Here is a 230,686-nt window from a genome sequence, read left to right on the forward strand (position 1 = left end):
ATAATTTTTCACAGAAAAATATATTTTCTATAAGAAAGCGTTCGCGTGACATCGCTTGTGCTAGCACAAAGAGATGCGTGTGGTTCTTGTTTTGTAGGCGGGCATTTGAGCTAATGCAACGTCGCTTATAGAAAATATAATTTTTCACAGAAAAATATATTTTCTATAAGAAAGGAGTTCGCGTTGAAAGAAAACTCTCTTTTTCCATTCCATATATCCTCCCAATAACGTATAATATTATTTATACGAAAAGGAGCAAGCATATGAAATTAAAAAACGTATTAATCACAGTAAGCAATATAGAAGAATCTAAAAAGTTTTACCATGACTTATTTGGTTTAGATGTTATTTTAGACACAGACGGAAATATAATTTTAACCGAAGGTCTTGTTCTTCAGGATATAAATATTTGGAAAGAAGCTTTGAATGGTGATGTGATTATGCAAAATAATGCAAGTGAACTATATTTTGAAGAAACTAATATAGAAAATTTTGTGGATAATTTAAAACAAAAATATCCTAACATTAAGTTTGTAAATGAACTTACAACTTTTAACTGGGGACAAAAGATGGTAAGGTTTTATGATTTAGACGGAAATTTAATTGAAGTGAGAACACCAATGTAGGCAGGCTTTAATAATTTGAAATTAAGAAGATTGAAAGGAGTAGCAATATGAGTGAAGTATTAAAAGAAATGAAGGAAAGAAGAAGTATTCGTAAGTACAAAAGTGAAATGGTTCCACAGGATGTACTTGATAAGATTATAGAAGCCGGTTTATATGCAGCTAGTGGAAAAGGCAAACAAAATACAATAATTATTCAGGTAACTAAAAAAGAACTTAGAGATGAAATTGCTGAAATGAATAGAAAAATTGGCGGTTGGGAAGAAGGTTTTGATCCTTTTTATGGTGCACCTGCAATGTTAATTGTTTTGACAAAGAAAGACTGGCCTACAGGAATTTATGATGGAAGTTTGGTTATGGGTAATCTAATGCTTGCAGCACATGATTTAGGTATCGGAAGTTGCTGGATACATCGTGCAAAAGAAGAATTTGAAACACAGTGGGGAAAGGAATTGCTTAAATCACTTGGAATTGAAGATGAATACGAAGGTATAGGTCATTGTGCTTTAGGTTATGTTGATGGAGAATATCCTAATACACCAGAGAGAAAAGAAAATAGAGTTTATTATATAAGATAGAGAGAAAAATATGGATAAAAATAAGAAAAAAATAATTGAAGTGTGTAATTTAACAAAAGAATACAAGAATAAGTTGGCAATTGATGACTTGTCTTTTGATGTGTATAAAGGAGAAATTTTAGGTTTACTTGGTCCTAATGGAAGTGGTAAAAGTACCTGCATTAACTCAATTTTGTCATTGCTTAAATATCAAAAAGGCACAATTAAAATTTTCGGAGAGGAAATGAAACCTGATTCCTATGATATAAAGGAAAAAATAGGGGTTATATTTCAGGATGTTGCTGTTTTTGATGAATTAAATGTATATGATAACATAAACTATTTCTGTGGCTTATATATTCAGGATAAGAAAATCAGAAAGCAGTATGTAGAAGAAGCCATTGAGTTAGTAGGTCTTGGTGAATTTAAAAAGTTTTTACCTAAACAATTGTCAGGTGGTCTTTTAAGGAGATTAAATATTGCTTGTGGAATAGCTCATAAGCCAAAATTAATTTTTTTAGATGAGCCAACAGTTGCAGTTGATCCTCAAAGTAGAAACAACATTTTAGATGGCATAAAAAAGTTAAGGGACAATGGGGCAACAATTGTTTACACAACTCATTACATGGAAGAAGTAGAAATTCTTTGTGACAGAATTATTATTTTAGATAAAGGAAAAATAATAGCTCAGGGAACAAGCGAAGAGCTAAAACAGCAGGCTAACATTGAAGAAAAAATAGAGCGTGTAGGCCCTACATTAAATGATGTATTTTTGAAATTAACAGGAAAGGAATTAAGGGACTAATGTTTATTCATAATTTGAAGTATACAATACAAACATTGTTCAAAAATAAAATATTAATATTTTGGACCTTTGCTTTTCCTATTATTTTAGGAATCTTCTTTAATATGGCGTTTTCAAATATTGAAAAGGATGAGCAGTTAAAGGTATTTGACATTGCTGTTGTTAATGACAGTCAATTTGAAAAACAGATAATTTATAAGGAAACCTTGAAAGAGTTATCTGATAAAGACAGTAAGAATCAATTGTTTAATATTAAATATGTTACAAAGAAAAAAGCGGATTCTCTTTTAGATGACTCAGAAATTGAAGGTTATATTCAATTTAAAAATAATGAACCTAATGTTGTGGTAAAAGAAAATGGTACATACGAAACTTTGCTTAAATTTGTTGTAACAGAAGTTAAACAAAACAAAAGTGTTATTGAAGAATTGTGCAAGAAAAATATAGAAACACAAATTGCAAAAGGAAATACATCTTTTGATGGAGAAAAAATTGCCAAAGAAACTTTGCTAAAAATTAATGACACACATGTTAAATTAATGGACAAATCAAATGCAAATTTAGGTTATATGCAAATTGAATTTTATACTTTAATAGCTATGGCATGTTTGTATGGTGGGACTCTTGGACTTACCGCAATTAACACTTGTTTGGCAAATATGAGTAGCAAAGGAAAAAGAATTTCAGTATCGCCTAACAGAAAAAGTATAATCGTGCTAAGTTCGGCAGTTGGCTCATATATAGTAAGCCTTGTTGGAATAGCAATTTTGATGGCATTTTTGAAATTTGTTATTAAAGTTGATTTCGGCGGTAATCTGCCATTGGTTCTTTTACTTACATTAATTGGTGATTTGGCAGGTATATCATTAGGTGTGCTTATTGCATCTGTGTTAAAGGTGTCTGAAAACGCCAAAGTAGGTATAACAATAGCTGTAACAATGTTTTTCTCTGTTTTGTCGGGTATGATGGGTGTAGCTCTTAAATATGAAATCGATAAAAACGCCCCAATAGTTAATCTTGTTAATCCTAACAATTTAATAACAGATGGTTTTTACTCATTGTATTATTACGATACATTAAACAGATATTTTAGGGATGTTTTCTATTTATTAATATTTATTGCAGTCTGTTTGATAATTTCTTTCGTAAGTTTAAGGAGGGAAAAGTATGACAGTCTTTAAAACAATATTAAAAATATTAAACAAGAAAAAAGGAATGTTGATTCTTTATACAGCAATACTTATTTCAATTACGGTTTTAAACCAAACATCAGGCAGTAATGCAGTTGATTTTGAGGACTCAAAACCGGACGTATTAATTGTAAATAAAGATGGAGATAATGCGATAACAAAAGGATTTACAGATTATATAAGCAAACATTCAGAAATAAAAGACATTGATATTAACAATGAAGAAAAGGTGGATGATGCACTTTTTTATCGAGATGTTAATTTTATTATTTACATACCGAAGAATTTTGGAAAGGATTTAATGGAGGGCAAGATGCCCACATTAGAATATAAGTCTACAAAAGACCAATATTCCTCATATACCAAAATGCTGGTAGAAAAATACATAAAAATGATAAACGTATATAAGGAATATTACACGGGAGAAGAACTTATAAGTAAAGTAAATAAAGTGGTAAATGATGAGGTAAAAGTAGAATTAAAGACTTCTCTGGATACATCAAAGTTAAGCAGTATGACAAGATATTTCAATTTCTTAAATTATGCTCTTTTGGCAGGTTGCGTATACTGTATAAGTATGATTTTAGCAAGTGTAAAAGAAAATAATGTTAGAAAAAGAACAATAATCAGTAGCTACAATTACAAAAAGTTTAACAGAATTGTTTTACTTACTAATGGTATTCTGATTCTAGTAATGTGGATTTTCTACATGGTACTTAGTGGAATTTTATTTAAAGATTTGCTTATAAGTACCAATGGCTTAGCTTACATTTTAAATGCCCTTATGTTTTCAATTTGCAGTTTAACCATAGGATTTTTTATTGGAAATATTACTCAAAATAAAAATGCCATAGGCGGAATTGTAAATGTGGTGGCGCTAGGTTCATCGTTCTTATGTGGATGTTTTGTGCCAGTAGAGTATATGCCTGATTATGTTATAAAAATAGCACACGTTTTACCAACGTATTATTTCGTTGCAAATAATGAATTAATAAAAGGTATGGAAAGATTTAATTTCACTGCTATTAAACCATTACTAATTAATGGAGCAGTAGTTTTAGGCTTTAGTATCTTGTTTACTGTCGCCACAAATATTGTAAGCCGTAAGAAACAAACAATTGCTTAAAAAAACTAAAAAAGTTATAATAGGAGAAAACAAAATGAACGAAGTTCATTTTCTAGGAATTTTTTCGACGAAATGCCGCCGACTGAAAGGAGAAATGATTATGGCAAGTGAAAAAGATATAGAAAACCTTATGAAAATGTTAGATGGTAAGGTGGAAGCAGGAACAAGCAGAATTAACGTAACAGCTATAGATGCTTTTGCTGATGGTGAGATAAAGGAAGTTCATCATCATGGAAGATGTGATGTGGGTAGTGCATGGGCAAAGGGAACAGTGAAGAATCCTGAATGTATTGATATACCTACGGAAATCGAACCAGAGGACTAGATTAATTAGAACAAAAAATGACTAAAACAAAATAAACCAGCCTTCAATAGTCATAACATAATTTGGCAAAATGAAGGCTGGTTTATTTTTCATAATCTTTTTAGCAGTTTATTTGTTTCTTGTATAAAATAAATGTTACAAATGCAGTTATAAACTCAGTAATCCAAAAACTGTGCCATACACCAGTTGAACCTATCAACAGATTCAAAATAAAAGCAAAGCCAAGCATTACGAAAATATATCGTAACATTGAGATTATCAAAGAAGAAAATCCCTTACCTAAAGCTTCAAGACTTCCTGATACAGTAATTGATACAGAGGAAATAATAAAGCCAATACTAATTATTCTTAAGGCAGTAAATCCAATTGAAATTGTATCGGGATTAGCAGTAAACAAACCAATTAATTTTCCTGGAATTAATAAACAAAGAACTGTTCCAAGTGCCATTACTGTCAATATAATTGAAAGAGCAGTTTTGAATATTTTCTTAACTCTTGTATATTCTTCGGCACCGTAATTATATGAAATTAACGGTCTCATGCCCTGCACAACTCCATTTGCAGTTAAATATAAAAACGTCTGTAATTTATAGTAGGCACCAAGCACTAGCACATAGCCTTCTGAATAAACAGAGAGAATACTGTTTAAAACTGATACCTGTAATGAAGGTAAAGCCATGTTTAAAGTAGCAGGAAAACCTATTGAGTATAGCTTCTTAACTAAATTCTTATTAAATTTTAAATCTTTCACCGAAACTTTAACAGGAATTGGTCTAAATATATAAAAAAGAATATACCCAAGTAAAGTTGCTACCTGTCCGATTACAGTGGCAATTGCCGCACCTTTAATACCAAGTTTTGGGAAAATACCTAAGCCGAAAATTAATATAGGGTCAAGGATTATATTGGTAACACAGCCTAAAATCATGCATATCATGGAAACTTTCATTTGACCCACAGCCTGAAATATTTTTTCAAAACTAATGGAAATTGCTATTGGAATTGAAAAAGCAAAAACAATATAAGAATATGTTAAGCCATTGGAAATTACATTTGCATTATCTGTAAATAGTCCAAGATACAATTTAATTGTGGAAATACAAATAATTGTTAATAGTATTCCATGAAAAATATTGCATAATAATCCTAAAGTAGTTACGTTGTTTGCTGCTTTTTGATTTTTTGCCCCTAAGTAAAAAGCAACAAGGACGTTAATACCTATTCCAAATCCTACAGTAACAGATGTTACAATGTTTTGGATTGGGTAAACTAATGACAGGGCAGTCATTGCATCTTCACTTATTTGCGCAACAAAATAACTGTCTACAATATTATATAAGGCATTTACCAGCATTGAGATTGTCATTGGTAATGCCATGGATAAAACCAACGGAAAAATTGGTTTTGTTTTCATAAAAGTCTGTTCCATTTCTTTTCTCCAACACATAAAAAATCAAGTTCCAAAAAATTATAATAAAAAATTAAATTTAATGCAATAAAAAAGAAATAGCCTTCGTATAACAATTGAACAACAAAAAAAGAAAAGGGTATGAAAAGCCCTCAGTTTGTTTTCGAAAACAATGAAATTACAGGTAACTAAAAAGATTACAGCAAATTTCTACGTTTAATATATGTTTGACTTAATAAACTTTAAATTGTACTATTGTATAGGAAAACAAAAAAAGTAGGAATGGAAGTATGGATGAAAATAAAAAACAGTATGGTAATGATGCCATAAACGAAGATTGGTTTGAAGCTATTTCAAAAGGCGATGACCAGGCATTCACAGAATTGTATTATGCCAGTTACAAGGAATTGTTTGGTTTTCTCTTATCACTAACAAGGAATAAAGAGGACGCGGAGGATTTGCTTCAAAATACATATATAAGAATTAGAAATGGTAGTCACTTATATAAAAAACAGGGTACACCAATGACTTGGATGTGTGCCATAGCAAAAAATCAATATTTAGATTTTGTTAGAAAAAATAAAAAGAATAACAGTGTAGATTACGACGAAGTTGAAAACTATGTTTCAGAGGGCATGGAAAAACAAAGCCCGCAAATGAAAAATGTAGAAGACAAAATGTTAATAGAACATATATTTAACATTTTGGGAGAAGAGGAGCGAACCATTGTTACCTTACATATGATTGATGGCTTGAAGCATAGAGAGATTGCAGAACTCGTAGGTTTATCTTTATCGACGGTGTTATCGAAATATAACCGGTCGCTTAAGAAATTGAAGAATTGTCTTGTGGATTATCAGAAAGGAGGTCATTATGCAGGAAAAAGATATTAGAGAAAAACTTAATAAGGAACTGGAAGAAATGGCTCCTGATATGTTACAAAAGATATTAGATACTCCAATTGAACCTATAAAGAGTGAAAAGGAATTATTTGGAAAAGACAGACCTTTATTTAAAGAGAAAAGTAATGTTATTCATTATTTTAAAGTACCTGCTATAGCAACATTAGTAGCAGCATGTTTCGTGGCATTAATTATGATTATGCAACCATTATTTAATTTTGGTGGAAATCAAAAACAGTTGGCATTTTCAATTGTAATTGATGTAAATCCAAGCATCACAATTGATGTAAATGACGATGGAAGTGTTAAGAAGATTAAAGGTGGCAACAAAGAAGGAAAAGCGATTGCCAACTACACGCTAAGTGAAATGCAGGATAATGACGGATATGAAAAAGCAATTAATCTTGTTGTAAAGAATCTTCGAAAAGAAGGTTATTTAAAGAAAAATAAGAAGAATGTAATGCTTGTTTCAGCAATAAATAAGTCATCAGACAACAAAGAGGAAGCAAAGAAACTTGATAGCGAAAAACTTGCACAAATTAAAACAGAAACAAACGAAGCAATTAAGATTCGTAAGTTAAAGTGTAAGGCAGTATACCAAAACGTTAAAGTTACTAAGAAAATAAAAAAGGTTGCAAGAAAGAATGATGTTTCTCTTGGAAAAGCTAACCTTTGTATTGAAATTTCAAAAGAAGATAATGAAAAAATCAGTACATTATGTCAAAGTAAAATCAGCACTTTAGTTGATAAGGCTGAACACAACAAAAATATTGTAATTGATACAGTTGAAATTTCGGATGAAGATTTTAATACAGAACCGGTAACTAATGGCGGTGAAACTGAATCTGTTTCAGATGTTCAGGAAAGTGTTTCAATGACAGAAGAAACAACAGAAATGGAAACACAGGAAACATTAGTAGAGGAGACAACAGATTCCACTCCTACAGAAACTCAAATACAAATAGAAAGCACTCAGGTTGCTACTGAAGAAACAAACTAAGTGCTTTCTGTTAAAGGTATTTACCTTGGATAATATCCATATCATTAAAATATTTATTAATATAGTTAAGAACTAATTTCTTGTTGCCGCTCCATTGAGGTTCAATGAGTAGTGACTTAGGACCGTCACCGGTTATTCTGTGAATTACAATATTTTTAGGAATAGTACATATGCATTTACCAAGAAGAGTGGCATACTCTTCAAGAGAAAATACATGAAATTTATTTAAAAGATACTCCTTTTCTAAAGGAGTATTTTTTAATATGTGAAGAAGTTGTAGCTTGATGCCTGATATAGGCTTGTTACAAACATACGAAACACTTTCCAAAATATCTGACTCAGTTTCATAAGGAAGTCCTAAAATTAAATGTACAATTACCTCCACTCCAATGGCATTTAATTTAGATACTGCATCATCAAATATATTCAATGTATATCCACGATTTATATATGTTGCTGTATCTTCATGAATTGTCTGAAGACCAAGCTCAATCCATACAGGCTTTATTTTATTTAATCTGTTCAATAAATCTATAACATCATCAGGAAGACAATCAGGTCTTGTACCAATGGATAAACACACAATATCTGGGTGATTGATGGCTTCGGTAAAAATCTTTTCAAGATAGTCTACGTTGCCGTAAGTGTTGGTAAAAGACTGAAAATATGCAATATACTTTCCATTTTTTATTTTTGTAGAAACTCTTTCTTTTGCCATTTCAATCTGCTCAGTAATAGAGTAATTGCATGATGTGGCAAACTCTCCGGAACCACCATTACTGCAAAAAATACATCCCATATCACTTAATGAGCCATCCCTGTTGGGGCAGGACAAACCTGAAGAAAGACTTAATTTGTATACTTTGCAACCATATTGATTTTTTAAATAACTGTTTAGTGAATTATATCTGTTCATGGGAGTAAGTATAGCATAAATAAAAACAAAAAAGAAATAGAGATTTTAAAAAACAAGATTGAAGAAATAAAGATTGAAGAAATAAAGATTGAAGAAATAAAAAAGTCATATGCACGAATGCATATGACATAAGTAACGGAGAAGGAGGGATTTGAACCCTCGCGCCGATGCTATCGACCTACTGGTGTTCGAAGCCAGACCCTTCAGCCACTTGGGTACTTCTCCAATATGTGTAAAAACACAATAAGTTTTATACCATATTTTGTATTTGGTTTCAACAATATAAAGAAACATAATAAAGTTATATAACAATTTTTTACAAGTTTATAAAAAATATTTTTAACGTTTTTTGAAAAATTGAAAAAATATAATATTTAATAAAAAACATTCCACTAGGGATACACACTAGTGCGAGAAGAAAATAGTTGTACGGGATATTCTTTTTTAATACTAAAAAGCCTTAAGACATTGACTATAGGGCTTTTTTCGACTAAAATAATATGGATTGTAATTTGTTAAACAATTATCTAAGATAAATGATAAATACATTTTAAGGAGGAACAAGTTATGGGAATGACTATGACTCAAAAAATTCTTGCTAAACATGCAGGACTTGATAGTGTTGTGGCAGGACAGTTAATTGAAGCTAATCTTGATTTAGTTTTAGGTAACGATGTAACTGCACCGGTTGCTATTAAGGAAATGGAAAAGATGGATGTGGATTGTGTATTTTGCAAAGACAAGATCGCTTTAGTACCAGATCACTTTACACCAAACAAAGATATTAAGTCAGCAGAACTTTACAAATGCGTAAAAGATTTCGCTGAAGAAAACGAAATTACAAATTATTTTGAAACAGGTAGAGTTGGTATTGAACATGCCCTACTTCCGGAAAAAGGATTAGTAGTTGCAGGTGATGTTGTAATTGGAGCTGATTCACATACATGTACATACGGAGCACTTGGAGCATTTTCAACAGGTGTTGGTAGTACAGACATGGCAGCAGGAATGGCTACAGGTCAGGCTTGGTTCAAAGTTCCTTCAGCTATTAAATTTAATTTAACAGGAAAACCTGCTAAGTGGGTTAGTGGAAAAGATATTATTTTACATATTATCGGTATGATTGGTGTTGATGGTGCTTTATACCGTTCAATGGAATTTATGGGTGACGGTGTTCAGTATCTTTCAATGGATGATAGATTTGCCATGACAAATATGGCAATTGAAGCAGGCGGTAAGAATGGTATTTTCATAGTTGATGATTTAACAAGAGAATACATGAAAGAACATTCAACAAAAGAATTCACAGAATATTCACCTGATGAAGATGCAGTATATGATGAAGAATATACAATTGATTTAAGTGAATTAAAACCAACAGTGGCATTTCCACATTTACCAGAGAATACAAAGACAATTGACAATGTTGGTGACGTAAAAATTGATCAGGTTGTTATTGGTTCATGTACAAACGGTAGAATTGAAGATATGAGAATTGCTGCTAAAATTCTTGAAGGAAGAGAAGTTAAGAAGGGCGTAAGATGTATTATATTCCCTGCTACACAGGCTGTTTATTTACAGTGTATAGAAGAAGGTCTTGCTTCAATATTCATTAAAGCAGGTTGTGCAGTAAGTACACCAACATGTGGTCCATGTTTAGGAGGACACATGGGTATACTTGCAAAAGGCGAAAGAGCAATAGCAACTACAAACAGAAACTTCGTAGGTCGTATGGGTGATCCTGAATCAGAAGTTTATCTTGCAAGCCCTGCTGTTGCTGCAGCAAGTGCTGTTACAGGTAAGATTTCAGGCCCTGAAGAATTAGGATTATAGGAGGTATAATATGAAGGCAGAAGGAAGAGTATTCAAATTTGGAAGCAATGTAGATACAGACGTTATTATACCGGCTAGATACCTAAATGTACCTGATCCGGCAGAATTAGCAAAACATTGCATGGAAGATATTGACAAGGAATTTGTAAATAAAGTAAGTGAAGGTGACATTATTGTTGCTGATAAGAACTTTGGTTGTGGTTCATCAAGAGAACATGCACCAATAGCTATTAAGGCGGCAGGTGTTAGTTGTGTAATTGCAGAAACATTTGCAAGAATTTTTTATCGTAACGCAATTAATATTGGTTTACCTATTATTGAATGCCCTGAGGCAGCAAAGAACATAGAAGAAGGAAATGAAATTGAAGTAGACTTTGATAGTGGTAAGATTTATAACAAAACAAAGAATGAAGAATATCAAGGTCAGGCTTTCCCTGAATTTATGCAGAAAATTATTTCAAATGGCGGACTAATTAACTATATTAATAATAAATAGAAAACGAGGAGAGACTATGAAAGAGATACTTTATAAGAGCACAAGAGGTACAGGAGAAACATTAAAGGCATCTGAAGCAATTTTAAAGGGATTAGCTGATGATGGAGGATTATTTGTACCAACAGAAATCCCAAAACTTGAAGCAACAATTGATGAGTTATCAAAGATGACATATCAGCAGGTTGCTTATGAAGTAATGAAGTTATTCTTTACTGATTTTACAGAAGAAGAATTAAAGAATTGTATTACAAAAGCCTATGATTCAAAGTTTGACACAGAAGAAATTGCACCTTTAGCAGAAGTAGACGGAGCATATTATCTTGAGTTATTCCATGGAAAGACAATTGCTTTTAAGGATATGGCATTATCAATTTTGCCACATTTACTTACAACTTCAGCTAAGAAGAACAATGTAAAAAATGAAATTGTTATCTTAACAGCAACATCAGGTGATACAGGAAAGGCTGCCATGGCAGGTTTTGCTGATGTAGAAGGAACAAGAATTATTGTTTTCTATCCTCATGGTGGTGTAAGTAAGGTACAGGAAAAGCAGATGGTTACACAGAAAGGTAATAACACATACGTTGTTGCAATTGAAGGAAACTTTGACCAGGCTCAAAGTGGTGTAAAGGCAATTTTCGGAAATAAAGAATTAGCTAAGGAAATGGATGAAAAAGGCTTCCAGTTCTCATCAGCTAACTCAATTAACATTGGTCGTCTTGTACCACAGGTTGCTTACTATGTATACGCTTATGCAAAATTATATGCAGAAGGTAAGCTTGCAAAAGATCAGAAGATGAATGTAGTTGTCCCTACAGGAAACTTTGGTAATATTTTAGCAGCATACTATGCAAAGAACATGGGACTTCCAATTGCTAAATTAATTTGTGCTTCAAATGAAAATAAAGTATTATTTGATTTCTTTAAGACAGGTGAATATGACAAGAACAGAGATTTCATTCTTACATCATCACCTTCAATGGATATTTTAATTTCAAGTAACCTTGAAAGATTAATTTACAAAATTGCAGGAAACAGTTCAGAAAAGAACAGTGAATTAATGAATGATCTTGCTACAAAAGGTAAATATACAATCACTGATGAAATGAAAGCAGAACTTGATGACTTCTACGGCAATTACGCTACAGAAGAAGAAACTGCAAAGGTAATTAAGGACACGTACGAAAAAACAGGTTATGTAATGGATACACATACAGCTGTAGCTGCAAGTACATATAAGAAATATGTTGCAGAAACAAATGATGATGCGGTAACTGTTATTGCTTCAACAGCAAGTCCATTTAAGTTCGCAAGAAGCGTTATGGATGCTATTAATCCTGAATACGATAAGCTTGATGATTTTAAATTAATCGATGAATTAAGCAAGATTGCAAATGTTAAGATTCCAAATGCAATTGAAGAAATCAGAAACGCAGAAGTTCGTCACAACAACTTAGTTGAGGTTGATGGAATGGAAGCTATAGTTAAGAAATTTTTAAATATTTAATTTTATAGTATACTCGGATATGCTAATAGAAATAAGAGCATGTTAAGGTGAATGTTGTATTTGCTTTAATATGTTCTTATTTTTTCGTAACAAAGAGAATGGGTAAATTTTAATTGGGGTAGTAAAAACAAGGTAAATTTGCTATAATTATAAGACTGTTATTTCGTGTATAGAGGAGATTAAAATGAATAATTTTTTTGGTATGTTATCAAGAATGAAATACATTAACCGTTGGGGATTAATGCGCAATAATATAAATGAAAATATTGCAGAGCACAGTTTACAGGTTGCTATCATTGCTCATGGGCTTGCAGTTATTGGAAATAAGCGCTTTGGCAGAAATTTAAATGCTGAACATATAGCCTTGATGGGAATAATGCATGATACCACAGAAATTATAACAGGTGATTTACCTACACCAATAAAATATTATGCACCTGAAATTAGGGATGCATACAAGAAAGTAGAAAACATAGCAGCAAATCAACTTCTAAAGGAATTACCGGAAGATATGCAGGAAGCATATGAGGATATATTAATCGAAGATGATTCTATCGAGTGGAAATATGTTAAGGCGGCTGACAAGCTATCAGCATATATTAAATGTATAGAAGAAAAAAATACCGGCAATACAGATTTTGCTAAGGCAGAAGATACAATAAGAAAAGCCTTAGAAGATATGCAAATGGAAGAGATAGATGTTTTTATTGAAGAATTTCTTCCGGCGTATGTAATGACTTTAGATGAGATTAATAAGTAGTTAATGAAATAGGAGAAATAATGAAAAAAGCAGTATTCATTGCGGAAAAACCAAGTGTTGCCGCCGAATTTGCAAAAGCATTAAAATTAAATACAACAAGAAAAGATGGCTATATGGAAAGCAATAATGCAATAGTCACCTGGTGCGTAGGTCATTTGGTGACAATGAGCTATCCGGAAGTCTATGATGAAAAATATAAAAAATGGAATTTAAGAGATTTGCCTTTTATTCCAACAGAGTGGAAATATGAAGTTATCCCATCTGTAAAGAAACAGTTTGAAATAGTCAAAACAATTCTTAATCGTGATGATGTTGAGACGATTTATGTTTGTACCGACTCGGGACGAGAGGGAGAATATATTTACAGATTAGTTGCACAGGAAGCAGGGGTAAAAGATAAGTCAGAGAAGAGAGTTTGGATTGATTCCCAGACTGAGGAAGAAATTCTACGTGGTATAAAAGAGGCAAAAGACTTAAAGGAATACGACAATCTCTCAGATGCAGCATATTTAAGAGCAAAAGAAGATTATTTAATGGGAATTAATTTTTCCAGATTACTTACATTAAAATATGGAAATTCAATTCAAAATTATTTAAAAGACGGTTGGAAATCCATAAATGTTGGTAGAGTAATGACTTGTGTGTTAGGGATGATCTGTAACAGGGAACGTGAAATAAGAGGGTTTGAGAAAACTCCTTTTTACAGAGTTATGGCACAAACTGACATTGCAGGCAGAATAATAGATACAGAATGGAAAGCTGTTAAAGGTTCAAAGTTTTTCGAATCGCCATTACTTTACAAAGAAAATGGATTTAAAGAAAAAACTACGGCAGTGGCGTTAATTGAGGCTTTAGAAAAACATGGCCCAATGGAGCTTGAAAACAGTGATTTGGCTAATGAACTTAATGTAAAGCCACCATATCCTCTTGAAATGACAATCAAGTCAATTACAATGAAGGATGAAAAAAAGCAAGCTCCGTTATTATATAATCTTGCTGAATTACAAAACGATTGTTCAAAAATGTTTAAGATTAGCCCTGATGAAACTTTAAATGTTGTTCAGCAGCTATATGAGGCTAAACTTGTTACATATCCAAGAACAGATGCAAGAGTTTTATCAACGGCTGTTAGTAAGGAAATTTCAAAAAACATAAGTGGTTTACAAAATTATGGTCCTTGTAGTGGTTTTGCAAAAAAAATATTGCAGGCAGGCTCTTACAAAGGTTTGGAGAAAACAAAATATGTTGATGATAAAAAGATTACAGACCATTATGCCATAATTCCTACAGGTCAGGGATTGAACGGTTTAGCTAAACAAAAAGGCATAAATCAAAGAGTTTATATGGTTATTGTAAGAAGATTTTTAAGTATTTTTTATCCACCGGCAATTTACAAGAAGGCTACATTAATAGGCATAATGCCTGGAACATATACAGATGAAACTACTACAACAGAGCAGTTTTCGTCTAATTTCAAGATACTTGTACAAAAAGGATACTTTGAAATTGTAGGTGTTCCAAAAGAAAAAAAGAAAGCCGAAGCAAAATCAAAAGATAATAAAGAAAAAGATAGTGAAAACAATGAAAATGAAGCTAGTGAAAATCAAGGAAAAAATCTTGATGAAGAATTCTTTAATTTGTTGTATAATATGAAAAAAGGTGACAAAATATCAATTACACAATGTAATATTAAGGAAGGTGAAACAACACCACCTAAGCGATATACATCAGGTTCTTTAATTTTGGCTATGGAAAATGCAGGCCAGTTAATTGAAGATGAAGATTTAAGAGCACAGATAAAAGGTTCAGGAATTGGCACAAGTGCAACAAGAGCTGAAATTATTAAGAAACTGACGAATATTAAATATATTGCATTAAACAAAAAGACACAGGTTATAACACCTACTCAATTAGGTGAAATGATATTTGGCGTTGTTCATGGCTCAATTAAGTCATTACTTAATCCGGAACTGACAGCAAGTTGGGAATTAGGTTTAACTCAGGTTGCAGAAGGAAAGATAACGGCAGATGAGTATATGGATAAATTAGACAGCTTTATTAAGGGAAGATTCAAGAATGTAATTAACCTTAATAACGCAGGTCAAATGGTTAGTTATTATAACTATGTGGCGCAATTTTATAGGAGGAAAAAATAATGTGCGGAATAGTTGGATATATTGGTGAAAGAGATTGTACAGAGGTACTTTTGAATTCATTATCAAAATTAGAATATAGAGGATATGATTCAGCAGGAATTGCTGTATTTGAAAATGGAAATATAACAGTAGAAAAATCAAAAGGTGAGTTAGCTAATCTTAGAAAAAAAATAGAAGAAGACCATAAGCCTGATGGACATTGTGGAATTGGTCATACAAGATGGGCTACACATGGTGAACCATCAGATATTAATTCACATCCACATGGAAGTAAGAGAGTATCTATTGTACACAATGGTATTATTGAAAACTACAAGGATATTAAGAAATTCCTTATTGGAAAGGGATATTCATTTATTAGTGAAACAGACACAGAAACAGTTGCAAAATTATTAGATTACTACTATGAAGGTGATCCTATAGATGCAATTATTAAGACTTTAAATGACATAAGAGGAGCTTATGCTTTAGGAATTTTATTTAAGGATTTTCCTGATAAAATATTTGCAGTTAGAAAAGACAGCCCATTAATTATTGGTGTTGGTGATGAAGAAAACTTTATAGCATCTGATGTGCCTGCAATTTTACAGTACACAAGAAAGTATTATCTTCTTGAAGAGAATGAAATTGCAACAATTAAGGCAGACAGAGTTGAATTCTGTGATATACACAAACAGGAAATTGTAAAAGAAGTAAAAGTTTCAGATTTAGATATGGATGCTGCTGAAAAAGGTGGATATGAACATTTTATGTTAAAAGAAATCCACGAACAGCCAACTGCAGTTAAGACTACAATTGCACCAAGAATTGTTAATGGAATGCCTGATTTGTCAGAATGTGGTTTAACAGATGAAATGTTAAAGAATTACAGAAAAATATTTGTAGTTGCATGTGGTACAGCATGCCATGCAGGTATGGTTGGAAAATATGTTATTGAGAAATTAGCAAGAACAGAAGTAACTGTTGATATTGCATCAGAATTCAGATATAGAGATCCAATCGTAACACCTGAAGATTTAGTAATTGTAATTTCACAGTCAGGTGAAACAGCAGATACAAAGGCAGCCTTAAAATTAGCAAAAGAAAGAGGTGCAAAAGTATTAGCTATTGTTAATGTAAAAGGCTCTTCAATTGCAAGAGAAGCAGACATGGTTCTTTACACACATGCAGGTCCTGAAATTTCAGTTGCATCAACAAAGGCATTTTCAGTGCAGATGGCAGTAATGTATTTGTTAGCATTTGAAATGGCTTATGCAAAGGGATGCATTGACAAGGAAGAATGTATGAGACTTACAAAGGAATTATCAGATATACCTGATGTAATTGAAGAAACAATGAAGTGTGCTGACAGATGTCAGTATGTTGCAAGTAAGTTAGTAACAGCAACAAGCTTATTATATATCGGTCGTGGACTTGATTATACATTAAGTATGGAGGGTTCACTTAAATTAAAAGAAATTTCATATATTCATTCAGAAAGTTATGCTGCAGGAGAATTAAAACATGGTACTATCTCATTAGTAACTGATCAGATGCCTGTAATTAGTGTTGCAACACAGAGTGAATTACTTGAAAAAATGGTAAGTAATATTGTAGAAGTAAAATCAAGAGATGCTTTCACTATTACAGTAACAAAAGAAGGAACAGAATTTAGTGAAGGTGTTATGGATGAGGTTATAGAAATACCTGCTTTAGAAGATATTCTAATGCCATTAGTAACTGTAATACCACTTCAGTTAATTGCATACTATACAACAGTATTAAAAGGCTTAAATGTAGATAAACCAAGAAACCTTGCAAAATCAGTAACTGTAGAATAATCGCGAACACATTAAGCGATACAAAAACAAAATGGAAGAGCATTTGCAAGTTTACTTGCAAATGCTATTTCATTTTTGTTTTTACAGCGCGCATGCGCGCGTGGTTATTGAAAAAGAATTGTGAATACAATTCTTTTCAATAACAATCGCTTAATGTAAGTAGATTCATAGATATAACAATCGCTTAATATTAATGGAAAGAAAGGAGACAATATGTACACAATAAAAGACATGTACGATTTAAACGAAACAATCGCATCAGATTTATTTATAAACAAAACATATCCATGGGAGGTTCTTGGTGACATCGAGCAGTTTATTTTAAAATTAGGCCCAACACTTCCACAGGATGAATTCGACCATCCTGAAGAAAATATTTGGATTCACAAATCAGTAACAGTAGCAAAAACTGCTACATTAAACGGTCCATTAATTATTGATGCAGATACAGAGGTAAGACCGGGAGCTTTTATTAGAGGAAAAGCAATTGTTGGAAAAAACTGCGTTGTAGGTAACTCAACAGAATTAAAGAATGTTGTTTTATTTAATACAGTACAGGTTCCGCATTATAACTATGTTGGAGACAGTATTTTAGGAACACATTCACATATGGGAGCAGGTTCAATTACATCAAATGTAAAATCTGATAAAACATTAGTTGTTGTCAAAGGAAAAGACGAACAAATTGAAACCGGTTTAAAGAAGTTTGGGGCAATGCTTGGCGATTACGTTGAAGTAGGTTGTAATTCTGTTTTAAATCCGGGAACTGTAATTGGCAGACATTGTAATATTTATCCATTGTCAAGTGTAAGAGGGGTAATTCCTGAAAATCATATATTTAAAAATAAAGATGAAATAGTTGAAAAAAATTAGAAAAAAACTATATTTTGTAAAATAAAAATTATTGCAAAATTGTTTTCAGTAGACTATAATAATCTTACCTGAGATGTTGGTTTGAAACCTGTTAATTTTGAACCTACAGTTTGATTAAAGGGATTCCTATATCTCTAAAGGGATGTCAAGCCTCCTTGTGAGTGGAAGGCAGTAACTTTAGATGCGGTTGCCCACCTGGCGTTTGCTAGGACTCAAAACACAGGACGGCATTTCGGGTATTACTAAAGAATAGAAAGCGTAGTATACCATGTATGCTACGCTTAATTTTTTATATAATAGAAATTCTTTGGAAATTTCTATTATATAAAACGTTCCACTATGGATGCACACTGGTGCGAAAAGAAAATAGTTGCGTGGCAACACGCACTCGGTGCGTATAATGTGGCCAGCGATATTCTTATTTTGTAATACAAATTCTTTTAGGATAGTAACTAATTTTATTATATAAGGGAGTATAGAATGAAAAAAATTATAATACCAATACTTATATTTTTAGTAGTAAGTTTATGTTTTCTAAACTATGAATGTCAGGAAACTGTAATGAAAATTGATGCTGCATTAAACAGTGATACTCCTAAAAATCAAAACTTGGAAAAAACTACCAAAATACAGGAAACAAAAGGAAAAGTTAATCTAAATACATATAAAAGAAAGTACGTAAACATATTACTTACAAATAATTTTGACACTAATATTTATCAGAAAAAAATTATATTAAAAGGAAAATCATTAAATGTTTACTATGGGAAAAAATACAGTAACAAAACAAATAAAAGAAAGATAGAAATTACAACAGAAAGTTACATGTTCAAAAAGAACAATGTACTAAAAATTTATTCTAATAACATTGAGTGGGCTAACCATAATGTTGAGCATAATTCCCCAGTGTATTCAGGAACTTTTTACATATATAAGACTTCTAAAGGGATGGTAATAGTTAATCGGGTAGCAGTAGATGATTATATTTCAAAAGTTGTATCAAGTGAAATAGGTGGAGAAGCTCCTATGGAGGCTTTAAAAGCGCAGGCTGTTTGTGCCAGAACCTATATACTTAAATGCTCAAAGTCAAAATACAAAAAATATAATGCGATAGCAGATGACAGTACATCTTATCAGGTATATAACCGAATTGGCGAAAATAATAAAACAAAAAAAGCAGCTAAGGCAACCAATGGTATTGTTATGACTTATGAAAATGAACTGATTAACGCATATTATTTTTCAACTTCATGTGGCTATACTACAGATTATAGGATATGGGGCAAAGAAAAAAAGCTATACCTTCAAGGAACGAATCTTACAAAAAATAAAACAGATATTATTGAAGAAAAAAACTTCAAAAAAATAATAACAAAAAATATAAAATCCTATGAAGACAAATATCCATTTTATAGGTGGAAAACTATTTTGACTTCAAATGAAATTAGTCAGACTATTAGTACCACATATAGAAAGAATCTGGGAAAAATAGAAAAGATTGAAATTTTAGAAAGAGGAACTGGAGGTATAGCATCACAAATTTTAGTTAATGGAAACAAAGGAAAAATAATTATAAAAGGACAAAGTGATATTAGAAAGAATATATATCATTATGGTATGAAAATAAAATTAAATGGTGGAAGTGAAGTTAATAATATATCAATGCTACCAAGTGCGTTTATTTATATAGAAAAAGCCGGAAATAATTACATAATTTGGGGTGGTGGATTTGGTCATGGTAGTGGCATGAGTCAAAATGCTGCCATTGAAATGGCTAAGGAAGGACGTCCATACGATTACATTTTAAAAAAGTTCTATCATAAGATAGAACTTTCTAAATAATCGGCCATATTTGGTTTTCGATATAAAAGTATATAGAATTATTTTAAATAAAGATATATAATTTCCAAAATGAAAATTAATAATATTTAAATGCAATCTAATAAAATTTATAAAATATTACTCGTATCTAAATGTTTTGCTTCAGTTTCAGGGTATATTTTTTTATTAATTTCTGCACCGATAAAGAAAATATAAATACAAAAATAAACCCATAACATAAGAATAATGAAGGCTGTTAAACTGCCATACATATAAGTCATGTTTGCAAAATTATCAATATACAAAGAAAAAACATAAGAGAAAACCAACCAGCCAAGAGCGCTAAACATTGCCCCTGGTATTGATTTTGCAAATGTTGTAAGACGTATATTTGCAAATTTATAAATAGTCATAAAGAATATTGTTAAAATAATGAAAGACAGAGAATATCTTAACATTAATGTTAGAAGTGTAATGTTTTTTAAAACCGGAAACAGTGAAATAAGCAATGTGAAAATTTTATTTCCAAATACAAGTAAAACCATTGTAAGAATAATTGCAACTACAAAGAAAACTGTATAAATCATAGAAATAAATCTTGAAAGGAAATAGTTTCGGTTTTGATGTATTTTGCTGATTTCATATAAGCCGAACATTACTGATAATACCCCTTTAGAAGCTGACCAAATAGCAATAATAGCTGTAATTGAGATGGCAGTTCCTGAAACGTGGGTATAAAGTTCTTCAACAATTTGTACCAGTAATGGTTTAATGGTTTCAGGCGCATAATAGTTTAATAGTCTAATTATGTAGTTAGAATCCAAACTTGTCATACCTAAAACATTAAGGAACAGAAGCAAAAAAGGAAAAATTGACAAAATAATAAAGAAAGAAGCCTGAGCTGTATAAATGCCAACTTTGTCTTTTGCCATTCTGAAACAAAAGTCATATATTCTAAAAAAAAGCCTGCTAACTTTTTTCATGTGAATCTCCAATCATAAAAAATTTGTTCTTGATGTACATGTTGAAATACCTATGGTAGCTTAACTTTTTCAACTAATATATAATATAGTGAGTGCACAGGTGTGCTAATCATTTCAACACTGCAATCTTGTATATATTATGTTTTTTTTCAAACAATATATGTGAAATTATAGCATTAATTTCTTAAAGTAACAATCAAATAAATTTAAGAGAAAACACGCAGTTAAATTTAAGGCAAAGCATACAATTAATCAAAATGACTTGCAATAATTTGTATGAATACATATGCGAGAGAACCATAAAAAATGTGTTTAACATAGAAAGAAAAAGTGCCTTATATACAGACCTAATATATAGTAAAATATGTTTTATTAGTTTGGTTGACACTAAAAAATATCTATGTTAAAATATTTTTCGTTGACAAAGGCATTGAATGTGCAAAGTAGGATATTTTTATTCTTTAAGAGAGAAAGACTCATCGGCTGGAAGGTCTTTTAAGTAACAAAAATATGTGAATTTCCCACAGGAGCCTCACTTGTGAAATCAAAGTAGCATGTGACGTTTAATACGCGTTAAGTATTTTGAGAGTTCACGTTTGTGAAAATAAGGGTGGTACCGCGGATAGATATTTCGTCCCTGCATTTTTATGCAGGGACTTTTCTTTTGCATAAAAATATTTTAATTTTACAAAATTTTTTTATAAATATTTTCGGTAATATAATTTTGTGAAATTAATACATTTTATTCTTTTATAAGTGAATATTGACGGTAAACAAACATTGAGAAAACTTTTGAAGCCCGTCGGTTCATTAAGGCAGCGTAGCTGGCTTGATAGAACCGCTACGAGGCGTAAGAAGCGGGAGCGTGTTTTCGAAATGTTAGGTTTGCCGGAAAGATTCACGTGGGGAAAGGATAGAGACATTATTATCTTATAGAAAGGATACTGTACAATGAAGGAAAGATTAGAAGCAATTAGAGAACAGGCAATTGCAAAAATCAAAGATGCCAAGGACATTAGTGTACTTAATGATGTAAGAGTAGAGATTCTTGGTAAAAAAGGACAGCTTACTGAAGTATTAAAAGGTATGAAGGATGTTGCCCCTGAAGACAGACCAAAAGTTGGTCAGCTTGTAAATGATACAAGAAAGCGTATTGAAGAAGAATTAGAAAATGTAAAGAAAGACCTTGAAGCAAAAGCAAGAGAGGCTAAGCTTAAAGCAGAAGTTATTGATGTTACTTTACCTGCAAAGAAAAATAAAGTGGGTCATAAGCATCCAAATACTTTAGCTTTAGAAGAACTTGAAAGAATTTTCGTAGGAATGGGTTACGAAGTTGTTGAAGGGCCTGAAGTTGAATTTGACCATTACAATTTTGAAGCTTTAAATATACCTGAAAATCATCCTGCAAAAGATGAACAGGATACATTCTATATAAATAAAAATATCGTACTTAGAACTCAGACTTCATCAGTTCAGGCAAGAGTAATGGAAAATACTCAGCCACCTATTAGAATTGTTAGTCCGGGTAGAGTATTTAGATCTGACCAGGTAGATGCAACTCATTCACCATCATTCCACCAGATTGAAGGTTTGGTAATTGATAAGAATGTAACTATGGCTGATTTAAAGGGTACTTTAGAGCAGTTTGCAAAAGAACTTTTTGGTGAAAATACAAAGATTAAGTTTAGACCACATCACTTCCCATTTACAGAACCAAGTGCAGAAGTTGACGTTACATGCTTTAAGTGTGGCGGTAAAGGATGTAGATTCTGTAAGGGTGAAGGCTGGATTGAAATTCTTGGTTGTGGTATGGTTCATCCACATGTACTTGAAATGGGTGGAATTGACCCTAATGAATATCAGGGATTTGCATTTGGTGTAGGTCTTGAAAGAATCGCATTACTTAAATACGAAATCGACGACATGAGATTATTATATGAGAACGATGACCGTTTCTTAAATCAGTTTTAATTAAAGGAGGGAATTATAATGAATACACCACTATCATGGATTAAGGCATACGTTCCTGACCTTGAATGTACTGATCAGGAATACATGGATGCAATGACTTTATCAGGAACAAAGTGCGAAGGTTTTGAAAGACTTGACGCTGACCTTGATAAAATTGTTGTTGGACAAATTGAAAAAATTGAAAAGCACCCTGATGCAGATAAATTAGTTATTTGCCAGGTTAATATTGGAACAGAAACAACTCAGATCGTTACAGGTGCAACAAATGTAAAAGAAGGATTAAAAGTACCTGTTGTATTAGACGGTGGTAGAGTTGCAGGAGGACATGACGGAAAGAAGACTCCTGGTGGAATTAAAATCAAAAAAGGAAAACTTCGTGGTGTTGAATCAAACGGAATGATGTGTTCTATTGAAGAATTAGGTTCAACTACAGAATTTTATCCTGAAGCACCTGAAAATGGTATTTATATTTTTGATGACAGTGTAGAAGTAGGAGCTGATGCTGTAGAAGTATTAGGCTTACATGATACAGTTTTCGAATACGAAATTACATCTAACAGAGTAGATTGCTATAGCGTATTAGGAATTGCTAGAGAAGCTGCAGCAACATTTAGAAAGCCATTTGTTGCTCCTGAAGTTAAGGCTGTTGGAAAAACAGGTGATGTAAATGATTACATCAAAGTAGAAGTAAAGGATGCAGAGCTTTGCCCAAGATACTGTGCTAAGGTTGTTAAAAATGTAAAGATTGCTCCATCACCTGAATGGATGCAGAGAAGACTTAGTGCCTGTGGTATCAGACCAATTAATAACTTAGTTGATATTACAAACTATGTTATGGAAGAATTTGGTCAGCCAATGCATGCGTATGATCTTTCAACAATCAAAGGAAACAAGATTGTGGTACGTCGTGCAGAAGACGGTGAAAAATTCACAACATTAGATGGACAGGAAAGAACATTAGACAGAGATATGCTTATGATTTGTGATGAAGAAAAAGCAATTGGTTTAGCTGGAATCATGGGTGGAGAAAACTCAATGATTACAGATGATGTTCAGGATATGTTATTTGAAGCTGCATGCTTTGATGGTACAAATATCCGTCTTTCATCTAAGAGAGTTGGTCTTAGAACTGACGCATCAGGAAAGTTTGAGAAAGGACTTGATCCTAACAATGCAGAAGCAGCTATTAACAGAGCATGCCAGTTAATCGAAGAATTAGGCGCAGGTGAAGTAGTTGAAGGAATGGTTGATTTCTATCCTGAAAAGAAGGAAGAACATCAGATTAAATTTGATCCTGATTATGTAAATAATCTGATTGGATTTGATTTAACAGAAGAAGAAATGATTAGCTACTTCCCAGCTTTAGAATTAGAATATGATAAAGAAACAAAGATGATTACAGTTCCTACATTTAGACAGGACTTAATCGGCATGTGTGATATTGCAGAAGAAATTACAAGATTCTACGGATATGATAAGATTCCTACAACATTACCTTCAGGAGAGGCAACTTCAGGAAAATTATCAGAAAAATTAAGAATTGATGAACTTGCAAGAAGTGTTGCTTTATACTGTGGTTTCTCACAGGGAATGACATATTCATTTGAAAGTCCAAAGGTATTTGATAAATTACTTTTACCTGAAGATAGTGAATTAAGAAAAACAGTTACAATTTCAAATCCTTTAGGAGAAGACTTCAGTGTTATGAGAACAACATCTCTTAACGGTATGCTTACATCACTTGCAACAAACTACAACAGACGTAACAAAGATGTAAGATTATTTGAAATGGGTAATATTTATATTCCAAAGGCATTACCTGTAACTGACCTCCCAGATGAAAGAATGCAGTTTACATTAGGATTCTACGGAGATGGAGATTTCTTCACAATGAAAGGTGTTGTAGAAGAATTTTTAGGACAGGTTGGAATTGACAAAGACATTTCTTACGATGCAAAGGCTGGTAAGACATTCCTTCATCCGGGAAGACAGGCAAATGTTGTATACAATGACACAGTTATCGGATACTTAGGAGAAGTTCATCCAACAGTTTGCGAAAATTACAATATGAAAACAAGAGCATATGTTGCTGTTATTGATATGCCATATATTTACCAAATGGCAAACTTCGACAAGAAGTATGAAGGCATTGCAAAATTTCCAGCTGTTTCACGTGATATTTCAATGGTTGTACCAAAAGAAATTTTGGTTGGTGACATTGAAGCAGTTATTAAGCAGCGTGGTGGAAAAATCCTTGAAAGCTATAGCTTATTTGACATTTACGAAGGTGATCAGATTGAAAAAGGATTTAAGTCAGTTGCTTACAATATTGTATTTAGAGCAAAAGACAGAACTCTTGAAGAAAACGACATTGCAGGAGCAATGAAGAAAATTCTTAACGGATTAGAGCGTTTAGGAATCCAGTTGAGAGGCTAGAATGTGACGATTATTTGATAAATATTTTTATCTGAATAGTTATAAAAAAATTAAGAAAGATGAGTATTATCTTTCCCAAATGAAGTTGGGAGGGAAATATTCATCTTTTTTTGTTTTTGGGGAGAATTAATATTATATATCTTAATATAATGTTGACACTAATTCGGTTAACCGATATATTATAGAAAAGGAGGTAGATTCAATGATTATTAATGAGTTGCTTGAAAAAGAAAAAATGTCCAGATATCGTTTAAGCAAAGAGAGTGGAGTGGCAATGACAACAATTACGGATATTTGTAGTGGTAAAGCAGATATTAATAAGTGCGCTGCGGGAACTTTGCATAAAATTGCCAAAGTATTAGGAGTGACAGTAGACTCAATATTAGATAATAATTATCAGGGTAGTGTTGATTATAGATGTTCATTTGAAACTTTCAAGAGCAATACATGTCATCATGTAAAGGATATGGGAGATATAGATTTTATTATTGAAACACTTGAGTCTGATGAAATAGGAAAGCTTTACAAACGTAGATGGTATAGAGAATCGATGTATCTGTTGGCAATGATTGATTACTTATCAAGAATGAATAATCTACCACTTTGTACAAATTATAATGAAATCCGTTCAAAAAAACTTGATAATCCATGTTTCTCAGCAGGTGTTACAGTTGCCTATGCAGCAACTGGAGATGAAAGTATAAAAGAAAAAGCTCTTGCTAATGCGATTCCTGAATTTATGCGATTCAACATAGTGGAAAGCGAGGTACGAGATGTTTGTTAATAAGCCCTTCACAAAGGAAAATTTAGATATTTATTTGAAAGAATTTACCAGAAGATTCAAGAACATTTATTGAAGCTATTTATCAGAAAGATGATTTGCATGAATTTTATAATAAATGTAAAAATATTGAAGAAGAAAATAAAGACAATTTGGTAGATTTTCAAGAAGATTATCCAGGAGTGCTTAATGTAGATAATCTTGAGTATATATTAAAAGCTGCAAGAGGAAAAAAGAAAAAATAAGAGGAATAGTTTATTCCACCAACTAATGACAAAAATATAAGAATAGTGTAAAATAGATTAGTTGAAAATAATATGCAAGGAATGGTTTAATATGAAATTTGTAATTCAAAGAGTAAATAATGCAAGTGTAACAATTGATGAAAAGATTGTTGGAAAAATCAATAAAGGTTTTTTAGTTCTTATTGGGGTGTCAAATGATGATACAAAAGAAATCGCTGATAAGATGATTAAAAAATTAATTGGTATGCGTATATTTGAAGATGAAAACGGAAAGACCAATTTGGCTTTAGCAGATGTTGATGGAGAACTTTTATTAGTGTCTCAGTTTACATTGTATGCAAATTGTAAAAAAGGCAACAGACCATCTTTTATTAATGCAGGTGCACCTGACATGGCAAATGAAATGTATGAGTACATAATTGAAAAATGCAGGGAAATGGTTAAGGTTGTTGAAACAGGCGAGTTTGGCGCTGATATGAAAGTTAAACTTGAAAATGACGGTCCATTTACAATAGTATTAGATAGTGAACAGCTATAAAAATAGTCCCTTTAATGTTGGAATATATTATTTAAAAAATTTAAAGTTAGTTAAAAACAAAAATTAGATTTGATAGTTTTAAGTATAGATGAAAAGAGGAACAGTTATGAGTGACGCAGATAAAATGAGTTTACATGATTATTATTATGATTTACCGGAAGAATTAATTGCACAGGATCCATTAGAAGACAGAAGTAGTTCAAGATTAATGGTTCTTAACAAGAATACAGGTGAAGTGCAACATCATATTTTTAAGGAAATAATAGACTATTTACATGAAGGTGACTGCCTTGTTATAAATGACACAAAGGTGTTGCCGGCAAGACTTTATGGTAGCAAAGTAGGTACTAATGCAAAGATTGAAGTTTTATTATTAAAGAGACGTGAAAATGACGTTTGGGAAACTTTAGTAAAGCCTGGAAAGAAGTGTAAGCCGGGAACAATTATCAGTTTTGGAGACGGTCTTTTAATGGGTGAAGTAATTGACGTGGTTGAAGAGGGCAATCGTCTTATTCAGTTTAAGTATGAGGGAATATTTGAAGAGGTGCTGGACCAGCTTGGAGAAATGCCACTTCCACCTTATATTACACATAAGCTTGAAGACAAAAACAGATATCAGACAGTTTATGCAAAGTATGAAGGTTCTGCAGCTGCACCAACAGCAGGTCTTCATTTTACAAAGGAGTTACTGGAGCAGATTAAGGAAAAAGGTGTAAAGATTGCACACGTTACACTTCATGTTGGACTTGGAACTTTTAGACCTGTAAAGGTAGAAAATATTCTGGAACATCATATGCATTCTGAATTTTATATGGTGGACGAAGAAGATGCCAAAATGATAAATGATACAAAGGCAAATGGTGGACGAGTTATTTCTGTTGGAACAACCAGCACAAGAACTCTTGAAACTGTGGCAGACGAAAATGGTGTGATTCATGCTGGCAGTGGTTGGACACAGATTTTTATTTATCCGGGTTACAAATTTAAGGCAATTGACTGCCTTATTACTAACTTCCATTTGCCAGAATCAACATTATTAATGCTTGTATCAGCGTTGGCTGGAAGAGACAATATCCTTAATGCTTACAAAACTGCTGTAGAAGAAAAGTATAGATTCTTTAGTTTTGGTGATGCAATGTTTATTACTAATGAAAGTGATGTAAAGTAATAGAATAAACTTTATAAGGGTGAAAATATGAGAGGATACAATGTAATAGTAGTATATAATGAAAATGCAGATAAAATATTGATGTGTAAAAGAAAAAAAGATCCGTATAAGGGATTAGCAAATTTTGTGGGTGGAAAAATAGAAAAAAACGAAAATGGACTTGATGCTGCATATAGAGAACTTGAAGAAGAAACAACCATAACAAAAGATGATATTATGCTTTTACATATAATGGATTTTAAATATTATATTGAAAACTATTACCTTGAAGTTTATGTTGGAAAGTTAAATAAAATAGTAGATGTTAATGGCACGGAAAATAAATTGTTTTGGTCTACATTGGATAATAACTTTTTTGATGAAACACAATATGCCGGAGAGGGAAATATTGGACATATTGTTCAACATATTGAAACACTTAAAGGCGAGCTATTACAATTTTAAAATTAAATAATCTATTAATTAGGCGAAAATATTATAGTATCTTCTTAAATTTAAAAAACTATGATGTTTTCGCTTATTTTTTTCATAATATATTGAAACACCATTTTCGAAAATGAAAAAATTTAAAGTTTCGAAAGTGATACCTTGAATAAGAAGTGTATTAAATGATATGATGGTAGCAGTTTGCAGGTTAAACGGATTATAGAAAATATATGACATTGCAGATTGGTTATTAGAATACGAATAATTTATCAAAAGAAAGAATAAGAAATTATGGAAAAATATACAGTAAAAAAAGTTATAAATAAAAAAGATATAAATGTTGAGGTACCAGGGTCAAAAAGTATTACAAACAGAGCATTAATGTTAGCTGCAATTTCAAATGGAAAATGTAAGCTTAGTGGCGTTTTATTTAGTGATGATTCAAGAGCTTTTTTGGACTGTCTGGATAAACTTGGCTTTAAACTGGAAATTGATGAAAATGCAAAAACAGTTGTGATTCAAGGCGAGAACGGAAGAATTCCAAATAATGAAGCTACAATAAATGTTAGAAGTGCAGGAACTGCAGCAAGATTTATGACAGTGTTACTTGCCGTATGTGGTGGAAAATATACATTAGAATCTTCTGAGCAAATGAAAAAAAGACCAATGAGTGAGTTACTTAACAAGCTTATGGAAAATGGTGTAGAAATAGAATATTTAGAAAAAGAAGGACATTTTCCTTTTAAATTAAATTCAAAGGGGATAGGTGAAACAAAAATATTAATCGATACCTCTAAAAGTAGTCAGTATGCAAGTGCATTGCTTATGGCAGCTGCAGTTAACGGAATGGAAGTTAATCTGACAGGTTCGAGACCAAATGGTGCTTACATAAAGATTACCCTTAGAATGTTAGAACAGTTTGGCATTAAATTTGAAAAAAATAATAATACATATAACATAAAAAAACAGGAAGTAAAATTGGATGCTTATGAGGTTGAGCCTGATATGTCGGCAGCATGCTATTTTTATGCCATGGCAATTTTACTTAAAGTGAAAAGTATTGTAAAAGGTATTCATTTAAACTCCATGCAGGGTGATATTAAGTTTTTAACGGTTTTGGAAAAGTTAGGCTGTAAATTAACAGATACATCTGCTGGTGTTGAAGTTGATGGAGCAAGTATTGACAGCTATCCGGGAATCGAAATTGATATGTCTGACTTTTCAGATCAGGCACTGACAATGGCTGTTGTAGCTGCATTTGCAAATTCAAAAACTATTATTAAAAATATAGGACACATTAGAGGACAGGAGTCAGATAGAGTGGCAGTAATTGCAACAGAGCTGAAGAAACTGGGTTGTAAGACAGAAATTATTGAAGAGCCAGAAACGAACGTAGTTATTGAGCCGGGCGTTCTTCATGGATGTGAAATTGACACTTATGAGGATCACCGTGTGGCAATGAGTTTTGCAATGGTAGGGCTTATAATTGATGGTGTTATTATAAACAATCCAATGTGTTGTAGGAAAACATTTGAGAATTATTTTGACGTATTGGAGAGTATTTATTAAAATGTAAGATTTAATATAATAGTAGTGCTATGTATTAAAATCAAATTAAATCTTAATATTAAAATTAAAATGTACAAAAGTATAAATAAATTTAAATTATAAGGAATGTCACTAAAAAATTTTACATACTTTACAATAAGTCATGAGATTAAGTAAATTAAAAATAATTTCCACAAATTAGAAATATGAGATAATATATTTAATAATTTAACTTAGCATTTATATTACGGAATTACGATACAGAAACATTAGGAGAAAACTAGAGATGAACATTAAAAAAGCAGCAATATTAGGAGCTGGAGCTGTGGGTTCTTATGTTATATGGGGACTGTCAAATAAGGACGGCATTGAATTAGGTGTTGTTGCAAAAGACAAACGAAATAAAAGATTAAAGAATAAAGGAATTACAATAAACGGTGTTAAATATACTCCAAATGTTTGGACACCAAAGGAAGCAAAGGATGCTGACCTTTTAATAGTATGTTTAAAATATGGCAACCTGCCCGATACATTAGATGATATAGAGAAGATTGTAGGTGAAAACACAATTGTAATGAGTCTTATGAATGGTGTAGACAGTGAGGAGATTATAGGAAAAAGAATTAACCCTAACAATATTTTACATTCTTTCATAAAGGTTGCTTCTCAAAAGAAGGAGGATGGCTATCATTTTGATCCTGAAACAACAATAGGCATAATTCTTGGAGAATTACAGCCACCTTTTGAAAGTGAGAGAATAAAGGCTATAAATCATCTTTTTGCTAATACAGGAATTCATTGGAGAGTGACAGAATTTATACAGGAAGAAATATGGGGCAAATTCAGACTTAATGTTTGTAACAACTTACCACAGGCAATTCTAGGTGCAGGTGTGGGATGTTATCACGACAGTGAGCATATGAGTTTTATTAGAAAAGCATTAAGGGGAGAAGTTGAAAGTATTGCAGAGGCTAAAGGAATAGATTTAAGTAAAATAGACGATTCATCAGGTCGTGGAAGTGCTGTGAAAGCATCAGCACGTTATTCAACATTGCAAGATATAGATGCAGGCAGGCACACAGAAATAGATATGTTTTCAGGGGCGTTGGTACGTATGGGAAAGGAACTTGGAATCCCTACACCATATAATGAATATACTTACCACATGATTAAAGCATTAGAAGAAAAAAATGACGGTATCTTTAATTATGAGGGTGACAATGACAAAATTGCATGGTCAAAATAAAGAATAAGTCAGAAATATTTTGAGTTTGATATTATTTTTCTTACCGGTTTGTCCGGTAAAAAATTTACTTATCAAGCGTATAAAATATTTCTGACTTTTTTAATTTTAGCTCTTTTTTAATTTTATGCAATAAAAATTATTTTTTGTGAGTATAACAATTGAATAAGAAAAACTTTCAAAAGTATTAGGAGAAAAGGGAGGAGGTTAAATTGAACAAAAAATTATTAAAGTTATGCATTTCAATAGGGGTACTTTGTGGGATTATATTTATATCAAGTGGTAATGTACAGGCAAAAAATCAAAATTATTATGTGAACGGGAGTACGTTAACAGTGACAGGAAAAATTCCTAAAAATGCAAAATTTAAAAATGCAGGGAAAATTAAAAAGGTTGTTGTGAAAAAAGGGGTGAAAAAACTTCCAATAGAACCTTTTAAGAGTTGTAAAAAAGTAAAAGTGTTAGAAGTTCCGGGTGATTTGAAATTTTATGAATCATATTATACTCATTATTATCCGATAACAGTGAATATGGTAAAGTTTAATTCACCATTAACGTCTGAAAAAATGGTATGTTATTACAAAACAAAGACATACAAGGTTAGTAGTAAAGACAAAAAATACAAAAGTTTTAAAGGGATAATATACACAAAAAATGGCAAAAAATTCGTAGCAATGCCAACTGAAATGAAAAAATTAACAATACGAAAAGGGTGTAAAATAATAGATGTGAGCGGAATGACATATGAGTGTAATAATTATGCTAAGTATAATGATTGTGATGATGAGGGAGAAGATACTTCGTGTAAAAAGTTAAAGAAGATTGTATTACCTTCTTCTGTAAGTAAGTATGTTGGAAATGTTGAATTTAATCACATTATACAAGATGCAAAGGTAGTAATGAAAAATAAAAAATTAAAGCATGATAGCATACAGGTATTATTTAATTTCTTAGGTAAGGATAAATTCTTTTCAACATTAAAAAAGTACATAATTAAAAAAGGAGACTTTTATATTTACAACAAAAGTATATTGGTGGGATATACCGGTTGTATGTCAGTGGTTAATATTCCAGAAGGAGTTAAGTATGGAATCTGTCAGGCACTAGGAAAACCATATGCAACATATGTAGTTTATGACCCAACGTATGCTATGATAAAGAAAGTAAATTTCCCATCATCGTATAAAGGAAAAAAATCTGATATTTGGAAAAAAAATAAGGATTGTTATGATTTTAATAATGAAATTGTAAAATGTGATCCTAAGCTATTTAAAATAGAAAGAGAATTATATTATTGCAAACATTACAAATCAAAAAAGGTAAAATTTGTAGCAACGAATGATTGTATAATGTCGTTTGACACAGGTGGAGGTATAAAAGTTTATGACATAAATGGTAATCTTTTACCTGATGCATCTTATTATAGTATAAAACTCAAAGAAGGTGAAAGTTTTACAGTACAGGTACCAGGGGATAAATTCTTTAAAAAATATGATTTTTTTGAAATTGGCGAAGTTGAAATGAAATTATATAATCAAAAAAATATATTTGAGTTTACTGATACGTATGACGAATTAATTATTGGTACAGGAGAACCACAATATTGGAATTTTTCTGTAAAAAAACAAAGAGCATATGTATCTCTAGTTTTTGGAGAAAACATAACCGGTAAAAAAATAAATGTTAATGTTAAATTACAAAAAAAGGAGAATAACAAGTGGAGCGATGTTACACATAATATAGGTAATTGGGAAGAAAATAAAAAATTAATAGAATGTGAATTACCAAAAGGTGAATATAGAGTTTATTTAGAAAGTCCTCTTGATTCTCAATACGAAATAAATACTCATCTGTATGGTATTAATAGAACACCAATATGCAAAGACAGGGGAAAGGCTGCTGATATAAGCGGTAATGATTATAACGAATTTCGTTTCTCATATAATGACGGAAAAGATGCATGGTTTAAATTAAAAAATAACAAAAAGAAGAAAATAATTATTAGTATTAATTCTATATGGGATGGAAAAGTTAAAGCTGAAGTGTTTAAGAAAGGTAATAATGTTGCAGAAAAGACAGTTACTCTTGATTGTACAAATCAGCCTGATAAATCAATTTCTAAAAGTATTACAATAGATAAGGGTGAATATTATCTTAGAATCCAGAGAGAAGATGTCTTAGATTATACTAAAGTAGGAATAGAACAAAATTCAATAAAGTAATCTTGAAAATTTGGCTTGTTCTTATTAACAATATATTTAACGGAGTGGCATATCCATTTGCAGGCCCATTAGGAAACGGACTTCGTGCCACAGGTGATATTAAATTTACAATGATAACATCAGTAACTCTTACAATTGCGGCAAGATTGTTCTTTTCTGCATTGTTTGGTTTAGTACTTGATATGGGGGTAATTGGCATAGCTATTGGCATGAGCATGGATTTAGTATTTAGAGGAATAATTTTTATTGGAAGATATAAATCAAAGAAGTGGACTCAATTTAAGTTAATATAATTCTTTAATTTTAAATAAAATTTGTGGAGCAATACAAAAGAACATGAATAGAAATAATAAAAATAAATATAATAAATAATTAAAAAACCATCAATACAAAAATAGTTTAAACAATTATTTTGTATTGATGGTTTTAATTTACATAATTAATTAACAACCAATGTTAAAGAAATTACAAATAGCGTTAAATAATTGAGTACAGTTACTAAATTTAAAACACATAGTTATGTCCTCCTTATTTCAAATTTGTCTTGGCCAATAACAAAAAACAGTGTAACAATTTTGTAACATTTAGACAATAGGAGATTACTGGAAAACATTAGTGTTTAAAAACTTTGTATCTGTGTCTTTCTAACTGTTCCATAGCTTTCTCTGATGAAGCCTGGTCATAAAATGAAATCTTTAAAACGCCTTCTTCATATTCACGGTTATGAATAATACCGATGTTCTTAATACTAACACCATTTGTAGCAAGAATTGTAGCAATAGTGGCAATGGCACCTGATTCATCAATAATATCGCAGAATATGTTGTAACTTCTTTGAATTATACTGTTGTTATGCTCGTCAATATTATCTCGATAATCTCTACTTTCTGCAATCATGTGATTAATGGCTTGTCCGTTCTTTGTGTCTAACTCATTCTTAACTTTTTCCAAATCTTTTATGTATAAATCAAGGATTTCACTTATGTTATTATTGTTTGTCATGCATATCTGCTCCCACATTTCAGGAGAAGAAGAAGCAATTCTTGTAATATCCTTAAAACCGCCGGCTGCTAATGTTTTCATGTATTCTTTGTTACTGTCATTATGTTTTACCAAATTAACAAGGCTTGAAGCAATTAAATGGGGCAAATGACTAATGGCTGCAACAACTCTGTCATGTTCCTTGTATGAAATTTCTATAGGAATTGCACCAATGTCAGAAACAATTTCAGTGTATTCTTTAACATATTCCTGTTTAACTTTTTCGGTAGGAGTAATGGCATAGTAGGCGTTTTCAAGCAAACGGTCACTTGCATGTTCGTAACTTGTTTTTTCTGAACCTGCCATTGGATGGCCACCTATGAAATTATCTTCTAAAGAAAGAGCCTTAACTGCTTCGTGTATATTTGTTTTTACACTGCCAACATCTGTAATAATGCATGTTGGTTTAATTATATCTTTTAAAATAGTTAAGTATTCTACATTACGTTCAACGGGTGTACACAGAAAAATATAATCGCATTCAGAAAATCTTTCATCAACAGTATCTAATGCAATGTTTGCTGTGCCGTCATTTATTGCTAAAACACGAGGTTTCGCCCCTCTATTATAAACTATGATTTTGCAACTTGGATAGACACGTCTTAAAGCCTTTGCAACCGAGCCACCAATTAGTCCAATACCTACAAAACCAAATGTTAAATCATCTTTTATTCTCATTATGTTCTCCTGTCATGTATAAATTGCTTAGTTAAGTCTAATATAGATAATTATGTTAAGCAAGCTTAAACTTAAAAACTTTAAAGTGTTAAACTTCAACGCTTTAAAGTTTAACACTTTAAAGTAAATATAGCAACACTTTGTTAAAAATATAACCTTTCTTGTATTACGTTTATAAGTAAAGTAAAATAGTATTTAAGTAATAAAACCTTAATAAAATATTAAATAAGGAGGAAAGTTAAGAGGTTTTAGTTCGGTGAAAAGACAATTGAATAAGGAGGCTTGTTATGAAGATTTATGAAACACAGAATATTAGAAATGTTGTTTTTTTAGGACATGGCGGAGCCGGAAAAACAACATTTGCTGAGGCAGTAGCTTTTGCTACAAAGACTATTTCCAGAATGGGACGCATAGATGATGGAAATACAATTTCAGATTATGACAAGGAGGAAATCAAGCGTAAGTTTTCCATAAGTGCATCTGTTATACCAATAGAGTGGAACGGATTGAAAATTAATATATTAGATGCACCGGGATATTTTGATTTTGTCGGTCAGATGGAAGATGCCATGAGTGTTGCGGACGCTGCTGTAATTGTGGTTAATGGAAAGACAGGAGTAGAAGTAGGAACGGTTAAAGCCTGGGAAATATGTGAGCGTAGAAAAATCCCATGTATATTTTTAGTTACCAATATAGATGATTCCAATGCAATATACATGGAAATTGTAGAACAGTTAAAGTCAAGATTCGGCAAGAAGATAGCACCATTTCATTTGCCAATTATGGAGAATGACAAATTAATTGGTTATGTAAACGTAGTGAAAATGGGTGGTAGAAAGTTCATTGATAATTTGGGTAATTATGATGAAATGGAAATTCCTGAATCAGTTACAAGTAAATTAGTTCCGGTTAGAGAGCAGTTAATGGAGGCTGTTGCAGAATCTGATGAAGAATTAATGGATAAGTATTTTTCAGGCGTAGATTTTACATACGAGGAAATATCAAAAGCATTAAGAAAGAGTGTAATTAATTGTGATATCGTTCCCGTACAAATTGCATCAGGAGTAACCTGCCAGGGTGTAAATAGTTTCTTACAGACCTGTGAAAAATATTTTCCATCAGCAGATAAGGCAGAAGTTTTGAAAAAAGCAACTAACATAGAAAACGATGAAGAAGTGGTTGCAGATTTTGACAACTCAAAACCTGTTTCTGCTTATGTATTTAAAACAATAATGGATCCATTTGTTGGAAAATATTCTTTAGTAAAAGTAAGAACAGGTATATTAAAAACAGGTGATGTTGTTTACAATCCAACAAAAAATATAGAAGAAAAATTAAACAAACTGTATGTTATTTGCGGAAAGAATGTTACTGAAGTAAGTGAATTGCACTCAGGAGATATTGGGGCAATAGGTAAGCTTACAAGCACAAGAACAGGAGATACTTTATCAACGAAACAGTGGCCAATTGTATATCATCCAACAACAATGTCAAAGCCTTATGCGTATATGGCATATAGAGCTGAGAAAAAGGGGGATGAGGACAAATTAGCTCAGGCACTTACTAAATTATGTATTGAAGACTTGACTTTGAAGTCAGTTATTGATGCGGAAAATAAACAATCTCTTCTTTACGGAATCGGTCATCAGCAATTGGAAGTTGTTGCATCTAAACTGAAAGACAGATACAAAGTAGATGTTATTTTAGAACGACCAAAAGTTCCATTTAAAGAAACAATAAGGAGTAAGGCACAGGTTCAGGGTAAACACAAAAAACAGTCAGGTGGTCATGGACAATATGGTGATGTTGTAATTGAGTTTGAACCATCAGGTGACTTATCGAAACCTTATATTTTTGATGAAAAAATATTTGGTGGAGCTGTGCCAAAAAATTATTTCCCGGCAGTTGAAAAAGGAATTCAGGAATGTGTAAAAGAGGGTCCATTGGCAGGTTATCCTGTTGTCGGCATTAAGGCTACATTAACAGATGGTTCATACCATCCTGTTGATTCTTCTGAAATGGCATTTAAGATGGCAACAATAATAGCTTTTAAGAAAGGCTTTATGGAAGCTAATCCTGTACTGTTAGAACCAATTGCTATGGTTACAATTACAGCACCGGAAAAATATTCAGGTGATATTCTTGGAGATTTGAATAAAAGACGTGGTCGTGTATACAATATGAATTCTGATAATGGAAAACAGATTATAGAAGCTGAAATACCATTACTTGAAATGTATGAATATTCAACTTCACTTCGTTCAATGACAGGTGGAAGTGGTGAATTTGAATATGTTGTATCCAGATACGAACAGGCACCACCTGATGTACAGGAAAAAGAAATAGCAAAATCCAAACAGGGTTAAGATTTTAAATAGAAATTATATAATCACTCCTTAAGGGCAGGGGATTAGTTGTATTGATTATAGTTGCAAGGTAGCAATGATTAGTGCAATTAATCTCCTGTTTTTTTTGCAATAAAGTATATACTTGGTATTTGGAGTGTTGCAAGCAGTATTTTATAATTAAAATATTTAATTCATATAAAAAAAGTATGTTTTAGTTGACATTTATATAAAATAAAGGTAATATACTTTATATCCTACTAAACATATAGGATTAATTAAAAAAAGGAAAAGAGATGTAATATGAAGTTATCAAAGAAAAGCAGATATGGAATAATATCATTAATAGACTTATCTATTAATTCAAAAAACGGTCATGTGAAACTTAGCAGTATTGCAGAAAGAAATGATATATCTTTACAGTATCTTGAACAGGTTTTTGCAGGACTAAGAAGACATGGAATTATTAAAAGTATTAAAGGTGCCCAGGGTGGATATTTATTAAATCAGAGTGCTAAGGACATTACTGTGGCATCAATTATTGAAGCACTTGATGGAACTTATAAGATTGAAAAAGAGTATGAAGGCCAGGGCAATATAGCAGAACAGGTTATTGAAGAATCAGTAATTGATAAAGTAAATGAAAAACTTGATGAAGTATTACTTAATATTTCATTAGAAGACTTAGAAAAAGATTATTTACAAAGTAACGATTTTAGTCAGTACATGTATTACATTTAAGCTTATTTAAAAATCACAGTTGTCAAAAATGAACACATAACACCAATGTGATTAAGTTGGAAGGTTCCACCCCCTAGTATATTTAACTAGAAAACAAAATCAGAAATAGGAGAAAGAAGGATGAATTACAATATAGCAACAAAATGCATACATGGAGATAATGAAACCAATAAGGACGTATTTGGTTCAGTGAATGTTCCAATATATCAGACTGCAACTTTTGCACATCCCGGAATTGGAGATTCAACAGGTCATAACTATACAAGAGAAAGCAACCCAACAAGGGATACATTAGAAAATATTGTGTCTTCTTTAGAAGGGGCAATTGATACTGTAGCATGTTCCACCGGTATGGCAGCAATAAGACTTTGCATGGAATTATTTAGCAGAGGGGATCACATAATATGCACAGAGGATTTATATGGTGGCTCAGTTAGAATATTTGACACTATAGGGACTAATCAGGGATTGGAATTCTCATATATTGACACATCAGATATTGAAGTTTTGAAAGAAACAATAAAAGAAAATACAAAGGCAGTTTATATAGAAACTCCAAGCAATCCTACAATGAAAGTAACTGACTTGCACGAAGTTGTTAAGTTGGCAAATGAAAAGAATTTAATTGTAATAGTAGATAATACTTTTTTAACACCATATTTTCAAAAGCCACTTCAGCTAGGTGCTCATATAGAGATTCACAGTGGAACAAAATTTCTCGGTGGTCATAACGATACTTTGGCAGGTTTTTTGTCAACTAATAATAAAGAAATTGCAGAAAAAATACGTTTTGCATACAAGACTACAGGATTTTGTCTTTCACCATTTGACAGTTTTTTAATTATACGTGGAATTAAAACTTTATCAGTAAGACTGGAAAGACAGCAGGAAAATGCAATCAAAATAGCTAACTGGTTAAAGAAGCAACCAAAGGTAAAAAAGGTTTATTATATTGGTTTAGAAGAGCATCAGGGATATGAAATCAACAAAAAACAGGCAACAGGCTTTGGCAGCATGATTTCATTTAAAGTTGATTCAGAAGAAACAGCAAGAGATATTTTGGAAAAAGTTAAGGTCATAGCCTTTGCTGAAAGTTTAGGTGGTGTTGAATCATTGATAACATACCCAATGTTTCAAACACATCCTGATGTTCCAAAAGAAAAAAGAGAACAGTTAGGAATTACGGAAGACTTTTTAAGAATATCAGTAGGAATTGAAAATGCTGATGACTTAATAAGAGATTTGGAACAGGCATTTCAATAGTTTGGAGGAAAAATGAAATACGATTTTAATAAAATAATAAATAGAAATAATACAAAAAGTTTAAAATATGATTTTGCAAAAGAGAGAAACATACCAGAAGATTTGTTACCTTTATGGGTTGCAGACATGGATTTTCAAACTTCACCTGAAATTATTGAGGCATTAAATAAAGCAGTAAGTCACGGTATATATGGCTACAGTGAAGGTAAAGAAGAATATTTTGATGCAGTATACAATTGGTACAATGATAATTTTAATTGGCAGGTAAAAAAAGAATGGCTAATAAAAACACCAGGTGTAGTATTTGCCATAGTATTGGCAATTAATGCACTTACTAATGAAGGTGATAGTGTATTAATTCAAAATCCTGTATATTACCCATTTACTGAAGTAATTATTGATAATAATAGAAAATTAGTGAACAATTCTTTAGTTAGAAATGGCAAAAAATATGAAATTGATTTTGAAGATTTTGAAAAGAAAATAATAGAAAATAATGTTAAGTTATTTATTTTATGTAGTCCACATAATCCAGTTGGTAGAGTCTGGAAAAAGTGGGAGTTAGAAAAGATAGGAGATATTTGTCTAAAACACAATGTAAAAATTGTAAGTGATGAAATTCACAGTGACTTTGTTTATCCTGAAAATAAGCATATTGTATTTTCATCATTAGATGAAAAATATCAGAATATAACAATTACATGTACAGCACCAACCAAAACATTTAATCTTGCAGGACTTCAAATTTCAAATATTTTTATTCCTAATCTTGAAATTAGAAAAAAAGTATTAAAGCAATTGGATAGGGTTGGTTACAGTCAGGTTAATTTAATGGGACTTGTAGCATGCGAGGTAGCATATAAATATGGTAGACAATGGCTGAATGAATTGAAAGAATATTTATTAGATAACCTTAATTTCTTAAGAGATTATCTAGAAACAAATATACCACAGATAAAATTAATTGAATCTGAAGGAACATATCTGATTTGGCTTGATTGTAGTGCGTTAGGTTTTGAGGACAAAGAACTTGAAAAGTTTATCGTTGAAAAAGCCAAACTGTGGCTTGACTCAGGATATATCTTTGGAAAAGAAGGAGAAGGCTTCCAGAGAATCAATATTGCATGTCCAAGAGAAACATTGAAAAAAGCATTAGAACAGCTAAAAGAGGCAGTTGATGAAATAAAAAGCATAAAATAAATCAAGAATACATTAAATATGTAGGTTGACATTAACGCTTTAGTAGACTAAACTTTAAAAGTATTGTGAAACCGTTGATTAAGAGTAAGTAGTCGTATGGGATGTTTTTCAGAGAGTTGTCGGTTGGTGTGAGACAACAAACTAACAGCGATGAATGGACTTAAGAGGGCAGCTTGAAACCACATTATTAGGTAGTAGACGCTGACGGAGACTCACCGTTAAAAGAGTAAGCATATGATGGTATGCTGTTGAGAGAATGTGTTATACATTAATTTGGGTGGCACCGCAGAAGTTGAATTTATAAGGCTTTTGTCCCTTTACGTTATATACGTGAAGAGACAGGGCCTTTTTTTTGTTACTGTTTAGAACAGCGTTTTCGTATAAGTGAATATTTTTTTGAAGCTTGCTTATAAAAAAATATTCACTTATACGAAAATATTGAGCGGTCAGCTCAAGTGAGATGAAGTACACAAAGTGTACGGAATCGAACTGTTCTAACAAGCGAAGACCAACTTTAACAGCCGAAAATCATAGGCGCTATTTAACTGAAATAATTAAACAGTCAGATATGCGAGAGGAGAACATATGAAAACACAAAGTTTTGAAGAAATCGAAGAATTAACAAAGAGCTATAGCATGATTCCTATTTGCAAGGAAATATATGCTGATGTTATTACTCCAATTTCACTTTTAAGAAAAATGGAAGAATTTGGTAAAAACTTTTTCTTGCTTGAAAGTGTAGAAGGTGGAGAAAAATGGGCAAGATATTCTTTTTTAGGTTATGAACCTGTTTTGCACATAACATGCAAGAATGGAAAGGTAACCCAGAAAAGTGGCGAGATTGAAACTACTGTAACAATGGATCCAATGGATGCACTAAGAAAACAGTTAGAAAAATATAAGTCACCTAAAATTGAAGGAATGCCAACTTTTACCGGTGGTTTTGTTGGATATTTTGGATACGAAATGATTGGCTATGCTGAACCTAAATTAAATTTAAAAGAAAGCAATGTTGATGATTATCATTTAATGCTTTTTGACAAGGTAATTGCTTTTGATCATTTAAGACAAAAAATATTAGTAATTGCAAACATGAAGTCAAAAGATGGTCATCAGGGATATAACGGAGCTTTACTTGAAATTGAAAAAATGATTTCACTTATAAATGAACAAAGTCCATTACCTGAGTATCATGCACAGGAAAATGTAGATTTTAAATGTAATGTTTCTAAAGAAGAATATTGCAATATGATTGAAAAAACAAAGGCATATATCAGAGAGGGAGATATTTTTCAGGGCGTTATTTCAAGAAGATTTGAAGCTGAATATAACAGCAGTTTAATGAACGCCTATAGAGTTTTAAGAACTACTAATCCTTCGCCTTATATGTATTTTATCCAGTCAGAAGATATGCAGATAGCAGGTGCCTCTCCTGAAACAATGGTTAAATTAGTAGATGGCAAATTAACAACATTTCCTGTTGCAGGGACAAGGCCAAGAGGTGAAAATCAGGAAGAAGATAAAGCATTAGAAGAAGGACTTTTAAAAGATGAAAAAGAATTAGCAGAACATAATATGTTAGTTGATTTAGCACGTAACGACATTGGAAGAATTGCAAAATATGGAAGTGTTTATTTAGAAGATTATATGAAGATTCATAGATTTTCAAAAGTAATGCATATTGCTTCAACTGTATGTGGAGAGTTAAGAGAGGATAAAGACAGTTGTGATACAGTTTCAGCACTTTTACCGGCAGGCACATTATCAGGTGCACCAAAATTTAGAGCTTGTGAAATTATTGATGAATTAGAAAAAGAACCAAGAGGTGTATATGGTGGTGCAATTGGTTATATTGATTTATCAGGAAATCTAGATGTATGTATTGCAATTAGAACAGCAATAAAAAAAGGAAATAAAGTATATGTTCAGGCAGGTGCAGGAATTGTTGCAGACAGTGTACCTGAAAGTGAATATATGGAATGTGCTCATAAAGCAGGAGCAGTAATTGATGCTATTAAACGAGGAAGTGAGGTAAACAAGTAATGGTTTTATTAATAGATAATTATGATAGTTTTTCTTATAACCTTGTTCAATTAGTTGGAAAATTAACTGATGGAAAAATTAAGGTGGTAAGAAACGATGAATACACAATTGCGGATATTAGAAAATTAAATCCTTCACATATTATATTATCACCAGGGCCTGGAAAACCGGAAAATGCCGGTATATGCGAAGCGGTAGTTGAAAGGCTAAAGGGCGAATATCCAATTTTGGGAGTGTGCCTGGGACATCAGAGTATATGTGAGGTATTTGGGGCACAGGTTACTTACGCAAAGCAATTAATGCATGGAAAAAAAAGCAACATGACAATTACAAACGATAGTCCGATTTTTGAAGGTATGGATTCACCATTTAAAGGTGCAAGATACCATTCGTTGTCAGCTAATCCTGATACAATACCCGAGGAATTGGAAGTTATAGCTATTGATGAATGTGACAATGAAATAATGGCTGTTCAACACAAAAAATATAAAATTTACGGTTTACAGTTTCATCCGGAATCAGTTATGACACCTGAAGGAGAAAAAATCGTAGATAACTTTTTAAAGATTAAAAAATAAATTAAAAAGATTATTATTTACAGATAAGTATACGAAATTAAATTCAATAAACAAAAAAATTGGAGGTTTAAGTATGATTAAAGAAGCCATAGAGAAATTAGTGAATAAACAGGACTTAACTTTTGATGAAGCAAAGGAAGTTATGAATGAAATTATGAGTGGTGAAACACCTGATATATTAATTAGTGCTTATTTAGTAGCGCTTAGAATGAAGGGCGAAACAATTGAAGAAATATCAGGTTCAGCAAGAGGTATGCGTGATAATGGAACAAAATTATTACATGACATGGATGTAATTGAAATTGTAGGAACAGGTGGAGATAAGGCAAACACATTTAATATTTCAACAACATCAGCATTTGTAGCGGCAGCTGCAGGGTGTAAAGTGGCAAAGCATGGTAACAGAGGTGTTTCAAGTAAATCAGGGGCTGCAGATGTTTTAGAAGCTTTAGGGGCCAATATAACAGTAGAGCCCGAAAAGAGTAAAGAGTTGTTAGATAAAGTTGGCTTTTGCTTTTTATTTGCACAGAAATATCATCCTGCAATGAGATTCGTTGGTCCTGTTAGAGGTGAGTTAGGACTTAGAACAATTTTCAACGTTTTAGGACCTTTAACTAATCCGGCAGGAGCATCAATGGAAATTATTGGTGTTTATGAAGAAGAATTAGTAGAACCAATTGCAAAGGTACTTTTAAATCTTGGAGTTAAAAAAGGTATGGTTGTTTTTGGTCAGGACACAATGGACGAAATTACACCTAGTACAAAAACAACAGTATGTGAAATTAGAAATAGTGAAACAAAGTCTTACGAAATTAATCCTGAAGATTATGGAATTTCAATTTGCAAGAAGTCTGATTTGGAAGGGGGAGACGGAACTGAAAACGCTCAGATTACAAAAGACATTTTAAGTGGAAAACTTCAGGGACCAAAGAGAGATGCAGTTTTATTAAATGCCGGAGCTTGTATTTATGTTCAAAATGACGATTTAACATACGAAGAAGCAATTAATATTGCAAGAGAAACAATTGACAGCGGAAAAGCATACGAAAAATTACAGGCTTACATAGAAGAAAGCAATAAGTAAAGGAGTTATATGATTTTAGATAAACTAGCACAATCAACAAGAAAAAGAGTTGAATTGGAAAAAAAGAACATTCCTTTAGAAGTTGTAAAAGAGAAGGCTTTGAATATGCCAAAAGAGAATTTTGAGTTTGAAAAAGCTCTAGCAAAGAAAGGTATTAACTTTATTTGTGAAGTAAAAAAAGCCTCACCATCAAAAGGAATTATTGCTGAGGATTTTCTTTATGTGAAAATAGCAAAGGAATATGAGAAGGCAGGAGCAAGTTGCATTTCAGTTCTAACAGAGCCTGAATATTTTAAAGGGGATAAAAAGTTTTTAAAAGAAATAAGCGAAAATGTTTCAATACCGTTAATTAGAAAAGATTTTGTTATTGATGAGTATATGATATATGACGGAAAAATTCATGGTGCATCTGCTGTACTTTTAATTTGTTCATTGCTTGATGAAGATACAATAAGAAAGTACATACAAATTTGCGACATCCTTGGTATGTCAGCATTAGTAGAAGCCCATGACCAGGAAGAAATTGAAAAAGCAATAAAAAGTGGCTCAAGAATAATCGGTGTAAATAATAGAGATTTGAAAACTTTTACAGTGGATATAGGAAACAGCGAAAGATTAAGAAAGCTTGTGCCAGATGATATTTTATTTGTTGCTGAAAGTGGTATTAAAAGCAACGTAGAAATTGAGAGATTAAAAAAAGCTAACGTAAATGGTGTGCTTATTGGAGAAACATTTATGAAAGCTGAAAATAAAAAACAAATGTTACAACAATTAAAAGGAGAAGACAATGAGTAAAGGAAGATTTGGTATACATGGTGGACAGTATGTTCCGGAAACATTAATGACAGCGGTAAATGAAGTTGAAGAAGCTTACAATCATTACAAAAATGATTCGGAGTTTAATAAGGAATTAACAGACCTTTTAAATAATTATGCAGGCAGACCTTCATTATTATATTATGCAGAAAAAATGACAAAGGATTTAGGTGGTGCAAAAATCTATTTAAAGAGAGAAGATTTAAACCATACAGGTTCTCATAAAATTAATAATGTTTTAGGTCAGGTTTTACTTGCAAAGAAAATGGGTAAAACAAGAGTTATTGCAGAAACAGGAGCAGGTCAGCATGGTGTGGCAACAGCAACAGCCGCAGCACTTATGGATATGGAATGTGAAATCTATATGGGAAAAGAAGACTGTGAACGTCAGGCTTTAAATGTGTTTAGAATGGAACTTTTAGGTGCTAAAGTTCATCCTGTTACAAGTGGAACAATGACATTAAAAGATGCAGTAAACGAGGCTATGAGGGAATGGACAAATAGAATGGACGATACATTATATGTATTAGGTTCAGTTATGGGGCCGCATCCTTTCCCAACAATTGTTAGAGATTTCCAGAGCGTTATTAGTAAGGAGATTAAAGAACAGATTATGGAAGTAGAAGGTAGACTTCCTGATGCAGTTATTGCCTGTGTAGGTGGTGGCTCAAATGCCATGGGTGCATTTTATAATTTTATTGAAGATAAAGATGTTGCATTAATTGGATGTGAAGCAGCCGGACTTGGTGTAGATAATCCTAAAAATGCCGCAACTATAGCAAATGGTACAGAAGGAATTTTCCATGGAATGAAATCTTTATTCTGTCAAAATGATGATGGACAGATTGCACCTGTTTATTCAATTTCAGCAGGACTTGATTATCCGGGAATTGGACCAGAACATGCAAATTTACATGATACAGGAAGAGCAAAATATGTTCCAATTACTGATGTGGAAGCAGTTGGGGCTTTTGAATATTTATCAAGAACGGAAGGTATAATTCCAGCAATTGAAAGTTCACATGCCATTGCTTATGCAATGAAGTATGCAAAGACACTTGATAAGGATAAAATTATTGTAGTAAATGTTTCAGGACGTGGTGACAAGGACGTAGCAGCAATAGCAAGATATAGAGGAGTACAGATTTATGAGTAAAGTAAGTGATGCATTTAAGAATGGAAAAGCTTTCATAGCTTTTGTGACAGGAGGAGATCCTGATTTAGAAATAACACAAAAATTAATTATAGAAATGGAAAAGAATGGAGCAGATATCATCGAAGTTGGAATTCCATTTTCTGATCCAATAGCAGAAGGACCTGTAATTCAGGAAGCAGATTTAAGGGCATTACAGGGTGGATGTACAACAGATAAATTGTTTGATGCCATAAAGGAAATAAAAGAGCAGGTAAATATACCTTTAGTATTTATGACATATGTAAACGTAATTTATCGTTATGGAACAGAAAAGTTTATGGCAAGATGTGTTGAATGTGGAATTTCAGGTGTTATCGTACCTGACTGCCCATACGAAGAAAGAGATGAGTTAGCACCTTTCTGTAAGGAAGCAGGCATTGACTTAATACCACTTATTGCTCCAACTTCAGAAGAAAGAATTACAAAAATCGCAAAAACAGCAGAAGGTTTTGTATATGTTGTATCATCTCTTGGGGTTACAGGTATTAGAAAGAATATTACAACAGATTTAGGAGCAATGACTAAACTTGTAAAAGAAGCAACAGATGTACCTTGTGCAATTGGATTTGGTATTGCCAAGCCTGAGCAGGCAAAAAATGTTTGCCAGTATGCTGATGGAGCAATTGTGGGAAGTGCCATTGTAAAAATTGTTGCAGAATATGGAAAAGAAAGTGTTCCTTATGTTGGAGAATATGTTAAGAGCATGAAGGATGCAATAAGATAGAAACAATAAAAACAATATAATGAAAGTCACCTTGAAAAATGCTTACAATGTTGTATAATAAATTAGTATGCATAGACTCAAGGTGGCTTTTTGCGTATAAAAATAAAATGGAGTACGAAATTGGATATTAAAAAGATTGTCAAAGAAAAAAGATTTAAGAATACAGTTATTACTCTTCTTGAAATTTTAATTGTTGCAGGTATTATTTTTGGTGGTCTTATGTTTATTCAAAATAAGGTTACGTCAGAGGCTGACAAAGCAAGTAAACTTTCAGGAAAAGGTGTAGAAGAAGAAACAGAAAATAAAAAGACAGCTTTTTCAGATAGGTATTATATAGAAGTAAATAAGAAACTTAAGGCAGTAATTGTTTATCAGTATTCAAAGGATAAGAAAACAAAAGTGGCAGTTAAGTCTTTTAGATGCTCAGTTGGAAAGAGTCTTCCTAATGGAAATTTTAGAATTAAGTCCAAATATACATGGCTTAATAAATACAGTGGTTGGCACAAATATAATTCATATTTAGATAAGAATGTATGGATTCAGTCACCATCATACTCAGGTAAGGAAGATTACAAACTGGTCAAATCATCTTATAGGAGCATTGGAAAAAAGAAAGCTTCAGGAAAGAATATTGTTTTAACAGCAAATGACGCTAATTGGATATTTGAAAATTGTAAGAAAAACACATTGGTATCAGTAAAAAAAGGCAAGAAAAAAGATACATTGCCTATAGATTTTTCACCGGTTGTAAAAGTATCCGGAAAATGTGGCTGGGATCCTACAGATCCAAGTGAGAACAATCCTTACAAGAAGATAAAAAACGGTACTGTTGTTAAAGGTTCTCAAACAGTTACTGTTGAAAAAGGACATCAGTTTAATTATTACTGTAATTTAATAGCCTTTGGAACAAAGGGTAAAGATATTACCGGAAGATTGAAACATAATACAGTAGATACTTCAGCAGTTGGAAATTATGCTGTGAAATATAAATACAAGTCAAAAGACGGTAAGAAGTACAGCATTTCACAGAAAGTACAGGTGGTAGATACTACACCACCTGTAGTAAGTTGTAGTAAACAGGTATTTACATTAGAAGTAAAAAGTAAAAGTCCAAATGATATTAATACAAAGAAGAATGTTCAAAAAATCATAGACATGGTTAAGGCTACAGTAACCTGTAATGAACCTGCAAGTGAAATAAAAGTATATACACTTGAAAAGGAACAGCTTCGAGAAAGCGAAAAAACACCTGTTGTTGTTAAGGCAAAAGATCTTGCAGGAAATGTTGGCTCATGTCAGGTGCTTTGTGAAATAAAAGTAAAAGAAGATACAGTAAAGAAGAATTTCAAAGTCAATAAGAAATTAGAACAACAGAGAAAAAAGAAAGCAGGTATTGAGCCTGAAACAACCAAAAATAAAAAGAAGTCATCTAAGAAGAAATAATTTATATTTATGATTTTTAGGGACTGTTTATTGAAATTATAAAAGGTAATTATTTAAAGTGCTTATAAGCGCAATTAAGTTTAATTTACATATAAATCTAGGAGGAAAATAAGTTATGGCAACACCTTATAATCATAAGGAAATTGAGAAAAAATGGCGTCATAATTGGGATGTAAATCCTATTAACGCTGACAAAACAAAACCAAAGTATTATTGTCTTGACATGTTCCCATATCCATCAGGATCAGGACTTCATGTAGGACACTGGAGAGGATATGTTATTAGTGATGTTTGGAGTAGATATAAGATGCTTCATGGATATCATATTATTCATCCAATGGGCTGGGATGCATTCGGTTTACCAGCTGAAAACTATGCTATCAAAATGAAAACACACCCATCAATTTCAACAGCAGCAAATATTAAGAATATCAAAAGACAGATTAATGAAATCGCTGCACTTTATGATTGGGACATGGAAGTAAACACAACTGATCCTAACTTCTACAAGTGGACACAGTGGATTTTCGTTCAGATGTTCAAAAAAGGACTTGCTTATCAGAAGCAGATGCCAATTAACTGGTGTCCTTCATGTAAAACAGGTCTTGCAAACGAAGAAGTTGTAAACGGCTGCTGTGAAAGATGTGGAGCAGAAGTTACAAAGAAGAATTTAAATCAGTGGATGTTAAAGATTACAGCATATGCTGACAGATTATTAGCAGATTTAGATAAGCTTGACTGGCCTGAAAAAGTTAAAAAAATGCAGAGTGACTGGATTGGTAAGTCATATGGTGCAGAGGTTGACTTTAAGGTTGAAAATACAGAAGATGTTATTACAGTTTATACAACAAGACCAGATACTCTTCATGGGGCAACATTTATGGTTTTAGCACCTGAACATGAAAAAGCATTAGGACTTGCTACACCTGAACAGAAGGCTGCTGTGGAAGAATACATTCAGATGGCAGCAAACAAGTCATCAGTAGACAGACTTCAGGGAAAAGAAAAAACAGGTGTATTTACAGGTAGTTATGCAATCAACCCACTTAATGGAGCAAAGGTTCCAATCTGGCTTTCAGATTATGTATTAGCTGATTACGGAACAGGTGCCATTATGTGTGTACCTGCACATGATGACAGAGACTTTGAATTCGCAAAGAAATTTGATATACCAATTATTCAGGTTATTGCGAAAGATGGAAAAGAAATTGAAAACATGACAGAAGCTTACACAGAGGCTGTTGGTACTATGATTAATTCAGGCGAATGGAATGGCATGGAATCATCAGTTCTTAAGAAGGAAGCTCCTCACATTATTGAAGAAAAGGGCTTTGGTAGAGCAACTGTTAATTACAAATTACGTGACTGGGTATTCTCAAGACAGAGATATTGGGGGGAACCAATTCCAATTATTCATTGTCCTGACTGTGGACCTGTACCGGTACCTGAAGATCAGTTACCATTATTATTACCTGATGTTGAATCTTATGAGCCAACAGGTACAGGTGAATCACCACTTGCAGCAATTGATGAATGGGTAAATACAACATGTCCATGTTGTGGTAAGCCTGCAAAACGTGAAACAAACACAATGCCTCAGTGGGCAGGTTCATCATGGTATTTCTTAAGATATGTAGATAACAAAAATGATAAAGAACTTGTTTCAAAGCAGAAGGCTCATGATAATTTACCTGTAGATATGTACATCGGTGGTGTTGAGCATGCAGTTCTTCATTTATTATATTCAAGATTCTACACAAAATTCTTATATGATATAGGTGTAGTTGATTTTGAAGAGCCATTTAAGAAGTTATTTAACCAGGGTATGATTACCGGTGAAAATGGTATCAAGATGAGTAAGTCAAAAGGTAACGTTGTTTCACCTGATGATTTAGTAAGAGATTACGGTTGTGACTCATTAAGACTTTATGAAATGTTCGTAGGACCACCTGAACTTGATTCTGAATGGGATGAAAGAGGTATTGATGGTGTTTATAGATTTATCACAAAATTCTGGAAATTAGCAACTGACAGCATTGAAAAAGATGTTAAGGCTACAAAGGAAATGATAAAGATTCGTCACCAGATGGTTCACACTATTACCAAACGTCTTGAAGACTTTAGTTTAAATACTGTTGTTTCAGGATTCATGGAATATAATAATAAGTTAAATGAAATTGCAAAGAGAGAAGGTGGAGTTGATAAAGAAACTATTCAGACATTTACAACTCTTATTGCTCCATTTGCACCTCACATAGCTGAAGAACTTTGGGAGAAACTTGGAAATACAGGTAGCGTATTTGAAAATAACTCATGGCCTGAAGCTGACCAGGAATTAATGAAAGATGATGAAATCAAGATTCCTGTTCAGATTAACGGTAAGACAAAAGAAGTTATTGAAGTACCTGCGGATATTTCAAAAGAAGATGCAATTGCTGCCGGAAAAGAAGCTATTGCAGACAAGATTAACGGAAACATTGTAAAAGAAATCTATGTTCCAGGAAGAATCATTAACTTAGTAGTAAAATAAAATAACAGTGGCAATTAAATCGGTTGTTATTTTGAAAACTATATATTATAAAAGAGAGAAAGCCTTTAGTGCTTTCTCTTTTTACTTAAAGAATTTACAATTTGTTTTACCATATCAACCCGTTTGATTTCTTCAGGAGACATATCTTCTTTTAATACATTAAGAATCAATTCGGTTTCGGCATTTGTGAAATTAATGCCTTGTTTTCCAGCCATGTTAGATTGTCTGATAAAATATGTAAACATATCCTTAGGCTCCATACCTTTTGCACCTTCGATAATATTAGTAAGAACTTCCAGACGTTCTTTTGATATGCCCTCTAACACAGGATCATCCATCCATTTGTTGTTGCTCATAAAAACTCCTTAAATTTATTATTTATTTTTATTCTTTAAATAGTATTCAGCTTTATATTGAAAAATACCATTATAATATTATTAATTGTAAAATTACTAATTTAATTAAGTTGAACTTGAAAAGTCATCCATAGTTTGGAAAATATCTGCCGTATCCATATCTTTAAACATATCCATCATTTCCATCATGGATTTAATATTTTCCATAGATTCTTTTGTATCCTCATCCATAAACTCCATAATATCACTTAGCATGTTTTCGGTAGATTTACTATGATTTTCATTCATTGTGGTTATTGCTATATTGGAATTAATAAAGGAGGCATTTTCCAATTCTTTAAATTTTATCATTATTCCAAGAAGATTACTTATAGGACCGTCAATGTAAGGAATTACAGCCTTCATAAGCTGCATGGTTTCGTTAGTGACCATACAATCAAATTTTGTTTGTTTATACCTGTTTTTGCACATAAGACTGTAACTCCTTTTGGTTTATTGAAACATAATTATATTAGTAAATTTTATGCCATATAATTAACAAAGATTAATCAATGGCAGCAATTATTATAAGCAAAGTAAAAAAATTGCCGTTATATAAATTTAGACTGTTTAATGATTTGTTTAACAGGCAAAATAAATCATATTCGTAATAATCACTATTATTAACTAACAGCCACAACCGCAACCATTACCGCCGTTTCCACCAAAGAAATTTCCGTTTCCACAACCACAACAGCTAAATAAAATAAATAACCAGATTATGCTTGAACAGCAGTCATTTCCGCCGAAGAAACCATTGTTTCCACAGCCATTACCGCATCCACCGCAGAATAAGAGAATAAGAATAAGGAAAAGGCAGTTGTTGTTTCCTCCATCATTACCGCATCCGCATCCACAGTTTGTTGCTGCTAAATCACTCATGTTAAATCTCCTAAAATTTTTACTTACACTAAATAATATGACCTAATGCCTGTCATGTTTACAAAAAAATCAAAAAATTATTGGTGTTATATTTAATATGATTGTGATGTTATAGCTCCTAAATAGTTATTACAGATATTGTTACAAAATGATAATTCATAATTGTGAGAGTGTGGGTGCGATGAACTTTGGGAAAGGCAATATCCATAGACAATTAAAATGTAGACGCATATATTAAATTAGAAATAAATAGAAAAAAATAATCTAGGATTTAAAATGAATATTGTTAGGAATAAATTAAAAATAAATATAATACATGAAAAGAAAATTATGGGCGAAGATATTGTTGTAGCAATTTTGGATAGTGGAATTGCTGGTCATCCTGATTTTGAAAATAGAATTGTTCTATTTAAAGATTTTACAAAGGAAAGAAGTTTTGATGAAATAGCAGAAAACAAAGTGTATGATGATGAAGGTCATGGAACTCATGTGGCAGGAATAATTGGTGGCAATGGTAATTTGTCAAAAGGTGTGTTCAAAGGTATTGCTCCAAAATCAAATTTAGTATCTTTAAAAGTATTAGACAAAACAGGTAGAGGAATAGAAGAAAATGTAATTGATGGTATACATTGGATTATTGACAATGGGAAAAGTTATGGCATAAAAATTGTTAACATTTCTTTTGGTACTTTGGGTAATGAAAAGGATGAAAACAAAAGACTGCTAAAAGAAGTGGAACTTTTATGGGATTTAGGTTATATAGTAGTGGCTGCTGCAGGTAATAACGGGCCGGGACCAAGTTCAATTTCCACGCCTGGAGATTGTGGCAAAATTATAACTGTAGGTGCAGAAAATGATAATGTACAGATGAAAGTTAATGGAAAAATTATTTACAACTATTCAGGGCGCGGTCCTACAAAACAATGTATAGTAAAACCTGATATTGTAGCACCGGCAAACAATATTATTAGTTGTTGTAATTTGTGGAGAAAAAAATATTTGTATGTGAAGAAAAGTGGCACATCAATGGCTACACCAATTGTTACGGGCATTATAGCTTTAATGTTAAATTACAATAATAATCTTACAAATACGGAATGTAAAAAAATCCTAAAAAGCAGTGCAACGGATATGTTTATGGACAGAAACAGACAGGGGGCAGGTCTTGTTAATGTATGTGAAATTTTTAAAATAATATAGGGAAAAATAAGCCTAATTTATTATGCAATAGCGTAAAGGGAATGTATGGAGATTCTTTATTAGTTACTAAAACAAGTGTAACAATTAAAAAATTGAAGTCTAAAAAGAAATATTACTTCAGAGTAAAAGCTTATAAAAAGTATGGAAGTAGAAAAGTTCTTTCAAAAAAATGGAGTAATGTTAAGAGGGTAAAAATAAAATAAGATTCTTTGCGACAGATAATGTTTTGTTTAAAGGATTACTGTGAAGTCTCTTTGACTTTACATTCTTGTTGAATTTAGATATAATCTACAAAGATACTACAGTAGATTTAGGAGGACTTATGATGGAAAAAATTAAAATGACTACTCCATTAGTAGAAATGGATGGAGACGAAATGACAAGAATTCTTTGGAAAATGATTAAAGATGAGTTATTGTTACCATTCGTAGATTTAAAGACAGAGTATTATGATTTAGGTTTAAAGTACAGAAATGAAACTAATGATCAGGTTACTTTTGATTCAGCAGAAGCTACAAAGAAATACGGAGTAGCTGTTAAATGTGCAACTATTACACCAAATGCAGCAAGAATGCCTGAATACAATTTAAAGGAAATGTGGAAGAGTCCTAACGGAACTATCAGAGCTATTTTAGATGGTACAGTTTTCAGAGCACCAATTATTGTAAAAGGTATTGAACCTTATGTAAAGAATTGGACAAAGCCAATTACTATTGCACGTCATGCATACGGTGATGTTTATAAGGGTGTTGAAATGAAAATCCCAGCTGCCGGAAAAGCAGAACTTGTATACACAAATGAAGCAGGAGAAGAAACAAGAGAATTAATTCATAACTTTGAAACACCTGGTATTATTCAGGGTATGCACAATATTAATGAATCAATTGAAAGCTTTGCAAGAAGTTGTTTTAATTTTGCCCTTGATACAAAACAGGATTTATGGTTTGCTACAAAAGATACTATTTCAAAGAAGTATGACCATACATTCAAGGATATATTTAATGATATTTTTGAAGCTGAATATAAAGAAAAATTTGATGCTGCAGGAATCGAATATTTCTATACACTTATCGATGATGCAGTAGCACGTGTTATGAGATCAGAAGGTGGATATATTTGGGCTTGTAAGAACTATGATGGTGACGTTATGTCAGACATGGTTGCTACAGCATTTGGTTCACTTTCAATGATGACATCTGTACTTGCTTCACCAAAGGGATACTACGAATATGAAGCTGCTCATGGTACAGTTCAGAGACATTACTACAAATACTTAAAGGGAGAAGAAACATCAACAAACCCTATTGCAACAATTTTTGCATGGTCAGGTGCTCTTAGAAAGAGAGGCGAAATTGATAATCTTCCTGAACTTATGGAATTTGCAGACAAACTTGAAAAAGCTTGTATCGACACAATCGAAAATGGTGAAATGACAGGTGACTTATATTTAATTTCAACATTAGAAAACAAGAAGAAATTAAATACAGAAGAATTTATTTTAGCAATTAGAAAAACATTAGAATCATTAATGGACTAATTATACATAATAAATAAAGTAAAAGAACTCCTTTGCCGTATAAATTAATTTTATATGACAAAGGAGTTTAATTGCGTTTCGCAATATAAAAATATTTTAGAGGAAAATATTATGAAAGAAAATCTTAAGAAAATGATTAGCTACTATAAACCGTACAAAAGAGTGTTTTTTGCAGATACTTTTTTTGCAATTATAGCATCTATAGTAGCTCTGATAATACCTTTGGTAGTTAGATATATTACTTCAACAGTTGTGCATATGAACCCACAACAGGCATTTAAGCAAATTTTGTACATTGCAATAGCTGTTTTTGTATTAATAATAATTCAAATTTACTGTAATTATTTTATATCAAATTATGGGCATGTAATGGGGGCAAAAATAGAATATGACATGAGAGCAGAAATTTTTGCACATTTTCAGAAAATGCCTTTTTCATTCTTTGATGACCAAAAAGTAGGTCAGCTAATGTCCAGAATCACATCTGACTTATTTGACATAACAGAATTACTACATCATGGACCTGAAAACGTAACTATTTCAGTAATAAAAATTATTGGTGCTTTATGTATTTTATTAAGTATCGATAAAAAACTTGCATTAGCTGCATTTGCTTTAGTTCCATTTATGATTGTCTATGCATATTTCTTTAATAAGAAAATGAAGCAAACATTTAGAATCAACAGAAAGAAAATAGCAGCCATTAACGAGCAGATAGAAGATAATTTGTCAGGTATCAGAGTTGTAAAATCTTTTGCCAACGAACAGCTTGAAAATGAAAAATTCGAAATTGGTAACAAGGCTTTCTTAGAGGCGAAGAAAAACAACTATAAATACATGGGTGGTTATAATGCCGGTCTAATTGGTTTTAATACCATGATTAACTTGGTGGTTATAGTTGCAGGTGGCATTATGTTTACAAAAAATATGGTTAATGTAACTGATTTTGTAACCTTCCTTCTTTATATAAATATTTTTACTGATCCTGTTAAAACATTGATTGATTTTACAGAGCAGTTCCAAAATGGATATTCCGGCTATGAAAGATTCAGACAGATTCTGGATATGGAACCTGAAATTAAAGATAAAGAGGGGGCTAAGGAACTGACAAATGTTGTAGGGAATATTAAATTTGATGATGTATCTTTTAGATATAATGATAATGATCATAGAGTTTTAAAGCACATTAATCTTGAAATTCCGGCAGGCTCCTATATTGCCTTAGTAGGTTCGTCAGGTGCAGGCAAAACAACACTGTGTAATCTTATACCGAGATTTTATGATGTAACAAAAGGAAGTATATCTATTGATGATGAAGATATAAGAAATGTGAAATTAAAATCTCTTAGAAACAATATTGGTATGGTACAACAGGATGTTTACCTTTTTGCCGGTACAATTTATGAAAATATTAAATATGGTAAGCCTACGGCAACAAAAGAAGAAGTAATTGCTGCTGCAAAAGAGGCAAATGCATACGACTTTATAATGTCACTGCCAAATGGTTTCGACACAGACATTGGACAACGAGGTATTAAACTTTCAGGTGGTCAAAAACAGAGATTATCAATAGCAAGAGTATTTCTTAAAAATCCACCAATTCTAATTTTTGATGAGGCAACATCAGCCCTTGATAACGAAAGTGAAAAAGTAGTTCAGGAGTCAATGGAGAAACTTGCAAAGAACAGAACAACTCTTGTAATTGCCCATAGACTATCAACTATTAGAAATGCTGAAAAAATCCTTGTTCTAACCGAAAATGGTATAGAAGAGCAGGGAACTCATAATGAACTAATAAATAAAAAAGGCATATATTACGATTTGTACAACATGACAGAAGTATAAGAAGTATAAAATAATAAAGTGTTTTTTAGGGCCTTCTAGTAAATAAAAGTGGTCATTCACAAATTAACGAAAGCACGCTCCCGCTGCCAAACGCTGGTAGTGGTTCTATCAAGCCAGCTACGCTGCCTTAATGAACCAACCGCGTTAGAGCACTTTCTTTTCAATTTGTGAATGACCACTTTTAAGCTTCTATAGAACAAAAAATACTCTCGTTACAAAATAGTAATGAGAGTATTTTTTGTTCTATGAATTTATTTGATTATTGTACCAATTTTTCCACGAATACCTTCTTTAGCTTTTGAAAGATTTGTGATAATTGCTTCACGTCCTTTACCGGCCTGAACAAATGATAATGACGCATCAATCTTAGGAAGTGAAGTTACAGGATCAAAATAGCCTTCTTCAATTAATTTCTCTGCATCAGAAGCAGTAAGTTCTTTTAATTCTTCTGTGTGACCGTCTTTTTCAATTGTAAGATAGTCGCTTGATGTAAGAATCATAAGAGTAGAAGCGTCTAACATGTCTGCAAGTTTTGCTGCTGTGTAATCTTTTTCAATGATACCGCTGGCGCCCTTTAAACCTGTACGCTGCTGTAAAACAGGGATACCGCCGCCACCTGCTGCTATAACTAACTGGTGAGCATCAACTAAAGCCTTAATGGCATCAATTTCGTAAATATCAATTGGCTTTGGACTTGCAATAATTCTTCTGTAGCCGTCTTCGCCTTCTTCATATTCAACGTAGTTTCCTTTTTTCTTTTCGTTATCAGCTTCTTCCTTAGTCATTAAACGACCAATAACTTTTGAAGGTGCATTAAATGCCTTGTCAAAAGGATCAACTCTAACCTGTGTAATAATTGTACTTACAGGTTTGTAAATGCCACGTGATAATAATTCTGTACGAATGGCATTCTGTAAATCAAAACCAATATATCCCTGACTCATAGCACCACAAATTGACATTGGTGCAACAGTTCTGTTTTCGTCAAGTCTTGAATATTCAGTCATGGCTGTCTGAATCATTCCTACCTGTGGTCCGTTACTATGAGTGATGATCACTTCATATTTTTCTTCAACTAAATCTGCAATAGCTTTTGCAGCGGCTTTAACTCTTTCCTGCTGCTTTGGAAATGACTCGCTAAATGCGTTTCTTCCAAGGGCAACAACTACTTTTTTGTTATCCATAATACTGTCTCCTTATCCGTTAAAATCAATATATATAGTATAAGATAAAATCACTTAAAATACAATAAAAGACATTAATTTAACAGGATTAAAAGATAAAATTATCATGTTTTAGAGGCATATTTAGCTTATGAATTAAAGTATTTGTTATTTATGGGTAAAAAGACTAGAGTAATGTAAGTAAAAAAATATTTGGAGGCATTATGAATTATTCCTTTGATAAAGTAGTAAATAGAAGAAATCCCTAGAAAGTCCTTTGAAATATAATGGAAAATACGAAATGAATTTTGCAAAATTTAAAAAATTCCATACAAAAACTACACAAAAAATAAGACAGCAACGCTCACTGTCTTATTTTTACTTTAAATGAAACTTTTTTAGAATTTCTTACTAAATCACCATTACTTAAAATAATTTTAGAATGCCAAGTGACATAAAATGTAGTTAAATTATTTAATGATTTTCTGGAGAAGGGCAAGTAGCTCTTCAACCTTTTCATCTTCACCATTTCTAATGTCGTCAACAATACATGTTCTAATATGATTGTTTAAAAGTTCTTTATTGAAAGCCGTTAAAGCTGCAGATACAGCAGAGGACTGTACAAGAATGTCAACACAATAAGTGTCATTTTCAACCATACCTTTTATGCCTCTGATTTGTCCCTCAATACGACTTAATCTGTTAATTAATTTTTTTCTTTCATCATCACTTCTGTGTTTAGTGTGACAGCTACAACAATTATCTGACATATACAATACCTACCTTTAGAAAGTTATACTAAAAACGTATAAAATTTTACATAATTATAAATAGTATATAAAAGGAAAATGAGAGTGTCAAATATAAACTTGACAAATACCCCTAGGGGGTATAATATAAAGGTGAAAAATGAAAGGGAAAGGTATGTTGTGGTCAAAATAGGGCAGGCATATCAGGTAAATATAATGAAACAATATAATGTTACAGGAATGCACTGCGCAGCCTGCAGTGCCAGGGTAGAAAAGGCTGTATCAAAAGTAGAAGGAGTGACGTCCTGTTCTGTTAGTCTGCTAACAAACTCCTTAGGGGTTGAAGGTGATGTTAGTGACAAGGAAATAATTAAAGCTATAAAAAAGGCAGGCTATGGAGCATCAGTTAAAAAGAAAGGCAAAAGTGAAAAAACTGTAGAAGAAATCGATGATTCTCTTGAAGACAAGGATACACCTGTTTTAAAGAAAAGATTAATATGGTCTTTATTCTTTTTAATTATTTTAATGTATTTTTCAATGGGTCACATGATGTGGAATTGGCCACTGCCTTCGTTCTATTACAACAACCATGTTGCAATGGGCTTAACTCAGATGTTACTTACAATAATTATTATGGTTATTAATCAACAGTTTTTTATTTCAGGTTACAAAAGCCTGTTTCAGTTAGCACCTAATATGGACACCCTTGTGGCGTTAGGTTCATCGGCAGCTTTTGGTTATAGTACAGTATCATTATTTTTAATGACATCTGCACAGGTTAAAGGCGATGAGGCGTTGGTTATGAAATATATGATGGAATTGTATTTCGAATCGGCAGCAATGATTTTAACATTAATTACAGTTGGAAAAATGCTTGAATCTCACTCTAAAGGTAAGACTACGGATGCATTAAAAAGCTTAATGAAACTTGTTCCAAAAACAGCAAATGTTATACGTGACGGTAAGGAAATAAATATTAATGCATCAGAAGTTTTAAAGGACGATGTATTTGTTGTAAGGCCGGGAGAAAACATACCCGTTGATGGAGTTGTAATAGAAGGTCATAGTGCAGTAAATGAATCTGCCTTAACAGGAGAAAGTATTCCTGTTGACAAAGAAGAAAACAGTATGGTTTATGGGGCAACAATAAATCAGTCAGGTTTGTTAAAATGCAAAGCAACCAAGGTTGGTGAAGATACAACTTTATCTCAAATTATTCAAATGGTAAGCGATGCTGCGGCAACAAAGGCACCAATTGCAAAAGTTGCTGATAAAATTTCAGGTATATTCGTACCAGCAGTTATTTTAATTGCAATTGTTACAATGATTGGCTGGCTAATACTTGGAAAAGAAATAGGTTTCGCTCTGGCTAGAGGAATTTCAGTTTTAGTTATAAGCTGCCCATGTGCATTAGGACTTGCCACACCTGTTGCCATTATGGTTGGAAACGGTAAGGGTGCAAAAAACGGGATTTTATTTAAAAACGCAGTAGCATTAGAAGAAACAGGAAAAATCAATATTATAGCATTAGATAAAACCGGCACAATTACTGCAGGAACTCCAAAGGTTACAGACATTTATCCAATGGAAGGAATTACTGATAATGAATTACTTCAAATGGCATACAGTCTTGAAATAAACAGTGAGCATCCTTTGGCAAAAGCTGTTGTGGAAAGAGCAGAAGGTGACGGTATAATTTCAGAAGAAATAACTGATTTTCTGGCTTTAACGGGTAATGGCTTAACAGGCACATTAAATGGTGAAAAGTTATTAGGCGGTAGTATTAAATATATGGATGAAACTATTGGTTTAAATGAAAAAGCCAAAGAAATATCCCAAGAGTATGCAAGTCAGGGTAAAACACCATTATTGTTTGCAAAGAATAATAAATTAATGGGTATTATTGCAGTTGCTGATATTATAAAAGAAGATAGCGCTCAGGCAATTAAAGAATTACAAAACATGGACATAAAAGTTGTAATGGTAACAGGTGATAATGAAAGAACAGCCAATGCAATTAGTAAGCAGGTTGGAACTGATGATGTAATTGCAGGCGTTTTACCAGATGGTAAGGAAGAAGTTATCAAACAGCTTAAATCAGGTGGAAAGGTTGCTATGGTAGGTGATGGCATTAATGATGCACCTGCACTAACCAGAGCTGACATTGGAATTGCCATAGGAGCAGGAACAGATGTAGCAATAGATGCAGCTGATATTGTATTAATGAAAAGCAGTTTAATGGATGTACCGGCTGCTATAAAGCTAAGTAAAGCAGCACTTAGAAACATTCACGAAAACTTATTCTGGGCATTTATATACAATGTTATAGGCATACCTTTAGCAATAGGTTTGTTTATACCATTTGGAATTACATTAAATCCCATGTTTGGGGCAGCGGCAATGAGTTTAAGTAGCTTCTGCGTTGTATCAAATGCATTAAGATTAAATTTCGCTAAGATTTATAGCAAAGAAAAGTAAAAAAATAAAAAACAAACATAAAACAGAAAGGGGACAAATTACTACTTAACAGTAGAAAATCTTGTCCCCTTTTTGTAATAGAAAAATCTTTAGTGATTCTTATAACTGATCAGAAAGAATTTCCCATTCCTCCATAAGTTTATCTAGTTTATCACTGATTTCATTTTGCTCTTTGCCGATTTCATTTAACTTGGCTGAATTAGTTGAAACACTCGGATATGCAACCATTTCATCAAGTTCATTTAAGCGGTCTTCGTATTTTTTGATTTTTTCTTCTACTTTTGAGATATCATTTTTCAATTTTCTAATCCTTGCGGCTTCTGCCTTCCTTTCTAAATAATCCTGTTTGTTGCTGGAAGTAGTTTTCTCGGCTTTTGTCTTTTCTTCCTTAGGGGCAAAAGTTGCAGTAAGTTCTTCCTTTTTCTCCTCATAATAATCATAGTTACCAAGGTAATTAATAAGTTTTGTGTTTGTTAATTCAAGTATACGATTGGCAGTCTGGTTTATAAAATATCTGTCGTGTGATACATACAAAACTGTTCCTGTATAATTATTTATTGCATTTTCCAAAATTTCTTTTGAAGCCATATCCAAATGGTTTGTGGGTTCGTCCAAAATAATAAGATTAGCTTCCGATAACATTAATTTTGCAAGGGAAAGGCGTCCTTTTTCACCACCACTTAAATCTGATACACGCTTGAAAACATCTTCGCCTGTAAACATAAAAGCAGCCAGAGTGTTTCGGATTTTTGTATTAGTCATATTTGGATATGAATTTGCTATTTCTTCAAATAAAGTATTTTCATCTGTAAGATTGTGTTGTTCCTGGTCATAATATCCAATATGTACATTTGTGCCCAACTTAATCATACCTGAGTCTGCATCAACTAAGCCGTTTATTATTTTTAATATAGTGGTTTTTCCTGTGCCGTTATCACCAATAATTGCTACATGTTCACCACGTTTTATTTCAAAACTTATATTCTTAAAAAGAAGAGTATTATAAGATTTTTCAAGGTTCTCAACAGACAAAACATCGTTTCCACTGACAATGTCAGGCTCCAATTTAATGGTCATGTTATTTTTTAACTCTTCAGGCTTTTCAATTAGATCCATTTTTTCTAATTGCTTTTCACGGCTTTCTGCACGCTTATAAAATTTTTCCTGTTTGTAAGAGCGAAGTTTGGCAATAACTTCTTCCTGATGTTTGATTTCACTTTGCTGTTTTAAATAGGCATTCATTGTAGCAACTCTTAATTCCTGTTTTTTTACAGCAAAGTCAGAATAGTTACCACTGTATACATGTGCTTTATGGTTTTCAATTTCTATAACTTTAGAAACTATCTTGTCTAAAAAGTAGCGGTCATGGGCGATTATTAAAACAGCCCCGTTATAGTTAAGCAAATATGTTTCCAACCATTTAATTGAATTTAAATCAAGGTGGTTAGTAGGCTCGTCCAACATAATAATATCAGGTTTTTCTAACAAAAGTTTGCAAAGGGCAACACGAGTTTTCTGACCACCTGAAAGATTACCAACAAACTTATTAAAATCATCTTCCGTAAATCCAAGACCTTTTATTACACCCTCAATTTCACTTTTGTATGAATAGCCATTTAATAATTGAAAACGATGTTCCAGGTTAGTGTAAGTTTCTATTAATTTAGAAAGTTCATCACCTGAAACCTTTGCCATTTCTTTCTCGTATTCCAAAAGTTTTTGTTCCATGTCAATTAAGTTCTGTTTAACAGATTTTACTTCTTCGTAAATAGTAGTGTCTGAACCTAAATCCTGATACTGGGCAAGGTAACCGATAGTTTTATCCTTGCCAATAATAACGTTTCCGTCATCAGGTGAAAGTTCCCCCATTATAATCTTCATAATGGTAGATTTTCCGGCACCGTTATTTCCAACAATGGCTGCTTTTTCATTATCATTTATGAAAAAAGAGCAGTCATTTAAAATTGTTTCAACACCGTATGATTTGCTTATATGATTACATGATAATATCATGAGAATCCTCCTGTTTAATTGAATTTCACTAATTAACTAGTTTATCATAAAATGCTGAAATTTAAAACAAAATATAGAATGACAAATATTTGACAATATTTTGCTATATCCTTATAATTAACCATATATATATAAGGTAGGAGAATGTGATGAATAAAATCTCAAAAGCGGTAGTTTCAAGACTACCACGTTATTATAGATATTTAGATGAGTTAAAAGCTCAAAACATCGAAAGAATCTCGTCAAAAGAGCTAAGTCAGATGATGAATGTTACAGCATCCCAGATTAGACAGGACTTAAATAATTTTGGTGGTTTCGGTCAGCAGGGATATGGGTATAATGTACAATATCTTTATGACGAAATAGGAAAGTTACTTGGTCTTAATGTACCCCACAAAATGGTTATTGTAGGAGCAGGAAATTTAGGTCAGGCGATTGCTAATTATGGCAACTTCAGAAACAGAGGCTTTGAAATAACAGCATTGTTTGACAAAAATCCTGATTTAATTGGTAAGAAAACACAGAATGCGGAAATTTTAGATATTTCTACACTTTATGATTATGTTAAGGAAAATAATGTTGAAATTGTTGCGTTAACATTACCAAAAGGACCGGCTAAGGAAGTTGCTGAAAAATTAGTAGAATGTGGAGTAAAGGCTTTTTGGAACTTTGCTCATACAGATTTAGGCTTTGGCGGTGACATTTTAGTTGAAAATGTTCATTTGTCTGAAAGTTTAATGAAGCTTACATATAGAATATCAGAAAAGAATAAACAGGAGAGTTTATAGATAGGAGTGGCCTATGAAAAATATTCTTACAAGCAGTGAAATGAAAAAAGTTGATACTGAAACAATTGAAAGAATCGGGATTCCGGGAATTGTTTTAATGGAAAGAGCGGCCTTAAGTGTTGCTTCTTTAATTATGGAAAATGAGCCGGTAACAAAAACTGTTCAGGTTATAGCCGGTGTAGGAAATAACGGGGCAGATGGTCTTGCTATATGTAGAATGCTTTATTTGAAAGGCTACAATACATGTACATGCGTTATTGGTGACATTAATAAGGCAACAGAGGATTTTAAAACACAGCTTAGAATAAATGAAAATCTTGGCATAAGTATTGTTGAAGATTTTGCTGATTGCGATATTTTTGTTGATGCAATTTTTGGCGTTGGTTTATCCAGAGAAGTAGAAGGTAAGTATAAGGATGCCGTTGAATATATAAATAATCAAAGGGCAAAAGTTTATGCAGTCGACATTCCATCAGGCATTGATGGAAGTACAGGAGAAGTTCTTGGAGTCGCGATTAAGGCGGACTATACCGTGACTTTCGGCTTTCATAAAGTTGGTACAGTATTGTATCCGGGAGCAGATTATTGCGGGAAAGTCATTGTAAGTGATATTGGATATGAATCATGGGAAAACAGTGATTTTATAAAATATGCTACAAGAGAAGATTTAAAATATCTGCCAAGAAGAATTAATTATTCTTATAAGGGTAATTACGGTAAGGTTTTAATTATTGCAGGCAGCAAAGAGATTTCAGGTGCCGCGGCACTGTCCGCTTTGGCTGCTTTTAAAACAGGTGCAGGTATGGTTCGCATATTTACACACGAAAATAACAGAAATATTTTAGGGAAGCTTTTACCGGAAGCAATGATTAATACTTATACAATTGATAAATTTGATATTAAGTCATTACAGGCAGCAATTAAGTGGTGCGATGTAATAGCAGTAGGTCCCGGAATGGGAACCGGTGAAGTTCAAACAGAAATTGTTAATGAAGTGTTAGAATCAAAAATACCTACAGTTATTGATGCTGATGGTATTAATACAATATCAAGACATAACGAAATAAAAGAAAAACTTCATGATAAAGTTATTTTAACACCTCATCTTGGAGAAATGAGCAGATTCCTTGCAGTACCGGCTAAAGAAATTGCACAGAATTTAATTAAATATACAAGAAAAGTCAATTATAAATATGGCGCCACAGTTGTTTTAAAAGATGCAAGAACTGTTATGGCTAATAAGAAAGGGACTTATATTAATTTAACAGGCAATAGTGGTATGGCCACAGCAGGAAGTGGAGATGTTCTAACAGGTATTATGGTAGCTTTGCTTGGTACAAAAACAGATTTTGAAAAAGTTCCGGCACTGGCTACGTTTTTGCATGGAATAGCAGGTGATTTGGCAGCCATGGAATCAAGTAAGGAATCCATGATGGCAGGAGATATTTGTAATAATATTACAAAAGCTTACAACGGCGATTTTTAGAATTAAGATTAGAAGAAAATGAAAGGTTGTGGAAAAAGTGGAAACAGTAGATATGGATAAAAAATATTTTAGAGTTTATGCAACAGTTGATTTAGACAAAATTCACAGAAATGTTGAATTAATGAAATGCAAAATGAAAAAGGAAACAGGAATTGTTGCAGTAATAAAAACAGACGGTTATGGACATGGAGCGGTTCCAATTGCAAAAGCATTAGATGATATTTGTTATGGTTATGCAGTTGCTACAGCTTACGAAGGACATAATTTACGAAGACATGGAATAACAAAACCAATATTTATTCTTGGTTACACACCTGAATGTACTTATGAAACTGTTGTTAAGGAAGGTATGATACCGGCAGTTTTCTCAATAGAAGATGCTAAGAAATTGTCTGATATAGCAATTAGCTTAGATAAACATGTAAATATTGATATAGCAGTTGATACAGGTATGAGCAGAATCGGCTATATACCAAGTGATGAAGCTGTAAAGGAAATTGTAGCCATTGACGCACTGCCAAATGTAAAAATCGAGTCGATTTTTACTCATTTTGCAAAGGCTGATTATGTTGACAAAAGTGTTGCTTACAATCAGTTTAAGGAATTTAATGATTTTGTGGAAAAAGTAGAGTCAAATGGTGTAAAAATACCGGTTCATCAGTGCGCTAACAGTGCAGCCATTATGGAAATGCCTGAAACATCATTAAGCCTTTCAAGAGCAGGAATTTCAATGTATGGTCTTTATCCATCAGATGAAATGGACCATGAGGCAATGAAACTAGAACCTGCAATGAGTATATATTCACATGTAATATATGTAAAAGAAATTCCAGCAGGCAGAGGCGTAAGTTACGGTCATACTTTTGTGTCTGATAAGCCGATGACTGTTGCAACAATTCCTGTAGGTTATGGTGACGGCTATCCAAGAAACTTAAGCAACAAAGGCTATGTTTTAATTAATGGTAAGAAAGCTAACATCATTGGAAGGGTATGCATGGATCAGTTTATGGTTGATGTTACAGGTATGGATGTAAAAGTTGGCGATAAAGTTACATTAGTAGGTACTGATGGGGACGAAACAATATTAATTGATAAATTAGCCGAAGAAGCAGGTACTTTTAATTACGAATTTATTTGTGATTTAGGAAAAAGGGTTCCAAGAGTTTATTTAAAAGGTGGAAAAATAGTTGGCACAAAAGATTATTTTGAAGATGATTATAATCTTGAATTTTAATTTATAAAATTGAATACACATTCCAAAAAGTGGAATACTATAGTTATTATAATAGATTTGGAGTGTGGAAATGATTATAAAAAGAGGCGATATTTTTTATGCTGACTTAAGACCGGTTATTGGCTCTGAACAAGGTGGTATAAGACCGGTTTTGATTATACAGAATGATACAGGAAACAGACATAGTCCAACAGTTATTGTCGCAGCAATTACATCTAAAATGTCAAAAGCAAAACTGCCAACTCATATTAGAATAGACAAAAATAAATGCGATATAATTAAGGATTCGGTTATTTTACTTGAACAGTTAAGGACTATAGATAAACAAAGATTAAAAGATAAAGTCTGTCATTTGGATGAAGAAATGATGGGGACGATTAATAAGGCATTGTGCATTAGTCTGGAATTAGATACATAGATGTGCAAGTTGACTATTAAAATATAAAATGTTACACTTTAGAGTGCGTGTAAAATAAGAAATACAAAGGAGTGAAATTTTATGTCAGGACATTCAAAATTTGCGAATATTAAACATAAGAAAGAAAAAAATGATGCAGCAAAGGGAAAACTTTTTACAATTATCGGTAAGGAAATTGCTGTAGCAGTTAAGGAAGGCGGAGCTGATCCGGACAATAATAGTAAGTTACGTGATGTTATTGCAAAGGCAAAAGCTAACAACATGCCAAACGATACAATTGACAGAGGTATTAAGAAAGCTGCAGGTAACGCAGCGGCTGTTAATTATGAAACAGCAAGATATGAAGGATATGGACCAAACGGTACAGCTATTATTGTTGATGCCTTAACAGATAATAAAAACAGAACAGCAGCAAATGTTAGAAACTGTTTCACAAAAGGTGGCGGTAATGTAGGAACACAGGGTTGTGTATCATATATGTTTGACGAGAAAGGACAGATTATCATTGATAAGGAAGAATGTGATATGGATCCTGATGAACTTATGATGATGGCATTAGATGTAGGAGCTGAAGATTTTTCAGATGAAGAAGATAGTTATGAAATCTTAACTAATCCTGATGCTTTCAGTGAAGTTCGCGAAGCTTTAGAAAAAGAAGGAATTAAGATGGCAAATGCTGAAGTAACAATGATTCCTCAGAATTATGTTACATTAACAGACGAAGAAGCTATTAAGAAAATGAACATTATTATTGACAGATTAGATGAAGATGAAGATGTTCAGCAGGTTTACCACAACTGGGACGAATAGGATTAGATATTAATGAATACAGTATTATTTGATTTAGATGGAACATTACTTCCAATGGACATGAAAGAATTTACCGACATGTACATAAAACTTTTAAGTAGTAGACTGGAATCATCCAATTTTGATTCAAAGAAAATTGTTGCCGGGCTTTGGGTTGGCGTGAAAGCAATGGTTGCAAACGACGGTATTATTACAAATGAAGAGTGCTTTTGGAAAGCTTTTGCTAACTTCATGACAGGTGGCGGTGGAAAAATGGATTCCAAAGAAAAACGTAAGATTCAAAAAGAAATTACGAAGTTTTATAAAGAAGATTTTTCCATAGCAAGATATGTTACAAGCCCTCTTGAAACAGTAAATGAATGTATAGAAATTTTAAAAGAAAAAGGTTATACATTAGTTGTTGCAACAAACCCTATATTTCCAGAAGTGGCAATTTTAGAACGCTTGTCATGGACAGGATTATGTCAGGATGATTTTTCATTAATAACTACTTATGAGAATTCATGTTTTGCAAAACCTAACATTGAATATTATAAACATATATTAAAGGTTCTTGATAAGGATGCTGAAGATTGTTTAATGGTTGGAAACGATGTTACAGAAGACATGTGTGCTTCTCAAATAGGAATGGATGTATTTCTTTTAGAAGGTAATGTTATAAATGAAAATAATATTAATGTATCAGAAATAAAAAAAGGAAATTGGAATGTATTTAAGCAGTATATATCCAATCTTCCTACTTTAAAATAAAAATATAAAAAGAAGAAAAGTTGTTAATAATGGCTTTTCTTCTTTTTACGTAATAGGAAATGTTACAGCTAATTCATGCTTTTTAGGCATAAAATTGTATATAATATAGGCATTTGCAACAGATTTATATATATTTTAAAATATAATATAGTTTAATAAAAAGTATGTCTATTGGAAGGAACTGATTAATATGGATAAGGATTTAGAGGTTAAATACAATAATTTAAAAGAATATTTAAAATCATTAGGAAGCGTGGCAGTAGCATTTTCAAGTGGAGTAGATTCTACATTTCTTCTGAAAGTTGCTCATGATGTATTAGGAGATAAGGCAATAGCCATAACATTAAATGCGGCGGCTTTTCCTGAAAAAGAAACTAATGACGCAAGAGATTTCTGTAAGAGTGAAGGCATTAAGCACATAATATGCGGTTATAATCCTTTGGATATTGAAGGCTTTGCCGACAATCCACCTGACAGATGTTATATTTGTAAGAAAGTAATTTTTTCTGAAATAAAGAAACTTGCAAAAGAAAATAATATTGCCTATGTGGCAGAAGGCTCAAATATGAGTGATAACGGCGATTACCGACCGGGCTTAAAAGCTATTGAGGAGCTTAAAGTAGAAAGCCCACTTCAAAAGGCAAATTTATATAAATCAGAAATTAGAGAATTCTCTAAAATTTTAGGTTTAAAGACTTGGGATAAGCCAAGTAAGGCGTGCTTAGCATCAAGATTTGCATACGGTGAAAAGATTACAGAAGAAAAACTTATGATGATTGATAAGGCTGAAGATGTTATAATTAGTAAAGGCTATGTACAATCAAGAGTAAGAGTCCATGGAAATATTGCCCGTATTGAAATTCTTCCTGAACAAATAAATGATTTTATTGTAAATGACAGGGAACAAGTAGCTACATTGCTTAAAAAAATCGGCTTTTCCTATGTAACCCTTGATTTACAGGGCTATAGAACAGGTAGCATGAACGAAATTTTAAATGAAAAATAAAAAGAGAGTTAGTATGGATACAAAGGAATTATTACAGTTAGTTGCTGAAAAAAAGGTTTCTGTAGGTGATGCATTATTAGAATTAAAGAAAGAGCCTTTTGAGGACTTAGGTTTTGCCAAGCCTGATTTTCACAGAAAGCTTCGACAGGGAGTTGGGGAAGTGATTTATGGTGCCGGTAAGACACCTGACCAAATAGCAAAGATTTCAGAAAGCTTCATAAAAAATAATCAAAGCAATATTCTTATTACTAGAATGAGTAAGGAAGCGTCAGATTATGTAGAGAAGTATTTAGAAGCTTTGGAAGTTACATATTTTTATGATGAAATATCAAAAGTTGGTATTGTTGGAAATTTGGTAGAAAAGGATGGCCTAGGCAAAATTGTTGTTGCAACAGGTGGCACAAGTGATATGCCTGTGGCAGAAGAGGCGGCTCTCACGGCAGAATTTTTAGGAAATCATGTTGAAAGATTATATGACGTAGGTGTGGCAGGTTTGCATCGTTTGCTTGAAAATGTGGATAAAATAATGGAAGCAAAGGTCATAATTGCCATTGCAGGCATGGAAGGGGCACTTGCCAGTGTTATAGGTGGTTTGGCAGATTGTCCGGTTATTGCCGTACCTACAAGTGTAGGTTACGGGGCAGCCTTTGGTGGTATAACCCCACTTCTTTCAATGCTTAATTCATGCGCAAGTGGTGTAAGTGTTGTTAATATTGATAATGGTTTTGGAGCAGGCTATATGGCAAGTATGATTAACCATATAACAAAATAATTTATAAGGATGATGAAAATGAAAACATTATATTTGGAATGTAATATGGGAGCAGCCGGCGATATGCTTATGGCGACTTTAGTTGAGTTACTTGACAAACCAGATGAATTTGTAAATGAATTTAATAATTTGAATATACCTAACATTAAATTAATAAAAGAAGAAAGCACAAAATGTGGAATTGTTGGTACTCACATGCGAGTAATGGTTAATGGTGAAGAAGAAGTAAGTGAAGATGTTAACGTACAGGAAAACAATGTTTTACATGAACATGAACATGAGCACGAGCACGAGCACGAGCATACGCATGACAATGAACATGGCCACGACCATAGTCATGGACACCACTCACATAGTAGTCTTTCTCATATTGAAGAGATTATTAATGGGTTAGACATTCCTGCTAAAGTGAAAAAAGATGCAGTTAATGTGTATTGTTTAATTGGCGAAGCAGAAGCTAAAGCTCATAATAAAAGTATCAAAGAGATACATTTCCATGAAGTAGGTACAATGGATGCCATTGCCGATGTAGTTGGTGTGTGTATGTTGATTGACAAAATCAATCCTGACAGAATAATGGCATCACCTGTTCATGTAGGCAGTGGTAATGTTAGATGTGCTCATGGAATTTTACCTGTGCCGGCACCTGCTACAGCGTATATTTTAAGAGAGGTTCCTTCATATTCAGGTAACATTAAGGGTGAGTTGTGTACACCAACAGGGGCAGCTTTACTTAAATATTTTGCAGATGATTTTGATGCCATGCCTATAATGAAAACTCAGAAAATAGGCTACGGTATGGGAAATAAAGATTTCACAGTGGCAAATTGCGTTAGAGCTTTCTTAGGAGAAGAAGAGCAGAAAATGGATGATGTTCTGGAGTTGGTATGTAATATAGATGATATGACTGCTGAAGAAATAGGTTTTGCTACAGAAACTTTAATGAATAATGGTGCCTTAGATGTGTACACTACAAATATTAATATGAAAAAAAATCGCCCGGGAACAATGATTACATGTATGTGTAAAAATATAGACAAGGAAAAGTTCCTTAAATTAATTTTTAAATACACAACAACATTAGGCGTTAGAGAGTATATTTGTAAACGTTACGGACTTACAAGAAATGTTAAAACAATTGAAAGTTCATTAGGTGACATTTCATTAAAGGAATCTTACGGCTATGGAATATCAAAAGAAAAATTAGAATATGAAGATTTGGCTAGAATTGCAAAAGAGAAAAATCTTTCATTAAAAGAAATAAAAAAAGAAATATTAAAGGAGATTTAATAGATGCATATGGCAGATGGTTTGTTGTCACCTGAAGTTGGCGTAGCAATGTGGGCTGTAACAGCAGGGGCAACAGCGTATGGTATAAAGAAAATAACAGACAGCGATTTGTCTGAAAAAAAACTACCGGTTATGGCTGTGTCAGGCGCGTTTGTTTTTGCAGCCCAGATGATTAATTTTACCATACCGGGGACCGGTTCAAGCGGTCATATAGGCGGTGGAATTTTACTGGCAATGTTACTTGGAGAATTTCCTGCCTTATTAACTATTGCATCAGTTTTAGTTATACAATGCCTTATTTTTGCTGATGGAGGTTTGCTTGCGCTAGGAGCTAATATTTTTAATATGGGTGTCATTCCATGTTTAATAGTATTTCCAATTATAAGAATGTTTTTGAAAAATAACATATCCAAAACAAAACTTTCAGTATCGGCATTTTTAGGACCTGTGGTTGCACTTCAAATAGGTGCTTTTGGTGTTGTAATGGAAACACTTTTATCAGGGATAACAGAGTTTCCATTTAAAACATTCGTGGCGTTAATGTTACCAATTCATCTGGCAATTGGAGTAGGTGAAGGAATTGTAACAGCTGCAGTTGTTTTATTTGTTTGGAAAATGAGGCCTGAAATAATTAATTCGGCTTTATTTAAACAAAAAATAGACAAAAAAGTATCTGTAAAAAAAGTTACAGTGATTATTGGTATTGTTGCTGTTATAACAGGTGGTGTTTTATCTCTTTATGCTTCTTCTAATCCTGATGGATTGGAGTGGTCAATGGAAAAAACAGCAGGTACTTCAGAACTTAAAAATAGTGATAAAACTCATAGTGTAATGAGTCAGATTCAGGAAAAATTATCAATACTGCCTGATTATGATTTTAAGTCGCAAAAAAAAGGAAATGGAACGTCGGCTTCAGGTATTATAGGAGCGGGTATAACTTTTTGCCTTGCGCTAGGAGCAGGTGGAATAATAACTTACGTTAAGAAAAAGAAAAATAAGTAATAGGAGATAGCTGTTACGGAAGGGGTAACCTATAAATTTAATGAGTGGTATAAGAAGTAAAGTAAATGAAATTTATTCGTTAGAACAGTTAAGTATAAAAAATACTATAATACATAATATACATCCATTAATAAAGATGATAGTTACAGTTGTCTATATTGTTTGTATACTTAGTGTCAGACGTTATGATTTACTTAGATTTTCATATTTTTTGTTTTATTTGATAATCACTACAGCCTTAGCAGAATTACCTTTAAAAATTGTTATAAAAAGAACAATGATTGCTTTGCCTTTTGTACTTTTTGCAGGTATAAGTAATCTGATTATAAACAGGGAAACAGCATTTTTTATTGGAAGAATTGCTATTACTTATGGTTTGATTTCTTTTGTTGTTTTGATTATTAGAACTATGTTTTCGGTTTGGGCTTTATTAATACTAATTGCTACAACGCGGTTTTCTGATTTGACAAAGCAGTTAATAAGATTACATATACCACCATTAATCGTTAATTTAATGGAAATGATATATAGATATATTGGGGTTTTGGCTGAAGAAGTTTCAACAATGCTTGTATCCTATAGATTAAAGAATCCGGCATACAAGTGGCCACATATTAAGCACATGGGTCCCTTTGTTGGAAACCTGTTTTTAAAAAGCATTAACAAGGCAGAAAGAATATATAACGCCATGAAATGCAGAGGTTATGGAAGCAAACAGGTTGCATATCAGAAAGAAAAGATTGCATTGAAAGATATAGTATTCTTTTTGGTATGTACTGTGTCCAGTGTGATTTTTGTTATATTATAGAGAAAATGCTTTTGTATTTTAGTATTGAATTTTGAGTGTTGAATTTTTAGTATTTAAATTTAAGTATTTAAGAGTTTGCTATTATATTTGAAAACAAGAGGAAGAAATATGCTTACAATTAATAATGTTACAGTTGAATATCCTGACGGAACAAAGGCAATAAATAATTTATCCCTGAATGTTAAGTCCGGGGAAAAACTTGCACTAATAGGAGCTAACGGTGCCGGTAAGTCTACATTAATGTTAGCCATTGAAGGAATATTAGATAGTACAGGAGAAATTAAAATAGATGATTTAGTTGTGGACTCAAAAAACATTGTTAAAGTAAGACAGCAGGTGGGGATGCTTTTTCAAAATCCTGATGATCAGTTATTTATGGCTACTATATATGATGATATTGCTTTTGGCCCTAGAAATGCAGGTTTAGATGAAGAGTCTGTAAAATATAGAGTGGAAGACAGATTAAAATTATTGAATATTGAACACTTGAAGGACAAAACAGCCCTTAAATTATCAGGTGGCGAGAAAAGAATGGCAGCCTTAGCTACTGTTTTGGCAATGAAACCAAGTGTTATGTTATTAGATGAGCCAACAGCTTTTTTAGATCCTAAGGCAAGGCGTAATCTCATTAATGTCTTAAATTCCCTACCACATACAATGCTTATAGCCACTCATGACTTAACCTTTGCAAAAGAGGTTTGCAGAGAAGCCGTTGTTATTAAAGATGGTAATTTCTTTGCAAAAGGAAACTGCGATGAGATTTTGTATAATCAGGAATTAATGGATGAGGGTGGCATAGAAGCAATTATGTAAATAAAAGAAAAGAAGAAAAAGAGATTGCCTATTACTAAAAATAGACAATCTCTTTTATGATGTTTATCAAAAAATTCTGTTACATTAAAAGCATTCCACTAGGGACATGCATATTTGCTCCAATTATTGGAAAAGCCACTAAAAAATTTCAAAACACTATTCATAAATATTTTGATAAATTTGTTCAGTGTATTCATAAATTAAAGCTTCGTCAGCGTTTTCAAACTGATGCATTAATAAATCTTTAATTTTGTCAGCACGACTAAAATATAATATTTCTTCAGGTTCCCTTAAATCTAAACCTTCGTCTAAAAGTTCTTTTGAAATATTGTCTTTTGCCCAAGCTAAAATTTCTTCAATTAACTTATCTTCGGCTTCAGCATCGATTTTTACCTGCTTTGCATGCATAAAAGAAACAATGCCTGCAATAATAAATATAATAAAAATTCCACCCATTACAGAATCAAACAACCATGCCGTAGATGCGTTGATTGGAAGTGGTATAATATCAGCAAAAACTAAAATCATAAAAATAATTCCTGCGATACCAACAATAAGCATTGTTAAGGCTGATGATGTAATGTCCTTATATTTATCTGATAGTCGTACAAAGGAATGGACTTTGTTATCTGTATAATCGTACAGGCTTTCAGGCAATTTGTTTTCCTGCACATCTGAAGTTTTGTTGTTTTCGAAATTGCTATCTTCCATATTGTGCCTCCTTAAAAAGTAACTGATATTCATAAACTAACACTATTATAAACTATTAAATGGTTATAAACAAGTAAATGATATTTATTTTTGCTTTCAAATAGAGTACAATAAGTCTATTGCAAATAAGGAGATACAGATGAAAATTACATTATTAACAGTAGGAAAAATTAAAGAAAAGTTTTACGTGGATGCCATAAAAGAATACAGCAAAAGATTATCAAGATATTGTAAATTAAATATCATTGAAGTTGCTGATGAGAAAACAACAGAAAATTCAACGGAAGCAGAAATCAATATTGTAAAAGAAAAAGAGGCAGCAAGACTTAGCAAGCATATATCGGAAGGGGCTTTTGTCATAACTCTTGAAATCCTTGGTAAACAGTTGGATTCAGTGGAATTATCAAAGAAAATTAATCAGTTAGGAATAGAAGGAAAAAGCCATATTATATTTATAATAGGCGGTTCCCTTGGATTACATGAATCAATATCAAAACGGGCTGACTTCAAATTAAGCTTTTCAAAAATGACATTTCCACATCAGTTAATGAGAGTTATTCTTTTAGAACAGATTTACAGAAGCTACAGAATAATAAATAATCAGCCATATCATAAATGATGGTGTGGCTGATTATTTGTAATGATTTAGCAGATTACATAGAACAAGAGATAATAATTGATTTATATTGGAATGGATATTCGTAAACAGTTATATGAAAATAGTCATAAAAAATAGAGGTGTAAGTTCACAAATTGACTTATACCTCTATTTTCTATTTAATGTAAATTTTAATATTTATTCGAAATAATATCTTTTAATAATTTGGTCCAAAATACATAATACCATTCTTCATGGTCTTTCCTTTAATCTTGTAAAGTTCACTAACGGTAACAAGCTCATAACCTTTTTTTCTAAGCTCCGGTAGGGCTTTGATAAATCCGTTAACAGATGTTGGATGAATGTCATGTAACAAGATAATTTGGCCATCGCCTGCATGATTTATAACATAATTTTTTATGTATTTAACATTACGATATTTCCAATCTTCTGTATCAACAGACCAATAAATCATAGGTGCTTTTGCATTCTTGCTAACTATGGAGTTGTAATTTCCATAAGGTGGTCTAAGTAATGTTGGATATTCTCCGGTTACATTTTTAATAGCATTTCTTGCATAAGAAATTTCTTTCTTAACATTTTTCTTAGATAAAATCTTTAAGTTCTTATGTGACCATGTATGTGAACCAATCTCCATGCCAAGATTATATTCTCTTTGTAACTGCTTTTTAAATGAATTAGCACGATTACCTAATACGAAGAAAGTAGCTTTGCTTTCGTGCTTTTTCAATGCTGATAAAAGTTTGTCTGTGTATTCACCTGGGCCGTCATCAAAAGTAAAAGCTACATATTTAAGTTTCTTTACAACCGTAACTTTGCATTTTGCAGTTTTATTTGTGTATTTAGAACGAACCTTAATATAAGCTGTACCTGTTTTTTTACCTTTAATAACACCGTTTTTTACTGTTACAACTTTGTTGTTTGTGCTTATCCAAACAACAGGTTCATTTTTGTATTTTTTATTTTTATCATAAGTTGTCTTTAAGTCTAAAAATCTTTTTTGATTTTTACCAACACGCAAAGAAGTAGATGTTAATTTTAAAGTCTTAATCTTGTTGTAAGGATCTCTTACTTCAATTTTGCATCTTGCTTTTATTTTGCCGGTTTCACCTTTGCAGACAATATATGTAGTTCCTGCTTTTAAAGCTGTAATCTTGCCTTTGCTATTAACACTTGCAATGGAAGTGTTTTTACTAACCCAGACAACAGGTTCTTTTGGTGAAGATGAATCCTGTTGGTATTTTAAGCTGGCTTTGATAATTGCTTTCTTTCCTTTAGTTATGGAAAGAGATAACTTGTCTAACTTTATGCTTTTCAACAGTTTGTAATTAGTTGTAGCTATGTTTGGTTTTTGATTAGCTGTTGTTTCATTTCCTTTTGCAACTGTATTAATCTTGTGATTTGTCATCCCTAAAAAAGTATATCCGAGACTACAAAACAGACCTAGCACAAGAAAAACAATTAATGTTTTCTTTAGTTTCTTCATATAAGTTACCATCCTTTTTGTTTAATTATTTTTTTCATCTCACTAATTGTAACACATATAAAAATAAATAGAATATATTTTTTTATCTTTCATATATTTTTTTAAGGAGAATTATAAAAATGGAAAATATATACAGATATTTTAATTGTAAAATAAGACAAGTTTTAGAAAAATATGAAATAAAAAACATATATGAAATTAGAATCAGAGTAAACAAAAATGTGATTTTAAATACAGGTACGGGTGAAATTATACTTGATGTTATATGTAATGAAAAAGATGTTATCGATACTTTTAATTTGATTACAGAATATTCTGCCTACGCATACGAGCAGAGTATGGCTGAAGGGTTTATTACAATTCCAGGCGGTCATAGAGTAGGCATTGGTGGTTATATGGCAGGAACTATTTATGATAAGCCCATTGTTAGAAATATTAGATTTATTAATTTTAGAATAAATCATCATATAAAAAATTGCAGTGAAATGATTTTTCCTAAATTATACAAAAATAATCACTTGTGTAATACATTAATAATTTCACCACCGGGACTTGGCAAGACAACATTACTTAGAGATTTAGTTTATAAAATTAGTGAAAATTTCGCTGGTACAAGTTTATGTGTCATTGATGAGCGAAATGAAATCAGTGGTTGTTATAAAGGCGTGCCAACAATGAATTTAGGAAAAAGAACAGATGTTATAAGCAACTGTTCAAAATCAAAGGGGATACTTATGGCAATAAGGTCAATGGCACCAACATTAATTGCAGTAGATGAAATAGGAACAGCACAGGATATTGAGGCGTTAGAATATGCTAATTTGTCAGGAATTTTTATAATCGCCACAGTCCATGGAAAAAATCAGGCGGCTGTAATAAAAAAGCTTGGAAAAGATTTTGTAGATTTGTTCGAAAAAAAGATTTGTATATTAAATATTGGAGAGTACCTATGTGTTTAAAAGTAATTGGAGTGCTTATTGTTATAACAGCGTGCAGCTTAATGGGGTTTGCTCTGGCAAATGAGTATATAGCAAAAATAAATAACTTAGATGCATTTAAGAAAAGTTTAAGAATTCTCAAAGGGAAAATTAAATATGATAATTTATCAGTTTTTGAGGCAATGGAACTTATAAAAATAAATAATAATGTAATAGAAAACTTTTACCATAAAGTAAGCGAAGTTTATTTTATGGAAGAAAAAACATTATTTGAAAGCTGGAAAATGGCAGTTAACAAATATTTGAAAAAAGAAATTAAAATTGATAAGCAGGAAACGGACGTAATACTTACTTTTGGAACTAATCTTGGTATAACAGATAGGGAAACACAACTAAGTAACATTGATGAATGTATTAATGATATACAGGAAGTGATTTTGAAATTAAAGGAAGAAAAGAATAATAAGTGTAAATTATACAAATGCCTGGGAACCTTTTCAGGAATCCTAATTGCTGTTTTATTAATATGAGATGAAAGGAACAATTATGGAAATAAATATGATTTTTAAAATAGCGGCAGTTGGTATAATTGTGTCGGTTGTAGGTCAGATTTTAAAACACAGCGGTAGAGAGGAACAGGCTTTTTTGACAAGTCTGGCAGGTCTTATATTAGTCTTAACGTGGATTGTCCCATACATATATGAGCTTTTTGAAACAATAAAGAAATTATTCAGGTTGTAAGGACAGGTAAAAGATGATTGCAGTAGGAGTTATTAGTATTGCCACGGTGGTTTTGGGAATTCAGTTTAAAAATGTTAAACCCGAATATGGAATATTATTATCCATAACAGGATGTTTAATTATATTTATAATGATGCTTACAAAACTTACTTACATTATAAATATATTTAACCAGATATCAGAATTGACCAATGTTAGCAAAGAATACATTAAAATATTGTTAAAAATAACAGGTATAACCTTTATATGCGAAATTACTTCAGATATATGTAAGGACTGTGGATATGTTGCCATATCCAATCAGGTTCAGATATTTGGAAAAATATCAATTCTGGTTATTAGTTTACCTATTTTTTCAGAGTTAATATTACAAATAGGAAAAATGTTATCTTAGGGTTAATTGATTTATGAAAAAGATTATTTTAATTATAATGTGCATCACTGTTACTTTGTCAGTTGGCAATGTTGCAAAGTGTAGTGATAAAAATATAAAAGAAAAATCATATAATGAAGAAACGTTTATCAGTATGGATGATTTTCAATTTGATGAGCCACAAAGAATTCTTAGAGAGTCCGGCAACAGAGATATAAGTGTTAAGGAAATTATAAACAATATTATAAAAGGAAAGCTTCTTACGGTTTTTGGAGAAATATTTAAGAGTCTGTATTATAAAACGCTGGGTAATAATGGTTATCTTCTTAATAATATTTGGCAATTGTTCTTAACAATAATTGTTTCATGTTTTTTTACTAACTTTGCAAAAGTCTTTTCAAAAGATGATATTTCAGAAACAGGCTTTTTTATATGTTATATGGTTTCGGTTACATTTATGTTTGGTCTTTTCAGTGAACTGTGTAATATAGCCGTTGATTTTGTTGAGTTGTTACTTAAATTTATGTATGGAATTGTACCTACATATTTTTTGTCAGTGGCAATTATGGGACAGGTTTCTGCTTCAGGTTTTTATCAGCTTTGTTTGGTAATTATATCAGTAGCCCAATTTGTTTTCCTACATATAATAATTCCGCTAATTAAAATATATGTTGCAGTTAGCATAGTGAACAACATATCAAAGGAAGACTTTTTGTCAAGAACAGCAGTGGTGGTTGGAAATATAGTGAATTTTCTTATGAAAACTTTTGTGGGAATCGTAACAGGATTGAATATAATACAGGCTCTTATTTTGCCGTCAATTGATAGCACAAAAAATCAAACCATAAGAAAGGTAATAGGAAGTGTGCCGGTTGTTGGAAATAGTACAGATGCAATAACAGGCATATTTTTAGGCTCTGCCAATCTGATAAAAAATGCAATTGGAGCAACGGCTATTATAGTGATTGTTGTTTTGTGCGCTGTACCCTTTCTTAAAATACAGTTATATTCGTTTCTAATGCAAATAGTGGCTGCTTTGGTTCAGCCTATTGCAGATTGTAGAATTGTTGCCAGTTTTAATTCCATGTCCATAGGAATGCGAATGCTTGCAAAAGTCATAACCGGTTGCAGTCTCTTATTTATAATAAGTATTGCTATCATATGTATGTGTACGGGAAAGGGGTAAAATGGAATTTATATATAGTTATATTAAAAATATTTGTATATTTATGTTGGTAATTACAATTATTACGAATATTTTCCCAGAAAAAAGATACATAAAGTACATTAAATTTTTTGCGGGCATCCTTTTGATTTTAATTGTTTTGTCTCCGGTTTTTAAGATTACCAAAAAAGATATTAATGTGGATAGAACAATTACAGAAAATATTAATATAGATGCAAAAAATCAGTTAGACACCCGGCTAAATGATTTTGAAAAGAAAATAGAAGAGAGGCTAAGTGAAAAGTATGGAAATGAAACAGGAAATAATTGACAAGCTTACTAACCTGAAAAAAATAGGAAAAGAAAAAATAATTTTATTGGCACTTGCAGGCATATTATTAATTGGTTCATCATATTTTGAAAAAGTAGATAATAAAGAAAAAACAGTCAAACACACAGAAAAAAGCATATCAAAGGAAAGCTATGAGAACAAAACTAAAAAAGAAATCATAAATATGATAGAGAGTATAGATGGAGTTACAAATGTAAATGTAATGATTACTTTCAAATCAGGTAATGAAAAAATTTTACAGGTTGATAAAGAGGAAAGTCAAGAATCCGGGGAAAAAAAATCTTATAAAGTTTCAACAGTTATCTTTAATGGAAGTCAGGAAGAATATCCTTACATTATAAAAGAAATATATCCGCAAATTGAAGGTGTGGCAGTTACGGCAAAGGGACTAAAGGATGCTGAAAAAGTAAATGAAATAACAAATATGATTAATGCATTATTTAATATACCCGTTCATAAAATATCTATAATTAGTAATGATTAAAAGGAGGAGTTATGAAAAAAATCTTAAAGAAAAATCAATTCATTGTTACGTTCTTAGCTGTGTTAATTGCAGTGGCAGGATATCTTAATTATTCTGCAAACCTTGATAAGAAAAATGAATCAAAAAAGGTGACTAATGATACATACGAATCAATTTATTCTAAAGATAATTTACTTACAAATAATGAAGACATAGAAAGTATGGATAGAGAAGAAGAGACTACAGAGGAACCGGGAGCTGCTGTTCTTACAAATGGAAGCACATTAAGTTCTTATATGGTTCAGGCAAAACTGAACAGAGAGCAGACAAGATCTAAAAACAAAGAAACACTGTTAGAAGTAATTAACAATAACGATATAGGCGATAAGGAAAAAAAGAAAGCTGTTAAATCAATGGTTAAAATTACTGAAAACAGTGAAATGGAAAACAATATTGAAACATTGCTTAAAGCAAAAGGATTTAACGATATTATAGTTACCATAAATGATAATCAGGCAGATGTTATTTTATCAGACACAGAAGTAAGTGATGAGAAAAGAGCACAGATTGAAGATGTTATAAAAAGAAAAACAAATATATCTGTTAACAATATAACTATTACACCGGCAAAATAAAAAAGAAAAACGATATATGAAAGTCTTTATTACAATAGAAGAATCATATATCGTTTTCTTTATTTATGCATATGTTTTTTTATGGCATCAATTGTTTCCTGACTAATAACATGTTCAATTCTACATGCATCTTCAGTAGCAACATCTTCAGATACACCAAGTTTTATAAAACATTCAGTTAAAATCTGATGACGTTCATATATCATTTCCGCAAGACTTTTTCCGTCATCAGTTAAATATATAAAACCGGAATCTGTTACAGTTATATAGTTGTTTTCCCGAAGATGTTTCATGGCGATGCTGACACTTGATTTTTTAAATCCTAGTTCATTAGCAACATCAACAGAACGAACAACAGGAAGACGTTTACTTAAAACAAGAATTGTTTCTAAATACATCTCTGAAGATTCATTACTTTTCATTAATAAGCTCCTTTTCACTTTTATAAGAATGATTATATCAAAAAATAAGGCAAAATTCAATTTGTGTATTATTGTGTTTTTTTGCTATATTTACAATAAGGAATATACATAACAAACAAAAATTAGTAAGGACGAAAAAATATTATTGACATCTAATGCAAGTTAGGCTATACTAACTAAAGTAAAAAATTAGCAACAGAGAAAAGAGGAACTTATGATGCCTTTAACAATGGTGAATTCAGGGGAAGAAAATGAAATAAAAAGAGTTGGTGGAAAAGAAGAAACTAGACGCTTCCTTGAAAACTTAGGTTTTGTACAAGGAGCAAAAGTTACTGTTGTGTCTCAAATTGGAGGCAACGTTATTGTTAATGTAAAAGAATCCAGAGTCGCAATTGGCAAAGATATGGCCAATAAGATAATGGTTTAATTAATACATAAAGGAGAGGAGCTTTTTATGAAAACGTTAAGAGAAGTAGCAGTAGGTAAAACTGTTAAAGTTAAAAAACTTACTGGCGATGGCCCTGTAAAAAGAAGAATCATGGATATGGGAATAACTAAAGGCGTGGAAGTATACGTTAGAAAAGTTGCACCACTTGGTGATCCTGTAGAAGTAACTGTTAGAGGTTATGAATTATCTTTAAGAAAAGCAGATGCCGAAATGATTGAAGTAGAATAATTTTTTTTACTATACAGTTAGAAAACACTAACGAAAGATAGCAAAGACAAACAATGGGAGGAAAATAGTAATGTCGATTAAAATTGCATTGGCTGGTAATCCAAATAGTGGTAAAACAACTTTGTTTAATGCCCTAACAGGATCAAACCAATTTGTAGGTAACTGGCCTGGAGTAACAGTAGAAAAAAAAGAAGGTAAATTAAAGGGACATAAAGATGTTAAGCTTATGGATTTACCTGGTATTTATTCTTTATCACCATATACTTTGGAAGAAGTTGTGGCTAGAAATTATCTTATTAACGAGGTACCTGATGCAATCATCAATATTGTTGATGGTACAAATATAGAAAGAAACTTATATCTTTCAACACAGATTATGGAACTTGGTATTCCTGTAATCATGGCTGTTAATATGATGGATATCGTTGAAAAGAAAGGTGATAAGATTCATATTGACAAACTTAGCGAAAAGTTAGGTTGTGAAGTTGTTGAAATATCTGCTTTGAAAGGAAATGGAATTAAAGAACTTGCAAACAAAGCAGTTAAACTTGCTGAAAGCAAGAAGGGAAATAAAATCGCACATAAATTTAATGAAAAGGTTGAAACAATCATTGATGAAACTGAAGCTCTTTTATCATCAGAAGTACCTGATGCACAGAAAAGATTCTTTGCAATTAAGTTGTTAGAAAAAGATGATAAGATTTCAGAAAACTTAAAGGTTGTTCCAAATGTAAACAATCAGATTGAAGCATTAGAAAAAGAATTTGATGATGATACAGAAAGTATTATCACAAACGAAAGATATGAATACATATCTTCAATAATTAAAGGATGCTATACAAAGTCAAGCAAAGAAAACTTAACAACATCTGACAAAATTGATAGAATTGTTACTAACAGATGGGCAGCTCTTCCAATTTTTGCAATTGTAATGTTTGTTGTATATTATATTTCAGTTACAACAATTGGTACAATCGTAACTGACTGGACAAATGATGTATTGTTTGGTGAGATTATTCCACCTGCCATTGAAAAAGTATTAGTAGCGCTTAACTGTGCTGACTGGTTACAGGGACTTATCCTTGATGGTATTGTAGCCGGTGTTGGTGCTGTACTTGGTTTTGTTCCACAGATGTTAGTATTATTCTTCTTCTTAGCTGTACTTGAATCTTGTGGTTACATGGCAAGAGTAGCGTTCATCATGGACAGAATTTTTAGAAAATTCGGTTTATCAGGTAAATCATTTATCCCTATGCTTATTGGTAGTGGTTGTGGTGTTCCTGGTGTAATGGCTTCAAGAACAATTGAAAATGACAGAGATAGAAAAATGACAATTATGACAACTACATTTATTCCATGTGGTGCTAAATTACCAATCATTGCGTTAATCGCAGGTGCGTTATTTGATGGTGCCTGGTGGGTAGCTCCAAGTTCATATTTTGTAGGTGTTGCAGCAATTATCGTATCAGGTATTATTTTAAAGAAAACTAAGATGTTCGCAGGAGATCCTGCACCATTCGTAATGGAACTTCCGGCATACCATTTACCAACAGCAGGTAATGTTTTAAGAAGTATGTGGGAACGTGGATGGTCATTCATCAAGAAAGCAGGAACAATTATTACACTTTCAACAATCTTACTTTGGTTCTTAATGAACTTTGGTTGGCTTGACGGACACTTTGGCATGCTTGATATGGAAACACAGTTAAATGACAGTATTTTAGCAAAAATTGGTGGTGTTATCGCGCCAATCTTCAAACCTCTTGGATGGGGTAACTGGAAAATGGCAGTTGCTGCCGTTACTGGTCTTATTGCTAAGGAAAACGTTGTTAGTACATTTGGTATGTTATTCGGATTTGGTTCTGAAATCGCAGAAGACGGTCAGGAAGTTTGGGGAACACTTGCTCATAGCATGAGTGCTATTGCAGCTTACTCATTCTTAGTATTCAACTTATTATGTGCTCCATGTTTTGCAGCTATGGGTGCTATTAAGAGAGAAATGAACAATACAAAATGGTTCTTCTTTGCAATTGGATACCAGTGTGGTTTAGCTTACTTAGTTTCACTTTGTATTTTCCAAATCGGTTCATTATTTACAGGAGCAACATTTGGATTTGGTACAATTGTTGCCGTTGCAATAATAATCGCATTTATTTACTTATTATTTAGACCTTATAAACAAAGTAAAACTTTAAAATACTAATAAAAATGGCAGACTTGCCATGTAAATCATTATGAAATATGGAAATGAAACTGGGCATTTCGTTTCCGACTTGAAAGGAGAGGGTTTTATGAATGGAATAGTAGGAACGTTTATTGTTTTAGCTGTTTTAGTAGTTATTGTGTGTTTAATAGTTAGAAGCATGATAAAGGATAAAAAAAGTGGAAAATCTCTCCAATGTGGTGGAGATTGCAGTAAATGTAGGGGCTGCCACTAAGACTTAGAAAAGGACTGGATAGGTAATTGAAATTTAAAGTTCGTTACTTATTCAGTTTTTTTCTTTGATAATAAGATTAAGATTTAAAATTGAAAGGTTCAAATTGCCATTATATAAATATACAACTTAAAGTATAAACTCCAATAATATAAAAGGTTGTAGATTTTAGAAATAAATTGAAAACTTAATGTAAGTATTAATGAAGATTGTTTTAAGAAAGGAATAAAGATGTTTTTAGAGGTAAAAAAATTAAAGAAAAGTTTTGGACAGGGAGAGAACTCTGTAGAAGTTTTAAAAGAAATTGATTTTAATGTAGCTAAAGGTGAAATCTGTGTAATGTTAGGACCTTCAGGTTCAGGTAAATCTACACTTCTTAACATAATAGGAGGTATAGATAACGGCGATGAAGGATATGTAGCAATTAATGGAGAAAAAACTTCAAATATGAGCGAAGGTGAATTAACGAATTACAGAAGAAAACACCTTGGCTATATTTTTCAAATGTATAATCTTATTCCTAATTTGAATGTAAAAGAAAATATTGAAGTAGGTGCATATTTAAGTGACAATCCTTTAGATATTGATGAACTTCTTAATACTTTAGGCTTATATGAACACAGAAATAAGTTACCAAATCAGTTATCCGGTGGTCAGCAACAAAGAACAGCCATTGGAAGAGCTATTGTAAAAAATCCTGATATTTTATTATGTGATGAGCCAACGGGAGCTCTCGATTACAATACTTCAAAAGATATTTTGCAGTTAATTGAAGATGTAAACAAAAAATATGGCAATACAATTATCATGGTTACACATAATGATGCAATAAAAAATATGGCAGATAAAATCATTAAATTAAAAGATGGACAAATAAGAAAAATAGTTGAAAATGAAAATAAAATATCTGCTAAAGATCTTGACTGGTAGGGGGTGATTGGTATGAGAAGTCCTTTACTGAAAAGATTACCAAGAGAGTTGAAAAGTGAACTTGGAAAATATATAGCAATATTTCTTTTTATGACATTAACAATCGGTTTCATATCAGGTTTCCTTGTTGCCGGTTCAAGCATGAAGAAAACTTATGATGACAGTTTCGAAAAATACAATATTGAAAATGGTCATTTTGTTTTAAAAAATGATTTGTCAGATAGTGATAAAAAAGAAATAGAAAAAAATAATATAAAAATATATAAAAATTTTTATAAAGAGTTACAAAGTGACAAAAAACTATCAGGAAGTGAAAAAGCAACTTTACGTTTGTTTAAAAACAGAAAAGATATAAATAAAATCTGCATAATGGATGGTGAACTTCCTAAGAAAAATAACGAAATAGCTCTTGATAGAATGTTTGCGGATAACAATAAAATCAAAATAGGCGATACAGTTGGTTTTTCAAAAGAAAAATACAAAGTTACAGGTTTAGTTGCGTTGTCAGATTACAGTGCACTATTTTCAAATAATACAGATCTTATGTTTGATGCTGTGTTGTTTGGCGTGGCAATTGTTACAGATGAACAGTTTGATGCCATTGACAAAAATACATTTTATGATTATGCATGGAAATACAATAATGAACCTGCAAATGAAAAAAACGAAAAGAAGAAATCGGACAAGTTAGTTAAGGAAATATCAAAAGTAGTTTATGCTAACGGAAATGAAATTAATGAATATGTACCAAGATATACAAATTCGGCTATTAATTTTACAGGCGATGATATAGGTAGTGATCATTCTATGATGATTGTGCTTTTATATATTTTAATTGTAATTTTAGCATTTGTATTTGCTGTTACAATTAATCATACAATTGTAAATGAAGCAACTTCCATAGGTACACTTAGAGCCATGGGCTATTCAAAGAAACAGTTGGTAGTACATTATATGGCACTTCCAATTATAATTTCGCTTATAGCTGCAATTATTGGAAATGTTTTGGGCTATACAATATTTAAAAATGTTGCGGCAGGAATGTATTATGGAAGTTACAGTCTTACAAAATATAAGACAATTTGGAATGCAGAAGCGTTTATTTTAACTACGGTTGTTCCTTTGATAATTATGCTTGTAATTAATTTTATTACATTAATGTCTAAACTTTCCATAAGTCCACTTAAGTTTATCAGAAAGGATTTAACAAGAAAGAAAAATAAAAAGGCTTTAAAATTACCCAACTTCAAGTTTATTACAAGATTCCGTTTGAGAATAATTTTACAAAACAAAGGTAATTACATAACTTTATTTGTTGGTATTTTGTTTGCCAATATTATGCTGTTATTTGGTATGATGATGCATCCTTTATTAACACATTATCAAAATGAAATTGTAGATAATATGATTGCAAAAAATCAATATGTGTTAAAGAATTCTGTCCAGGTAAAAAATAAAGATGCTGAAAAATACAGTTTAACATCTTTACAGATTAACAGACGTTCTCTTAGTGAGGATATAAGCCTGTATGGTATTGAAGAAGACAGTAAATATTTTAAAAAGAACGTAGAAAATGGAATGTATATTTCCGATGGCTTATCAGAAAAATACAAAATAAATAAAGGTGATACTTTTACATTAAAAGATAAATACAGTGGTAAAAAATACAAAATAAAGGTAGCCGGAGTAGTTAATTATCCAGGTAGTCTTTCGGTATTTATGACAAGAGATAAACTAAATTCACTAATTGATAAGGACAAGAATTATTTTTCAGGCTATTTTTCAAATGAAAAATTGTCCATTGACGACAAAGATGTTGCAAGTGTAATAACGGAAAAAGATATGACCAAAACCTCCAGACAGCTAAACGTTTCAATGGGGAATATGTTTTATCTTATAAATGTTTTTGCAATTTGTCTGTTTGTTTTACTTATTTATCTTTTAACAAAATTAATAATTGAGAAGAATAAAAATTCAATCTCAATGGTTAAAATTTTAGGCTACAATAATAGGGAAGTCGGTAAACTTTATATAACAGCAACAACCTGGATGGTTGGCTTGTCAATAATTATAAGCCTTATTTTATCAACAGAAATTATTGATCAGATTTATTTTGAAATGATGAAAGATTATAATGGTTGGCTAACTTTATATTTGGAACAAAAAACTTATGTTGAAATGTTTATCATAGGAATCGTCTGCTATGGTATAGTTGCATTTTCCCAGTTTAAAAAAATTAAGAAGATACCAATGGACAACGCACTTAAAAACGTTGAATAGGAAATTAAAACGTTAATATGGAAAATGTTTAAAATAATCAAAAAAGTTGCATAATTTTTTCTTATTTTCATATATCATAAAAAAGAATTGAATTATATTTCATAGTATGGTAATTATATACGTGAAAGTATATTTTCAAAACAAAAAATATTTTATAAAATGAGGCATGAATAATGAGAGATGAAATTATTGAAATTTTGGAGATGATTAGTCCGGGAATTAGTGTGGAAAACAATAATTTAAACCTTGTAGAATATTTAGAATCTATGGAAATGATTGAATTTATTGAGGAGCTGGAAAACAATTTTGACATCGAAATTCCTTCAGAAGAAAAGATTGAAGAAAATTTTGAAAATATTGAGTCAATAATGGAAATGATAGTGAAACTTCAATAAATTTATAAAAACAAAAACAGCCATTTGAAGGTAATGTGGTACCTGTCAGATGGCTGTTTCTGTTTTGCCTAAATGGTTGTAAATTTATATTATTAATGATATACTATCGTTAGTTTATAAGGTTATCCTTAAGGTAGGAGGTTTGAAATGGAAGATGTAAGAAACACATATAGAATAAACGAAAAATCAGAATTAGGAGATGTTCATATTAGTGATGATGTACTTGCAGTTATTTCAGCAATGGCAGCTTTAGAAGTTGATGGTGTTGTTGGTATGGCTGGTAATATCACATCAGAGATTGTTGCAAAACTTGGCATGAAGAAACTTTCAAAGGGCGTTAGAGTTGATGTAGCTGAAGGTAGCGTTATGGTAGATGTTTCAATTATTATCAGAATGAACGAAAAGATTATTGAAGTATCTAAGAAAGTACAGGACAGAGTTAAAACTACAGTTGAAAATATGACAGGCTTGAAGGTTGAGAATGTTAATGTAAACATTTCAAGTGTTTTATCAAAATAATTTAGATTAACGTAGGGTGTCTGTTAGGACACCCTTTTTGAACGTAATAACATAATTAATAATCAGATATGTGGAGGAAATATGAAGAGAGCCGAAATCAGAGAATATGTTTTTAAATTGTTATATTGTACAGAGTTCCATGAGGATGAAGATTTACAAAAACAATACAGATTATACATGGAGAATTTAGAACAGTTAGGCGAAATTAAAGAAATAAAGGAAAAAGATAAAGAATATATAATTAATCGTGTTACAGATATAGTTTCAAGAACTGATGATATTGATAAAGAAATTGACAAGGTAGCTGTATCATGGAAAACAGACAGAATGGCAAAAGCTGACCTTAATATTCTTAGATTAGCTTACTATGAAATGAATATTGATGATGATATACCAAAGCCTGTTGCCGTAGACCAGGCTGTTGAACTTGCCAAAAAGTACGGAACAGATGATTCACCATCATTTGTTAATGGTGTTCTTGCAAAATTATTTTAGGAGATAATATATGCCGTCTATATACACAGTTGGTCAGGTAAACACATATATAAAGCAAATGTTTAGTCAGGATTTTATGCTGGCTAATATTTGCATTAAGGGAGAAATAAGCAATGTAACTTATCATTCTTCAGGTCATATATATTTTACATTGAAAGATAAGACAGGTGTAATTTCAGCCATAATGTTTAAGGGTAACAGAAACAATTTGAAATTCACATTAGAAGAAGGACAGAAGGTAATTGTTTTAGGCAGCGTTAACGTCTTTGAAAGAGATGGAAAATATCAGTTATATGCAAAAAGTATAACCTTAGAAGGTGCAGGCCTACTATATCAGCGTTTTGAACAGTTGAAAAACGAACTTAGTGAAATGGGACTTTTTGATAAAATGTATAAGAAACCTATTCCTAAGTATTCTTTAAAAATTGGAATTTGCACAGCAAAAACAGGTGCTGCAATACAGGATATTATTAATATTACAAAGCGAAGAAATCCTTATGTGCAGTTATATTTATATTCAAGTCTTGTACAGGGGGCAGAGGCTGCAATAGATATCGTAAACGGTATCAGATATTTAGATTCATTGTCTCTAGATGTAATTATTGTGGGCCGTGGTGGTGGCTCCATTGAAGATTTGTGGGCTTTTAATGAGGAAATAGTGGCAAAAGCTATTTTCGATTGTAATACACCTATTATTTCGGCGGTAGGTCACGAAACTGATACAACAATTGCTGATTATGTGGCAGACTTAAGGGCACCAACTCCAAGTGCTGCGGCTGAGATAGCTGTATTTGATTACAATGAATATTTACTTAATATCACACGTTACAAACAGTTGTTACTATCTCAGATGGTTAATAAAATTTCAAACACACGTAACAATTTGAAATATATACAGACCAAACTTAATCTATATAATCCAATTAATCAGTTAAATACCAAAAAACAGTATTCAGATGAATTATATACAAGACTTAATGATGCTTTTAATAGTTTATTCACTAACAGAAAGCATATGCTTGCAATATATGCGGAGAAACTTAACGGTTTATCACCTTTAAATAAAATTTCAAAAGGCTTTGCTTATTTTACTAATGATAAGGGCGAAGCAATTAATTCTGTAAAACAGGTTAATGTAGGTGATGATGTTATGTTGACTGTTAAGGATGGACAAATAAAAGCAAAAACCTATGATATAACTGAAGGAGTTTATAATGGAAAATAAAAAAAATATAGAACAGAACTTTAATGAAGTTGAAAAAATTATTGAAGCAATGCAAAAAGAAGATGTTACATTAGATGAGTCTTTTAAATTATATAATCAGGGCTTGAAAATAATAAAAGACTGCAATCAGCAGATAGAGACTATTGAAAAACAAATTAAAATAATAAATGAAGAAGCACAGCAGAACGTTTAACAGACATTTAGGAGTTATTATGAACGATTTCAATACAAACTTAAAGTTAAAAACAAAAGAAGTAGAAGATATTATATATAATTATTTTCCAAAAGAAGAAGGCAAACAGAAAATAATTATTGAAGCAATGAATTACAGTCTTAAAGCAGGTGGAAAAAGACTTCGTCCAATGCTTATAATGGAAACGGCAAAATTGTTTAAAGACGATGTTACAAATGCTTATCCTTTTATGGCAGCGATAGAAATGATTCATACTTATTCTTTGGTACATGATGATTTACCTGCAATGGATAATGATGAATATCGTCGTGGCAAAAAAACTACACATGCACAGTATGGCGAGGATTTGGGTATATTAGCAGGAGATGGTCTTCTTAATATGGCCTATGAGATTATGTCTCAGGCTGTAATAAAAAGTGATGAGCCTATGAAAGCTGCAGAGGCAATGGGTGTAATTGCAAAGAAAGCAGGCGTCTACGGCATGGTTGGTGGTCAGACTGTTGATGTAATAAATGAAAATAAAAAGATGGATATGGACACAATTATGTATATCCACAATTTGAAAACGGCAGCTTTAATAGAAGCTTCCATGATGGCAGGTGCAATTCTTGCAGGGGCAAATGAAGTTGAGATTCTAAATGTAGAAAAAATAGCAAAAAACGTTGGTATAGCCTTTCAGATACAGGATGATATTTTGGATATAACAAGTACAACAGATGTTTTAGGCAAACCTGTTCACAGTGACGAAAAGAACAACAAAACAACATACGTTTCTCTTTGTGGCATAGAACAATCAAAAAAAGATGTTGAAAAATATTCAAAAGAAGCAATTGAAATTTTAGATAATATTAACGGTAATAATGATTTCCTAAAACAATTAATAATTAAATTAATTAATAGGAAAAAATAAAACTAAAGCGTAAGAAATATGGGACAAATATTAGATAATATAAATAAAGAAAATGATATAAAAAAAATAGATAAGGATTTATATCCTATTTTGGCTGAAGAAATAAGAAGTTTTTTAATAGAAAAAGTCAGCAAAACAGGTGGTCATCTTGCGTCAAATTTAGGTACTGTAGATATGACTATAGCTTTGCATGCAGTTTTAAATTTTCCACAGGATAAAATTGTATGGGATGTAGGTCATCAGTCATACACACATAAAATTTTAACAGGTCGTAAGGAACAGTTTGATACATTAAGACAGCTTGATGGTATAAGTGGTTTTCCAAAACGACACGAAAGCGATACTGATTCTTTTGACACAGGGCACAGCTCAACATCAATATCTGCGGCGCTTGGTATGGCTATGGCAAATAAGCTTAATAATAACAATAATAAGGTTGTGGCGGTTATTGGTGATGGAGCACTTACCGGTGGTATGGCTTTGGAAGCTCTTAATAATGTTGCAAGTTTAGGAAAGAATTTTGTAATTATTTTAAATGACAACAATATGTCTATTTCTCAAAATGTTGGCAGTATGTCAAACTATTTAAATAAGTTAAGAGTTGGAGAACACTACAATTACCTGAAGGAAGATGTTGAAACATCTTTAAGCAAAATTCCAAAAATCGGTAAAAAAATAGTTAAAAAAGTAAAGAAAACGAAAGATAATATTAAGAACTTTATTATACCAGGTGGTTTGTTTGATGATTTAGGAATCACATATATTGGACCCGTTAATGGACACGATATTAATGGAATGATTAGTATTTTTAAAAATGCCTTAAAAATAGACCATCCAATTGTTATACATGTAAAAACAACAAAGGGAAAAGGATATTTACCTGCGCAAAATAATCCATCAAAATTCCATGGTATAGGAAAGTTTGATGTTGAAACAGGAGAGGAAGTAAAGTCTTCATCTGCAGGAACAATGTCTTACACAGAAGTTTTTTCAAGAACATTAGTTAAATTGGCTAAGAAAAATAAAAAAATATTAGCTATTACAGCAGCAATGCCTGATGGCACAGGTCTTTCAAGATTTCAAAAAGAATATCCTGACAGATTTTTTGATGTAGGTATAGCTGAGGAACATGCAGTAACTTTTGCGGCAGGACTTGCAGCTAGTGGCTATAAACCTGTTGTTTCAATTTATTCATCTTTTTACCAGAGAGCTTATGATCAGATACTACATGATGTGTGTCTTCAAAATTTACCTGTTGTAATGATTGTTGACAGGGCAGGTCTGGTAGGTCAGGATGGAGAAACACATCAGGGAATATTTGATGTATCTTTTATGTCAGCAATTCCTAATTTAACAATAATTGCTCCAAAAGATACAAAGGAATTAATTGAATCTGTGAAATTTGCAATGGGATATAATGGTCCTATTGCCATACGTTTTCCTAGAGGTACAGCTTATGTGGCAGAGAAAAAAACGGCTAGTCCGGTTGAACTTGGAAAAAGTGAAATTGTAAATGACGGTTATAATATTGCCATAATCGCAGTTGGAAATATGTTTGAAGAAGTAGAAAAAGCCTATAATTTGCTTATGAAAGAAAACATTAATCCAACAATTGTAAATGCAAGATTCATAAAACCATTAGACAAAGATATGATTGAATATGTTGCAAAAAGACATAAACAGATCATTGTAGTGGAAGAAGCTATAAAAAAAGGTGGTTATGGCGAGGCAGTATCCACATACGTTCAGGAAAACTGTTTAGATTGTAATGTAAAAATCATGGCAATTGAGGATTGTTTTGTTGAGCAGGGCTTGGTTGATGAATTAAGAGAAAAAATCGGCATTAGTAGCAAAAAAATATATGAGAAGGTTAAAGAGTTAGTATAATGAAAGAAAGATTAGATGTTTTACTTGTAAAAAGAGGTTTGGCACCTTCAAGAGAAAAAGCAAAAACAATAATTATGAGTGGCATTGTTTTTGTGGATAATCAAAGAGAGGACAAGGCCGGAACTTTTTTTAAGGATGATGTTAATATTGAAGTAAGAGGTAAAACTCTTAAATATGTAAGTCGTGGGGGCTTAAAGTTAGAAAAGGCAATGGATTGTTTTGGAGTACAGTTAGGTGGAAAAATCTGTATGGATGTAGGTGCTTCAACAGGCGGTTTCACAGACTGTATGTTACAAAACGGAGCTGTAAAAGTTTACTCAGTTGATGTAGGTCATGGACAGCTTGCCTGGAAACTTGTTCAGGACGAAAGAGTTATATGCATGGATAGAACAAATATCCGTTATGTAACACCTGAAGATATTGATGATGTTATAGATTTTGCCTCAATTGATGTTTCATTTATATCACTTACAAAAGTTTTATTACCTGTAAAAAATCTTCTTACAGAAAATGGTCAGATTATTTGTCTTATTAAACCACAATTTGAGGCAGGAAGAGAAAACGTGGGAAAGAAAGGCGTTGTAAGAGATAAGAAGGTTCATAAAGATGTTATAGAAAGTGTTATAACATTTGCCATGAGCATTGGATTTGATATTATTAATTTGGATTTTTCACCTGTGAAAGGTCCTGAAGGAAATATCGAATATTTATTATATTTACAGAATACAAATAAAGAACAAGGCGAAAAATTATCAGATATAATACCTGAAGAGGTTGTGGAAAAATCACATCAGGAATTGGATAAATAGAGGATTACATGAAAAAGTTTTGCGTTATAACAAATAGTTTAAAAGATAATAAACTGGAAATTTCTTATAAAATATTAGATTATATTACAAAAAGTGGTTGCCAGTGTGTGCTAATCGATAATGTGGATTATAGCACAGGGGAGTACAAAGTTCTTAAAAGTAAGGATATACCAGGTGATACACAATGTATAATCAGCATTGGCGGAGATGGAACTTTACTTCATGCCACAAAGGATTTTATAGACTTAGATGTTGTTTTTGTTGGTGTTAATAAAGGAACGCTTGGTTTTCTGGCTGAAATTTCACCGGACAATGTAAAAGAATCTTTAGACAAGTTAATAAATGATGATTTTAATATTGAGTCACGAATGATGCTTGATGGTAGAATTATAAGAGATGGCAAGCAGGTTTACTCATCAACAGTATTAAATGATATTGTAATACATAGAGGTGGAGATTTAGCCATTACTGACTATCAGGTGTACGTTAATAAAGAAATATTAGGTAACTATCATGCAGATGGCATAATTTTATCAACGCCAACAGGCTCTACTGCGTATAATTTATCGGCAGGTGGTCCTGTTGCAAGACCTGATTCAAATATGATTATACTAACACCTATATGTCCACACACACTTGCAAACAGAAGTCTTATTTTGTCAAGACACGATAATATAGAGGTTAAAATTGGTAAAAGTCGTATTGCAAACGAAGAAAATCGTAGGATTTCCTTTGATGGAGATGGCGTTTTCAAAATAATATCAGGAGATATAATTAATATAAGTGAGTCTGAAAAAACAACAAAGATTGCTAAGTTAGATGAAGGCAGCTTCTTACAGGCAGTAAAAGATAAACTAAATTAAGGTAGGGGTAATTATGAAATCAAAAAGACAAAGAAAAATTATAGATTTAATTGGAGAATATGATATTGATACACAGGAGGAACTGGCAAAAAAATTAATTGAAAGTGGTTTTAAGGTAACTCAGGCAACAGTATCAAGAGACATAAGAGAACTTAATTTAATAAAAACATCATCTGTAAACGGTGGTCAAAAATATGCTGTGCCCGTTAATACGGCAATTACACATGACAGTAAATACATGAGAGTTTTAAATGATGGAATTGTTTCTATGCAGTGCGCAGAGAACATTTTGGTCATTAAGACAATTGCAGGCATGGCAATGGCAGTTGGAGCAGCAATAGATGCAATTGAAATTAATGAGATTGTAGGCTGTATTGCAGGTGATGACACGATTTTTCTTGCAATAACAAGTAAGGAAAATGCAAAAAAGGTTAAAGGAATTATTACGGAAATAATTGCTTAGTGGGACAAATGGAGAGAAGCACATAAAGGAGGAAATATGTTAATAAATTTACACGTAAAAAATCTGGCATTAATTAAAGAGGTTGACGTAGATTTTTCTAATGGACTTATTGTGCTTACAGGAGAAACCGGTGCCGGTAAATCATTACTTTTAGGTTCCGTTAATATTGCACTGGGGAATAAGGTTTCAAAGGACATTATTAGAAACGGTGAAGACTTTGCATTAGTAGAGCTGACTTTTTCAACGAAAAAAGAACAAGCCGATTTTATCAGAAATATGGATATTTTTGTTGATGATGACAATATTATTACTGTTTCAAGAAAAATAACGGAGTCCAGAAGTGTTTCAAAAATTAATGGTGAAACAGTTAATGTTAAAACTCTTAAAACCATTATGGAAATGTTAATCGATATACATGGTCAACATGATCATCAATCATTATTATATCCTGCAAAACATCTTGAAATTTTAGATAAATTTGCAAAGGACAAAATAGAAGATAAGTTAGCTCATTTAAAAGAATTAAATAATAATTATAAAAAATTAAAACAAAAATTAGATGAATATTCTATGGATGAGGCACAAAGAGCCCGAGAAATAGAATTTGCCAAATTTGAAGTAGATGAAATAGAACAGGCTGATTTAAAAGGAAATGAAGATGTTGACTTGGAAACAACTTATAAAAAAATGGCAGGCGCAAAGGATGTGGCAGTGGAACTTTCGTCCATATATCAGCTTATAAGTTGTGAAAATGAAAATGGTGTTGGTTCGCAAATTAACAGAGCTATTTCGCTTATTAATTCCGTTAAGTCTGATGATGAAAAGATTACACAGTTTAAAGAGTGCCTTTATGACATTGACTCCATGTGTAAGGATTTAGATTGTGACATTGTAGATTATACAGAAAGTCTTGAGTTTGATTCTAATTATATTAACGAAATTGAAAACAGATTAAATACAATTAATCATTTAAAAATAAAATACGGTAATTCAATTGAAAAAATCCTTGAATATCAAAATGAAAAACAAAATTATTTAGATGAATTAATTAATTATGAAGAGGAAATAAATAATATTAAAAGCGAAATTGATTCCATATATTTGGATATGGAAAATATTTCATTGGACATATCTGAGGAAAGAAAAAAAGCAGCTTTAGTTTTACAGGAACAGGTAACTAAATCTTTAATAGATTTGAATTTCATGGCTGTTAATTTTGAAATAAGTATTGAAAGAAGTAATACAATTACGGATAATGGATTTGATAATGTTAATTTTATGATTTCTACAAATCCGGGAGAGCCTGTAAGGCCGTTGAATAAGGTGGCATCAGGTGGTGAACTTTCACGTATTATGCTTGCCATAAAATCAATTCTTGCCTCAGAAGATGAGATAGATACTTTGATTTTTGATGAAATCGATACAGGTATTAGTGGTAAAACAGCCACTATGGTAGCAGAAAAAATGGCAAACATCAGTAGGCATCATCAGGTAATATGTATTTCTCATTTATCACAAATAGCTGCTATGGCAGACAATCATTATCTTATTGAAAAGAAGTTGGAAAATAATAGTACAATTACCAACATTAAGAAATTATCAGGTGATGAGTCAATAGAAGAACTTGTTAGAATTAATGGTGATGGTACTGTTAGTGAGGCGGCAATTTCTCATGCAAAAGAAATGAAAGAAATGGCAGAACGAACAAAAAGTTACTTGATTTAAAACTGAAAAATTAGAGATATTAAAAAGGAAGGCGAAAGTCTTCCTTTTGTTTATTTATGACGTAAGAAAATTTTCTGTAATTTCTTGCTACATAAATAAATGTTCCCCTAGGGATGCACATTTGTTTAAAAGAAATTAGTAATTTGGAGGTTATGTTATGAGAAAAATATATAGAAATACAATTATTGCATCTATATGTATTGCTGTTTTAATAATAGTTGTTTCAGTAATTTGGAATGTACAGAAAAATCTTCCAAATACTATTTTTGTTAATTCAAATGATAATGCTAATTATGAATTTGGGATCCCTGTTTCTTTAAATATTAATAAATCTACCGGAAAGGATAAAATAACTCTTACTGGCAAGAATAATATAATTACGGGAAAAGTAGGCTCTTATACGGGAAAATATAAGCTTTTCGGGATTCTTCCTGTAAAAAATACAAAAGTAAATGTTATTGATAAAACTTATGTTTATCCTGTTGGTCTTCCTATAGGGCTTTATTTAAAAACTCAGGGTGTGATGGTAATTGGTAGTGGATGTTTTGAAAATGTTAAAGGAGAAAAAATAAATCCTGCCAAGGATAAAATTGAATCCGGAGATTATATTATAAAATTTAATGAGCATATAATAAGTAATAAGGCACAATTAGTTTATTTGATTAAGGAAAATAAGAATAAACCGGTTGTTTTTACTATAAAATCAAATAGTGGAATTAAGTTAGTGAAACTAAAACCTGTTAAATCAAAAAATGGCAATTATATGTTTGGCATCTGGGTTAGAGATGATTCTCAGGGAATTGGAACAATGTCTTTTATTTATGAGAATAAATATTTTGCCCTAGGTCATGGAATAAGTGACATTGATACAGGTAAGCTTTTGTCCTCAAAAAATGGTTCTATTTATAATGCAAATATTTGGGGAATTAAAAAGGGACAAAAGGGAGAGCCGGGTGGTCTTCTGGGAAGCATTATATACAATAATGAAAATTATTTAGGAACCATAAAGTCTAATAACAATTGTGGTATTAATGGCGAGATGCAATATAATCTTGTAAAAAAATACAAATTAAAGAAAATGGAAATGGCATTAGGAAATAATGTGCATACAGGAAAAGCAAAGATTCAACTTATTTGGGACAATAAAGCCACTTGGTACAATATAGAAATCTTAAAAGTAAGTAGAACAAATAAAGAAAAAAATATGATTGTTAAGATTACCGATAAGAATTTATTAAAAAAGACAAATGGAATTGTTCAGGGCATGAGTGGTTGTCCTATTGAACAGGACGGAAAAATAATAGGAGCAGTAACACATGTATTAGTCAACGACTCTACAAAAGGATACGGTATATTTGCAGAAAATATGTTTCTTGCAAATTAATTTGATTTATAAAAATATTTCAAAAGAAAAAATGAATATTTCATATATAAATAAGTCGGAAAATGTAGTATAATGTATAAATAAACAAATTTAAGGAGACCTAAAATGGCAAGAAATAATACAGAAATTGTATATAAAATAGAAGAAATGATAAAAAAATATAACAAAAAACCTGAAAAGAAGGTTAAGAAAAAAGATATTGTAGATTTATTGCAAAAAGCAGATATCATTATGGCGATGAAGAGTGATTTTGAAGATGCTTCTTTGTCATATGAAACTATAGAGGGTGTTTCAATGAAACCTGACATTGTGAAAGATGGTGGAAGAAGCAGATTGCTTCCGGTATTCACATCTTATGCACAGATACCTGATGATTATATGGAAAATTTTTCATTTGTAAAGGTTTCTGCAACATACGCATATAATTTTATGAATGAATGTGAAGAGTTAAACGGTATGGTTCTTAATCCGTTTACAGAATATAATTTAGAACTTAGAAAGAAACATCAGACGTCAGGAGAAAACCTGGCTGCAACAAAGCATTACAAAACTCCAAAGAAGGCTGCTGCAAAGTCTGTGGAAAATGAAGTTCAGGCAATGATTATTTATAACAATAAGAAATATCAGATTAATAGAATTCCGTTTACAATTGGAAGAGAAAATGCAAATATTGTTGTGCCGGAAACTTACATATCTAAGATTCACGTGGTTATTTCATGTAAGGATGGAAAATACCGTATTGCAGATTATGATTCAACTAACGGAACTAAGGTTAATGGTACACAGCTACGTCCGAAAGTATATTACGAACTTAGAGACGGCTATAGAATTGAACTTGCTGAAAAGGAAGAAATGGTAGTGTACATTAACTAAGAAAATATTGACATTATTTTAAAAAAATCGACATTTATATATGGTTTTTATAAGCTTTTTTACATTTTTTAACACTGTGAAAAAATATATGTAAACTTAATTGTCGAAAAAAGGATTTTTATGCGAATTCTTTAAGTTGAATATCTTCATCTAACAAACTATAATCTTCTTTGTCAAAAGAATTTAAACAGTGCTGTGTTTTGACAAAATTAGGAGGAATGATGAACACGAACTTAAATAATCGCAATATAAATAAAACATATACCGGAAACTCAGAAAAAATATCTGTTATTATTGTTGATGACAATGAAAAAGTAATCGAAAACATAGATTCAGCATTATCAAAAGATACAGCAATTCAGATTATTGGTAAGGCTAAAAATGGTCAGGAGGCTTATGAATTAATAAGAAAGTCAACACCTGATGTTGTTATTTTAGATTTAATTATGCCAAAGATGGATGGCTTATCGTTAATGAATAAGGTTAATGATGATGGTGCAATGATTAAGATGCCTTTTTTCATTATAACTTCAGCAATTAGTAATGAGAATGTTATTCAGGATGCATTTGGTTATGGCGCAGGGTATTATTTACTAAAACCATTTGAAACAAATATGATAGCAGATAGGGTAAAAGGTGTAAAATCATACAACAAGAGAATACCTGAAACTAAAAAAATTATTGGTGCAGGAGAAGATAGAAAACATTTTATGGAGCGTAACATTGAAAATGATGTTACATCAATTATTCATGATGTTGGAGTGCCTGCACACATTAAGGGATATCAGTATTTAAGGGAAGCAATTATTATGTCGGTAAATGACAATGAAATGCTTAATTCCATTACGAAAATATTGTATCCTTCAATTGCAAAAAAATTCCAGACAACATCCAGCAGAGTTGAAAGAGCCATAAGACATGCTATTGAAGTGGCATGGAATCGTGGAAGAATGGATACTATTGATGAGTTGTTTGGATATACTATAAATGCAGAAAAAGGTAAGCCTACAAACTCTGAATTTATAGCATTAATAGCTGATAAGATTAGACTTGAATACAAATGTAGATAATTAAGCATATAATACAAAAGAATTAATCTGGAGGAGGAAGATATGAAGAAGATATTATTTGCAGCATCAGAATGTGTACCTTTTATTAAAACAGGGGGATTGGCAGACGTTGTAGGTTCTTTACCAAAGTGTTTTGACAAAGAAAAATATGATGTTAGAGTTATGATTCCAAATTATATGTGTATTGACCATAAATGGAAAGAAAAAATGACTTATGTTGATCATTTTTATATGGACTTATGCTGGAGAAGACAGTACGTTGGAATTATGGAAATGGAATATGAAGGAGTTAAATTCTACTTCATTGATAATGAATATTATTTTTCAGGAGAGAGACCATACAGTGATCCAAGATATGATTTAGAGAAGTTTGCTTTCTTTTCAAGAGCAGTATTATCGGCTCTTCCAGTAATAGATTTCAGACCGGATATTATACATTGCCATGATTATCATACAGGTTTAATTCCTGTTTATTTGAAAGACAGTTTTGCCAATGGAGAATTCTATCAGGGCATTAAGTCTATTATGACTATACATAACTTAAAGTTCCAGGGTGTTTGGGATATTGATACAATCAAGGATCTAGCAGGTTTATCTGATTATTATTTCACATCAGATAAGTTAAAAGATTACGATAATGGTAATTACCTTAAGGGTGGTATTGTATATGCAGATATGGTTACTACAGTTAGTGATACTTATGCAGAAGAAATAAAAACACCTTTCTTTGGAGAAGGTCTTGATGGATTAATGAGAGCAAGATCTAATTGTCTTAGAGGTATTGTAAATGGTATTGATTATGATGAATATAATCCGGCTACAGATAAATTAATTGCAAAGAATTTCAGCAAAGATAATTTCCGAAGAGAAAAAGTTAAGAATAAAACAGCTTTACAGAAAGAGTTAGGCTTGGAAGTAAATCCTAAGAAGATGATGATAGGTTTGGTAAGCAGACTTACAGACCAAAAAGGTTTAGATTTGGTATCCTGTGTTATGGATGAAATGTGTCAGGATGAACTTCAGTTTGTTATTCTTGGTACAGGTGAAGAAAGATATGAGAATATGTTCAGACATTTTGACTGGAAATATGGAAAAGATGTTTCTGCTAATATATATTATTCTGAAGAACTTTCTCATAAAATATATGCAGCCTGTGATGCTTTCTTAATGCCATCATTGTTTGAACCATGTGGATTAAGTCAGTTAATGAGCATGAGATACGGTACATTACCTATTGTTAGGGAAACAGGTGGCTTGAAAGATACAGTAGAACCTTATAATGAATATGAAAATACAGGTACTGGATTCTCATTTAAGAATTATAACGCACATGAGATGATGGGAACTGTTAGATATGCAGAGCATATTTATTATGATAAGAAGCGCGATTGGAATAAGATGGTGGATAGAGCCATGGAAGTAGATTATTCATGGAATACATCAGCTAAGAAATACGAAAAATTATATGACGAATTAATCGGATAATAGTAGAACGTTTATATAAGTTTATAATTTATAATAGGGAATCTTAAGGAATTTCTATTAACTATAAAAAGCAGAGCTTTTATGGCTCTGCTTTTTAAGTACCTTCTTTTAGAATTAATATTTTATTTTTTGTTTAGGTTGTTAATATTTAGCAATATTTAGCTACATTTATATTGTCGATATTTTGCCTTACTTTAGATCTCTTTTATATTGTCGATATTAGGCTCCGCAATCATGGAATAATTGGTATGATAAATAACAAATCCCGGCATTGCACCGGCAACTTTCTTTACATGCTTTTTCTGAATATAGTCTATTTCAACTTTATCCTGGTTTGAACCTTTGGAATAGAAAGCTGCAAGTCTTGCGGCCTCTTCAAAAGTGTTATCAGGCAATTCCTGATTGTTGCATTTTACAATTACATGTGAGCCAGGAAAGGATTTGCTGTGGAACCACCAGTCATTTCCAGTTGCAACTTTAAAAGTAAGATGTTCATTTTGAATATTATTTTTGCCAACGTACATATCAAAGCCATCTGATGAAATAAAGTGCAAAGGTTTGCTATTATTTTTAGCTTTCTTATTGGTATGTTTTTTCTTTATAAAACCTGTCTGAACCAATTCTTCGTTTATTGCTTTTAAGTCATCTTCAGTAGTTGCCATGTCTATTGCAACGTTAATTGACTCAAGATAGTCAATTGAATTTTTTGTTTCGACTATAATTGTTTCCAAGGCCTCGCTGGTTCGCTTTAATTTTGAATATTTATTAAAATATTTTTTTGCGTTTTCAATAGGCGAAATAGTAGGATCCAAAGTGATTTTAACTGTTTTACCATTATAGTAGTTGACAGTTTCAAATTCTTTAGAACCTTCTTTTATTGAGTAGCCATAGGTTGTTAAAAGGTCACCATATTCTTTGAATTTGTCTTTTTTTTCTGTGTCCTTTAACTGTTTTAACTGTATGTTGTATTTTTTGTTATCTCGCTCTAGAGCATTAGTTACAATTTTTCTTAAATCTACAGATTTCTGTCTCATTCTTGTGTATAAGTTCTTTTTAGAATAATATGTTTCAAGTAAAGTGCTTATACTTTCAAAGGATGTTGTTGTGCAGTCACTGTAAGTTGACAAAATGGTTACACCATATTCCTCAGGTTTTCCGTTTTTTTCGTAAATTGTAGGTATAAAATCACAATTTTTAACTTTGTTAATTAGCTGATAAAAATACATCCAAACGATGTTCTGATCCCCATGTTCTAAAACATTAGCAGGCATTGATGAATCAAATTTGCCCTCATAACAAATGTTTTCAGCAATAGTAGGACTGATACCTGTAAAAGATGTATAAATAGCTTTTGACAAAGGCATAGGCTTTGAAAAAACTGTTTTAAAGAAAACTTCCTTTTCTACATCAAGAGGATTAAGCTTTTCAGAGGTATGAGGAATGAAATATTCTTTTCCCGGTAGAACCTGTCTGACTGAACTCATAATTGAATTAACATGCTTAATGCTGTCCAAGATGGTTCCTTCGTTTACAAAAATAATATTGCTGTGTTTACCCATTAATTCTATGATTAAGTGTTTGGTTTTTATGTCGCCTAATTCATCTAAATGCTGTATTTCAAAATCAACAATTCGTTCCAGCCCCGGCTGGGTAATTGAAATAATACGTCCATTATTTATATGTTTTCTAAGAAGCATACAAAAATTAGGTGCGGTAAGAGGAGCCGGTTTGTTTTTATCTGTAAGATATATTAAAGGAAGACTTGCGTTAGCACTTATCAGTAAACGATATTGATTTTTACCATTCTTGATTGTAAGTAATAATTCATCGCTTTCTGTCTGTGCAATTTTGTATAATCTTCCATTAAGTAATTTATCATTAAATTCTGCTACTAAAGCAGAAATGGTAACACCATCAAATGCCATATAATAATCTCCTTTAAAATTAAAAAATAAATTTTTTTACATCACACTTATTTTATAGGTTTTTAGTGTTATTTGCAAATTATTATGTTATTAAAATTCAACATTAAAACTTGTACCTGATTTTTCTACATTTTATTAGTAAATAATATTCCTGTTTAGATGCAGTATTTGAAAAATAATATCTGTATTAAAGGGAAAGTGTTACTTATATTTAAGTGTAACTTGACGGTCGTGTTTATATGAATTATAATAAATAGAACTGTGGATAAATGGACACAGAGGAGGAAAGATGCTAAAAAGTATGACAGGATTTGGCAGAGCTGAAGTTTCTGAAGGTGATAGAAAGGTCACCGTTGAAATGAAATCTGTTAATCATAGATATTTGGAATTAGGTATAAAGGTACCTAGAAAATTAAATTTCCTTGAAGGAAATGTTCGTAATGAAATGAAAAAATTTGTTAGCAGAGGAAAGGTTGATGTATTTATTTCCTATGAAAATCTTGGCAAAGGTGACGAATGCATAAGATACAATTCAATGCTTGCAAAAGAATATTTTGATTGTTATGAACAAATCAGCAGAGAACTTGGGTTAGAAAATGACGTAAAAACAAGTTACATAATGAGAAGTCCAGATGTAGTTACAATAGAGAATGCACAGGATGATGAAGAGGCAATTGAAGCTTTGGTAATTAAAGCAATTGATGAAGCTGTTATTAAGCTAATAGAAACGAGAGAAGAAGAAGGCAAACGTTTACAGGCTGATTTAATTTCAAAACTTGACGGTATGATTGAAAATGTTAAGTTTATTACAGAAAAATCCCCGGTTATTGTTGCTGAATATAAGGAAAAGATTACAAATAAGATTCATGAACTGTTAGAAGACAGTCAAATTGATGAATCACGAATTGCTCAGGAAGTTATAGTTTTTGCTGATAAAGTATGCGTTGACGAGGAGCTTGTAAGACTAGATAGTCATATTAAGGCAATGCGCGAAGATTTGCTAAAAGGCGAAACTGTTGGAAGAAGACTTGATTTTATTGCACAGGAAATGAACAGAGAAGCTAACACTACATTGTCCAAAACAAGTGATCCTGAAATATCAGACCATGCAATTATGTTAAAAACTGACATTGAAAAAGTCAGAGAACAAATACAAAATATAGAATAAAAGAGTGTGTATTATGAAAAAAGGTAAATTATTAGTAATTTCCGGTTTTTCCGGTGTTGGAAAAGGTACTGTAGTTAAGTATCTAAAGGAACATAAGGATACTTATAAGGTTTCGGTTTCAGTAACAACAAGAGAACCAAGACCAAATGAAATCCCAGGAGTTCATTATCATTATATTTCAAATGAACAGTTTGAAACGATGATTAATGAAAACAAACTTTTAGAATATGCCGGATATGTTGATCATTATTACGGAACACCAAGAGAATTTGTAGAAACAAATCTTAACAGTGGAAATGATGTAATATTAGAAATTGAAACAAAGGGTGCTTTGCAGGTAAAGAAAAATATGCCCGAGGCAATTTTGATTTTTATATTGCCACCGAGTGCTGATGAACTTAGAAACAGATTGGTCGGTCGTAATACAGAAACAGAAGAAGTTATTAATGACCGTTTGAAAAAGGCGGCAGAAGAAACTGATAATATGGAAAAATACGACTATTTCGTATTAAATGATGAAGTTGAAAAATGTGCAAAGCACATTGAAAATATAAAAAATGACAACAATCCTCAGTCTCTAGACATGGATTTTGTTAATCAAATAAAAAGCGAAATATTAAAATTCGCCGAAAGGAGATAAAAATGTTACACCCATCATATTCAGATTTAATGGCAGTAGCTAATAGTGATGTAGAGGACGGTGAACAGCCGGTTGTACAGAGCAGATATTCAATTGTTATGGCTACATCAAAGAGAGCAAGACAGATTATTGCAGGTGACCAGCCACTTTTAGACAAGGACGCTGAAGGTATGAAACCATTGTCAATTGCTGTAGAAGAATTAGCAGAATCTAAAATTAGAATTTTAGGAGATGACGAAGAAGAATAAAGTGTCAACAGACACTTTATTCTATTTTAAAGTTTAAGGAGTTTATATTTTTGAAGGTACTTTTTATTTCATTAGGTTGTGACAAGAATTTAGTGGATTCAGAGCATATGTCCGGAATCTTATCTAAAGCCGGTTATGAATTTACTGACGATGAAAGAGAAGCAGACGTAATTGTTATTAACAGTTGCTGTTTTATAAATGATGCCAAAGAAGAAAGTATTAATACTATTTTTGAAATGGCAAGATACAAAGAAGAAGGAAATTGCAAGGCGTTAGTTTTAGCCGGTTGTCTGGCTCAAAGATATTATGAAGAAATAGATGAAGAAATTCCTGAAATTGATATTTGTATAGGAACTACAGCCATAGACAGTATAGCCAATGCCTTAAATGAATTTTTTATAAACAGGAAAAATATTCATGTTATTAATGATATAGATAAATTAGCGGGAGTTAATGCTCCAAGAAACCTTTCAACAGCAGGCAATTACGCATATTTAAAAATTGCCGAAGGTTGTGATAAATATTGCACATATTGTATTATTCCAAAGATTCGTGGAAATTACAGAAGTGTAGATATGGATGTACTTATTGAAGAAGCAAAGGATTTAGCAAACAGAGGTGTAAAAGAACTTATATTAGTGGCTCAGGAAACAACAATGTATGGTAAAGATATTTATGGAAAAAAATCTTTGCATATTCTATTGAAAAAATTAGCCAAAATTCAGGGAATTCAGTGGATAAGAATTTTGTATTGTTATCCTGAAGAAATCTATGATGAGTTAATAGAAACCATAGCTACTGAAAAGAAGATATGCCATTATTTGGATATTCCAATACAGCATGCCAGTGACGATATTCTTAAACGTATGGGAAGAAGAACTTCCAACAAACAGTTAAGAGAAATCATTGGTAAGTTAAGAAAAAGAATTCCTGATATAATTTTAAGAACAACTTTAATTTCAGGTTTTCCCGGAGAAACACAGGAAGACCATGATATATTAATGAAGTTTGTAAATGAAATGGAATTTGACAGACTTGGTGTATTTACTTATTCACCTGAGGAAAACACACCTGCAGCATCAATGCCTGATCAAATAGATGAAGAAGTTAAAAATTTCAGAAGAAATGAAATTATGGAACTTCAGCAGGACATTGTTTTTGACACTACAGAAAAATATGTAGGAAAAGAATTTATAGCAATGATAGAAGGAAAAATTTCCGGCGAACATGCCTATATAGCAAGAACATATATGGATTGTCCGGGAGTTGACAGTAATATATTTGTTATGACAGATGAAGAACTTATGACTGGTGATTTTGTAAAAGTTAAAGTCACAGGTACAAATGATTATGACTTAATAGGCGAACTGATATAGCCGGTAAGGAGACAAAATGAATTTAGCAAATAAATTAACAACATTCAGAGTTTTATGTATTCCAATTTTCGTTGTATTTATGTTAATTGAATCAATTTCATATAATTACTATTTAGCGGCAATTGTTTTTATTGTTGCAAGTATAACTGATTTGTTTGACGGAAAAATTGCTCGAAAGTATCATTTAGTAACCAATTTTGGAAAATTTATGGATCCTTTGGCAGATAAAATGCTTGTTAGTGCAGCACTTATTTGTTTAACACCAAAAATGATACCATCATGGGTGGTAATAATTATAATTAGTAGAGAATTATTTATTAGTGGTTTTAGAATGCTTGCTGCTGATCAGGGCATTGTTTTAGCAGCCGGTTGGTGGGGCAAATTTAAAACTGCTTTCTCAATGGTTATGATTATTGTACTTATTGTTAATACACCATTAAACAATTCTGTTTTATATATTATTGGACAGATTTTAATATGGATATCATTGGCACTTACAATTATTTCTATGATTGAATATGTGTCTAAAAATTTTAATGTTTTAAAAAATTAATTTGGAGGAAATAATATGTTAGCTTACAGTGAAATGAGCAAGGATGAATTAAAGAAAGAACTTGAAGGTTTAAAAAAAGATTATGAAGAGATTTGTAAAAAGAATATAAGTCTTGATATGTCTAGAGGTAAACCTGGCAAAGAACAGTTAGACTTAAGTATGGATATGTTAGATGTTTTAACAAGTGAGTCTGATGTACATGCATCAAATGGAATTGATTGCCGTAATTATGGCGTTTTAGGTGGTATTCCTGAGGCAAAGAAAATGATGGCTGATATTATGGGTACAACAGAAGATCATGTTATTATATACGGAAATGCAAGTTTAAACATAATGTATGACTCTATTTCAAGAGCTTATTCACATGGTGTATTAGGATGCACACCATGGTGTAAGCTTGATAAAGTAAAATGGTTATGTCCTGTACCAGGATATGACAGACATTTTGCAATTACAGAATACTTTGGTATTGAAATGATAAATATTCCTATGAATGCAGATGGACCTGATATGGATATGATTGAAAAATTAGTTGCAGAAGATGATTCAATCAAGGGTATTTGGTGTGTTCCAAAATATTCAAATCCAACAGGTATTTCATATTCAGATGAAGTTGTAAAGAGAATGGCAGCACTTAAACCTGCAGCAAAAGATTTTAGAATTTATTGGGATAATGCATACGCTATTCATCATTTATATGAAGATAGACAGGATGAAATATTAGATATTATTTCAGAATGTGAAAAGGCAGGAAATCCTAATTTAGTATATGAATTTGCATCAACTTCAAAAGTAACATTTTCAGGTTCAGGTGTAGCTGCAATGGCTTCTTCAAAAGAAAATGTTAAGTCTATTTTGGAACAGATGACAATTCAGACAATTGGTTATGATAAAATGAATCAGTTACGTCATGTAAGATATTTCAAGAATTTTGATGGTGTAAAGAGACATATGATGAAACATGCAGAGAAAATGAGACCAAAATTCAAAGCTGTTCTTGATATGTTAGAATCTGAATTAAAGCCATGTGGAGTTGGAGAGTGGACAAATCCTAACGGTGGATACTTTATTTCGTTTAATGCAATGGAAGGTTGTGCAAAGAAAGTTGTTTCAATGTGTAAGGATGCAGGTATGGTATTAACAGGTGCAGGTTCACCTTTCCCTTATGGAAAAGACCCTGAAGACAAGAATATTAGAATTGCACCTTCATTTGCAACGCCAGATGAATTAAAGGAAGCTAGTGAAATCTTAATAATTTGTACAAAGATTACAGCTCTTGAGAAAATTCTTGGTTTATAAGAGAAGTATAAGATTATAAGTTTTAATAACATGGGTTGTTGTATGTTGCTTTAAATTTAATTATTTAAAGATAACTTTGTAAAGTGAAACATATAAAGAGAAAATATATAAAAGTAAAAAACTATTATAGAATGATTTATTTAAGATGACAGTTAAGTTGTTTGCGTAAATTTTTTATAATAGTTTTTTACATAATGGAGATAAAAAATAATGTCAAATAAATTTGTAGATGACCTTTTAAAATTTGAAATTATTAAAAATAATGATTTGGTTTGTAACGATTGTGAATATTGTTTTGATGATGAAAAGTTACCTTGTAATACATCAAAATGTATGATATATGAAATGAAACCAGACGAAGTAATCGATGGCGGTGATTGCATGGAATATGAAAAGAGAATATAATTACCTTAACACAAAGTAACATAAAAATAAAAGTTAAACATATAAGTAAAGTGTTGCATAATAGTAAAAAAACATATATAATATTTATTAATTAATTGTTGACACAAAGAACGGATTGTACTATTATACTTATATAACGAACATAGGTTCGAACAGAAAGGACTAATTATGAATAAAGAAGAAAAATTAAAAGCATTAGATGCAGCAATATCTCAAATAGAAAGACAGCATGGAAAGGGTGCTATTATGAAACTGGGAGATTCGGGAAAGATTAACGTAGAAACAATTCCAACAGGCTCTCTTAGCTTAGACTTAGCATTAGGTTTGGGTGGTATACCTAAGGGTAGAGTAGTAGAAATATACGGACCTGAATCAAGTGGTAAGACTACAGTAGCTTTACATATGATAGCAGAAGCACAGAAAAGAGGCGGTGTGGCAGGATTTATTGATGCAGAGCATGCCTTAGATCCTGTATATGCCAAGGCAATTGGTGTAGATATTGATAATTTGTATATTTCGCAGCCAGATTACGGTGAACAGGCATTGGAAATCACAGAAACAATGGTTCGTTCAGGAGCTGTAGATATCATTATTGTTGACTCTGTTGCAGCATTAGTTCCTAAGGCAGAAATCGATGGGGATATGGGCGATTCTCATATGGGACAGCATGCCAGATTAATGTCACAGGCATTAAGAAAATTAACAGGTATAATGAACAAAACAGGTTGCACAGTTGTATTCATTAACCAGTTAAGAGAAAAAATTGGTGTAATGTTTGGTAATCCTGAAACAACAACAGGTGGTAGAGCGCTTAAGTTCTATGCATCAGTCAGACTTGATGTAAGAAGAGTTGAAACATTGAAGGCTGGTGGAGAAATGGTTGGTAATAGAGCCAGAGTTAAAGTGGTTAAGAATAAGATTGCACCTCCTTTTAAAGAAGCAGAATTCGATATTATGTTTGGTAAGGGAATCTCAAAAGAAGGCGATATTTTAGATTTAGCTGCTAAGAGTGGAATTGTTATAAAGAGTGGTTCATGGTATGCATATAATGGCGAAAAGATTGGTCAGGGACGTGAAAATGCAAAGAAATATTTTATGGAACATCCTGACATCATGGAAGAAGTAGATGCAAAGGTAAGAGAGTTTTACATTCATCCTGAAGGTGAGGAAGAAACAGAGGCAGAATCTAATAACACTGAAAAAGCATCTGAGGAAGAATAATGCATAGAATTATTAAAATGGAACCTGTTGGAAATCGCTTTAAAATAACCTTGGATGGAGAGTTACAGTTCTATCTATATAAAGGTGAGGTAAGAAGATTAAAATTAATTAAAGATAATGAAATTTCCCATAGAGAATACAACGATATTATGGATATTTTATACAAAAGAGCCCGAGAAAGGGCTCTTTATATTCTAGATGATTCTTATAAAACAAGAAAACAAATTATAGATAAGTTAAAGTCAGGTTTGTATCCTGATAATATAATTTACAAAGTTGTTGAATATTTAGAAGAGTATAATCTTATTAATGACAAGAGATATGCCATGTTATATCTTGATTACAAGAAAAGCGTTTATAGTAAACGAAAAATTATACAGGATTTATATACTAAAGGAATCTCAAAAGAACTTATAGATGAAGCTTTTATGGAAAGTGATTTTTCGGAAGATGATTCAATTTCTAGTGTATTAAAAAAACGTGCAAAAAGATATGATTTGTCTGATTCAAAGGATTTGCAAAAACTTTATAGGTATTTAGTTGGAAAAGGATATTCTTTTTCAACGGTAAAAAAAGCAGTTGATAACTATATTTTGGAACAGAAAAATTCTTTTTATGAGTAATGAAATCACATAATGCAAATATATAGAAAATCAGTGTTTTAGAACTACTACTTTGCTTGACATTAAACGGGTAATAAAGTAAAATGGATATGTTGTAATGTACAATGAAAATTAAATAAGGAGGTGCTCCTGTGAATACTACTACTTGGATTATCATACTTGTTGCAGTGATTCTCGTGGACACTTTGATTTCAGCATTAGTTGCAATTTCTATAAAGAAAAATTCTGATGCCAAGAAAATTGGTACTGCTGAGGATAAAGCTCGTGGAATTATTGACGATGCAATTAAAACAGCAGAATCAAAGAAAAAAGAAGCTCTTTTAGAAGCTAAAGAAGAAAATTTAAAAACTAAAAATGAGCTTGATAAAGAAATCAAAGAACGTAGATCAGAAGTTCAACGATATGAGAAGCGTGTTCTTAACAAGGAAGAAGCAGTTGAGAAAAAATCAGATGCCCTTGATAGGAAAGAAAATAGCTTAAAATCTCGTGAAGAAGAATTAAACAAAGCTAAGGAAAAAGTAGAACAATTAAGCGAACAGCGCATACAGGAACTGGAGAGAATCTCTGGATTAACCTCTGAACAGGCAAAAGAACAATTATTACAAACTGTTGAAGAAGAAATTAAGATTGAAACTGCAAAATTAATTAAGGAACATGAAAAACAGGCCAAGGAGGAAGCTGATAAGAAAGCTAAGGAATTGGTTGTTAATGCAATTCAGAAATGTGCAACAGACCATGTTGCTGAAACAACTATTTCTGTAGTTTCATTACCTAATGATGAAATGAAAGGTAGAATAATTGGTAGAGAAGGAAGAAACATCAGAACTCTTGAATCTCTAACAGGTGTTGATTTGATTATTGATGATACTCCTGAAGCAGTTGTTTTATCAGGATTTGATCCAATTAGGAGAGAAGTAGCCCGTATTGCTCTTGAAAAACTGGTTGTTGATGGAAGAATTCAGCCAACTAGAATTGAGGAAATGGTTAATAAGGCTCAAAAAGAAGTTGAGACTATGATTAGAGAAGAAGGCGAGGCAGCAACTCTTGAAGTTGGTGTACATGGAATTCATCCGGAACTTGTTAAACTTTTAGGAAAGATGAAGTTTAGAACAAGTTATGGACAAAATGCCTTAAAACATTCTATTGAGGTTGCCCTTATCTCGGGTCTATTAGCTTCAGAGCTTGGATTGGACGTTAGAGTAGCAAAAAGAGCAGGCTTATTACATGATATTGGTAAGGCTGTTGACCATGAAAAAGAAGGTACACATATTCAGTTAGGTGTTGATTTATGTAGAAAATATAAAGAATCAGCTACAGTTATTAATGCGGTTGAAGCTCATCACGGTGATATTGAACCTGAAACATTAATAGCATGTATTGTACAGGCTGCTGATGCTATTTCTGCTGCAAGACCTGGTGCAAGACGTGAAACAGTACAGACTTACACAAACAGACTAAAACAGTTAGAAGACATTACAAACTCATACGAGGGAGTTGATAAATCTTTTGCCATTCAGGCAGGTAGAGAGATTCGTATTATGGTTATACCGGAAAAGGTTAGTGATGCTGACATGGTATTAATGGCTAGAAATATTGCAAAGCAAATCGAAGATGAGCTTGAATATCCTGGTCAGATAAAGGTTAATATCGTGAGAGAATCAAGAGCCATAGATTATGCAAAGTAAAATCTACGATAATAGGAAATGTGAGAAATCGCATTTCCTTTTTTTATGTAATAAGAAATTTCTGCAGAATTTCTTATTACATAAAAACATTCCACTAGGGATGCACCCTTGCACAAAAGAAAAAATATTGCAAAAGCAATATGTGCTGGGTGCGTAGAATGTCGCAAGCGACATTCTTTAATGCATAATAAGAAATTCCACCACAGGATAACAGAATTGTGCTATAATTTTTATAGACTGAAAAAATAGGAGGAAATATGTTTAAATTAGGTTTTATTGGAATGGGAAACATGGGCAGTGCTATATTAAATGGAGTTTCTAAATTATATAATAAGGATGATATAGTATTCCATAGTAGTACCAACAAAAAAATGGAAAAGATAAGTGAAGAAACAGGTGTTAAGTTTTTAAATAACAACGAAGAAGTTATAAAGAATAGTAAGTACATAATATTAGCTGTTAAACCACAGATGTTTGAGAGTGTTTTGCCACAGGTAAAAGAAAATGTTGCACAGGAATCTGTAGTTGTTTCACTGGCACCGGGGGTTACAATTGAGCAATTGGAAGATATGTGTGGAACTAAGAAGATTGTAAGAACAATGCCAAATACTCCTGCAATGGTAGGGGAAGGTATGACAGGCGTATCCTACAATGAAGAATTTTTCTCTCAAGAAGAAAAAGAAGAAATTGAGAAAATTTTCTCATCATTTGGGAAAATGAGAGTTGTTGAGGAAAAAATTATGGATGCAGTTGTATGTGCAAGTGGCAGCTCCCCGGCATATGTATTTATGTTTATAGAAGCATTAGCAGATAGTGTTGTTAAATGCGGAATGAAAAGAAGTGATGCGTACGAGTTTGTGGCCCAAACTGTTTTAGGTTCTGCAAAGCTTATGCTTGAAACAAACGAACATCCGGGTGTACTGAAGGATAATGTATGTTCTCCAGGTGGGACAACAATTGCAGCGGTTGAACAGTTAGAAAATAATGGTTTTAGAAAAGCACTTTTTGCCGCAAGTGATGCATGTTATAAAAAATGTAAGGGTATTGAATAGGGAGATGAAATGGAAAAGTTTAAACGTATTAATAGAGAAAAAGTTTATGATGGAGCAATATTAGGATTCTGTAAAGATGAAATTATTACACCGGAAGGAAAGAAAGTATATTGGGATTTCTTACAACATAAAGGTGCCGCGGCTGTTATACCGGTAATGTCTGATGGTAGAATTATTATGGTAAGACAGTGGAGAAATGCCATTGACAAGTATACTTTGGAAATCCCGGCTGGTGGAAAAGATTCGATTGATGAACCAACATTGAAATGTGCGGCTCGTGAATTGGAAGAAGAAACAGGATATAAGTCAGGGAAAATTGAATTTTTACAAACATTAGCTCCGGCAGTTGCATATTCAGGTGAAAAAATAGATGTGTATGTTGCCTTTGATCTTGAAAAAACACATCAACATTTAGATCCTGATGAATATATTGATTTAGAAGTTTATACTGTAGAAGAATTAATTGAGAAAATTTTAAGCAATGAAATCAATGATGCAAAAACAATATCATCTATTTTGACTTACTATCATAAATATTGTACAAAGTAATATAATATATAAAAGTATTAAAGGTATATTATGATAAATGAGCTTAAATAAAGTATTTGCAAATTATAAAGTCTATGGAATTGTAATTGGAGCTTTTATTGGAATAATAGTTTACAATACAATAGCCATAGATTTTTTTGCAAGAAGAGAAGAAATTATATATACTGAGCAATTAATTAATATATTTATTATTATGCTATGCAACAATCTGAAAAGATATATTTTTATATGTATACCCAATTTCTTGAAACATAGAGAAGCTTTTTGGGCGGTTTTAATATTTGTATATACAATAAAATTTACAGCAACACTTGTTATTGCTATAAGGCTGTCAGATGTCTCATGGGTTATATGCAGTTTTAGATGGTTTGCATTTTTAATAATGATTATGTATGAAACATATTGTAAGAAAAAATATAAAAGATTAGCATCTATATCTTTTCTTGTTGCAACTACATTTATTGAAAGCTTTCTTATAAATATTTTCTAAAATAATATAAATTAATTTAAAAAAATTCCCAACTATAAAATAATTAAAATAGTTCTTCAAAAGTATAAATAATTAAAATAATTCAAAAACTATAAATAATAAAAATAGTTCCCAATTTTATAATAGTAAAATATTACAAAGTTAAATATAAAATCAATCTAAAAGCATAGATGCAAAATATAAAATATGATATAAAAATAATAAATGGACTATTAAAAACAGTAAAAAACATTTAGAAAAATATTATGAAAAATTATTAAGAAAATTTATCAAGAAAAAATATCAAAAATATTGAAAAAATCACAAAAATTACTATATATTGTTTCTTTCAAAAACCTCAATAATATATGTTGTATAATGCACATATTATGGTAAACAGATAGGTAAAAAAACAATTTGATTTTATAAAAAAACACTTATATAATAGGGAATACAGCGATAAGAAAAGGGATAAGTATATGCAGGATTTAATAAATGAATTTGTTTTACAATTGCATAAAAAGAAGAATATATCTCCCAATACAGAAGAATCGTATATTCGAGATGTAAGGAAATTATTTGAATATTTTGAAAAGGAAAATAAGAAAGTTCAAATTAACACTATTTTAAAAGAAGATTTGGAAGAATATATTATTCATTTACAAAGTATAGGAAGAGCGCCAACAACAATTTCCAGAACAATTGCATCCATTAAAGCGTTCTTTAATTTTCTGTATACCGAAGCATATATAGAATTTAATCCGGCGGCTAATCTAAAATCACCTAAAATAGTAAAGAAGACACCGGAAATCCTTTCTGTAAAAGAAATTGACTTGCTTTTAAGTCAACCATCGGGAAAAACACCAAAACAGTTAAGGGATAAGGCTATGCTTGAATTACTGTATGCGACAGGTATGAGAGTTACAGAACTTATTACATTGAAAATAACAGACGTTAATATTAATGTTGAAAAGATTACATGTCATGATCGAAAAAAAGATAGAGTTCTTGAATTTGGTCAGGAAGCACACAAGGCTTTAACTGAATATTTGGAAGAGGGAAGACCACAGTTGATAAGCAAGAACATAAAAAGTGATGTGCTTTTTCCTAATTGCGCCGGTGGAGAAATGAGTAGACAGGGGTTCTGGAAACTGCTTAAAAAATACGGTGAAAAAGCTGGAATTAACAAGGATATAACACCTCACACATTAAGACATTCGTTTGCAGCACATTTAGTTGAAAATGGTGCGAATTTAAAGGTTATACAGAAAATGTTGGGGCATTCAGATATATCAACTACACACATGTACATGGAAACAGGTAGTAGTAGAGTAAAAAATATATATGATAAGACACAAAATATTGTATAATGACTTATGGTAAGATTAATAATCAGCTTTTAGTGTGCAGATTGTTATATATATATTAAAGAGGGAAAGGGGAACTAAAGATGAATAAAAATTATGCTGAAAAAATGACGTACATAGTAAGGATTATAGGTGTTATTGTAATGGTAATTGGCATTGCAATTGCTTTTGTGATAAATATTAAATATCAGAACAGATATGAACTAGATGCATTATCAGAAGTTAATTATGGCATTGGCATTGCAACAGTATTTTTCTCGATTGTTTTAGGAACTTTGTTTATTTTTATTGGTGAGATTTTTAAGTTTTTTAATGTACAGAACGATAATAAATAATATAACATAAGTAGAACAGACAGTTAAAAAAGGAACGTTTACTTAACAATTATATTTAACCGATAAAATCGGCTAGGTATAATAAAGTAAACGTTCCTTTTATTTTCAGAATGATATATAGAAATTTAATGTATTAAAATTCTATAAAAGATTTGAATTCAAATTTAAATCACATTGTCTTTTTTTATGCTTCTTCAGCAATGAGGTAAAGTAATTTTTCTGTATCTTCCCAGCCTAAACATGGATCTGTAATAGATTTACCATAACAATGACCATCAACAGGCTGATTTCCACCTTCAATGTAGCTTTCAATCATTAAACCTTTAACAAATCCTTTTAAGTCCTTTGAATGTTTACGGTTATGCATGATTTCTTTTGCAATTCTAATTTGTTCCATATATTTCTTGTTTGAATTTGAATGATTACAGTCAATAACAAGAGCAGGATTTGCAAAACCTTTTGCAACATATTTTTCATGTAAATTCACCATATCTTCATAATGGTAGTTTGGAATGCATGAACCATACTGGTTTACGGCACCACGTAAAATTGCATGGGCTAAATCGTTCCCTTCAGTTTGAACATCCCAACCTCTATATAAGAATGAATGTGAAGCCTGTGCAGCTTCAATAGAGTTTAACATAATTGAAATATCTCCACTTGTAGGATTCTTCATACCAACAGGAATATCTAAACCACTTGATGTAAGACGATGCTGCTGGTTTTCAACTGAACGGGCACCAATTGCAACGTATGATATGCAGTCTGAAAAATATCTTGCATTTTCAGGATAAAGCATTTCGTCAGCAATTGGTAATTTTGTATCTTCCATAATCTTTAAAAACATCTGACGAATTGTGATTAATCCCTGTAATAAATCAGGTTTCTTTTCAGGATCAGGCTGATGTAACATTCCTTTATAGCCTTTACCTGTTGTACGTGGTTTATTTGTATATACTCTAGGAATAATATAAAGTTTATCTTTAACTTCTTCCTGAACTCGTGCTAATCTTTGAACGTAATCCTCAACAGCTTCCTGATTATCTGCTGAACAAGGGCCGATGATAACAGCAAATTTGTCACTTGCACCTGTGAAAATATCACGAATTTCTGCATCGTTCTTTTTCTTTTGTTCTGCTACAGCCTCAGGAACAGGATACATAGTCTTGATTTCCATTGGTGTAGGTAATTTCCTAAAAAATGTACTTCCCATAATGTCTCCTTAAATATTAGTTATATAAATTTGTCTAAAATTATGATGCATAATCATAAAGCAACATTAAATATGCTAAACAATTATAACATAAATTCATAATTATGCAAAAGTAGTATAACATATATATATAATAATTCAACGGTTTAAAGTGCGAAAATCATAGTGGGATACTTGGATTTTTATAAAAATACTACCTAATAAAAATAGTTCATATTTTTTTCAAATATTTTGTTTATAGTAAACACAGTTACTATCTTATTATTGTAAATATATAAGTAATCTTTTAAGGAATACGATGAAGTGCAATAACTATATTTACCATATTTATATAGGAACAAGATGAGATTAAATATTAAAAATAACTTGAAAAAAATGTGAAATGTTGTATCATTGTGAAAGGGTGCGCCCTATAAAGAAATGTTTTTCTATATATTTATGTAATGGAGGAAGAATATTGGATAACGAAAATAAAGATATAAAATCAAATGAAAAAAAATCGGACAATGAAAATGTGGATAAAAAAATAGATGAAAAGAAATCAGATAATGAAATAGATGAAACAATATTAGATAATGAAAAAATAAAAAAAGATATTACTAATATCGTTCAAAAAGGGAAAGAAAGATACAAAACTTACAGAGCTTTCTTTGCTAAAACATACAATAAACACATAATTTATATGTATATAACAATTGCCCTGTTGGTTAATCTATTAATCGAAATGATGGCAAGAGGTTCTTTCCTAAAAGGAATTTATTTCTTGATTGGTTCACCTTATGTATTTTTATGCAATTCAGTAATTATTTTGATGACACTGTCGGTTACATTGTTAATGAGAAGACGACTTTGGGGGTTATCTTTAATCTCTGTTATATGGATTATATCTGGTATAACAAATGCTGTTTTACTTGCAAACAGAGTAACGCCTTTTACTGCAGTGGACTTAATGCTTATTGATAGTGGCTTGGGCGTTATTACAAAATATTTTTCATTTTTTCAAATTATTTTAGTAATTCTTGCTTTAATATTTGTAATTGCTTTATTGGTTTACGGATTTTTTAAGGCACCAAAAGTCAGACATAGAATAAAATATCCAAGAAATATTATTGGAATTTTAATAATATGGTTAATAGGTTTTGGAACTTTATCCCTTGGTTTAGGTTCAAATTTAATATCGCTTAAGTTTGGAGAATTAAGAGTTTCCTATTACCAGTACGGTTTTGTTTATTGTTTTTCAAATAGTTTGATTAATACAGGAATTGCAAAACCAAACACATATTCAAATAAAGAAATTAAAAAAATTGTAAAAAAGAAGGATACAATCAAATTAAGCAAGGCAAAGAAAAAACCGAATATTTTATTTTTGCAGTTAGAATCATTTTTTGATATGAACAATATGAAAAATATTAAGTTGTCAAAGAATCCTGTTCCTAATTTTGAAAAACTTCTTAAGAATTATCCAAGTGGTTATTTTAATGTGCCAATTGTTGGTGCAGGAACTGTAAATACAGAATTCGAAGTAATGACAGGTATTAATTTGGATTTCTTTGGACCGGGAGAATATCCTTTTAAAACAAAATTAGTTGATACTACATGTGAAAGTATTAGTTATAACCTGAAAGAATATGGTTATAAGTGTCATGCCATTCATAATAATACAGCTACATTTTATGGTAGAAATCAGGTATTTGCAAACTTAGGCTACGATACTTTTACAACAATTGAAAATATGGATGTAAAGAAGTTTACGCCTATGGGCTGGGCTAAAGACAAAATATTAACTAAATATATTATGGAAGCTCTTAAGTCCACAAAAGGTCAGGATTATATTTACACAATATCGGTTCAGGGACATGGTAGTTATCCAACAGATGGTGACTATAAATATCCTATAAAAGTCAGTGGTGATGTTGATGAAGCTACAAAGAATAAATATCAATATTATGCTATGGAAACATACCAGATGGATAAGTTTATAGGTAAACTTGTTAAGACTTTAAGTGAATTCGATGAAGACACAATTCTTGTAATGTATGGTGACCATCTACCAAGTTTCGGCTTAAGTGGAGAAGATTTAGTAAATGGTGATGTTTATCAGACACAGTACGTAATTTGGTCTAACTTCAAAAATGATTACTACAAAAATGAAGACATTGAAGCTTATCAGTTAGAATCAAAGATTCTTGGTGGATTGAACATGAATGCCGGTGATATTAATAAATATACACAGGAACACAAGAATGATGATAGCAAATCGTATCAGGAAGGATTAAAAAATCTTGCTTATGACCTGCTATATGGTGATAATTATGCCAGCAATGGTAAGAATCCTTATAAGCCAACAAATATACAGCTTGGTTTGCATGAAGTGAAAGTTAGTTCGGTTACACCGATGTATAACTCTGACGGTGAGGTTTGTGTATACGGAAAATATTTTACAAACTACAGCAAAGTTTATGTGAACGGTGAAAAGCAGGAAACAACATTTGTTGACAAAAACACCTTGACTATCGATTATCCTGATTTGAAAAATGGCGACCAGATTTCGGTTTACCAGCAAAATTCTGATGATCATGTATTGTCAAAAACTGAACCGTATACATTTACTGATGATGAATTAGCACCAGAAACAACTTCTTCTAAAAAAACTGTTTCATCATCAAAAAATAAAAAACAAAAAAATAGCAAGAAAAAAACTAAAAATACAAAATAAAATAGCATATAAGTTTTAAAACTCCATTACAATATATAAAGATGTAATGGAGTTTTTTTATGAAAAAAATTATTGCGTTTATATTAATAATGGCTTTGACTTTAAATTGTACACAGGGGAATGCAATGGTCAAAGGACAAAATAATGATAAAAGTATGTCTAAAAACATTACTAAAAATGTTGCTAATTCAAATGTGGAAAATGATACTGCAAAGGATGAGTATAATGCAAAGTACTATGTTTTAATGGAAGCTAAATCAGGTAGCATTATTAAATCCAATAACGAAAATGAAAAATTAAGTCCTGCAAGTATTACAAAGATTATGACTTTGATTTTGATATTTGATTACATACATAGTGGCAAAATAAAGTTAGGGGATATGGTTACTACAAGTGCAAAAGCTAAAAGCATGGGTGGGTCACAGGTCTTTTTAGAAGAAGGTGAACAACAGAATGTGGAAACTTTAATAAAATGTATAATCATTGCTTCCGGTAATGATGCTTCAGTTGCTATGGCAGAACATATTGCAGGAAGTGAGGAAGAATTTGTAAAACAAATGAATACAAGAGCAAAGAAACTTGGTATGAATAATACAAATTTTATAGACTGCTGCGGTCTTACTGATTCGGATGATCATTATACTACAGCAAAAGATGTGGCAACAATGTCCAGAGAGCTTATTACAAAGTACCCGGAAATATTTAAGTATTCAACAATATGGATGGAAATGTTTACTCATAAAACTGCTAAAGGTGAATCAAAATTTATGCTTACCAATACAAATAAGTTACTTAAAGTAAATAAGTATGTAAAGGGCTTGAAAACGGGCAGCACCTCTAAGGCTAAATATTGTGTCTCTACAGTTGCTGAGAAAGATAATGTGGAATTAATTGCTGTAGTAATGGCTGCTGCTGACTACAAGGAAAGATTTAATATATCCCAAAAACTTATAAACTATGGCTTTGCAAATTGTAAAGTTTATACAGACAATAAAAAATATAATGGAAATATTAAAATATCCAATGGGAAAAAGGAAAGCTTAAAAATTAAAAAAACTGATTTTAGTTATGTAGATACAAAAAATAATGATTTATCGAAAATAAAAAGAAAAATCAGCATCAAGAAAGACCTTCAGGCACCGGTAAGAAAAGGTGAGATAGTAGGCAAAGCCTCATATTACTTAAAAGGAAAGAATATTGGAGAAGTAAATATAGTATCAGAGGAAAGTGTAAATAAAATAAACTACGGTTTTTCATTAATTAAATGCATGCAGATGTTTTTTAGAATTGGATAATTAAGTATATGATAAAATCAGACAACTACAATGCATAATCATATTATATAAATACACTGGATAACTACGCTAGATAACCACATTAGTTAATTGCGTAACATAACTGGATTTGATAACCGTATGTATAATAAAAGTTGAAAAAAATCTGATTTTTTTGTACAATACTATTTTGAGTAAAAATATAAATTATGAGGATTAATATTTAATGGAATTAGAAGTAAAGTTAGAAGCGTTTGAAGGTCCGTTGGATTTGCTTTTACATTTGATTGAAAAAAATAAGGTTGATATATACGATATACCAATTGTTGAAATTACAGAACAATATTTGGATTATGTAAGTAAAATGCCAAAAGATGATTTAGATCTTGCAAGTGAATTTCTTGTAATGGCTGCAACTCTTATTGATATAAAAAGTAAAATGCTCTTACCTAAAGAAATTGACGAAAATGGGGAAGAAATTGATCCAAGAGCCGAACTTGTTGAAAAATTAATTGAATATAAAATGTATAAATATGCATCTGTTGAGTTACGTGACATGCAGGTTTATGCCGGAAAGTCCTTATACAAAGAACCTACAATTCCTGAAGAAGTTAGCAAGTATCAGCAACCTGTTGATTTAGACCAACTTTTAGAGGGGGTTGATTTATCTAAACTTAATGAAATATTTCAGATGGTTTTAAAACGTCAGGTAGATAAAATTGATCCTGTTCGTAGTAAATTTGGAAAAATTGAAATGGAAGAAGTAAGTTTGCCGGACAAAATTGATTATGTGGCAAACACTGTAAGGAAAAAGAAAAAATGCAGTTTTAAACAATTACTTGAAAAATCAAAATCAAAAGTTGAAGTTATTGTTTCTTTTTTGGCTGTTTTAGAATTAATAAAGATAGGAGAAATTGAGGTTCATCAGGAGAAAACTTTTGGTGATATATATATTGACTCAATAGTATAATTATGGAAATAAATTACAAAGCACAGGTAGAGGCGATTCTTTTTACAATGGGAGAATCGGTTGAAAAAAATAGAATTGCAAAAGCTCTTGACATAACACAGGGCCAATTGAAAAAAATTGTAAAAGAAATGCAGGAAGATTATGCAAAGGATCACAGAGGAATTAAAATCATAGAATTGGAAAATTCCTATCAGTTATGTACAAAGCCTGAATTATATGAAACTTTAATAAAAGTGGCTAAGCAACCTAAGAGACAGGTTTTAACAGATGTCATGATGGAAACATTGTCAATTATTGCATATAAACAGCCTATTACTAAGTCAGAAATTGAAAGAATAAGAGGCGTTAAATCTGATTTCGCGGTTAATAAATTAGTAGAGTATATGCTTGTTGAGGAAGTTGGCAGATTGCAGACTCCAGGAAGACCACTTCTTTTTGGAACAACGGAAGAATTTTTAAGAAGATTTGGAGTTGAGTCTTCAGATAAATTACCAATTATATCTCCTGATATGATTGAAGAGTTTAAACATGAGGCAGAAGACGAAATAACATTGAAATCAAATGACTAATAAAATTATGCTTAAAAAATCAGAAGAATAATTAAAGTTAAGAAATAGATATGTATTTTGGCAACAAAGTAAGAAGAATAAATAAGGAAAAAGAAAAATGATATGTATTCCTGTAATAAAGCAAGGAGACATATCATTTTTTGTGTAATAAAAAATAAAACCATGAATATATTTAATAGATAACAATTAAACAGGTATATGGTATGCTACGTGAGAAAACAATATTTATTAAATTAACTAAAATAATATTTACTAAATCAACTAAAACATCAAAAAGAAAATTAAGTAGAATGGTTATATTTGCTCTTTTGTGTTCTTCTATAAATTTTGTAAATAATACATATGCAAAAGAGAGAAGTATAGATGAAAGTGATTTGTCAGCCAAGGCTGCTGTCTTAATTGATGGTGAAAACGGTAGGATTCTTTTTGGAAAAAATGAAAAAGAAAAAAGAGCAATGGCAAGTACCACGAAAATTATGACTTGCATTGTAGCACTGGAAAACTGCAAAGCAAATCAAGTTGTGGAAATAAGTTCAAAGGCTGCATCCATGCCGAAAGTGAAAATGAATGTTATGAAAGGTGAGCAATATTACCTGAAAGATTTACTATATGCAATGATGCTTGAATCTTATAATGATGTAGCTGTTGCAGTGGCAGAGAGCATTGGTGGAAATGTTGAAAACTTCGCAAAGATGATGAATGAAAAAGCAAAAAAAATCGGTGCAAATAATACAAGTTTTGTAACTCCAAACGGATTAGATGCAAAGGAACATTATTCCACAGCCTATGATATGGCAAAAATTGGAGCCTATGCCATAAAAAATAAAAGTTTTTTAGAAATTATAAATACCAAAAAATATAATTTGACGGAAATAAAAAACAAACGTAACATAACTGTGTTTAATAAAGACAATTTTTTGAATTTAGAAAATGATGCCATAGGAATTAAAACAGGCTTTACATGTAATGCAGGATATTGCTTTGTAGGTGCAATAAAAAATAATGGTCGGACATTTGTGTCCTGCGTTTTGTCTTCCGGTTGGCCACCAAATAAAGGGTATAAATGGAAAGATACTATTAAACTTATGGATTATGGAAAAGATAACTACGAATTCAAGAATATTATTGAAAAGAACAAACCGATAATGCTACCTGTTGAAAACGGAATAAAAAGTGAAATAAAATGTACTTTCGATTCTTCGCTGAAAGCACTTGTTAGTAATGAAGATAAAATAAACATAAAAACAAAAATAGATTACAAATTTCCTATTAATGTTAAAGATAAAGTAGGAAGCGTGTGGGTTTATATAAACAACAAAAAAGTAAAAAACATTAAAATTATCTCAAAAGAAAAAGTATATAAATTTGATTTTACTTATTGTTTAAGAAAAGCTTTTTCGTATTTTATTTTGTAAGAAAATAGTAAAAGGAATAAAGCAAATATATTGTAATATTAACTTTATTTATATAGTTAGATGTGGTATATTTAAAGCTAATGTTGGTGTAAAAAACTTACATGAATAATGGTAGATGACGTATATTTAGGAGGCATTATGGAATTTACAAAAATGCAAGGGTGCGGAAACGATTATGTTTACGTGAATGGTTTTGAAAATAAAATTGATAATCCAAATAAATTATCAGAAATAGTTAGCGACAGACATTTTGGCATTGGCTCAGATGGACTTATTGTTATTAATCCTTCAGAAAAGGCAGATTTTAAAATGAGCATGTATAATGCAGATGGCTCAGAAGGAAAAATGTGTGGCAATGGAATTAGATGTGTGGCAAAGTATGTTTATGATAACAAGATGACTGATAAAACAACAATTACAGTTGAAACTCTTTCAGGTATAAAAACTTTAGAATTAAATGTTAAGAATGATAAAGTTGAAACTGTAAAGGTTAATATGGGAACACCTATTTTGTTGCCAAAAGATGTGCCGGTTGTTTCTGATAAAGATAAGGTTGTTGACGAACCTATTGTTATTGATGATAAAGAATATAGGATCACATGTGTTTCAATGGGAAATCCACATGCTATAACATTTATAGAGAACACTGATGATTTGGAAATAGAAACAATTGGACCGAAGTTTGAAAATAATCCTATTTTCCCAGACAGAGTTAATACAGAATTTATTCAGGTATTAGACAGAAATACTGTTAAGATGCGCGTGTGGGAAAGAGGTTCAGGTGAAACATTTGCCTGTGGTACAGGTGCCTGTGCAACAGTTGTGGCCTGCGTGCTTAATGGATTAACAGACGACAAAGTTACAGTGAAACTTTTAGGTGGCGACTTGTTTATTGAATATAACAGAGAAGAAAATACTGTTTATATGACAGGTCCGGCAAAAGTTTCTTTTACAGGAAAAATTGAAGTTTAAGTTAGTGGAAAATGTATTAATAGCTTTATGTGTAGGCAATGTTATACAGAAGGTTTGTACACGAAAATATTTATACAAAGTTTTTTAAAGAAGGCGGAAATATGTTATTAAAAGATTTATTGGAAAAACTTGAATATAAAGTTTTAAATGGTGATGATTCCGTAGAAATCAATCACTTACAGAATGATTCAAGAAAAGTAGAAAAAAACGATGTTTTTGTTTGCATTAAAGGTGCAGGTTTTGACGGACATAAATTTGTCAAAGATGTTTATGATAAAGGCGCAGTAGCTGTAGTAGTTATGGAAGATGTAGAACCTGTAGAGGGGCTTACAATAATTAAGGTTGAAGATACAAGACTTGCTTTGGCATATATGTCTGCTGCATATTTTGGCAATCCTGCAGAAAAAATTATTACTGTAGGTATTACAGGAACAAAAGGTAAAACAACTACTACATATATGGTAAGACAGGTTCTTGAAAGTGTTGGTATTAAAACAGGTTTAATTGGTACAATTGAAACTATTATTGGCGATAAAGTTATACCGGCAAAAAATACAACACCTGAGTCCTATGTTGTACAGGAAACTTTTGCTGAAATGGTAAAAGAAGGTTGTAAGTGTGTTGTAATGGAGGTTTCATCACAGGGACTAATGCTTCACAGAGTGTCAGGCTTTACATTTGATTATGGTATTTTTACAAACATTGAGCCGGACCATATTGGCCCAAATGAACATAAGGATTTTGATGATTATCTAAGATGCAAGAGCATGTTATTGAAACAATGTAAACATGGCATTGTAAATATGGATGCAGATTTTATTGATCAGGTTCTTGAAGGTCATACCTGCGATTTGGAAACATTTGGTGTTAACGGAGATTATGATTTTAAGGCTTCAGATATTAATTTGTTTACTAAACCTGGTTGCCTATGTGTTTCATACAATTTGTCAGGCAAGATGAACTTCTCGGTGGAAATTCATGTTCCGGGAAATTTCAGTGTATATAATTCCCTTTGCGCCATTGCAATTTGTAGTCATTTTACACAGAATATTGAGGCGATAAAACAGGGACTTTTAGATGTTAGGGTAAAAGGCCGAGTTGAAATTGTACCGGTTTCAAAAAGATTTACTTTAATGATTGATTATGCTCATAATGCCATGAGCTTAGAAAGTCTTTTGACTAGTTTAAGAGAGTACAATCCTAAACGTTTGGTAACTGTGTTTGGCTGTGGCGGTAACAGGTCAAGAGACAGACGTTTTGAAATGGGTGAAGTTTCATCAAAACTTGCAGATTTTACAATAGTAACATCTGATAATCCAAGATTTGAAGAACCTATGGATATTATAAATGACATTTTAGTTGGTATTAAAAAAGGTGACGGAGAACATGTTACCGTTCCTGATAGAAAAGATGCTATCAGATATGCAATACAACACGCAAAAGACGGCGATGTAATTGTTCTTGCAGGTAAAGGACATGAAGATTACCAGGAAATTAAAGGTGTTAAACATCCAATGGATGAACGTGTTTTAATAAAGGAAATTATTAATGAAGATGAAATAAAAGCAATTTTGTAAATAATAACTAATGAAAGAGAGAATTTATTATGTGTGGAATTTGTGGCTTTATAGGAGAAGTTGAAAACAGTAAAGCAGTTTTAAAAAGAATGATGGACAAGATTGCCCATAGGGGACCTGATGATGAGGGAATGTATGTTGATGAACATGCTGCAATCGGTCATAGAAGACTTAGTATTATTGATTTAAATCATGGCGCACAGCCAATGTACAACGAAACAGGAGACATTGCTATTGTGTTTAATGGAGAAATATATAACCATTTAGATGTAAGAAAAGAACTTATTGCAAAAGGACATGTTTTTGCAAATGAGTCTGATACAGAATGTTTGGTACATGCTTATGAAGAGTACGGTACAGACATGCTGTCAAAACTTCGTGGTATGTTTTCTTTTGTGATTTGGGACAGCAAAAACAAAACAGCATTTGGTGCAAGAGACCATTTTGGAATTAAACCTTTTTATTATTCACAAATTAATGGGTCTTTAGCATTTTCATCAGAAATAAAAGCAATTTTGGAATTTCCGGGCTTTAAGAAGGAAGTAAATGAAGAAGCTCTTGAACAGTATTTAAGTTTCCAGTATTCTGTTCTTCCTGAGTGTTTCTTTAAGGGAGTGTATAAACTTCCGGCAGGACATTATATGATTTATAAAAATGGTGAAATGACTGTTAAAAGATATTTTGACCCGATGATGGAACCAAAGGAAAACGGTGATTTGGAAAAAACTGTATCAGAGATAGAAGAAATTGTTGACAATACAGTAAATGCACATATGATTGCTGACGTAGAAGTAGGTTCACTTTTATCAAGTGGTGTTGATTCAAGTTATGTTGTTTCAGAGTTCCCTGGAACAAAAACTTTTACAGTAGGATTTCTTGATAAACAAAGCAAGTACAATGAAATACGTTATGCTGAAAGTCTTGTTGATGAATTAGGAAAAGAAAATTACAGTAAAACAATTGACAGTGATGAATATTTTGATTCTATTTCATCAGTAATGTATTATATGGATGAGCCTTTAGCAGATCCATCATGTATAGCTCTTTATTTTGTTGACCAGCTTGCGGCTGAACAAATTAAGGTAGTTTTATCAGGTGAGGGGGCTGACGAATTCTTTGGCGGTTACAATATTTATCATGAACCATTGTCATTAAAAGGTTATCAGAAGATACCTAAGTGTATAAGAAAAGGTTTAGCTAAAGTTGCAAGTGTTATGCCTGATATAAAAGGGCGTGATTTTATTATAAGAGGTAGCAAAACAGTTGAAGAGAGATTTATTGGTAACGCTAATATGTTCTCAGTAAAAGACAGAGAAAAACTTCTTAAGACGAAATTAACACATAAGTCACCACAGGACATCGTTGCTCCAACATACAAGAAAGTAAGTCATTTAAATGATATAGCTAAAATGCAGTATATTGATACAAATTTCTGGCTTCAGGGAGATATCCTATTGAAAGCAGATAAAATGAGTATGGCTCATTGTCTGGAATCAAGAGTACCTTTCCTTGATGTTGAAGTGTTCAATTATGCAAAAACATTACCTATTGATTTTAGATGTAACGAAGAGGCTACAAAGAGAGCTTTTAGAATTGCAGCTAAGAGACATATACCTGAAAAGACAGCGAACAAGAAAAAATTAGGCTTCCCTGTTCCAATCAGAGTATGGTTAAAAGAGGAGAAATATTACAACAAAGTAATGGAAACATTAACATCAGATGCATCAAAGAAATTCTTTAATACTGACATTTTGGTTAAGTTAATGGAAGACCACAGAAACGGAAAAGCAGATAACAGCAGAAGAATCTGGACTGTATATGTTTTCCTTGTTTGGTATAATGTTTACTTTGAAACAGAGGACTTTAAACCTATTAATAGTGAATGGATTAAAAACAGAATAAGAACAGCATAAAATAATTAAGTTTTTGTTTGGAAAAATTTTGAAATATAAATTGCTATTTGACACGAAAAGTGTTAATCTATATAAGGCGAAAAAGTGGTTGTTTTTTGCAAACACAAGTAAAGCCAATGACGGTATTTAGAATATTGTCAGTGGCTTTTACTATGTAAAACTTTATTAATATAATGGAGGACTGATTATGAGTACATCAGCTAAAACTTCAGCAAGAACGAGAATTGAAGCTCTTCTTGATGACAACAGTTTTGTTGAAATTGGTGCATTAGTAACAGCTAGAAGCACAGATTTTAACATCAAAGCCATTGATACTCCATCAGACGGTGTTATTACCGGTTATGGATTAATTAATGGAAGATTAGTTTATGTATTTAGCCAGGATTCATCAGTGCTTGGTGGCTCTGTTGGTGAAATGCATGCTAAGAAAATTTCAAATATCTATGATATGGCTCTAAAAATGGGAGCACCTGTTATTGGTTTAGTGGATAGCACAGGCCTTAGATTACAGGAATCAGTAGATGGACTTGAAGCATTTGGTTCAATTTATATGAAACAAAGCGAAGCTTCAGGAGTAATTCCTATGGTAACAGCCATATTTGGAAATTGCGGTGGAGCATTAAGTGTAATGGCAAATCTTTCTGATTTTACATTTATGGAGAAAGATAATGCTGCATTATTTGTTAACTCACCCAATGCTATTGATGAAAACAGAAAAGAAGTATGTGATACTTCAGCAGCTAAATTCCAGAACGAAGAAGCTGGTAATGTAGATTTTGTTGGAACAGAATCAGAAATAATTTCAGGTATTATTAACTTGGTTTCAATTTTACCTTCAAATTATGAAGATGAAGTTTTGGCAGACTGCACAGATGATTTAAACAGAGCAGCAACAGGCTTTGATTCAGGATTAGAAGATACAAAGTTAGCACTAACAGCTATTTCTGATGATGGTTTCGTTGTTGAAACAAAGAGTGCTTACGCACCTGAAATGTTAACTGCATTTATAAAATTAAATGGAGCAACAGTTGGTGTAGTAGCTAATAGAACAAAAGTTTACGACGACAATATGGAAGTTGTAGCAGAATACGAACCTAAGCTTACAGCTAATGGTTGCGATAAGGCTGCACAGTTTGTATATTTTTGTGATGATTTTTCAATTCCTGTTCTTACACTCACAAATGCTACAGGATTCAAAGCATGCAAGTGTCAGGAAAAACGTGGCGCTAAGGCAACTGCAAGATTAACTTATGCATTTGCAAGTGCGACAGTTCCAAAAGTAAATGTTATTATTGGTGAAGCTTTTGGTAGTGCGTATGTAACAATGAACAGCAAGTCAATTGGTGCAGATATGGTATTTGCTCTTCCAACTGCAAAGGTAGGAATGATGGATGCAAACGCTGCAGCAAAGATTATGTATGCAAAAGAAATTGAAGAAGATGCAAGCGTTCTTGCTGAAAAGACAGCAGAATATGCTCAGTTACAGGGAAGTGTAACAAAGGCAGCATCAAGAGGATATGTTGATAATATCGTAGAACCTGTTGATGTAAGAAAATATGTTATCGGTGCCCTTGAAATGTTATACACAAAGAGACAGTAGGAGGATATTATGAAGGTTATGAAAAGATTGCGTTTAGTAATTTCTCTTGCTTCATTACTTATGTGTTTAGTATTTTCAAACACATGTGTTTTTGCAGATCAAACTGTTGATTTAAGTGGCACAAATGCTGCTGAAACAACTTTATCAGCAGAAGATCAGAAAACATTTGCAAACGGTAAAATTACAATGGCACAGATTAAGTCATTGTTTGAAAACTATGTAACAAACGGATTAGCTAATTATGGAGAATGTTCTAAGGATGAGTTAGACTATCTTGGTGAATATTATAGTTCACAGACAGATATGTTTGAAAACTTTGCTAAAGCTGTTGGAGATGAACCTTGTGGTACATACAAAGACTATGGCAAGATTGAAGTAACAGAAAATGAAGATGGAACAATTGATGCAACTTCAATGTTACATTTTGAAAATAAAGATTTAAAGATGATTATGCATATTTCTTTATTTGATACTTTAGGACCACAGGCTACATCTGTAGAATTCAGTTTGCCTGACACAGCAGACAATTCTATCGGAGCAAAAATGGCTTCTGCAGGAGCTAATACATTAATGGGAATGGGAACAGTATTCGCTGTACTTATTTTTATTTCATTAATTATTTCATGCTTTAAGGTTATTCCAAAGATTACTGAAGCTAGAGCAAATAAAAACAAAAAAGCAAATATTACAACAGAAGAAGACAAGTCTGAAACTGTATCAGCAAATGAAACAGTTGATGTGTCAGATGATTTGGAATTAATTGCTGTTATTGCATCAGCTATTGCAGCCAGTGAAAATACATCAACAGACAGCTTCGTTGTAAGATCAATTAGAAGAAGATAAATTACTTTTGTAAATTTAGGAGGAATTTAAAAATGAAAAGTTATACAATAACAGTAAATGGTAATGTTTATGACGTTACTGTAGAAGAAACAGGTTCTACACCTAGTGCACCTGTAAAGGCAGCTGCACCTGCAAAGGCTCCAGCCGCTGCTCCAGCTCCAGCTGCAACAGGCAGTGAAGGAAGCGTTAAGGTAACAGCACCAATGCCTGGTAAGGTATTATCAATTAATGCTAACCCTGGACAGTCAGTAAAGAAGGGTGACACAATTTTAGTATTTGAAGCAATGAAAATGGAAAACTCTGTAGTTGCTCCTGAAGATGGAACAGTTGCAAGTGTTGCATTTGGCGTAGGTGATTCATTTGAAGCAGGCGCAGTTATTGCAACATTAAATTAGTTGTTTTATAAAGAACTGGAGGTAACAAATGAACATCTTAGATACATTGGAAAATTTGGTAAACCAAACAGCATTTTTCAGCTTATCTGTTGGAAACTACATTATGATTTTGGTTGCCTGTGTTTTCCTATATTTAGCAATAAAAAAAGGATATGAACCATTGCTTTTGGTTCCAATCGCTTTTGGTATGCTATTAGTTAATATGTATCCGGACATTATTAAAGCTCCTGTAGGAGATGAAGCAGGTGGATTACTTCACTATTTTTATATTTTAGATGAATGGAGTATTTTACCATCGCTTATTTTTATGGGTGTAGGTGCAATGACTGACTTTGGTCCGCTTATTGCAAACCCTAAGAGTTTCTTACTTGGTGCTGCAGCACAGTTTGGTATATATTCAGCATACTTTTTGGCAATTTTCATGGGATTTGGTGGAAAAGCAGCTGCTGCAATCTCAATTATCGGTGGAGCTGATGGACCTACATCAATCTTCCTTGCTGGTAAATTAGGTCAGACAGACTTACTTGGACCTATTGCTGTTGCGGCTTATTCATACATGGCATTAGTTCCAATTATACAGCCACCAATTATGAAATTGTTCACAACTGAAAAAGAAAGAAAAGTCAAAATGGAACAGCTTAGACCTGTTTCAAAGTTAGAAAAGATTCTTTTCCCAATTATTGTTACAATAATTGTAGTAATGATTTTACCTACAACAGCACCATTAGTAGGTATGCTTATGTTAGGTAACTTATTTAGAGAATCTGGTGTTGTTAAACAGTTACAGGAAACAGCTAGTAATGCACTTATGTATATCGTAGTTATTTTACTTGGTACAAGTGTAGGTGCAACAACATCTGCTGAAGCATTCTTAAATATTAGTACAATTAAGATTGTTATTTTAGGACTTGTAGCATTTGCTGTTGGTACAGCGGCAGGTGTACTGTTTGGTAAATTAATGTGTTTAGCAACTCATGGTAAGGTTAACCCACTTATTGGTTCGGCTGGTGTATCAGCAGTACCAATGGCAGCAAGAGTTTCACAGAAGGTTGGAGCAGAAGCTGATCCAACAAACTTCTTATTGATGCATGCTATGGGACCAAACGTAGCCGGTGTAATTGGTACTGCAGTAGCAGCTGGAACATTTATGGCTATTTTTGGAATCTAAAGTTATCCTATTACATGAGAAATATTGGAGGAAATTAAAATGGCAGAAAAAAGACCAGTAAAAATTACTGAAACTATATTACGTGATGCTCATCAGTCATTAATCGCAACAAGAATGCCTACTGAAGAAATGCTTCCTATCATTGATACAATGGATAAGGTTGGATATCATGCTGTAGAATGTTGGGGTGGTGCAACTTTTGATGCTTCACTTAGATTCTTAAAAGAAGATCCATGGGAAAGATTAAGAAAATTAAGAGATGGATTTAAGAATACAAAATTACAGATGCTTTTTAGAGGACAGAATATTTTAGGATATAGCCATTATTCAGATGATGTTGTTGAATATTTTGTTCAGAAGTCAATTGCTAATGGTATTGATATTATTAGAATTTTTGACTGTTTAAATGACTTAAGAAACTTAGAAACAGCAGTAAAGGCTGCTAATAAGGAAAATGGTCATGCACAGATTGCATTATCATACACACTTGGTGATGCGTACACACTTGATTATTGGAAAGAAACAGCTAAGAGAATCGAAGATATGGGTGCTAACTCACTTTGTATCAAGGATATGGCTGGCCTTCTTACACCATATAAGGCAACTGAATTAGTTCAGGCTTTAAGAGAAGGAACAGATATCCCTATCGATCTTCATACACACTATACATCAGGTGTTGCAGCCATGACATATATGAAGGCTGTAGAAGCAGGATGCGATATTATTGATACTGCAATTTCACCATTCTCAATGGGTACATCTCAGCCTGCTACAGAAGTTATGGTAGAAACATTTAAGGGAACACCATATGATACAGGCTTAGATCAGAAGTTATTAAAAGAAATAGCAGATTACTTCAAACCATATAGAGAAGAATGTTTAGCTAATGGATTATTAAATCCAAAGGTTATGGGTGTTAATATCAATACACTTCTTTATCAGGTACCAGGTGGTATGCTTTCAAACCTTGTTTCACAGTTGGATGAAATGGGTGCGTCAGATAAGTTTGATCAGGTGTTAGAAGAAGTTCCTAGAGTTCGTAAAGACTTTGGTGAACCACCACTTGTTACACCATCAAGCCAGATTGTTGGTACACAGGCAGTTCTTAACGTAGTTATGGGCGAAAGATATAAAATGATTAACCAGCAGGCTAAAGATCTTCTTGCAGGAAAATATGGCCAGACAGTTAAGCCATTTAACGAAGAAGTTCAGAAGAAGGCTATCGGTGATGAAGAAGCTATTACATGCAGACCTGCAGATTTACTAGAACCATCACTTGATAAGTTCGAAAAGGAATGTGCTCAGTGGAAACAGCAGGATGAAGATGTGTTAACATACGCTTTATTCCCACAGGTTGCAAAAGAATTCTTTGAATACAGAGAAGCTCAGCAGACAAAGGTTGATCCATCTGTAGCAGACAAAGAAAACGGAGCATATCCGGTTTAAATTTGTATTATATGACACCTTATGCTTTAATAGGCATAGGTGTCATATTTATATAACGATTAGGATGTTTTAATATATGAGTAGTGTTTTAATTATTGGCGGTGGAGCTGCCGGAATGATGGCTGCGATTGCTGCCGGATATAATGGAAACGAAGTCCATTTATTTGAAAAAAATGACAGATTAGGTAAAAAAATTTTTATAACAGGAAAAGGCAGATGCAATATTACAAATGCATCTTCAATTGAAAATCATTTTTCGAATATAATTTATAATGAAAAATTTCTGTACAGTGCATATAATAATTTTTCCAGTGAAGATATATGCAATATGATAGAAAGTACAGGCATAGAAACAAAGATAGAAAGAGGAAACAGAGTTTTTCCTTTAAGTGATAAATCATCTGACGTTATATGGGCACTTGATAAAATGATGAAAGATATTGGCGTTAATGTTCATTTAAAGTCAGAGATTACTAAAATTGAAAATTCTAACAATAAGGTTATTTTAATAGATAAACACAATAATAAGTTTGCAGGTGATAAATGTATAGTGGCTACAGGTGGTATGTCTTATGAGACTACCGGGTCAACAGGTGATGGTTATAAGTTCGCAGAAAAAATGGGACATACTGTAAGTAAAACATATCCTTCACTTGTGCCTTTCAATATTAAAGAAGAAATGTGCAAGCAATTGCAGGGGCTTTCCCTGAAAAATATAAAACTTACTATAACCGATGAAAAGGGAAAGGTTTATTTCCAGGAACAGGGCGAAATGCTTTTTACTCATTTTGGTATAAGCGGGCCCCTTGTATTATCAGCAAGCTGTTATATATGCGATAAATTTAAAGAGCATGATTTTTATGCATATATAGATTTGAAACCAGCATTGGATAAAGAAACTTTAGATAAGAGAATTCTAAAAGATTTTAATGAAAATATAAATAAGAATTTTAATAATTCATTGGACAAGTTATTGCCTAAAAAGATGATTGAACCAATTATTGAATTGTGCAATATAGATCCTTATAAAAAAGTAAATGAAATTACAAAAGAAGAACGAGAAATTCTTGTTGAAAACATAAAAAACATACCTTTAACAATTTCAGGAACGAGAGGATTTAATGAGGCAATTATAACCAGAGGAGGAATTTCTGTTAAAGATATTAATCCGAAAACAATGGAGTCGAAAATTGTTCCGAATATGTATTTTGTTGGTGAAGTATTGGATTTGGATGCAAAAACAGGTGGTTATAACCTGCAAATCGCCTGGAGCACAGGATATTTGGCAGGAAGTAGTATATATTAAATAATGGAGGAACAAATGTATAATATAGCAATTGATGGTCCTGCAGGAGCGGGAAAAAGTACAATAGCAAAAATTGTGGCAAAGGAGTTAGGCTTTATTTATGTTGACACAGGTGCAATGTATAGAACAATAGCTTTAGCGTGTAATAGAGAAGGTATTAGTGCAAAAGAACATGAAAAGGTGGCAGAAAAATGTGAGTCCGTAGATGTTTCACTTGGCTATGAAGATGGAACACAGAAAGTGTATCTTAATGGAGAAGATGTAAGTACATTAATCAGACAGGAAGAAATTGGTAATATGACAAGTGCTATTGCAGTATATCCTGAAGTTAGAAAAAAAATGGTTGAAATGCAAAAGAAATTTGCAAAAGAAAACAATGTAGTTATGGATGGCAGAGATATTGGTACAGCAGTATTACCAAATGCTGATTTGAAAATATATTTAACTGCCAGCTCAAGAACAAGAGCAATGAGACGTTATAAAGAACTTGTGGAAAAGGGAGAACAATGTGATGTTGATGCAATAGAGGCAGACATCAAAGACAGAGATTATAGAGACATGCACAGAGAAGTTTCTCCACTTTGTCAGGCTGAAGATGCGATTTTAGTTGATTCATCTGACATGTCAATTGAACAGGTTGTGGAAAAAATTACAGGGTTAGTTCAATAAAAAATATAATTACACAGGTGTTTAAATGGAAATATTAGTGGCAAAAAGCGCCGGATTTTGCTTTGGAGTGGAAAAAGCGATTGAAAGTGTTTATAAGGAAATTGAAACAGGAAAAAAACCGATATATACTTTTGGACCGATAATTCATAATGAACAGGTTGTAGAAGATTTGGAAGAAAAAGGCGTGTCGGTTATTGATACAATTGAAGAACTTGAAAATCTTCAATCGGGAAGTGTTGTAATCAGATCTCATGGAGTTCCAAAGAAAATCTATGATGCTATAGAAAAACAAAATTTGGAAATAGTAGATGCTACCTGTCCTTTCGTAAAAAAGATTCATAACATTGTTAAGAAGGAAAGTGAAAAAGGTAAAAGAATTGTAATCATAGGAAATGATAATCACCCTGAAGTTGAAGGTATAAAAGGTTGGGTTGTAGGTGAAGCTATAGTTGTAAAAGACGAGGAAGACATAGAAAAAATAGATTCCTTTAGAAATGAAAGTATATGTATTGTTTCACAAACGACATTTAACTACAATAAATTTAAATATTTAGTTGAAATTATAACTAAAAAGGGTTATGATATAAATGTTGTAAATACGATTTGCAATGCGACACACTTAAGACAAGTTGAGGCAAAAGAAATTGCATCAAAAGTAGATGCAATGATTGTTATTGGAGGTAAGAATAGTTCCAATACACAGAAGTTATATGACATATGTAAGAATGAGTGCAAGGATACTTATTATATACAAACTGTTAGTAACCTTAATTTGAAGAATGTCGATTCATTGAGGTCTATAGGTATTACAGCAGGGGCATCGACCCCAAAGAAAATTATTGAGGAGGTCGTTCTTAATGTCAGAGATGAGTTTTGAACAAATGTTGGATGAATCATTCAAGACAATTCATAATGGAGAAGTTCTTGAAGGAAAGGTAATCAGTGTAAGAGAAGACTATGCAGTTCTTAATGTTGGATATAAGGCTGACGGTATTCTTACAAGAGATGAATACTCTAACACACCAGTAGATCTGACAACTGTAATTTCAGTAGGCGATGAACTGACAGTTAAAGTTCTCAAGGTAAACGACGGCGAAGGTCAGGTTGCTTTATCTTATAAGAGACTTGCTGCAGAGAAAGCAAATGAGAAGATTAAAGAAGCTTTTGAAAATAAAGAAGTTCTTAAAGCACCAGTTGTACAGATTTTAAAAGGTGGTTTGAGTGTTGATGTTGAAGGCGGTAGAGTATTTATACCTGCAAGCCTTGTATCAGACGTATTCGAAAGAGATTTAGATAAATATTTAAATCAGGAAATCGAATTTGTAGTAACTGAATTTGATCCAAGAAGAAGACGTATTATTGGAGATAGAAAGCAGTTAGTTGTTGCAGAAAAAGAAGCAGCTAAGAAAGCTTTATTTGAAAAGATTCAGGTTGGAGACACAGTTGAAGGTGTAGTTAAGAGCGTTGTTGATTTTGGAGCATTCATTGATATCGGTGGTGCTGACGGACTTTTACATATCTCAGAAATGTCATGGGGTAGAGTTGGAAATCCTAGAAAGTTATTTAAGCCGGGCGACAAGGTTACAACATTTATTAAAGAAATTAATGGTGATAAGATTGCATTAAGCTTAAAGTTCGAAGATACAAATCCTTGGGCTAACGCTGAAGAAAAATTTGCAGTTGGAGCAATTGTTACAGGTAAGGTAGCAAGAATGACAGACTTTGGAGCATTCGTTGAAATCGAACCTGGTGTTGATGCTTTACTTCATGTATCACAGATTGCAAAACACCATGTTGAAAAGCCATCTGATGAATTAAAGGTTGGTCAGGAAATTGAAGCTAAGATTGTTGATTTTAATGAAGAAGAAAAGAAAATCAGCTTAAGTATCAAAGCTTTACTTCCAGATGAAGACGAAGATGAAGAAGTTCAGGAAGATGTTGCTTCAGAAGAATAATTTTTAAACAATATAGATTAAAGGCAGGCATTTTTTGCTTGCTTTTAATTTTATAAGGCTTATGGAGAATTAATGAGAGTAATAGCAGGAACAGCAAGAAGAATACAATTAGAAACAGTTAAAGGAAATAATACAAGACCTACAACTGATAGAATTAAAGAAACATTGTTTAATATTATAAATAATGATTTATATGATATTGATTTTTTGGATTTGTTTAGTGGAAGTGGCGCCATTGGAATTGAAGCTTTAAGTCGTGGAGCTAATAGTGCAACTTTTGTAGAAAATAATAGAAATGCTATTAAATGTATAGAGACTAATTTGGAAAAAACTAATCTAAAAGAACAGGGAAATATTGTTTTTGGTGATGTTATGCGATCGCTTGAAAGTTTACAATTAAAAAAACAGAAATTTCACATTATTTTCATGGATCCACCTTATAATAAGCAATTAGAAAACAAGGTTTTAGAGTTTCTAAAAGATTCATGTATTTTAGATAATGACACTTTGATAATTGTTGAAGCTTCGTTGGAGACTGATTTCTCTTTTACTTTGAATTTAGGATACGAAATAAAAAAAGAAAAAATATATAAAACAAATAAACATATATTTTTGAAAAAACTAGGAGAATAATATGACAAGAGCAATTTATCCTGGAAGTTTTGACCCGGTCACACTAGGACATTTAGATATTATTAAAAGAGCATCTAAAATATTTGATGAACTAATAGTAGGTGTTTTGAATAATAATTCTAAATCTCCGTTGTTTTCAGTTGAAAAACGTGTTAAAATGTTAAATGATGTTGTAAAAGATTTACCAAATGTCAAGGTTATGTCTTTTGAGGGATTACTTGTGGATTTTGCAAGAAAAGTTGATGCGCAAATTATTGTTAGAGGTTTAAGGGCTGTAACAGATTTTGAGTATGAACTTCAAATGTCTCAGACAAACACAGTCTTAAATGAAAACGTTGATACAATATTTTTTACAACAAGCTTGGAATATGCTTACCTTAGTTCAAGTACAGTAAGGGAAGCGGCGTATTTTGGAGCTGATATTAGCAAATTTGTACCAGAATCTGTTGTACAACAGGTTTACGATAAATTTAAGGAAAGAGGAGAATAAAAATGAGTAGTAAGATTGAACAGATTATTACAGAAATTGAGGAATATATTGATAACTGTAAGTTTCAGCCTTTATCAACATCTAAGATTGTAGTAAATAAAGACGATATTGATGAATTATTAGCTGAATTAAGATTAAGAACTCCTGATGAAATCAAGAAATATCAGAAGATTATTGCTAATAAGGATGCAATCTTAAACGATGCTAAGGAAAGATCAGAAGCTATGATTGCTGAAGCTACAGCACACATTAATCAGTTGGTTAGTGAACATGAAATTATGCAGAAAGCATATGATGAAGCTAACAAGGTTATTGAACAGGCACAGCAGGAAGCTCAGGATATTTTGAACAATGCTACATCAGAAGCAAATGATTATAGAATGAGAGCTATGCAGTATACAGATGATATTTTATCAAATGTTCAGAGCATACTTACAACAGGTATGAATAGCTTTGAAAATGCACAGAGTCAGATGATGACATCGTTAAACAGTTCATTAAATGTTGTTGTTGAAAGCAGAAAAGAATTAAATGGTCAGGATGAAGATAATTCACAGCCTGAAAATAATGATGACATTGCAGTTGATTTAATGTAATTATTATACTTTATACAGAAAAGAAAGCTATGTTTAGCTTTCTTTTTTGTATATTTAAATAACACTAAGAAAATTATTTACTATTTTTATTTATTAAATTGTTATTTGTTATTACCGTTGCATAAAAAATGTTGTTTGCTATTTCTATTTGTGAAGTGATTATTTGTTATTACCATTGCATAAAAATGTTGTTTGTTATAACTATTACACAAAATAACTACTTAGTATTGCTAGTATTACTACATAGAAGCGTTATTAGTTATTTCTATCACACAAAATTACAAATTATAGATAATTAAATATAAAATAGTAAAAAATAAACAACATTCTATTTTGCCTAAAACATAATATAACATAATTGATTTATCTTTTATTTGGGATAAGGATTGCATAAAAATAGAAATACCACCCAATATTATACATAGAAGCATAAAATATAATTTATAAACATCCTCTAATTGACACTTTGTTATAAGAAAGCAACCGTTTGTAATTTCTAAAAATGAAATTGCTATATTTTTTTGAAAAAAAGTTAGTGGTATGATATTGATTAACTGCGTTAATGCTGAAAAAAATATAACGTATGTACATAATGTCATTAGAGAAAAATATGTTTTTTTAATTATGTTTTCGTTTTTGGTTAATGTGTTTATGCTTGTTTGAAAAGCGGGATAATGTGTTTCTCTAAAATTTAGAATTAATTTATTTAATATCCCGGTTATGATAGAAGGCAGAAAAACAAACAAAACAATATGCAAAGTGGTAAGTTTAGTATCACCCAAAACTGGTAACGAACTTTTCAAACATGTGCATATTATATAATTTATAAGAAAAGAAATGCTTGTGTTATTACAAAAAGTTATAAGGTATTTCCCTTCGGCTTTTGAGATATTGCCCGACGAGACCATTTCTCCAATGACTTTTGCACCTATCGGATAGCCTGACAAAAAGCCCACAAGTATAATGTAAGCACCATTTATTGTTACTTTGAAGAAAAAATTTAGTAATGGATACAAAAGTTTCCCGATGTAATAGCATAAACCTTTTTCGTACATATAATTAGTAATTAGTATGAAAGGTAATAGCGATGGAATTACAGAGTACAATGAAAGTATAATCCCTTTTTTTATACCTGCAGAAATTTCAACGGGAAAAGCTAAAGTTAAAGTTATGCATAGTGCACAAAATATTAATAAATATAATTTTTTCATAGGCCTTTTTTATTATAATATTATTTTGAAATAAATTATATTACTTTAATGTGTTGAAATTAAATGCAAAATACAATAAAATGTATGGAGAAGAATTGAGGTATATATATGGAATTGTTTTCAATTTCCAGTAGCAGTAAAGGAAATTGTATTTTATTAGATAATAAAGAAACAACATTGATGATAGATGTTGGAATAAGTAGGAAAAGAGTTGCCGAAGGGTTTGAGCATTTTGGCAAAAATCCGGAAGATTTAGATGGAATATTAATTACTCATGAACATAGTGACCATATTAAAGGGTTGGGAGTATTTTTAAGAAAATATCATATTCCTGTTTATGCTACTGAAGATACAATAGACTATATTTTAAATAAATCATCCATTGGAGAAGTTGATAAAGAATTATTTTTTCCAATAGAAAAAAATAAAAGCTTTTACATAAAAAATACTAAAATATCACCGCTTCAAATTAGCCATGATGCTGTAGATCCTGTATGCTATAGGTTTGATGATGACTCTGTGGACAATTCATCAGGTGCCATAGTTACGGATTTAGGTACATATGATGGAAAGTTGGTTAATGGCTTACATGAGTTAGACAGTATTTTAGTGGAATCAAATCATGATGTGAGAATGTTACAGATGGGCCCATATCCCTTTCGTTTGAAACAAAGAATATGGGGAACTAAAGGTCATTTGTCAAATGAAGCATGTGGTGATTTTCTTAATAAAATCATTAATAAAAGAATGAAACATATTATTTTGGGTCATTTAAGTGGCGAAAATAATTATCCAGAATTAGCATTTCAGGCTGTAAAAAACGAGCTGAATTTTGCCAAGGCGGTAGAGGATGTAAATCAAATTGATTTAAAAGTTGCAAGTAGGTACGAACCTTCCTGCAATATTAAATTTTAAATATATAATATCATAATTACTAGGAGGAACTTATGAAAAAGACAATTATTACAGTGGTAGGTAAAGACACAGTAGGCATTATAGCAGCGGTATGTTCATACTTAGCAGACAATAAAGTAAACATACTTGATATTTCTCAGACAATTGTTCAGGAATATTTTAACATGATGATGATTGTTGATTGTAATAACGCATCAAAGCCTGTGCATGAATTATCAGATGATTTAGAAAAAATCGGCGATGAAATCGGTGTTGTAATTAAAATGCAGCATGAAGATATTTTTAACAGTATGCACAGAATCTAGTTAATGGGAGAAAAAACATGATTAATAAATTTGAAGTTATTGAAACTAATAAAATGATTGACGATTACAATCTGGATGTAAGAACTATTACATTAGGTATTAGTCTTATGGATTGTATTAGTAATGATTTAGAAACGTTAAATAATAATATTTATAATAAAATTAAAAAACTTGCAGGTAATTTAGTTCAAACAGGAGAAGATATCTCAAAAGAATACGGTATTCCTATTGTTAATAAAAGAATTTCCGTTACACCAATTGGTTTAGTTGGGGCAAGTGCCTGTAAGACACCTGATGATTTTGTGACTATTGCAAAAACATTAGACAAGGTAGCAAAGGAAGTTGGTGTTAATTTCCTTGGAGGATACACAGCATTAGTTAGCAAGGGTATGTCAAAGGCAGAAGAAAATCTTATTAAATCTATACCAAAGGCTTTAGCTTGCACAGAACGTGTATGCAGTTCAGTTAATGTTGGTTCAACAAAAACAGGTATCAACATGGATGCTGTAAGATTAATGGGAGAAATTGTTAAGGAAACAGCAGAAGAATCAAAAGAGGATGATTCATTAGGTTGTGCTAAACTTGTTGTTTTTTGTAATGCTCCTGACGACAATCCTTTTATGGCAGGTGCTTTCCATGGTGTTACTGAAGCAGATGCAATTATTAATGTAGGTGTTTCAGGACCTGGCGTTGTAAGACATGCATTAAAGAAAGTTCGTGGAGAAAACTTCGAGGTTCTATGTGATACAATCAAAAAGACAGCTTTCAAGATTACAAGAGTTGGCCAGTTAGTTGCAAAGGAAGCTTCGAAGAGATTAAATGTTCCTTTTGGTATTATAGATTTATCTTTGGCACCTACACCTGCAATTGGTGATAGTGTGGCTGATATTTTAGAAGAAATTGGCTTACAGAGAGCCGGTGCACCTGGTACAACAGCAGCTCTTGCAATGTTAAACGATCAGGTTAAAAAAGGTGGCGTAATGGCATCTTCATATGTTGGCGGTTTAAGTGGTGCCTTTATTCCTGTAAGTGAAGATCAGGGTATGATTGATGCTGTAAAAGAAGGCGCTTTAACTATTGAAAAATTAGAAGCAATGACATGCGTATGCTCAGTTGGACTTGACATGATAGCAATTCCGGGAGATACAAAGGCTACAACAATTGCCGGTATTATTGCAGATGAATCAGCAATTGGTATGGTTAATGCTAAAACAACAGCTGTAAGAATTATTCCTGTAATTGGAAAGGGAGTTGGAGAAACAGTAGAATTTGGTGGCTTACTTGGCTATGCACCTATAATGCCTGTAAATAATTTCTCTTGCGATAATTTCATAAATAGAACAGGTCGTATTCCTGCACCAATTCATAGCTTTAAGAATTAATATTATATTTGAATTTTATAATATATAGAAAATATAGAGAAAAAAAGTTGGCTTATGTTTTCTATCAAATTTAATATAAGTACAAAAAAAGAAGATTATAAAACAATTGCTTTTATAATCTTCTTTTTGTTGTTAATACAAGTGATGATTATTCTAAAAAGTTTATTCTAAATTATTTGTTTTAAATTACATATTATAAAACAATAATTTTTCTTTGAAATTCCCTTGGAATCTTCTTTTGGCATTTATTCATGTAAACTAATCGATATAAATCATCAGCCTGCAAGGATAAGTTTAACATCTTTTTTGTTAAACCTGATGAATAGTTGTAGTAGCTTGAAAATTTTCCAATTAAGTCTATGGATGCGTTCTTTTTTAATAATCTCATTAAAGATGAATCTCTGTTAAAACCTAAAACTCTTGCATAGAAAACATAGCCGTTGGAAATAAAGGAATTTACGTCTTCCTGCTTAATGTTAAGTGCAATATGCATTAAAACTCTTGATAATCCGGCATAAGTATAATTTTTTGATTGTAAATCTTTTATAAATTCTTCTACATTACAAAAATTATATTTCAAATTATTGATTCGATTGCTTAAATCTTCGTTTATATCATAATAAACAGTAAAATCTTCTTCGGTTAAAAGTTTGTAAGCAAGTATTTGACTAAAATCATTTAGTTCCAAATAATTGTTACCATATAAATTATTACAGTTTGAAGGAATCAGGCTTTCAATGGAATTACCTGATGCTATTTCATTTCTTATACCTGTTGCAGAAGCAAAAGTTGTGTTAGTCTTTTTAGAATTGTATCCTGCACCCATTCTTTTTATGGCAACCGGTTTGATACTTGAATTTAATCTTTTAATAGCCTTTAAATATTCAATAGCAAGAATATTATTAGGTTTGTTAAGAAGATTATCCAATTCATCAAATTGTAAAATATTATTTTCTAAACAATAATCTGTAAGAGCTTTGGCTCTTGATTTTGGAAAAGAATATCCGTTTTTTAAATATAATGACAGCATATTTTTGAAATCATCAGGCTCGTTTAAAAGAATACTTACGATTTTAGGTAAAACTTTTATGTTGTCAGTTTCGCAGCCGAAACACAAATAGTCCACACAATCTAAACTGTCCAAAAGTTTAACTGCTGATGCTGCGAAAGTTTCTGCAGAAGCAGTTGCATAGCAACATGGAAGTTCTAAAACAACATCTGCACCATTTCTCAATGCTGCTTTGGTGCGAAGGGATTTGTCATAAAAAGCAGGCATCCCCCTTTGAACATAATTGCCACTGCAAACTATAATGGCATTTTCGGCACCTGTAATTTTTTTAGCTTTTTCTATTAAATATTTATGTCCGTTGTGAAACGGATTGAATTCTGCTATAATTCCCATTGTTTTCATATATTATCACCTCACAAGTGGACATTTTATCATTATTGCACCAATCTTTCAACAAATTAGGGCACTTTTAGGTGTTGTTTAAAATTTATGCTTATACTATAATAAATAATGGATTGGAGAATAATTTTTAGAAGGAGAAAAATATGGGCTTTATTGAAGAGTTAAAAGAAAAAGCAAGAAAGAACAGAAAAAAGATTGTATTACCGGAAGGAATGGACAAACGTACATACGAGGCTGCTGAACAAATTATAAAAGAAGATTTTGCGGACATTATAATTTTAGCAACTGACGAAGAATTAGAAACATATGGAAGTGGTTATAACATTGAGGGTGCTACGATAATTAATCCTTTAAATTATGAAAAAACAAAGGAGTATGCTGAAGGTTTTTATGAGTTAAGAAAAGCAAAAGGAATGACACAACCCCAGGCTTTAGCCATGGTTGTTAGTGATCATATGTATTTTGCATGTATGATGGTTAAATGTGGAGATGCAGACGGCGTAGTATCAGGTGCGTGCCACTCATCAGCTAACACACTTAGACCTTCACTTCAGATTATAAAGACAAAACCTGGTAGCAAGTTAGTATCAGCATTTTTTGTAGTTTGTGTAAAGAATAAAGATATGGGAGCTAATGGTGTATTTGTTATGGGAGATTGTGGTCTGAATCAGAATCCTAACCCAACACAGCTTGCAGATATTGCTGCAAGTAGTGCAGAGTCATTTGAATATTTAGTTGGTAAAAAGGCGAGAGTAGCAATGTTATCACATTCTTCATACGGAAGTGCTGCTCATAACGATGTGGATAAAGTTGTTGAAGCAACAGCTATTGCAAAGAAAGAATATCCACAGTTCTTAATAGATGGCGAATTGCAGACAGATGCAGCTTTAATTCCTGAAATTGCAGAATTTAAAGCACCGGGAAGTCCTGTTGCAGGAAAAGCTAATGTTTTGGTTTTCCCTGATTTGGATGCAGGAAATATCGGTTATAAATTATTACAGAGATTAGGTGGTGCAGAAGCTTACGGACCATTATGTCAGGGAATTGCAAAACCTATTAATGACTTATCAAGAGGTTGTAGTGCAATGGATATTGTTGGTGTAGTGGCAATTACAGCAGTTCAGGCACAAATAGTTTAATTTTTATTTGAAAAATCTTTTGAATTTGATATTATAATATATGTATTTATTAGCTTGTATTTTTTAATACAAGCTAATTTTTAGGATATCAGGAAATATAATTATATTTAAAACAATTTATATGGGAGGAACAAATGGAAGTATTAGTTATAAATTGTGGAAGCTCATCACTTAAATTTCAGTTAATTGATTCAGAAAAAGAGCATGTTTTAGCTAAAGGTTTATGTGAGAGAATAGGAATTGATAAAAGTTCTATTACATACCAGAGCGATAAATGTGAGAAAATGACTAAAGAAGTTGACATGCCTACTCACAATGAAGCAATCAATGCTGTTATATCTGCTTTAACAGATGAAAAAACAGGTGTTATAAATGATATGAGCGAAGTTAAGGCTGTTGGTCATAGAGTTGTTCATGGTGGAGAATATTTTTCATCTTCAGCTATTGTTGATGAAGATGTTCTTGAAAAGATTGAAAAGTGCAATTATTTAGCACCTCTTCATAATCCGGCAAATGTAATTGGAATTAAGGCGTGTATGAAGATAATGAAAGATACACCAAACGTTGTTGTGTTTGATACAGCCTTTCATCAGACTATGCCAGAAGAAGCATATTTATATGGTATTCCAAGAGAATATTATGAAAAACATAAGATAAGACGTTATGGTTTCCATGGTACTTCGCATAGTTATGTATCAAAGAGAGTTGCTCAAATTATAAATAAGCCTGTAGAAGAACTTAAAACAATTGTTTGCCATTTGGGAAACGGTGCAAGTATTTGTGCAGTAGATGGGGGAAAGTCGGTTGATACAAGTATGGGACTTACACCCCTTGCAGGAGTTATGATGGGTACAAGATCAGGTGATATTGATCCCGGAATTTTAGAAGTATTAGCTAAAATGGAAAACAAAGATGTATCGGAAATAACTAATATTCTTAATAAAAAATCAGGTGTTTCCGGCTTGTCACAGGTTTCAAGTGACTTCAGAGATATAACTAAAGCTATTGAAGAAGGCAATACAGTTGCAAAATCAGCCCTTGATGCTTACATTAGAACTGTTGTAAGATTTGTTGGTGCTTATGTTGCCGTTATGAATGGCGTTGATACAATTGTATTTACAGCAGGTGTTGGCGAAAATAACAGTGCAGTAAGAGCAGGAGTTGTAAAGCATCTTAAATATTTAGGTGTAGAGTTAGATGAAGAAGCTAATAAGATAAGAGGTGAAGAGAAACTTATCTCAACTGCAGACTCAAAAGTTAAAGTTTATGTAGTGCCAACTAATGAAGAATTAGCTATTGCAAGAGAAACAGTAGAACTTGTTAAGTAAAGCAATTTTGTAAGATATAAGCGTTTTCTAAGCTTGTTATTACAAAATTAAACATAAAACAATTCTTAAATTATATAAAAAAATAATGACGCTTGACAAATATATGATGGGTATGTATAATTGTTTAGGTGTCTTTGAAGAAGGAATATTATGATAATTGATTTATATGAACTTCTACAGGAAGAAGACGGGGAGAAAGTTTTTTCTCCAACTTATGAAAATGAAAAGTTTAAAACTAAAAGAGAATCATATCCTGTAACGAATTGTGAAATAAAGTTTATCTTTCATAATGATGGCAAGAAACACATTTCTTTTACATCAAAGGGGTATGTTACTTTAGCAATTCCTTGTAATAAGTGTTTAGAACCTGTGGATTACAAAATTAATATTGATAGTTTCAAGGACTTAGATTTGAATAAAACATCTGAACAACGTATAGCAGATCTGGATGAAACTAATTATCTGGATGGTACAAAAATTGATTCAGAGGTATTTATTAATAACGAGATTCTGGTTAATTTTCCTATGAAAGTTCTTTGCAGTGAAAACTGTAAGGGAATTTGTAATAGATGCGGCGCAAATCTCAATTTGAGATCCTGTAATTGCGAAGACGCAAAACCAGGAACGGGAATGTCGAAAATATTAGATGTTTTTAATCAGTTTAAGGAGGTGTAAACCATGTCTATCTGTCCAAAGAACAAATCTTCAAAAGGAAGAAGAGATAAGAGAAGAGCAAACTGGAAGATGTCAGCTCCAAACCTTGTAAAGTGCAGCAAGTGTGGAACATTAATGATGCCACATAGAGTATGCAAGGCATGTGGAAGCTACAACAAAAAAGAAATAGTTTCAGTTGACTAATTATAAAAATAAGACTTTGTGAGTTTTCACAGAGTCTTATTTTTTGTGGCAAAAGCCTGGCAGGTCATATTGTGCTTGCATGAAATAACATTTGCCTGGAGCAAGGACATCAAAAAGCTATGCTTTGAAATATCTGTTAGATATAATCCAGTAGGGGGTAGCGTTCGTTTGTAATAGAAAATTGAATACTGAACATTGCTATATAGCTTGTATAGTATTCTTTTGGTATATGTTTCTTGATTTTATTAGGATTTTTTAGTATATTATCATTATGCGCAAAAGGAGGACTATATATGTCGAAGACTATAATTGCATTAGATTGCATGGGCGGAGATAACGCGCCTGGCGAAATAGTAAAGGGAGCTGTTTTAGCTGCTAATGAAAATAAAGATATGCTAATAAAGCTTGTTGGTAGGGAAGACGATATAAAAAAAGAACTTGAAAAATATCCTTCATCTGACAAGTTAGAGATAGTTGATGCTAAAGAAGTTATTGAAACAGGAGAACCGCCTGTTGCAGCTATTAGAAAGAAAAAAGATTCTTCTTTAGTTAAATGTATGTATATGGTCAAAAAAGGTGAAGCAGATGCTATGGTTTCTGCAGGTAGTACAGGAGCCAATCTTGTTGGTGGACATGTTATTATTGGCAGAATAAAAGGTGTCGAAAGACCTCCTCTAGCACCATTAATTCCCACAAAAACAGGTTTTTCTTTATTAATTGACTGTGGAGCAAATGTAGACGCAAGGCCATCACATTTATTACAGTTTGCTAAGATGGGTTCTGTTTATATGGAAAATGTTGTTGGAATTAAGAATCCTAAGGTTGCACTCGTTAATATTGGTGCAGAAGAAGAAAAAGGAAATGCTTTAGTTAAAGAAACATACCCACTATTAAAAGAAATGGAAGGCATTAATTTTATTGGCAATATAGAAGCAAGAGACATTCCTAACGGGGATGCAGATGTTATTGTCTGTGATGCTTTTGTAGGTAATGTAATTCTTAAATTATATGAAGGTGTTGCAAGTGTTTTAATTGACAAGATTAAAGGTTCTATGATGAATTCTATCAAAACAAAGATTGGAGCACTTTTAATTAAGAAAGATTTAAAGAAAACTCTTAAAGGATTTTCTTTGGAAGAACATGGTGGAGCACCGTTATTAGGACTAAATGGTCTGTTAGTTAAGACACATGGAAGTTCAAAAGCAATTGAAATTAAAAATTCAATTTTACAATGTATAACATTTAATGAATTGGATATTAACAATAAATTTAAGGAAAAGCTTTCATTAGAAAGCAAGGAGGATTAATTATGGAATTAGATAGACTTATTAATGCCATTGCAGAGGTTTTAGATTTGGATAAGGATAAAATCACTGCTGACAGTAAGTTTGTAGATGATTTAGGAGCAGATTCTCTTGATGTTTTAGAAATAATTATGGGAATTGAAGATGAATTTGGTATTGAAATTCCAACAGATCAGGCAGAATCAATTGTAACAGTTGGAGATGCTTACGAAAAGATAAAGGAAGCTCTTTAAGAACAAAACATTACAAGTATACTAAAGCCCTATTTTAATAGGGCTTTAAGTTGCGTTATAGAGGTATTTTTATGAACACAGATTATTCTATTTTGGAAGACAATATAAATTATGTATTTAAAGATAAAGATTTATTGATAAATGCTCTTACACATACGTCTTTTGCAAATGAGCATAAAGTAAAAAAAATCAAAGATAATGAAAGATTGGAATTTTTAGGTGACGCTGTACTTGAAATGGTTTCAAGCGAATTTTTATTTGAAAACATGAATGAAATGCCTGAGGGAGAAATGACAAAACTTCGAGCAAGTCTTGTGTGTGAACCTACTTTGGCAATTGATGCAAGAGAAATTGAATTGGATTCTTTTATTTATCTTGGAAAAGGTGAGGAAGCAACAGGCGGTAGAAAACGTGATTCCATAGTTTCAGATGCTTTTGAAGCTTTAATCGGTGCAATATTTCTAGATGGTGGGGTTGATGCTGCAAGAAGTTTTATTTTACAGTTTGCATTAAATGATATTGAAAAGAAAAGATTATTCCATGACTGCAAGACTGTTTTGCAGGAAAGAGTAAATATGGTGAAAATAGGAAATCTGTCTTATGAGATTGTAGGCGAAAGTGGACCGGACCACGACAAAAATTATGAAGCAGTTGCCAAAATTGACCAACAGGTAATTGGACGAGGTAGTGGTCATACTAAGAAAGCCGCTGAACAGCAGGCAGCGTATAACGCACTTAAAACTTTAGATAACAGGAGTTAGTATGTATTTAAAAAATATAGAAATTCATGGATTTAAGTCCTTTGCAAATAAAATAAATTTTCAGTTTCATAACGGAATTACAGGTATTGTAGGACCAAACGGTTCAGGAAAAAGTAATGTTGCTGATGCGGTAAGATGGGTTCTTGGTGAGCAGAAAACAAAACAGCTTCGTAGTTCAAAAATGGAAGATGTTATTTTTGCCGGTACAGAAAACAGAAAACCTATGGGTTATGCTTATGTGGCAATTACTTTTGATAATGCAGACCATAAGCTTAACATTGATTATGATGAAGTTACAGTGTCAAGAAGACTTTTCCGTTCAGGTGAAAGTGAATACATGATTAATGGTACACAGGTGCGATTAAAAGATGTAAATGAACTTTTCTATGATACAGGTATTGGTAAAGAAGGTTATTCCATTATTGGACAGGGTCAGATTGATCAGATTCTAAGTGGTAAACCGGAAGAGAGAAGAGAACTTTTTGATGAAGCTGCAGGAATTGTTAAGTTTAAGCGTCGTAAAAATGATGCCATGAAAAAACTTGATGACCAAAATCAGAATCTTGTTCGTGTTACGGATATTTTAGGAGAACTTGAACGACAGGTTATACCTCTTGAGAAACAGTGTGAAAAGGCTAAAACGTATTTGCTTTTAAAAGAAGACTTGAAAGTAAATGATGTAAATATGTTCTTTATTGAATTTGATGAAATTAAAAACAGATTAGTTCAATTAGATGAAAAAATAAAAATTGCTTCATCAGACATGCAAATTGCAAACGATGAATTTGAAAATATAAAGAAAGATTACACAAAGTTAGAGCAGATAATAGAAGATATTAATAGTTCAATTGAGACTAAAAAGGCTACTTTAAATGAGACAATTTTAAACATTGAGAAATTTGAAGGTCAGATTAATGTTATTAAGGAACAGATTAATTCTGCCAAAAACAATGAGTCATATATTAACCAGAGAATTGATTCAATTACAAACGAAATTGAACAACAGTCAAAAGAATTAAATGACTCCACAAAAGAAAAAGAAGAAAATGAAAAGCAGTTAAATGAGATTATCGAAACACAAACAAAGTCTAATGAAGAAATTGCAAGTGTTAACGACGAAATATCTCATTTAGAACAGGAAATTGAGCATGATAAAGAAGAAATAATTAATCTTTTAAATACAAAGTCATCTATCAAAAGCAAAATTCAAAGATTTGATACTTTGTTAGAGCAGATTAATATTAGAAAGTCACAGCTTAATCAGAAACTGATTGATTTCCAAAATAGAAAAGATGGTCAGGAAAATGCTATTAAACAGTTTGAAGAACAGTTAGAAGATGTTAATGCTGAAATTAAAGAAGTTCAGGGAAAACTTCAGGAATACAAAGAAAAAATAGTTTCTCTTAGAATTGAAAACAGTAAATTAAGTAAACGTTTATCTGAAAATCAGGAGAAATATCATAAATTAAAATCTAATTTAGAAACTTTAAAGAATATTACTGAAAGATACGAAGGCTACGGCAATAGTATTAAGAGAGTAATGGAACTTAAGGAATCTAAAAAAGGTATCATTGGTGTAGTTGCTGATATTATTAAGGTTGATAAAAAATATGAAGTTGCAATTGAAACAGCCCTTGGTGGAAATATTCAAAATATTGTTACTGATACAGAAACAACAGCCAAAGATACAATTGAATATTTGAAGAAAAACAGATATGGTAGAGCCACATTTCTTCCTTTAAGCAGTATGAGTAATAAAACAAACTTTAATGCTCCGGATGCTTTGGAAGAAAAAGGAGTCGTAGGACTTGCCAGTGACTTAGTGGAAATAAAAAAAGAATATGAAGGCATTGCCAAATATCTTTTAGGTAGAGTTATGGTTGTTGATACAATTGATAACGCCATTTCCATTGAAAGAAAATATAGATATACTGTTAGAATTGTTACGCTTGAAGGTGAATACCTAAATGTTGGTGGTTCCATTTCAGGTGGTGCGTTTAAGAATAATAGCAATCTTTTGGGAAGACGTAGAGAAATCGAAGAAATCGAAAAGTCTTTAAACAAATTAAATAAAGAAAAAGAGGATTTAGATAAACAACTTCTAGAAAATAAAAGTGAGTCTGATGTTTTAAGTGAAGAGGAAGAAAAGATAAATAAAGCGCTTCAGGAACAGATGATTATTAAAAACACATTGGAAATTAATCTCAAGCAGGCTAATGCACGAAAAGACAGTATTATGCTTGAGTATCAGAGTTTTGAGCAGGAAAATTCTAATATGCAGTCTGAAATTAGCGACATTAGTAAAAACAGCACTCAGTTAAATGAAGAATTAACCGGTACTGAAAATAAAAACAGTGAATTAGAAGAACAGGTGGTTGAAAAGACTAAGAAGTTAAATTCTCTAAAAGAAAGTATTGGCGAGAAGAGCTCAATCTTAGAAGAAATTAACATTGAAATTGCTAACTATAAGCAAAAGCATGAATTTATTGTTGAAAAAATCAATAAGGCAAAAGATGTTATTAATTCCTTTACAAAAGAACTTGATAACATAAAAAACAATTCGGAAGAAAACAATGTTGAAATTTCTGCAAGATTGGAAGCTATAGAAAATCTCACAAAAGAGGCTAATAAAGCAAGAGATTTAACTGAACAGTTAAATAAAGAGATTGAAGAGGCAATTACTGAAAAAGAAAATCAAAGTAAAGAACATAAGGAATTCTTTGAGAAGAGAGAACAATTGTCAGAAAGAATTTCATCTCTTGATAAAGAAATTTATCGTTTAAGTAGCCAAAAAGAAGCTCTGGAAGAAAAGAGTGAAAACAAAGAAGCTTATATGTGGAATGAATATGAAATCACATATAGAACAGCTGCTGAAATGAAAAATTCTGATTTTACAAATAAGAGTGAAATTAGAGACAACATTAATTCAATTAGAAAGCAAATGAAGTCTTTAGGTGATGTAAATATTAATGCCATTGAAGAATTTAAGGAAGTAAATGAGCGTTATCAGTTTATGAAATCGCAACATGAAGACTTAATGGAAGCAAAAGAAAACCTTCTTAAAATAATTGATGAGCTTGAAGTTGGAATGCGTAAGCAGTTCAAAGAAAAGTTCGAAGAAATAAAAACAGAATTTGATATTGTGTTTAAGGAATTATTTGGTGGTGGAAAAGGAACAATTGAATTAACTGATGCTGAAGATATTTTAGATGCAGGAATTAATATTATTTCTCAACCACCAGGCAAAAAACTTCAAAATATGATGCAGTTATCCGGTGGTGAAAAAGCATTAACAGCCATTAGTTTGTTATTTGCAATACAGAATTTGAAACCATCGCCTTTCTGTCTGTTAGACGAAATTGAGGCAGCGCTTGATGGTTCTAACGTTGTAAGATTTGCTGAATATTTACATAAACTTACAAAGAACACTCAGTTTATTGTAATTACACACAGACGTGGTACAATGAACTGCACAGACCGTTTGTATGGTATTACAATGCAGGAAAAGGGTATTTCAGCACTTGTTTCTGTAGACTTACTTGAAAATGACTTAGATAAATAAAATAGGAGGAAGTTATGGCAGGAAAATTTTTTTCGAAACTTGTATCAGGATTGACAAAAACGAGAAATAATATTGTTTCAGGTTTGAATTCTATTTTTACAGGTTTTTCTCACATTGATGAAGATTTCTATGAGGAATTAGAAGAAATCCTTATTATGAGTGACATTGGTGTTAATACAACAGAAGAAATCCTTGATAATTTGCGTGCTCAGGTAAAAGAAAAAAATATAAAAGAGCCTATGGAATGTAAGGATTTACTTATTGAAAACATAAAAGAACAAATGTACATTGGCCAAAACGCTTATGATTTTGAAAATGAAAAATCTGTTATTTTAATGATTGGTGTAAATGGTGTAGGTAAAACAACATCAATAGGTAAACTTGCAAGCCAATTTAAGAATAATGGTAAGAAAGTAGTTTTAGCTGCTGCGGATACATTTAGAGCTGCTGCTGCAGATCAGCTTATAGAATGGGCTAATAGGGCAGGGGTTGATATTGTATCAGGAAAGGAAGGTTCCGATCCTGGTTCAGTATTATTCGATGCAATTAGTTCTGCTAAAAATAAAAATGCAGATATTTTACTTTGTGATACAGCAGGAAGACTTCACAATAAAAAGAATTTAATGGAAGAATTAAAGAAATTAAATCGAATTATTGACAAAGAATTTCCAGAAACAAGACGTGAGAATTTTATTGTACTTGATGCAACAACCGGTCAGAATGCTCTGGAACAGGCAAGACAGTTTAAGGAATGTGCTGATATAACAGGTGTAATTCTTACTAAAATGGATGGCTCGGCAAAGGGTGGTATAGCAATAGCAATACAGGCTGAACTTGGTATACCGGTTAAATACATTGGAGTTGGTGAGCAGATTGATGATTTGCAAAGATTTGATTCGAAAGAGTTTGTAGAGGCTCTATTTACAGAATAAAAAGAAAGTGTGGACAATGATGAGTGACAAATTAGCTTTAAAGAAATTTGAGGAAGCAAGTGAAACAGTAAAAAAAGTAACATTAAACACTAATTTAATTTATAGTGATTATTTTAGTGAACAGACAGGAAATGATGTTTATATTAAACCTGAAAACATGCAGTTTACAGGCGCCTATAAGGTAAGAGGTTCTTACTACAAAATAAGTACTTTATCTGAAGCAGAAAGAGAAAGAGGTCTTATTACTGCTTCGGCCGGTAACCATGCACAAGGCGTTGCCTATGCTGCAAAACTCTTTGGCGTTAAGGCAACAGTAGTTATGCCAACTATAACACCTTTAATGAAAGTAAACAGAACAAAGAATTATGGGGCAGATGTTATTTTATATGGGGATGTATATGATGATGCATGCAAGTATGCTCTTAACCTTGCACAAAAAGAAGGTTATACATTTATTCATCCATTTGATGATTTAGATGTTGCTGCGGGTCAGGGTAGTATTGCAATGGAAATTTTCAAGGAACTACCAACAGTTGATTATATTTTAGTTCCAATTGGTGGTGGTGGACTTGCAACAGGTGTAAGTACACTTGCCAAGCTTTTAAATCCTAGAATTAAGGTAATTGGTGTTGAACCTGAAAATGCAGCCTGCATGAAAGCAAGCTTAGAAGCAGGACATGTTGTAACTTTACCAAGTGCCAACACTATCGCTGACGGTACAGCTGTAAAAACACCGGGAGAAAATATTTTCCCATACATACAGAAAAATATTGATGAAATTATCACCATTAAAGACGATGAATTAATAGATGCGTTCCTTGATATGGTAGAAAATCATAAATTAGTTGCTGAAAACTCAGGTCTTCTTACAATTGCTGCATTAAAGCATTTGAAATGTAAGGATAAGAAGATTGTTTCAATTATCAGTGGCGGTAATATGGATATTATTACAATGTCCTCTACATTGCAGCATGGTTTAATTCAAAGAGGACGTGTATTTACAGTTTCTGTTTTACTTCCTGATAAGCCGGGCGAACTTGTTAAGGTTGCAAATACAATTGCAAAACAGCAGGGTAATGTAATTAAGCTTGACCATAACCAGTTTGTATCAGTAAACAGAAATGCGGCTGTGGAACTTAAAGTTACATTAGAATGTTTTGGTCATGACCATAAGGAACAGATATTAAAAGCATTAAGCAAAGCAGGCTATAGTCCTGTAGAGCAGGCTCCAAACTTATAGAAAATAAATTGCTGAAAAATAAAGCTGGAAGGTGTCAAGAAAAAATACTTGACACCTCCTTTTCTTTAGTGTAATATATGTCAGGTAGGCAAGGTGCGTTTTTATGAAAGATATATTTAAAAGTTCTTTATTATATGATTTTTATGGAGAACTATTAACTAATCATCAAAAAGAAATATATGAAGATTTTATTTTAAATGACTTAAGTTTAGGAGAAATCGCAGAAGAAAGAGGTATATCCAGACAGGGTGTACACGATTTAGTAAAAAGATGTGACAAGACTTTGAATGGTTATGAAGAAAAGTTACATTTACTTGAAAGATTTTCCAAAACTAAAGAGGATGTTGAAAAAATATGTCAGTTAGCAGACAGCGGTGACAAGAACAACATTCATGAAATAAAAACAATTGCACAGGAAATTTTAGATAATTACTAGGAGGTAGGGCTTTGGCATTTGAAAGCTTATCCGATAAATTACAAAATATATTCAAAAATTTGCGTGGCAAGGGGCGTCTTACAGAAGAAGATGTTAAAGTAGCTTTAAAAGAAGTAAAGATTGCTTTACTTGAGGCTGACGTAAACTTTAAGGTTGTTAAAGATTTCATTAAAAAAGTAAATGAAAGAGCCATTGGTCAGGATGTTTTAACAAGTTTAACACCAGGTCAGATGGTTATAAAGATTGTAAACGAAGAACTTACAGCTTTAATGGGTTCTGAAACAACAGAACTTAAATTGTTACCGGATAATGAAATTACCGTTATTATGATGATGGGACTTCAGGGTGCCGGTAAAACTACAACAACTGCTAAGATTGCAGGCAAGCTTAAAGGAAGAGGTAAGAAACCTTTACTTGTAGCCTGTGACGTTTACAGACCGGCTGCCATTGAGCAGTTAAAGATTAACGGTGAAAAACAGCAGGTACCTGTTTTCTCAATGGGAGATAAACAAAAGCCTTTAAATATTGCAAAGGCAGCTATTGAACATGCAAAGAAAAATGGCAACAATGTTGTAATCCTTGATACAGCAGGTCGTTTACATGTAGATGAAGACATGATGAACGAACTTGTGGAGATTAGAGATAATGTAGACATTACACAAACTGTTTTGGTTGTAGATGCTATGACAGGACAGGATGCAGTTAATGTTGCAAAAGAATTTAACGATAAGATTGGTATTGACGGTATTATTGTTACAAAATTAGACGGTGATACAAGAGGTGGTGCTGCTCTTTCAATTAAGGCAGTTACAGGCAAGCCAATTTTATATATAGGTATGGGTGAAAAGTTATCAGATTTAGAACAATTTCATCCGGACCGTATGGCATCAAGAATTTTAGGAATGGGAGATGTTCTTTCTCTTATTGAAAAGGCTGAGCAGTCAATTGATCAGGATAAGGCAAAAGAAATGGAACAGAGGCTTAAGAAAGCACAGTTTACTTTTGATGACTATCTTGAATATATGGCTCAGATTAGAAACATGGGTGGTTTATCATCCTTGCTTAAGATGATACCGGGAGTTGGTGGTCAGATAAAGGAAGATATGCTTCCTGATGATAAACAGCTTGGTAAGATTGAAGCAATTATTTATTCGATGACGAAAGAAGAAAGAGGCAATCCTGACCTTATGAATCCTTCAAGAAAGAAGAGAATTGCAAAGGGTGCCGGTGTTGATATAAGCGAAGTTAATAAGCTTGTAAAACAGTTTGAACAGGCAAGAAAAATGATGAAGAGCATGCCTGGCATGATGGGTGGAAAAGGAAAACGTAAAGGTGGATTTAAAATGCCTTTTGGCTTTTAAACATAAATATTAGAAATTAAATTATTTTACGGAGGTAAAGAAAAAATGGCAGTAAAGATTAGATTAAAGAGAATGGGAAAGAAGAGACATCCAATCTACAGAATAGTAGTTGCTGACTCAAGAGCACCTAGAGATGGAAGATTCATCGAAGAAATCGGAACATACGATCCAAATCAGGAACCAAGTATATTTGATTTAAACGAAGAAGCTACAAAGAAATGGTTATCAACAGGAGCACAGCCAACAGAAACAGTTGGAAAGCTTTTAAAGATTGCTGGTATTGAAAAATAATATCGGAGGGCAAATTCATGAAAGAATTGGTAGAAACAATTGCAAAAGCACTTGTTGACTCTCCTGATGAAGTTGTAGTATCTGAAACTGAAAACGAAAGAGAAATACTTATTACTTTACATGTTGCCAGTGACGATATGGGAAAAGTAATCGGAAAGCAGGGAAGAATTGCTAAGGCTATTCGTTCAGTAGTTAAGGCTGCATCTTCTAAAAGCGACAAAAAAGTTAAAGTTGAAATTCAATAAAATCACTTTAGTACAAGTGCAACAAGGCTGGAAGATTTTCCAGCCTTGTTATGTATAAAAGACAATGTTCAAGTTCATTTTATGTGAGAGGGAGAAATTATGGAACAGTATTTAAGAGTTGGAGTTATTACAAACTCTCATGGAATAAAAGGAGAAGTTAAAGTATTTCCTACTACAGATGATATAAAAAGATTTGATTATTTAGAAGAAGCTGTAATTGATACGGGAAAAGAATATATAAATGTAAATGTAACAGGTGTAAAATATTTTAAAAATATGGTTATTTTAAAATTTAAGCAATACGACAACATTAATGATATTTTGAAATTTAAAGGACTGGATTTGCTTGTGTCTCGAGAAAATGCAATTCCATTAGGTGAAGATGAACATTTTATCGTTGATTTAATAGGGTGCAATGTTGTTGATGAAGAAAAAAATTACATTGGTGAACTGGTTGATGTAATGGAAACAGGTGCCAATGGGGTATATGTAGTAAAAACACCTGAAGGTAGGGAAGTACTGTTCCCTGTTATAGAGCAATGTGTTTTAAATAAGGATATTAAAAATAAAACTATTACAGTTCATGTTATGAAAGGATTAATGGATTAATGAATTTTCATGTTTTAACATTATTCCCTGAAATGATTAATCAGGGAGTAAATACAAGTATTACCGGTCGTGCCATTAAGAACGGTCTCATTAGCTTGAATGCTATAAATATAAGAGATTTTGCCGGCAATAAATATGGTCAGATAGATGATTATCCCTACGGTGGTGGGGCAGGCATGGTAATGCAACCATTACCTGTATATAAAAGTTATGAATCGGTAGTAGAACAAATTGGTTATAAACCAAGGGTTGTATACTTAACTCCACAAGGAAAAGTTTTTAATCAGTCAATGGCGGAAGAGTTGTCAAAAGAAAAAGATTTAGTGTTTTTGTGTGGCCATTATGAAGGTATTGATGAAAGAGTTCTTGAAATGATAGTTACAGATAATGTCTCAATAGGAGATTATGTCCTTACAGGTGGTGAATTGCCTTCCATGGTTATGATTGATGCAATTTCAAGACTTGTTCCCGGAGTGTTAAATAATGAGGTGTCTGCAGAGTTTGAGTCATTTAATGATAATTTACTCGAATACCCACAATACACACGGCCTGCTGAATTTATGGGCAAGGAAGTACCACCTATTCTTTTATCGGGAAATCATCTGAAGGTTGATGAATGGAGAAGAAAACAATCTATTATTAGAACAATTGAAAGACGTCCTGATTTAATGGAAGAAGCTAATTTGACAAAAGAAGATATAAAATTCATAAAAACACTTGATAAATAAAGTTTTTTATGTTATTATAACAAACGCTGTATAAAAAAAAGATGGTCCTCTGTTACATTATGTATTAAGAACATCGGAATAAATAAGGAGGAAATTATGCAGGAATTAATTAAAGAAATTGAAGATGCACAGATTAAGGAAGTAACACCTTTTAACGTAGGTGACACAATTAAGGTTCACGCTAAGATCGTTGAAGGAAACAGAGAAAGAATTCAGATTTTCGAAGGTCTTGTACTTAAGAAACAGGGTGGAAGCAACAGAGCTACTTTCACAGTAAGAAAGAATTCAAACGGTATTGGTGTAGAAAGAACTTGGCCTTTATACTCACCAAACATTGCTAAGATTGAAGTAGTAAGACAGGGTAAAGTAAGACGTGCTAAACTTAACTACATTAGAAGCAGAGTAGGTAAGGCTGCTAAGGTAAAAGAATTAGTTAAATAATTATTACTTTAAAAAAGGAGCGGGTTTATTCTCGTTCCTTTTTTATTTAATAGAAAATTTAGGAGAAAGATTATGGATTATCAATGGTTTCCGGGACACATGACAAAAGCCATGCGTCAAATGAAGGAAGATATAAAATTAATAGATTTAATAATTGAATTATTAGATGCAAGAATTCCGTTAAGTAGTAGGAATCCTGAAATTGACAATCTTGGTCAGAATAAGGCAAGACTTGTTTTATTAAATAAAGCTGATTTAGCAGATGAAAAGCAAAATAATAAATGGATTGAATATTTTAAGAAAAAAGGAATTGTTGCTTTAAAAATCAATTCTAAAAATAAGCAGGGCATTAAGGAAATTAATAATGCTGTTAATATTGCCTGTAAAGAAAAAATAGAAAGAAATTTAAAAAGAGGCATTAAAAACAGACCAATTAGAGCTATGGTAGTTGGTATACCAAATGTTGGTAAATCTACTTTTATTAACGCTTATGCAGGAAAGAACTGTGCAAAAACAGGTAACAAGCCGGGAGTAACAAAAGGAAAACAATGGATTCGACTTAATAAGAATCTTGAACTTTTGGATACACCTGGGGTTTTATGGCCTAAATTTGATGACCAGAAAATCGGTATGCATTTAGCTTTTATTGGCTCAATGAATGATAATATTTTAGATGTATCTGAACTTGCATTCCAGCTAATTAAACTATTAGAAAACTTATATCCAAATGCAATCAAAGACAGATATAGTATTGAAGGTGATGATAACATTCTACAGATTATGTATCAGATAGCAGAGGTAAGAGGTTGCAAATTGAAAGGAAATCAGCCTGATTTGGACAAAACAAGTAAGATAGTTTTAGATGACTTTAGAAGTGGAAAATTAGGCAGAATCACTTTAGATAGAAATTAAAAGGTAGAAACAATGGGAAAAAGTATTGCAGATATTAAAAAAGAATTATCATTTTTGGATGAAAAAGACTTATTACAGTTTGCTGAAGAATATAAAAGTGATGAAAGAAGCGGTGTTTTAAAGTTAGTTGAAAAGGCAAGGAAAGACCACCAAAAGTATCTTTTAGAGTTAGAAAGAATTTATAATTTACAATATTTTGAAAGAAAATATTCTGATTATGAATTAATATGCGGTATAGATGAGGTTGGTAGAGGTCCTTTGGCCGGTCCTGTTGTTGCAGGAGCTGTGATTTTACCAAAAGAATGTAATATTTTATACATTAATGACTCAAAAAAACTTTCAGCCAAAAAAAGAGAAGAGTTGTATCCACAAATAATGGAAAAAGCCATATGTGCAAAAACTGCTCAATCAAGTCCTGAGAGAATAGATGAAATCGATATTTTACAGGCAACATACGAGGCAATGAGAAAAGCAATTGCTTCAATGGAAAAACAGCCTGATTTGTTGTTAAACGATGCTGTAAACATTCCGGGGCTTGATATGAAGCAGATTCCGATTATAAAGGGTGATGCAAAAAGCATTTCCATTGGTGCAGCAAGTATAATAGCAAAAGTTACAAGGGATGCAATGATGGTTGAATACCATAAGATTTATCCTGAATACGATTTTGCTTCAAACAAAGGTTATGGTTCGGCAAAACATATTGAAGCTTTGAAAAAGGTAGGTCCATGTCCTATACATAGAAAAACTTTTATAAAGAATTTTGTGTAGATTATTATAATTTACCCTTTGTTTGTTTATAAAAAGATAAATGATTTATTAAATTATTTTTGTAAGATAATGATTTTAAGGGGGACTATGAATACAAGAAAAGTTGGTGGTTTTTACGAAAAAAAAGCCATTGAATATTTGAAAAAAGAGAATTTCAAAATTATTGCATCAAACTATTCCTGTAAAATAGGGGAAATCGATGTAATTGCATCTAAGGAAGATACATTGCATTTTATTGAAATAAAATATAGAAAAAATCTTATGTATGGCAATCCTTTAGAGGCGGTAAATTATAGAAAACAACAGAAAATCTACAAAACAGCAATGTGGTTTTTAAATGAAAACCAGATTTTTATGGATTTTCAGTGCAGTTTTGATGTTATAGCAATAACAGAGGAGCAAATTCGGTATATTTATAATTGTTTTGGAGTAATGTAATGAATATAGTATTGTTAAACAAAAAAAGCAGAAATTCAACTGTTATAAAATTTAAAAACGATGTTCCATATATTTCATATAAAGCAATGGATGAGATACCATGGCTTACACATGGCTTTTCCACAAGAATAGGTGGTGTAAGCCAGGGAGTTTTAAGTTCTATGAATTTAGGCTTTGGTCGAGGCGATTTAGAAGAAAATGTAGTAAATAATCACAAGATAATTGCAAATGCAATTGGGTTTGAAAGTAAAAATATCGTTTGTAGTAAACAGACTCATACTACAAATGTAGCTGTAGTTGGAAAAGAATTTAAGGGAAACGGTATTTATAAAGAAAATTGTTTTACTGACATTGATGGAATGATTACAAATGAAAAGAATGTAGTTTTGGCAACATATTTTGCAGACTGTGTTCCATTATATATGGTAGATGTAAAAAATAAGGCCATAGGTCTTTCTCATTCCGGCTGGAGAGGTACAGTTGGAAAAATAGGCGCATGTACTCTAAAGAAAATGAAAGAAAACTACGGTACTGATTCCAAGGATGTTATTGCCTGCATTGGTCCTTCAATATGTATGAGTTGCTATGAAATTAGTGAAGATGTGGCTAATGAATTTAAGATGGCATTTCCTGACAATATAGACAATATCCTTTTGAATAAAGGAAATGGTAAATATATGTTGGACTTATGGGAGTGTAACAGAATAGTTTTCAGGGAATGTGGTGTATTAGAAGAGAATATTCATTTACCTGATATTTGTACATGCTGTAACCATAAGATGCTCTTTTCCCATAGAGCAACTAACGGAAAAAGAGGAAATCTGGCGGCTTTTTTGGAAATAAAATAAGCAATTTACAAATAATGGTACTTATTGTAAAATCTAATGGTGAGGTGAGAGAATATGAGTAAACCAATTGTGGCTATAGTAGGTAGACCTAATGTTGGAAAATCAACATTATTTAATGCTTTAGCAGGACAAAAAATTTCAATAGTAAAAGACACTCCGGGCGTCACAAGAGACAGAATATATGCTGATATTGATTGGCTTAATTATAATTTCACAATGATTGATACAGGTGGTATTGAACCTGATAGCAGTGACATTATTTTAGCACAGATGCGTGAGCAGGCGCAGATTGCCATTGATACAGCAGATGTTATTATATTTATGACAGATGTAAAGCAGGGCTTAATTGATGCTGATGCAAAGGTTGCAGATATGCTTCGTAGAAGTCAGAAACCGGTTGTTTTAGTGGTAAATAAAGTAGATAATTTTAATAAAATGATGGCAGATGTTTATGAATTCTATAATTTAGGTATAGGTGATCCTGTTCCAATTTCTGCATCACAGAGAAGTGGTATAGGTGACATGCTTGATAAGGTTGTTGAACATTTTAAATCACTTGATTTAGAAGAAGATGAAGATGACAGACCAAAGGTCGCCATTGTTGGTAAGCCAAATGTTGGAAAATCATCAATTATCAATAAACTAACAGGTGAAAGCCGTGTTATTGTTTCTAATATTGCAGGCACAACAAGAGATGCCATTGACACTGATGTTAAATGGAATGGAAAAGAATATGTTTTTATTGATACTGCAGGTATTAGAAGAAAATCAAAAGTAAAAGAAGATATCGAAAGATACAGTGTTATTAGAACTGTTACTGCTGTAGAAAGAGCAGACGTGGTGGTTATTGTTATTGATGCAACTGAAGGGGTTACTGAACAGGATGCAAAAATTGCCGGGATTGCCCATGAAAATGGAAAAGGTATAATTATTGCCGTAAATAAATGGGATGCAATTGAGAAAAATGACAAGACTGTTTATGAGTATACTAATAAAGTAAGACAGATTCTTTCTTTTATGCAGTATGCAGAAATTATGTTTATTTCAGCAAAAACAGGTCAAAGATTACCTAAGTTGTTTGATATGATTGATATGGTAATTGAAAATCACACTATGAGAATAGAAACAGGTGTTGTAAATGAAATTATGGCAGAAGCAGTAGCAATGCAACAGCCACCATCAGATAAGGGTAAACGTTTAAGACTTTACTATATTACTCAGGTATCAGTAAAGCCACCAACATTTGTTATTTTTGTAAATGATAAGGAATTAATGCATTTCTCCTATACAAGATACATTGAAAACCGTATCAGAGAAGCTTTTGGTTTCAGAGGAACTCCATTAAGATTTATTATTAGAGAAAGAAAAGAAAAATAAACATTTTAATTTAAGGAGTATTTGCGATGGTTTGGCAGAAAATAATTTGCATTGTTATCGGTTATATTTTCGGCTTATTTCAAACAGGTTTTATAATTGGTAAAATGCATAATATAGACATTAGAGAATTTGGCAGTGGCAATTCAGGAACAACGAATGCCATGCGTACACTTGGAAAAAAATATGGTTTTATGACATTTTTCGGCGATGCACTTAAAGCTGTTTTTGCCGTAGGTGTTACATATTTACTTTTTAGAAATTCATGTAATGACAGTTTAATTGCAATTGCCTTATATACAGGGCTTGGTACAATTTTAGGCCATAATTTTCCTTTTTATATGAATTTTAAAGGAGGGAAAGGCATTGCAGCATCATCGGGAGTTATTTTCTCACTTGTCTTTTTTGACTGGAAATTTTTAGCTCTTGGTTTAATAACTTTTTTTGTTGCACTTGCTTTAACTAAATATGTTTCGTTTAGTTCATTATGCTTAATGACAGGTTTCTTTTTGGAAATGGTAATATTCGGTCAGTTGAACATGGTGCATAACTTAAATCAAAGTGAAAAATTAGAATCGTATATTTTGGTTGGAATCATGATGGTTTTGTCTTATATACGACATAAAGATAATATAAAAAGACTGGTCAATGGAACAGAACGAAAAATTGGTCAGAAAAAGGAGGCATAATATGTCAAAAGTTACAGTATTAGGCGGTGGTGGTTGGGCCATTGCTCTTTCAAAAATATTATATGGAAACGGACATGATGTAACAATATGGTCTGCATTGCAGAAAGAAGTAGATTTATTAAGCAAAGATAGAGAAAATAAAATAAGCTTGCCTGGAATAAAAATTCCAGAAGATATTATAATTACAAATAATATTGAAGAAGCTGTTAAGAATTCTGAATTAATCGTTATGGCAGTTGCTTCATCATTTGTCAGAAGTACATCTAAATTATTAAAAGATATTATACCTGACGGTCAAATAATTGTTGATGTTGCAAAAGGAATTGAAGATAAGACTTTTGATACAATGACAGAAATTATGGAAGAAGAATTACCAACATGCGAGGCTGTTGTACTTTCAGGTCCAAGCCATGCTGAAGAGGTAGGACGTAACATACCTACAGTTGTAGTTATTGGTGCTAAGAAGAAAGAAGTAGCACAGAAAGTTCAGACAATGTTTGCAAATAAATATTTTAGAACATATATAAGTCCTGACAGAAAGAGTATTGAATTAGGTGGCTCTTTAAAGAATGTTATAGCCCTTGCAGCGGGCATAATTGACGGTCTTGGTTTTGGTGATAATACAGAGGCTGCTTTAATTACAAGAGGTATCAAGGAAATTACAGCTCTTGGTGTCAAAATGGGTGGTCATTCAAGAACTTTCAATGGCCTATCAGGAATTGGTGACTTAATTGTAACATGTAACAGTAAGCACTCAAGAAACAGAAGAGCCGGTGTCCTTATAGGCAAAGGCTACACATTAGATGAGGCTGTTAAAGAAGTAAAAATGGTTGTTGAAGGTGCAGTTTCAGCTAAAGCCGCTTTAGAACTTGCAAAAAAATATAATGTGGACATGCCTATAGTAGAAGCTGTAAATGAAGTCCTTTTTGACAACAAACCTGCTGAAGAAGCAATGTGGGAATTAATGGAGCGTGAACAGACAAACGAATTTCATGATTTAGAATGGAGATAAATTAATATAGTATAACATATATTATATTTAAGGGGAGTTTAATGGATAAGACCAAATTAGATAAGACAAAAAATAAAGGTAAAAAAGGCATTGCCACATTTTTATTTAGTCGAATTTTTATTTTTGGCTTAATGATTATTATTCAGATTTTATTTTTCTGGGCAGTTGCCTACAACGTTGTTTTAGATAAAAGTGTTTCTTACGTTGTAACATTGTTGCAGGTTTTATCGGTTGTATATATAGTTAGCGATAAATCAGATCCCACAATGAAACTGATATGGGTTATTTTTATCGTTGTAGTTCCGGGATTTGGTGTTTTGATGTATTTGTACACTAAATTGCAACCTGGTTCAATAAAACTTCGAAAAAAAATAGAACATATTGATTTAAAGTCTCAACGATATTTGCAACCTGAACAGCAAATATACAATGATTTACAAATACAGGATAAACAGGTCTCGATGCTTGCAAAGTATGTTTATGACTACACCGGTTGTCCTGTTTATAAAAATACTGATGTTTCATATTTTAGTTGTGGAGAGGAAAAGTACACAGCCTTAATTGAAGAATTGGAGAATGCCACAGATTTTATTTTTATGGAATATTTTATTATTCAGCAGGGAAAAGTCTGGGACTCAGTTCTTAATATTCTTGAAAGAAAGGCAAAAGAAGGCGTAGAAGTAAGAGTAATGTATGATGGCCTTTGTTCCCTTACAAAGTTACCGGTTGGCTATTATAAGAAACTACGTCAAATGGGCATAAAGTCAAAAACCTTTGCTCCTGCGAGACCTTTTTTTACAACTGAGCAAAACAACAGAGATCATAGAAAGATTCTTGTTATTGACGGTAAAGTTGCTTTTACCGGTGGTATTAATCTGGCAGATGAATATATGAACCTTGTTGAAAAATTCGGTTATTGGAAAGATACTGCGGTTATGTTAAAAGGTGATGCAGTAAAAAGCTATACACTTTTATTCTTACAAATGTGGAATGTAACAGAGCGGACAATTGGAAATTTTGACAGATATTTAGATATAAAAATTCCAAAAATATATGACGATAATGGTTATATAATAGGCTACGGTGATGAGCCGGTTGGAAAAGAAAGAGTTGGTGAATCTGTTTATTTACATATGATTAATACAGCCAACAGATATCTTCATATTGTTACACCATATTTAATTTTGGATAATGTTATGATGTCTGCGTTAAAGTTTGCGGCAAAACGTGGTGTAGATGTAAAAATTGTCATGCCAGGTATACCTGACAAACCATACGCTTATTGTATAGCAAGAACATATTACAGTGAGTTAATCGAAGCCGGTGTGGAAATTTATGAATACACACCCGGTTTTACTCATGCTAAGATGTTTATTAGTGATGATGAAAAAGCAACTGTTGGAACAATTAATTTAGACTATAGAAGTTTATATTTACATTTTGAAAATGGATGCTTTATTTATAAAAATAATGTAATTTATGATATAGAAGCCGACTATGAAAATATGCTTGCTGTATCAAAAAAGGTTTCTTTAATAGAATGTAGAAACAGGCCTTTATGGTATAAAGTATGCGGGAAATTATTAAGACTAATTTCTCCGTTAATGTAAAAAGTAATAAAAAGCCTCTCATTGCCATATATTTTAGTATTAATATATGCACTGGGAGGTTTTTATGGATTTTAATGTATATAATGACATTGAAAAAAGAACAAAGGGGGAAATTTACATAGGGGTTGTGGGACCTGTTAGAACTGGAAAATCAACTTTTATTAAGAATTTTATGGATGTGGCTGTAATGCCAAATATAAAAGATGAAAATGAGGTTAAACGAGCAATGGATGAGCTGCCACAATCATCAGCCGGTAAAACAATAATGACAACAGAGCCTAAATTTATACCTAATAAAGCGGTGACAATTAATATTGGTAACAAAGCTAATATTAATGTTAGACTAATAGACTGTGTTGGCTTTATGGTTGATGGGGCTACAGGTCACATGGAGGAAGATTCTGAAAGAATGGTAAAAACACCTTGGTTTGAACAGTCAATTCCTTTTTCAAAAGCTGCTGAAATTGGTACAGAGAAAGTAATTTCAGAACACTCAACAATTGGTGTAGTTATAACAAGTGACGGAAGTTTTACTGACTTGAATGTTGAAGACTACAACAAGGCATTAGATAAAACAGTTAATGAGTTAAAAAAAATTAATAAGCCTTTTATTATTCTTGTTAATTCAATGGAGCCTACATCAAAAGAGTGTCTGGAATTGAAAAAAACTATTGAAAGCAAATATGATGTATCAACAATAGCAATAAACTGTCTTAAATTAAACGAAGATGACATTAATAATATTTTAGAAAATATATTATTTGAATTTCCAATTACCGAAATAGTATTTAATGTTCCAAAATGGCTTGAAATAATCAATTTAGACAGTGATATGATGAAATACATAATAGAATATTCTAAACAGATTTTAGAAAAAATTACTAAAATTAAAGATATAAAAAATCTTATTTTTAGTCCTGACAAAAATTATGTAAAAAATATGTCTGTATCAATGGTTGAGTTGTCCAATGGTAAAGTTGTTATGGATTTTTCTGTGGACGAAAGTTCTTATTATGACACATTATCAGAAATTACAGGCAGCAAAATTGAAAATCAGTTGCATCTTATAAGATTTATCAAAGAACTTGCAGCAAAAAAAACAGGTTATGATAAAGTGAATTCAGCCATAACAAAAGTGAAGGAAACAGGCTATGGAATTGTTATGCCTGACAAGGAAGAAATAGTTTTAGATAGTCCCGAATTAATAAAGAACGGTAGCAATTATGGTGTAAAAATAAAAGCAACAGCACCGTCTATTCATTTTGTAAAAGCGAATATATTAACTGAAATTTCTCCAATTATAGGTAACGAAGAGCAGGCGAAGGATTTAATAGAATTTATAAATGCCAATGAAGAACATAATGATATTTGGGATACAAACATTTTCGGAAAAACAATTGGTCAGATAGTGGAAGAAGGCATTAGCAATAAAATTGATAACTTAACAGAAGATACAAGAGCCAGAATGCAGGGGACTGTTGAAAAAATAACAAATGATCAAAGCAAAGGAGTTATTTGTATTTTGCTTTAAATAACGAAAAGCGGTTATTGTAAAATTTTAACTACTATGATAAAATTGGTATTTGATTGAGCATAAATAATGCTATAGAAGGAGAAGATAAGATTATGAACACATACGAAGAGTTGAAAGCGCGTGGCCTTATAGCACAGGTTACTGATGAAAAATTAATTAGTGATTTAATAAATAAAGGTGAAGCTGTTTTCTATATTGGCTTTGATCCAACAGCAGACAGTCTTCATGTAGGTCATTTTATGGCTTTATGTCTTATGAAGAGACTTCAAATGGCCGGCAATAAACCAATAGCTCTTTTAGGTGGTGGAACTGCAATGATTGGTGACCCATCAGGAAAGACTGATATGAGAAAAATGATGACAAAAGAAACTATTGACCACAACATTGAATGTTTCAAGAAACAGATGAGCAAATTTATCGACTTTTCTGACGGAAAAGCATTAATGGTAAACAATGCAGACTGGTTAATGGATTTAAATTATATTGATGTTTTAAGAGAAGTTGGACCACATTTCAGTGTAAACAGAATGCTTACTGCTGAATGTTACAAACAGAGAATGGAAAGAGGACTTAGTTTCTTAGAATTCAACTACATGATTATGCAGAGTTATGACTTCTACAAATTATTCCAGGATTATGGTTGTAATCTTCAGTTTGGTGGAGATGATCAGTGGAGTAATATGCTTGGTGGTACAGAACTTATCAGACGTAAATTAGGAAAAGATGCCTCAGCTATGACAATTACATTACTTCTTAACTCAGAAGGTAAGAAGATGGGTAAGACAGTTAGTGGTGCAGTTTGGCTTGATCCTGAAAAAACATCACCATACGAATTCTTCCAGTATTGGAGAAACGTTGATGATGCAGATGTTATTAAATGCTTGAAGATGCTTACATTCCTTCCATTAGAAGAAATTGAAGAAATGGAAAAATGGCAGGGTGCTGAACTTAATAAGGCAAAAGAAATTTTAGGCTATGAATTAACTAAGTTAGTTCATGGTGAAGAAGAAGCTAAAAAAGCATTAGATGCAGCTAGGAATATATTTGCTAAAGGAGGAATTTCAGGTGATATTCCTACAACAACATATGCAAAGGCTGAATTAGAACAGGGAATTGATATTTTAACAATTTTAGTAGATACAAAACTTGCAAAATCAAGAAGTGAAGCAAGAACTTTAGTAAACCAGAACAGTGTTTCTGTTAATGGAGAAAAAGTAAATGCTATAGATAAAACATTAACTACAACTGATTTTAATGATGAAGGTGTTATCTTAATTAAGAAGGGTAAAAAAGCTTTCCATCAGATTAAAGCTGATTAGTTTAGGAGGAACTTACAATGAAGAAATACGGATTAAATGAATTAAGACAAATGTTCCTTGATTTCTTTGAGTCAAAAGGACATTTAGTAAAAAGCAGTTATTCATTAGTGCCACATAATGATAACAGTTTATTGCTTATTAATGCAGGTATGGCGCCTTTAAAGCCTTATTTTACAGGTCAGGAAGTTCCACCTAGAACAAGAATGGCGACATGTCAGAAATGTATTAGAACAGGCGATATTGAAAATATTGGTAAGACTGCAAGACATGGTACATTCTTTGAAATGCTTGGTAATTTTTCATTTGGAGATTATTTTAAACATGAAGCTATTCATTGGTCTTGGGAATTTTTAACAGAAGTTGTTGGACTTGAAGCTGACAGATTATACCCTTCTGTTTATTTAGAAGATGATGAAGCTTTTGATATTTGGAATAAAGAAATGGGTATTCCAAAAGACAGAATTTTCAAATTCGGTAAAGAAGATAACTTCTGGGAACATGGTGCAGGCCCTTGTGGTCCTTGTTCAGAAATTTATTATGACCGTGGTGAAAAATATGGTTGTGGTAAACCAGATTGTACTGTAGGTTGCGAATGTGACAGATATATTGAAATCTGGAACAACGTATTTACTCAGTTTGAAAATGACGGCAAAGGAAATTATACAACATTAAAGCAGAAGAACATAGATACAGGTATGGGACTTGAAAGACTTGCAACAGTCGTTCAGGATGTTGATTCTATTTTTGATGTTGATACTATTAAAGCTTTACGTGATAAAGTATGCGAAATTTCAGGAAAAGAATATAAGAAAGAATATAAATGGGATGTTTCCATAAGAATCATTACTGATCATATCCGTTCAGCTACATTTATGATTTCTGACGGTATTATGCCATCAAATGAAGGTAGAGGATATGTATTAAGAAGATTAATCAGACGTGCTGCAAGACATGGAAGATTATTAGGTATTGATGGAATGTTCCTTTCAGACCTTTCAGAAACTGTAATTGAAAGTTCTAAAGATGGTTATCCTGAACTTGAAGAAAAGAAAAATATGATCTTCAAAGTATTAACTGAAGAAGAAAATAAATTTAACAAAACAATTGATACAGGTCTTAATATTTTGGCTGAAATGGAAGCAAAAATTTCAGAAGAAGGAAACAAGACTTTATCAGGGGACGATGCCTTTAAGTTATATGATACTTATGGATTCCCACTTGATCTTACAAAAGAAATTCTTGAAGAAAAAGGATTTAGCGTAGATGAAGAAGGTTTCAAAAAAGCTATGGAAGTTCAGAGAGAAAAGGCAAGAAATGCCCGTAAGACAACTAACTACATGGGTGCAGATGAAACAGTATACGAAAGTCTTGATAAGAATTTAACATCAAAGTTTGTTGGATATGACAAATTGGAAAATGAATCAGAAATTACAGCTTTAACAACAGAAAAAGAAGTTGTTCAGGCATTAGCTGAAGGTGATAATGGCACAATTCTTGTAAATGAGACTCCATTTTATGCAACAATGGGTGGTCAGACAGGTGATAAAGGTATTATTGAAACAGCTAACGGAAAATTTAAAGTTGTAGATACAATTAAGCTTCATGGCTCAATGATTGGACATGTTGGATATGTTGTAGAAGGTATGGTTCAGGTTGGAGATAAAGTAGCTCTTAAAGTTTACAGCGCTAACAGAGAAGCAATTGCTAAAAACCATAGTGCAACACATTTATTACAGAAGGCATTAAAACTTGTTTTAGGCGAACATGTTGAGCAGGCAGGTTCTTATGTTGATGCTGAAAGATTAAGATTTGACTTTACACATTTCCAGGCAATGACAAAAGAAGAAATTGCCAAAGTTGAATCTATTGTCAATGAACAGATTGCTAATGGATTAGATGTTGTCACAAAAGAAATGACATTAGAAGAAGCTAAGAAAACAGGTGCTATGGCATTATTTGGAGAAAAATACGGAGATACAGTTAGAGTTGTATCTATGGGAGATTTTTCTGTTGAATTATGTGGTGGTACTCATGTTTCAAACACAAAGGAAATTTCATACTTAAAGGTTATTTCTGAAGCCGGTATTTCTGCAGGTGTTAGAAGAATTGAAGCCTTAACAGGAAATGGCTTAATTAAGCATTTTGAAGAAATGGAAAAATTATTAAATGAAGCTGCAAAGGCTGCCAAAAGTGATGCACATAATTTAACAAAGAAGATTCATTCATTAAATGATGAAATCAAATCATTATCAAGTGAAAATGAAAAGTTAAAAGCAAAATTAGCTAACGAATCTGTTGGAGACGCATTAGACAACGTTGTGGAAGTAAAGGGAGTTAAACTTCTTGCTACAAAGGTAGCAGATGTGGATATGAATGGTTTAAGAAATCTTGGTGATCAGTTAAAAGAAAAAATGGGTGGCGGAGTTGTTGTTATTGTTTCAACAACAAATGACAAAGCCAATGTAATTGTTATGGCTGATAATGATGCGATTTCAAAGGGAGCTCATGCCGGAAATATGATTAAAGAAATTGCTAAATGTGTCGGAGGTGGCGGCGGTGGTCGTCCAAATATGGCTCAAGCAGGTGGTAAAAATCCAGCCGGTGCTGATATGGCAATTGAAAAGGCAAAAGAGATTTTGGAAAGCCAGTTATAATTTTGTATTATTTCAAAAATAAGGTTGACGCATTGAAAAAATATGTTATAATATTTAAAGTGTTTTAACACAAATACCTACAGTTTTAGGAATCTATAACTGAAGGGAGGGAAGAACAGATGTCAAGCGTTATCGTAAAAGAAAACGAATCAATCGACAGTGCATTACGTCGATTCAAGAGAAATTGCGCAAAGGCTGGTATTCAGCAGGAGATTCGTAAAAGAGAACATTACGAAAAACCAAGCGTAAAGCGTAAGAAGAAATCAGAAGCTGCTAGAAAGCGCAAATATAATTAATTATAAAAAGTCAGGACCTATGTCCTGGCTTTTTTATGTAATAAAATCTTTACCTTTAACATAATCTAATAAATATAAATAATCTGCTTAATACTGCCTAATTAATTCCAAAGGAGCAAACGCCATGTTTAATGTTGATGATAAATACGACCTTCCAAGAGACGTTGTACATAAAGATTCGTTAATAGAAATTATTGGCAGAAATGAATTTGTTGTAGAAAACTATAGATGTTTAAAAGAGATAAAAGATAATGAAATATTAGTCATGTGCAAAAAATATAATTTATTAATAAAAGGCGAAAAGTTAAACATAAAATATTACAATAGCGAGTCTATGGTTGTAAGTGGGGTATTAAATGAAATTTCATTTATATAGAATAACAATAAATTCCAAACATATTTACAGATTCTTAAACAATACTAAAGAGATAAAAATAAGAGATATAACTTTCAATCAAAATGGAAATGATTCTCTGGCATCTTTTACAATTAATTCGTCAGATTTTAATACTGTTACAGGAATAGCGAAAGATAATAATATAAAAATAATAAATGTTCACGAGTTTGGCTTGTATAAAAAAATTACTCATAGTTTTTTTATTAAATTAGCTGCAACATTTGCTATATTCTTTATTTTATTTATAGTTATTTCCACTCAATTTATTTGGAAGATAACAATAAACGGCAACTATTCATATACCCAAAAAGAAATTTTAGATTATGTCAGATGCCTTAATGTAACAGAAGGGGTTTTGAAAAATAAAGTAAATTGCGAAAATATAGAAAAAAACATCAGAGAAAATTATAATGACATAAGTTGGGTATGTGCTGAAATAAAAGGCACTAATCTTATAATTCACATAAAGGAAAATTATATTACTGAAATTGCAAAAAAAGAAAGCCGTCCTTATAACATTGTTTCCAAATATTCAGGAAAAATCCAATCTATAGTGGTTAGAAAAGGTACGCCATTAGTTAAGAAAAATCAATATGTACATAAAAATCAAATTCTTATTAAGGGTGTAACAGACGTTGCAGATGAATCAGGTCAAAAGCTTTACTCGGTTATTACCGGCTCTGACGGAGATATTTTAGGGAAAATTAAATTTAATTATAATGACCAAATTCCTGTTAAACATAAATATAAAATATATAATTCCTCTAAAACCTATTACATCCCTTTTATAAAAAACTACAGATGGCATATTAAAAGTAAAAAAAATAAAGATATTGAATACAGCGAATCAAAAATAAAATTTTTTGAAAATTATTATTTTCCAATAGGCTTTGGCAAATATGTAAGCAAAGATTATACAATAAAAACTGCAAATTATTCAAAAAAGCAGGCAGAAAAAGTTTTATCATCTAAGTTAAACAATAAATTAGCAATATTAGAACAAAAAGGCTACAAAATATTAGCAAAAAATGTTAGAATAGTACGGAAAAAAGAATTTTACCAATATAAGGGCGATGTTATATGCATTTTACCCGTTGGCAAGGTGCAATACATAAAAGATTCAACCTTAAACAAAATAAAACAAGAAAAGGAATCTGTTGAGCAGACAACAGCAGACAGGTAAATTAATGAGTGTAATAGAAAATATTATAGATATTCCTGCAGAATATGAGAAAACTGTATTTGGTCAATTTGATTATAATATTAAGAAGATTGAAAAGACCTTACATGTTACGATTATTTCACGAGATGGAGATTTGAAAATAATCGGTGGTGAAACGGCCACCAAAAGAGCGAAAAGCGTGTTTAACCAATTAATTGAATTGGCAAAAAGAGGAAATGAAATCACAGAACAAAATGTTGATTATGCATTGTCTTTAAGCTTTGAGGAAAAAGAATCTGCAATAGTTGAATTAGATGATAACATTATTTGCAGAACAATAATGGGGAAGCCTATTAAACCCAAAACATTAGGTCAAAAGAAATATGTAGACTTAATAAGAGATAAAATGATAGTTTTTGGTGTGGGGCCTGCCGGTACAGGTAAAACCTATCTGGCAATGGCAATGGCAATTACAGCCTTAAGAAATAATGAAGTAAATAAAATTATTTTAACAAGACCTGCCATTGAAGCCGGTGAGAATTTAGGCTTTTTGCCAGGAGATTTACAAAGCAAGGTTGATCCCTATTTGCGCCCGTTATATGATGCCCTTTATCAAATTATGGGAGCTGAAAGTTTTATTTCTAATTCAGAAAAAGGAATTATTGAAGTTGCACCACTTGCTTACATGCGTGGTAGAACTTTAGATAATGCTTTCATAATACTTGACGAAGCTCAAAATACAACACCTGCTCAGATGAAAATGTTCTTAACCAGAATAGGTTTCGGTTCAAAGGTTATAGTTACCGGTGACAGAACCCAGAAGGATTTACCAAGAGATGTTGTATCAGGTTTGGATATAGCACTTAAAGTTTTGTCGAAAGTGGATGATATTGGCTTTGCCTTTTTAGATAACAACGATGTTGTCAGACATCCTTTAGTTCAAAAAATTGTCAAGGCATACGAAGAATATGAAAATAGAAAATCGTCATATTTAAAAAATAAACCAAATGGCAAAACTAAGGATAAATAAAAAAGATTGGCAAAAAAATAATTAAAGACTCGTACAGAGTTAATTAATAATCTTAATTCAATCAGATAATAAAAAAGGAAAAAACATGAATATATATATTGAAAATCAATACAAAAATAATATTGACATTGATTACGAAAATTTAATTAATATGGTCGTATCAGAAGCTATTGATTATGTAAAATGCCCCTACGAATGTGAGGTGAATGTTACTATAGTTGACAACGATGAAATACATGAAATAAACAACAGTCAACGAAATATTGACAGACCTACAGATGTTTTATCATTTCCAATGCTGGAATATGATAAACCAGGTGATTTTGATAAATTCGAAAATGATTTATATGCATTTGATCCTGACACAGGAGAACTTACATTAGGAGATATTGTGATTTCCTACGACAAAGTAATTTCTCAGGCAGAAGAGTATAATCATTCTGTTATAAGAGAGTTTGCTTTTTTAGTGGCACATAGTATGCTTCATTTATTTGGCTATGACCATATTGATGATAAGGAAAGAATGGAAATGGAACAAAAGCAAAAAGAAATTTTAAATAATTTAGGAATAACAAGGGAGTAATTATGAAGAGAAACAAAATCATAGCTATAACAATTTTAGTTGCAGTAATAATAGTTGGTGTTATTCTTGCAGTTGTGTTTGGTAGTGCCAAAAAGCAGACAAATACGCCTACAACAACACCTGAACAGACAACAGTTACTGAAACAACTACAGCAGATCCAAATGCAGGCAAGGTAATTAGTAAATTAACAGGAGAGTATGTTAAGAAATCTATTGCCAATAAAAGACCTGTTGCTTTAATGTATAACAATATTATTAACGCAATTCCACATTCAGGACTTTATAATGCAGATGTATGTTATGAAGCACCGGTAGAAGGCTCAATTACAAGAATTATGGGCATTTTTGAAAATTATTCAAAACTCAAGAAAATGGGTTCGGTTAGAAGCTGCAGAATATATTATTGTGCCTTTGCAAATGAGTGGGATGCTATTTACAGTCACTTTGGACAGTCAAAATATGCACTTGATTATTTAAAAAGTGGTTCAATTGACAAAGTAGGTTCACTAAATGCTGAGTCAGCTTTTTATCGTACATCAGACAGAGTTGCCCCTCATAACTGTTTTACATCAGGAAAAGGACTTGATTCTGCAATTAAAAAGTTTAAATATAGAACTTCATACAAGAAAAAATATACATCTCATTTCAACTTTGCAAAAAGTGGCAGCAAGATTGCTTTAGACAGTAAAAAAACAGCTAAAAAAGTTGAAATTGGTTATAGAATAAATCATCCATATTTTGTATATAACAAAAAAGACGGTCAATATTACAGATATCAATATAACCAGAAGCATATTGATGATCAGAACAAGAAGCAGTTACATTGTTCTAACATTATTGTTCAGTTTGTAAACTATACATTATATCCTGATAATAAGAGCTTGGATATTACTCTAACAGGCAAGGGTAGTGGCTGGTTTATTACAAATGGCAAAGCCGAAAAAATTACCTGGTCAAAAGATAAAAAAATGACAGGCAGAACAAAATACCTTGATAAGAATGGAAAAGAAATAACATTAAACACAGGTAAGACATGGATATGCGTTGTGGGAAATGATGACAAAGCTAATTTTAAAATTTCAAAATAAACAACCAAATATAACAAGACAATAACATAAGGAAAATGGAAGATAAAAAAATGAGTAGTAAGTCTAAAAAAGATAGTTTTATAATACAGGGCAGTATTTTGGCAATGGCAGGTATACTTGTTCGTGTAATAGGATTAATTTATAGAATACCTTTAAACAGAATTTTAGGAGATGTTGGTTTAGGATATTATGGCACAGCTTTTGAGTTTTACAATGTGTTGATTTTGTTATCATCACAAAGTATGCCATTAGCCGTATCAAAGATAGTATCTGAAAAGCTTGAAAAAAAGGAATATAAAAATGCTCACAAGGTTTTTAAGGGAGCATTATTTTATGGTGGTTTTATAGGACTTGCCTTTGGACTATTCTTGTTCTTTGGGGCAGATTTCATTGCAGGAGTTTACAAACAGCCACCAATAGCAATAGCATTAAGAGTATTGGCACCAACCCTTACAATTGCCTGTATTTTAGGTGTAGTAAGAGGCTATTTTCAGGGTATGGGCAATATGGTTCCAACTGCTGTTTCGCAGATTTTTGAGCAGATAGTAAATGCCGTAGTCAGTGTTATAGCTGCTTATGAATTAGGTGCCTACGGTTATACTTTATCAAAAATTGCCAGTGAGCAGAAAGTATTAAAAGGTTCTTATGCTGCTGCCGGGGGAACATTAGGAACATTATCAGGTGCTTTAATTGCATTGATTTTTATGTTCTTTATAGTATATGTAAATAGAAATTATTTCCGCAAAAAAATGAAAAAAGACAGAACAGGAGTCCAGGACAGCTATGGTCAGATTACCAAAGTCATTCTTTTAACAATTACTCCGGTTTTGTTTAGTACAACAATATACAATATTGGAAATCTTTTGGACAACCCAATATATCAGAATATAATGTCAAGTATCTTCCACGTAAGTGAAACAACCAATAGTGCTGCATGGGGCGTTTATTCAGGCTATTACAGACTTTTGACTACAATGCCAATAGCAATAGCCTCTTCACTGTCGACGGCTATTGTACCATCATTAGTTAGGTCGTATATAGCAAAGGACAAATTAGTCGTTAAAAGAAAAGTTATGTTAGCACAGAAGTTCTCAATGTTAATTGCTTTTCCTTGTGGTATGGGATTATCAGTTTTAGGTGGGCCAATTAACTCACTTTTATTTGGTGAAAAAGTTGAATACACATCAATTATTATGATTTTCAGTATTTTTACTGTAGTAGCTTTTAGTTTATCAACAATCAGTAATGCAATATTACAGGGTATAGATAAATTAAATGTGCCAATTAGAAACTCGGCAATATCACTTGGTATACACATTATTTTCTTACTGATACTTTTATTAGTATTCAGACTTGGTATATATGCCGTTGTAATTGGAGACTTTACATTTGCAATGACAGTTGCGGTACTTAACTCATTTTCCATTAAGAAATACCTTGGCTACAAACAGGAAGTACATTACACTTTAGTTTGCCCATTTGTTTGTTCAGCCATAATGGGTATCTTCTGTTTAGTATTTTACAAACTTGGAATGATGATTCTACCATCTAATTTCATTTGGACAGTTTTATCAATACTTATTGCAGTGGTAATATATGCTGTTTCTTTAGTATTTACTAAGACAATAACTGAGGATGAGTTGTATTCTATTCCCAAGGGAAATCAGATTGTAAGAATTTTGAAGAAATTCAGATTATTGAAATAATTAAGGTATAAATATACAAATATTGTAAAAAATATATGCAGGTAAAGGAATATTTTATCAGATAAAAGGAGTGGTAATTTATGAATAAACGTGCATATATTTTTTATTTAATTATATTTGTTGTTGGATTCAGTATTTCATATTTATGTGGATACAAAATGGGAACTTCAGATTTGAAAAATGTAGCCATTAAGTCTGATGCGGTTAAAGCTAACAATGAAAATAAAAAAGAAGGCTACTGGCTTATTGCAAAAGATAATATTTTGTATGTATATAAAAGTGATAAAGAAACAGAAATTGCTGAAACGGACATAAACATATCGAATATGTCTTTAAAAGATAGAAAAATAATTATAAATGGTATTTATGTTGAAAGCTCTGAGGAACTGTTTAAATTTCTCGAGGCAAACACCAGTTGATGAAAGGACAATAAATGAAAACAATTGTTATTGGTGCAGGAGCATCAGGTCTTGTGGCAGCGATAGCTGCTGCTAATGCTGGCTCTAGTGTTACGGTAATTGAACATAACAAACAGGTAGGGAAAAAAATACTTATAACAGGAAACGGTCGTTGTAATATTACTAATGAGGCTATGAATGAGAATAAGTTTTATGGCAACAGTTCTTTTATTAAAAAAGTATTAGAAGCTTATTCACCTGATGATATACGAAGTTTTTTTAAAAATATTGGTATATGCACAGTGTCGAAAAACGGCTATATTTATCCTTCAAGTATGCAGGCGCAGACCGTATGTGAATTTTTAAGAGAATATGCCATGGAGCTTGGTGTTAAAATCAAAACTAACAATAATATTAATAGTATACAGCAGAATAATGGGAAATATGTTGTTGATATAGGTATACCTTTGGAATGTGATAATTTGATTTTGGCAACAGGTGGAAAAAGTTATGAAGTTACAGGCTCTGATGGAAGTGGTTATGAATTAGCCATGAAGTTTGGGCACACTATAACAAAACTTTCTCCAGCTCTTACAGCTCTTGTAATAAAAAAAGATATTCTCACAAAAAGCTCAGGCGTAAGGGTAAAAGGTACAGTTTCAAAGGGAAATTATAAGCACACCGGTGAAATTCAAATAACAGATTATGGTGTATCAGGAATTCCGGTTTTTAATATAAGCAGAACATTAGAAACAAATGATAATTTGGTAATAGATTTTGCACCTGATTTTTCTACAAATGAATTAAGAGAAATAATATTTAAATTTTCAAAAATATACAAAGATTTAGCAACTGAAAAAATACTTAAAGGCTTATATAATGAAAAACTGGCATCAGTTTTAGCTGAAAAATCAGGTTTAAAGAAAATTAAGGCAAAAGCTTTATCAACAGAAAACATTGAAAGTCTTATTAATACTATTAAGAATTATAACGTTATTATTGATAAAAAAAGAGGTTTTGATTACGCCCAGGTAACAGCAGGTGGTGTAGATACATCCGAAATCAATGCTGAAACCATGGAATCTAAATTATCACCTAATTTATATATTGTTGGTGAAATGTTGGATGTAGATGGAATCTGCGGTGGCTATAATCTTCATTTTGCCTGGTGTACAGGACTTATTGCAGGAGGAAATTGTAACTAATGAAACTATTACAGGTATCGAACATAAAAGTTGACATAACAGAAGATGAAAAAACAGCATTTAAAAAAGCTCTCAAAAAAGCAGGTCTTTCAAAAGATAAAGTCAGTAGTTGGAAAATAATAAAACTATCCATAGATGCAAGAAAAAAAGTGGAAATGCATAAGGTATATGTTATTGGTTTGTATGTAAAAGAATATAACAAAACAAGAAAAGACGTGCAGATAATTACAAAGGAAAAAGAATATACATACGAAATTTCAGGCACGAAAAGAATCACCTTTTCACCTGTAGTTGTTGGCTTTGGACCAGCAGGTATGTTTTGTGCATATCTTCTTGCACTTAATGGCTACAAACCTATTATTATAGAACGTGGCAGTATGGTCGAAAACAGAACAAAAATCGTAGAAGACTTTTGGAACACAGGCGTTTTAAATACAAACTGCAATGTCCAATTTGGTGAGGGGGGAGCCGGAACCTTTTCTGATGGTAAATTAAACACAGGCATTAAAGATAAACAAAACCGAATAAAATTTGTTCTTGAAACTTTTGTTAAATTTGGTGCAAACGAAAAGATTCTATATGAAGCCAAGCCACATATTGGAACAGATGTATTGAAAAATGTTGTAAAAAACATGAGAGATTTTATCAAGGAAAAAGGTGGTAAGTTTTACTTTGATACAAGGTTTGAAGGCTTTGAATGTGAAAATGGTAAACTTAGCAGGGTTATTTTAAGTAGCAAAAAAGTAATTGAGACAAACCTTTGTATTCTGGCAATTGGTCACAGTGCAAGAGACACATTTGAAATGTTATATAACAACGGTGTAGAAATGACACAGAAACCGTTTGCGCTAGGTGTAAGAATAGAACATAAACAGAGTACTATTAATAATAGTATGTATGGTTTCCCTGATGACAGATTAGGTGCGGCAAATTATAAACTTACCCATACAACAACAGCAAACAGAGGTGTTTATTCGTTTTGTATGTGCCCAGGTGGCTTTGTTGTTGATTCTTCTTCAGAAGAAGGTGGGAAAGTTGTTAATGGCATGAGTTACTCCAAAAGAGATGGAGAAAATGCCAACAGTGCAATTGTTGTTACAGTTACTCCAAATGACTTTGATGGAGATAGTCCCTTAGCAGGGATTGATTTCCAACGTGCCCTTGAAAGAAAAGCCTACAAAGAAGGAGCTGGCTTAGTTCCATTACAAAAATATGGAGATTTCAAGAATAATGTTAAAACAACAGATTTAGGTACAATTACACCAAACATAAAAGGTAAGTATACATTATCTAACTTAAACAACATTTTTCCTAACTTCATTGTTGAATCCATAATTGAAGGAATTGAAGCTTTTGGAAAAAGAATAGAACATTTTAACGATGATGATGCTGTTTTATCAGCTATAGAAACAAGAACATCATCACCAATTAGAATTACACGTGATGAAAACTTTAATTCAAATATAAAAGGGCTAATTCCTGCAGGAGAAGGAGCCGGTTATGCAGGTGGAATTACATCTGCTGCCATTGACGGCATGAAAATTTTTGAAGAAATTATAAAAAATTATTGCGTGTAAGATACTAAAATATTTCGTATAGGTTGTTTTAATATTTTGCAAATATTTCGTATAAGCTGTTTTAAAGTGACTTTTTTACAAATATGTAGTATTATATAAAGATGTATGTGAATAATTAGAAAGGTTATTGGGTTTATTAATTTTAAAAGAACCAAATAACAACATACATAGATTTTGTTAGTTAAGGAGAGGCATTATGAATATACGTTTTTTAGCGCAGTCAGAATACTTCAACGGATTACATATAAAGGATGACATTGTTTTAGAAAAAGAATACGAACAGGGTCCTTTTACTAATTTACCAAAGGTAAGATATTATCTATATTATTTAGAGGAAAATGTAAGAAAAGAAGTTATGCCATTTTCTGACAAAGTAGATGTGTTTAATATTACTAATTGCCAAAATGAATCAGAATACTTATATTTTACAGAATATTCTGACATGCATGACGGTACATATGTGTTTAGTATTGTAAGATACAACATTACAGATCATACCCATACCAAAATAATATCTTTGAAGGATAATATTAATTTATATCCTGACAATAAGCAGATTAAGATTTTTATATTGGATGAGTCAAATCTTATAATACAAAGAGCTCTTCCAAGAATCAGCAAAAACGGAATTTTAAAAGAGTTTTTTGATTATTCACTTATTTTATTTAATTTTGATAAAAATAAACAGATTTTCATTAAAGATGAAAATTTAGTAAAAAATGGAATTGAATTTATTCTTCCATATAATGAAAAAAGCTGTATAATGAAAACCGGCTATTCTGTTGCGGAAAATAACAGACATGAGAATCTTACAAAAGAAGAGGCAGCAGTTGAATCATTATTTGTTTTAAACATACAGCAGTTTATAAGTGACTTACAGCTTGACCAGTCTAATTTAATAATGAATGCTGTAGATCAGGCATATTATGACACAACAATTGTAAGTGCAAAAATCATAGAAAACTTTTTGATTTATTCGAAAGTAAATTACGAAAGTAATGACGAGAATATTATTTTCTATGACATTGAAACAAAAGAAATATATACATGTATTAATAAGACAACTTCAGGAGAATATCTTCTAAAAAATGCAACAGTAATAGAAGATATACCATATATGATAATGAATACTGCATCAGGAACTCAATTTTTCAATTTAATTTCCAACGAAATTGATGCAACTTATTCAGAAGAATATGATATTAGATTTGTAAATAATAATACAGTGATTTCAACAACAACAGAAAAAACATTGTTTGGTAAAGAATTTCAGGTTGTTTGCATCCACAAGTTCCCAAACAAAAAAGTAATTTTACAGGAGAAAGGAGAGTATATAGGATGTGTTACCTCAGATAAGAATACATCATATATATTTTTAAAATAAATGGACAAGGAAAAAATAAACAGAATTAACGAGTTATATCATAAATCAAAAGAAACAGGACTTACCCCTGAAGAAATTGAAGAACAAAAACAGCTTAGAACAGAATATAGAATGGCTATCATTAATAATCTGTCAGCTAATCTTGATAATGTTAGAATCAAGAATCCTGACGGTTCAATTTCAAAAGTAGAGCCAAGAAGAAAGCATTAAGATGAATATTAGTGAAGAAAAAAGCAGATTAAGAAAAGAAATAAAACAGAAAAGATTAAAAATGACTGAAAGTGATATACAGGTAAAAAGTAATATTATCTGTAATAAGATTATTAACAGTCAGTTTTACAAAGAAAGCAAGTGTATTTATTGTTATATGGCAATTCAAAATGAGGTTGATTTGAGTTTAGTTATAAGGGATGCACTATTGGCAGATAAAACTGTGGCAGTCCCTAAAGTTGTCAATAAAAACGGACAAATGTACTTTGCTGCAATAAACAAAAATGATAAATTTGAAAATGGTCTATATAACATTCCGGAGCCAAGCAACTCAAAAATTGCACCTAGTGCCGACTTAATTTTGGTTCCCGGAGTGGTTTTTTCGACTAAAGGGGAAAGAATAGGTCAGGCAGGTGGATTTTACGACAGATATCTTAGAAATAGCAGTTGTCATTCAATTGGTGTAGCGTATGATTTTCAGGTGTTTGATGAAATTCCAACCGAGTTACATGATGTTCCCGTAAATGAAATAATAAGTAATAACTAAAAAGATAAAATAGGAGATTTATATGAGTTTTACAAGCGAAGGCGAAAAGCAACAATATTATATTAATAAATGTAAAGAAATAATCAAGGCAAAAGAGGCTGCTTTAGGAAGAAAATTAACAGCGTGTGTCTGTACATTCGGTTGCCAGATGAATTTCAAGGATTCAGAGAAACTTCTTGGTATTCTTACTGAAATTGGCTACGAAGAAACAGAAGATGAGCATGCTGATTTAGTTTTATATAACACATGTACCGTAAGAGAAAACGCCAATTTAAAAATTTATGGCAGACTTGGATATCTTTCAAAAATTAAAGAGAAGAACCCTGATATGATTATCGGCCTTTGCGGTTGTATGATGCAGGAGCCACAGGTTGTCGAAAAATTAAATAAAAGCTACAAGTTTATTGATTTGATTTTTGGTACACATAATGTATTTTTATTAGCTGAATTATTATATGAAAGATTAATAAGCGGTCACAAAATCGAAGATATCTGGGATGGCACAACAGAAATTGTAGAAGATTTACCTGCTGTTAGAAAGTATGACTTTAAATCAGGCGTTAATATTATGTATGGTTGCGATAATTTTTGCAGTTACTGTATTGTTCCTTATGTAAGAGGTCGCGAAAGAAGTAGAAATCCTGAAGATATTATTAACGAAATAAAGGATTTAGTTGCCAATGGAGTTGTAGAAATCATGCTTTTAGGTCAGAATGTAAACTCTTATGGAAAAAATCTTGAAAATCCTATTACATTTGCTCAGTTATTAGAGCAGGTTGAGAAAATAGACGGCTTAAAGAGAATCCGTTTTATGACATCACATCCAAAGGATTTATCAGATGAATTAATTGAAGTAATGGCAAAATCTAAAAAGATTTGTAAGCAGATGCATTTACCACTTCAATCAGGTAGCACAGCTTTGCTTCAAAAAATGAACAGACATTACACTAAAGAACAATATTTAGAATTAGTAAGAAAACTTAGAGAAGCAATACCTGATATTGGGATTTCAACAGATATAATTGTAGGTTTTCCGGGAGAAACAGAAGAAGATTTCCTTGAAACCCTTGACGTTGTAAAACAGGCTGAATATGAATCAGCATTTACATTTATTTATTCAAAGCGTTCAGGAACACCTGCTGCAAAAATGGTAAATCAGGTAAGTGATGATGTTATTAAAGACCGTTTTGACAGATTACTTGCAGTAGTTAATGAAATTTCAAAAAAGAAAACTGAAAAATATCAGGGGACTGTTCAGGAAGTTTTAATAGAAGAAGTAAACAAAAAGATTCCTGGCTACGTTACAGGAAGATTAAGTAATAATGCAGTTGTTCACTTTGAAGGAAACAAAGAAGATATTGGTCAGCTTGTAAATGTTAGATTAAACGAAGCTAAAGGATTTTATTATATGGGAGAAATAGTGAGATAGTTATGAGTTTACCGCAAATGATGAAAGATGTGTGGGACAATCATTTTGAAAGTCTTACACCAATGATGAAAAATTACTTAGAAACAAAGAAACAGCATGAAGACTGTATAATTTTCTATCGTTTAGGAGATTTCTATGAAATGTTTTTTGACGATGCCTTAGAAGCATCAAAAGTTATGGAAATCACTTTAACAGGTAAAAGTTGTGGTTTAGAGGAGAGGGCACCAATGTGCGGTGTTCCTTACCATGCCGTTGACATGTATATAAATAAATTAGTTACAAGAGGTTATAAGGTCTGTATTGTAGAACAGGCAGAAGATCCTGCACTTGCAAAGGGCTTAGTAAAAAGAGAAGTTTCAAGAATTGTTACACCGGGTACTAATTTAAACCTTACTGCAATGGACGAAGGCAAAAACAACTACTTAATGTCAATTGCGTATATCGGTGGTAAGTTTGGCATATCAATAGCTGATGTTACTACAGGTGATTATTATGTAACAGAAGTTTATTCTGAAAGAAATGTTCTTGATGAAATCAATAAATTCATGCCTACTGAAATCATCTGTAATCATGCATTTTTAATGTGTGGTATGGATATTGACGATATTAAGAACAGACTTTCCATTTCAGTATTTGAGCTGGAAGAATGGTATTTTGACGAAAATAACTGTTCAGAAGTTTTAAAAGATCATTTTAGAATCATGGACTTATCAGGTCTTGGAATTTCTGAAATGTCACTTGGTGTTATAGCATCAGGTTCCTTACTTAAATATTTGTATGAAACACAGAAAAATTCATTAACACATTTATCTAAGTTAGTACCTTATTCAACAAGTACATTTATGATTCTTGATACATCTACAAGACGTAATCTTGAGTTATGTGAAACCTTAAGGGAAAAACAAAAACGTGGTTCACTTTTATGGGTACTTGATAAAACAAAAACAGCAATGGGTGCCAGAACTTTAAGAGGATACATTGAACAGCCACTAATTTCTAAAGAAAAAATAATCAACAGACAAAAAGTAATTGAAGAGTTAAATAAATCCATTATAACAAGAGACGAATTAAGAGAGTATTTATCTCCAATTTATGACTTGGAAAGACTTCTTAGTAAGATTTCCTACAAGTCAGCTAACCCAAGAGACTTAATCGCTTTTAAAACGTCATTGGAGATGTTGCCGCATATTAAGAATATTATAAAGGATTTTAAATCACCTTTATTTATAGAATTATATGAGCAACTTGATACATTAGAGGATATAACTTCGTTAATTACTAATTCAATTACAGATGATCCACCGATTAATATAAAGGAAGGCGGTATCATAAGAAGCGGTTTTAATGAAGAAATTGATAAGTTACGCTCTGCTAAAACAGAAGGCAAAGGTTGGCTTGCTGATTTAGAATCTCAGGAAAAAGAAAAAACAGGCATAACCAAATTAAAAATCAAATTTAACAAAGTATTTGGTTATTACATAGAGGTATCCAATTCCTTTAAAAATCTTGTGCCTGATTATTATGTTAGAAAGCAGACTTTAACTAATGCTGAAAGATACACAACTGACAAATTAAAAGAACTGGAAGAAATTATTGTTGGTGCTGAAGATAAGCTTTTCTCATTGGAATATAATATTTTCACATCAGTAAGAGATGAAATCTATAATCAGATTAACAGAATTCAAATGACTGCAAAAGCCATAGCGAAAATTGACGTTTTTGCTTCTTTAGCCTATGTTGCAGAACATAATAACTATGTAAAACCAAAGATAAATGAAAAAGGTGTTATTGACATAAAAGACGGCAGACATCCTGTGGTTGAAAAAATGATACCCGACAATATGTTTATATCAAATAATACATTTTTAGATACAAACAAAAACAGATTGTCCATTATAACAGGTCCTAACATGGCAGGTAAGTCAACTTATATGAGACAAACAGCCTTAATAGTTTTAATGGCTCAAATAGGTTCATTTGTGCCTGCAAAAGAAGCTAATATTTCTATATGCGATAAGATTTTCACAAGAGTAGGTGCTTCAGATGACTTGGCAAGTGGACAAAGTACATTTATGGTTGAAATGACGGAAGTGGCAAATATTTTAAGAAATGCTACTGCAAACAGCCTTTTAATATTGGACGAAATTGGACGAGGTACAAGTACCTTTGATGGTTTATCAATAGCCTGGGCTGTTGTTGAGCATATATGTGACAAGAAAATTCTTGGAGCTAAAACATTGTTTGCTACACATTATCATGAACTGACAGAATTAGAGGGAACTCTACCAGGTGTAAATAATTACTGTATTAGCGTTAAGGAACAGGGCGATGATATCGTCTTTTTAAGAAAAATCATCAAAGGCGGTGCAGATAAAAGTTATGGTATACAGGTAGCAAAACTTGCCGGCGTCCCTGACAGTGTTTTAAACAGGGCAAAGGAATTAGTTGCAGAATTAAGTAATGCAGATATTACTGCAAAGGCAAAGAATATTGCAGCTTCCTTACAGCCTGGTACAAACGTGCTTCCATCCATTAACGATGATTTAGAAGCGCACCAGATGACTTTATTTGATGCAGTAAATGAAAATGAAATAATAAAAGAAATTCAGGAATTGAATTTAGGTGAAATGACACCAATTGAAGGATTAAATTATTTATTTAAATTACAAAATCAGTTAAAAAACCGTTGGTAAAGGAATAATATGGGAATAATAAAAGAATTAGATCAAGGTACAATCAATCAAATAGCAGCAGGTGAAGTAGTCGAAAGACCTTCTTCAATAGTTAAAGAATTACTGGAAAATTCCATTGATGCAGGTGCTACACGAATTTCAGTGGAAATAGAAGAAGGCGGTACTAAATCCATTAGAATAACTGATAATGGAAAAGGCATAAACAAGGAGGACATAAGAATTGCTTTCCTACGACACACCACAAGCAAAATTAAAACTGCCATGGACCTGCTTACAGTTTCATCTCTTGGCTTTAGAGGTGAGGCTTTATCAAGTATAGCAGCAGTTTGCCAGGTTGAACTTCTAACAAGAACAGCTGATGCCATGGAAGGAATCCGCTATAGAATTGAAGGTGGAAAAGAAGTTGGTTTTGAAGAAATCGGTATCCCTGTGGGCACAACATTTATTGTTAATAATATTTTCTTTAACACACCTGCCAGAAGAAAATTTTTAAGAACTGCTCAAACAGAAGCCGGTTATGTATCTGATATAATTGAAAAAATTGCTCTATCCCATCCTGAAATTGCAATAAGTTTTAAAAGTAATGGTAAGATCAAAATTCATACCTCAGGTAATGGTAACTTGAAAGATGTTATTTACAGCATCTATGGAAGAGAAATTACTGAAAATATTCTGGAGATAAACGAAGAAAATGACTTTATGAAAATTTCAGGCTATATTGGCAAAGCAATAATTTCCAAAGGAAACAGAACATTCGAGAATTATTTTATTAATGGAAGATATATTAAAAGCAATATAATTTCAAAAGCAATAGAAGATGGTTATAAATTTATTTTAATGCAGCACAAATATCCATTTACGGTAATTGATTTTACAATTAAACCTGAATATTTAGATGTAAATGTACATCCGTCCAAAATGGAATTACGTTTCAGGAAATCAGAAAGTATTTATCCTATGATTTCAGAATGCATCAATGATGCATTAATAGAAAAGCCAAATATTATTGATGTTACTTTCGAGAAGAATGTAGAAAAAGCTGAACAGATAAAATACATCCCTGAACCTTTTGAAAATAAAAGACAGGATATTGTTAATTCAATAAATAACAACTTATCAAACGATAATAGTTCAAATGTAAAATATGATTTTTATAATTTTGGCGAAGGACCAAAAGAGCCAGATAATTTGGGAAATAATAATTTAAACAATGATTTGAACACAGGCTTTAATAGTAGTTTAAATAGCAATTTAACCACTGGTGCAAACCAGTTAAATATGACACCATCTGAATTTGGAAACAATACCTTACAAGAAGATGTTAATTATAACACAACAGCAAATAGCATCAATAATATTACAAATAATAAAATGGTTCAAAGAGAGCTTACTGAAGAGTATGACAACTTTTTAAGTGAAGTGGCAAAGCCAAAGCATAAAATAATAGGTCAGGTATTTGACACTTATTGGATCGTCGAATATAACGACAAAATGTATATAATTGACCAACATGCAGCGCATGAAAAAGTAATGTTTGAATCTCTTATGAACAAACTGGAAAATAAAGAAATTAGCAGTCAGATGATTAATCCTCCAATCATACTTTCTTTGTCTATGAGTGAAAGTCAGTTACTGGAGAAATATTTAGAAAACTTTAAAAATATAGGTTTTCAAATAGAACCATTTGGTGGTCAGGATTATGCTGTAAGAGCAGTTCCATCAGACCTTTACACTTTAGACAGCGAAGATGTTTTAATGGGCATAGTTGACAATCTTTCTAATGAAACAGGCAAAATGGTGCCTGACATAATTAATGAAAAAATTGCGTCAATGTCCTGTAAGGCAGCTGTTAAAGGGAATAGCAAATTGTCTTATGAAGAGGCTGACAAACTAATAGAACAGCTTCTGCAATTAGATAATCCATATAATTGTCCTCACGGAAGACCAACTATAATTTCCATGAGCAAATATGAATTAGAAAAGAAGTTTAAACGAATAATTTAGGAGAAAAAATGAATAAATTAGTTATTCTAACAGGTCCTACCGCAGTAGGAAAAACCCACTTGTCCATTCAATTAGCAAAAAAAATAAATGGAGAAATAATCAGTGCAGACTCCATTCAGGTTTATAAGGGGATGGATATAGGTTCTGCTAAAATTACAAAAGAAGAAACCGATGGTATTCCCCATCATTTAATAGATATATTAGAGCCAAAAGAAGAATTTAATGTACACATTTTTAAGAAACTGGCCACAAAGGCGATTAATGATATATCTAGCCGTGGTAAGATTCCCATTATAGTTGGTGGTACAGGTTTCTATATACAGGCTGTGTTATATGATATTAATTTTGATGATACAGAAACAGATTATGAATACAGAGAATATTTAGAACAACTTGCAAAGGATAAAGGTAATGCCTTTTTACACGATATGTTAAAAGAGGTTGATCATGAATCTGCCGCTGCAATTCACTGTAATAATTTAAAACGTGTCATTAGGGCTTTGGAATATTATAAACAAACAGGCAAAAAAATATCAGAACATAATGAAAAAGAACGCGAAAACAAATCACCTTATAATTTTGCTTATTTTGTTTTAAATGACAAACGTGATAAATTATATAATCGTATAAATCAAAGAGTTGATATTATGTTTGACAATGGTCTTTTAAAAGAAATGGAAACACTAATTGCCAAAGGCTACACAAGGGATTTGGTTTCTATGCAGGGTATCGGCTATAAAGAACTTTTTAATTACTTTGACGGAAAAACATCTTTAGATGAAACAAAAGAGTTAATCAAAAAAAATACCAGACATTTTGCTAAAAGACAGCTTACCTGGTTTAGAAGAGAAAAAGATGTAACAATGCTAAATATAGATGAATTTAATTATGACAGATTAAAGGTCTTAAATGAAATGTTAAATTTTTTAAAAAACAAAGAAATTATTTAGTGGTAAAGATTATTTAACAAAGTAAATTATTAACTTTTATTAATTTACAAATTATATAATTAAATAATAATTATATGCAATTGACAAATAAAAGTTATTATTCAAACAAGAAAATAAAGTATTATACAGAGGTAAAAAAATGGATAATTTAAACAAAGAGATACAGAAACAATATGAAAGAATGGGCATAAACAGTGATGTATTAAATATATCAGATGAAATTATTAACGATTTATCACAAAGATTTCAAAAAATTGACAAAATTGCAGAGTACAATCAGTTGAAGGTGGTATCTGCTTTCCAAAAAAATAAAGTGGCAGAGGAACACTTTAACACAACAACAGGCTATGGCTATAACGATATAGGCAGAGATACATTAGAAAAAGTTTACGCTGATGTTTTCCACACAGATGATGCTCTTGTAAGACCACAGATAACATGTGGTACACACGCACTTGGGTTAGCCTTGTCTGCTAATTTACGTCCGGGTGATAAACTTATGTACATAAGTGGAAAACCTTATGATACTTTAGAAGAAGTTATCGGTATAAGACCATCAAAAGGAAGTCTTGCTGAATATGGTGTAAAGTACGATCAGGTTGACTTGCTTGAGAACGGCGAGTTTGATTTAGAAGGCATAAAAAACAAATTAGACGGTGTAACTTTAATTGGTATACAGCGTTCCAAAGGATATGCAACAAGACCTACATTATCTGTAGAAAAAATCGGTAATGTAATAAAATTTATAAAGGATATTAAGCCTGAAATTAAGATTATGGTAGACAACTGCTACGGTGAATTTGTTGAAACCATAGAACCATCTGACGTAGGTGCAGATATGATAGTAGGTTCATTAATAAAGAATCCGGGTGGCGGTCTTGCTCCTATTGGCGGTTACATTTGTGGTACAAAGGATTGTGTTGAAAATTGTTCATATCGCCTTACAACACCGGGACTTGGTAAAGAAGTTGGCGCTAACTTAGGTGTTATGAGTCTTTTATATCAGGGCTTGTTTTTGGCACCGACAGTTGTGGCAAGTGCCTTAAAGGGTGCAATTTTTGCGGCAAATCTTTTTGAAAAATATAATTTTAATGTAATTCCAAACGGAACAGAAAGCAGACACGACATTATACAGGCTATAGAATTTGGAAAACCTGAATGTGTTATAGCTTTTTGTAAAGGCATACAGGCAGCAGCACCTGTAGACAGTCACTTAACTCCTGAGCCATGGGATATGCCGGGCTATGATGCTCCTGTAATTATGGCAGCAGGTGCTTTTGTGTCAGGTTCTTCAATTGAACTTAGTGCTGATGGTCCAATTAAGCCACCTTATGCTGTATATTTTCAGGGAGGTCTTACCTGGCAGCATGCAAAACTTGGAATATTAAAAGCATTCCAGAACATGGTTGATGACGATTTAATTACAATAAAATAGTAAAAAATTTTTATTTGTCTTTTATTGTAAAAAACATATACATGCTTTTTTTATTGTGCTACAATAACAAAGGTTAAAATTTTCACAACTTTCTGTACTTGGAGAGAACGGAAAGGTTGAGAAATGAATAATACAATTAAACAATTACCGGAAGATGAAAGACCATATGAGAAATCATTAAAATATGGTGTTGAAACATTGAGCAACAGCGAATTATTGTCGTTGATTTTACGAAATGGTACAAAAGGCGTAAATGTTAAGGAACTATCGTCCTCCTTAATAGACAGTGACAACGGTTTATTGTCACTAACACGTATTTCTTTTGAACAACTTACCAAAATTAACGGTATAGGCAAAGTAAAAGCAATACAGATTCTAGCTGTTGTAGAAATTGCTAAGAGAATTTCCATGTCAAATTTTAATAATTCAGTGAAGTTTGAAACTCCTGAATTAATCTCAAATTATTATATGGAAAGATTAAGACATTTAGAACAGGAACAAATGCATGTAATGTTCCTTGACACTAAATGCAAATTAATTAAAGATAAACTAATTACATCAGGAACCATTAATCAGTCATTAATTTCTCCAAGAGAAATTTTTGTTGAGGCTTTAAGATGTAATTGTGTAAACATTGTTTTAATACATAATCATCCAAGTGGTGACCCAACACCCAGCAGAGATGATATCAACAGTACCATTAGGGTTCAAAGAGCTGGAAAAATGATTGGAATTAAATTAATTGACCACATTATTATTGGTGATAATACTTATTCCAGTTTACGAGCTTTGAAACTAATATAGGCTTTATGAAAAAAACTTGAATTCAAACTAAATGATTTAACAGAAATTAAGTCATTGAAACTGAGCTGAAAGGATTAAACATGAGTAAAAGCGTTTACGGAATAGATTTTGGTACAAGCAATATAAAAATTTATAATGGTGTTACCAGAACAAGTTTAAATGAAAAAAATATTATAGCAATAAAAAATAAAACAGACCTTTTTGAAATAGGTGATGAAGCTTTTAAAATGTACGAGAAAGCTCCTGATAATATCGAAGTAGTATTTCCTATTAAGTATGGTGTTATTGCTGACTTAAAGAAAATGAAAATGCTTTTTGAGCAGTTCTTCAAAAAATTAACAGGTCCAAGAGGCAGTAAAATGGGTAGATTCTGTATTGCAGTTCCTGCAGACATTACAGAAGTTGAAAAAAGAGCATTTTATGAAGTAGTTGCCAAGTCAGATATTAAGGCGAGAGAAATTAAAATCGTAGAAAAGCCAATAGCAGATGCTGTTGGTTTAGGCATAGACATATCAAGCTCCAAAGGTAACATGATTGTTAATATTGGTGCTGATACAACCGAAGTTTCTATTATATCACATGGTGGTATAGTAATAAGCAGAATTGTTAAGATTGGTGGCAATATGTTAGACCAGTTAATTTGTGAAAGCGTTAAGAAGCGTTATAATATTTTAATAGGTTTAAAAACAGCTGAAAAGATTAAAATAGCTTTATCTGATGCAATGTATGTGGAAGACGGTGTAACAGACGAGGACATCTTTTATGTATACGGAAGAAACGTTATAACAGGTCTTCCATCTGAAAGAGGTATTTCAAAGGATACTGTTTATGAAGCAATAGAGCAGTTCTTTGATGATATTGTTGATGCAATAAAGAATCTTTTAGAAAGAACTCCACCGGAACTTACTGCTGATATTGTTGATGCAGGTATTTATTTAACAGGTGCTTCATCATCAATTAAGAACTTAGATAAGTTAATCAAAAAAGAAACAGACTTGAATGTGAATGTTATTAAAAATCCGGGCGAGTCAGTAATTAGAGGTATTTCGATTATTATGTCAGATTCAAAATACCGTAAATTAATGTATGAGCCGAAAGAAAGCACATTCTAAATAATAGACAAAGGAAAATATAACAAAAAGAATAAGGTGATTAATATGAAAAAGCCAAGTAAGATAAATATAAAACCTAAAATTTTAATATTCGTTTTGACTCTGTTATGTATAGGTTCGCTTATACTTTCTGTAGTTGCACCTAGTTTTTCAAATCCAATAAAAACAGTTGCAGGAACAGTGGTTATACCTTTACAGGACGGAGTAAATTCTATTGGAGGCTGGTTTACTAACAAAGCCGACCTTTTAAAATCAGTTAAATCCCTAAAAAGTGAAAATGCAAAACTAAAGAGGCAGGTAAACGAATTATCTCAGGAAAACAGTTTGCTTGCGCAAAACAAATATGAGCTTACACGTTTACAGGATTTATACAAATTAGACAAGGATTACTCAACTTATAAAAAAATTGCTGCCAGAGTAATTGGTAAAGACACAGGTAATTACTTTAATTTATTTACAATTGATAAAGGAAGTGATGATGGCATCAAAGTTGACATGAATGTTATAAGTGGTGGTGGCCTTGTTGGAATTGTATCCAGTGTAGGAAAGAACTACGCAAGAGTTCGTGCAATTATAGATGATGAAAGTAGTGTAAGTGTATCTTTCGCTAATACATCCGACACAGCAATTGCCAGTGGTGATTTGAAACTTATTACAAAAGGATACATGAATTTAACTGAAATTCCACAAAAAACAAAAGTTTCAGAAGGTGATTTGGTTGTTACATCAAGAATTAGTAACAAATTTCTACCGGGTATACCTGTAGGTTACGTTACAAAAACAAAGAAAGATGCAAACGAACTTACCCAATCAGGTCAGTTAATGCCAATTGTAGACTTTGAGCATATTGATGAAGTTTTAGTTATTACAAAATTAAAAGAAGTTTTAAAGGATTAATGAATAGAAGGATTTTTCATGAAACACAGAATTATTAGAGTTATTATAACAGCAATAATTATAATTATGGCATTTATATTACAAAGTGAATTTTCGCTGGCTAACTTTAACATTGTTGCCACACCTAATCTGCTTTTATTTGTAACCTGTATATTTGGTTTTATGCGTGGTTGCAATTATGGAACGGTTACAGGCTTAATATGTGGTTTACTTGTGGATATTTTCTTTGGTGATGTTATTGGTTTATATGCATTAATTTATATGTATATAGGTTTTTTCAGTGGCTTATTTAAAAAAATGTTCTACAGCGACCATGTTTTTATGCCAATGGTTTTAGTTTTTACTAATGATTTAATATACAATCTGTTAGTTTACACTTTTAGATTTATATTGAGAAATAAATTAGATTTTTCTTTTTATTTCTGGCAGATAATGTTCCCTGAAATGATAGCCACAACATTTATAGCCTTTTTATTCTATAAGTTATTTTATTTATTAAATGAAAAAATATTAACAATAAAACAGGAGAGTACATTAAGTTTTGATAAGTGATTTTTTATATACAATTTTAAAAATAATTAAATCAAGAATATTTATCGTAAGCGTAATAATAATAGCTTTATTTTCAGGTTTGATTTATAGAATATTTGACTTACAGATAATTAACGAAAATTATTACATGAGCACATATATTCAAAAATCTGAGAAAACTGTTTATAAATCAGGTACAAGAGGAAAGATTTTGGACAAAAAAGGCAAAGTTTTAGCTTATGATGAATTAGCTTATGCCGTAAGAATTGAAGATAAAATCGACAGTTCTGACCAAAAGAATAGTCAGTTAAATGCTATTGTATCAAAAGCAATTAAAATAATCGAAAAAAACGGTGACAAGATTTCAGTAGATTTTCCAATTATATTAAATGATGATGGAAAATGGGAAGAAAATTTCACATCTGATGCATCAAAGAAATTATTTATGACAAATCTTTTTGGTAAAACCTTAAAGAAAAACAACCATGATTATTCAAATGCTTCAGTAGGTGAAATCATTTCTTATTTGAAAAATGATTTATTTGAAGTTACAGAAAAATGTAGTGACCAAATGTTACTTAAAATTTTGGCAATCAGATACAATGTTTATGCCATATCATCACAAAAATATGTTGGTGTAACAATTGCCACTGATGTGTCAAATGGAACAATGGTTGGTATTTCTGAAAATGAAGCTGACTTAACAGGGGTTACAGTAGAAGAACAGACAATTAGAAAATATAATATGAGCAAATATTTTGCTCCTATTATCGGTTATACAGGAACAATTTCAGATGCCCAGTTAGAAGAATACAAAAAACAGGGCAAAAATTATATTGCAAGTGATATAGTTGGTAAATCAGGTCTTGAATCCTCAATGGAGGAATATCTTCAGGGAAAACGTGGAGAAGAAAAAATATTTGTTGACAACACTGGAAAAGTTTTAAGTGTTATATCAAAGAAAAATTCTGCTGCAGGTAATGACATTTACCTAACAATTGATTCTAAATTGCAAAAAGCTGTTTATACAATGCTTGAGAAAAAAATAGCGTCAATTTTAATATCAGAAATTGTAAACTATGATATTGATGAATCAAAAGAAACAGATGAAAAATTGCATTATATACCTGTAAAAAAAGTATATGCACAGCTTGTAACTAACAATGTAGTAAGTTTGAAACACTTATCAAAGAAATCTACAACAAACGAAGCAAGAGTATATAGTAAATACAAATCAGGTGTCCAGACAGCCACAGCCAAATTAAAGGCCGACTTAAATTCTAACGGTGCAGTTTATAATGACTACAGTTCAGAATTTCAGGAATATTGTGATTATATTTATGATTTACTTAAGAATGATGGTATATTAATTTCATCTTCCATAGATACTAACGATTCCACTTATAATAAATATGTAGATGGAAAGATTAGTATAAATGCATTTATAAAATATGCAATAAAGAAGAACTGGATTAGTTTAGATAACCTTGATGTACAGGACGAGTACCTTTCAACAAGTGAAACTTATGATTTAATTGTAAATCATATTATAAAAGACGTTAAGAAAAATACATCTTTTGGTAAGCTTGTTGTTAAGTATTTGATTAATGACTCAACAATATCCGGCAGTGAAATATGTATGCTTTTATTTGATCAGAAGGTTCTGAAAATGGACCAGAGTGCTTATAACACTTTGTCAACCTTTGATAAATATCAGACTTTCCGCTTTATTGTAAAGCAGATAAAAGAATTAAAGATTACACCGGCACAGATTGCTCTTGATCCATGTTCAGGTTCGGTTGTAATTACAGATCCAAGAAATGGTGATGTTCGTGCAATGGTAACATATCCAAGTTATGACAATAATATGTTATCAGGTTCTGTAGATTCAGAATATTGGGCAAAATTAATTGATGACCAGTCAGATCCTTTGTATAACAGATCAACTCAGGGTGCAACAGCTCCAGGTTCAACTTTCAAGATGACAACTGCTTTGGCTTCATTATCTGAAGGTATTATTACACCTGGTAGTACAGTTGATGATACAGGTGTGTTTAAGAAGATAACACCGTCACCAAAATGTTGGATTTATCCAAAGGGAACACATGGATATCAGAACGTTAGTGAAGCTTTGGCAAATTCATGTAACTATTTCTTCTACGAAATGGGTTACAGATTAGGTAAGTCTAATGGCACATCCTATGACAGTGCAGTTGGTCTTGATAAAATGGAAAAATATGCCACTAAACTTGGCTTAAACATGAAATCAGGTGTTGAAATTACTGAGAGAGAACCTCATTTTTCAACAGAAAGTGCTGTCCATTCAGCTATTGGACAGGGTAGTAACGCTTATACACCGGCGCAGCTTGCAAGATATGTATCTACAGTAGCTAACGGCGGTAAAAATTATAATTTAACATTACTTGATAAAGTTAAATCAAGAAAAGGTAAACTTGTTTTAAACAACAAAGCTAAAATGACAAATAAGGTAGAAGCATCACAAAGTACATGGAATGCAATTCATTCAGGTATGAGACAGGTAGTTACATCAGGTACTGTGCGTAATTATTTTACAGATACTAAAATAACTTTTGCCGGTAAATCCGGTACTGCTCAGGAGAATTTGCATCGTAATTCCCATGCTTTATTTGTGGCTTATGCGCCTTATGACAATCCAAAGATTGCTATATCAACTGTATTACCTTTTGCCAACTCATCACATGATTCAGCAGAATTGGCAAAGAACTGTGTACAGTATTATTATGGTGAACTTACTGATAAAGATTTAAAGAAAGCTGTTAAAAGTGAAGATTTGAAAAATACTACTCAGGATTAATTTTTTCCAAAATAAAGTACAAAAGATAATATAAGTATTTTATTTTAGGAGGGAATAATGGGAGAAGTAATTGTAATCACTTCAGGAAAAGGAGGTGTTGGAAAAACAACCATCACCGCCAATTTAGGAATAGCTTTATCTAAATTAGGAAAAAGTGTTATCGCAATAGATACAGATATTGGTCTTCGTAATTTAGATGTGGTTATGGGACTTGAAAATCAAATAGTTTATAATCTTGTAGACGTACTTGAAGGGACGTGCAGATTAAGACAGGCTGTTATAAAGGACCGGCGATACAACAATTTGTATTTATTACCAAGTGCCCAATCCAAAGATAAAGATTCAGTTACACCACAACAGATGATTGATTTGACTTCATGTTTAAAAGAAGAGTTTGATTATGTTTTAATCGACTGTCCTGCCGGTATTGAACAGGGCTTTAGAAATGCCATTGCAGGTGCAACAAAAGCAATTGTTGTAACCACACCTGAAGTTTCGGCTATAAGAGATGCTGACAGAATAATAGGACTTCTTGAAAAAGATGGCATTAATCCTATTTATTTATTAATAAATAAGTTACGACCTGACCTTATTAGAAAAGGTGAAATGATGTCAGGTCAGGACGTAAAAGAAATTCTTAACAGCGATGTTATCGGTTGCATAAATGACGATGTAAATATTGTTATCGCAACAAATAAAGGTGATTCCGTAGTAAACATGAACACATCATCCGGAAAAGCAATCAACAAAATTGCAGAGAAAATCGAAGGTACATATCCTCTTTATGAAAAAGAAGAACACAAATTTTCATTAATGTTTTTCAAGCAACTTTTCGGTAAGGGGGTAACAAGATGATTTTCAGAAAACTATTCAGACGTAAACGTTCAAGTAAAATTGCTAAGGAGCGTTTAGAAATATTATTAGTAACAGATAGAATTGGATGTAACCCATACACAACTGAGTCCATAAAGAAGGACTTAATTAGGGTTATTTCAAAATATATTGAAATTGATACAGATAATTGTATTGTTGAAATACATCATGAGAAAGGGCCATGTCTAATGGCAAACATACCAATTAAAGAGGTTAAGGTTTAATGATACGAAAAATATTTAGCACAATTAAAAACTACAAATTATCTAATTTGAATTTTAGATTACTGATTTATGTATTAGCAGTAACATTTATAGGAATTTTCTGTATTGGAAGTGCAACAGAAGGAGAAGAATTCCAATTTAAACAAATTCTAGGATTTGCACTTGGAATTATTGTTCTTATTATTTTTACATTGCTAAGCTATAAATTTGTTTTTAAGTTTTATTGGTTAATATATGCAGCAACAATTGTTTTACTTGCACTTGTTATGGTTGCCGGTACAACAAGCAAGGGAGCTAAGAGATGGATAGATTTGGGCTTTGTTCAATTCCAGCCGTCTGAAATTGCAAAAGTATTCCTTATTATATTCGTTGCAACCTATTTGTATAAAAAAAGAGAAACACTTAATACATTTAAAACAATTGCCGGTGTTACATTATTTGCAGCCATGGTATTCGGTTTAATATTTTTAGAGCCGGATTTATCAACAACTATAGTTATTTTTATAACATTTTGTGCTATAATGTTCTTATCGGGAATTCATTATAAGATTGTTACCGGAGTTATAATTATATCTATACCAATTGTTTTGGTTTTAGGATATTATGTATCACAGCCTAATAACAAAATATTACATGGCTATCAATATTTAAGAATTGTTGGTTTCTTTCAGGAAGATAACGCCAAAGCAAAAGATTTACGTTATCAGCAGGAGAACTCACTTCTTGCCATTGGTTCCGGTGGCTTAACAGGTAAGGGACTTGATAATAACGATATTACATCAGTAAAAAACGGTAATTTAATATCAGAATCCCATACTGACTTTATCTTTACAATTGTTGGTGAAGAGTTAGGTTTTATTGGTGGTGCTGCGGTTATTATATTATTATTACTTATTGTATTAGAATGTTTTATAACCGGCTCTAGGGCTCCAACCTATTCGGGACGGCTGTTCTGTTATGGTTTTGGTGTTTTAATAGGAACCCAGACTCTTGTAAACATAGCAGTTGCTACAATGCTTTTACCGAATACAGGTGTTACTTTACCATTTGTAAGTTATGGGTTAACATCATTGTTAAGTTTGTATTTTGGTATAGGTGTTGTATTAAATATAGGATTACAAAGAACGAAAGCCATGCTTTAATAAAGCAAAAATATACTGAAAAATATAAGGAGGATGTTTATGAATATTGGATTAATTGCACATGACTCTAAGAAAAAACTAATGCAGAATTTCTGCATAGCATATAGGGGAATTTTATGTCAGCATTCATTATACGCAACAGGCACAACAGGAAGATTAATTGAGGAAGCAGCAAATTTAAATGTTTACAAATATTTAGCCGGCCATTTAGGTGGTGAACAGCAGATGTGCTCTCAGATAGAACAAAATGACTTGGATTTATTAATTTTTTTAAGAGATCCTGAAAATCCAAAATCTCACGAGCCGGACATACACAAAGCAATTCGTTTATGCGATATTCATAATATTCCGTTAGCAACTAATGTTGCTACAGCAGAGCTTTTAATTAAGTCATTAAATCGTGGTGACTTAGAATGGCGTGAAATGTATAAGAATTAAATACTAAATCAATAAAAGGAAGTGAAAATGTTAACATCATTTAGCAAGTTGGTTAATGACGATATTTAGCATAGATACTTCCTTTTATTAATGTAATATTTAGTTATTTTTCTCCAAGAGATAATACTCTTCCAAATAAACTAATTAAATATAATCCACATAAACCGACTACTGCATAAACAATTCGTGAAATCCATGACATTTGGCCAAATAGAAATGCAACCAAGTCAAATTTGAAAAAACCAATAAGTCCCCAGTTAATTGCACCTATTATAGTAACAACTAATGCAAAATAGTCTAATCCTTTTGAATTCATATACTTACCTCCTTTATCAGCATATTTATATGTTTTCCCATTATTACAAAAAAATACATTCATAGTTTTTTTATTAAAAAACAGCCTATTTTTATTTAAAACAGCCTATTTTAGTTGACTTACAATGTATTTTATACGATAATTATATGAGGTTTAAGGAGAACTTATTATATATGAGTACACAAAAAGACAGACAAAAAACTAAATTTTTAAATATTAATGTTGGAATCGTTATATTCGGTCTTATTTTAATATATTTGTTTATAAATATTGTTATATATTTTACAACAGAAAGGACAAAATACTACGAAGTAAATGCAGGTTCTAACGCAGAGAAATTGGACAATTCTTATCATGGAATTGCCCTTAGAAAAGAAATTATAAAATATGCCTCTCAGACAGGTTACATTGATTATTTTATAAGAGAAGGTTCAAGGGTGTCAAAGAACTCTACTTTATATAGTATTGATTCAACAGGTCAGTTAAGTGACATTCTTTTAGATTCCAGCAAAGATAATTCTAAGCTGACAGATGAAAATCTCTCTAAAATAAATGATTTATTAAATGATTTTACAAATAATTTTGATGACATGGATTTTTCATCTGTATATGATTTTAAAAGCACAATTAAGGGCACGGTTGTTGACTTAATAAATATGAATTCTTTACAAAAGATGGCAAAAGAAAAAGGTGATATTTTTTCAATTCAGAAATCTCAGGCAACAGGTATAGTGCTATATAGAGTTGATGATTACGAAACAATAACACCTAAGAGAGTTAAAGAGTCCGACTTTGATAAAAATCATTATACAACAGCTCATTTTTCTTCAGGTGACAAAATAGAAAAAGGTTCACCTATTTATAAAACAATAAATGATGAAGAATGGAACATTGTTTTAAAGTTTAACAAAAGCGATATAAAAAAATACAAAAAAACTTCAAAAATTTCAGTTAAGTTTTTGAAGGACAATTTAACAACAACAGCTAATTTCAAGATTGTAAAAGGAAAAGACAAGAAGAAATATGGTGTTATTACATTATCTAAATATGCAATAAGATATGCAACAGACAGATTTTTGGATATAGAAATTGTTGAAACACCTGTATCCGGATTAAAAGTTCCTAAATCTTCAGTTGTTACAAGCAAATTATATGTTATTCCAAAAGAATATAGCAAAAAAGGTGAGAATGGCAACAGTATAGGATTTAACCTACAGAATTCAAAAACTAATCAATCTGAAATATACTATCCACCGATTGCATACAGCGACGATGACAACTACTATGTAGCCCAGTCTTATTTTGAACCGGGCGATGTGATAACAAAATCCGATTCACATTCAAGCTATGTAGTTGAACGAACAAGGGATTTTATGGGCGTTTACAATATAAATAACGGTTACACAGTATTTACAATTGTTAACATATTAGATACTTTAGATGAGTATTACATTGTGGCAAATGAAACATCCGGTCTTGAAATATATGACCGTATTGTATTAGATGCAAGCAAAGTTTCAGAAAATCAGATAATTTTCCAATAGAAAGGGTGAATATAAATGATACTAGAAAATATAAAACAGGTAGAAGAAAACATTATTAAATCCTGCGAGAAAGTTGGACGTGATCCAAAAGAAGTTACTTTAATTGCAGTAAGCAAAACCAAACCTTACACAGCAATAGAAGAGGCTCTACCATCTGGAGTTTTAGATTATGGTGAAAATAAAGTACAGGAATTAACTGAAAAATACGAGATTTTACCCAAAGACATAAGATGGCACATGATTGGTCATTTGCAGCGAAATAAAGTTAAATATCTTGTAGGTAAAGTTGAATTAATCCACTCTGTTGATTCTTTAAGACTTGCAAATCAAATCGAAACAGAATTTGCAAAGAAAAATGAAATTGCCAATATTCTTATTGAAGTTAACATGGCAAATGAAGAAAGTAAGTTTGGTATTACATCTGAGACAACAGAACAATTAGTACGTGAAATAAGTAAACTTGAGCATGTAAGAATCAAAGGCTTAATGACAATTGCGCCATATACGGATAATCCTGAAACTAATAGAGAATATTTCCGTAATATGAAGAAATTATCGGTTGACATAACAGAGAAAAACATTGATAATGTTAGTATGAATGTGCTTTCAATGGGAATGACTGGTGACTACCAGGTTGCAATAGAAGAAGGAGCAACAATGATTAGAGTTGGAACCGGAATTTTTGGAGAAAGAAACTATAATATTTAAATTAGGAGAATAATATGTCAAAATTTGGAGATAAAATAAAAAGCGTATTTACAATGGATTATAATGATGAATATGATGATGATTACTATGATGATATTGACGATGAAATCGAAGAAGAAATAGATCATCCAACACCATCCAGAAGATCTGCCGCAAAAGCTGAACGTCAGGAGGAAGAAGAAGCTCCACGTTCAACAACACACACACGAAGCAGAGCCGCTCAATCCATAAGAAGTTCTAGAAGTTCAAGAAACAGTAAGGTTGTACCTATGAGGGGTTCTTCATCAGGAACAGATATGGAAGTATGCGTTATCAAACCAACACATTATGAAACTACAAAAGAAATTATCGATACATTATTAGATGGCAAGTCAGTTGTACTTAATTTAGAAGGTATCAAAATTGATTTAGCACAGCGTATTGTTGATTCAGTTATTGGCGGTTGCTATGCTATTTCAGGAAATCTTCAGAAAATCAGTGGTTACATTTATTTAGTAACTCCTCATTCAGTAGATATTACGGGTGATTTTCAGGACTCTGTAAACGACAGCACAAGTGACTATTCATCACATAATTATTCTTCCAGAGGAAGTTATTAGAACCGGGACATGTTAATATTATGAACAAAGACGAATTATTTTTAACTAACAGAATCAAAGAATTAGCTCGTATTTCATACGACCGTAATATTTATACATATTCTGATTTTCTAAATATTAATGAACTTAGTATATTTAATCAAATAAAAAATACATTACCTCCTGTTAATATAGATGTTACAGGAGGTAATAATTATGCAGAAAGAAAGATTTTAGTATTTTCTCCACAGGAGATATATTATACTGAACATATTCCTATATCTGTATTACACATAGCTCCTATTAATTCCAAATTTTCAGACACTTTAAGTCACAGGGATTATTTAGGTGCTATTTTAAATTTAGGCATTAACAGAAGTAAAATCGGCGATATTTTTACTAAGGAAAAAGATGCTTATGTTTATTGTAAAGAAGATATTGCTGATTATATAATTGATAATTTATTTAAAATAAAACACACTCAAATAAAAATCAATTTGTCAGATTCAACTGATTTAGAAATTGTTCCTAACTTAAGAGAAGTAATGGGAACTATTTCTAATGTACGTTTAGACAGTCTTATTGCAACTGCTTTTAAAGCAACCAGAAACAGTATTATTCCATTAATTGAAGAGAAAAAAGTTTTCATCAACGGAAAATCAACCACATCTAATGGAGCAACTGTTAAAGAAGGCGATATTGTATCTGTAAGAGGCAAGGGTAGATTTATTTATGATGGTGTGCTTAAAGAAACGAAAAAAGGTAGAAATTTAATTAAAATAAGAGTTTATGAATAATTAATATCAAATACATAATAAATAAGGAGACAGAAATGATAAAGGCATTAGAAAACTTATCAAACAGAATAACAGTAAACTACGAGGAAAAGCCATGCTACGACATAGTTTTCTCAGATTCTTTTACAAATCTTTTAGTAGAATTAGAAAAATTTAACATAAAAAACAGAAAATTATGCATCGTTACAGAATCAAAAGTTGGTCCTTTATATGGAGAAGAACTTTCAAATCTCCTAAAGCCACACTGCAAACAGATTATTTTACACGAATTTAAAGCTGGAGAACAGTATAAGAATTTGGATACAATTAACGACATTTACGAAGATTTAATCGTAAATAAATTTGACAGAAACGATATGCTTCTTGCTCTAGGTGGCGGTGTTACAGGAGACATGACAGGTTATACTGCAGCAACATATTTAAGAGGTATTGATTTTGTTCAAATTCCAACAACATTATTATCTCAGGTAGATTCAAGCATTGGTGGCAAAACAGGTGTTGACTTTAAAGCTTACAAAAATATGGTTGGTGCTTTCTACATGCCTAAATTAGTTTATATGAATTTAAGCACTTTAAATTCCCTTCCAGAAAGAGAATATTTATCAGGCATGGGCGAAGTTATCAAGCATGGTATTATTAAAGACGGTGAATATTTTAACTGGCTTAAAGAAAATATTGATGGTGTTTTAAATAAAGATTATGAAACATTACGTCAGTTATTATTTGTTAGCTGCAATATAAAAAGATGTGTTGTTGAAAATGATCCAAAGGAAAAAGGCGAACGTGCACTACTTAATTTTGGCCATACAATTGGCCATGCTATTGAAAAAACAAAGAACTTTTCTCTTTTACACGGAGAGTGCGTTTCAATTGGAATTAACGCTGCATCATACATATCATACAAGAAAGGTTTTATTACCAAAGACCAGTACCATGAAATATTAGATGTACTTAAATTATATAAGTTGCCAATTGAGACATCAGATATTAAGGCTAAAGAAGTTGTTGAAGCAACTTTAAATGATAAAAAAATGGATTCAGGAATTATTAAGTTTATCGTAGCTAATTCCATAGGTGAAGCCTCAATCAACCGTGAAATTTCAAAAAATGATTTATTAGAAAGTGTTAAAAAGGTAATTGTAAATGAATAAAACATTAAAATCAAACCTAAAAATGCTTGTTTTTGCATTGTTTTTAGTTTTCATTGATCAGATAAGCAAATATGCTGCAATAATTGCTTTAAAAGGCAAAAATGACTTTCACATTATAAAAGATGTATTATTATTACATTATTTAGATGGTGGAAACAGAGGAGCAGCCTGGGGAATGTTCTCCGGCAAAATATTAATGTTTATTATATTTACTTTAATTGCAATATTTTTTATATGTATTTTCAGTAGAAATGTTAATTTACTGTATCAAAAAACAAATAATAAAATATTCTTAATTTTAAATATATTTTTATCAATGTTGCTGGCAGGAGCAGTAGGGAACTTAATTGACAGAGTAGTAAGAGGCTATGTTGTTGATTTTATCTATTTTAAACCAATTAACTTTCCGGTTTTCAATGTTGCCGACTGTTATGTAACAATTTCATGTATTGGAATTGTTTTATTATGCATATTAAAAATTAATGAAGAAGATTTTAACACAATAATTTCTTTAAAGAAACATTAAAAATAATAAAATGATATATACTTGACTTGAAAGGAATTAATAGATTAAATATGTGTGAAACTTATTACGTGGATTCATCTAATAAAAATATACGTTTAGACAAATATTTAACAGATTTATTAGATAATAATTCCCGCAATTATATACAGAAATTAATTAAAAATGGCGATGTTTTAGTTAATGAAAAATCGTCTAAGGCAAACTATAAAGTTCAGGAAAATGATTGCATAACAATTAATATTCCTGAGCCGGTTACAGCTAATATAGAGCCTGAAAACATACCTTTAGATATTATATACGAAGATGATGATGTTTTAATCGTAAATAAACCTAAAGATTTGGTTGTACATCCTGCACCAGGACATTATACAGGTACTTTGGTTAATGGAATAATGTATCATTGTAAAGACAATTTATCAAACATTAACGGTGTTTTAAGACCTGGAATTGTACATCGAATTGATAAAGATACAACCGGCGCCTTAATAATTTGTAAAAATGATTACAGCCATAATTTTATTGCTGAACAATTAAAAGAACATACAATTACAAGAAAATATTGGGGTATAGTTCAGGGACGTTTCGATGAAACTAAAGGTACAATAGATGCACCAATTGGCAGACACCCTACAAAACGTAAGGAAATGGCAATTAATGAACGCAACGGAAAACATGCAGTTACCCATTACAAAGTTTTAAAACAATTTGATAAATACGCTTTATGTGAGTTTCAATTAGAAACCGGCCGTACACATCAGATTAGAGTTCACATGGCAAGCATAAATCATCCGTTACTTGGTGACGATGTTTATAACCATAACAAATGTCCCTTTAAATTACAGGGACAATGTTTGCATGCAAAAACAATTGGGTTTATACATCCTACAACAAAAGAATATGTAGAATATGAAGCACCTATTCCTGAATATTTTAAGAATTTAATTGAAAATGTGCTTTAAAAAGCTTATTAAGCTATATTTTATACTATTTTCTTTGACATACTTTTCGTTAAACTTGTCTTTTGCGAATAGTTGTGTTATTCTAATTATAAGTTTTATCTGCTTTCTATGTTATAAGTAAAAAAAATCTAATTAATAATGTAAAATAGATAAAAAAATTATCTGCTTCTTGAAATTATAATTTGCTATATATAACGTTATTTAAGGTTGTATTAAATATTTATATTTAATACAATAAGCATAAATGAATATATTAGTTAAATTAGTCTATTAACAGAATTATCAATTGCTAGTTCGATTTATATTTAGATTAATACTATAATTAAAAGACGAATAAAACTATAAACGGTTTTATTCGTCTTTTTTAGATTCTTAATAAACGTAGCATATATATAATTCACTATATTGTTTAATTTGGAGGTTTAAATTTGAAAGAACAAAAACTATTTAGTTATGTCCGCCAGGCAATAGACAACTATAATATGATAAATGATGGAGATAAAATTGCTGTGGGTATATCCGGCGGTAAAGACAGTTTAACTCTACTTTATGCATTGAAAAAACTTCAACGCTTTTATCCTAAAAGCTTTGATTTAATTGGTATAACAATTAATTTAGGCTTTGGTATACAGGATTTCCATCAAATTAAGAACTATTGCTCTAATTTGGATGTTGATTTACATATTGTCGAAACACAAATTTCAGATATTGTTTTTAACAAGCGAAAGGAATCTAATCCATGTTCTTTATGTGCAAAAATGCGTAAAGGGGCTTTAAACAATCATGCAAAGGAGCTTGGTTTCAATACAATTGCTTATGCTCATCACAAAGATGATATGATAGAAACAGCAATTATGTCTTTGTTGTATGAGGGGCGGTTCCACTGCTTCTCTCCTGTTACTCATTTGAGTAATACTAATTTAAAAGTCATCAGACCGTTAATGTATGTGCCTGAAAAGGAAGTAATTGGCTTTGCAAATAAATATCAGTTGCCGATTGCTAAAAATACATGTCCAGTTGATGGTCATACAAAACGAGAATATATAAAGAATTTAGTTAAAACATTAACCAAAGAAAATCCAGACTGTAAAAACAGTATTTTTACAGCTTTATGTAACAAGAGTTTTGATTAACCCAAATATTTAAGGAGTTTAGATATGCCAAACATTGAAAAAAATAACACAACGAGAAATTACCATGATCAGGTAATAATAAATAACGAATTAAAATTAAGGGAATTACAAAAAAAATTACCATGGTTTTGCAAGGATTTTTTTAGAGGAATCGAGCCTACTACTTCTTCCCGTACACGTATTGGTTATGGATATGATTTAATTGTTTTCTTTAATTATTTAAAAGAAAATAATCCTAATGTGGAAGATAAAGAAATCACCTCTCTACCACTGGATATTTTAGATAAAATTACTGCAACAGATATCGAAGAATATCTTGAATACTTAAAGTATTATGTAACTGAAGATGGCAAGGAGCATATTAACAAAGAACGTGGCATAATGCGAAAACTTGCCTGTCTTAGAACATTATACAAATACTTTTATAAAAAAGAGATGATTAAGACTAATCCTGCTTCTATTGTAAGTATGCCTAAAATCCATGAAAAGGAAATTATAAGATTAGACGCTGATGAAGTGGGCAATTTACTTGATGAAGTTGACACAGGCGATAAGCTAACGAAATCTCAACAGAAATTTCATGCTAAAACTAAAACACGAGATTTAGCAATATTGACTCTTTTACTTGGAACTGGTATTCGTGTTTCTGAATGTGTTGGTATTGACATAAATGATATTGATTTTAAGAATTCCGGTATAAAAATCCGTCGTAAAGGTGGCAACGAAACCGTTATTTACTTTGGTGAAGAAGTTGAAAAAGCTCTCTTAGACTATATTGAAGAAAGAAAATTAATTGTTCCTATATCCGGTCATGAAAATGCACTCTTTCTTTCTATTCAAAAAAAACGAATCGGTGTTAGAGCTGTAGAAAATTTGGTCAAAAAGTATTCTTCCTTAGTTACTAACTTGAAAAAAATTACGCCTCATAAATTGAGAAGTACCTATGGCACTGCTCTTTATAAGGAAACCGGTGATATTTATCTTGTAGCAGATGTTTTAGGTCATAAGGATGTAAATACTACAAAAAAACATTACGCAGCTATTGAAGACGAACGTAGACGCAAAGCCAGAAACGCCGTCAAACTGAGAAAAGATTAAAAATAAGAAAAATCTAAACATAATTAAATAAAAAATTAATTCAAATACTACTCACAAATATAGTAAATATATAAAAAAATTGCCGCAAATGAATATGTGCGTTAAACATTTGCGGCTAACTAAAGATATATATGGTATAAAATAAAGGCAAGCTTTATTTATACTCGTTTGAATAATATGAAACAACTAAATAACTTCCACTGTTAATCTTATCGCTAACAAGATTATTATTCTTCTTAACCTCATCAATATAATCCTGTACAGATACATCACTATTAATTGTGTACTTCTGAGCAATAGATGTTAATGTATCACCTGGTTCAATCTGGTAACTTGTGTAATATTTATATAAAGGATTCTTACTTGTATTATTTGCATTCACATTATATAAATTAACAAATGTGGCACATATTAAAAACATTGCTATACATGTAACACCAACAATAACTATTCTTCTCCGTAACAGATTAACTCTTCTTTTCTTAATCACGTCTCTTCTGCCTGTATTCATTATATCTTCCTCCTCGCATAGCTCTTTTAGTATGTATTGCTTATCCCTTTAAGAACATCTGTTCTTGTTCTGTAATGTTATATTATCATCCGAACAAACGTTTGTCAATATATTTTCGAACATATTTTCGAAATCTTGTTGTTTTTTATCAGGAACTATGTTAATATTATCATATAGGTAGTCCCATAAATGGTACTTTTGAAAAAAGGAGGTAAAAAATTTTATGCCAGGAAAAATTAGTGAAAAGCAGCAATTGATTTTAGATTACATAAAAGAAGAAATTTTGAAAAAAGGTTATCCACCTACAGTTAGGGAAATATGTGAAAGAGTTGGCTTACGCTCTACTTCTTCCGTTCACTCACATCTTAATACATTAGAAGAGAACGGATATATAAGACGAGATCCTACTAAGCCACGTGCAATCGAGATAATTGATGATGAATTCGGTTTGACAAGAAGAGACATGACTAATATTCCAATTATTGGACGTGTTGCTGCCGGTGAACCACTACTTGCAGTTGAAAATATCGAAGATTATTTTTCTCTTCCTACAGAATTTCTACCTAACAATGAAACTTTTATTTTAAAGATTCAAGGTGAAAGCATGATTAATATTGGTTTTTATGACGGTGATTTTTTAATTGTAGAGAAGGTCAACTCTGCTAATAACGGAGACGTTGTAGTTGCTTTAATAGATGATTCGGTTACAGTTAAGACTTTTTATAAAGAAGATGGTTATATTCGTCTTCAGCCTGAAAATGACAATATGGATCCTATTATAGTTGATGATTGTACAATCGTTGGTAAAGCATATGCTTTATACCGTAAGATAGTTTAAGAAATATAGTTTAAGAACCGTAATACAGTATAAAAAGAATTTTAGAACTAATATAGTTGTAACGATTGCAATTATATTAAACTTATTGAATTAAAAGTTATATTAAGACAATTATATTAAATTAATTCTTTTAATAATTGGTTGTTTTATTATTATTTTATTATTATGAGGTATATAAAAAACGTAGTTTTTAGATATTTAAAAACTACGTTTTTTGCTTTATATAAGCTTTTAATTGCTTATTACTATAATGAAACAATAATATAATTATTTATATTGTTACTCATATTATCTGATTAATAAGCTAAGCATTTATCAAGGCTTTCAATAATTGCCTCTTTATCCATATCATGGCCAATAAATACAACCTTAATCATTCTGTCTCCTACTTCTTCGTCCCAATCATTTACCAGTGTAGGATCTTCTTTCATCATTTTAGCTCTAACTCTACGAGGAGCTGTTGCAACCCACTGTCCCGCATTGCTAATGTTAATCTGTTTTCCTGCCTGTTCAAACATATATGCATCATTGTTATTTTCAGCAGCCCAGATAATACCTTTTGCTCTTATGATTGTTTTTGGCATTTCATCTAACCAGTCTTCAAATTTTTCTTTTGCAAATGGTTTTCTTCTGTAATATACAAAAGTTCCAATACCATATTCCTCAACTTCACCTTCTCCATGGTGATGATGGTGATGGTGTCCATGATGGTGACCTTCTTCATGGTCATGGTGGTCATGATGTTCGTGTTCATGGTCATCTTCTTCGTCATGATGATGTTTATGGTGCTTGTCCTCATGGTCGTGATCGTGATGATGTTCATGTTCATCGTGATTGTGATGCTCGTGTTCTTCATGGTCATCTTCTTCATGATGTTCTTCATTATCAAATGATTCTAATTCCTGAATCCAACCTGCTGACATACTTGCCTGTTCGAAATCAAATCTCTTTGTATCAAGAATTTCATCAACATCAATTTCACCATAATTAGTTTCAAACATAACAGCCTTAGGCTGAAGTGTTCTAATAATCGCTTTTACTTTAGCTAATTGTTCAGGTGTAACTGTGTCAACCTTATTTAAAATAATTGTATTACAGAATTCAATCTGCTGAATTAAAAGATTTTCAATATCTTCTTCATCAATATCATCTTTTACAAGATTGTCACCACAACCAAATTCGTCTGCCATTCTAGCTACGTCAACTACAGAAACGATATTATCAAGTCTTGCTAATTTTGCTCTCTTGTCATAAGAACCATCTAACATACAAATTGACTGAGCAATTGGAATAGGTTCGCAAATACCACTTGCTTCAATTAAAATATAGTCAAATTTTCCTGACTGTACCAAATCTATAATCTGATTAATTAAATCTGTACTTAATGTACAACATATACATCCATTCTGAAGAGGTACAAGATTCTGATCCTGTAATGTAGCCTGTCCGCCCTTTGCAATAAGAGATGCATCTACATTTACTTCACCTATATCATTAACGATAACGGCTACTTTATAACCCTTCTGGTTTGTAAGTACCTGATTTAATAATGTTGTTTTACCTGCTCCTAAATAACCTGTAAGTAATGTTACAGGAACCATTTCTCTTGCCATAATAGCACTTCCTTTCCTAGTATTACATATATTAATCTATAATAGTTTTATTAATTAAATATGAAATTTATTTTAAACTTAATTCATTAAATAAAATGCACTATATCCCGGCATTTTAAAGCATTCTCCTATTTCCATAGGTGTATTTGTAATTAAATCCGTATATGTGTGATTTTTCACTTCACAGTATGCATCAAAGGCATTTTCTTCTGCGTTAATGCAAACATAAACTGTTTCATTTTCAGTAGCGCGCTTAAAAATACACTGTTTATTTGTTAAAAGCACTGATGTAAAATCACCATAATTTAAGCCAACACTGTTTTTCTTTGCTGCACTTAAATTACTGATAAATTGTGTAAGTTCATTAAATTCCGGTTGGTCAAATGAAAGTCTAAGTGCAGGATCTCCCTGAGACTTATCTGCCTTTGTTCCCCATTCGCTGCCATAATAAACACATGGTATCCCCGGCATGCCAAACATTAAGGCATATATAAGTGGTAAATGTTTTTCATTTGTCAGAATGCTTGCAACTCTTGTAACATCGTGATTGTCCACAAAAGACAATAAATGTTTTCCTTTATACAATGTCCATTGCTCAGGTCCAAACTGACGTAGCAATGAATGATTAATCTCAAACATATTCATACTGTTAAAACTTGAATAAAGACCTTTATAACATTCATAATTTGTTGCTGAATTAAGCATTTCATCATTCATTCTCTGGTTATAGTCACCATGAAGCATTTCTCCAACTAAAAAGAAATCTTCTTTTAAAGAATCAACATGTCGTCTTAATCTTCTTAAGAAATCAAAGTCAAGGCAATATGCAACATCTAATCTGATGCCATCTATGCCAAATTCATTTATCCAAAAAGAAACAGCATCTAATAAATATTCCACAACATCGTTATTTTGAAGATTTAATTTAACTAAATCATAGTTGCCTTCCCAACCTTCATACCATAGGCCGTCATTATAGTTGGAATTGCCGTTTAAGTCTATGTGAAACCAGTTTAAGTATGGTGAATTTTCTCTATTCTTACATACATCCATAAATGGTTCAAATCCACGTCCCACATGATTAAAAACACCGTCTAAAACAACTTTTATGCCATTATTGTGTAAATCCTCACACAACGCTTTAAAATCTTCATTTGTGCCTAATCTTACATCTATCTTTTTGTAATCTCTTGTATTATATCCATGAGTATCTGACTCAAATAGCGGAGAAAAATAAATTGCATTTGCACCAACTTTCTTTATGTGTGGAATCCAGTCATGTATTTTTTTAATACGATGCTGTAAGTTGCCATCATTTTCAAAAGGTGCACCACAAAATCCTAAAGGATATATTTGATAAAAAACACTTTCATATGCCCACATATTTTTACCTCCTAATAAATACAATAATATACTGAAAATTATATAAACAAATATATCTAACGTTAAAAATACAATATCTTAAATTTTAAACTATCTAATTATTAATATAATTTTATAAACCTAATATTATAAAAGAAACGTTATCTAAATTTCTATAGATAATTTTATAAATCTGTAACTTCCAAATGTTTTCCATCACGCCAGATTCTTTCTAAATCATAGAATAATCGGTCTTCTTCATTAAAAACATGAACAATAATATCACTAAAATCCATTAATATCCAATTAGCGTTATCAAAACCTTCAATATGTTTTGGCTTGCAGTCAACTTTATACATTTCTTCTTCAACGCTGTTAGCTAATGCCTTAACCTGATTTTCGTTATTACCGCCTGCAATAATGAAATAATCAGCTAAAGTTGAAATTTCTGAAATATCAATAATTGAAATATTAATTCCCTTTTTCTCATCTAATGCATTATATGCAATTTTTGCTAATTCTCTTGATTCCATTTTATTCTCCTAATTTGTTTTTATAGTAGTCAAATGCTTTCTGCGTGTAGCTGTCAATAATTTGATTTTTACTTTTCAAATAATCCAATGTATCTTTTAAAATACTATAAGTCAGCAAATCTAAATTTTGAAGCGAAATGCTTCTTAGATATTCTAAATTAGGCTGCACAATTCTGCCTGGTTCAATATAGTCAGCACAGAAAATTATTTTTTCTAAATCAGACATGTTTTCCTTACCGGTAGTATGCCAAATAACAGCATTTAAAACATTCTCATCTACTATACCATATTTTGTTTTTGCAATAAAAGCGCCAACTTTTCCATGCAGAAGATATGGTGCTTTTTCTTCACAGTCTGTCACTAAAATATTGTTATCCTTACAACATTTAAGTAACTGTGAATCTGAATAGTATTTAGCACAGTCATGTAATATACCGGCTAAATACGCTGTATTTGGATTAACGTTAAAGGCTTCTGCCATTTTCTTTGCTGTTTCTGCCACACCTAAAGTATGTTCATATCTGTGTTTGTTTAAGACATTTTTCAAATCTGCCTTAATTTTGCTAAGAGACCATGCCTTATTTATATTTCCATCTGTATAGAGATTATTTTCTACAATATACTCATATACACCTTTAGGCAATAAATCTTTTGCAGCTTCTATTTTATGTGTTCGTATATCACTGGATGAAATATCAGACTCCTTAACATTAAGTAAATAAACATTAGCAGCCACTTCTTCTTTAATCTTTTCAACTATACTTTCTATATTAAATTGATTTTCATCCTTTCTATTAATAATAACCAAATTGGCATTTTTTAGAATCACAGCTGGCTGATACCAGCTAGTAAAAGTTGCAGCAGAATCGCCGCCAATTATAAAATAAAGATCATTTTCTTTATGCTCTGATTTTAGTTTGGTTAAAGTGTCAGCTGTGTAACTTAAGTGGTTCTTTAACTCGTAGTCAAAAAACTCAACATTTTTTTCATTAGCTACCGCCAACTTAATCATGTTTACACGATGAAAATCTGATGTAATATTTTTTGTATTTTTGTGTGGTGGACATGGTGAAGGCATGATATATACTTTATCTAACTTAAGCTGTTTTAAAGTTTCTTTTGCCATATATATATGTGCCTTATGAATGGGATCAAATGTACCACCTAAAATTCCTATTTTCATAATAACTCCACTAAACTTATGGAAGAATAATCTTTCTGTCTTTTTCATCCTTTGCAGGTCTATATAAGACAATTTTTCTTCCGATTACATGAACAACTGTAGAACGGGTTCTGTCAGCAATAACCTCTGCAATGTTCTTTGGTTCATATAAGCAGTTTTTCAAAACATTTAACTTTATAATTTCACGTTTCTCTAATGCTTCATCAATTGCTGCTGTAATTTCAGGTGTTACAGCAGATTTTCCAACCTGAAAAATTGGATCGATTGTAGCAGAGATTTTTCGTAAATAAGCTCTTTGTTTGCTATTCATAATCTACTCCTTACTTGTAATATTCAAACTGATGACCGTATAACTTAACTGTGTCACCTTCTTCAATTCCTAATTCTTCTAACTGTTCAAGAATACCATTGTCCTTCATAAATTTCTGGAAGAACAAGAAGCCTTTTTCAGACTCAAGGTTAGTATAACCAAGCATTCTTTCGATTTTTGGTCCTTCAACAGCATATAAACCATCTTCAACTTTTTCAACTGTGTATGGTAATTCTGATGTAATAATGTAGTCTTCAGGATTATATTCCTGTTGGTATACAACAGGTGCATCATCAAACTGATCTAATAAATTTCTTACATAGAAAAGAAGTTCTTTTAAGCCTTTACCACTAACTGCCGATATAGGATAAACCTTAATATCAGGTTCAAATTCAGCTTTAATTTTGTCGATTACTTCATTTGTATCACCATAAATTGCATCAATTTTGTTAGCTGCAATAACCTGTGGTCTTTTTAATAAATCAGGATTATATTTTTCTAATTCATTATTAATTGCCTTAATATCAGCTATTGGGTCTCTACCTTCTACTGAGGCTGCATCAATCATATGAATAATAACTTTTGTTCTTTCAATATGTTTTAAAAACTGATGTCCCAGCCCGACACCTTCTGAAGCACCTTCAATAAGTCCCGGTATATCAGCAATAACAAATCCTTTTCCACCATCTAAATCTACAACACCAAGGTTTGGATTTAATGTTGTAAAATGATAATTGGCAATCTTTGGATCTGCATTTGTTACTCTTGAAAGCAAAGTCGATTTACCAACATTTGGAAATCCTACAAGACCAACGTCTGCAATACTTTTAAGTTCAAGTGTAACATTTAATTCCATGCTCTTTTGTCCAGGCTGTGCATACTGTGGTGCCTGCATTGTTGCTGTTGCATAATGCTGGTTTCCTTTACCACCGCGACCACCTTTTAAGATAATCATTCTCTGATTATCACCACTCATATCTGCTACGATTTTTCCTGTTTCTTCTTCTCTGACAATTGTTCCTTCAGGAACTTTTATAATAAGGTCTGCACCGTTTTTTCCTGTTTTGTTCTGCTTGCCACCTTCCTGTCCCGGCTCTGCTTTAAAATTATGTTTATGTCTAAATTCATATAAAGTGTTAAGTCCTTTATCTACCTGAAAAATAACGTCTCCGCCTTTTCCACCGTCTCCGCCATTAGGACCACCATTTGGAACATATATTTCACGTCTGAAAGATACATGTCCATCTCCACCTTTTCCTGACTGTATGAAAATTTTTGCAAAATCTGCAAACATAATAATCCTCCACGATTGTATTGTTAATATAAATAATGAGTTACCTTTTAATGTTAAAATAGGCTTCAAATCAAAACTGACTTGAAGCCTAATAGTGTCTGTGTTTAATTATTCAGCTACAGGGTATACAGAAACCTGCTTTCTGTCTCTACCTTTTCTTTCAAATCTTACGATTCCGTCTGAAGTAGCAAATAATGTATCGTCACCACCACGTCCAACATTTACGCCTGGGTGAATCTTTGTTCCACGCTGTCTATAGAGAATGTTTCCAGCCTTAACAAACTGTCCGTCTGCTCTCTTAGCGCCAAGTCTCTTTGATTCTGAGTCTCTACCGTTCTTTGTAGAACCCATACCTTTTTTATGAGCGAAGAACTGAAGGTTCATCTTCATCATAGCTATACCTCCTTATAATCTAATGTTATAAAATCTTTGTATTCTTTCTCTAACTGCTCTAGTCCTAAAACTAAAGACTTTATTAAAAGTTCAGCTTCTTTACTAATATTATTGGAAAATTCAAAATCTATTATACCATCGTCTTCATGCTCAAACTGAGTATATTCATCTGATGTTAACTGTTCAATTGAATTCACAAAATTAATAGCGAGAACTGATAGTCCTGCACAAACAATATCTTCTCCTGCATCTGCATATCCGGAATGTCCTTCCATACAAAAGCCAATGTATGTATTGTCTCTGCAATAAATGGTTATTCTTGTCATAAAACCACCTGATTAAGCGTTAATCTTGTCGATTGTAACTGCTGTATACTGCTGTCTATGACCATTCTTTTTATGATAACCAGTTTTTCTCTTATACTTGTAAACGATAACTTTCTTAGCCTTACCATCTCCAACTACTGTAGCTTCAACTGTAGCTCCTTCAACTGTTGGATTTCCAACTTTACCGTCAACATAAAGAACCTGATCAAAAGTAAACTTAGAACCAGCTTCAGCACCAAGTTTTTCTACCTTGATAGTTTCGCCTTCTGAAACTTTGTACTGTTTACCACCTGTTGCTATAATTGCGTACATTATGGGCACCTCCTATTACTCATTACTCGCCAGTTTCGGTGATTGCAAAAGCAATACTTATAACCACACTGAGCGGCATACCATAGTATAATAGCATACACTAATTTACTTGTCAAACTTTTTCATGTTGTTTTTTACTTATTTTTTTGCTTTTCTATTTGCCTTAACCTTAAAAGACTTTTTCACCCACTTACTGTAAACATCATCTTCAATAAGATTCAACTTCTTAGCTCTAACTCTTACATAATATTTCTTGCCTTTTTTAAGCTTCTTAACTGTATAAGAAGTTTTCTTTGTAGTTAAAGTTTTTGCCTTTGTAAACTTTTTACTTGTTGAACACTGAACTTCATAAGAAACTGCATCACTTACTTTCTTGAATTTAATTGTAGCCGATGTAGTCTTTGCCTTAGCTGAAGTTTTCTTAACTTTTGTTTTAGTTATTTTTGTATTTGCAATTGTGTTTGCCTTCTTAATTTTTGCTTTAACACTTGCCATTGTTTCATTTTTATTTGTTGTAGCAAAAAGTTCTGTTGTTTTGTCTAATGCCACCTTATATGATACTGTTTTCTTATCTGCAGATAATGTACCGTTAGTTGATACAATTTCTTTTGGGAAAGTAAATGTAATATTCATTTCAATATCATCTGTGTTTACTGCAGATAAATCCGCAGCACTGTCTACAGTTTCAGGTTTTATTAATTGATAAACAGTTTCAGTTGATAAATAACTGTTTGGACCTGCACCATAATCAACAGTCAGCTTGCCTTTTCTTAATGTTTGCTTATTCTGAAGTTTTATGTAAGATTTTCCATCAATAACTTCTTCACTATATGTTATATTGCTTGATGCGGTATTTTCTTTAAGCTGATTTTGATATTCTCTCCAAAAATCATTAATCTGGGAATCAGTTGCCCCCATTTTTTTAAGTGCTTCGTTTGCCTGTGACTTATTAATAGTGATTAGCATTTCTGCATTACCTGTGCCGTTTGAATTAAGTTTCATGTTTACATCAACCTGTGCACAGCCTGTAAATACCATAATTACAGCTAATAATAATGCTGCAATTTTTGTTATACGATTTTTCATATAACCTCCTCCTTTAATTAATTTATTTTTACATGGTCAGATTCCGAAACCGGAATAACCACACAATTAACACCGTCAATGTTTTCTCTTCGAATTAACTCTTTCTTTTCTGAATTAACAGTGATTATTATTTCACCTTCATCAACAGTCAATTGTTCATTGTTATCATTTGTCTCCTCTATTGAGGCAATTTTTCTATTTAAATCTTTAATTTCTTCTTTGAGAAGCTCTTTTTCATTATTGTCCTTAACGATTTTTTGTGCTTTGTTTGGAATAATGTCGCCAATTAAAGGAACTTCCTCTGTATTAATTGATGACATATATTGATCACCAATGTTTACAGCTTTGTTCTCTGCAATACCGGCATGTTCTAAAGCACTTTTTATATGTTCTTTTGACACGTAAGATTCAGGATTTTCGTCTGAAACATGAGCAAGTTCAATGTTTACAGTATCCATTACATCTTTTACCATATCCTCGCCTGTAACTTCAAGTACCATGTCTGTTAGAACGTCCTGTTGTTGAGCATATGTTAATTTTTCTCTACAACCAAGAATATCTTCAATCATCTCTGTATGAACATTTTTTGAGTCGGCAGTATACATTAAAACTGAGTGAATATCACTGCTTCTATCAATAAATGCCGGGAAAACAAAACCTGTTTCAGGCATTCCCACAAACCACTCACGATTTAATGTACTTATTTTATTTTTATCCTTGTTATAGCCAAGTCCCGGCTTTGATAAAACCATAGGGCAAATGGCACAAATTATATATTCGTAAACTTCTTCTGACTCATCAAGTTTATTGTTATCTGTTGTTTTTGTCATAACATCGTATACGTCATGGAACAATAAAATTAAGTAATTGCCAAGAGAATTGTATTTTTCAATTACCATATCGTAAAAAGTATCAAGAAGCCCCTGATCCTTCAAACCACTTTTCTTTAGTCCTAAAAGAAACTGCTGATGGCCACCAGGCTTTTCTTCTTCTAATGGAAAATTAAGTTCTAAAATATTATTTCCCACGTTTGTTGACAAAACTTTTTTTGCAATTTCTAAATATTTAAAGTATTCTTCATCTTCAAGATTTAAAAATATTTCGTCCAAATTAGTTACTTTATTTTTGTTATCGTCAATGTAGCAGCCACATATTTTTGTAAAGGTACAACCGTCTTTTTTAAGTCTTCTTCTTAATTCATTAATTGATTTCTTGTCCATAATAATCTCCCTGTCCCTGTTTTTATTTTACCAATAATATTAATTGTATATATATTATTATTTGTCGTTTGTCACATCGCCACTGCCTGTTAAATCTATTTTGTCTCCTAAATATTTAGAAGTAGGCTTTGTAATGCATTTATCAAATGATTTAACTCTGGCAAAACACTCTCTAAATCGCCAATAAGTCATTTTCTTGCTATATTTTCTTAAATCGCATGGTACACCATAAGCATCCAACCCAAGTTTCTTTGCAATATAGAGTGCTCTGTATAGATGATATTTTTGAGTTACTATAACAACTTTTTTTGCTCCAAAAATATTTTTGGCCCTGTACATTGTATCATAAGTCTCAAAGCCTGCGTGATCCATAAAAATATCTTCAGATGGTACATTTTCATTAATTGCATAGTCTTTCATTGTATTGACTTCATCATGGCTGGCTCTGCCATGGTCGCCTGACATAATGATTTTTGATGCGGCACCATTTTTGTATAATTGGTCTCCCACAATAATTCTGTCTTCTAAAATCCATGTAGGACTACCGTCTTTTCTGATTCCTGCTCCAAGAACTATTATGCAGTCAGCATCTAAATTCTTACATTTTTCAACTGTAACTATTCTGCTTTTTACAGAACCTGTAACGTATAAATTAATTCCTACAACTGTTAATGTTCCAATTACGCCTAAAAATATAATTACACATAAAATCTTTATTATCATCTTTTTTTTTCCTTTTTTCATAATATCTCCTTTTTTATCTACCTAACATAAAACTGTTAAAATTCTTATGTTATCTATGTCTTACAGTCCTTATTTCGTATTATAAGATTAACCTGTTATAAGACTAACCTAAATTATTTCTGTACTGTGATGGTGTAAGACCGGTTATACTCTTAAAAGTTTTCATAAAATGTTTCTCATGCTCGTAACCAACAGCTTTTGAAATTTCATTTACCTTCATATCTGTTTCTGTTAAAAGTTTCTTTGCCTGTCCCACTCTGAAATTCTTTAGATAATTTACAAAATTAGTACCTGTGTATTGCTTGAAATTAAATGAAAACAGTGAATAATTCATTGATATATAATTTGAAACTACTGCCATATTCAAATCTGTAGCATAATTTTCTTTTATGTATTCAATGGCTTTTTGCATTTTTAAGCCTGTTTTCTGCTCATCAATGCTGTCACTTACCAGTTCATCAAAACCTTTAATCCAACCACGTACAACATCCATGTATTCATCAATATTCTGGTATGAAAAAATATCAAGAAGTTCAAAAACTTCATGTTCCTTGTTTTTTAATGATTTCTCGTAAACTTTCATTGTAGTTAAAATAATAAGCTTCATTTGTTCCTGAAATTCATTTATTGGATACTTTCTATTCTTCACACCTTCAACAAATATCTCCAACTGCTCCAAAGCTTCATTTAATTTGTTTGAACAGATAAGATTTGCTGTTTGCATCATCAACTTAACACCATAACCGTATTCTTTTTCCGGTGCTGTATATGTAGTAGCATCCACAATTGGTGTACACGTTTCAAATGCTGTTCTACGCATTTCAGCAGCTTCACAAAATGCCTGTTTTACATCCATAAAATTGTAATAAACATTACTTATACCAATATTATGATTTTCAAGCTTATTTAAAATTTCTTCTTTATAATGTGGATTGCATATAATAACATCCATGTACTCCTGCCCCTGAACATAATAATATTTGTTAGTAACAGTTAAATCAATATCTTCATCTTTTCTTCCAAAGCAAATTACAACAAAATTATTTAAAGGAATGTAAGGGTTAACAATCAAACAGATATTTTCGATTTCAACGTCTGTAACATTATCATAAAATAACATATACTGAAGTTGTCTGTATGCATTCTTTTTATTTTTTTTCTGCTGATTTTCTCTTTCATTTATTATGTCATCAAATTTTTCCAACACTTCCTGAATCTTGTTTCGATCAACAGGCTTTAAAATATATTCCTTAACACCATTTCTAAGCATTTCTACTGCATAATCAAACTCATCAAAACCACTAATTGCAGCTATAAGTGGTTTTTCATCCAATTTTTGGACTTCTCCTACCAATGTTATACCATCCATTTTAGGCATTCTAATATCTGTAAACATTACATCCACAGGTTGTTCTTTTAAAACTTCTAATGCTTTTTCACCATTATTACACTCAATGATTTCTTCAATATCTACGCCCGAACGTTCAATCATGGAGCGAATTCCCTGCCTTATTAGTTTTTCATCTTCCACTAATAAAAGTGTTTTCATATTAATACCGAACCTTTCAAAATTATTCTTAAGTCTTTTTGTAAAAATGTTTTATCAGAAATGAACATCCATAAAACAAAGACTCTTGTTTCTTAAGTAACAAAAGAATTACATAGATTCATCAAACGGTATACATATTGAAACTTTTGTATAAGCACCTTCCTGAGAAAAAATCTGCAAACCATATTCTTTTCCGAAATACATCTTTATTCTCTGCTGAACATTATACAACGCTCTTCCATGTTCTTTGTCATCTGAAATCTGTTCTTTTGAATTAATGCTTCTAATTAATTCATTAAGTTTTTCCTGACTCATGCCAATTCCCATATCAGATACTTCAATTATAACATTATTTTCTTCTTTAAAAACTTTTATGTAAATTGTAGTGTCCTCAGCCATTTCCTCGATACCATGATTTACGGAATTTTCAACAATTGGCTGCAGGGACATTTTAGGAATTTTGATATGTAAAAGTTCTGCCGGTACATTTAACGACAAAAAGATTTCGTAATCCTGTCTTAAATTCATTAAACTTAAATAATTTTGTATGTTAAGAATTTCCTGTTTTAATTCTACCATTCCTGATGACCATTTCATACTATATCTAAACATATTTCCTAAAGTAGTAATTGCGTCACTGATTACATATTCTTCTTTTATTTCAGCCATCATTTTTATTGTTTCCAAAACATTATACATAAAATGTGCATTAATTTGGTTCTGAAGGGAACGTATCTCTGCATTTTTGGCAAGCAACTGTCTTTCAATATTCTCTTCATTTAATTTTTCCAGAGAATATACCATTTTATTAATTTGTTTACCTAACTCTGATATTTCATCATTACCCTTTTCAGTTAATTTAATGATGTTGCCATTTTTTATTTCACTTACTTCTTTTGTTAGGTTATTAAATCTTGAAAAAGAATTCTTTATTAAAATTGCCACAATAAAAATAAAGACAATCATTGATAGAAATACAACTATAAAATAAAGAAGCTGACTTTTATAATAGGAATTAACAATTTTCTTTGTGCCAACAATTCTAACATAAGTTCCACCTAAAGAATTAGAGTATACTGTAGAAACTATTGATGTTTCACCATTAAATTTTCTTGTAATTGTATTATTTTTATCTGATTTACAAATTTGTTTAACTTCATTTATATTCTCATCTACTGTTTTCTTATTTTTATCTGAAGCATAGACTTCACCTTTATTTGAAATAAAACATGTAAATTCATTGTTATCGTTTTTGTCAAAGTCCAAAAATAAACCTTTTAATTCCGTAGACACTTCTACTACAGCAACCAATCTTCCTGTTTCATCAGTAACATTTTTTATAATAGCTGCCAGTCGTGTTTTACCGATTACTCCATACTTGTTTTCCTTATAATCAAACACCCATTTATTATTTTCATAACTATTTGACCATTCCTGTTGCTGCAAACGGTTAAGTTTATAAAAACTTGGAGCTTTTTCAGTAACATTTGCATTGGCATAAACCTTAACATTATATATGTATGGATTAATATCTACCATTGCATCTATTGAGCCAATTTCATTTTTATAAAAATCTAATTTTTCAACACCTTTGTAATCCTGATTATTTTGTACCTTCTGAATATATTCAAAAATTCTGTTTTTCTGCAAAACTAACTGTCTTACCAGATAGCAGGTTTCTTCAACATCTTTTAACTGAGCCGAAACATTATACATATTGTTTTTTTCGTCAGTTAATGCTACTTCTCTGGCATTATTCGAAATATTAAAAAACATAACAGATGTCCAAAGACAGGTACATACAAATAAGGCAACTACAATTATAAGTATTATTTTATTACATAATGAAATTCTTATTTTCTTATTTTTCATTTATCCAATCCTAATTTTTTTATGTTAATTTTCATCTGTTTCGTATACGCCTTTAAAACCTGTTCAAAGCCCATATTGTACCTTTTTTTCATAAACGTGTTGTATATACTGTCAAATTCTTTGTCACTATTTGCCAGCAATAATTTAGGAAGTGTTGCTCCCCACAAACCTTCAATTGAATTCTTTGTTTTTCCTATTTTTGTCGAATCATCTAATGTTATTGTATACTGCCCTACATAGGTAGTATATGGATGCGTCCATTGCTTCAACTGGGTTACCGGATTATCCTCATCGTCTTTAATCCACTGTGCACCCATTGCATCGTTTTGCATCATCCAATAACATGAATCAGCACCATATTTTTTATCAAAAGTTGTTCTGTCTGAATATAGTAATTTTTTTACTTCTTTTTTCATTTCAGGCCGGCCTTCTTCATTATAATCCCAAGTTTTACCTTTTACACCCAGCCATGTCATTTTCTGACCTTCTTCACTAATCAAATAGGACAAAAGTTTAATAGCTTTATCAGGATTCTTGCAGTTTTTTGAAATTAATGTAACTGTCCAACCATTTACACTTGTACCCGGCAGTGTATAATCATCACCAGTTAAATTTTTCGGGCCATCTACAGCTATGTAAATGCTATCAGGATTTTCTTTGTATAAAGCTTTTTCCTGGTCAGCCATGTCAGTGTATTGATAAATCATACAAAAATACTGACCATTTAGTATTTTCTCTGACATTTGCGCTCTTGAATCAACAAAAATATCATCTTTTAACAAACCTTTACGGGCAAGACGATTATAGGTTTTAAGCCATGCAACATAACTTTCGTCTTTTAGTCTGTCAATGGCATTACCATTTTTGTCTGTATAAGGAACTGCAAGAAAATCTAAAAGATAATTGTCAAAAGAATCACAACCTCTGTCATTAAATTGGGTACAGCCCACCGGTATCATTTCTTTTCCATCTACGGTAGGATACATTTTGGCAGCTTTCTCAACAGCTTTTTCAAACCCTTCAGGAGTTGTCATGTCTGGTGAGCCAATTGCCTCATATATATCTTTTCTTACTAAAAAAGTCTCATTGGAAGCTAAATTATCGTACTTGCTGTAATCAGAAGGGGCACATGCAGAGTTTGGATATTTATATAAATGCCCATCATCGCTCTTATGCCAGCTCACAACTGCATCATCTACTACTTTCATAAAATATGTATCATATTTTTCTGACAGTTCATCTAAAGCATAAACCTTCCCTTCATTTATCATCTGATCAATTCCAGATTCCCACCAGCCTAACGTTATAAGGTCAGGCAAAGTATCACTGGAAATCATTGCATCTAATTTTTCGTTAGGATCACCTGTTGGTGTAACAAAAGATATGGAGCAACCTGTTTTTTCTGTGATAGCTTTTGAAACCATATTATTTCCCCAGTCACCTGAAAACCATGAAAAGTTAATATACCATGACAAATCAACTGTGGAGTTTTTTTTAACTTTTTTTCCACATCCAATAAATATTACACATATAATTACTGTCAAAAATAAATATGCTATTTTTTTTAATTTTCTCATAAGCAAATTCCTTTCCGTAACTTTTCTCTTTAGAAAAGACACTTTAATTATCATTTAGCTTCACTAAATATTTCATATAATGGCTGTTCCTGTTTCTTTCTTGTTATTTCCATTAAACCAAGTTTTGTAATATCAACAACACTACAACTTACATAATCTTTCTTAACTTCCTGCCTCATTACAGCTATAAGATTTCCGTTTTTTAATTCATCTGAACCAATAAAATCAACAATAATTGTTCCTGATATATTTCTAATTTGCAGCTGTCTTGCAATTTCTTTTGCAGCCTCTTCATTAATTTTCTGTATGGTTTTATCTCTGTTTGATTTGAAATCAGCCTTACCTGTGTTAACGTCAATTACAGTCATCGCCTCAGTATGTTCTATTATCAAA

The 230,686-nt window shown here is 31.8% G+C and carries 222 protein-coding genes, 1 tRNA gene, 1 other RNA gene and 2 other annotated features (1 of these 226 cut by a window edge); of the genes, 189 read left to right on the forward strand and 35 right to left on the reverse strand.

Going from position 1 to position 230,686, the window contains the following annotated elements; translation table 11 throughout:
- Positions 1-263: 263 nt before the first annotated feature.
- Genes DW006_RS05785 through DW006_RS05810 form a run of 6 tightly spaced genes read left to right on the forward strand, consistent with a single transcriptional unit; the run spans position 264 to position 4,626 of the window.
- Positions 264-626, forward strand: a complete 363-nt coding sequence (locus DW006_RS05785; RefSeq protein ID WP_117999438.1) for a VOC family protein — start codon at positions 264-266, stop codon at positions 624-626.
- 47 nt (positions 627-673) lie between these two features.
- Positions 674-1,201, forward strand: a complete 528-nt coding sequence (locus DW006_RS05790) for a nitroreductase (protein ID WP_117999439.1) — start codon at positions 674-676, stop codon at positions 1,199-1,201.
- Between the two features lie 10 nt (positions 1,202-1,211).
- Positions 1,212-1,985 (forward strand): ABC transporter ATP-binding protein, encoded by a 774-nt coding sequence (locus tag DW006_RS05795; RefSeq protein WP_117999440.1) that lies wholly within the window; start codon positions 1,212-1,214, stop codon positions 1,983-1,985.
- A complete protein-coding gene (locus tag DW006_RS05800; protein ID WP_117999441.1) occupies positions 1,985-3,166 on the forward strand; it encodes an ABC transporter permease in 1,182 nt (393 codons plus the stop codon). The genes DW006_RS05795 and DW006_RS05800 overlap by 1 nt, the downstream gene beginning before the upstream one ends.
- A complete protein-coding gene (locus tag DW006_RS05805; RefSeq protein WP_117999442.1) occupies positions 3,153-4,301 on the forward strand; it encodes an ABC transporter permease in 1,149 nt (382 codons plus the stop codon). Before DW006_RS05800 ends, DW006_RS05805 begins: the two co-directional genes overlap by 14 nt.
- A gap of 34 nt (positions 4,302-4,335) precedes the next feature.
- Positions 4,336-4,626 (forward strand): hypothetical protein, encoded by a 291-nt coding sequence (locus DW006_RS05810; protein WP_147337638.1) that lies wholly within the window; start codon positions 4,336-4,338, stop codon positions 4,624-4,626.
- Positions 4,627-4,726: 100 nt separating this feature from the next.
- On the opposite strand, the gene DW006_RS05815 is transcribed toward DW006_RS05810, so the two are convergent.
- Positions 4,727-6,055, reverse strand: coding sequence for an MATE family efflux transporter (locus DW006_RS05815; protein WP_117999444.1), 1,329 nt, complete (start codon positions 6,053-6,055; stop codon positions 4,727-4,729).
- A 269-nt stretch (positions 6,056-6,324) separates the two neighbouring features.
- On the opposite strand from DW006_RS05815, the gene DW006_RS05820 reads away from it, so the two are divergent.
- The gene (locus tag DW006_RS05820) at positions 6,325-6,927 is read left to right on the forward strand and encodes an RNA polymerase sigma factor (RefSeq protein ID WP_117999445.1); all 603 of its coding nucleotides are present in this window, start codon (positions 6,325-6,327) and stop codon (positions 6,925-6,927) included.
- The gene (locus DW006_RS05825) at positions 6,908-7,936 is read left to right on the forward strand and encodes a hypothetical protein (protein WP_117999446.1); all 1,029 of its coding nucleotides are present in this window, start codon (positions 6,908-6,910) and stop codon (positions 7,934-7,936) included. The genes DW006_RS05820 and DW006_RS05825 overlap by 20 nt, the downstream gene beginning before the upstream one ends.
- A gap of 10 nt (positions 7,937-7,946) precedes the next feature.
- On the opposite strand, the gene DW006_RS05830 is transcribed toward DW006_RS05825, so the two are convergent.
- Positions 7,947-8,852 (reverse strand): TIGR01212 family radical SAM protein, encoded by a 906-nt coding sequence (locus DW006_RS05830; RefSeq protein WP_117999447.1) that lies wholly within the window; start codon positions 8,850-8,852, stop codon positions 7,947-7,949.
- Between the two features lie 136 nt (positions 8,853-8,988).
- Positions 8,989-9,077, reverse strand: a tRNA-Ser gene (locus DW006_RS05835).
- Positions 9,078-9,419: 342 nt separating this feature from the next.
- Here DW006_RS05835 and leuC point away from each other — a divergent pair.
- The 9 genes from leuC (at position 9,420) to DW006_RS05880 (ending at position 20,139) form a co-directional block, all read left to right on the forward strand.
- Positions 9,420-10,685, forward strand: coding sequence for a 3-isopropylmalate dehydratase large subunit (gene leuC / locus DW006_RS05840; RefSeq protein WP_117999448.1), 1,266 nt, complete (start codon positions 9,420-9,422; stop codon positions 10,683-10,685).
- Between the two features lie 10 nt (positions 10,686-10,695).
- Positions 10,696-11,181 (forward strand): 3-isopropylmalate dehydratase small subunit, encoded by a 486-nt coding sequence (gene leuD / locus DW006_RS05845; protein WP_117999449.1) that lies wholly within the window; start codon positions 10,696-10,698, stop codon positions 11,179-11,181.
- A gap of 16 nt (positions 11,182-11,197) precedes the next feature.
- On the forward strand, positions 11,198-12,688 hold the full coding sequence (thrC, locus tag DW006_RS05850; RefSeq protein WP_117999450.1) for a threonine synthase: 1,491 nt from the start codon (positions 11,198-11,200) through the stop codon (positions 12,686-12,688).
- Positions 12,689-12,872: 184 nt separating this feature from the next.
- The gene (gene yfbR, locus DW006_RS05855; protein WP_117999451.1) at positions 12,873-13,448 is read left to right on the forward strand and encodes a 5'-deoxynucleotidase; all 576 of its coding nucleotides are present in this window, start codon (positions 12,873-12,875) and stop codon (positions 13,446-13,448) included.
- A gap of 20 nt (positions 13,449-13,468) precedes the next feature.
- Positions 13,469-15,604, forward strand: coding sequence for a DNA topoisomerase (locus DW006_RS05860; RefSeq protein WP_117999452.1), 2,136 nt, complete (start codon positions 13,469-13,471; stop codon positions 15,602-15,604).
- Complete coding sequence (gene glmS / locus DW006_RS05865) at positions 15,604-17,424, forward strand: glutamine--fructose-6-phosphate transaminase (isomerizing) (protein WP_117999453.1); 1,821 nt, start codon at positions 15,604-15,606, stop codon at positions 17,422-17,424. Before DW006_RS05860 ends, glmS begins: the two co-directional genes overlap by 1 nt.
- A 213-nt stretch (positions 17,425-17,637) precedes the next feature.
- Positions 17,638-18,297, forward strand: coding sequence for a transferase (locus DW006_RS05870; protein WP_022166322.1), 660 nt, complete (start codon positions 17,638-17,640; stop codon positions 18,295-18,297).
- Between the two features lie 62 nt (positions 18,298-18,359).
- A non-coding RNA gene (gene ssrS, locus DW006_RS05875) (6S RNA) lies at positions 18,360-18,540 on the forward strand.
- A 237-nt stretch (positions 18,541-18,777) separates the two neighbouring features.
- Positions 18,778-20,139, forward strand: coding sequence for a SpoIID/LytB domain-containing protein (locus DW006_RS05880; protein ID WP_117999454.1), 1,362 nt, complete (start codon positions 18,778-18,780; stop codon positions 20,137-20,139).
- 107 nt (positions 20,140-20,246) lie between these two features.
- Here DW006_RS05880 and DW006_RS05885 read toward each other — a convergent pair whose 3' ends face one another.
- Positions 20,247-21,101, reverse strand: coding sequence for a YihY/virulence factor BrkB family protein (locus DW006_RS05885; RefSeq protein WP_117999455.1), 855 nt, complete (start codon positions 21,099-21,101; stop codon positions 20,247-20,249).
- A gap of 421 nt (positions 21,102-21,522) precedes the next feature.
- Positions 21,523-21,743: a binding site (T-box leader), on the forward strand.
- Between the two features lie 309 nt (positions 21,744-22,052).
- Between DW006_RS05885 and pheS the strand changes: the two genes are divergently transcribed.
- The 11 genes from pheS (at position 22,053) to DW006_RS05935 (ending at position 33,972) form a co-directional block, all read left to right on the forward strand.
- Positions 22,053-23,072 (forward strand): phenylalanine--tRNA ligase subunit alpha, encoded by a 1,020-nt coding sequence (pheS, locus tag DW006_RS05890; RefSeq protein WP_022165271.1) that lies wholly within the window; start codon positions 22,053-22,055, stop codon positions 23,070-23,072.
- An 18-nt stretch (positions 23,073-23,090) separates the two neighbouring features.
- Positions 23,091-25,508, forward strand: a complete 2,418-nt coding sequence (pheT, locus tag DW006_RS05895) for a phenylalanine--tRNA ligase subunit beta (RefSeq protein ID WP_117999456.1) — start codon at positions 23,091-23,093, stop codon at positions 25,506-25,508.
- 202 nt (positions 25,509-25,710) lie between these two features.
- Positions 25,711-26,292 (forward strand): helix-turn-helix transcriptional regulator, encoded by a 582-nt coding sequence (locus DW006_RS05900; protein WP_117999457.1) that lies wholly within the window; start codon positions 25,711-25,713, stop codon positions 26,290-26,292.
- Positions 26,293-26,387: 95 nt separating this feature from the next.
- On the forward strand, positions 26,388-26,534 hold the full coding sequence (locus DW006_RS12035) for a hypothetical protein (RefSeq protein ID WP_158561080.1): 147 nt from the start codon (positions 26,388-26,390) through the stop codon (positions 26,532-26,534).
- A 91-nt stretch (positions 26,535-26,625) separates the two neighbouring features.
- Complete coding sequence (gene dtd, locus DW006_RS05905; RefSeq protein WP_117999458.1) at positions 26,626-27,072, forward strand: D-aminoacyl-tRNA deacylase; 447 nt, start codon at positions 26,626-26,628, stop codon at positions 27,070-27,072.
- Positions 27,073-27,196: 124 nt separating this feature from the next.
- A complete protein-coding gene (queA, locus tag DW006_RS05910; RefSeq protein WP_117999661.1) occupies positions 27,197-28,240 on the forward strand; it encodes a tRNA preQ1(34) S-adenosylmethionine ribosyltransferase-isomerase QueA in 1,044 nt (347 codons plus the stop codon).
- 27 nt (positions 28,241-28,267) lie between these two features.
- On the forward strand, positions 28,268-28,684 hold the full coding sequence (locus DW006_RS05915) for an NUDIX domain-containing protein (protein ID WP_117999459.1): 417 nt from the start codon (positions 28,268-28,270) through the stop codon (positions 28,682-28,684).
- A gap of 273 nt (positions 28,685-28,957) precedes the next feature.
- Entirely contained in the window at positions 28,958-30,235 is a 1,278-nt protein-coding gene (gene aroA / locus DW006_RS05920; RefSeq protein ID WP_117999460.1) for a 3-phosphoshikimate 1-carboxyvinyltransferase, read from the forward strand.
- A 265-nt stretch (positions 30,236-30,500) separates the two neighbouring features.
- On the forward strand, positions 30,501-31,460 hold the full coding sequence (locus tag DW006_RS05925) for a 2-dehydropantoate 2-reductase (RefSeq protein ID WP_117999461.1): 960 nt from the start codon (positions 30,501-30,503) through the stop codon (positions 31,458-31,460).
- A gap of 209 nt (positions 31,461-31,669) precedes the next feature.
- Positions 31,670-33,679 carry a hypothetical protein gene (locus DW006_RS05930; RefSeq protein WP_117999462.1) on the forward strand — a complete coding sequence of 670 codons (2,010 nt, stop codon included), beginning with the start codon at positions 31,670-31,672 and terminating at the stop codon, positions 33,677-33,679.
- A 2-nt stretch (positions 33,680-33,681) separates the two neighbouring features.
- The gene (locus tag DW006_RS05935) at positions 33,682-33,972 is read left to right on the forward strand and encodes a hypothetical protein (RefSeq protein ID WP_117999463.1); all 291 of its coding nucleotides are present in this window, start codon (positions 33,682-33,684) and stop codon (positions 33,970-33,972) included.
- A 319-nt stretch (positions 33,973-34,291) separates the two neighbouring features.
- Here the strand turns inward: DW006_RS05935 and DW006_RS05940 are convergent, their stop codons facing one another.
- Complete coding sequence (locus DW006_RS05940) at positions 34,292-35,398, reverse strand: prephenate dehydrogenase (protein ID WP_117999464.1); 1,107 nt, start codon at positions 35,396-35,398, stop codon at positions 34,292-34,294.
- Between the two features lie 287 nt (positions 35,399-35,685).
- Here DW006_RS05940 and DW006_RS05945 point away from each other — a divergent pair, with 287 nt between their 5' ends.
- From DW006_RS05945 to leuS, 12 genes are all read left to right on the forward strand, one after another.
- On the forward strand, positions 35,686-37,764 hold the full coding sequence (locus DW006_RS05945) for an elongation factor G (RefSeq protein WP_117999465.1): 2,079 nt from the start codon (positions 35,686-35,688) through the stop codon (positions 37,762-37,764).
- Positions 37,765-38,046: 282 nt separating this feature from the next.
- Positions 38,047-38,484, forward strand: a complete 438-nt coding sequence (locus DW006_RS05950) for an Rrf2 family transcriptional regulator (RefSeq protein WP_117999466.1) — start codon at positions 38,047-38,049, stop codon at positions 38,482-38,484.
- A gap of 120 nt (positions 38,485-38,604) precedes the next feature.
- Positions 38,605-39,747, forward strand: a complete 1,143-nt coding sequence (locus tag DW006_RS05955; protein ID WP_117999467.1) for a PLP-dependent aspartate aminotransferase family protein — start codon at positions 38,605-38,607, stop codon at positions 39,745-39,747.
- 12 nt (positions 39,748-39,759) lie between these two features.
- Positions 39,760-40,947, forward strand: coding sequence for a MalY/PatB family protein (locus DW006_RS05960; RefSeq protein WP_117999468.1), 1,188 nt, complete (start codon positions 39,760-39,762; stop codon positions 40,945-40,947).
- A gap of 65 nt (positions 40,948-41,012) precedes the next feature.
- Positions 41,013-41,267 (forward strand) — a binding site (T-box leader).
- A gap of 265 nt (positions 41,268-41,532) precedes the next feature.
- On the forward strand, positions 41,533-42,990 hold the full coding sequence (trpE, locus tag DW006_RS05965; RefSeq protein WP_117999469.1) for an anthranilate synthase component I: 1,458 nt from the start codon (positions 41,533-41,535) through the stop codon (positions 42,988-42,990).
- A complete protein-coding gene (locus DW006_RS05970) occupies positions 42,990-43,568 on the forward strand; it encodes an aminodeoxychorismate/anthranilate synthase component II (RefSeq protein WP_117999470.1) in 579 nt (192 codons plus the stop codon). The genes trpE and DW006_RS05970 overlap by 1 nt, the downstream gene beginning before the upstream one ends.
- Positions 43,569-43,641: 73 nt before the next feature.
- Positions 43,642-44,652, forward strand: a complete 1,011-nt coding sequence (gene trpD, locus DW006_RS05975) for an anthranilate phosphoribosyltransferase (RefSeq protein WP_117999471.1) — start codon at positions 43,642-43,644, stop codon at positions 44,650-44,652.
- 9 nt (positions 44,653-44,661) lie between these two features.
- Positions 44,662-45,447, forward strand: coding sequence for an indole-3-glycerol phosphate synthase TrpC (trpC, locus tag DW006_RS05980; protein WP_117999472.1), 786 nt, complete (start codon positions 44,662-44,664; stop codon positions 45,445-45,447).
- The gene (gene trpB / locus DW006_RS05985) at positions 45,440-46,624 is read left to right on the forward strand and encodes a tryptophan synthase subunit beta (RefSeq protein WP_117999473.1); all 1,185 of its coding nucleotides are present in this window, start codon (positions 45,440-45,442) and stop codon (positions 46,622-46,624) included. Before trpC ends, trpB begins: the two co-directional genes overlap by 8 nt.
- Positions 46,617-47,387: a tryptophan synthase subunit alpha gene (trpA, locus tag DW006_RS05990; RefSeq protein ID WP_117999474.1), complete on the forward strand. Its 771-nt coding sequence runs from the start codon at positions 46,617-46,619 to the stop codon at positions 47,385-47,387. The genes trpB and trpA overlap by 8 nt, the downstream gene beginning before the upstream one ends.
- A 120-nt stretch (positions 47,388-47,507) precedes the next feature.
- Entirely contained in the window at positions 47,508-48,830 is a 1,323-nt protein-coding gene (locus tag DW006_RS05995) for an immunoglobulin-like domain-containing protein (protein WP_117999475.1), read from the forward strand.
- A gap of 115 nt (positions 48,831-48,945) precedes the next feature.
- Positions 48,946-51,360, forward strand: coding sequence for a leucine--tRNA ligase (gene leuS, locus DW006_RS06000; protein ID WP_117999476.1), 2,415 nt, complete (start codon positions 48,946-48,948; stop codon positions 51,358-51,360).
- Positions 51,361-51,425: 65 nt separating this feature from the next.
- Here the strand turns inward: leuS and DW006_RS06005 are convergent, their stop codons facing one another.
- The 3 genes from DW006_RS06005 to DW006_RS06015 all read right to left on the reverse strand — a co-directional run bounded on the left by DW006_RS06005 (position 51,426) and on the right by DW006_RS06015 (position 52,637).
- Positions 51,426-51,716, reverse strand: a complete 291-nt coding sequence (locus DW006_RS06005) for a hypothetical protein (protein WP_117999477.1) — start codon at positions 51,714-51,716, stop codon at positions 51,426-51,428.
- A gap of 105 nt (positions 51,717-51,821) precedes the next feature.
- Positions 51,822-52,187 carry a hypothetical protein gene (locus DW006_RS06010; protein ID WP_117999478.1) on the reverse strand — a complete coding sequence of 122 codons (366 nt, stop codon included), beginning with the start codon at positions 52,185-52,187 and terminating at the stop codon, positions 51,822-51,824.
- Between the two features lie 195 nt (positions 52,188-52,382).
- The gene (locus DW006_RS06015; protein WP_117999479.1) at positions 52,383-52,637 is read right to left on the reverse strand and encodes a chorion class high-cysteine HCB protein 13; all 255 of its coding nucleotides are present in this window, start codon (positions 52,635-52,637) and stop codon (positions 52,383-52,385) included.
- A gap of 276 nt (positions 52,638-52,913) precedes the next feature.
- On the opposite strand from DW006_RS06015, the gene DW006_RS06020 reads away from it, so the two are divergent.
- The 3 genes from DW006_RS06020 to DW006_RS06030 all read left to right on the forward strand — a co-directional run bounded on the left by DW006_RS06020 (position 52,914) and on the right by DW006_RS06030 (position 57,219).
- On the forward strand, positions 52,914-53,837 hold the full coding sequence (locus DW006_RS06020; protein WP_117999480.1) for a S8 family peptidase: 924 nt from the start codon (positions 52,914-52,916) through the stop codon (positions 53,835-53,837).
- Between the two features lie 325 nt (positions 53,838-54,162).
- Positions 54,163-55,374, forward strand: a complete 1,212-nt coding sequence (locus tag DW006_RS06025) for an NADP-dependent isocitrate dehydrogenase (RefSeq protein WP_117999481.1) — start codon at positions 54,163-54,165, stop codon at positions 55,372-55,374.
- A gap of 111 nt (positions 55,375-55,485) precedes the next feature.
- A complete protein-coding gene (locus tag DW006_RS06030) occupies positions 55,486-57,219 on the forward strand; it encodes an ABC transporter ATP-binding protein (protein WP_117999482.1) in 1,734 nt (577 codons plus the stop codon).
- A 251-nt stretch (positions 57,220-57,470) separates the two neighbouring features.
- On the opposite strand, the gene arcC is transcribed toward DW006_RS06030, so the two are convergent.
- A complete protein-coding gene (gene arcC, locus DW006_RS06035; RefSeq protein WP_117999483.1) occupies positions 57,471-58,403 on the reverse strand; it encodes a carbamate kinase in 933 nt (310 codons plus the stop codon).
- 449 nt (positions 58,404-58,852) lie between these two features.
- A complete protein-coding gene (locus tag DW006_RS06040) occupies positions 58,853-59,152 on the reverse strand; it encodes a metal-sensing transcriptional repressor (protein ID WP_022166017.1) in 300 nt (99 codons plus the stop codon).
- A gap of 132 nt (positions 59,153-59,284) precedes the next feature.
- Here DW006_RS06040 and DW006_RS06045 point away from each other — a divergent pair, with 132 nt between their 5' ends.
- On the forward strand, positions 59,285-61,609 hold the full coding sequence (locus tag DW006_RS06045; RefSeq protein ID WP_347475075.1) for a heavy metal translocating P-type ATPase: 2,325 nt from the start codon (positions 59,285-59,287) through the stop codon (positions 61,607-61,609).
- 99 nt (positions 61,610-61,708) lie between these two features.
- Here DW006_RS06045 and DW006_RS06050 read toward each other — a convergent pair whose 3' ends face one another.
- Positions 61,709-63,622: an ABC-F family ATP-binding cassette domain-containing protein gene (locus tag DW006_RS06050; RefSeq protein WP_117999484.1), complete on the reverse strand. Its 1,914-nt coding sequence runs from the start codon at positions 63,620-63,622 to the stop codon at positions 61,709-61,711.
- A gap of 149 nt (positions 63,623-63,771) precedes the next feature.
- Here DW006_RS06050 and DW006_RS06055 point away from each other — a divergent pair, with 149 nt between their 5' ends.
- The 12 genes from DW006_RS06055 to DW006_RS06110 all read left to right on the forward strand — a co-directional run bounded on the left by DW006_RS06055 (position 63,772) and on the right by DW006_RS06110 (position 74,799).
- Entirely contained in the window at positions 63,772-64,410 is a 639-nt protein-coding gene (locus DW006_RS06055; RefSeq protein WP_117999485.1) for a redox-sensing transcriptional repressor Rex, read from the forward strand.
- A 13-nt stretch (positions 64,411-64,423) separates the two neighbouring features.
- The gene (locus DW006_RS06060; protein WP_117999486.1) at positions 64,424-65,896 is read left to right on the forward strand and encodes an NAD(P)H-hydrate dehydratase; all 1,473 of its coding nucleotides are present in this window, start codon (positions 64,424-64,426) and stop codon (positions 65,894-65,896) included.
- A gap of 37 nt (positions 65,897-65,933) precedes the next feature.
- The gene (gene alr, locus DW006_RS06065) at positions 65,934-67,130 is read left to right on the forward strand and encodes an alanine racemase (RefSeq protein WP_347475076.1); all 1,197 of its coding nucleotides are present in this window, start codon (positions 65,934-65,936) and stop codon (positions 67,128-67,130) included.
- A 70-nt stretch (positions 67,131-67,200) separates the two neighbouring features.
- Entirely contained in the window at positions 67,201-67,548 is a 348-nt protein-coding gene (locus DW006_RS06070) for a type II toxin-antitoxin system PemK/MazF family toxin (protein WP_117999487.1), read from the forward strand.
- Positions 67,549-67,629: 81 nt separating this feature from the next.
- Positions 67,630-68,358, forward strand: a complete 729-nt coding sequence (locus tag DW006_RS06075; protein WP_022166010.1) for a YebC/PmpR family DNA-binding transcriptional regulator — start codon at positions 67,630-67,632, stop codon at positions 68,356-68,358.
- A 12-nt stretch (positions 68,359-68,370) separates the two neighbouring features.
- Complete coding sequence (locus DW006_RS06080; RefSeq protein WP_117999488.1) at positions 68,371-69,108, forward strand: HAD-IA family hydrolase; 738 nt, start codon at positions 68,371-68,373, stop codon at positions 69,106-69,108.
- 190 nt (positions 69,109-69,298) lie between these two features.
- Positions 69,299-70,114, forward strand: a complete 816-nt coding sequence (gene larE / locus DW006_RS06085; protein WP_117999489.1) for an ATP-dependent sacrificial sulfur transferase LarE — start codon at positions 69,299-69,301, stop codon at positions 70,112-70,114.
- 13 nt (positions 70,115-70,127) lie between these two features.
- Positions 70,128-70,886, forward strand: coding sequence for a nickel pincer cofactor biosynthesis protein LarB (larB, locus tag DW006_RS06090; protein ID WP_117999664.1), 759 nt, complete (start codon positions 70,128-70,130; stop codon positions 70,884-70,886).
- An 18-nt stretch (positions 70,887-70,904) separates the two neighbouring features.
- Entirely contained in the window at positions 70,905-72,176 is a 1,272-nt protein-coding gene (gene larC, locus DW006_RS06095) for a nickel pincer cofactor biosynthesis protein LarC (protein ID WP_117999490.1), read from the forward strand.
- A gap of 3 nt (positions 72,177-72,179) precedes the next feature.
- Positions 72,180-73,178, forward strand: a complete 999-nt coding sequence (locus DW006_RS06100; protein ID WP_117999491.1) for an energy-coupling factor ABC transporter permease — start codon at positions 72,180-72,182, stop codon at positions 73,176-73,178.
- 40 nt (positions 73,179-73,218) lie between these two features.
- Positions 73,219-73,986, forward strand: a complete 768-nt coding sequence (cbiQ, locus tag DW006_RS06105) for a cobalt ECF transporter T component CbiQ (protein ID WP_117999492.1) — start codon at positions 73,219-73,221, stop codon at positions 73,984-73,986.
- A gap of 108 nt (positions 73,987-74,094) precedes the next feature.
- Complete coding sequence (locus tag DW006_RS06110) at positions 74,095-74,799, forward strand: ABC transporter ATP-binding protein (RefSeq protein ID WP_117999493.1); 705 nt, start codon at positions 74,095-74,097, stop codon at positions 74,797-74,799.
- A gap of 156 nt (positions 74,800-74,955) precedes the next feature.
- Here the strand turns inward: DW006_RS06110 and DW006_RS06115 are convergent, their stop codons facing one another.
- Positions 74,956-75,510, reverse strand: a complete 555-nt coding sequence (locus DW006_RS06115) for a hypothetical protein (RefSeq protein WP_117999494.1) — start codon at positions 75,508-75,510, stop codon at positions 74,956-74,958.
- Positions 75,511-75,649: 139 nt separating this feature from the next.
- On the opposite strand from DW006_RS06115, the gene rlmH reads away from it, so the two are divergent.
- Positions 75,650-76,129 carry a 23S rRNA (pseudouridine(1915)-N(3))-methyltransferase RlmH gene (gene rlmH / locus DW006_RS06120; protein WP_117999495.1) on the forward strand — a complete coding sequence of 160 codons (480 nt, stop codon included), beginning with the start codon at positions 75,650-75,652 and terminating at the stop codon, positions 76,127-76,129.
- Positions 76,130-76,325: 196 nt separating this feature from the next.
- On the opposite strand, the gene DW006_RS06125 is transcribed toward rlmH, so the two are convergent.
- Positions 76,326-77,615, reverse strand: a complete 1,290-nt coding sequence (locus DW006_RS06125) for a polysaccharide deacetylase family protein (RefSeq protein WP_158561081.1) — start codon at positions 77,613-77,615, stop codon at positions 76,326-76,328.
- A 119-nt stretch (positions 77,616-77,734) separates the two neighbouring features.
- On the opposite strand from DW006_RS06125, the gene DW006_RS06130 reads away from it, so the two are divergent.
- Genes DW006_RS06130 through DW006_RS06165 form a run of 8 tightly spaced genes read left to right on the forward strand, consistent with a single transcriptional unit; the run spans position 77,735 to position 82,282 of the window.
- Positions 77,735-78,574, forward strand: coding sequence for a stage III sporulation protein AA (locus tag DW006_RS06130; protein ID WP_117999497.1), 840 nt, complete (start codon positions 77,735-77,737; stop codon positions 78,572-78,574).
- Positions 78,565-79,083 carry a stage III sporulation protein AB gene (locus tag DW006_RS06135; protein ID WP_117999498.1) on the forward strand — a complete coding sequence of 173 codons (519 nt, stop codon included), beginning with the start codon at positions 78,565-78,567 and terminating at the stop codon, positions 79,081-79,083. Before DW006_RS06130 ends, DW006_RS06135 begins: the two co-directional genes overlap by 10 nt.
- 16 nt (positions 79,084-79,099) lie before the next feature.
- The gene (gene spoIIIAC / locus DW006_RS06140) at positions 79,100-79,294 is read left to right on the forward strand and encodes a stage III sporulation protein AC (RefSeq protein ID WP_022164787.1); all 195 of its coding nucleotides are present in this window, start codon (positions 79,100-79,102) and stop codon (positions 79,292-79,294) included.
- 13 nt (positions 79,295-79,307) lie between these two features.
- A complete protein-coding gene (locus tag DW006_RS06145) occupies positions 79,308-79,688 on the forward strand; it encodes a SpoIIIAC/SpoIIIAD family protein (protein WP_022164788.1) in 381 nt (126 codons plus the stop codon).
- Between the two features lie 13 nt (positions 79,689-79,701).
- A complete protein-coding gene (locus tag DW006_RS06150) occupies positions 79,702-80,853 on the forward strand; it encodes a stage III sporulation protein AE (protein WP_117999499.1) in 1,152 nt (383 codons plus the stop codon).
- A gap of 1 nt (position 80,854) precedes the next feature.
- A complete protein-coding gene (gene spoIIIAF, locus DW006_RS06155; protein ID WP_117999500.1) occupies positions 80,855-81,163 on the forward strand; it encodes a stage III sporulation protein AF in 309 nt (102 codons plus the stop codon).
- The gene (locus DW006_RS06160; RefSeq protein ID WP_147337639.1) at positions 81,129-81,668 is read left to right on the forward strand and encodes a hypothetical protein; all 540 of its coding nucleotides are present in this window, start codon (positions 81,129-81,131) and stop codon (positions 81,666-81,668) included. Before spoIIIAF ends, DW006_RS06160 begins: the two co-directional genes overlap by 35 nt.
- Before the next feature lie 11 nt (positions 81,669-81,679).
- Positions 81,680-82,282 carry a SpoIIIAH-like family protein gene (locus tag DW006_RS06165; protein ID WP_117999502.1) on the forward strand — a complete coding sequence of 201 codons (603 nt, stop codon included), beginning with the start codon at positions 81,680-81,682 and terminating at the stop codon, positions 82,280-82,282.
- 59 nt (positions 82,283-82,341) lie between these two features.
- Here the strand turns inward: DW006_RS06165 and DW006_RS06170 are convergent, their stop codons facing one another.
- The gene (locus tag DW006_RS06170) at positions 82,342-82,704 is read right to left on the reverse strand and encodes a metal-dependent transcriptional regulator (protein WP_022164731.1); all 363 of its coding nucleotides are present in this window, start codon (positions 82,702-82,704) and stop codon (positions 82,342-82,344) included.
- A gap of 214 nt (positions 82,705-82,918) precedes the next feature.
- On the opposite strand from DW006_RS06170, the gene DW006_RS06175 reads away from it, so the two are divergent.
- The 21 genes from DW006_RS06175 to glgA all read left to right on the forward strand — a co-directional run bounded on the left by DW006_RS06175 (position 82,919) and on the right by glgA (position 103,321).
- Positions 82,919-83,131 carry a FeoA family protein gene (locus DW006_RS06175; protein ID WP_022164732.1) on the forward strand — a complete coding sequence of 71 codons (213 nt, stop codon included), beginning with the start codon at positions 82,919-82,921 and terminating at the stop codon, positions 83,129-83,131.
- A gap of 27 nt (positions 83,132-83,158) precedes the next feature.
- The gene (locus DW006_RS06180; RefSeq protein WP_117999503.1) at positions 83,159-83,380 is read left to right on the forward strand and encodes a ferrous iron transport protein A; all 222 of its coding nucleotides are present in this window, start codon (positions 83,159-83,161) and stop codon (positions 83,378-83,380) included.
- Between the two features lie 70 nt (positions 83,381-83,450).
- Positions 83,451-85,583 (forward strand): ferrous iron transport protein B, encoded by a 2,133-nt coding sequence (feoB, locus tag DW006_RS06185; protein WP_117999504.1) that lies wholly within the window; start codon positions 83,451-83,453, stop codon positions 85,581-85,583.
- Between the two features lie 88 nt (positions 85,584-85,671).
- A complete protein-coding gene (locus tag DW006_RS06190; RefSeq protein ID WP_117999505.1) occupies positions 85,672-85,818 on the forward strand; it encodes a FeoB-associated Cys-rich membrane protein in 147 nt (48 codons plus the stop codon).
- 228 nt (positions 85,819-86,046) lie between these two features.
- On the forward strand, positions 86,047-86,745 hold the full coding sequence (locus tag DW006_RS06195; RefSeq protein WP_117999506.1) for an ABC transporter ATP-binding protein: 699 nt from the start codon (positions 86,047-86,049) through the stop codon (positions 86,743-86,745).
- Positions 86,746-86,757: 12 nt separating this feature from the next.
- Positions 86,758-89,025, forward strand: coding sequence for an FtsX-like permease family protein (locus DW006_RS06200; RefSeq protein WP_117999507.1), 2,268 nt, complete (start codon positions 86,758-86,760; stop codon positions 89,023-89,025).
- Between the two features lie 173 nt (positions 89,026-89,198).
- The gene (locus DW006_RS06205) at positions 89,199-89,420 is read left to right on the forward strand and encodes a phosphopantetheine-binding protein (RefSeq protein WP_022165604.1); all 222 of its coding nucleotides are present in this window, start codon (positions 89,199-89,201) and stop codon (positions 89,418-89,420) included.
- 147 nt (positions 89,421-89,567) lie between these two features.
- The gene (locus DW006_RS06210; RefSeq protein WP_022165603.1) at positions 89,568-89,939 is read left to right on the forward strand and encodes an Asp23/Gls24 family envelope stress response protein; all 372 of its coding nucleotides are present in this window, start codon (positions 89,568-89,570) and stop codon (positions 89,937-89,939) included.
- Positions 89,940-90,020: 81 nt separating this feature from the next.
- Complete coding sequence (nusB, locus tag DW006_RS06215; RefSeq protein WP_117999508.1) at positions 90,021-90,434, forward strand: transcription antitermination factor NusB; 414 nt, start codon at positions 90,021-90,023, stop codon at positions 90,432-90,434.
- A 10-nt stretch (positions 90,435-90,444) separates the two neighbouring features.
- The gene (gene xseA / locus DW006_RS06220; RefSeq protein WP_117999509.1) at positions 90,445-91,659 is read left to right on the forward strand and encodes an exodeoxyribonuclease VII large subunit; all 1,215 of its coding nucleotides are present in this window, start codon (positions 90,445-90,447) and stop codon (positions 91,657-91,659) included.
- Positions 91,649-91,852 (forward strand): exodeoxyribonuclease VII small subunit, encoded by a 204-nt coding sequence (gene xseB, locus DW006_RS06225; protein WP_117999510.1) that lies wholly within the window; start codon positions 91,649-91,651, stop codon positions 91,850-91,852. The genes xseA and xseB overlap by 11 nt, the downstream gene beginning before the upstream one ends.
- Positions 91,853-91,871: 19 nt before the next feature.
- A complete protein-coding gene (locus DW006_RS06230; protein ID WP_117999511.1) occupies positions 91,872-92,762 on the forward strand; it encodes a polyprenyl synthetase family protein in 891 nt (296 codons plus the stop codon).
- Between the two features lie 18 nt (positions 92,763-92,780).
- Positions 92,781-94,649, forward strand: a complete 1,869-nt coding sequence (gene dxs, locus DW006_RS06235) for a 1-deoxy-D-xylulose-5-phosphate synthase (RefSeq protein ID WP_117999512.1) — start codon at positions 92,781-92,783, stop codon at positions 94,647-94,649.
- On the forward strand, positions 94,649-95,458 hold the full coding sequence (locus DW006_RS06240; RefSeq protein WP_117999513.1) for a TlyA family RNA methyltransferase: 810 nt from the start codon (positions 94,649-94,651) through the stop codon (positions 95,456-95,458). The genes dxs and DW006_RS06240 overlap by 1 nt, the downstream gene beginning before the upstream one ends.
- An 8-nt stretch (positions 95,459-95,466) precedes the next feature.
- Entirely contained in the window at positions 95,467-96,321 is an 855-nt protein-coding gene (locus DW006_RS06245) for an NAD(+)/NADH kinase (RefSeq protein ID WP_117999514.1), read from the forward strand.
- 13 nt (positions 96,322-96,334) lie between these two features.
- The gene (gene argR / locus DW006_RS06250) at positions 96,335-96,784 is read left to right on the forward strand and encodes an arginine repressor (protein ID WP_117999515.1); all 450 of its coding nucleotides are present in this window, start codon (positions 96,335-96,337) and stop codon (positions 96,782-96,784) included.
- Between the two features lie 36 nt (positions 96,785-96,820).
- Entirely contained in the window at positions 96,821-98,509 is a 1,689-nt protein-coding gene (gene recN, locus DW006_RS06255; RefSeq protein ID WP_117999516.1) for a DNA repair protein RecN, read from the forward strand.
- Positions 98,510-98,666: 157 nt separating this feature from the next.
- On the forward strand, positions 98,667-99,893 hold the full coding sequence (spoIVB, locus tag DW006_RS06260) for a SpoIVB peptidase (RefSeq protein ID WP_117999517.1): 1,227 nt from the start codon (positions 98,667-98,669) through the stop codon (positions 99,891-99,893).
- Positions 99,894-99,998: 105 nt separating this feature from the next.
- Positions 99,999-100,766, forward strand: coding sequence for an FHA domain-containing protein (locus tag DW006_RS06265; RefSeq protein WP_117999518.1), 768 nt, complete (start codon positions 99,999-100,001; stop codon positions 100,764-100,766).
- Between the two features lie 221 nt (positions 100,767-100,987).
- Positions 100,988-101,836, forward strand: coding sequence for a sporulation transcription factor Spo0A (gene spo0A / locus DW006_RS06270; protein WP_117999519.1), 849 nt, complete (start codon positions 100,988-100,990; stop codon positions 101,834-101,836).
- A gap of 42 nt (positions 101,837-101,878) precedes the next feature.
- Complete coding sequence (glgA, locus tag DW006_RS06275; protein WP_117999520.1) at positions 101,879-103,321, forward strand: glycogen synthase GlgA; 1,443 nt, start codon at positions 101,879-101,881, stop codon at positions 103,319-103,321.
- 194 nt (positions 103,322-103,515) lie between these two features.
- Here the strand turns inward: glgA and DW006_RS06280 are convergent, their stop codons facing one another.
- On the reverse strand, positions 103,516-105,246 hold the full coding sequence (locus DW006_RS06280) for an NFACT RNA binding domain-containing protein (protein ID WP_117999521.1): 1,731 nt from the start codon (positions 105,244-105,246) through the stop codon (positions 103,516-103,518).
- A 289-nt stretch (positions 105,247-105,535) separates the two neighbouring features.
- Between DW006_RS06280 and DW006_RS06285 the strand changes: the two genes are divergently transcribed.
- From DW006_RS06285 to DW006_RS06355, 15 genes are all read left to right on the forward strand, one after another.
- Entirely contained in the window at positions 105,536-106,414 is an 879-nt protein-coding gene (locus DW006_RS06285; protein ID WP_117999522.1) for a YicC/YloC family endoribonuclease, read from the forward strand.
- A 13-nt stretch (positions 106,415-106,427) separates the two neighbouring features.
- Complete coding sequence (gene gmk, locus DW006_RS06290; RefSeq protein WP_117999523.1) at positions 106,428-107,054, forward strand: guanylate kinase; 627 nt, start codon at positions 106,428-106,430, stop codon at positions 107,052-107,054.
- Positions 107,055-107,056: 2 nt separating this feature from the next.
- Entirely contained in the window at positions 107,057-107,302 is a 246-nt protein-coding gene (gene rpoZ / locus DW006_RS06295) for a DNA-directed RNA polymerase subunit omega (RefSeq protein WP_117999524.1), read from the forward strand.
- A 50-nt stretch (positions 107,303-107,352) separates the two neighbouring features.
- Positions 107,353-108,678, forward strand: coding sequence for a 30S ribosomal protein S12 methylthiotransferase RimO (rimO, locus tag DW006_RS06300; protein ID WP_117999525.1), 1,326 nt, complete (start codon positions 107,353-107,355; stop codon positions 108,676-108,678).
- Between the two features lie 16 nt (positions 108,679-108,694).
- On the forward strand, positions 108,695-109,231 hold the full coding sequence (gene pgsA, locus DW006_RS06305) for a CDP-diacylglycerol--glycerol-3-phosphate 3-phosphatidyltransferase (RefSeq protein ID WP_117999526.1): 537 nt from the start codon (positions 108,695-108,697) through the stop codon (positions 109,229-109,231).
- A 15-nt stretch (positions 109,232-109,246) separates the two neighbouring features.
- Entirely contained in the window at positions 109,247-110,530 is a 1,284-nt protein-coding gene (locus DW006_RS06310) for an aminotransferase class I/II-fold pyridoxal phosphate-dependent enzyme (RefSeq protein ID WP_117999527.1), read from the forward strand.
- Positions 110,531-110,740: 210 nt separating this feature from the next.
- Positions 110,741-110,935: a hypothetical protein gene (locus tag DW006_RS06315; RefSeq protein ID WP_117999528.1), complete on the forward strand. Its 195-nt coding sequence runs from the start codon at positions 110,741-110,743 to the stop codon at positions 110,933-110,935.
- A 168-nt stretch (positions 110,936-111,103) separates the two neighbouring features.
- Entirely contained in the window at positions 111,104-112,156 is a 1,053-nt protein-coding gene (gene recA / locus DW006_RS06320; protein ID WP_117999529.1) for a recombinase RecA, read from the forward strand.
- Positions 112,156-112,779 carry a regulatory protein RecX gene (locus tag DW006_RS06325; protein WP_117999530.1) on the forward strand — a complete coding sequence of 208 codons (624 nt, stop codon included), beginning with the start codon at positions 112,156-112,158 and terminating at the stop codon, positions 112,777-112,779. Before recA ends, DW006_RS06325 begins: the two co-directional genes overlap by 1 nt.
- A gap of 131 nt (positions 112,780-112,910) precedes the next feature.
- Positions 112,911-114,464 carry a ribonuclease Y gene (gene rny, locus DW006_RS06330; RefSeq protein ID WP_117999531.1) on the forward strand — a complete coding sequence of 518 codons (1,554 nt, stop codon included), beginning with the start codon at positions 112,911-112,913 and terminating at the stop codon, positions 114,462-114,464.
- A gap of 257 nt (positions 114,465-114,721) precedes the next feature.
- Complete coding sequence (proC, locus tag DW006_RS06335) at positions 114,722-115,516, forward strand: pyrroline-5-carboxylate reductase (RefSeq protein WP_117999532.1); 795 nt, start codon at positions 114,722-114,724, stop codon at positions 115,514-115,516.
- A gap of 9 nt (positions 115,517-115,525) precedes the next feature.
- Positions 115,526-116,065: an NUDIX hydrolase gene (locus tag DW006_RS06340; RefSeq protein ID WP_117999533.1), complete on the forward strand. Its 540-nt coding sequence runs from the start codon at positions 115,526-115,528 to the stop codon at positions 116,063-116,065.
- 37 nt (positions 116,066-116,102) lie between these two features.
- A complete protein-coding gene (locus DW006_RS06345) occupies positions 116,103-116,555 on the forward strand; it encodes a hypothetical protein (protein ID WP_117999534.1) in 453 nt (150 codons plus the stop codon).
- Positions 116,556-117,013: 458 nt separating this feature from the next.
- The gene (gene xerA / locus DW006_RS06350; RefSeq protein ID WP_117999535.1) at positions 117,014-117,904 is read left to right on the forward strand and encodes a site-specific tyrosine recombinase/integron integrase; all 891 of its coding nucleotides are present in this window, start codon (positions 117,014-117,016) and stop codon (positions 117,902-117,904) included.
- Between the two features lie 80 nt (positions 117,905-117,984).
- Positions 117,985-118,236: a hypothetical protein gene (locus DW006_RS06355; RefSeq protein ID WP_117999536.1), complete on the forward strand. Its 252-nt coding sequence runs from the start codon at positions 117,985-117,987 to the stop codon at positions 118,234-118,236.
- Between the two features lie 184 nt (positions 118,237-118,420).
- On the opposite strand, the gene DW006_RS06360 is transcribed toward DW006_RS06355, so the two are convergent.
- Positions 118,421-119,449 carry a 3-deoxy-7-phosphoheptulonate synthase gene (locus DW006_RS06360; protein ID WP_117999537.1) on the reverse strand — a complete coding sequence of 343 codons (1,029 nt, stop codon included), beginning with the start codon at positions 119,447-119,449 and terminating at the stop codon, positions 118,421-118,423.
- Between the two features lie 457 nt (positions 119,450-119,906).
- Between DW006_RS06360 and DW006_RS06365 the strand changes: the two genes are divergently transcribed.
- From DW006_RS06365 to DW006_RS06480, 23 genes are all read left to right on the forward strand, one after another.
- On the forward strand, positions 119,907-122,165 hold the full coding sequence (locus DW006_RS06365) for an LTA synthase family protein (protein WP_158561082.1): 2,259 nt from the start codon (positions 119,907-119,909) through the stop codon (positions 122,163-122,165).
- A gap of 59 nt (positions 122,166-122,224) precedes the next feature.
- Positions 122,225-123,460 (forward strand): D-alanyl-D-alanine carboxypeptidase family protein, encoded by a 1,236-nt coding sequence (locus DW006_RS06370; RefSeq protein WP_117999539.1) that lies wholly within the window; start codon positions 122,225-122,227, stop codon positions 123,458-123,460.
- Positions 123,461-123,665: 205 nt separating this feature from the next.
- The gene (locus DW006_RS06375; RefSeq protein WP_022165305.1) at positions 123,666-124,409 is read left to right on the forward strand and encodes a segregation/condensation protein A; all 744 of its coding nucleotides are present in this window, start codon (positions 123,666-123,668) and stop codon (positions 124,407-124,409) included.
- A 2-nt stretch (positions 124,410-124,411) separates the two neighbouring features.
- Positions 124,412-124,978 (forward strand): SMC-Scp complex subunit ScpB, encoded by a 567-nt coding sequence (scpB, locus tag DW006_RS06380; RefSeq protein ID WP_117999540.1) that lies wholly within the window; start codon positions 124,412-124,414, stop codon positions 124,976-124,978.
- A gap of 203 nt (positions 124,979-125,181) precedes the next feature.
- Complete coding sequence (locus DW006_RS06385; RefSeq protein ID WP_117999541.1) at positions 125,182-126,393, forward strand: D-alanyl-D-alanine carboxypeptidase family protein; 1,212 nt, start codon at positions 125,182-125,184, stop codon at positions 126,391-126,393.
- 138 nt (positions 126,394-126,531) lie between these two features.
- Complete coding sequence (dapF, locus tag DW006_RS06390) at positions 126,532-127,365, forward strand: diaminopimelate epimerase (RefSeq protein ID WP_117999542.1); 834 nt, start codon at positions 126,532-126,534, stop codon at positions 127,363-127,365.
- Between the two features lie 101 nt (positions 127,366-127,466).
- A complete protein-coding gene (locus DW006_RS06395) occupies positions 127,467-128,942 on the forward strand; it encodes a UDP-N-acetylmuramoyl-L-alanyl-D-glutamate--2,6-diaminopimelate ligase (RefSeq protein WP_117999665.1) in 1,476 nt (491 codons plus the stop codon).
- 29 nt (positions 128,943-128,971) lie between these two features.
- Entirely contained in the window at positions 128,972-130,855 is a 1,884-nt protein-coding gene (asnB, locus tag DW006_RS06400) for an asparagine synthase (glutamine-hydrolyzing) (RefSeq protein WP_117999543.1), read from the forward strand.
- Between the two features lie 187 nt (positions 130,856-131,042).
- Positions 131,043-132,455, forward strand: a complete 1,413-nt coding sequence (locus tag DW006_RS06405) for a carboxyl transferase domain-containing protein (RefSeq protein WP_117999544.1) — start codon at positions 131,043-131,045, stop codon at positions 132,453-132,455.
- A gap of 9 nt (positions 132,456-132,464) precedes the next feature.
- Positions 132,465-133,298 carry an OadG family protein gene (locus tag DW006_RS06410; protein WP_243002590.1) on the forward strand — a complete coding sequence of 278 codons (834 nt, stop codon included), beginning with the start codon at positions 132,465-132,467 and terminating at the stop codon, positions 133,296-133,298.
- A 32-nt stretch (positions 133,299-133,330) separates the two neighbouring features.
- Positions 133,331-133,693, forward strand: a complete 363-nt coding sequence (locus DW006_RS06415) for an acetyl-CoA carboxylase biotin carboxyl carrier protein subunit (protein WP_117999545.1) — start codon at positions 133,331-133,333, stop codon at positions 133,691-133,693.
- Positions 133,694-133,721: 28 nt separating this feature from the next.
- Positions 133,722-134,861 (forward strand): sodium ion-translocating decarboxylase subunit beta, encoded by a 1,140-nt coding sequence (locus tag DW006_RS06420; RefSeq protein ID WP_117999546.1) that lies wholly within the window; start codon positions 133,722-133,724, stop codon positions 134,859-134,861.
- A 39-nt stretch (positions 134,862-134,900) separates the two neighbouring features.
- Entirely contained in the window at positions 134,901-136,307 is a 1,407-nt protein-coding gene (locus DW006_RS06425; protein ID WP_022166043.1) for an oxaloacetate decarboxylase subunit alpha, read from the forward strand.
- 76 nt (positions 136,308-136,383) lie between these two features.
- Complete coding sequence (locus tag DW006_RS06430; protein WP_117999547.1) at positions 136,384-137,613, forward strand: NAD(P)/FAD-dependent oxidoreductase; 1,230 nt, start codon at positions 136,384-136,386, stop codon at positions 137,611-137,613.
- 15 nt (positions 137,614-137,628) lie between these two features.
- Positions 137,629-138,282, forward strand: coding sequence for a (d)CMP kinase (cmk, locus tag DW006_RS06435; RefSeq protein ID WP_117999548.1), 654 nt, complete (start codon positions 137,629-137,631; stop codon positions 138,280-138,282).
- A 25-nt stretch (positions 138,283-138,307) separates the two neighbouring features.
- Entirely contained in the window at positions 138,308-139,159 is an 852-nt protein-coding gene (gene ispH, locus DW006_RS06440) for a 4-hydroxy-3-methylbut-2-enyl diphosphate reductase (RefSeq protein WP_117999549.1), read from the forward strand.
- Positions 139,140-140,237, forward strand: a complete 1,098-nt coding sequence (gene rpsA, locus DW006_RS06445) for a 30S ribosomal protein S1 (RefSeq protein WP_117999550.1) — start codon at positions 139,140-139,142, stop codon at positions 140,235-140,237. The genes ispH and rpsA overlap by 20 nt, the downstream gene beginning before the upstream one ends.
- A 72-nt stretch (positions 140,238-140,309) precedes the next feature.
- Positions 140,310-140,870 carry a 16S rRNA (guanine(966)-N(2))-methyltransferase RsmD gene (gene rsmD / locus DW006_RS06450; protein ID WP_117999551.1) on the forward strand — a complete coding sequence of 187 codons (561 nt, stop codon included), beginning with the start codon at positions 140,310-140,312 and terminating at the stop codon, positions 140,868-140,870.
- Between the two features lies 1 nt (position 140,871).
- Positions 140,872-141,360, forward strand: a complete 489-nt coding sequence (gene coaD, locus DW006_RS06455; protein WP_022166049.1) for a pantetheine-phosphate adenylyltransferase — start codon at positions 140,872-140,874, stop codon at positions 141,358-141,360.
- A gap of 2 nt (positions 141,361-141,362) precedes the next feature.
- Positions 141,363-141,956, forward strand: coding sequence for a hypothetical protein (locus DW006_RS06460; RefSeq protein ID WP_022166050.1), 594 nt, complete (start codon positions 141,363-141,365; stop codon positions 141,954-141,956).
- Positions 141,957-143,275: 1,319 nt separating this feature from the next.
- Positions 143,276-144,082: an MBL fold metallo-hydrolase gene (locus tag DW006_RS06470; protein WP_117999553.1), complete on the forward strand. Its 807-nt coding sequence runs from the start codon at positions 143,276-143,278 to the stop codon at positions 144,080-144,082.
- Between the two features lie 32 nt (positions 144,083-144,114).
- Positions 144,115-144,387 carry an ACT domain-containing protein gene (locus tag DW006_RS06475; protein WP_117999554.1) on the forward strand — a complete coding sequence of 91 codons (273 nt, stop codon included), beginning with the start codon at positions 144,115-144,117 and terminating at the stop codon, positions 144,385-144,387.
- A 17-nt stretch (positions 144,388-144,404) separates the two neighbouring features.
- On the forward strand, positions 144,405-145,769 hold the full coding sequence (locus DW006_RS06480; protein WP_117999555.1) for a PFL family protein: 1,365 nt from the start codon (positions 144,405-144,407) through the stop codon (positions 145,767-145,769).
- Between the two features lie 193 nt (positions 145,770-145,962).
- Here the strand turns inward: DW006_RS06480 and DW006_RS06485 are convergent, their stop codons facing one another.
- Positions 145,963-147,180, reverse strand: a complete 1,218-nt coding sequence (locus DW006_RS06485; protein ID WP_117999556.1) for a nucleotidyltransferase — start codon at positions 147,178-147,180, stop codon at positions 145,963-145,965.
- Positions 147,181-147,323: 143 nt separating this feature from the next.
- On the opposite strand from DW006_RS06485, the gene pta reads away from it, so the two are divergent.
- The 55 genes from pta (at position 147,324) to DW006_RS06760 (ending at position 204,760) form a co-directional block, all read left to right on the forward strand.
- The gene (pta, locus tag DW006_RS06490; RefSeq protein WP_117999557.1) at positions 147,324-148,319 is read left to right on the forward strand and encodes a phosphate acetyltransferase; all 996 of its coding nucleotides are present in this window, start codon (positions 147,324-147,326) and stop codon (positions 148,317-148,319) included.
- 134 nt (positions 148,320-148,453) lie between these two features.
- Positions 148,454-149,647, forward strand: coding sequence for an acetate kinase (locus tag DW006_RS06495; protein WP_117999558.1), 1,194 nt, complete (start codon positions 148,454-148,456; stop codon positions 149,645-149,647).
- Positions 149,648-149,797: 150 nt separating this feature from the next.
- Positions 149,798-150,322, forward strand: coding sequence for a DUF177 domain-containing protein (locus DW006_RS06500; RefSeq protein WP_117999559.1), 525 nt, complete (start codon positions 149,798-149,800; stop codon positions 150,320-150,322).
- A 3-nt stretch (positions 150,323-150,325) separates the two neighbouring features.
- Positions 150,326-150,505 carry a 50S ribosomal protein L32 gene (gene rpmF, locus DW006_RS06505; protein WP_022166059.1) on the forward strand — a complete coding sequence of 60 codons (180 nt, stop codon included), beginning with the start codon at positions 150,326-150,328 and terminating at the stop codon, positions 150,503-150,505.
- Between the two features lie 293 nt (positions 150,506-150,798).
- Positions 150,799-151,812, forward strand: a complete 1,014-nt coding sequence (plsX, locus tag DW006_RS06510) for a phosphate acyltransferase PlsX (RefSeq protein ID WP_117999560.1) — start codon at positions 150,799-150,801, stop codon at positions 151,810-151,812.
- Between the two features lie 2 nt (positions 151,813-151,814).
- The gene (gene acpP / locus DW006_RS06515; protein ID WP_022166061.1) at positions 151,815-152,042 is read left to right on the forward strand and encodes an acyl carrier protein; all 228 of its coding nucleotides are present in this window, start codon (positions 151,815-151,817) and stop codon (positions 152,040-152,042) included.
- A 71-nt stretch (positions 152,043-152,113) separates the two neighbouring features.
- Entirely contained in the window at positions 152,114-152,803 is a 690-nt protein-coding gene (rnc, locus tag DW006_RS06520; protein ID WP_117999561.1) for a ribonuclease III, read from the forward strand.
- A gap of 1 nt (position 152,804) precedes the next feature.
- Positions 152,805-156,365, forward strand: a complete 3,561-nt coding sequence (gene smc, locus DW006_RS06525; protein WP_117999562.1) for a chromosome segregation protein SMC — start codon at positions 152,805-152,807, stop codon at positions 156,363-156,365.
- 14 nt (positions 156,366-156,379) lie between these two features.
- A complete protein-coding gene (ftsY, locus tag DW006_RS06530) occupies positions 156,380-157,297 on the forward strand; it encodes a signal recognition particle-docking protein FtsY (protein WP_117999563.1) in 918 nt (305 codons plus the stop codon).
- A gap of 19 nt (positions 157,298-157,316) precedes the next feature.
- Positions 157,317-158,537, forward strand: coding sequence for a threonine ammonia-lyase (gene ilvA, locus DW006_RS06535; RefSeq protein WP_117999667.1), 1,221 nt, complete (start codon positions 157,317-157,319; stop codon positions 158,535-158,537).
- 103 nt (positions 158,538-158,640) lie between these two features.
- Positions 158,641-158,973 (forward strand): YlxM family DNA-binding protein, encoded by a 333-nt coding sequence (ylxM, locus tag DW006_RS06540; protein WP_022166066.1) that lies wholly within the window; start codon positions 158,641-158,643, stop codon positions 158,971-158,973.
- Between the two features lie 11 nt (positions 158,974-158,984).
- Entirely contained in the window at positions 158,985-160,334 is a 1,350-nt protein-coding gene (gene ffh / locus DW006_RS06545; RefSeq protein WP_117999564.1) for a signal recognition particle protein, read from the forward strand.
- Positions 160,335-160,379: 45 nt separating this feature from the next.
- Complete coding sequence (gene rpsP / locus DW006_RS06550; protein WP_022166068.1) at positions 160,380-160,625, forward strand: 30S ribosomal protein S16; 246 nt, start codon at positions 160,380-160,382, stop codon at positions 160,623-160,625.
- A gap of 17 nt (positions 160,626-160,642) precedes the next feature.
- Positions 160,643-160,870, forward strand: a complete 228-nt coding sequence (locus DW006_RS06555) for a KH domain-containing protein (RefSeq protein WP_022166069.1) — start codon at positions 160,643-160,645, stop codon at positions 160,868-160,870.
- 99 nt (positions 160,871-160,969) lie between these two features.
- Positions 160,970-161,479 carry a ribosome maturation factor RimM gene (gene rimM, locus DW006_RS06560; RefSeq protein ID WP_117999565.1) on the forward strand — a complete coding sequence of 170 codons (510 nt, stop codon included), beginning with the start codon at positions 160,970-160,972 and terminating at the stop codon, positions 161,477-161,479.
- Complete coding sequence (gene trmD, locus DW006_RS06565; protein WP_117999566.1) at positions 161,479-162,207, forward strand: tRNA (guanosine(37)-N1)-methyltransferase TrmD; 729 nt, start codon at positions 161,479-161,481, stop codon at positions 162,205-162,207. The genes rimM and trmD overlap by 1 nt, the downstream gene beginning before the upstream one ends.
- 96 nt (positions 162,208-162,303) lie before the next feature.
- A complete protein-coding gene (gene rplS, locus DW006_RS06570) occupies positions 162,304-162,648 on the forward strand; it encodes a 50S ribosomal protein L19 (RefSeq protein ID WP_022166072.1) in 345 nt (114 codons plus the stop codon).
- Between the two features lie 72 nt (positions 162,649-162,720).
- On the forward strand, positions 162,721-163,560 hold the full coding sequence (ylqF, locus tag DW006_RS06575; RefSeq protein WP_117999567.1) for a ribosome biogenesis GTPase YlqF: 840 nt from the start codon (positions 162,721-162,723) through the stop codon (positions 163,558-163,560).
- Between the two features lie 12 nt (positions 163,561-163,572).
- Positions 163,573-164,331, forward strand: coding sequence for a ribonuclease HII (locus DW006_RS06580; RefSeq protein ID WP_117999568.1), 759 nt, complete (start codon positions 163,573-163,575; stop codon positions 164,329-164,331).
- Positions 164,332-164,418: 87 nt separating this feature from the next.
- Entirely contained in the window at positions 164,419-164,769 is a 351-nt protein-coding gene (locus tag DW006_RS06585; protein WP_158561083.1) for a YraN family protein, read from the forward strand.
- A complete protein-coding gene (gene pgeF, locus DW006_RS06590; RefSeq protein WP_117999570.1) occupies positions 164,769-165,617 on the forward strand; it encodes a peptidoglycan editing factor PgeF in 849 nt (282 codons plus the stop codon). Before DW006_RS06585 ends, pgeF begins: the two co-directional genes overlap by 1 nt.
- A gap of 54 nt (positions 165,618-165,671) precedes the next feature.
- Positions 165,672-166,994 carry a ribosome biogenesis GTPase Der gene (gene der / locus DW006_RS06595; protein ID WP_022166077.1) on the forward strand — a complete coding sequence of 441 codons (1,323 nt, stop codon included), beginning with the start codon at positions 165,672-165,674 and terminating at the stop codon, positions 166,992-166,994.
- A 26-nt stretch (positions 166,995-167,020) separates the two neighbouring features.
- On the forward strand, positions 167,021-167,680 hold the full coding sequence (gene plsY, locus DW006_RS06600; protein ID WP_117999571.1) for a glycerol-3-phosphate 1-O-acyltransferase PlsY: 660 nt from the start codon (positions 167,021-167,023) through the stop codon (positions 167,678-167,680).
- Between the two features lies 1 nt (position 167,681).
- On the forward strand, positions 167,682-168,692 hold the full coding sequence (locus DW006_RS06605; protein WP_117999572.1) for an NAD(P)H-dependent glycerol-3-phosphate dehydrogenase: 1,011 nt from the start codon (positions 167,682-167,684) through the stop codon (positions 168,690-168,692).
- A 41-nt stretch (positions 168,693-168,733) separates the two neighbouring features.
- Positions 168,734-170,302, forward strand: a complete 1,569-nt coding sequence (gene cls / locus DW006_RS06610) for a cardiolipin synthase (RefSeq protein WP_117999573.1) — start codon at positions 168,734-168,736, stop codon at positions 170,300-170,302.
- Between the two features lie 64 nt (positions 170,303-170,366).
- On the forward strand, positions 170,367-171,833 hold the full coding sequence (gene spoIVA, locus DW006_RS06615; RefSeq protein WP_117999574.1) for a stage IV sporulation protein A: 1,467 nt from the start codon (positions 170,367-170,369) through the stop codon (positions 171,831-171,833).
- Positions 171,834-171,928: 95 nt separating this feature from the next.
- Positions 171,929-173,155, forward strand: coding sequence for a tyrosine--tRNA ligase (gene tyrS, locus DW006_RS06620; RefSeq protein ID WP_117999575.1), 1,227 nt, complete (start codon positions 171,929-171,931; stop codon positions 173,153-173,155).
- Between the two features lie 17 nt (positions 173,156-173,172).
- On the forward strand, positions 173,173-175,809 hold the full coding sequence (gene alaS, locus DW006_RS06625) for an alanine--tRNA ligase (protein WP_117999576.1): 2,637 nt from the start codon (positions 173,173-173,175) through the stop codon (positions 175,807-175,809).
- Positions 175,810-175,928: 119 nt separating this feature from the next.
- Positions 175,929-176,105 carry a 30S ribosomal protein S21 gene (gene rpsU, locus DW006_RS06630; protein ID WP_005362674.1) on the forward strand — a complete coding sequence of 59 codons (177 nt, stop codon included), beginning with the start codon at positions 175,929-175,931 and terminating at the stop codon, positions 176,103-176,105.
- A gap of 124 nt (positions 176,106-176,229) precedes the next feature.
- The gene (locus tag DW006_RS06635) at positions 176,230-176,481 is read left to right on the forward strand and encodes a YabP/YqfC family sporulation protein (RefSeq protein WP_117999577.1); all 252 of its coding nucleotides are present in this window, start codon (positions 176,230-176,232) and stop codon (positions 176,479-176,481) included.
- Positions 176,462-177,685, forward strand: a complete 1,224-nt coding sequence (locus tag DW006_RS06640) for a sporulation protein YqfD (protein ID WP_117999578.1) — start codon at positions 176,462-176,464, stop codon at positions 177,683-177,685. The genes DW006_RS06635 and DW006_RS06640 overlap by 20 nt, the downstream gene beginning before the upstream one ends.
- Before the next feature lie 4 nt (positions 177,686-177,689).
- The gene (locus DW006_RS06645; RefSeq protein WP_117999579.1) at positions 177,690-178,694 is read left to right on the forward strand and encodes a PhoH family protein; all 1,005 of its coding nucleotides are present in this window, start codon (positions 177,690-177,692) and stop codon (positions 178,692-178,694) included.
- Positions 178,695-178,779: 85 nt separating this feature from the next.
- Entirely contained in the window at positions 178,780-179,277 is a 498-nt protein-coding gene (gene ybeY / locus DW006_RS06650) for an rRNA maturation RNase YbeY (RefSeq protein ID WP_117999580.1), read from the forward strand.
- Positions 179,278-179,279: 2 nt separating this feature from the next.
- Complete coding sequence (locus DW006_RS06655) at positions 179,280-180,365, forward strand: DUF3048 domain-containing protein (RefSeq protein WP_117999581.1); 1,086 nt, start codon at positions 179,280-179,282, stop codon at positions 180,363-180,365.
- Between the two features lie 50 nt (positions 180,366-180,415).
- A complete protein-coding gene (locus tag DW006_RS06660) occupies positions 180,416-182,071 on the forward strand; it encodes a polysaccharide biosynthesis protein (protein ID WP_158561084.1) in 1,656 nt (551 codons plus the stop codon).
- An 80-nt stretch (positions 182,072-182,151) separates the two neighbouring features.
- Positions 182,152-182,490 carry a BofC C-terminal domain-containing protein gene (locus DW006_RS06665; RefSeq protein ID WP_117999583.1) on the forward strand — a complete coding sequence of 113 codons (339 nt, stop codon included), beginning with the start codon at positions 182,152-182,154 and terminating at the stop codon, positions 182,488-182,490.
- 14 nt (positions 182,491-182,504) lie between these two features.
- A complete protein-coding gene (locus tag DW006_RS06670; RefSeq protein ID WP_117999584.1) occupies positions 182,505-183,674 on the forward strand; it encodes an aminoacetone oxidase family FAD-binding enzyme in 1,170 nt (389 codons plus the stop codon).
- Positions 183,674-185,251, forward strand: coding sequence for an FAD-dependent protein (locus tag DW006_RS06675; RefSeq protein WP_117999585.1), 1,578 nt, complete (start codon positions 183,674-183,676; stop codon positions 185,249-185,251). The genes DW006_RS06670 and DW006_RS06675 overlap by 1 nt, the downstream gene beginning before the upstream one ends.
- 196 nt (positions 185,252-185,447) lie before the next feature.
- Positions 185,448-186,635, forward strand: a complete 1,188-nt coding sequence (locus DW006_RS06680) for a hypothetical protein (RefSeq protein WP_117999586.1) — start codon at positions 185,448-185,450, stop codon at positions 186,633-186,635.
- Positions 186,636-186,845: a DUF896 domain-containing protein gene (locus DW006_RS06685; RefSeq protein WP_117999587.1), complete on the forward strand. Its 210-nt coding sequence runs from the start codon at positions 186,636-186,638 to the stop codon at positions 186,843-186,845.
- 1 nt (position 186,846) lies between these two features.
- The gene (locus DW006_RS06690; RefSeq protein ID WP_117999588.1) at positions 186,847-187,392 is read left to right on the forward strand and encodes a 5-formyltetrahydrofolate cyclo-ligase; all 546 of its coding nucleotides are present in this window, start codon (positions 186,847-186,849) and stop codon (positions 187,390-187,392) included.
- 22 nt (positions 187,393-187,414) lie between these two features.
- The gene (gene miaB / locus DW006_RS06695; RefSeq protein WP_117999589.1) at positions 187,415-188,821 is read left to right on the forward strand and encodes a tRNA (N6-isopentenyl adenosine(37)-C2)-methylthiotransferase MiaB; all 1,407 of its coding nucleotides are present in this window, start codon (positions 187,415-187,417) and stop codon (positions 188,819-188,821) included.
- A 2-nt stretch (positions 188,822-188,823) separates the two neighbouring features.
- Positions 188,824-191,514 carry a DNA mismatch repair protein MutS gene (mutS, locus tag DW006_RS06700; RefSeq protein WP_117999590.1) on the forward strand — a complete coding sequence of 897 codons (2,691 nt, stop codon included), beginning with the start codon at positions 188,824-188,826 and terminating at the stop codon, positions 191,512-191,514.
- A gap of 9 nt (positions 191,515-191,523) precedes the next feature.
- Entirely contained in the window at positions 191,524-193,518 is a 1,995-nt protein-coding gene (mutL, locus tag DW006_RS06705) for a DNA mismatch repair endonuclease MutL (protein ID WP_117999591.1), read from the forward strand.
- Positions 193,519-193,526: 8 nt separating this feature from the next.
- On the forward strand, positions 193,527-194,468 hold the full coding sequence (gene miaA / locus DW006_RS06710) for a tRNA (adenosine(37)-N6)-dimethylallyltransferase MiaA (RefSeq protein WP_117999592.1): 942 nt from the start codon (positions 193,527-193,529) through the stop codon (positions 194,466-194,468).
- Positions 194,469-194,607: 139 nt separating this feature from the next.
- The gene (locus DW006_RS06715) at positions 194,608-195,903 is read left to right on the forward strand and encodes a methionine gamma-lyase family protein (protein WP_117999593.1); all 1,296 of its coding nucleotides are present in this window, start codon (positions 194,608-194,610) and stop codon (positions 195,901-195,903) included.
- Between the two features lie 123 nt (positions 195,904-196,026).
- Positions 196,027-196,707 (forward strand): DNA repair protein RadC, encoded by a 681-nt coding sequence (radC, locus tag DW006_RS06720; RefSeq protein WP_117999594.1) that lies wholly within the window; start codon positions 196,027-196,029, stop codon positions 196,705-196,707.
- Between the two features lie 80 nt (positions 196,708-196,787).
- A complete protein-coding gene (locus DW006_RS06725) occupies positions 196,788-197,819 on the forward strand; it encodes a rod shape-determining protein (RefSeq protein ID WP_199521889.1) in 1,032 nt (343 codons plus the stop codon).
- Between the two features lie 45 nt (positions 197,820-197,864).
- Positions 197,865-198,716 (forward strand): rod shape-determining protein MreC, encoded by an 852-nt coding sequence (gene mreC / locus DW006_RS06730; RefSeq protein WP_117999596.1) that lies wholly within the window; start codon positions 197,865-197,867, stop codon positions 198,714-198,716.
- An 18-nt stretch (positions 198,717-198,734) separates the two neighbouring features.
- Positions 198,735-199,268 carry a rod shape-determining protein MreD gene (gene mreD / locus DW006_RS06735; RefSeq protein WP_022166104.1) on the forward strand — a complete coding sequence of 178 codons (534 nt, stop codon included), beginning with the start codon at positions 198,735-198,737 and terminating at the stop codon, positions 199,266-199,268.
- Positions 199,258-202,083, forward strand: coding sequence for a penicillin-binding transpeptidase domain-containing protein (locus DW006_RS06740; RefSeq protein ID WP_117999597.1), 2,826 nt, complete (start codon positions 199,258-199,260; stop codon positions 202,081-202,083). The genes mreD and DW006_RS06740 overlap by 11 nt, the downstream gene beginning before the upstream one ends.
- 57 nt (positions 202,084-202,140) lie before the next feature.
- Positions 202,141-202,938: a septum site-determining protein MinD gene (minD, locus tag DW006_RS06745; protein ID WP_117999598.1), complete on the forward strand. Its 798-nt coding sequence runs from the start codon at positions 202,141-202,143 to the stop codon at positions 202,936-202,938.
- Positions 202,935-203,180 (forward strand): cell division topological specificity factor MinE, encoded by a 246-nt coding sequence (gene minE, locus DW006_RS06750; RefSeq protein ID WP_117999599.1) that lies wholly within the window; start codon positions 202,935-202,937, stop codon positions 203,178-203,180. Before minD ends, minE begins: the two co-directional genes overlap by 4 nt.
- The gene (locus DW006_RS06755; protein ID WP_117999600.1) at positions 203,180-204,322 is read left to right on the forward strand and encodes an FtsW/RodA/SpoVE family cell cycle protein; all 1,143 of its coding nucleotides are present in this window, start codon (positions 203,180-203,182) and stop codon (positions 204,320-204,322) included. The genes minE and DW006_RS06755 overlap by 1 nt, the downstream gene beginning before the upstream one ends.
- Positions 204,323-204,361: 39 nt before the next feature.
- Complete coding sequence (locus tag DW006_RS06760; RefSeq protein ID WP_022166108.1) at positions 204,362-204,760, forward strand: methylglyoxal synthase; 399 nt, start codon at positions 204,362-204,364, stop codon at positions 204,758-204,760.
- 103 nt (positions 204,761-204,863) lie between these two features.
- Here the strand turns inward: DW006_RS06760 and DW006_RS06765 are convergent, their stop codons facing one another.
- A complete protein-coding gene (locus tag DW006_RS06765; protein ID WP_022166109.1) occupies positions 204,864-205,076 on the reverse strand; it encodes a DUF378 domain-containing protein in 213 nt (70 codons plus the stop codon).
- A gap of 173 nt (positions 205,077-205,249) precedes the next feature.
- Here DW006_RS06765 and DW006_RS06770 point away from each other — a divergent pair, with 173 nt between their 5' ends.
- From DW006_RS06770 to DW006_RS06810, 9 genes are all read left to right on the forward strand, one after another.
- Positions 205,250-206,620, forward strand: coding sequence for an HlyD family efflux transporter periplasmic adaptor subunit (locus tag DW006_RS06770; RefSeq protein WP_117999601.1), 1,371 nt, complete (start codon positions 205,250-205,252; stop codon positions 206,618-206,620).
- A gap of 15 nt (positions 206,621-206,635) precedes the next feature.
- On the forward strand, positions 206,636-207,328 hold the full coding sequence (locus tag DW006_RS06775) for a YggS family pyridoxal phosphate-dependent enzyme (RefSeq protein WP_117999602.1): 693 nt from the start codon (positions 206,636-206,638) through the stop codon (positions 207,326-207,328).
- Positions 207,329-207,342: 14 nt separating this feature from the next.
- Positions 207,343-207,927 (forward strand): cell division protein SepF, encoded by a 585-nt coding sequence (locus tag DW006_RS06780; RefSeq protein WP_117999603.1) that lies wholly within the window; start codon positions 207,343-207,345, stop codon positions 207,925-207,927.
- A 20-nt stretch (positions 207,928-207,947) separates the two neighbouring features.
- Positions 207,948-208,703: a YlmH/Sll1252 family protein gene (locus DW006_RS06785; protein ID WP_117999604.1), complete on the forward strand. Its 756-nt coding sequence runs from the start codon at positions 207,948-207,950 to the stop codon at positions 208,701-208,703.
- Positions 208,704-208,738: 35 nt separating this feature from the next.
- A complete protein-coding gene (aroB, locus tag DW006_RS06790) occupies positions 208,739-209,854 on the forward strand; it encodes a 3-dehydroquinate synthase (RefSeq protein WP_117999605.1) in 1,116 nt (371 codons plus the stop codon).
- On the forward strand, positions 209,847-210,380 hold the full coding sequence (gene lspA / locus DW006_RS06795) for a signal peptidase II (protein WP_117999606.1): 534 nt from the start codon (positions 209,847-209,849) through the stop codon (positions 210,378-210,380). Before aroB ends, lspA begins: the two co-directional genes overlap by 8 nt.
- Positions 210,381-210,430: 50 nt before the next feature.
- Complete coding sequence (locus tag DW006_RS06800; RefSeq protein ID WP_117999607.1) at positions 210,431-211,339, forward strand: RluA family pseudouridine synthase; 909 nt, start codon at positions 210,431-210,433, stop codon at positions 211,337-211,339.
- A gap of 428 nt (positions 211,340-211,767) precedes the next feature.
- On the forward strand, positions 211,768-212,472 hold the full coding sequence (locus tag DW006_RS06805; protein WP_117999608.1) for a tRNA 2-thiocytidine biosynthesis TtcA family protein: 705 nt from the start codon (positions 211,768-211,770) through the stop codon (positions 212,470-212,472).
- A gap of 24 nt (positions 212,473-212,496) precedes the next feature.
- Positions 212,497-213,570: a tyrosine-type recombinase/integrase gene (locus DW006_RS06810; RefSeq protein WP_117999609.1), complete on the forward strand. Its 1,074-nt coding sequence runs from the start codon at positions 212,497-212,499 to the stop codon at positions 213,568-213,570.
- Positions 213,571-213,724: 154 nt separating this feature from the next.
- Here DW006_RS06810 and DW006_RS06815 read toward each other — a convergent pair whose 3' ends face one another.
- Positions 213,725-214,081 carry a LysM peptidoglycan-binding domain-containing protein gene (locus tag DW006_RS06815; RefSeq protein ID WP_243002591.1) on the reverse strand — a complete coding sequence of 119 codons (357 nt, stop codon included), beginning with the start codon at positions 214,079-214,081 and terminating at the stop codon, positions 213,725-213,727.
- Positions 214,082-214,304: 223 nt separating this feature from the next.
- On the opposite strand from DW006_RS06815, the gene lexA reads away from it, so the two are divergent.
- Positions 214,305-214,919 (forward strand): transcriptional repressor LexA, encoded by a 615-nt coding sequence (gene lexA, locus DW006_RS06820; RefSeq protein WP_117999610.1) that lies wholly within the window; start codon positions 214,305-214,307, stop codon positions 214,917-214,919.
- 296 nt (positions 214,920-215,215) lie between these two features.
- Here lexA and DW006_RS06825 read toward each other — a convergent pair whose 3' ends face one another.
- The 16 genes from DW006_RS06825 to DW006_RS06900 form a co-directional block, all read right to left on the reverse strand.
- Positions 215,216-216,532, reverse strand: a complete 1,317-nt coding sequence (locus tag DW006_RS06825) for a GTP-binding protein (RefSeq protein WP_117999611.1) — start codon at positions 216,530-216,532, stop codon at positions 215,216-215,218.
- A gap of 78 nt (positions 216,533-216,610) precedes the next feature.
- Complete coding sequence (locus tag DW006_RS06830) at positions 216,611-217,915, reverse strand: alpha-amylase family glycosyl hydrolase (RefSeq protein ID WP_117999612.1); 1,305 nt, start codon at positions 217,913-217,915, stop codon at positions 216,611-216,613.
- Between the two features lie 164 nt (positions 217,916-218,079).
- Entirely contained in the window at positions 218,080-218,427 is a 348-nt protein-coding gene (gene rsfS / locus DW006_RS06835) for a ribosome silencing factor (RefSeq protein ID WP_022166148.1), read from the reverse strand.
- Position 218,428: 1 nt separating this feature from the next.
- Positions 218,429-219,610: a nicotinate (nicotinamide) nucleotide adenylyltransferase gene (gene nadD, locus DW006_RS06840; RefSeq protein ID WP_158561085.1), complete on the reverse strand. Its 1,182-nt coding sequence runs from the start codon at positions 219,608-219,610 to the stop codon at positions 218,429-218,431.
- 16 nt (positions 219,611-219,626) lie between these two features.
- On the reverse strand, positions 219,627-219,920 hold the full coding sequence (yhbY, locus tag DW006_RS06845; RefSeq protein ID WP_022166145.1) for a ribosome assembly RNA-binding protein YhbY: 294 nt from the start codon (positions 219,918-219,920) through the stop codon (positions 219,627-219,629).
- Positions 219,921-219,930: 10 nt separating this feature from the next.
- On the reverse strand, positions 219,931-221,214 hold the full coding sequence (obgE, locus tag DW006_RS06850) for a GTPase ObgE (RefSeq protein WP_117999614.1): 1,284 nt from the start codon (positions 221,212-221,214) through the stop codon (positions 219,931-219,933).
- A 108-nt stretch (positions 221,215-221,322) separates the two neighbouring features.
- Entirely contained in the window at positions 221,323-221,607 is a 285-nt protein-coding gene (gene rpmA / locus DW006_RS06855) for a 50S ribosomal protein L27 (protein WP_117999615.1), read from the reverse strand.
- Positions 221,608-221,609: 2 nt separating this feature from the next.
- Positions 221,610-221,933, reverse strand: a complete 324-nt coding sequence (locus DW006_RS06860; protein WP_117999616.1) for a ribosomal-processing cysteine protease Prp — start codon at positions 221,931-221,933, stop codon at positions 221,610-221,612.
- Between the two features lie 12 nt (positions 221,934-221,945).
- A complete protein-coding gene (gene rplU / locus DW006_RS06865; RefSeq protein ID WP_022164756.1) occupies positions 221,946-222,245 on the reverse strand; it encodes a 50S ribosomal protein L21 in 300 nt (99 codons plus the stop codon).
- A 138-nt stretch (positions 222,246-222,383) separates the two neighbouring features.
- Complete coding sequence (locus tag DW006_RS06870; RefSeq protein ID WP_117999617.1) at positions 222,384-223,331, reverse strand: fibronectin type III domain-containing protein; 948 nt, start codon at positions 223,329-223,331, stop codon at positions 222,384-222,386.
- A gap of 17 nt (positions 223,332-223,348) precedes the next feature.
- Positions 223,349-224,551 carry a DUF4317 domain-containing protein gene (locus tag DW006_RS06875; protein WP_117999618.1) on the reverse strand — a complete coding sequence of 401 codons (1,203 nt, stop codon included), beginning with the start codon at positions 224,549-224,551 and terminating at the stop codon, positions 223,349-223,351.
- Positions 224,552-224,608: 57 nt separating this feature from the next.
- On the reverse strand, positions 224,609-225,295 hold the full coding sequence (locus tag DW006_RS06880; protein WP_022164759.1) for an ElyC/SanA/YdcF family protein: 687 nt from the start codon (positions 225,293-225,295) through the stop codon (positions 224,609-224,611).
- 103 nt (positions 225,296-225,398) lie between these two features.
- Positions 225,399-226,844 carry a response regulator gene (locus DW006_RS06885; protein ID WP_117999619.1) on the reverse strand — a complete coding sequence of 482 codons (1,446 nt, stop codon included), beginning with the start codon at positions 226,842-226,844 and terminating at the stop codon, positions 225,399-225,401.
- 108 nt (positions 226,845-226,952) lie between these two features.
- Entirely contained in the window at positions 226,953-228,716 is a 1,764-nt protein-coding gene (locus DW006_RS06890; protein ID WP_117999620.1) for a sensor histidine kinase, read from the reverse strand.
- Positions 228,713-230,293 carry an extracellular solute-binding protein gene (locus tag DW006_RS06895; RefSeq protein ID WP_158561086.1) on the reverse strand — a complete coding sequence of 527 codons (1,581 nt, stop codon included), beginning with the start codon at positions 230,291-230,293 and terminating at the stop codon, positions 228,713-228,715. Before DW006_RS06895 ends, DW006_RS06890 begins: the two co-directional genes overlap by 4 nt.
- 50 nt (positions 230,294-230,343) lie before the next feature.
- Positions 230,344-230,686, reverse strand: partial view of a ribonuclease E/G gene (locus DW006_RS06900; protein WP_158561087.1) — the 3' portion only. Its footprint extends 782 nt past the window's final position; only the last 343 of its 1,125 coding nucleotides appear in the window; its start codon lies off the right edge, out of view; the stop codon is at positions 230,344-230,346.

Source organism: Eubacterium sp. AF36-5BH (assembly GCF_003460505.1).
Taxonomy (GTDB): domain Bacteria; phylum Bacillota; class Clostridia; order Lachnospirales; family Lachnospiraceae; genus Eubacterium_G.

Bases quoted from the DNA above. Each gene is read 5' to 3' on its own strand.
- DW006_RS05785 (WP_117999438.1), top strand. From the start codon at position 264: ATGAAATTAAAAAACGTATTAATCACAGTAAGCAATATAGAAGAATCT.
- DW006_RS05790 (WP_117999439.1), top strand. From the start codon at position 674: ATGAGTGAAGTATTAAAAGAAATGAAGGAAAGAAGAAGTATTCGTAAG.
- DW006_RS05795 (WP_117999440.1), top strand. From the start codon at position 1,212: ATGGATAAAAATAAGAAAAAAATAATTGAAGTGTGTAATTTAACAAAA.
- DW006_RS05800 (WP_117999441.1), top strand. From the start codon at position 1,985: ATGTTTATTCATAATTTGAAGTATACAATACAAACATTGTTCAAAAAT.
- DW006_RS05805 (WP_117999442.1), top strand. From the start codon at position 3,153: ATGACAGTCTTTAAAACAATATTAAAAATATTAAACAAGAAAAAAGGA.
- DW006_RS05810 (WP_147337638.1), top strand. From the start codon at position 4,336: ATGAACGAAGTTCATTTTCTAGGAATTTTTTCGACGAAATGCCGCCGA.
- DW006_RS05815 (WP_117999444.1), bottom strand. From the start codon at position 6,055: ATGGAACAGACTTTTATGAAAACAAAACCAATTTTTCCGTTGGTTTTA.
- DW006_RS05820 (WP_117999445.1), top strand. From the start codon at position 6,325: ATGGATGAAAATAAAAAACAGTATGGTAATGATGCCATAAACGAAGAT.
- DW006_RS05825 (WP_117999446.1), top strand. From the start codon at position 6,908: ATGCAGGAAAAAGATATTAGAGAAAAACTTAATAAGGAACTGGAAGAA.
- DW006_RS05830 (WP_117999447.1), bottom strand. From the start codon at position 8,852: ATGAACAGATATAATTCACTAAACAGTTATTTAAAAAATCAATATGGT.
- leuC (WP_117999448.1), top strand. From the start codon at position 9,420: ATGGGAATGACTATGACTCAAAAAATTCTTGCTAAACATGCAGGACTT.
- leuD (WP_117999449.1), top strand. From the start codon at position 10,696: ATGAAGGCAGAAGGAAGAGTATTCAAATTTGGAAGCAATGTAGATACA.
- thrC (WP_117999450.1), top strand. From the start codon at position 11,198: ATGAAAGAGATACTTTATAAGAGCACAAGAGGTACAGGAGAAACATTA.
- yfbR (WP_117999451.1), top strand. From the start codon at position 12,873: ATGAATAATTTTTTTGGTATGTTATCAAGAATGAAATACATTAACCGT.
- DW006_RS05860 (WP_117999452.1), top strand. From the start codon at position 13,469: ATGAAAAAAGCAGTATTCATTGCGGAAAAACCAAGTGTTGCCGCCGAA.
- glmS (WP_117999453.1), top strand. From the start codon at position 15,604: ATGTGCGGAATAGTTGGATATATTGGTGAAAGAGATTGTACAGAGGTA.
- DW006_RS05870 (WP_022166322.1), top strand. From the start codon at position 17,638: ATGTACACAATAAAAGACATGTACGATTTAAACGAAACAATCGCATCA.
- DW006_RS05880 (WP_117999454.1), top strand. From the start codon at position 18,778: ATGAAAAAAATTATAATACCAATACTTATATTTTTAGTAGTAAGTTTA.
- DW006_RS05885 (WP_117999455.1), bottom strand. From the start codon at position 21,101: ATGAAAAAAGTTAGCAGGCTTTTTTTTAGAATATATGACTTTTGTTTC.
- pheS (WP_022165271.1), top strand. From the start codon at position 22,053: ATGAAGGAAAGATTAGAAGCAATTAGAGAACAGGCAATTGCAAAAATC.
- pheT (WP_117999456.1), top strand. From the start codon at position 23,091: ATGAATACACCACTATCATGGATTAAGGCATACGTTCCTGACCTTGAA.
- DW006_RS05900 (WP_117999457.1), top strand. From the start codon at position 25,711: ATGATTATTAATGAGTTGCTTGAAAAAGAAAAAATGTCCAGATATCGT.
- dtd (WP_117999458.1), top strand. From the start codon at position 26,626: ATGAAATTTGTAATTCAAAGAGTAAATAATGCAAGTGTAACAATTGAT.
- queA (WP_117999661.1), top strand. From the start codon at position 27,197: ATGAGTTTACATGATTATTATTATGATTTACCGGAAGAATTAATTGCA.
- DW006_RS05915 (WP_117999459.1), top strand. From the start codon at position 28,268: ATGAGAGGATACAATGTAATAGTAGTATATAATGAAAATGCAGATAAA.
- aroA (WP_117999460.1), top strand. From the start codon at position 28,958: ATGGAAAAATATACAGTAAAAAAAGTTATAAATAAAAAAGATATAAAT.
- DW006_RS05925 (WP_117999461.1), top strand. From the start codon at position 30,501: ATGAACATTAAAAAAGCAGCAATATTAGGAGCTGGAGCTGTGGGTTCT.
- DW006_RS05940 (WP_117999464.1), bottom strand. From the start codon at position 35,398: ATGAGAATAAAAGATGATTTAACATTTGGTTTTGTAGGTATTGGACTA.
- DW006_RS05945 (WP_117999465.1), top strand. From the start codon at position 35,686: ATGAAGATTTATGAAACACAGAATATTAGAAATGTTGTTTTTTTAGGA.
- DW006_RS05950 (WP_117999466.1), top strand. From the start codon at position 38,047: ATGAAGTTATCAAAGAAAAGCAGATATGGAATAATATCATTAATAGAC.
- DW006_RS05955 (WP_117999467.1), top strand. From the start codon at position 38,605: ATGAATTACAATATAGCAACAAAATGCATACATGGAGATAATGAAACC.
- DW006_RS05960 (WP_117999468.1), top strand. From the start codon at position 39,760: ATGAAATACGATTTTAATAAAATAATAAATAGAAATAATACAAAAAGT.
- trpE (WP_117999469.1), top strand. From the start codon at position 41,533: ATGAAAACACAAAGTTTTGAAGAAATCGAAGAATTAACAAAGAGCTAT.
- DW006_RS05970 (WP_117999470.1), top strand. From the start codon at position 42,990: ATGGTTTTATTAATAGATAATTATGATAGTTTTTCTTATAACCTTGTT.
- trpD (WP_117999471.1), top strand. From the start codon at position 43,642: ATGATTAAAGAAGCCATAGAGAAATTAGTGAATAAACAGGACTTAACT.
- trpC (WP_117999472.1), top strand. From the start codon at position 44,662: ATGATTTTAGATAAACTAGCACAATCAACAAGAAAAAGAGTTGAATTG.
- trpB (WP_117999473.1), top strand. From the start codon at position 45,440: ATGAGTAAAGGAAGATTTGGTATACATGGTGGACAGTATGTTCCGGAA.
- trpA (WP_117999474.1), top strand. From the start codon at position 46,617: ATGAGTAAAGTAAGTGATGCATTTAAGAATGGAAAAGCTTTCATAGCT.
- leuS (WP_117999476.1), top strand. From the start codon at position 48,946: ATGGCAACACCTTATAATCATAAGGAAATTGAGAAAAAATGGCGTCAT.
- DW006_RS06005 (WP_117999477.1), bottom strand. From the start codon at position 51,716: ATGAGCAACAACAAATGGATGGATGATCCTGTGTTAGAGGGCATATCA.
- DW006_RS06010 (WP_117999478.1), bottom strand. From the start codon at position 52,187: ATGTGCAAAAACAGGTATAAACAAACAAAATTTGATTGTATGGTCACT.
- DW006_RS06015 (WP_117999479.1), bottom strand. From the start codon at position 52,637: ATGAGTGATTTAGCAGCAACAAACTGTGGATGCGGATGCGGTAATGAT.
- DW006_RS06020 (WP_117999480.1), top strand. From the start codon at position 52,914: ATGAATATTGTTAGGAATAAATTAAAAATAAATATAATACATGAAAAG.
- DW006_RS06025 (WP_117999481.1), top strand. From the start codon at position 54,163: ATGGAAAAAATTAAAATGACTACTCCATTAGTAGAAATGGATGGAGAC.
- DW006_RS06030 (WP_117999482.1), top strand. From the start codon at position 55,486: ATGAAAGAAAATCTTAAGAAAATGATTAGCTACTATAAACCGTACAAA.
- arcC (WP_117999483.1), bottom strand. From the start codon at position 58,403: ATGGATAACAAAAAAGTAGTTGTTGCCCTTGGAAGAAACGCATTTAGC.
- DW006_RS06040 (WP_022166017.1), bottom strand. From the start codon at position 59,152: ATGTCAGATAATTGTTGTAGCTGTCACACTAAACACAGAAGTGATGAT.
- DW006_RS06050 (WP_117999484.1), bottom strand. From the start codon at position 63,622: ATGATATTATCATGTAATCATATAAGCAAATCATACGGTGTTGAAACA.
- DW006_RS06055 (WP_117999485.1), top strand. From the start codon at position 63,772: ATGAATAAAATCTCAAAAGCGGTAGTTTCAAGACTACCACGTTATTAT.
- DW006_RS06060 (WP_117999486.1), top strand. From the start codon at position 64,424: ATGAAAAATATTCTTACAAGCAGTGAAATGAAAAAAGTTGATACTGAA.
- DW006_RS06070 (WP_117999487.1), top strand. From the start codon at position 67,201: ATGATTATAAAAAGAGGCGATATTTTTTATGCTGACTTAAGACCGGTT.
- DW006_RS06075 (WP_022166010.1), top strand. From the start codon at position 67,630: ATGTCAGGACATTCAAAATTTGCGAATATTAAACATAAGAAAGAAAAA.
- DW006_RS06080 (WP_117999488.1), top strand. From the start codon at position 68,371: ATGAATACAGTATTATTTGATTTAGATGGAACATTACTTCCAATGGAC.
- larE (WP_117999489.1), top strand. From the start codon at position 69,299: ATGGATAAGGATTTAGAGGTTAAATACAATAATTTAAAAGAATATTTA.
- larB (WP_117999664.1), top strand. From the start codon at position 70,128: ATGGATACAAAGGAATTATTACAGTTAGTTGCTGAAAAAAAGGTTTCT.
- larC (WP_117999490.1), top strand. From the start codon at position 70,905: ATGAAAACATTATATTTGGAATGTAATATGGGAGCAGCCGGCGATATG.
- DW006_RS06100 (WP_117999491.1), top strand. From the start codon at position 72,180: ATGCATATGGCAGATGGTTTGTTGTCACCTGAAGTTGGCGTAGCAATG.
- cbiQ (WP_117999492.1), top strand. From the start codon at position 73,219: ATGAGTGGTATAAGAAGTAAAGTAAATGAAATTTATTCGTTAGAACAG.
- DW006_RS06110 (WP_117999493.1), top strand. From the start codon at position 74,095: ATGCTTACAATTAATAATGTTACAGTTGAATATCCTGACGGAACAAAG.
- DW006_RS06115 (WP_117999494.1), bottom strand. From the start codon at position 75,510: ATGGAAGATAGCAATTTCGAAAACAACAAAACTTCAGATGTGCAGGAA.
- rlmH (WP_117999495.1), top strand. From the start codon at position 75,650: ATGAAAATTACATTATTAACAGTAGGAAAAATTAAAGAAAAGTTTTAC.
- DW006_RS06125 (WP_158561081.1), bottom strand. From the start codon at position 77,615: ATGAAGAAACTAAAGAAAACATTAATTGTTTTTCTTGTGCTAGGTCTG.
- DW006_RS06130 (WP_117999497.1), top strand. From the start codon at position 77,735: ATGGAAAATATATACAGATATTTTAATTGTAAAATAAGACAAGTTTTA.
- DW006_RS06135 (WP_117999498.1), top strand. From the start codon at position 78,565: ATGTGTTTAAAAGTAATTGGAGTGCTTATTGTTATAACAGCGTGCAGC.
- spoIIIAC (WP_022164787.1), top strand. From the start codon at position 79,100: ATGGAAATAAATATGATTTTTAAAATAGCGGCAGTTGGTATAATTGTG.
- DW006_RS06145 (WP_022164788.1), top strand. From the start codon at position 79,308: ATGATTGCAGTAGGAGTTATTAGTATTGCCACGGTGGTTTTGGGAATT.
- DW006_RS06150 (WP_117999499.1), top strand. From the start codon at position 79,702: ATGAAAAAGATTATTTTAATTATAATGTGCATCACTGTTACTTTGTCA.
- spoIIIAF (WP_117999500.1), top strand. From the start codon at position 80,855: ATGGAATTTATATATAGTTATATTAAAAATATTTGTATATTTATGTTG.
- DW006_RS06165 (WP_117999502.1), top strand. From the start codon at position 81,680: ATGAAAAAAATCTTAAAGAAAAATCAATTCATTGTTACGTTCTTAGCT.
- DW006_RS06170 (WP_022164731.1), bottom strand. From the start codon at position 82,704: ATGAAAAGTAATGAATCTTCAGAGATGTATTTAGAAACAATTCTTGTT.
- DW006_RS06175 (WP_022164732.1), top strand. From the start codon at position 82,919: ATGATGCCTTTAACAATGGTGAATTCAGGGGAAGAAAATGAAATAAAA.
- DW006_RS06180 (WP_117999503.1), top strand. From the start codon at position 83,159: ATGAAAACGTTAAGAGAAGTAGCAGTAGGTAAAACTGTTAAAGTTAAA.
- feoB (WP_117999504.1), top strand. From the start codon at position 83,451: ATGTCGATTAAAATTGCATTGGCTGGTAATCCAAATAGTGGTAAAACA.
- DW006_RS06190 (WP_117999505.1), top strand. From the start codon at position 85,672: ATGAATGGAATAGTAGGAACGTTTATTGTTTTAGCTGTTTTAGTAGTT.
- DW006_RS06195 (WP_117999506.1), top strand. From the start codon at position 86,047: ATGTTTTTAGAGGTAAAAAAATTAAAGAAAAGTTTTGGACAGGGAGAG.
- DW006_RS06200 (WP_117999507.1), top strand. From the start codon at position 86,758: ATGAGAAGTCCTTTACTGAAAAGATTACCAAGAGAGTTGAAAAGTGAA.
- DW006_RS06205 (WP_022165604.1), top strand. From the start codon at position 89,199: ATGAGAGATGAAATTATTGAAATTTTGGAGATGATTAGTCCGGGAATT.
- DW006_RS06210 (WP_022165603.1), top strand. From the start codon at position 89,568: ATGGAAGATGTAAGAAACACATATAGAATAAACGAAAAATCAGAATTA.
- nusB (WP_117999508.1), top strand. From the start codon at position 90,021: ATGAAGAGAGCCGAAATCAGAGAATATGTTTTTAAATTGTTATATTGT.
- xseA (WP_117999509.1), top strand. From the start codon at position 90,445: ATGCCGTCTATATACACAGTTGGTCAGGTAAACACATATATAAAGCAA.
- xseB (WP_117999510.1), top strand. From the start codon at position 91,649: ATGGAAAATAAAAAAAATATAGAACAGAACTTTAATGAAGTTGAAAAA.
- DW006_RS06230 (WP_117999511.1), top strand. From the start codon at position 91,872: ATGAACGATTTCAATACAAACTTAAAGTTAAAAACAAAAGAAGTAGAA.
- dxs (WP_117999512.1), top strand. From the start codon at position 92,781: ATGGGACAAATATTAGATAATATAAATAAAGAAAATGATATAAAAAAA.
- DW006_RS06240 (WP_117999513.1), top strand. From the start codon at position 94,649: ATGAAAGAAAGATTAGATGTTTTACTTGTAAAAAGAGGTTTGGCACCT.
- DW006_RS06245 (WP_117999514.1), top strand. From the start codon at position 95,467: ATGAAAAAGTTTTGCGTTATAACAAATAGTTTAAAAGATAATAAACTG.
- argR (WP_117999515.1), top strand. From the start codon at position 96,335: ATGAAATCAAAAAGACAAAGAAAAATTATAGATTTAATTGGAGAATAT.
- recN (WP_117999516.1), top strand. From the start codon at position 96,821: ATGTTAATAAATTTACACGTAAAAAATCTGGCATTAATTAAAGAGGTT.
- spoIVB (WP_117999517.1), top strand. From the start codon at position 98,667: ATGAGAAAAATATATAGAAATACAATTATTGCATCTATATGTATTGCT.
- DW006_RS06265 (WP_117999518.1), top strand. From the start codon at position 99,999: ATGGCAAGAAATAATACAGAAATTGTATATAAAATAGAAGAAATGATA.
- spo0A (WP_117999519.1), top strand. From the start codon at position 100,988: ATGAACACGAACTTAAATAATCGCAATATAAATAAAACATATACCGGA.
- glgA (WP_117999520.1), top strand. From the start codon at position 101,879: ATGAAGAAGATATTATTTGCAGCATCAGAATGTGTACCTTTTATTAAA.
- DW006_RS06280 (WP_117999521.1), bottom strand. From the start codon at position 105,246: ATGGCATTTGATGGTGTTACCATTTCTGCTTTAGTAGCAGAATTTAAT.
- DW006_RS06285 (WP_117999522.1), top strand. From the start codon at position 105,536: ATGCTAAAAAGTATGACAGGATTTGGCAGAGCTGAAGTTTCTGAAGGT.
- gmk (WP_117999523.1), top strand. From the start codon at position 106,428: ATGAAAAAAGGTAAATTATTAGTAATTTCCGGTTTTTCCGGTGTTGGA.
- rpoZ (WP_117999524.1), top strand. From the start codon at position 107,057: ATGTTACACCCATCATATTCAGATTTAATGGCAGTAGCTAATAGTGAT.
- pgsA (WP_117999526.1), top strand. From the start codon at position 108,695: ATGAATTTAGCAAATAAATTAACAACATTCAGAGTTTTATGTATTCCA.
- DW006_RS06310 (WP_117999527.1), top strand. From the start codon at position 109,247: ATGTTAGCTTACAGTGAAATGAGCAAGGATGAATTAAAGAAAGAACTT.
- DW006_RS06315 (WP_117999528.1), top strand. From the start codon at position 110,741: ATGTCAAATAAATTTGTAGATGACCTTTTAAAATTTGAAATTATTAAA.
- recA (WP_117999529.1), top strand. From the start codon at position 111,104: ATGAATAAAGAAGAAAAATTAAAAGCATTAGATGCAGCAATATCTCAA.
- DW006_RS06325 (WP_117999530.1), top strand. From the start codon at position 112,156: ATGCATAGAATTATTAAAATGGAACCTGTTGGAAATCGCTTTAAAATA.
- proC (WP_117999532.1), top strand. From the start codon at position 114,722: ATGTTTAAATTAGGTTTTATTGGAATGGGAAACATGGGCAGTGCTATA.
- DW006_RS06340 (WP_117999533.1), top strand. From the start codon at position 115,526: ATGGAAAAGTTTAAACGTATTAATAGAGAAAAAGTTTATGATGGAGCA.
- DW006_RS06345 (WP_117999534.1), top strand. From the start codon at position 116,103: ATGAGCTTAAATAAAGTATTTGCAAATTATAAAGTCTATGGAATTGTA.
- xerA (WP_117999535.1), top strand. From the start codon at position 117,014: ATGCAGGATTTAATAAATGAATTTGTTTTACAATTGCATAAAAAGAAG.
- DW006_RS06355 (WP_117999536.1), top strand. From the start codon at position 117,985: ATGAATAAAAATTATGCTGAAAAAATGACGTACATAGTAAGGATTATA.
- DW006_RS06360 (WP_117999537.1), bottom strand. From the start codon at position 119,449: ATGGGAAGTACATTTTTTAGGAAATTACCTACACCAATGGAAATCAAG.
- DW006_RS06370 (WP_117999539.1), top strand. From the start codon at position 122,225: ATGAAAAAAATTATTGCGTTTATATTAATAATGGCTTTGACTTTAAAT.
- DW006_RS06375 (WP_022165305.1), top strand. From the start codon at position 123,666: ATGGAATTAGAAGTAAAGTTAGAAGCGTTTGAAGGTCCGTTGGATTTG.
- scpB (WP_117999540.1), top strand. From the start codon at position 124,412: ATGGAAATAAATTACAAAGCACAGGTAGAGGCGATTCTTTTTACAATG.
- DW006_RS06385 (WP_117999541.1), top strand. From the start codon at position 125,182: ATGCTACGTGAGAAAACAATATTTATTAAATTAACTAAAATAATATTT.
- dapF (WP_117999542.1), top strand. From the start codon at position 126,532: ATGGAATTTACAAAAATGCAAGGGTGCGGAAACGATTATGTTTACGTG.
- DW006_RS06395 (WP_117999665.1), top strand. From the start codon at position 127,467: ATGTTATTAAAAGATTTATTGGAAAAACTTGAATATAAAGTTTTAAAT.
- asnB (WP_117999543.1), top strand. From the start codon at position 128,972: ATGTGTGGAATTTGTGGCTTTATAGGAGAAGTTGAAAACAGTAAAGCA.
- DW006_RS06405 (WP_117999544.1), top strand. From the start codon at position 131,043: ATGAGTACATCAGCTAAAACTTCAGCAAGAACGAGAATTGAAGCTCTT.
- DW006_RS06410 (WP_243002590.1), top strand. From the start codon at position 132,465: ATGAAGGTTATGAAAAGATTGCGTTTAGTAATTTCTCTTGCTTCATTA.
- DW006_RS06415 (WP_117999545.1), top strand. From the start codon at position 133,331: ATGAAAAGTTATACAATAACAGTAAATGGTAATGTTTATGACGTTACT.
- DW006_RS06420 (WP_117999546.1), top strand. From the start codon at position 133,722: ATGAACATCTTAGATACATTGGAAAATTTGGTAAACCAAACAGCATTT.
- DW006_RS06425 (WP_022166043.1), top strand. From the start codon at position 134,901: ATGGCAGAAAAAAGACCAGTAAAAATTACTGAAACTATATTACGTGAT.
- DW006_RS06430 (WP_117999547.1), top strand. From the start codon at position 136,384: ATGAGTAGTGTTTTAATTATTGGCGGTGGAGCTGCCGGAATGATGGCT.
- cmk (WP_117999548.1), top strand. From the start codon at position 137,629: ATGTATAATATAGCAATTGATGGTCCTGCAGGAGCGGGAAAAAGTACA.
- ispH (WP_117999549.1), top strand. From the start codon at position 138,308: ATGGAAATATTAGTGGCAAAAAGCGCCGGATTTTGCTTTGGAGTGGAA.
- rpsA (WP_117999550.1), top strand. From the start codon at position 139,140: ATGTCAGAGATGAGTTTTGAACAAATGTTGGATGAATCATTCAAGACA.
- rsmD (WP_117999551.1), top strand. From the start codon at position 140,310: ATGAGAGTAATAGCAGGAACAGCAAGAAGAATACAATTAGAAACAGTT.
- coaD (WP_022166049.1), top strand. From the start codon at position 140,872: ATGACAAGAGCAATTTATCCTGGAAGTTTTGACCCGGTCACACTAGGA.
- DW006_RS06460 (WP_022166050.1), top strand. From the start codon at position 141,363: ATGAGTAGTAAGATTGAACAGATTATTACAGAAATTGAGGAATATATT.
- DW006_RS06470 (WP_117999553.1), top strand. From the start codon at position 143,276: ATGGAATTGTTTTCAATTTCCAGTAGCAGTAAAGGAAATTGTATTTTA.
- DW006_RS06475 (WP_117999554.1), top strand. From the start codon at position 144,115: ATGAAAAAGACAATTATTACAGTGGTAGGTAAAGACACAGTAGGCATT.
- DW006_RS06480 (WP_117999555.1), top strand. From the start codon at position 144,405: ATGATTAATAAATTTGAAGTTATTGAAACTAATAAAATGATTGACGAT.
- DW006_RS06485 (WP_117999556.1), bottom strand. From the start codon at position 147,180: ATGAAAACAATGGGAATTATAGCAGAATTCAATCCGTTTCACAACGGA.
- pta (WP_117999557.1), top strand. From the start codon at position 147,324: ATGGGCTTTATTGAAGAGTTAAAAGAAAAAGCAAGAAAGAACAGAAAA.
- DW006_RS06495 (WP_117999558.1), top strand. From the start codon at position 148,454: ATGGAAGTATTAGTTATAAATTGTGGAAGCTCATCACTTAAATTTCAG.
- DW006_RS06500 (WP_117999559.1), top strand. From the start codon at position 149,798: ATGATAATTGATTTATATGAACTTCTACAGGAAGAAGACGGGGAGAAA.
- rpmF (WP_022166059.1), top strand. From the start codon at position 150,326: ATGTCTATCTGTCCAAAGAACAAATCTTCAAAAGGAAGAAGAGATAAG.
- plsX (WP_117999560.1), top strand. From the start codon at position 150,799: ATGTCGAAGACTATAATTGCATTAGATTGCATGGGCGGAGATAACGCG.
- acpP (WP_022166061.1), top strand. From the start codon at position 151,815: ATGGAATTAGATAGACTTATTAATGCCATTGCAGAGGTTTTAGATTTG.
- rnc (WP_117999561.1), top strand. From the start codon at position 152,114: ATGAACACAGATTATTCTATTTTGGAAGACAATATAAATTATGTATTT.
- smc (WP_117999562.1), top strand. From the start codon at position 152,805: ATGTATTTAAAAAATATAGAAATTCATGGATTTAAGTCCTTTGCAAAT.
- ftsY (WP_117999563.1), top strand. From the start codon at position 156,380: ATGGCAGGAAAATTTTTTTCGAAACTTGTATCAGGATTGACAAAAACG.
- ilvA (WP_117999667.1), top strand. From the start codon at position 157,317: ATGAGTGACAAATTAGCTTTAAAGAAATTTGAGGAAGCAAGTGAAACA.
- ylxM (WP_022166066.1), top strand. From the start codon at position 158,641: ATGAAAGATATATTTAAAAGTTCTTTATTATATGATTTTTATGGAGAA.
- rpsP (WP_022166068.1), top strand. From the start codon at position 160,380: ATGGCAGTAAAGATTAGATTAAAGAGAATGGGAAAGAAGAGACATCCA.
- DW006_RS06555 (WP_022166069.1), top strand. From the start codon at position 160,643: ATGAAAGAATTGGTAGAAACAATTGCAAAAGCACTTGTTGACTCTCCT.
- rimM (WP_117999565.1), top strand. From the start codon at position 160,970: ATGGAACAGTATTTAAGAGTTGGAGTTATTACAAACTCTCATGGAATA.
- trmD (WP_117999566.1), top strand. From the start codon at position 161,479: ATGAATTTTCATGTTTTAACATTATTCCCTGAAATGATTAATCAGGGA.
- rplS (WP_022166072.1), top strand. From the start codon at position 162,304: ATGCAGGAATTAATTAAAGAAATTGAAGATGCACAGATTAAGGAAGTA.
- ylqF (WP_117999567.1), top strand. From the start codon at position 162,721: ATGGATTATCAATGGTTTCCGGGACACATGACAAAAGCCATGCGTCAA.
- DW006_RS06580 (WP_117999568.1), top strand. From the start codon at position 163,573: ATGGGAAAAAGTATTGCAGATATTAAAAAAGAATTATCATTTTTGGAT.
- DW006_RS06585 (WP_158561083.1), top strand. From the start codon at position 164,419: ATGAATACAAGAAAAGTTGGTGGTTTTTACGAAAAAAAAGCCATTGAA.
- pgeF (WP_117999570.1), top strand. From the start codon at position 164,769: ATGAATATAGTATTGTTAAACAAAAAAAGCAGAAATTCAACTGTTATA.
- der (WP_022166077.1), top strand. From the start codon at position 165,672: ATGAGTAAACCAATTGTGGCTATAGTAGGTAGACCTAATGTTGGAAAA.
- plsY (WP_117999571.1), top strand. From the start codon at position 167,021: ATGGTTTGGCAGAAAATAATTTGCATTGTTATCGGTTATATTTTCGGC.
- DW006_RS06605 (WP_117999572.1), top strand. From the start codon at position 167,682: ATGTCAAAAGTTACAGTATTAGGCGGTGGTGGTTGGGCCATTGCTCTT.
- cls (WP_117999573.1), top strand. From the start codon at position 168,734: ATGGATAAGACCAAATTAGATAAGACAAAAAATAAAGGTAAAAAAGGC.
- spoIVA (WP_117999574.1), top strand. From the start codon at position 170,367: ATGGATTTTAATGTATATAATGACATTGAAAAAAGAACAAAGGGGGAA.
- tyrS (WP_117999575.1), top strand. From the start codon at position 171,929: ATGAACACATACGAAGAGTTGAAAGCGCGTGGCCTTATAGCACAGGTT.
- alaS (WP_117999576.1), top strand. From the start codon at position 173,173: ATGAAGAAATACGGATTAAATGAATTAAGACAAATGTTCCTTGATTTC.
- rpsU (WP_005362674.1), top strand. From the start codon at position 175,929: ATGTCAAGCGTTATCGTAAAAGAAAACGAATCAATCGACAGTGCATTA.
- DW006_RS06635 (WP_117999577.1), top strand. From the start codon at position 176,230: ATGTTTAATGTTGATGATAAATACGACCTTCCAAGAGACGTTGTACAT.
- DW006_RS06640 (WP_117999578.1), top strand. From the start codon at position 176,462: ATGAAATTTCATTTATATAGAATAACAATAAATTCCAAACATATTTAC.
- DW006_RS06645 (WP_117999579.1), top strand. From the start codon at position 177,690: ATGAGTGTAATAGAAAATATTATAGATATTCCTGCAGAATATGAGAAA.
- ybeY (WP_117999580.1), top strand. From the start codon at position 178,780: ATGAATATATATATTGAAAATCAATACAAAAATAATATTGACATTGAT.
- DW006_RS06655 (WP_117999581.1), top strand. From the start codon at position 179,280: ATGAAGAGAAACAAAATCATAGCTATAACAATTTTAGTTGCAGTAATA.
- DW006_RS06660 (WP_158561084.1), top strand. From the start codon at position 180,416: ATGAGTAGTAAGTCTAAAAAAGATAGTTTTATAATACAGGGCAGTATT.
- DW006_RS06665 (WP_117999583.1), top strand. From the start codon at position 182,152: ATGAATAAACGTGCATATATTTTTTATTTAATTATATTTGTTGTTGGA.
- DW006_RS06670 (WP_117999584.1), top strand. From the start codon at position 182,505: ATGAAAACAATTGTTATTGGTGCAGGAGCATCAGGTCTTGTGGCAGCG.
- DW006_RS06675 (WP_117999585.1), top strand. From the start codon at position 183,674: ATGAAACTATTACAGGTATCGAACATAAAAGTTGACATAACAGAAGAT.
- DW006_RS06680 (WP_117999586.1), top strand. From the start codon at position 185,448: ATGAATATACGTTTTTTAGCGCAGTCAGAATACTTCAACGGATTACAT.
- DW006_RS06685 (WP_117999587.1), top strand. From the start codon at position 186,636: ATGGACAAGGAAAAAATAAACAGAATTAACGAGTTATATCATAAATCA.
- DW006_RS06690 (WP_117999588.1), top strand. From the start codon at position 186,847: ATGAATATTAGTGAAGAAAAAAGCAGATTAAGAAAAGAAATAAAACAG.
- miaB (WP_117999589.1), top strand. From the start codon at position 187,415: ATGAGTTTTACAAGCGAAGGCGAAAAGCAACAATATTATATTAATAAA.
- mutS (WP_117999590.1), top strand. From the start codon at position 188,824: ATGAGTTTACCGCAAATGATGAAAGATGTGTGGGACAATCATTTTGAA.
- mutL (WP_117999591.1), top strand. From the start codon at position 191,524: ATGGGAATAATAAAAGAATTAGATCAAGGTACAATCAATCAAATAGCA.
- miaA (WP_117999592.1), top strand. From the start codon at position 193,527: ATGAATAAATTAGTTATTCTAACAGGTCCTACCGCAGTAGGAAAAACC.
- DW006_RS06715 (WP_117999593.1), top strand. From the start codon at position 194,608: ATGGATAATTTAAACAAAGAGATACAGAAACAATATGAAAGAATGGGC.
- radC (WP_117999594.1), top strand. From the start codon at position 196,027: ATGAATAATACAATTAAACAATTACCGGAAGATGAAAGACCATATGAG.
- DW006_RS06725 (WP_199521889.1), top strand. From the start codon at position 196,788: ATGAGTAAAAGCGTTTACGGAATAGATTTTGGTACAAGCAATATAAAA.
- mreC (WP_117999596.1), top strand. From the start codon at position 197,865: ATGAAAAAGCCAAGTAAGATAAATATAAAACCTAAAATTTTAATATTC.
- mreD (WP_022166104.1), top strand. From the start codon at position 198,735: ATGAAACACAGAATTATTAGAGTTATTATAACAGCAATAATTATAATT.
- minD (WP_117999598.1), top strand. From the start codon at position 202,141: ATGGGAGAAGTAATTGTAATCACTTCAGGAAAAGGAGGTGTTGGAAAA.
- minE (WP_117999599.1), top strand. From the start codon at position 202,935: ATGATTTTCAGAAAACTATTCAGACGTAAACGTTCAAGTAAAATTGCT.
- DW006_RS06755 (WP_117999600.1), top strand. From the start codon at position 203,180: ATGATACGAAAAATATTTAGCACAATTAAAAACTACAAATTATCTAAT.
- DW006_RS06760 (WP_022166108.1), top strand. From the start codon at position 204,362: ATGAATATTGGATTAATTGCACATGACTCTAAGAAAAAACTAATGCAG.
- DW006_RS06765 (WP_022166109.1), bottom strand. From the start codon at position 205,076: ATGAATTCAAAAGGATTAGACTATTTTGCATTAGTTGTTACTATAATA.
- DW006_RS06770 (WP_117999601.1), top strand. From the start codon at position 205,250: ATGAGTACACAAAAAGACAGACAAAAAACTAAATTTTTAAATATTAAT.
- DW006_RS06775 (WP_117999602.1), top strand. From the start codon at position 206,636: ATGATACTAGAAAATATAAAACAGGTAGAAGAAAACATTATTAAATCC.
- DW006_RS06780 (WP_117999603.1), top strand. From the start codon at position 207,343: ATGTCAAAATTTGGAGATAAAATAAAAAGCGTATTTACAATGGATTAT.
- DW006_RS06785 (WP_117999604.1), top strand. From the start codon at position 207,948: ATGAACAAAGACGAATTATTTTTAACTAACAGAATCAAAGAATTAGCT.
- aroB (WP_117999605.1), top strand. From the start codon at position 208,739: ATGATAAAGGCATTAGAAAACTTATCAAACAGAATAACAGTAAACTAC.
- lspA (WP_117999606.1), top strand. From the start codon at position 209,847: ATGAATAAAACATTAAAATCAAACCTAAAAATGCTTGTTTTTGCATTG.
- DW006_RS06800 (WP_117999607.1), top strand. From the start codon at position 210,431: ATGTGTGAAACTTATTACGTGGATTCATCTAATAAAAATATACGTTTA.
- DW006_RS06810 (WP_117999609.1), top strand. From the start codon at position 212,497: ATGCCAAACATTGAAAAAAATAACACAACGAGAAATTACCATGATCAG.
- DW006_RS06815 (WP_243002591.1), bottom strand. From the start codon at position 214,081: ATGAATACAGGCAGAAGAGACGTGATTAAGAAAAGAAGAGTTAATCTG.
- lexA (WP_117999610.1), top strand. From the start codon at position 214,305: ATGCCAGGAAAAATTAGTGAAAAGCAGCAATTGATTTTAGATTACATA.
- DW006_RS06825 (WP_117999611.1), bottom strand. From the start codon at position 216,532: ATGGCAAGAGAAATGGTTCCTGTAACATTACTTACAGGTTATTTAGGA.
- DW006_RS06830 (WP_117999612.1), bottom strand. From the start codon at position 217,915: ATGTGGGCATATGAAAGTGTTTTTTATCAAATATATCCTTTAGGATTT.
- rsfS (WP_022166148.1), bottom strand. From the start codon at position 218,427: ATGGAATCAAGAGAATTAGCAAAAATTGCATATAATGCATTAGATGAG.
- nadD (WP_158561085.1), bottom strand. From the start codon at position 219,610: ATGAAAATAGGAATTTTAGGTGGTACATTTGATCCCATTCATAAGGCA.
- yhbY (WP_022166145.1), bottom strand. From the start codon at position 219,920: ATGAATAGCAAACAAAGAGCTTATTTACGAAAAATCTCTGCTACAATC.
- obgE (WP_117999614.1), bottom strand. From the start codon at position 221,214: ATGTTTGCAGATTTTGCAAAAATTTTCATACAGTCAGGAAAAGGTGGA.
- rpmA (WP_117999615.1), bottom strand. From the start codon at position 221,607: ATGATGAAGATGAACCTTCAGTTCTTCGCTCATAAAAAAGGTATGGGT.
- DW006_RS06860 (WP_117999616.1), bottom strand. From the start codon at position 221,933: ATGACAAGAATAACCATTTATTGCAGAGACAATACATACATTGGCTTT.
- rplU (WP_022164756.1), bottom strand. From the start codon at position 222,245: ATGTACGCAATTATAGCAACAGGTGGTAAACAGTACAAAGTTTCAGAA.
- DW006_RS06870 (WP_117999617.1), bottom strand. From the start codon at position 223,331: ATGAAAAATCGTATAACAAAAATTGCAGCATTATTATTAGCTGTAATT.
- DW006_RS06875 (WP_117999618.1), bottom strand. From the start codon at position 224,551: ATGGACAAGAAATCAATTAATGAATTAAGAAGAAGACTTAAAAAAGAC.
- DW006_RS06880 (WP_022164759.1), bottom strand. From the start codon at position 225,295: ATGAAAAAAGGAAAAAAAAAGATGATAATAAAGATTTTATGTGTAATT.
- DW006_RS06885 (WP_117999619.1), bottom strand. From the start codon at position 226,844: ATGAAAACACTTTTATTAGTGGAAGATGAAAAACTAATAAGGCAGGGA.
- DW006_RS06890 (WP_117999620.1), bottom strand. From the start codon at position 228,716: ATGAAAAATAAGAAAATAAGAATTTCATTATGTAATAAAATAATACTT.
- DW006_RS06895 (WP_158561086.1), bottom strand. From the start codon at position 230,293: ATGAGAAAATTAAAAAAAATAGCATATTTATTTTTGACAGTAATTATA.